The organism is Pseudomonas idahonensis, from assembly GCF_037903935.1.
GTDB lineage: Bacteria > Pseudomonadota > Gammaproteobacteria > Pseudomonadales > Pseudomonadaceae > Aquipseudomonas > Aquipseudomonas danubii.
In genome coordinates this window covers 6,306,623-6,532,030 of the sequence record NZ_CP149586.1, presented here as the reverse complement: position 1 = coordinate 6,532,030, position 225,408 = coordinate 6,306,623, and the positions used below count along the sequence as shown (strand labels likewise).

Genomic DNA, 225,408 nt, shown 5'->3' with positions numbered 1-225,408 from the left:
CCCCTGCGGCATGCACGTCCAGCAGGACCTCGTTCTTCTTCGGCACGGGACTTGCGACCTCTTCCAGCACCAGCGTTTCGGCGGGGCCGAAGGCTTTGCACAGCACGGCTTTCATCAGGGCTATTCCTTTGGGAGTGGTGGCCGATAAGTGTAGGAGTGTGAATCAGGCGGTCAACGAGCATGCCCGGCCCTGATGGGCAGCCATAAGCTTGTGCTTGGGCTCAGGCGGGCGGGCCTTTATGCTAGGCCGCAAACCGGATTAAGGAGCGAATTGTGAAAGCGTGGATCATGTTGCTGCTGGCCCTCTCCCTGCCGATGGCAGCCGGGGCTGAAGAGGCTAAAGAAGGCGAAGCACCGAAAGTCAGTTACATCAGCCTGAGCCCGCCCTTTGTCGGTAACTACGGCCTGGATGGCGGCCCCAAGCTCAAGGTCTACAAGGCTGACGTGGCCCTGCGGGTGACCGGCGACGCTTCGGCCCAGGCGGTCAAGGCCAATGAGCCGCTGATCCGCAATCAGTTGGTGGCGCTGTTTGCCCAGCAGACCGTCGACACCATGAACAACGTCGAGGCCAAGGAAAAGCTGCGCCAGGAAGCCCTCAAGCAGGTGCAGCAAGTCATGAATGACGAAACCGGCAAGCCGGTGGTGGAAGACCTGTTGTTCAACAACCTGATCATCCAGTAACGCTCAGCTGTTGGAGCTGGCTGGCCAGCGAAGGCGTCCGAGAGGGCGACGTGGGGCTTGAGGGCCCTTTCGCCGGCCAGTCGGCTCCTACAGCGTGTGGCTCATGAGGCGAGGCTTTTGCGAAAGCGCGCCAGGGCAATGGCGAAGAACAGCAGACCGATCGTCGCCAGGGCCAGCAGGTCGGGCCAGACCACACTGACGCCCGCATCACGAAACAGGATCGCTGCGCTGAGGCTGACGAAGTGCGTTGATGGCGAGCCCTGCATCACCCATTGCAGCCATTGCGGCATGCTGTCCAGCGGTGTGCTGCCACCGGACAGTAGCAGCATCGGAATGATCACCGGGATCGCCAGCAGGCCGAACTGCGGGGTGGAGCGGGCCAGGGTGGCAAGGAAGATCCCCAGTGCGGTGCTGGCGAACAGATACAACGCGGTGACCATCAGGAACAGCCCCATCGAGCCCGCCAGCGGCACGCCCAGCACGCCTTTGACTATCACCTCCAGCGATATCCAGGTGCACAGCACCACCACCAGCATATTGCTCCAGATTTTCGCCAGCATGATCTCCAGGGCCGTCAGCGGCAGTACCAGCAAGTGGTCGAGGGTACCGTGCTCGCGCTCGCGCAGCAGCGCGGTTCCGGTGAGCACGATGGCCAGGATGGTGATGTTGTTGACGATCTGGATCACCGCCAGAAACCAGCCTCCCTCCAGGTTGGTATTGAACAGCGCGCGGGTGGTCAGCAGGGCCGGGGCCTTGCTCGCGGCATCCGCCTGGTTGGCATAGTTGAGCAACTCGCGCTGGAAGATTCGGCCAATGTAGCCGGCGCCCATGAACGCCTGGCTCATGGCGGTGGCGTCGACGTTGACCTGCACCGCCGGCTGACGGCCGGCCAGCAGGTCGCTCTGGAAGTTGGCAGGGATGTTGATCACGAAGGTGTACTGGCCGCTGTCCATCACCTTGTCCAGTTGGTCGTAGGGCAGGGCGACCGGGTTCTGGAACTCCGGCGGTTGCAGGGCCTCGGCCAATTGTCGTGACAGTGCGCTGTGGTCTTCATCCACCAGGGCCACGCTGGCGTTGTGTACGCCAATGACCGAGCCGGCTGCCGGCAGGTAGATGGCCACGGTGAAGGCGTAGAACAGGAACAACAGCAAGACACTGTCGTGACGCAGGCTGGTGAGCTCCTTCAGACCCAGGCGCAGGATATGGGCGAGCCTGTTCATCAGACCTCCTGCTTTTTCAACATGACCAGGCTAAGCCCGGTGAAACCGAGGAAGAACCCGATCAGTGCCAGGCACTGAGGCCACAGCTCCCGCAGGTCCAGGGCCTTGGTGAAGGTGCCGACGGCGATGTCGAGGAAGTGACCGGCGGGGAACAATTGCCCCATGATCGCCGCCGAGCCTTCCAGGGACGAGCGCGGCACGATCAACCCGGAGAACTGGATGGTCGGCAGGCTGGTGATGATCATGGTGCCGAGGATCGCCGCGATCTGGGTGCGGGTGAAGGCCGAGATCAGCAGGCCCATGCTGGTGGTGGCCAGCACGTAGAGGACGCCGCCCAGGGCCAGGGTCAGGCCGCTGCCCTTGAAGGGTACGCCGAACAGCCAGCGGTTCATGGCCACCAGCAATCCCAGGTTGATCAGGCTCACGGCCAGGTAGGGCGCCTGCTTGCCCAAGAGGAACTCCAGGCGGGTCAGGGGCGTGGCATAGAAGTTGGTGATCGAGCCCAGTTCCTTCTCGCGAACGATGCCCAGGGCGGTGAGCATGGCCGGAATGAACGCCAGGATCAGCGCCATGACCCCGGGCCCGATGGCGTTGACGCTGACCACGTCCTGGTTGTAGCGAAAGCGCGTTTCCAGCTTGGCGGCGGGCCTTGAGTTCAGTGCCGGGCTGCTGTGTTCGGCCAGGAGTTCGAGGTTGGCCTGGTGTACCGCCTCGACATAGTTGCGGCTGGTTTCCGCGCGAAACGGCATGCCGCCGTCCAGCCAGGCGGCCACCGTCGGTTGGCGCCCGGCATACAGGTCGCGGCCGAAGCCGGGCGGGATTTCCAGGGCCAGCTTGATCTCCGAGCGCTGCAGGCGCCGATGCAGTTCGGCGGAGCTGCGGATGGTGGGTTTTTCCTCGAAGTAGCGTGAGCTGCGAAAAGCCTCCAGATAGGCGCGGCTTTGCGGCGTCTGATCCTGGTCGTAGACGGCGAAGGCGAGCTTTTCCACATCCAGGGAAATGCCGTAACCAAAGATCACCATCATGAAGATCGCCCCCAGCAGGGCAAAGCCCAAGCGCACCTTGTCCCGCAATAGCTCCTTGCCTTCCCGGGTGGCCACCGCCAGCAGCCGGGCCAGGCTCAGGCCCGAGCGCGGAGGCGCGATGGCGTGGCTGGCGGCAGCCGCCGGAGGAGGTGGCGCTGCATCCGCGGCTCCTTGGGCTTCTTCCAGGCAGCGGACGAAGGCGGCTTCCAGGGTGTCGCCGGAAAACTGCTGTTGCAGCGCCGCTGGTGTGTCACAGGCCAGTACCTTGCCGGCGTGCATCAACGAAATGCGGTCGCAGCGCTGGGCTTCGTTCATGAAATGAGTGGACAGGAAGATGGTCACGCCCTGTTCCCGGGACAGTTCGATCAGCAGTCGCCAGAAATCGTCACGGGCTGCCGGATCAACCCCTGAGGTGGGTTCGTCGAGGATCAGCACTTCCGGGCGGTGCAGCACCGCCACGGCCAGGGACAGGCGCTGGCGCAGACCCAGGGGCAGGGCGCCGGATTGCTGCTCGGCGATTGCGCCCAGGTCGAAGCGCTGGATCAGTTCCTCGATGCGTGGGCCGCTCTCGGCTTTCGGCAGGTCGAACAGGCGGGCATGCAGCTCCAGGTTCTGGCGCACGCTGAGTTCGCCGTACAGGGAAAAGCTCTGGGACATGAAGCCGACCCGCTTGCGGGTAGCCAGGTCCTTGGCGTCCACCGGATTGCCCAGCAGCTTGGCGCTGCCTTCAGTGGCGGGCATCAGCCCGGTGAGGACTTTCATGGTGGTGGTCTTGCCGCAGCCGTTGGAGCCGAGGAAGCCGAAGATCTCCCCGCGACCGATGGCGAAGCTGACTTTGTTGACGGCGGTGAAGTCGCCGAAGCGCAGGGTCAGCTCGTGGGCCTCGATGGCGATGTCCTGATTACTGCCAGAGCGTGGCGGGATCACCAGTGGCTGATTGTCATGGCCGCTGTCGCCCTGGTAGTGAGTGAAGGCATCGTCCAGCTTGCCGCTGCCCGTTACCTGCGCCAGCTCCCGGCTCAGGCCCTGGGCGATCAACTTGCCCTGGTCGAGCATCAGGCAATGCTCGAACTGTTCGGCTTCTTCCATGTAGGCGGTGGCCACCAACAGGGTCAGTTGTGGTCGTTGCTGGCGTACATCCTCCACCAGTTCCCAGAAGCGTCGGCGGGAAAGCGGGTCGACCCCGGTGGTGGGTTCGTCGAGGATCAACAGATCCGGTTCGTGGATCAGCGCGCAGCACAGGCCGAGTTTCTGCTTCATCCCACCGGACAGCTTGCCCGCCGGGCGTTCGGCAAAGCGCAGCAGGTCGGTGGCCAGCAACAGGCTGTGCATGCGCTGGTCGCATTCGTCACGTGGCAGGCCGAACAGGGTGGCGAAGAAACGGATGTTCTCGCTAATGGACAGGTCGGGATACAGGTTGCCCCCCAGCCCCTGGGGCATGAAGGCGATGCGCGGGTATAGGCTTCTGCGGTGGCGGCGCTGGGAGATGGCTCCGCCGAGTACCTCGAGCTCGCCTTGCTGAAGCTTCTTGACCCCGGCAATCAGCCCGAGAAGGCTCGACTTGCCGGCACCGTCAGGACCGATCAGGCCGCAGCGTGTGCCTGCTGGCAGGCTGAAACTGATGTCGATCAGAGCCTGCTGGGCACCGTAGCGATGGCTGATACCTGTGGCGTGCAGCGCCAGGGCATTCATTGCAGGTTAGCCGGCCAGTCCACGGTGGCTGTGCGCACATAACCGGCACCGGGCATCCCCGGTTTGGCCTGGGGCACGGCGGCGGGTTGAGTCAGGCGCACCTTGACCCGGAATACCAGTTTCTGGCGTTCGTCACGGGTTTCCACTTCTTTGGGGGTGAATTGCGACTTGGCCGCGACGAAGCTGATCTTTGCCGGCAGTGGCTGGTTGGGCAGGGCGTCGAGAACAATCCGCGATTCATCGCCCACCGTCAGGCGCCCGGTGACCGAGGCTGGCAAGTAGAGGTTCATGTATTGGTCATTGGGATCGATCAACAGCAGTACTCGGCCGCCGGCACCCAGGACTTCGCCAGGCTCGGCCAGACGCAGTTGGATGATGCCGTCGATGGGAGCTCGCAGGCTGCTGTCGTCGATCTCGCTGGTGAGCTGCGCAACCTGGGCCAGGGCGGCGCCGATAGCGGCCTTGACCGCCGCAACCTGGGCCTGGGCCGCCAGCACGGCGGCATTGCCGGTGTTCAGCCGTGCCTGTTGCTGATCGATGATCTGCTGGCTGGCGAAGCCGCGCCTGAACAGTTCCTGGGAGCGCTTGAGTTCCTGATTGGCCAGGAGCAATTCGCTCTGGCGCAGTTGCACGTTGGCTTCTGCGGCGGAGAGGTTTTCCCGGGCGCGCAGCACTTCGGCTTCGGCCTGGCTGCGCTGGGCTTCCAGGGTGCGGGTATCCATCCGGGCCAGCAGTTGGCCCTGGAGCACTTTGTCGCCTTCATTGACCCGCACTTCCGCCAGGCGTCCGGGAATCTTGCTGGCGATCTGCACCTCAGTGGCTTCGAGACGGCCATTGCCCATGCTCAGCCCTTCCGGCAGACGATCCTGGAGGGATTTCCAGTAACCGAAGCCACCAGCGGCGAGCAACAGAATCAAGAGGGAGACAGCGAAAAGGCGGGAAGAACGGTGGTTCGTCGACATGTGTTCTGCGTCCTGCGGCTATAGCGTCCTAGTCTGACGTATCAAGGCTTTTACCCGCTTGATGCTCGTCAAATGAAAGGGCCAAGCCTAAACCTATTGTTCGCAGGCTGCATGGCGATCGGGGCAAAAAACTGGCGCCAGTGCCGTTGCGCTTGCCAGGCCACGGCACACCGGGGCGGGTTGCTCAACGTAGAGAGAGCACAGCCGCCCATTGCTCTGCGGTCACTGGCATGACTGACAGGCGACTGCCTTTTTGCACCAGGGGCATTTCAGCGAGGGCAGTCTGCTGCTTGAGATAGTCCAGGCGCAGGACCTTGCTGAAGGTTTCCACGTGGGCTACGTCGATTGCGCTCCAGGCATTTTTCTCGGCGCTGGACTTGGGGTCGAAGTAGACGCTGTCCGGTTCCAGGGCGGTGGGGTCCGGGTAGGCCGCCTTGATGATTTGGCCGATGCCAGCGATGCCTGGCTCCGGACAACTGGAGTGGTAGAAGAAGAACTCATCGCCGACGGCCATGGCGCGCAGGAAGTTGCGTGCCTGGTAGTTGCGCACACCGTCCCAACGGGCCTTTCCAAGCTTGTGCAGGTCCTGAATCGAGAGTTCGTCTGGCTCGGATTTCATCAGCCAATAGGCCATGTTTCTTACCCTCCAAAGGGTGGTTGGGCAGGTTGTCGGAGGATTTTATGACAAACCGACAGTCGGTTGACGCCAGCATTTGCGTGTCGGTTCACGTTATCGCAGAATGCCGGGATTTTAAGCTTGACGCTGCTGCACGGCCTGTTATGGAAACCGTTGCTGTCATCGTGTGTGACTTGCCCGAGGGGGGGCAATCGATGAAACGCCAACCGGATTTACTATGGATTTTGGTTATTTTGTTCGGTTTGGGCGTTGTGACCACCGGTTATGCGCAGAGCTTATGGGCCAACAAGACCGATGCCCCGATCGAGATTGCCCAACAGCCGCAACCCTTCAAGCGCTGAATCCGTCCCGGCGTCGCTGAGCCAGCGTACGTCTATCGGGCGCAGTACCATCCCTGATCAGTCACGGTGCCCTGTAGCGGCACATCCCAGCTGGCCTGATCCAGTCTCGCGACCTTCTGACATTCATGGGCCAGCCCCAGCAGCTTCGGCTTGCGCCAGCTCTTGCGCCGCGCCAGGTAAGCCAGGCTGCGGTCGTAGAAGCCGCCGCCCATTCCCAGGCGTCCACCGTCTTCGTCAAATCCCACCAAGGGCAGGAGCACCAGATCCAGCGCCCAGACCTTGCGTTGGCGTGCGACGTTGATCCTGGGTTCGAGGATGCGAAAGCGGTTGGGGCGCAGTTTTTCTCCGGGCCGTACACGCTGGAAGACCATCTTGGTCCGTGGCCAGGCACTGAGCACAGGCAGGTACGTGGCCTTGCCCCGGCGTTGCGCGGCACGTAGCAGCAGGCGCGGATCGATCTCTCCGTCAGTGGGCAGGTACAGGGACAGGTGTCGGGCTCGGCGAAACACTGGATTCTGCGCCAGCTGGCGGTACAGCCCGCTGGCGGCCTGGCGTTGCTGGGCAGGTGTCAGGGAGCGACGGGCTTTACGCAGCATGCGTCGAAGTTGCGGGCGGGAAAGCGGCGCAGGTTCGGTCATGGAGGAGGCTATGGAGAGTCGGACATGGCAGAACAGCCTACCCGGAAAAACCAATGCCAGCATGGATAACTGGCATTGGCTGAGAATTCAGGCTCCCCAGGCGAACCGCTGTCGACTTAGCCCTTGAACCCGAAAGTTCAAGGCGGAAGATGCAGCAGGCTTTAAGGCTTTCCGTCTAGCGGACATGCACACCAGCCCAACGTGCAACTTCCAGGGTAGTGCGAATCGGCTCAGGGACATCGCCAACTGGCAAGCACCCCAGGGAGTGGCGGGAGTATACCGCAACCGCTGTCAGGAATCAGCCTTGCTTGCGTCCGAATCGGTGGCCAGGACCAGGTCGACGCGCTCCAGAAGATCGCGCACTTGTTCGCGAGTGGTGGCGCTGGCCTGCACATCCGGACGCTCCTGGCGGTGCAGCAGATCGTGGGTGATGTTCAGCGCGGCCATGACCGCGATGCGATCGGCACCGATGACTTTGCCGCTGCTACGGATCTCGCGCATCTTGCCGTCCAGGTAACGGGCTGCGCTCACCAGATTGCTGCGCTCTTCCTGGGGGCAGATGATCGAATACTCTTTGTCGAGGATCTGCACGGTAACGCTATTGCTTGAACTCATGAGTCTTGCTCCAGGGCCTTGAGGCGCGAAATCATCGATTCGACCTTACGCCGGGCGATTTCGTTTTTTTCAATGAGGTGCGCGCGTTCCTCGCGCCAGGTCTTTTCCTGAGCTAATAAGAGTGCGTTTTGACTCTTTAGTTGCTCGACCCGGGTAATAAGCAGTTCGAGTCTGGCCATCAGTGCGTGCAGGTCGGTGTCTTCCATTGTGTCCCACTGAAGTTGGTCTGATGAGTGGCAACTGGCTGGGCAGCGCCTGGACGGCCCGATCAGTCCTGGCGCATCGGGTGCTGTCGGTCGGCAATCTGTCCGTCGCCCCAGGCCCCGCGGACCGCTGTAACGGGGCGCAAGGCGCAACGCGGCGCTGGCAATGAATGATGACACGCCCTACGATACAAGGCCTTCATTCTAGACATTGCGCCGCTTGGCGCCTAGCTGCCCATGCCCATTCAGAATTCCCCGTACAACGCCTTCGCCACCCTGCTCAGCAGCAGCGGTCATCCTGTTTCTCCTGCCGAATTGCACGGCCTGTTGCTGGGCCGTAGCTGCGCTGGCGCCGGCTTCGAGGTCGACGGCTGGCTGGTGGACGCTTCCGAGCTGCTCGAAGGCGAGCCACAAGAAAATGTGCGCAACGCCCTGATCGGCCTGCAGGAAATGGTCAAGGGCGAGCTCACCAGCGACGACATGACCGTGGTCCTGCTGCTGCCCAGCGACGACGCGCCATTGACCGAACGTGCCGCGGCCCTGGGCCAGTGGTGCCAGGGTTTCCTCGCCGGTTTCGGCCTCAACTCCCGTGACAGCAGCGCCCTGAGCGTCGAGGCCACGGAAGTGTTGCAGGACCTTGCAGCCATCGCTCAGGTACAGGATGCGCTGGAAGAGTCCGACGACGGTGAAAGCGACTACATGGAAGTGATGGAGTACCTGCGGGTCGCGCCATTGCTGCTGTTCACCGAAACCAACAAGACCGTTGCACCGGCTGCCAAGCCTTCTCTGCACTGACTGACAGGGAACTGCATCTGCCCATGATTCATATCCCTAGAGCGGAATACAGCCGTCGCCGCAAGGCGCTCATGGCGCAGATGGAGCCCAACAGCATCGCGATCCTGCCGGCGGCGGCCGTGGCCATTCGCAACCGCGATGTGGAGCACGTCTACCGCCAGGACAGCGATTTCCAATACCTCAGCGGTTTTCCCGAGCCCCAGGCCGTGATCGTGCTGATGCCCGGTCGCGAGCATGGCGAGTACGTGCTGTTCTGCCGTGAGCGCAATGCCGAGCGGGAGCTGTGGGATGGCCTGCGGGCTGGCCAGGAAGGCGCGATCCGTGACTACGGTGCGGACGATGCGTTTCCCATCACTGATATCGACGACATTCTCCCGGGGCTGATCGAAGGTCGTGACCGGGTCTATTCGGCCATGGGCAGCAACCCCGAGTTCGATCGCCACCTGATGGACTGGATCAACGTGATCCGCTCTAAAGCGCACCTCGGCGCCCAGCCGCCGAACGAATTCGTTGCCCTGGATCATCTGCTGCACGACATGCGCCTGTATAAATCGGCGGCGGAAGTGAAGGTGATGCGCGAAGCCGCACGGATTTCCGCCCAGGCCCATATCCGGGCCATGCAGGCCAGTCGCCCCGGATTGCACGAGTTCAGTCTGGAAGCCGAGCTGGACTACGAGTTCCGCAAGGGCGGGGCGAAGATGCCGGCTTATGGTTCCATCGTCGCGGCCGGGCGCAACAGCTGCATCCTGCACTACCAACAGAATGACGCCCTGCTCAAGGACGGTGATCTGGTGTTGATCGACGCCGGTTGTGAAATCGACTGCTATGCCAGTGATATCACCCGGACCTGGCCGGTCAACGGTAAGTTCTCGCCCGAGCAGAAGGCGATCTACGAACTGGTGCTGGCGGCCCAGGAAGCGGCGTTTGCCGAGATCGCCCCGAACAAGCACTGGAACCAGGCCCATGAGGCAACGGTCCGGGTGATCACCGCCGGTCTGGTGAAGTTGGGTCTGTTGGAAGGCGCAGTCGACGAGCTGATTGCCAGTGAGGCTTACAAGACGTTTTACATGCACCGCGCCGGGCACTGGCTGGGCATGGATGTACACGATGTCGGCGAATACAAGGTCGGCGGCGAGTGGCGGGTGTTGGAGGTCGGCATGGCGCTGACCGTGGAGCCGGGCATCTACATCTCCCCGGACAACCAGCAAGTGGCGAAGAAGTGGCGCGGCATTGGCGTGCGCATCGAGGACGACGTGGTAGTGACCAAGCAGGGCTGTGAAATTCTGACAAGCGGCGTGCCGAAAAGCGTCGCCGAGATCGAGGCGCTGATGGCAGCAGCCCGAGTTCAGGCCTCATGAGCCGGGTCAATCTGGCCATCATCGGTGGCGGCCTGGTCGGCGCAAGCCTGGCCCTGGCCCTGCAGGCCGGAGCCAAGGCCCGGGGCTGGAAGATCGTGCTGATCGAACCCTTCGCCCCCGGCGACAGCTTCCAGCCCAGCTACGATGCGCGTTCTTCGGCACTGTCCTTTGGCGCCCGACAGATCTACCAGCGCCTGGGCTTGTGGCAAGCGATCTCCCGGCGCGCCGAGCCGATCAAGCAGATTCATGTGTCCGACCGTGGGCGGTTTTCCACTGCGCGCCTGTCGGCCATGGAAGAAGGGGTTCCGGCCCTGGGTTATGTGGTGGAAAACGCCTGGCTCGGTCAATGCCTTTGGCAAGGACTGGACAAGGACGTGATCAGCTGGCGCTGTCCGGCGGAGGTCACTCGCCTGGAGCCTCTGGAAGGCGGTTATCGCCTGACCCTGAATGACGAAACCACACTGGAATGCGACCTCGCGGTGCTCGCCGACGGTGGCCGCTCCGGCCTGCGCGAACAATTGGGTATCGGGGTCAAGAATCGCCCCTATAACCAGAGCGCGCTGATTGCCAACATCACCCCCAGCGAAGCCCACAACGGCATGGCCTTCGAGCGCTTCACCGATGACGGGCCGATGGCGTTGCTGCCATTGCCGGAAAATCGCTGCGCGCTGATCTGGACCCGCCAGGGCATGGACGCTCAGCGTCTGGCCGACCTGGATGACCGGAGTTTCCTCAGTGAGTTGCAGGGCGTGTTCGGTTACCGCCTGGGCACCTTGAAACAAGTGGGGGCGCGGCATTTGTATCCGCTGTCCCTGGTAGAAGCCGAAGAGCAGGTGCGCTCCCATCTGGTGGTGCTGGGCAATGCCGCCCACAGCCTGCATCCGATTGCCGGACAGGGCTTCAACCTGTCGCTGCGTGATGCCCAGGCCCTGGCGGATGCCTTGCTGGCCAGCGAGCAGCTGCCGGGCGATTTTGCCGTGCTGCAGGCTTATCGCGAGCGCCAGCGCCTGGACCAGAGCCTGACTGTGGGTTTCTCCGATCAGGTCACGCGGCTGTTCGGCAGCAAGCTGCCGCTGCTGTCGGTGGGGCGCAATCTTGGCTTGCTCGGACTGGACCTGCTGCCCCCGGCCAAGCGCTGGTTCGCGCGCCAGGCCATGGGCCTGGGCACTCGTCCGGATGCGTGAGTGGCTGACTCGACGTGTCGGCAAGGCACGCTTGCTGCGCTGGGTGATGAACCTGTATCCGCCCTATCTGGGGGCAGGTGTGCGGATTCGCCAGATCAGCGCGGATTTCCGCGAAGTCCAGGTCTCCATGGGGCTGGGCTGGTACAACCGCAACTATGTCGGCACCCAGTTCGGTGGCAGCCTGTATTCGATGGTGGACCCGTTTTTCATGCTGATGCTGATGGAGAACCTGGGACGCGACTACATCGTCTGGGACAAGGCCGCGGCCATCGACTTCATCGCCCCGGGCAAGGGGCCGGTGTTTGCTCGGTTCAGCATTGACCAGGCGCTGCTCGACGAAGTGCGCCAGCAGACCGCAACGGGCGAGAAGTACCTGCCGCAGTTGCAGGTAGAGATTCATGACGACTCCGGCACCCTGGTGGCGCGGGTCGATAAAACCCTTTATGTGCGGCTCAAGCCGCAAGCGAGACAGGCCTAAAGCATGGAAATGCGCGCAGATGTGCTGATTGTCGGAGCCGGAATGGTCGGCAGTGCCTTGGCGTTGGCGTTGCAGGGCAGCGGCCTGGAAGTGCTGCTGCTCGATGGCGGCTCCCTGAGTGTCAAACCCTTCGACGCCGAGTCACCGTTCGAACCCCGGGTCAGTGCCTTGTCGGCCGCCAGCCAGCGGATTCTGCAGCGCCTTGGCGCCTGGGACGGTATTGCCGCACGGCGCAGCAGCCCCTACTGCGACATGCAGGTCTGGGATGGCAGCGGCACCGGGCAGATCCACTTCTCGGCCTCCAGCGTGCATGCCGAGGTGTTGGGGCATATCGTCGAGAACCGCGTGGTTCAGGATGCCTTGCTTGAGCGTTTGCACGAGTGCGACATCGGTTTGTTGGCCAATGCCCGCCTGGAGCAGATGCGCCGCTCCGGCGATGACTGGTTGCTGACCCTGGCGGACGGCCGGGTCCTGCGGGCACCCCTGGTCATCGCCGCCGATGGCGCCAACTCGGCCGTGCGTCGCCTGGCCGGCTGCGCCACCCGGGAATGGGATTACCTGCATCACGCCATCGTCACCAGTGTGCGCAGCAGCCAGCCCCATCAATTGACCGCCTGGCAGCGATTCACCGACACCGGCCCGTTGGCGTTTCTGCCATTGGTACGGGACGGGCAGCACGACTGGTGCTCCATCGTCTGGTCCACCACGCCCACCGAGGCCGAGCGCTTGATGGCCCTGGATGACGCCGCGTTTTGCGCTGAGCTGGAGCGCGCCTTCGAAGGTCGCCTGGGCACAGTGCTCAGCGCCGACCCTCGGCTTTGCGTGCCGCTCCGCCAGCGCCACGCCAAGCGCTACGTGGCCGAAGGCCTGGCCCTGATCGGCGACGCCGCCCATACCATTCATCCGCTGGCGGGACAGGGGGTCAACCTGGGTTTCCTCGATGCCGCGGTGCTGGCCGAAGTGCTGCTGCAAGCGGCCAGCCGTGGCGAGCGCTTGGCCGAGGTCAAGGTACTGAGCCGTTTCGAGCGTCGGCGCATGCCCCACAACCTGGCGCTGATGGCGGCCATGGAAGGCTTCGAGCGGCTGTTCCAGGCCGATCCGTTGCCGCTGCGCTGGCTGCGCAACACTGGCCTGAAGATGGTCGACCAGATGCCCGAGGCCAAGGCGCTGTTCGTGCGTCAGGCACTGGGCCTGAGCGGCGATCTACCGGAGCTGGCCCAAGCGTAGGCGCCGGCTGGCCGGCGAAGCTTCCTGGCGGACGACCCTACGCAACATCTGGTAACGCCTCGACGCCAGGTTCGGTTGAGAAGGCAAATGGGAGTCCTTATCATTTCGCCTCATTTTATAATCGAGAGACTGCTCCCATGTTGGCACCGAAGCGTCTACTGACCGCCCTGGCACTCACTTTCATCGGCACCGCCGCCCATGCTGCCGATGAAGTCGTGGTCTACTCCTCGCGTATCGATGAGCTGATCAAGCCGGTGTTCGATGCCTACACCCAGAAGACCGGGGTGAAGATCAAGTTCATCACCGACAAGGAAGCGCCGCTGATGCAGCGGATCAAGGCCGAGGGCGAAAACGCCACCGCCGACCTGCTGCTCACCGTGGACGCCGGCAACCTCTGGCAGGCCGAGCAGATGGGCATCCTGCAACCGTTCACCTCCAAGGTCATCGACAGCAACATCCCTCTGCAATACCGCTCTTCCAACCACGCCTGGACCGGCCTGAGCCTGCGGGCGCGGACCCTGGCCTACTCCACCGAGCGGGTCAAACCTTCCGAACTGACCACCTATGAGGCCCTGGCCGACAAGCAGTGGGAAGGCCGTCTGTGCCTGCGTAGCGCGAAGAAGGTCTACAACCAGTCGCTGACTGCCACCCTGATCGAAACCCACGGCGCGGCGAAGACCGAAGAGATCATCAAGGGCTGGGTCAACAACCTGTCCACCGATGTGTTCTCCGATGACATCGCGGTGCTGGATGCGATCAACGCCGGCCAATGCGACGTTGGCATCGTCAACACCTACTATTACGGCCGCCTGCACAAGCAGAAGCCCGACCTGGCGGTAAAACTGTTCTGGCCGAACCAGGGCGATCGCGGGGTGCACGTCAACCTGTCGGGTATTGGCCTGACCAAGTACGCGCCGCATCCGGAGGCGGCCAAGGCGCTGGTGGAGTGGATGACCACGCCTGAAGCGCAGAAGATCTTTGCCGACGTCAACCAGGAGTTCCCGGCCAACCCGGCGGTGGCGCCTTCTGCGGAAGTGGCCAGCTGGGGCAAGTTCGTGGCCGATACCCTGCCGGTTGAGATCGCCGGCAAGCGCCAGGCCGAGGCCATTCGCTTGATGGACCGCGCTGGCTGGAACTGAGACTGCCGTTATACTGCGCCCCGCTTTTGCGGGGCGTTTTGTTTAACGGCCTGCCATAGGAGCGGGCTTGCCCGCGATGGCGCCGCCGCTTCCCCTTGTACGTTCCACCTGCCCGAGAGTTCTTTGTGGCCCATCCTGCCCAACGTCGCTGGTATCCCCTGGTCTTCGCCGTAGCGGCCCTGGTCCTGTTGCCGCTGAGTGTGCTGCTGCTGTCCTGGCAGGCCGTCGACCAGCAGATCTGGTCCCACCTGTGGGACACGCAGATGCCGCGTCTGTTGAGCAACACCCTGACCCTGGTGTTCGGGGTCGGCGTTGGCGTCACGCTGCTGGGGGTGAGCCTGGCCTGGCTCACCAGCCTCTGCGAGTTTCCCGGGCGGCGCTGGCTGGATTGGGCGCTGATGCTGCCCTTCGCGATCCCGGCCTATGTACTGGCCTTTGTCTTCGTCGGCCTGCTGGATTTTTCCGGACCGGTGCAAAGTCTGCTGCGGGAATGGTTCGGCACAGGCTTGCGGCTACCGAGAGTGCGCTCCACCGGCGGCGTGATCCTGGTGCTGGTGCTGGTGTTCTATCCCTACGTCTACCTGTTGGCACGCAACGCTTTCCTGGCCCAGGGCAAAGGGTTGATGGAGGCCGCTCGGGTGCTTGGGCAGTCGCCCTGGCAGGCTTTTTGGCGCGTGGCGCTGCCGATGGCGCGGCCGGCCATCGGCGCTGGGGTCGCCCTGGCACTGATGGAGACCCTGGCGGATTTCGGCGCGGTGTCGGTGTTCAACTTCGACACCTTCACTACCGCTATCTACAAGACCTGGTACGGGTTTTTCAGTCTATCCAGTGCCGCGCAACTGGCCAGCCTGTTGCTACTGGCGGTGATGCTGGTGCTGTACGGCGAGCGACGCGCCCGCGGCGCCAGTCGCACCGGCAACGAACGGCCCCGGGGCAAGGCGCTGTACCACCTGTCTGGGCTCAAGGCCATGGCGGCTACGGGCTGGTGCCTGCTGGTATTTGCCTGTGCCTTCGTGATCCCGCTGCTGCAATTGCTGGTGTGGTTCTGGCAGCGCGGGCGCTTCGACCTGGATGAGCGCTATGCCGGGCTGATTGTCCACACCCTGTACCTGGGAGGCATGGCGGCGCTGATCACCGTCAGCGTGGCTTTGCTGCTGGCATTCGCCCGACGCTTGGCGCCGACCCGAGGCATCCGCGCCGGGGTTAGCCTGGCCAATCTCGGTTACGCCTTGCCCGGCTCGGTGCTGGCGGTATCGATCATGCTGGCCTTCAGCTATCTGGACCGGGAACTGGTGATTCCGTTGTCCGGCTGGTTGGGCGGGCCCGGCAAGCCGCTGTTGCTGGGTAGCCTGTCCGCCTTGTTGCTGGCCTACCTGGTGCGTTTTATCGCGGTGGCCTACGGACCGCTGGAAAACAGCCTGGAACGGATTCGCCCGTCGCTGCCCGAAGCCGCGCGCAGCCTGGGGGTGGGTGGGCCGCGACTGTTTTTCAAAGTGTATCTACCGCTGTTGCTGCCCGGGACCCTGAGCGCGGCCTTGCTGGTGTTCGTCGATGTGCTCAAGGAAATGCCCGCCACCTTGCTGATGCGCCCGTTCGGCTGGGACACGCTGGCGGTGCGGATCTTCGAGATGACCAGCGAAGGGGAGTGGGCCCGGGCCTCGTTGCCGGCGCTGACCCTGGTGCTGGTGGGGCTGCTGCCGGTGATTGGCCTGATTCGTCGCTCGGCCCATCGAATCGGTTAGGTGCCAGCCTTCCACCTTGCGGCTACAATGCGCGGCATTCGGTGCGGCCTGTTGTTTGGCCGGGACGCTGAAATCGGCTGCAAGCCATCTATTTCAAGGCTTTCACCCTAGCAGCGCCAGTCCGCACCCTCGCCACGCCCGGAAGGAGAAACCCATGGGACAGCGTACGCCTCTGTATGACCTGCATCTCGCCCTCGGCGCGAAAATGGTCGATTTTGGCGGTTGGGATATGCCTTTGCATTACGGCTCGCAGGTCGAGGAGCACCATCAGGTGCGACGTGATTGCGGTGTGTTCGATGTATCGCACATGACCGTGATCGATGTCAGCGGCGCCCAGGCCAAGGCCTGGCTCCAGCACTTGCTGGCCAATGATGTCGAACGTTTGCAGCACCCTGGCCAGGCCTTGTACAGCACCATGCTCAATGAGCGCGGCGGCATCGTCGACGACATGATCGTCTACCGCCTCGAGGACGCTTATCGCCTCGCGCTCAACGCCGCCACCCGGGATCAGGACCTGGCCTGGATGCAGGCGCAGTTGGGTGAGTTCCAGGTGCAACTGCGCGAGCGACCGGAGCTGGCCATGCTGGCGATCCAGGGACCTCAGGCCCGGCACAAGATCGCCGAGCTGGTGACCCAGTCCCGTGGCGCCCTGATTCAACAGCTCAAGCCTTTCGAAGCCGGCACCGACGGTGACTGGTTCATCGCCCGCACCGGTTACACCGGTGAGGATGGACTGGAAATCGTCCTGCCCGCCGATCAGGCGCCGGCCTTTTTCAACGATCTGGTGGGAGCGGGGATCTCGCCCATCGGCCTGGGCGCCCGGGATACCCTGCGCCTGGAAGCCGGCATGAACCTCTACGGCCAGGATATTCACCAGGATGTTTCGCCCTTGGCGGCGAACATGGCCTGGAGCATTGCCTGGGAGCCGTCGTCACGCAAATTCATCGGTCGTACCGCTCTGGAGGCTGAGCGAGCGTCCGGGGTGAAGCAGAAACTGGTGGGGTTGGTACTGGAAGAGCGTGGGGTTTTGCGCGCGCATCAAGTGGTTCGCATCGCCGATGTTGGCGAAGGTGAGATCACCAGTGGTAGTTTCTCCCCTACGCTGAGTAAATCGATCGCACTGGCGCGGGTGCCGATGGCCACCGCTGACCGTGCCGAAGTGGAAATCCGCGGCAAGTGGTACCCGGTCCGGGTGGTCAAACCGACCTTCGTGCGCCACGGCAAGACCTTGATCTAACTATTTCCAGCCGGCATTGCGCCGCTGACACTTCTTTTTGAGGACACAGAACATGAGCGATATCCCTGCCCACCTGCGTTTTGCCGATAGTCACGAATGGGCCCGTCTGGAAGCTGACGGCAGTGTGACCGTGGGTATTAGCGACCACGCCCAGGAAGCCTTGGGCGATGTGGTATTCGTCGAGCTGACGGAAGTTGGCAACGTGTTTGGCGCAGGGGACCAGGCGGGCGTGGTGGAATCGGTCAAGGCCGCTTCCGACATCTATGCCCCGGTGGCCGGTGAAGTGATCGCCGTCAACGAAGAGCTGAGCGCCAGCCCCGAGCTGCTCAACAGCGACCCCTACGGCGCCTGGATCTTCAAGCTCAAGCCAAGCAACCCGGCCGATCTGGAGAAACTGCTGGACGCCGCCGGCTACAAGGCCGCCATCGGCGAGTAAGTCGCTCCTGCAAGCAGGCCCGCTCCCGTTGTGCAGGAGCGAGCTTGCTCGCGAAGGCCCTTTAAGCCTGCAACACCTCTTTCACCGCCGCCACCGCACGTTCCACGTCGGCCTTGCTCATGGCAGTGAACATCGGCAACGAGACGATCAACCGACCGACCCGTTCCGCCACCGGGAACATTCCCTCCTTGAAGCCGCGCTCGCGGTACAGGCTCAGCAAGTGAATCGGCGGATAGTGATAGCCGATGCCGATGCCCCGTTCCTGCATCTGCTCCATGAAGACGGCGCGAGCCGGCTTGCCGTCCTTGCGCTCCGGCAGTACCAGCTGGAACAGGTGCCAGTTGCTGTTGCTGAAGTCCGCCGGCGGTAGTTGGGCGCCATAGCGAGTTTCGAAGTCGCTGCCAAAGCACTCGAAGTAATGTCGGGCCAGCTCGCGGCGGTGGGCGGTGATTGCCTCGATATGGGCAAACTGCCCCAGGCCGATGGCAGCGGCGACGTCGGTCATGTTGAACTTGCCCCCCAGTACATCCACATCCAGACCGTCGAAGCCGTTGCGGGTGACCCCTTGCAGGCGGTACTTCTCGGCCAGGCGCACTTCTTCAGGGGTATTGAGTACCAGGCAGCCGCCCTCGGAGGAGGTGACGTTCTTGTTGGCCTGGAAGCTGAAGGACACGAAGTCGCCACCGGCGCCGATGCGTTGGCCATTCCAGCTGGAACCCAGGGCCTGGGCCGCGTCTTCCACCAACCGCAGGTCGTGTTTCTTGGCCAGGGCGTACAGGCGAGTCATGTCCACCGGCAAGCCGGCCAGGAACACCGGGATGATGGCTTTGGTGCGTGGCGTAATAGCAGCTTCCACCTGGGCCAGGTCGATGTTGCGGGTGATCGGATCAATGTCGGCGAACACCGGCGTGGCACCCACTTCGAGAATCACGTTGGCGGTGGCCACCCAGGAAATCGGCGTGGTGATGACTTCATCTCCAGGGCCGATGCCGGCGATGCGCAAGGCGATCTCCATGGTGCAGGTGCCGGAGTTGAAGGTACGCACGGTGCGTCCGCCGAAGAACTCCGAGAGCTGGGCTTCGAACGCCTGGACCTTGGGGCCGCTGGTGATCCAGCCCGAACGCAGCACTTCGCCGACGGCGGCGATGGTGGATTCATCGATGGTGGGTTTGGAGAACGGCAGGAAAGGCGGTTGGCTCATGACGATGGGGCACCCGATAAGCGGACGATGAGAGCAGGGGTTGCGGCGCACCGGGGCTGGCGCGCGGACGCCCTGCATGATGGTACCGATTGCCTCGGGATGCCAGCGCGTCGACGCGCAGAATCGGCTGCTATGCTGCTTGGCACCCTGTTGCACCGACGCTGAGCGCCGCTTATCGGAGAGAGCCTGCCATGTCCCCGTCGCCATCCCTGAGCCAGTTACGCGAGCCCAACGCATTTCTCCACCGGCACCTGGGGCCCGATGCCGAGGAGCAGCAGGCGATGCTCGCCAGCCTCGGGCTGGGGAGTCGGATCGAGCTGATCGAGCAGACGGTGCCGCCGGGCATCCGCCTCAATCGCGCCCTGGACCTGCCACCGGCGCTGGATGAGCAGGCGGCCCTGGTCAAGCTCAAGGGGTATGCCGCGCAGAATCAGGTCTGGACCAGCCTGATCGGCATGGGTTACCACGGCACCCTGACGCCGACGGTGATCCTGCGCAACGTGTTGGAAAACCCCGGTTGGTACACCGCCTACACGCCCTACCAACCGGAAATCGCCCAGGGCCGACTCGAAGCCCTGCTGAATTTCCAGCAGATGACCATCGACCTCACCGGCCTCGATCTTGCCAACGCCTCCTTGCTGGACGAGGCCACCGCAGCGGCCGAAGCCATGGCCCTGGCCAAGCGCGTGGCCAAGTCCAGGAGCAATCTGTTTTTTGTCGATGAACACTGCCATCCCCAGACCATCTCCGTGGTGCGCACCCGGGCCGAGGGGTTCGGTTTCGAGGTGATGGTCGATGCTGTGGATAACTTGCCCGCGCATCAGGTGTTTGGCGCGCTGTTGCAGTATCCGGATACCCACGGCGAGATCCGCGACCTGCGGCCGTTGATCGATCAGTTGCATGCCCAGCAGGCCCTGGCCTGTGTGGCCACCGATCTGCTCAGCCTGTTGGTACTGACCCCGCCCGGCGAGCTGGGGGCCGATGTGGTCCTGGGCTCCTCCCAGCGCTTCGGCGTGCCCATGGGCTACGGCGGTCCTCATGCAGCGTTTTTCGCTTGTCGCGACGAGTACAAGCGGGCGATGCCCGGGCGCATCATCGGCGTGTCCAAGGATGCCCGGGGGCAGGTGGCCTTGCGCATGGCCCTGCAAACCCGCGAGCAGCATATCCGTCGCGAGAAGGCCAACTCCAACATCTGCACCGCCCAGGTGTTGTTGGCCAACATCGCCAGCTTCTATGCGGTCTATCACGGTCCGGCTGGCCTCAAGCGCATTGCCCAGCGGGTGCATCGATTGACCTGCATCCTCGCTGCGGGCCTTGAGCGCCACGGCATAACGCGGGTCAACCGGCACTTTTTCGACACCCTGACCCTGGAGGTGGGCGGCAGCCAGACCGCGATCATCGAGAGCGCCAAGGCGCTGCAGATCAACCTGCGGATTCTCGGCCGTGGCCAGTTGGGCCTGAGCCTCGATGAAACCTGTGACGAAACCACCGTGGCCCGGCTGCTGGACGTGTTTCTCGGCGCGGACCATGGATTGGACGTCGCCGAACTGGATGCCGAGGTGCTGGCCTCGGGTCTTCCTGACAGCCTGTTGCGCCGCAGCCCCTACCTGACCCATCCGGTGTTCAGCGCCCATCACAGCGAAACCCAGATGCTGCGCTACCTCAAACAACTGGAGAACAAGGACCTGGCGCTCAACCAGTCGATGATCCCCTTGGGCTCCTGCACCATGAAGCTCAATGCCAGCAGCGAGATGATCCCCATCACCTGGCCGGAATTCGCCAACCTGCACCCTTTTGCTCCGCGGGAGCAGGCCGTCGGCTACACCTTGATGATCGAGGAACTGGAGCGTTGGTTGTGCGCCATCACCGGCTTCGATGCCATCTGCATGCAGCCCAACTCCGGTGCCCAGGGCGAATACGCGGGGTTGCTGGCCATTCGTCGTTACCACGAGAGCCGCCAGCAAGGCGGGCGGCACATTTGCCTGATACCGGCCTCGGCCCATGGCACCAACCCGGCCTCGGCACAAATGGCCGGGATGCAGGTGGTGATCGTCGAATGCGATGAGGCCGGCAACGTCGACCTGGAGGATCTGACGGCCAAGGCCCAGGCCGCCGGTGATCGGCTGTCCTGCCTGATGGCCACTTACCCCTCGACCCATGGCGTCTATGAAGAGGGCATCAGCCAGATCTGTGAAGTTATCCACAGCCACGGCGGCCAGGTGTACATGGACGGCGCCAACCTCAATGCCCAGGTGGGCCTGACTCGGCCTGCGGACATCGGCGCCGATGTCTCGCACATGAACCTGCACAAGACGTTCTGCATTCCCCATGGCGGCGGTGGGCCGGGGATGGGGCCGATCGGCGTGCGAGCCCATCTGGCGCCCTTTGTCGCCAATCACCCGGTGGTGCCCATCGACGGGCCGCTTGCAGAGAATGGCGCGGTCAGCGCGGCGCCCTGGGGCAGCGCCAGTATCCTGCCCATCAGCTGGATGTACATCGCTCTGATGGGGCCGCAACTGGCGGATGCCAGCGAGGTGGCGATCCTCGCCGCCAACTACCTGGCCGCCCAGCTCAGCGGCGCCTTCCCGGTGCTCTATAGCGGGCGTAATGGCCGAGTGGCCCATGAATGCATCCTCGACCTGCGGCCGCTCAAGGCGCTGACCGGGATTACCGAAGAGGATGTGGCCAAGCGTCTGATGGATTACGGCTTTCATGCCCCGACCATGTCCTTCCCGGTGCCGGGCACGCTGATGGTGGAACCCACCGAAAGCGAGTCCAAGGCTGAGCTGGACCGCTTTGTCGAGGCCATGCTGAGCATTCGTGCCGAGATCGCCCAGGTCCAGGAGGGCAATTGGCCGGCCGAGGACAATCCGCTCAAGGGCGCGCCCCATACCCTGGCGGACATCACCGGGATCTGGGAGCGGCCCTACAGCATCGAGCAGGCGGTGCTGCCCAGTGGTCATGCCCGGGCCCACAAGTACTGGCCTGCGGTGAACCGGGTGGACAACGTCTACGGCGATCGCAACCTGTTCTGCGCCTGCGTCCCGGTGCAGGCCTATCGCTGAACTCGCCTCAGTAGGGGTGGCGTAGCCGCGTCGGACGACTGCCTTGGGTGTTGCGCCGGGATGCTTGAGTGTCCAGAGGATAGAGGTGCAGCAGCTCTTCTTCGATGACCTGGTTGCTCAGGCCCAGTTCCAGTTCCGGGCAGTCCAGGTCCAGCCAGTCGCCGTGTTGCAACTGCAGTTCGCTCTCGCGCCGGCAGGCACTGTGGAACACGTAGTGGACCATGCCCGGTTGCAGGAACTGCTCATGCTGTTCGAGGAAGGCCTGGGAGTATTTGCGGATCGCCCACCAGTTCTGCAGATCGAGACGATAGCTGAGGTAGGACAACTGCACGCCCTGGCGTTCAACCCGTACATTGAGTGACAGGCTGCTCTGCAACTCGCCGAGGATCAGCGCCGGAGTGATGGCGCACTGGCGCAGGCGTGATTGTGCGCAGGAACTGGCGTCCTGGCGGCTGAGCAGCGGGTCATGGATGTCATGGCCCAGGCTGAAGCCGACAAAGCGCAGTTGCTTGAAGTGGTCCACCAGATACACGCAGAACACGCCTGGCTGACTGCAAATGCTCAGGGCGTGATACGGGATCATCAGCGCCTCGCCGTCGGTCTTGAGCAGGCTGCCGTTGCCCTTGTAGAACCAGCCCTGGCGGGTGTTCGGGGTGTTCAGGCTGACCTCGCTGACCTGGGCCAGCAGGCTGTCGCTGGGTTTGAGTGGCGGACGCAGCGGCCCTTGCGGGTGTCCCTCGGGAGACCTTTGCGGATGGGCTGGCAGGCTGCGCAGGTACTCGCGCCAATCCAGGTGCCGGCGGGCGCAGAAATGCAGGGTTTCGTATAACCCACCGTGTTCGGACAGGGCATGCATGCTGCGACCATTGTGAAAGTCGAACAGCCCGATGGCGCGCTGTTCCTTGTGGCAGACATCCAGCAACAGCAGGTAATCGTCCATGATTCTCTAGTCCTTCAGGGGCAAGGGGGCGGGGAGAATGGCCAGCGGCTCGGGGGCTCGCGTCCGGCGAGGTTCGAGGGCACTTTCCTTGAGCAGAAATGACATCAGCAAGCCGATCAGGCTGCCGCTCAGGGCCACGTACAGGATCGACGGCAGGCCGAAATGGCTGGCGGCAAACCCGGCCACGGCCGGGGACAGCCCGCCCCCGAGAATTTCGCCGAAACCCACGACAATCCCGGTCGCCGTCGGTAGCAGGGCCGGGGTCACGGATTCACTGGTCAGCGGGCCGACCGTCATGCAGATCAGGCTGAAATTGAAAAACGACAGCAGGAACAACAGCAGAAACAGCAGCCAGGGAATCGCCGGGCTGACGATCAGCAGGCCCACCAGGGTGCTGCTGGTCATGAAGCAGGCCGATACCACCGGTTTGCGTCCGAGGCGGTCGGACATTCCGGGAATGATCAATTGGCCGATGAAACCGCCCAGGCCGATAGCCGAAATGACAAAGGCCATGGACAGGGTTTCCAGGTGCAGGTGGTCGGTTAGGTAACTGGGCAGCATGGCGCAGAGCACGAACTGACAGGTGAGGATGCAGAACATGATCAGGATGTTCAGGCTGACGTTGCCGCTCTTGAACGCCGCCAGCCAGTTGCGCCCGGCGCTGCCGGGCAGGCCCGCGGTGGAGGGCGCCGGCAACGGCCGGTAGACCTTCCACAGGTAGCCGGCCAGTAGCAGGCCCGGCAGGGAAATGATGGCGAACACCGCCCGCCACGAGCCGGAAAGCTGCAGCAGGTAGGCGGCGATCAGTGGCCCCAGGCACAGGCCGAGAATCGGGAACAGCGCCTGCTGGATACCCAGGTTCAGCCCGCGTCGGTCAGGGCGCGAGACTTCGTTGGTGACAATGATGCTGGTCGGGGTGAAGGCGCCTTCGCAGATGCCCATCAACCCGCGCAGGATCACCAGCCCCAGCACGCCGGTGGCCAGCGCGGAGAAGCCGGACAGCAGCGACAGCACGGCAATCGAGGCCACCAGCACGCGGCGGGTGCCCAGGCGTTCGATCACGCCGCCCATGCCCAGGGCGGACAGCCCCCAGGTGAAGGCCAGCGCGGCGGACAGGTAGCCCAGGTCCTGATAGTCCAGTTGCAGGTCGTGCATGATCACCGGAAACAGCGGCAGGATGATGAAGCGATCCAGCCCCACCAGCCCGAAACTCAGTGACAGCAACAGCACCATGGATCTTTCGTAACGGCTGTCGGCAGCCGTGGTTGGTATTCCAGCGTTCATCGCTCTGCTTCCTTGAAAACCATGAACCCGGCGCGGCGCGCCGTGAGGGTGCGGCCTGACGTTGCCTTACAGCCCGGCAACGTCAGGTCGGACAGACGCAGGTTTTCCCGTCAGGCGGTCCACTCACCGACGGCCATTTCCGCAGTGAAGCCTGGGCCGAAGGCTGCCAGCAGGCCGATATCGCCTCGATTCAGGTTGGAATCGAACTGCCGCTTGAGCACGTCGAACACCACCACGCTGGCGATGTTGCCGGCTTCCGAGAGGCTGCTGCGCGATTGCGAGACCCGGTTCGAGGCCAGGTCCAGGTGCATCACCAACTCGTCGAGGATCTTGCGTCCCCCGGTGTGGAAGATGAAGAAGTCGTTGTGCGCGCAGTTCTGTTCGAACGTCTCGTAGTTGAGCTTCTCCATCACCGGCGCCACGTCCTTGATGGAATTCATCACCGCCTTGTCCAGGGTGAAGTGGAAGCCGGTGTCCTTCACGTCATATTTGATGTAGTGCTCGCTCTTGGGCAGGAAGAACGACTCGGTCTTCTTGATCTTGAAACCGCCAGCCTGGTCGTCGGCGCGCAGCACGCAGGCCGACACCGCATCGCCGAACAGCGCCGCGGAGATGAAGGCATGCAACTTGGTGTCGTCTGGCTGATAGCACAGCGAAGAGAACTCCAGGGATACGATCAGCACATGGTTGCGAGCATCGAGCCGGGCGAAATCGTTGGCCCGGTTGATGGCCGCGGCACCGGCCACGCAGCCCAGCTGGGCGATGGGCAGTTGCACGGTGGAATTGGGCAGGCCGAGGTCGTTGATCAGGTGCGCGGTCAGCGACGGCATCATGAAACCGGTGCAGGAGGTGACGATCACCATGCGGATGTCGCTGATCTGCAACCCGGCATTCTCGATGGCCTGGCGCGCCGCCGCCGACGACATCTGCCGGGCTTCACGCTCATAGACGATGCTGCGGTGGGTGAAGCCGGTGTGTACCGCCAGTTCGTCGATCGGCAGCACCAGATGGCGCTCGTTGACTTCTGTGTTGGCGATCATGCGCTTGGCCAAGGCCATGCGCGGATGGTCGGCATGCAGGTTTTCCAGGTGATCAACCATCTGTTGCTGGGTGATCTTGTGTTGCGGAAACATGACGTGTGGGAGGCAAAGAGTAGACATGATGGGTCCTTGGCTCTAAGTAAGCCAATAAGTTAAGGGGTGGGGAAAGTCCCCGTTCATAGGCACAGGAATATGTAGGCCCTAAAGGAAATCAGGACCTTAAGGCAACTTCGAGGCGCGAAGCGGCCGTTGATGTAACTTTTAAGTTGGATTTTATTTTAATGGCTAACTTCAAGGTGCCTTATATAAAGGCACCTTGAATAACAACTTATATATCCAGTACGAACTTATAAGCGTATTGCCAGGCCAAGTTGCTTTCGCGCACATGCTTGCGAATCACCATGCGCACTGGCGCGCCGACTTTCAGCTGCTGTGGATCGCAGACATCGACGATCTCCGAGGCAATCACCAGGCCGTCATCCAGGCGCACCATGGCCATGACGCGCGGCACGGTTTCGCCATAACCCATGGCGGCCAGGACCGGGTTTTCGGCGTGGGCCATGACTTCGATCTTGCCCGTGCGCTTGCAGCGGTAAGGCTTCACGCTCAGGGAATTGCAGGCGCCGCAGACGGTGCGCCTTGGGAAGAAGATCTCGTTGCACTCTTCGCACTGGCTGCCTTCGAGGCGGTACTTGCCGCCATGCTCGCGCCATTCGCGGAGCATGCTGGCGGTGGTCATTCTGTGGATCTGTTCTGGGTACATGGACATGGTCCGGGCTCCTTAGTCGTTCGAGAGGACAATCACTGAGTTGTGCGCCGCATAACCGCCAAGGTTCTGCGACACGCCGATGCGTGCGCCCTTGACCTGGTTGTCGGATTCGCCCCTCAGTTGCCGGAACAGCTCGGTGATGTGCAGGATGCCGTCGCAGCCCGAGGCGTGGCCGCGGCCGATGTTGCCGCCGTCGGTGTTCAGTGGCAGTTGGCCGTCCAGGGCGATGCCGCCTTCGAGTACGAAGTCGCCGGCCTGGCCCTTGCCGCAGATGCCCATGGATTCCATCTGGATCAGCCCGGCGCCGAGCAGGTCGTAGACCTGTGCCACGTCGATGTCCTTGGCGGTGATCCCGGCTTTCTTGTAGGCAATTTCCGCGCAGGCGATGGAGTTGGCCGAGACGGCCATGCCCACGTCCTTGGGCAGGCCCGGGTGATGCAGGGTCGGATTGTGGAAGCGTGTGCCGAAGTAGTGTGAGACCCCGGTGTAGGCGCAGCCGCGCACGAACACCGGCTTGTCGGTGTACTTGTGGGCCAGGTGTTCGGCCACCAGGATGGCGCAGCCGCTGGCTTCGCCCCAGGCCAGCATCGAACCGCAGGCTTCGCTGTTCTTCAGCGCTTCCAGGGTGGGAATCGGCTGGCCATAGCGGGTGGCGGTCGGGGTGTTGTGGGCATAGACACGCATCTGCCGGCCAAATGTGGCCAGTACATCAGCCTCGCGACCGGCGTAGCCGAACTTCTGGAAGTACTCGGCGGTGGCCAGGGCGAAGGCGTCAGTGTGGGAGATGCCGAGGAAGTAATCGTATTCACATTCAGTGCTGGAGCCGATGTACTCGGCGTAGTTGAAGTGATCGGTCATCTTCTCGAAACCGCCGCACAGGACGATGTCGTACTCACCGGACGCGACCATCTGGTGACCCATCTGGAACGACACCGAGCTGCTGGTGCAGTTGGCGGTGCTCATGAAGGTCGGCGCCGGGCTGATGCCCAGGGCGTCGGAAATGGTCGGCCCCAGGCCGCCATATTCGGAAATGCCTTCACCGTGATAACCATAGGCGACCCCCTGGATTTCCCGGGGGTGCATCTTGGCGTCCTTGAGGGCTTTATAGGCGGACTCGACGATCATTTCCTTGAACGTCTGCCGAACTCGTGAACTTCCGGGCTTCGGCGTATAGGCGGCCGAAACGATTGCAACACGACGTGCGCACATGTACATGCTCCTTGCGTAGACAGGCGTAATCAGAGGTAGGCGGTCAGGGCGTAGTCAGCCCGCAGGTACTTGAACTCGTACTTGATGGAGGTGCCGTAATCGACATAGGTCTTGGCTTCGAGCAGTTCGCGTAGGGGCGTGTTGTGCTTCTGGTACTGCTCGATGGCGTCGGTGACGGTCAGGGCAATGGCGTCACTGCCGGCCCCGAAACCATAGGACACCATGAGGATCTTCTGCCCCGGACGGGCCTGGTCCAGTACGTTGATCAGGCCGAGCAGCGGGCTGGCGGCGCCAGTGTCACCCACATCGCCGGCGTAGATCCCCGGTTCGATCTGCTTGGTGTTGAAGCCCAGGTGCTTGCCCAGGGAATAGGGCGTGGACACCAGGTTCTGCTGGAACACCACGTAGTCATAGTCGGCGGCGCTGGTACGCAGCTTGGCCATCAGGCCCTCGGCAGCGCGGCGGGTCTGATCTTCCAGGCCGATGCTGTTCTTGTCCGAGCCCAGGCCCATCCCGGAACGAATGTAGCGATCACCCTGGGGTCGGATGTTGTCGGCGATATCGGCGGCGCAGGAAAAACTGCCGTCAAACTCGGCGATGACGTTCTGATTGCCGATCAGCAGGGCGGCAGCGCCGGCTCCAGCATAGGACTCGGTCAGGTCGCCCGGCGCGGTGTTGCGGTTGATGGTGTCGGCGCCGATGGCCAGGGCACTGCCGGTCATGCCGGAGGCCACCAGGGCCTGGCAGATCTGCAGGGCGGAGGTGCCGGACTTGCCGGCAAACTGCACGTCGGCGCAATAGGCGTCGTAACCGCTGCCGAGCATTTCCAGGATGATCGAAGCCGAGGCTCGCGAGTCGTAGGGGTTGGTGCAGGTGCCCAGGTACAGGGCTTCGAGCTCATGGCCGGGGACTTTATCCAGGGCCCGTTGCGCCGCCAGCACACCGAGGGTGATGACATCTTCATCCGGCTGCAGCACGGCTCTTTCAGTGACGCCGAGGTTTTCCTCGACCAGCTTGAGCTCGGTGTTTTTCCAGACGTTGATCACGTCCTGGACTTTGAGGCGGCATACTGGAATACCCGCGCCATAGCTGACAATGCCTACTTTTTTCACGTTCATTTTCCTCTTGATTCCATTCTTTTTGAGAAAACTGGGTCGTGCCTGCTCAGAAGCACCCTTGAAACATACGGAAAACAATTTTGCTGCCTGTCTCGTGGCGACACCGCATAAACCGGCGGCCTAGAGGAGGGGGACAGCAGACTCCGAATAGGGGAAAACCCACTCGAAAGCTGTTTTTCTTAACCTCTCTATGCTATGATACGGAACGTTTCGTTTAGTAATAATTTCAGACGATCTAGTCTCTTTTTGGGAAGCGGGCCGCAGCCTCGAATCCGAGGAACTCGCAATTGCAGGGCCTGATTTACTCAACCCTAATGAGATGCTTTAAAAACTAGATAGATCGGTACAAGAAGTTCATGATTCTTTCAAGAATGAAACGAAACGGACCGTTTCATTTCGATTCGGAGGAATCCTATACCCTGCGTTGCGTTTGTCAAGCGCCCTGCCTGGAGATTTTTTATTGTGGCTCGTACCCCATCTCGCAGCTCCATCGGCTCGTTGCGAAGTCCCCATACCCATAAAGCCATCCTCAGTTCCACCATCGAAATCCTTAAGGAATGCGGTTATTCCGGGCTTAGTATCGAGTCCGTCGCACGCCGGGCGGGTGCCAGCAAGCCAACGATCTATCGGTGGTGGTCGAACAAGGCGGCATTGATCGCGGAAGTTTATGAAAACGAGAGTGAACAGGTCAGAAAATTTCCTGATCTCGGCTCGTTCAAGGCTGATCTCGACTTTTTGCTACACAATCTCTGGAAAGTCTGGCGAGAAACCATATGCGGAGAGGCTTTCCGCTGTGTCATCGCTGAAGCGCAGTTGGATCCAGCAACATTGACCCAGCTCAAGGATCAATTCATGGAGCGCAGAAGGGAGTTGCCGAAAAAGCTGGTGGAAAATGCCATCAGCAATGGCGAGCTCCCCAAGGACACCAACCGCGAATTGCTGCTGGATATGATTTTTGGTTTTTGCTGGTATCGGTTGCTGACCGAGCAGTTGACCGCGGAACAGGACATTGAGGAGTTCACTTCTCTGCTGATCAACGGTGTTTGTCCTGATACGCCACGTTGATCCATTGCCAGCCATTAAGCCCTTGAGTTGTGCGGGCTTAATGGCTGTTGTTTCAGGCTGAAGTCGCGCCGAACTCCCGATACAGGTCCGGCAGGAAGCTGGCCAGATGATTGAACTCGCACATATCGTGCACGGCAAATTCATAGGCCAGGGTTTCCAGCTCGGCTTCGCCAAAGCCACTTTCCTTGAGCAGCGCCGATGCTTTTTCAGCTCCGGGAAAGCGGGCCATCGATGGGTGCGACCCGACCCAGTAACGGCTGGTCAGGTACATGCCGCCCGGCACCTCCTTGAACAGATGCACCATCAATGACACCGGCACCTCTGGGTGATCGGCCAGGCTCATCAAGGCACTGACGCTGCCGTCGATTTTCGCTTCGCGATACAGATCAGGGTCAAGGCCCAGGCTGGCTGGTTCCTGAAAATCGATGTGCAAGTGCATCAGGCGATCGCCGACATACTCCGATGCGCAGAAAGTGTTGCCATATAGCCGCTCCTCGAAGCTCAAGGACTCGTCGCTCAGGCGCTGATCGTTCACGCAGGGGTTGCTGACATGGGCATAGGGGAACCACAGGGTATAGCGCTCCGATTCCGCCGGGTGCCACATGAACCACCACTTGAACATCTGTGCGGTGCAGCCGGGGAAGAACTTGCGGCTTTGCACATAAGCCATCGGCCCTGGTAGCAGGGCGTAGCCGGCCTCCTCACTGACGAAGTCCGGGTCGAGCAGACGATTGATGTCCTCGACGCTTGGGGTCAGGGTATCTTTCAGGTCCATCGGGCCTTGTTGGATCTTGCGTACAGCGGACAGCGGCACGCGCATTTCCGAGCGGAAATACTTGGCGTAGGGCTTGTTCCGGATGGCCACCTGGTTACGCAGGAAGAGCTTCTGCATGGGCAGTGAGAAGTAGGTGAAGGGAGTCATGATGCGCGCTTCCATGCTGATATCCTTTGGCGTGAATTGACGAGTAGCCGCCACGTTCGTGCAATCCGCTCGCGGAGTTGAACGAGAAACTGGCGCTTTGTAGCTAAGCAGTCCATAAACAAAAGTCAAATTTGAATTTAACTTAGTGAGAGCGTCTATGGTCGTTTCCGCTTCCCCGCCGCCTGCTGCGGCCCGTGCGCCGCGTCAGGATGGCCAGGCAACTCGCCAGCAGATCCTGGAAACGGCTGGCCAGCTCTTTGCCGAGCTGGGGTACGCCAACACCACCAGCAAGCAGATTTGCGAAAACTCCAAGGCCAACAACGCCTCGGTCAACTATCACTTCGAGAACAAGGACGGCCTGTACCGGGCGGTGCTGCGCGAAGCTCACGATCGCCTGGTGCGGATCGAGACCATGATCAGCCTGAGCGAGAGCCAGGACAGTGCCGAAGATAAGCTGCGGGCGATCATCACTGTGCTGATCGAGGGGCTGAACAATCAGCGCGAGGGCTGGGCACTGAAAGTGCTGACCCGCGAGCTGCTGTCGCCCTCGTCGGTGCTGCCGGCGGTCCTGGAGGAACAGGCGTTCCCCAAGGCGAAGATCGTGCGCACCATTCTCGGCCAAATCATGCACCTGTCGCCGGAAGACCCGGCCACGTTGCGCAGTGCCGTCAGTGTGTTCGCGCCCTGCCTGTTCCTGCTGATCGCCCATCAGCCGTTGGCGCGCAATGTACTGCCCGGCCTGGAGCTGGACCCGCCGGCCCTGATAGAGCACATGATGAGCTATGCCCTGGCTGGCCTGGCGGCGGTGGCCCGGGCTTCTGGCAGAGCCTAGCGTGTCATTCGGGCGAAAAAAAACGCCGACCCTGAGGTCGGCGTTTTCTGTCAGCCATCCCTGGGACGATCCTTACTCCTGTGCGACGGCGTTCTTCGCCAGGATCGCGTTGGCCAGTTCCATGTCAGTGGCCTTGAGGCCGGGATTGTCGGCGCGGACTTTCTGCATGGCGGCTTCCAGGTACGGGCCGCGAATGCTGCCTTCGCTGGCGACGAAGCTGCCGGCGTCGTCCTGGGCGGCGACGATCAGCTTGTGATCCTTGAAGGTCAGGTAAGTGGAGCCGGTGGTGGCGCCGGAGGAAATGACGTTACGCCAGAAGGTGTCGGCCATTGCCGAACCAACGGGAAGAGAAAGCAGGGCAAGGGTGGCGACAGCTATTTTCAGACGCATGATGGGTGACTCCAACTGGGGGTTATCTGCACCGTTTGATTCTAGATACCCCAGCTGAGTTCCGTGACCCATCAGTCAAGGTTTTCGACCAGCAGAATGGCGCCTTCCTGGCCAATCACGCGCACCCGGGCACCCACAGGCGCGTCGGCGCCCTTGGCGATCCACACCCCATCGGCGACCTTGATCCGGCCACGGCCGTCAACGATCGCCTGATGCACCACGAAGGTCTTGCCGACCAGCTCCTGCCCGCGCAGGTTCAGGTTTGGCTGGTCGCTGGGGCGCACCACACTGCGTTGGCGATGCCACCAGTACAGGGCGGTCAGCACCGATAGCAGGCCGAACAGGAGGAACTGCACCTCCCAGGTCAGGCCGGGAATCAGAAAGGTCAGGACCCCTACGGTGGCAGCCGCCAGGCCGATCCACAGCAGGTAGCCACCGGCACCGAACACTTCGAGAATCAGCAATACGGTGCCCAGGGCCAGCCAGTCCCAGAACGATAGGGCGTACAGGAATGCCAACATGGATCGGGCCTCAGACCTTCTTGCCGTCGAACGTGGCCTTGACGATTTCGCCAATGCCGCCCACGGCGCCTATCACCTGGCTGGCCTCCAGTGGCATCAGGATCACCTTGCTGTTGTTGGCCGACGCCAGTTTGCCCAGGGCATCGATGTACTTTTGCGCGACGAAGTAGTTGATCGCCTGGACGTTGCCGCTGGCGATCGCCTCGGATACCACCTGGGTCGCCCGGGCCTCGGCTTCGGCCTGGCGCTCCCTGGCTTCGGACTCAAGGAAGGCTGCCTGACGTTCACCCTCGGCTTCCAGAATCTGCGCCTGCTTCTTGCCTTCGGCGGTCAGAATGGCCGCTGCCCGCAGGCCTTCGGCTTCGAGGATCTGGGCGCGCTTGACCCGTTCGGCCTTCATCTGCCCGGACATGGCCGCCATCAGGTCGGCAGGCGGGCTGATGTCCTTGATCTCGATACGGGTGATCTTGATCCCCCAGGGCGCGGTGGCTTCGTCAACGGTTCGCAGCAGTTTCTCGTTGATGCCGTCACGTTGGCTAAGCATCGCATCCAGCTCCATGGAGCCGAGCACCGTACGGATATTGGTCTGCAACAGGTTGCGGATGGCGTGCTCAAGGTTGTTGACCTCGTAGGCCGCCTGGGCGGTGTTGACCACCTGGAAGAAGCACACGGCGTCGATCTGCACTGTGGCGTTGTCGGCGGTGATGACTTCCTGAGGGGGAATGTCCAGCACGCTTTCCATGACGTTGATCTTGCGACCGATGCGGTCCATCACCGGAATGATGATGTTCAGCCCCGGCTTGAGGGTGTTGGTGTAGCGACCAAAGCGCTCCACTGTCCACTGGTAGCCTTGGGGCACGACCTTGAACCCCATGAACACCAGGGCCACCGCGAGGCCGACAAAAAGTAACAGTACGCTTCCGATCTGCATAACATTCACCTGTTCAGTCATTGCTCAAGGGGCTTGAGGAGCACGAGTGTACGGCGGCGCCCGGCCCCGCGCCGGGATACCTTGGTCCTTGCATCATCAGGACACACATCACCGGTGCGATTCGGGCACGCCGCAAGGTTCAAAGCTGGAAGCGGGTGACCGAGGTTTGCAGGGTCGCCACAGAGTTTTCCATCTGCTCCACCGTTTGGGTCAGCTCACGCATGGCCTGGCTGTTGCGCCGGGCTACCTGACTGATCATCTCCACCCGTTGCGCCACTTCGCTGCTGGCCTTGGACTGCTCGCCGATGGTGTGGGAAATCTCTTCCACCATCAGCGCCGAACGTTGGGCACCCTGGCGAATCTCGTTGATCGAAGTCCCCGCCTGCTGGGCCATGTGCACCCCGTCGCTGACCCGGCTGACCCCGGTTTGCATGCTGCTCACTGCTTGCTCGGTGGTTTCACGGATGCGCTCGATCATGCCGGTGATCTCCCGGGTGGATTGCGCGGTGCGCGCCGCCAGGTTGCGCACCTCGTCGGCGACCACGGCGAATCCGCGTCCGGCCTCGCCAGCCCGGGCCGCTTCGATGGCGGCATTCAGGGCCAGCAGGTTGGTCTGCTCGGCGATGCCATTGATCACCTGGATGATCGAATGGATCTCCTCCGAGGACTGGCCTAGGGCGGTAATGCTCTGGGACGACTGGTTCACCGCCTCGGCGATGTGGCTCATGCCGTCCACGACCCCGAGGATCACCTGGCCGCCGCTGCCGGCCAGGGACTCGGACTGGGCGGCAATGCCCTGGGCGTTGCGGGCGTGCTCGGCGACCTGGGCAATGTTGCTGATCATCTGCTCCATGGCTGCTGCCATGTCGGTGGCGCCGTCGGCCTGCTCGGTGGCGCCGTCGGCGATGCCCAGCGAGGTGTCGCTGAGGCTGTGGGAACGCCCCCGCAACTCCTCGCTCTCATGGCGGATGGTGGTGATCATCTGCCGCAGGTTGTCCTGCATTTCGCCAAGGGCCTGTTGCAACTGGCCGGCTTCGTCCCGGCTGTCGACACTGATGGGCATGGTCAGGTTGCCCTGGGCGATGGCCCGGGCGGTGGCGACGGATTTTTCCAGGGGCTTGAGGACCCGGATGAGCAACTGGCGGGTCAAGAGGCACAGGGCCAGGGCGGCAATCAGACTGCCGCCGATCAGCCACCAGGCGGCTTGGCGTACGGCGGTTTCACTGTCTGCGCTGGTCTGTGCGGTAGCGGCTTCGATCTTGCTGCTCAGTGCCGAGTTGCGGGCCTCCACTTCACTGAAACGCTGAGAAAACTCCGGCATTTGCAGGCGCGCGGCCTGGGGGTCCTTGAGGGCCTGTTCGGCGATGCTTTCGGCCGCATGAATGTAGCTTTCCAGGACCGGCTGCAACTCGCTGATGGCATCGCGGATATCCGGCGCCAGGGGCAGCCGGGCGTTTTCCGCCAGGGCCTTGCGGAACCAATCGCCGTGTTCGCGCAGACTGTTGCGCACTTCCTCTGCGGCCGCGCTGTCGCCGGGTTCGCTGCTCAGAGCCTCCAGCACATCGGCCCGCAGGGCGTCGTGCATCATGTCGGCTTCCAGGTGATTGCGCAGGGCACTGGCATTGACTTCATTGTCATGCAGGGCCTTGGCCAGGCGTGACTGTCCCCAGAGGCCGATGCCGGCTACCAGGGCAATGGCCAGCAGGCTGAGAACCCCGGAGGCGATCATGTTGTGACGAATATTCATGCCTGGCTTCCTGCTTGTCTTGGCGGTGGTTAAAGCGTAGCCCAGCACTTGGGGTTCGCCTCCGGGCGAGCGGGGCCTGGTTACTGGTTTTCGCTTTGAGGTGTCACCCGCAGCACTTCCTCCAGGCTGGTCAGGCCATCGGCAAGCTTTTGTGCGGCGGCCAGCCGCAGGCTGCGCATGCCGTCGTCGCAAGCCTGGCGACGCAGGCCGGCGAGGTCGAGGTCGTCTCGAACAAGGGCTTTGAGCGGGGTACTCAAGGGCATGATTTCGTAGACGCCGGTACGTCCGTGATAGCCGGTGCCACGGCACTCTGCGCAGCCCACGGCCTTTTTGCTCAGGGGCGGGAACGGCAATTGTCGGGGGGAGGTCAGGCTCTGCCAGTCATCCGGGGCGAGGGCGGCGGGCGCCTTGCAGTGGGGGCACAGGGTACGCAGCAAGCGTTGGGCCATGACGCCGATCAGGGTGGCCTTGATCAGATAGTGAGGCACTCCCAGTTCCAGTAGGCGGCTGATGGCTCCGGGGGCATCGTTGGTGTGCAGGGTGGAGAGCACCAGGTGCCCGGTGAGTGCAGCCTGGATAGCCATTTCGGCGGTCTCCAGGTCGCGGATCTCGCCGATCATGATGATGTCCGGGTCCTGGCGCATCAACGCACGCACGCCGCTGGAAAAGCTCAGGTCGATATTGTGCTGCACCTGCATCTGGTTGAACGCCGGCTCGATCATCTCGATCGGGTCTTCGATGGTGCACAGGTTGATCTCGGGGCTCGCGAGCTTTTTCAAGGTGGTGTAGAGGGTGCTGGTCTTGCCCGAGCCTGTGGGGCCGGTCACCAGGATGATGCCGTGGGCCTGCGCGGTCATGGCTTGCCAACGGTTCAGGTCGTCGGCGCCGAAGCCCAGCTGATCGAAATCCTTGAGCAGCACCTGCGGGTCGAAGATGCGCATCACCAACTTTTCGCCAAAGACCGTGGGCAGGGTCGAGAGCCGCAACTCGATCTCGCTGCCTTCGGGAGTACGGGTCTTGACCCGGCCGTCCTGGGGTTTGCGTTTTTCCGCGACGTTCATCCGTCCCAGGCTCTTGAGGCGGCTGACGATGGCCAGGGTTACCTGGGGCGGGAACTGGTAGACGCCGTGCAGCACCCCGTCGATGCGAAAGCGCAGGGTGCCGTGCTCGCGGCGGGGCTCGATATGGATATCGCTGGCCCGTTGCTGGAAGGCGTACTGAAACAGCCAGTCGACGATGTTGATGATGTGGGCGTCGTCGGCATCCGGCTCCTGGTCGCTGGCCCCGAGCTTGAGCAGATGCTCGAGGTTGCCCGGGCCGCTTGTCCTTTGCTCGCTGCTGGCCCCGCTGACCGATTTGGCCAGGCGATAGAACTCCAGGGTCAGGCGCTGGATATCCACCGGGCTGGCCACCACCCGGTGGATCGAGCGCTTGAGGACATGGGCCAGATCGGCCTCCCAGGCGCTGACATAGGGCTGGGCGCTGGCCACGGTGACGCTTTGGGCATCCACCGCCACGGCGAGGATCTTGTGCCGCTGGGCGAAGGCGCAGGACATCAGCGGGGTGATGCTGGCGACGTCGATCTGCAACGGGTCGATGCGCAGGTAGGGCTGGCCGGCGTGCCGGGCCAGCCAGGCGGTGAGGCTGTCCAGGTCCAGATGCTGGCCGGGACGCTGCAAGTCCGGCAGATGCTGACTGGCAATCAGTTCCAGGGGATGCAAGGGGGTGCTGGTGCCATGACGTCGGGTGCTGAGGGCCTGTTCGGCGGCATCCTGGCTGATGCGGCCCTGGGCCAGCAGTTCACGCAGCAGCTCACTGAGGTCCAGCCAGTGATCCTGGGCAATGTGTGCGGCAGCCATGGGGGCTCCTTGGGGCTGTTGTCCAGACGCGGGTCTCTGACCACAAATGGCCAAGAATAGCCCCGCCAGTCTGGGCCGCCGCCCGCCAAGGGTTGCAGGGTTTTTCCGGCCTCAGCCAGCGGCCTGCAGTTGCGCCGGCTCTGCCCGTTCCAGTTCTACCGAGCAGACGCTGATCAGGTTGCGCAACTTGTCGCCGATCACCCGAGCCCGGTGCCAACTCAGGCCGTCGAGTTCCACGTCGATGTGCAGCGTGGCGTCTTGCTGGATCACCGTGACCCGCTGGGGCACCAGAAATTGCAGGGCGAAGTGGTTGAGCACCCGACACAGGACATCGGCTTCGGCCTCGGCCGTCATCTGATAGTGCACGCGACAGTGGACATTGTTCTGGTTCCAGACATCGGCGCGGGATGATTGGCCAGGGGCGGGTTCGAGATGGGGCATGGCAGTCTCCAGATCAGTGGAGAAATTTTTACATTCGGTTTCGGGTATTTCTTATCTAAGATTGAGCGGAATTCATGAAAGTAGAATTGTTTGATTCAAGGTTTTATAGATAAGGGAATTTATTATGCATAGCGAGCTGGACGCCTACGACCGCCGGATACTCGCGTTGCTGCAAGAGGACGCGTCACTTTCCAGTGCGCAGATTGCCGAACAGGTGGGCTTGTCCCAGTCACCGTGCTGGCGGCGGATTCAACGCTTGAAGGAAGAGGGGGTGATCCGTGGCCAGGTGACCTTGCTTGATCGCAAGAAGATCGGCCTTAACACGCAGATCTTTGCCGAGATCAAGCTCAACGCCCACGGACGCTCCAACTTCACCGAGTTCACCGAGGCGATTCGCGGTTTTCCGGAGGTGCTGGAGTGCTATGTGCTGATGGGGGCGGTGGATTTCCTGCTGCGCATCGTGACCGCGGACATCGAAGCCTATGAGCGGTTTTTCTTCGAGAAACTGTCCATGGTGCCCGGCATTCAGGAGGTGAACTCGATCGTTGCCCTGTCGGAGATCAAGTCCACCACCAGCCTGCCGGTACTGCGCTAAGGGGGCGGCTTACATGCGCAGCAGGGTTTTCCAGGCGCGGTTCTGGAACACCGCGATGGCCTGTTGCTTGCGGGCATCGAGGGCTTCGTCGGTAATGGGCTCGTTGGCCAGTTGTGCCAGCTTGTTCAGTTCACCGTAGAGGCGGTCCAGCTCCGGAATGTCCAGTGCGGCGCGGGCGTGGTGCAGCCAGGCCTGGATACGTTCGATCCGCGGCAACTGCTCGGCCAGATCTTCCGGCTGCTGCTGGTAGCGCGGCAGTTGCAGGGAGGTCGCTTCCTCGGCCAGCAGGCGTGGCAGCCAGCTGCCCAGTTGCGCTGCACCCTGGCGGTTGCCACGGGTGTTGCGCTCGGCGGTCCAGGCTCGGGCCAGCAGCCAGCGCGAGGTGTTCAGGGAGAACAGGCCCCAGCGTACGTCCTGCAGTTCCTCGATGAACTGCTCCGGCGCGGCTTTGCGCACGTCTTCATCGTCGAGGCCGGCTTGTACCAGCGGACGCCAGTCTTCCAGCAGGGCATCCAGGGCGCTACGCAGCTCAGCGGTGGATTGGCGTGGCGCAGCCTGGCCCAGGCTGCTGGCCAGAGCGCGCAGCTCGGCGAGGTTATCCACCCAGTCCTGCAGCAGGCGCCAGTGACCGTTGAAGCGATACTGTTCGGCCAGGCGCTGGCTGCTGCCCAGCAGGTGCCAGGCCAGGGCGGCGAAGGCATCGTCCAGCGGGGTTTCGGCGCTCAGCTGTGGCGCCGGCAGGCTCAAGGAGTAGCTACCGGCATCGAACAGGCGATAGCCACGCTCGGCCTTGCTGATGTCGCAGGGCATCAGGGGCAGGGTGAGGGCCAGCTCCGCCGCCAGTTCCAGCAGAGCAGCGGGTTCGCCTTCACGCAGTTCCAGCTCCAGCTCGCAGATTTCTTCCTTGTGCTTGCCGGCGATCACCTGGCCCAGGTCCAGGGCCGCCTCGATCACCACTTTGGCCTTGCCACGGCCCCAGGCGAGTTCCGCGCGCTCACGGACAAAGTCGGTGGTGAACAGCGGCTTGAGGGTCTTTTTGTCCAGTTCGGCCAGGGCTTCGGGCCAGCATTCGCCGTCGAGTTTTTTCACGTCGAGCTTGGCTTTGGCCAACGACCAGTCGTACTCGTTGCGCTCGGACAGGCCGGCAACGCTCTGGCCGCTGGTCTTGAGGGTCTGGATCACTGCGTCACCGTCACGACGCAGGCGCAGGGCGACTTTGGCCCGGGCCAGATCGCGCTCTGGGGTGTCGAAGTACTGGTTCATCAGCTCACGGCGTTCCCAGCCACTTTTGTTGCGTTTTTTCAGTAGCGGGTGCTCGCGCAGGGCGGCGAGGGTTTCGCGGCTGACGCGGAGTTTGATTTCGGTTTCTTTCTGCATGGCCGGAAAATCCAGGATCGGGAGTGCAGCCGGGGGAAGAGTTGGCTGCCAAGGCCGTGCAGTGTACAGGACCAGGCGCCCGGAGGCGCCACGACGGTTCCTTCCTCTCACGAGATGCCTCTATGATGGTCCTTATCTTGGGATCTGCGGAGCCAGTTCATGCCATTGCCGTCCATGAAAGATCAGTTCGCTGCACTGATCGCCGCGCCGTCGGTGAGTTGCACTCAAGCGGCGCTGGATCAGTCCAACCGTCCGGTCATCGACTTGTTGGCCAGTTGGCTTGGCGACCTCGGTTTTGCCTGCGATATCCAGCAGGTCAGCCCCGGCAAGTTCAATCTGCTGGCCAGCTTCGGCAGCGGTCCCGGTGGCCTGGTACTGGCTGGGCACAGTGATACGGTGCCGTTCGATGCCGCTTTATGGCAGACCGATCCGCTGAAGTTGACCGAGGTCGACGGCCGCTGGGTCGGTCTGGGCAGTTGTGACATGAAGGGCTTTTTCGCCTTGATCATCGAAGCGGTGCGACCGTTGCTGGAGCAGCCATTCAAGCAGCCGCTGCTGATCCTCGCGACCTGTGATGAAGAAAGCTCCATGGCCGGTGCCCGGGCCCTGGCGGAAGCCGGGCGGCCCCTGGGGCGCGCGGCGGTGATCGGCGAGCCCACGGGCCTCAAGCCAATCCGCCTGCACAAGGGGGTGATGATGGAGCGCATCGATATCCTCGGGCGCAGCGGCCATTCCTCTGACCCGCGCCTGGGGCGTAGCGCTCTGGAGGCCATGCACGACGCCATCGGCGAGCTGCGTGGGTTGCGGCTGCTGTGGCAGCGCGAGTACCGCAATCCACAGTTCAGCGTGCCGCAACCGACCTTGAACTTCGGTTGCATCCACGGTGGCGACAACCCCAACCGCATCTGCGGCCAGTGCTCCCTGGAGTTCGACCTGCGTCCCTTGCCGGGCATGGACCCGCAAGTGCTGCGCGAGGCGATCCGGCAGAAACTTCAACCCATTGCCGAGCGACATGAAGTGCAGATCGACTATGCGCCGCTGTTCCCTGCGGTGCCGCCGTTCGAGCAGCCCGAGGACGCTGAGCTGGTGCGGGTGGCGGAGCGGCTTACCGGGCATCGTGCCGAAGCAGTAGCGTTTGGCACTGAAGCGCCTTATCTTCAGCGCCTTGGCTGCGAGACGCTGGTGCTGGGCCCGGGTGATATTGCCTGCGCCCACCAGCCCGGGGAGTACCTCGAAATGTCACGCTTGCAGCCTACTGTGCAGTTGCTACGAGAGTTGATTGAACATTACTGCCTGACGCCGGCCCAATTTCAGTAAATTACCGGCGTCCTGATCCGTACCCATGAGGAGAGTAAGCGTGTTGCCAAGCCTGTTCCGACGATAACCATCAGCCCGCTGTGCGTTTTCCGTTTCGTCCTTTTATAGGCTGCTTTTTATTTACAGGCTCAGGTTCATGCCCGAATACGTCAATTGGCTCCGCCACGCGTCTCCCTATATCAACGCTCACCGTGACTGTACCTTCGTGGTCATGCTCCCGGGCGACGGCGTTGAACACCCCAACTTCGGCAATATCGTCCACGACCTGGTGCTGCTCCACAGCCTGGGGGTTCGCCTGGTGCTGGTGCACGGTTCACGGCCACAGATCGAAGCCCGTCTGGCGGCTCGCGGTCTGGCGCCCCATTACCATCACGGCCTGCGGATTACCGACGCGGCGACCCTGGAGTGCGTGATCGACGCCGTGGGCCAGTTGCGCATTGCCATCGAGGCGCGTCTGTCCATGGACATGGCCTCCTCGCCCATGCAGGGCTCGCGGTTGCGGGTCGCCAGCGGCAACCTGGTGACGGCCCGCCCGATCGGCGTGCTGGAAGGTGTCGACTACCACCACACCGGTGAAGTGCGTCGGGTCGATCGCAAGGGCATCAATCGCCTGCTGGACGAGCGCTCCATCGTGCTGCTGTCGCCTTTGGGGTATTCGCCCACTGGCGAGACCTTCAACCTGGCTTGCGAGGACGTGGCCACTCGCGCCGCCATCGATCTGGGGGCCGACAAGCTGCTGCTGTTCGGTGCCGACCCGGGGCTGCTGGATGAAAACGGCAAGCTGGTGCGCGAGTTGCGCCCGCAACAGGTTCCGGCGCACTTGCAGCGCCTGGGCAGCAATTACCAGGCCGAACTGCTGGATGCCGCTGCCGAGGCCTGTCGTGGGGGGGTGGGACGTAGCCACATCGTCAGTTATGCCGAAGATGGCGCCCTGCTGACGGAACTCTTTACCCGTGATGGCGGCGGCACCCTGGTGGCCCAGGAGCAATTCGAGCGGGTGCGCGAGGCGGCGATTGAAGATGTCGGTGGTTTGTTGGATCTGATCAGCCCACTGGAAGAACAGGGCATCCTGGTACGGCGCTCCCGGGAGGTGCTGGAGCGTGAGATCGAACAGTTCAGCGTGGTCGAGCGCGAGGGCATGATCATTGCCTGCGCTGCCTTGTACCAGATTGCCGACTCCGACGCCGGCGAGCTGGCCTGCCTTGCGGTGAACCCGGAGTATCGTCATGGCAAGCGCGGTGATGAACTGTTGGAAAGGATTGAAACCCGGGCCCGGGCTCAAGGGCTGAAGACCTTGTTCGTCCTCACTACCCGCACCGCCCACTGGTTTCGCGAGCGGGGTTTTGTGCCCAGCAGCGTCGAACGTCTGCCGTCGGCCAGGGCCTCGCTGTACAACTACCAGCGCAATTCGAAGATCTTCGAAAAGGCCCTCTGAGTCTATTTTTCGTTCTGCAATACACAACGCCTCGACCCCAGGATCGAGGCGTTGTCGTTTTCTGCACATGTCAGAAAAATTTCATTTCGACACAAAAACTGTAACAAATTGACGGGAGGATAGGCTCTTAGCCATGATGCGTCGCTTTTTTGATCCTCCATGACGTTTTACGCCTCTGGCGCGGGGGGACCTCGAAGGGCTGAATCGGGGAACAATTTTCAGAAATAAGCTTGCGAGTGCCTAGGCCGGGACTCTCGGCTTTACAGTGGCTAGCGTTATTCCTGAAAAGTATGAAAAAGGACTAAACAATTCTTTTTGGGTTTATGAGTAATTCATTACCCTGCATGGACCAAATCACTGCGATTAGACCATGGTCGTAGACATAGATAGTTACGATTGACTTGTCGGTCACGGTCTGGCGCTAATCGCGCATCTGTGGCACCCGGGCGTTCGATCTGGGGCCAGGAACCACAAGAATTAGAAACGAGAGGAGCGAAACATGAACAAGTCCACCTTGGCCCTGGCTGTGGCCGTAGGGGTTTTGGCGCAGCAGGCAGGCGCCGCCGGTTTCATCGAAGACAGCAAGGCTACCTTGGGGCTGCGCAACTTCTACATCAATACCGATAACCGCGATGGCGATGCCAAAGCTGCGGGCGCTCAGAGTAAGCAGGAAGAGTGGGGCCAAGGCTTCCAACTCAACTTCACTTCCGGTTACACCGAAGGCACCGTCGGTTTCGGTCTGGATGCAATCGGCTTGCTGGGCATCAAGCTGGACTCGGGCGGCGGTACTAACGGCGCGACCTCCACTTCCTATGGCGGCACCGTCTTCCCAAGCAAGTCTAATGGCGAAGCCGTTGATAACTATTCCAGCCTGGGCCTGACTGCCAAAGCCAAGGTCTCGCAGACCGAACTGAAGCTGGGCACCCTGCAGCCAAAACTGCCGGTTATCGTGACCAACGATGGTCGCATGCTGCCGCAAACCTTCCAGGGCGGCCAGATCACCACCAACGAGATCAAGGATTTGACTCTGGTCGGTGGCCAGATCGAGCACGCCAAAGGTCGTAACTCCAGCAACAACGAAGAGTTGTCCATTGCTGGCGCCAATGCTCACACAGCAGCAGGCCGTGATAGCAACAAGTTCATCTACGGTGGCGGTGACTACAAAATCACCAAAGACCTGACGGCTCAGTACTACTACGGCAACCTGCAAGACTTCTACAAACAGCACTTCGTGGGCCTGCTGCACAACTGGGCTATCGGCCCGGGCGTATTGAAGTCTGACCTGCGCTACTTCAACAGCCGTAACGACGGTGCCAATGGCCACGACTCGGCTTACTACACCACCGGTGACTACGGCACTGGCATCACCAAGGGCAAGGTTGATAACCGTCTGCTCAGTGGCTTGTTCCTGTACTCGGTTTCCGGCCACACCTTCGGCGGCGGCTATCAGGTCAGCAACGGTGACAGCGATTTCCCTTGGCTGAACCAGGGTGACGGCTCGTCGGCTTACCTGACCACCGACATGCAGATCCAGAAATTCGCCCGTGCCGGCGAACGCACCTGGCAAGCTCGCTACTCCTACGATTTCGCCAAAGTGGGTCTGCCAGGTCTGACCGCAGGTGTGGTTTACCTGCGTGGCGACAACATCGATACATCCGGCAAGGTGGGGTCTACCACTCCTCAACGTACAGTTTCGGCCACTGGCCGCTCCGAGTGGGAACGCGACCTGACCGTTGCCTACGTGATTCCGGAAGGTCCGTTGAAAAACCTCGGCCTGACCTGGAAGAACGCCATGTGGCGTAACGACATCCCGGGCCAGCGCGATCAGGACGAAAACCGTCTGATCGTCAGCTACTCGATCCCGCTGTTGTAATAGCGCGATAAAGCCTCGCCCGGCGCAATGCCGGGCGAGGTATTGCTTCAAGTCAGGCCCACCCCCGTGAGCCCTTCCTGAATCCCCCTCTTTGTACAGCTACTCAAGGCCTTCTCGAACCTTGTTGAGAAGGGTGGTCTTCGCCTGCGCGCGCGTCCAGTGAAGAGATCTTTAATATTCAATTTGGTTATGAATAAATCGATATTTATTCTTTTTAAATAAACTCCGGTGCAGGCAGAGTAGCTCCATCACGCACTCACAGGAGCAGCACCCCATGAGCCTCAGACTGGGCGACATCGCCCCCGACTTCGAACAGGATTCCAGTGCCGGCAAGATTCGTTTCCACGAGTGGCTGGGCGATAGCTGGGGCGTGCTGTTTTCCCACCCCGCAGACTTCACGCCGGTGTGCACCACCGAGCTGGGTTTCACCGCCAAGCTCAAGGACGAGTTCGCTCAGCGCGGAGTCAAAGCCATTGCCCTGTCGGTGGACCCGGTGGATTCCCATCACCGCTGGATCGAAGACATCAACGAAACCCAGCACACCATCGTCAATTTTCCGATCCTGGCGGACGCCGATCGCAAAGTGTCGGACCTCTATGACCTGATTCATCCCAATGCCAGCGACACGCTGACCGTACGTTCGCTGTTCGTCATCGACCCGAACAAGAAGATTCGCCTGACCATCACCTATCCCGCCAGCACTGGGCGCAACTTCCACGAAATTCTCCGGGTGATTGACTCGTTGCAACTCACCGACAACTACAAAGTGGCCACTCCGGCCAACTGGCAGGACGGTGACGAGGTGGTGATAGTGCCCTCGCTCAAGGACGAGGAAGAGATCAAACGCCGCTTTCCCAGAGGTTATCGCGCAGTGAAGCCTTACCTGCGCCTGACGCCGCAGCCCAATCGCTGACCCACTCACCGCTGTAGGAGCCGGCTTGCCAGCGAAGGCGGTGGTGAGGCCGGTGCAAGTCTTGCGGACCCTTTCGCGGGCAAGCCCGTTCCTACGCAGAACGCCGAGGTAACAGAACCACAAAGCAGGGGTTTTAAGGCCGTTTCGACGGCCTATTTTTTTGCCTGGAAATCATCGCTCCTTATATTCATTTAAGGAATAAACAAATGAATAAATAAGATTTATGGATATATAAATTGGCTGTTAAGGTCTGTTCAGTCCGGCGAGATCGCATCCCGCGAATCGCTTTATCTTGTTCAAGGAATCCCCTGCATGCTGGTGGTCTCTCTCGGTGGCAGTCCCAGCCAACGCTCCCGTTCCGGGGTGCTGCTGGAGTTGGCCAAGCGCTGGTTGCAGCAGCAAGGTGTGGAAGTGGTCAGTTACCAGGTGCGGGACTTCCCGGCCGAGGATCTGCTTCACGCTCGCTTTGACGGCGCCATGGTCATCAACCTGCTGCAACACATTGAACAGGCCGACGGCCTGCTGATCGCCACACCGGTGTACAAGGCGTCGTTTTCCGGGGCGCTGAAAACCCTGCTCGATTTGCTGCCGGAACGCGCACTGAGCCACAAGGTGGTGCTGCCCATGGCCACAGGCGGCAGCATCGCCCACATGCTGGCGGTGGATTACGCCCTCAAGCCTGTGCTCTCGGCACTCAAGGCCCAGGAAATGCTCCAGGGCATCTTTGCCGAGGACAGCCAGATCGCTTATGGCGAAGGCAGTGTGCAGCCGCAGCTGGCCGAGGCTCTGGAGCTGCGTTTGAAAGAGGCTCTGGAGCAGTTTCACAGCGCCATGGCCCGTCGCCCCAAACCGCTGGACCCGCATGTATTGAATGAACGCCTGTTGAGTGCTCGCTGGAGCATTTGAGCCACACCCCTGATTTGAAGTACTGGCCTTACTCGCCCGCCAACGGGCAAGCAGGTGCAGCCACAACCCCACAGCAAAAAGGAGAGCGCCATGCGCCCTGTCATTTTGCGTCGCGGTCTGGTCGCTCTGTTTGCTGCGGCTGTGTCCTTCGGCGCCATTGTTCAAGCTCAAGCCGAGACCTTGCGTATCGGTTATCAGAAATACGGCACCCTGGTGCTGCTCAAGGCCAAGGGCACTCTGGAAAAGCGCCTGGCGCAGCAGGGCGTGGACGTGAAGTGGACCGAGTTTCCTGGTGGTCCGCAGTTGCTGGAAGGGCTGAACGTCGGTTCCATCGACTTCGGCGTGACCGGCGAAACCCCGCCGGTGTTCGCCCAGGCCGCCGGTGCCGACCTGCTCTACGTGGCCTACGAACCACCGGCGCCCCATAGCGAAGCCATCCTGGTGCCCAAGGACTCGCCGATCAAGTCGGTGCAGGACCTCAAGGGCAAGAAAGTGGTGCTGAACAAGGGCTCCAACGTTCATTACCTGCTGGTCCGCGCCCTGGAAGACGCCGGCCTCAAGTACAGCGACATCCAGACCGTGTTCTTGCCTCCGGCCGATGCCCGAGCGGCGTTCGAGCGTGGCAGCGTCGACGCCTGGGTGATCTGGGACCCCTACCAGGCGGCAGCCGAGCAGCAACTGCAGGCACGCACGCTGCGTGACGGCAGTGGCATCGTCGACAACCACCAGTTCTACCTGGCGACCAAGCCCTACGCACAGCAGCACCCCGAGGTGATCAAGACCCTGGTGGAAGAAGTGCGGGCCGTGGGCGAGTGGTCCAAGGCCAACCCGCAGGAGGTCACCCAGCAAGTGGCGCCGTTGCTGGGCCTGTCTACCGACATCACCCTGACCTCGGTGAAACGCCAGGGCTACGGTGCGGCCTTCCTGACCCCGGAAGTGATCACCGCGCAGCAGAAAATCGCCGACAGCTTCTATCAGCTCAAGCTGATTCCCAAGCCGCTGAGCGTCAAAGACGTGATCTGGACGCCCCCTGCCGCCGTGGCCAAAGCGCCGTAAATCGACCCCTTAGGAGACAACTCCATGAGCCTCAACATCTTCTGGTTTCTGCCCACCCACGGCGACGGCCATTACCTTGGCACCGCCGAAGGCGCTCGCGCCGTGGATCATGCTTACCTGCAGCAGATCGCCCAGGCCGCCGACCGCCTGGGGTTTGGCGGGGTGCTGATCCCCACCGGGCGCTCCTGCGAGGATTCCTGGTTGGTGGCGGCGTCGCTGATTCCGGTGACCCAGCGTCTGAAGTTCCTGGTCGCCCTGCGCCCCGGGATCATTTCCCCGACGGTGGCGGCGCGTCAGGCGGCAACCCTGGATCGCTTGTCCGGTGGCCGGGCGCTGTTCAACCTGGTGACCGGGGGTGATCCGGACGAACTGGCCGGCGATGGCCTGTTCCTCGACCATGAAGAGCGTTACCAGGCCTCCGTGGAGTTCACCCGCATCTGGCGCCGGGTGCTGGAAGGCGAAACCGTGGACTATGACGGCCAGCACATCAGCGTGAAGGGCGCCAAGCTGCTCTATCCACCGTTGCAGCAACCGCGCCCGCCGCTGTATTTCGGTGGCTCTTCGGAAGCCGCCCAGGACCTGGCCGCCGAGCAGGTGGACATGGTCCTGACCTGGGGCGAGCCACCGGCCGCCGTGGCCGAGAAGATCCAGCAAGTGCGGGACAAGGCAGCCAGGCTCGGACGCTCCGTGCGCTTCGGCATCCGCCTGCACGTGATTGTGCGGGAAACCAATGCCGAGGCCTGGCAGGCTGCCGAGCGCCTGATTTCCCATCTGGACGACGACACTATCGCTCGGGCCCAGGCTTCCCTGGCGCGCTTCGATTCCGTGGGCCAGCAGCGCATGGCGGCCCTGCATGGGGGGCGTCGCGACAAGCTGGAAGTCAGCCCCAATCTCTGGGCCGGGGTGGGCCTGGTGCGTGGCGGGGCTGGCACCGCCCTGGTGGGCGATGGCCCTACCGTGGCGGCGCGGATGAAAGAGTATGCGGACCTGGGCATCGATACCTTCATCTTCTCCGGTTATCCACACCTGGAAGAGTCCTATCGAGTGGCCGAGTTGCTGTTTCCGCACCTGGATATCGAACGGCCCAAGCTGCCCGAAGCCGCCGGTTACGTCAGCCCGTTCGGGGAGATGGTCGCCAATGACATCCTTCCCAAAGTCGCGTCCCAGAGCTGAGGTACGGCCATGAATGGACAACGCATTGTGCATCGGCTGGCGCCCTGGGGACTGCCGTTGCTGCTGCTCGCGGTGTGGCAACTGTCGGTGTCGGCGGGTTGGCTGTCGACCCGCATCCTGCCGGCTCCCAGCGCGGTGATCGAAGCCGGGATCAGCCTGGTCCGCAGCGGTGATATCTGGACCCACCTGGCCATCAGTGGCTGGCGTGCGGGGCTGGGCTTTGTCATCGGTGGCGGTATCGGCCTGGTGCTGGGCTTCATCACCGGCTTGTCGAAATGGGGTGAGCGCTTGCTGGACAGCTCGGTGCAGATGATCCGCAACGTACCGCACTTGGCGCTGATTCCCCTGGTGATTCTGTGGTTCGGCATCGACGAGTCGGCGAAGATTTTCCTGGTGGCGCTGGGCACTCTGTTCCCGATCTACCTCAACACATACCACGGCATTCGCAACGTCGATCCGGCGCTGGTGGAAATGGCCCGTAGCTACGGCTTGTCGGGGTTTGCGCTGTTTCGCCAAGTGATCCTGCCGGGAGCCTTGCCCTCGATCCTGGTGGGCGTGCGTTTTGCCCTGGGCTTCATGTGGCTGACCCTGATCGTCGCGGAAACCATCTCCGCCAGCTCCGGCATCGGCTATCTGGCCATGAACGCCAGGGAGTTCCTGCAGACCGATGTGGTGGTGCTGGCCATCGTCATGTATGCGCTGCTCGGCAAGCTTGCAGACCTTGCGGCTCGGGGCCTGGAACGGGTCTGGCTGCGCTGGCATCCGGCCTATCAAGTGGCCAGGGGAGATGCCCAATGACGGCTCAACAACCTCCACGGCTGCTGCGGGGCATTCCCCTGGCCGTGCGCAAATTGCAGAAGACCTTTGGGGCGCGGCAGGTGCTGCGGGAAATCGATCTGCACATTCCTGCCGGTCAGTTCGTGGCTGTGGTGGGCCGCAGCGGTTGCGGCAAAAGCACCTTGCTGCGCCTGCTGGCCGGTCTCGACCAGCCTTCGGGCGGTGAGTTGCTGGCCGGTTCTGCGCCCTTGAGCGCAGCCATCGAAGACACCCGGCTGATGTTCCAGGAGGCGCGTTTGCTGCCCTGGAAGAAAGTCATCGACAACGTTGGGCTCGGTCTCAAGGGCAACTGGCGGCCCCAGGCCCTGGAAGCCCTTGAGGCGGTAGGCCTGGCGGATCGCGCCCATGAATGGCCGGCGGCGCTGTCAGGTGGCCAGAAGCAGCGGGTGGCCTTGGCGCGAGCCCTGATTCACCAGCCGCGACTGTTGCTGCTGGACGAGCCGCTGGGAGCACTGGATGCCCTGACCCGGATCGAGATGCAGCAGTTGATCGAGCGTTTGTGGCAGCAACATGGCTTCACCGTATTGCTGGTGACCCACGATGTCAGCGAAGCCGTGGCAATTGCCGATCGGGTGATCCTGATCGAGGACGGCGAGGTGGGCCTTGACCTGCACGTCGAGCTGCCACGCCCGCGGGTGCGCGGTTCCCATCGCCTGGCGGCCCTGGAAACCGAAGTCCTCAATCGCGTGCTGTCACTGCCAGGCTCACCGCCGGAGCCGGAACCCGTTTCACCCTTACCCACGCAGTTGCGCTGGGCTCTTTAAAACAGCGACTCATATTCGACCCCAGGAGAAATACCATGACCATTAAAGCCATCAACGTACGCAATCAGTTCAAAGGCACCATCAAGGAAATCGTCGAAGGTGATGTGCTGTCGGAAATCGATGTGCAGACGGCTTCCGGGATTGTCACTTCGGTGATCACCACCCGCTCGGTCAAGGAGCTGGAACTGTCCATCGGCAGCGAGGTGATTGCCTTCGTGAAATCCACCGAGGTGTCGATCGCCAAGTTGTGAGCGATGCAGTGCAACAGCCCCGAAGGGTGCGAGTCCTTCGGGGCTTTTTTCATGGACGCTGTAAATAACGGTCAGATTTGATACTTTCCCTGCTTTCGGCAAGGCCTGAACAGTACAAACATGACAACAGAGCAGGGTCCAAACGTAGGGTATCTGGAGTTTGATCGCGATCGCTGGTCAGCTCTGCGGGCCGCAGAACCCATGAGTCTGTCACCGTCCGAGATGGAGACGCTGACCAGTCCGACCCAGCCCATGGCGCCCGAGGAGGTGAGGCAGATCCTGCTCCCGCTGTCGCGCCTGCTGCATTTGCATGCGGCCCAGGTACAGTCACTCAAGGCCCCCCAGGCAGGTTTCAAGGCGCCTTATGTCATAGGTGTTTCCGGCAGTGTCGCGGTGGGCAAAAGCAGTTTTGCCAGGGTCCTGGCGGCCCTTCTGGCCTATTGGCCGGACAAGCCCAATGTGCATCTGGTGACTACGGACTCCTTTCTTTTCCCCCTGGCGACCCTTCAGGAAAAAAATATCCTGCACCGCAAGGGATTTCCCGAGTCCTACGATGAGCCGTTGTTCGTGGATTTTCTGCAGTCTGTGTGCAGGAAGGGCGAGCCGGTGAAGATCCCCATCTACTCCCACGTCCGCTACGACATCCTGGCCGATGAGGCGCAGTCGGTGGAGGCTCCGGACATCATCATCCTCGAAGGCCTCAATGTGTTGCAGGGGGAGCAGGGGCAAGGCCTGAGCTCCCTGGATTTCATCGACTTCTCCATTTACGTCGATGCGTCCGAGGAGGCGATCAAAGCCTGGTACCTGGAGCGCTTTGTCTACTTGAAGAACACCGCTTTCCAGGCGGCAGATTCCTATTTCAACAAGTACAAGGGGCTTTCGGACCTTGATGCCTTGTCGGTGGCGTCCGATACCTGGGACCGGGTCAATCTGAAGAATCTCGTCGAAAACATCCTGCCGACCCGGGAACGGGCGAACCTGATCATTCACAAATCAGCGGATCACAGCATCGACAGGTTGCTGCTGCGGCAGGTGTGAGCACTCAGAGCGGCGTTGGGCGCTTGGGCAGGTAGGGCGGCAAGTAAAGGCTCAGGTAGGCATCGAAGACCCGCATGCCTTCCTCCGCCATGCGCGGGGTGATCTGCCCGTGCTGCTGCACCGAACGGGCGTACACCCGGTCTCCCAGCTCCATGGCCAGGGCGAATACATCTACATCCTGGGGCAGGGTCGGCAGCTCGAAGTGGTGATTGAACAGCTTGTGCATCAGGTCACCCAGCTCAATGTCGTGCTGGCGATCGGCCTGGGTGACTTCCGTCAAACCGTGCTGGGCAAGGATCAACTGGCGGGCCGCCGCATCCTCGCCGTAGATGTCGAGCATGCGTTGTTCGACCAGGCGTGACAGGTCCCGCCAGTTGTCGAGCCGGTCGTGGTCGATGGGCGCTTGCAGGCAGGCGCGAAACGCCGCGTGGACATCGGCGGTCAGGGCTTCCAGCAGGGCCGGGACACTGGCGAAGAAGTGATAGACCGAGGACGGTGGAATCTGCGCCCGTTCGGCCACGCTGTAGATCGACAGGCTGGCCACACCCTCGCTGGCGAGCAGGGTCCGGGCGGCGTCGAGTATCGAGTCGATCCGGGCCTGGCTGCGTGCACGGGGTTTGCGAAGAGGGGCGGTGCGCGTCATCGGTGTCTCCTACTGGGCAGCGGGCATTGTACGCGAGAGCGTCAGAATTCCTGTATCCGCCGGCCATGGATCAGTGGCACAAAAAAACGCCGCGGGGCTGTCAGCTCCGCGGCGTTGTTTTTTTGCAACAACCGCTTAAACGGTGTGCAGGTACCAGTTGTACTCGAGGTCGGAGATGGAGTGTTCGAACTCTTCCAGCTCGCTCTCTTTGCAGGCCACGAAGATATCGATGTACTTCGGATCGATGTACTTGGCCATTACCTCACTGTCGTCCAGCTCGCGCAGGGCATCGCGCAAGTTGTTCGGCAGGCTCTGCTCGTTCTGCTCGTAGCTGTTGCCTTCGGTCGGCGCCGGTGGCTCGATCTTGTTGGTCAGGCCGTGGTGCACGCCCGCCAGGACCGAGGCCATCAACAAGTACGGGTTGGCGTCGGCGCCAGCGACCCGGTGTTCCAGGCGCACGGCATCGGCCGAACCGGTCGGCACCCGCAGGGCTACGGTACGGTTGTCCAGGCCCCAGCTCGGCGAGTTCGGCACATAGAACTGTGCGCCGAAACGACGGTAGGAGTTGACGTTCGGGCAGAGGAAGGCCATCTGCGCCGGCAGGGTCTCGAGCACACCGCCGATCGCGTGACGCAGTGCGGCGTTCTGCTCGGGATCCTCGCTGGCAAAGATGTTCTTGCCATCTTTATCCAGAACCGAAATGTGGACGTGCAGACCGTTGCCCGCCTGGCCTGGGTAAGGCTTGGCCATGAAGGTGGTATCCATCTCATGGTCGTAGGCGATGTTCTTGATCAGGCGCTTGAGCAGTACCGCGTAGTCGCATGCCTTGATCGGGTCGGCCACGTGGTGCAGGTTGACTTCGAATTGTGCCGGGGCACTTTCCTTGACGATGGCGTCGGCCGGGATGCCTTGTTCCTTGGCACCTTCCAGAATGTCCTGGAGGCAGTCGACGTATTCGTCGAGATCGTCGATCAGGTAGACCTGGGTGGAATGCGGGCGTTTGCCGGAGATCGGCGAACGTGGCGGTTGTGGACGGCCGTTCACGTTCTCCTGGTCGATCAGGTAGAACTCCAGTTCGAAGGCGGCGCAGATGGTCAGTCCCAGTTCGTCGAACTTGGCCACGACCTGGCGCAGTACTTCTCGTGGATCGGCGAAGAACGGATCGCCTTCAAGCTCGTGCATGGTCATCAGCAGTTGCGCGGTAGGACGCTTCTGCCAGGGCTCGTTGCACAGGGTATCGGGGATTGGATAGCAGATTCGGTCAGCATCGCCGATGTCCAGGCCCAGGCCGGTGCTTTCCACCGTAGAGCCATTGATATCCAGGGCAAATAGGGAGGCCGGCAGGTTGATGCCTTTCTCGTAAACCTTGTGGAGGCTGGTGCGTTCGATGCGCTTGCCGCGCACCACACCATTCATATCCGCAATCAGAAGGTCAACGTACAGAACCTCAGGATGTTCCTTAAGGAACGCGTTCGCTTCGTTGAGCTGAACGGCACGCGGGGGTACCGACATGATGCAACACCTTTGTTGTTAAAAATATCAATCATTGATCTTTTCTGGTTTCAGTCAACCCGAACGGCATGCCGAAGTCAAGTAAGGCTCTTTACGCCCTAATAAAGGGCTGGCGAGGCTCTTTTGGGGCAAAACAGGGCGTTTTTTGGGACTCGACTGCCTCGGGTAGCGCAGACTTGAGCGGGCCGTGTTGTATTTTTTACGGGGGTGTTGTGTAAAAAAATGAACAAGGCTAAGCTCGAATCAAACCCATAACAGCAATAATACCGGGGTGTTTCATGTCTCGCCTGCCGTTAATCGGCATCACCGCCTGCTCCAGGCAGATCGGTCTGCATGCCTATCACATCAGTGGCGACGAGTATGTACAGGCAGTAGCCAGCGCAGCCCAGGGCGTGCCGGTGATTCTTCCGTCCATGGCGCAGTTGCTTTCCCCGTCCGATATTCTGGACGGTCTGGACGGCATCCTCTTTACCGGTTCTCCCTCCAATATCGAACCTTTCCATTACCAGGGGCCTGCCAGCGCACCGGACACTGCTCATGATTCTGCACGGGACGCGGCCACTCTGCCGCTGTTGAATGCCGCCGTCGAAGCCGGTGTTCCGGTGCTGGGCATCTGTCGCGGATTCCAGGAAATGAATGTAGCCCTGGGCGGCAGCCTTCATCAGAACGTGCATGACGTGCAGCCGTTCATGGACCACCGCCATGATGACGAGCCTGGTCAGCCCCTGGATGCCTGGTACGCGCCTGCCCATGATCTGCACGTCCAGGCGGGTGGGGTCCTGGCAAATCTGGGCCTGCCGCAGAAGATTCAAGTCAACTCGATTCATGCTCAAGGCGTTGAACGTCTGGCGCCGGGCCTGCGGGTCGAGGCGCTGGCGCCTGACGGTCTGGTGGAGGCCATCTCGGTCGAGGGAGGCAAGGCATTTGCTTTGGGGGTGCAATGGCACCCCGAATGGCAGGTAAGCTGCAATCCTCACTATCTGGCCATCTTCCAGGCTTTTGGTGATGCCTGCCGCAAACGGGCAAAACAACGCGACGCCGAAGCGTCACACAACGCCTGACTTAATAGAGAGTCAGGAAACTCAGCCTAGAGGCATTTATGAGTAACAACCTCGACCAGCTCACCGATTGGTTGAAAGACCATAAGATCACAGAAGTCGAATGCATGATCGGCGACTTGACCGGTATCACCCGGGGCAAGATCTCGCCGACCAACAAGTTCATTGCCGAAAAAGGCATGCGCCTGCCCGAGAGCGTGCTGTTGCAGACCGTGACCGGCGACTATGTCGAAGACGACATCTATTACGAGTTGCTGGACCCGGCGGACATCGACATGATTTGCCGCCCCGACCAGAACGCGGTGTACCTCGTGCCCTGGGCCATCGAACCCACTGCCCAGGTGATCCACGACACCTACGACAAGCAGGGCAACCCTATCGAGCTGTCGCCCCGCAACGTCTTGAAGAAGGTGCTCAAGCTCTACGCCGACCACGGCTGGCAGCCCATCGTGGCGCCGGAGATGGAGTTCTACCTGACCAAGCGCAGCGACGACCCGGACTACCCGCTGCAGCCGCCGATCGGCCGTTCCGGCCGCCCTGAAACCGGGCGTCAGTCGTTCTCCATCGAAGCGGCCAACGAATTCGATCCATTGTTCGAAGATGTCTACGACTGGTGCGAACTGCAGGAGCTGGACCTGGACACCCTGATCCATGAGGACGGCACGGCGCAGATGGAGATCAACTTCCGTCACGGCGACGCCCTGTCCCTGGCCGACCAGATCCTGGTGTTCAAGCGCACCATGCGCGAGGCGGCCCTCAAGCACGACGTGGCGGCCACCTTCATGGCCAAGCCCATGACCGGCGAGCCTGGTAGCGCCATGCATTTGCACCAGAGCATCATCGACATCAACACCGGCAAGAACGTCTTCTCCAACGAAGACGGAACCATGAGCCAGCTGTTCCTCAACCACATTGGCGGGCTGCAGAAGTTCATCCCCGAGTTGCTGCCGCTGTTCGCTCCCAACGTCAACTCGTTCCGCCGCTTCCTGCCCGATACCTCGGCGCCGGTAAACGTCGAGTGGGGCGAAGAGAACCGCACCGTGGGCCTGCGGGTGCCGGATGCCGGACCGCAGAACCGTCGGGTGGAAAACCGCCTGCCGGGCGCCGACGCCAACCCTTACCTGGCCATTGCTGCCAGCCTGCTGTGCGGCTTCATCGGCATGGTCGAAGGCCACAACCCGAGCGCGCCAGTGGTCGGTCGTGGTTATGAACGACGCAACCTGCGCCTGCCGTTGACTATCGAGGACGCCTTGGAGCGTATGGAAAACAGCAAGACCATCGAGAAGTACCTGGGCCAGAAGTTCATCACCGGCTATGTCGCGGTGAAGCGGGCCGAGCATGAAAACTTCAAGCGCGTGATCAGTTCGTGGGAGCGGGAATTCCTGCTGTTCGCCGTCTGATTCGCCGGGCGCCGCTGCCCCCCAGCGGCGCCTTCACTGACACTTAGGAGAGATTGATGACTCATAAAAACCCGCAAACCCGCGAGTGGCAAACCCTCAGCAGTGATCACCACCTGGCGCCTTTCAGCGACTTCAAGCAATTGAAGGAGAAGGGGCCGCGGATCATCACCCATGCCAAGGGTGTTTACCTCTGGGACAGTGAAGGCAATCAGATTCTCGACGGCATGGCCGGCCTGTGGTGCGTAGCCATTGGCTATGGCCGTGACGAACTGGCGGAAGCCGCCAGCAAGCAAATGCGCGAACTGCCCTATTACAACCTGTTCTTCCAGACCGCCCACCCACCGGTGCTGGAGCTGTCCAAGGCGATCGCCGATATCGCGCCAGAAGGCATGAACCACGTGTTCTTCACCGGTTCCGGCTCCGAAGGCAACGACACCATGCTGCGCATGGTCCGCCATTACTGGGCGATCAAGGGCCAGCCGAACAAGAAGACCATCATCAGCCGGGTCAACGGCTACCACGGCTCCACCGTGGCCGGCGCCAGCCTCGGCGGCATGAAGTACATGCACGAACAGGGCGACCTGCCGATTCCGGGTATCGTTCATATCCCGCAACCGTACTGGTTCGGTGAAGGTGGCGACATGAGCCCCGAAGAGTTCGGTATCTGGGCGGCCAACCAGTTGGAAGAGAAGATCCTGGAACTGGGTGTGGATAACGTCGGTGCCTTTATCGCCGAGCCGATCCAGGGCGCTGGCGGCGTGATCGTGCCGCCGGACAGCTACTGGCCGCGGATCAAGGAAATCCTCGCCAAGTACGACATCCTCTTCGTCGCCGACGAAGTGATCTGTGGCTTCGGCCGCACCGGTGAGTGGTTCGGTAGCGATTTCTACGACCTCAAGCCCGACATGATGACCATCGCCAAGGGCCTGACCTCCGGCTACATCCCCATGGGCGGCCTGATTGTCCGTGACGAAGTGGTGGCGGTGCTCAACGAGGGCGGCGATTTCAACCACGGTTTCACCTACTCCGGCCATCCGGTGGCCGCAGCCGTGGCCCTGGAAAACATCCGCATCATGCGCAATGAAAAAATTGTCCAGCGCGCCCATGAAAAAGCGGCACCCTATTTGCAGAAACGTCTGCGTGAGCTGAGTGATCACCCGTTGGTGGGTGAGGTTCGCGGGGTAGGCCTGCTGGGGGCGATCGAGCTGGTCAAGGACAAGGCCACCCGCGCGCGCTATGAAGGCCGCGGCGTGGGCATGATCTGCCGACAGTTCTGCTTCGATAACGGTCTGATCATGCGTGCCGTGGGCGACACCATGATCATTGCGCCACCGCTGGTGATCAGCGAGGCGGAGATCGACGAACTGGTGGCCAAGGCGCGCAAGTGCCTGGATCTGACCTTGAGTGTGCTGCAGAACTGAGTGCTAGGCTTTGAGCGTGGTGCTTGCGGGCACGGCGCTCGAAGCAGATATAAAGGATGGGTCTTTCCTTGAAAGCCGGCCTTGGATCTTGCCAGACTACCCGCCGTTTTGGTTGCCCCGAGATTGGCCGCTGAGCGAGTGGTTAAAAAAGAATAATTGGAGCATTACGCATGAAGGCATTAGGTATGAAGTTAGCTGGCAAGACCCTCCTCGCCATGTCCCTGATGGGCGTGATGGCGGCGGCAGCGCAGGCGGACGATAAAGTACTGCACGTTTACAACTGGTCCGATTACATCGCCCCGGACACCATCAAGAAATTTGAAGCCGAGTCGGGCATCAAAGTGGTCTATGACGTGTTCGACAGCAACGAAACCCTGGAAGCCAAGTTGCTCGCCGGCAAATCCGGTTACGACGTGGTCGTGCCTTCCAACAACTTCCTGGCCAAGCAGATCAAGGCCGGTGTCTATCAGGAACTGGACCAGTCCAAGTTGCCGAACTGGAAGAACCTCAACGAATCGCTGCTCAAGGCGGTATCGGTGAGCGACCCGGGCAACAAGCACGCCTTCCCTTACATGTGGGGCTCGATCGGCATCGGTTTCAACGCCGAGAAGGTCAAGGCGGTATTGGGTGCCGACGCACCGACCAACTCCTGGGACCTGCTGTTCAAGCCGGAAAACGCCGAGAAGTTGAAGGCTTGTGGGGTCAGTTTCCTCGATTCGCCAACCGAGATGATTCCGGTGGCGCTGCACTACCTGGGCTACCCGACCGACAGCCAGGACAAAAAGCAACTGGCTGAAGCCGAAGCCCTGTTCCTCAAGATCCGTCCTTCGATCGCCTACTTCCACTCGTCCAAGTACATCTCCGACCTGGCTAACGGCAACATCTGCGTCGCCGTGGGTTACTCGGGCGACATCTATCAGGCCAAGGCTCGTGCCGCCGAAGCCGGTGACAAGGTCAAGGTCAGCTACAACATTCCGAAAGAGGGTGCTGGCAGCTTCTACGACATGGTCGCCATCCCCAAAGACGCGGAAAACGTCGACGGCGCCTACAAGTTCATGACCTTCCTGCAAAAGCCTGAAGTCATGGCCGAAATCACCAACGCCGTGCGTTTCCCCAACGGTAACGCGGCTGCAACCCCGTTGGTCGATAAAGACATCACCAGCGACCCGGGCGTTTACCCGCCGGCTGACGTACAGGCCAAGCTGTATGCGATCGCCGACTTGCCGGCCGCGACCCAGCGCATCCTGACCCGCAGCTGGACCAAGATCAAATCCGGTAAATAAGCCGATTTGCAGCACCACCTGTTGCCGTCGTCGTGGCGAGGGCGGCAACAGGAAACAATTAAATGACAGAAAGTTTTGCTGGATTGGTTTATCGAGGGTAAGTTGCGCGCCGGTTTTGTTGCTGGGCAGCTCGGAGGCTGTCAGGTAGCGCGGGGCAACTTGGGCCCAACTATTTAAGAGGACCTCCACTTGCCTATTTCTTTATTTCGCAAAGCCATGCTGGTCGCCGCCAGCCTGACGCTGGTGGCTGGCGCGCAGGCTGCACCGACCGTGCATATTTATAACTGGTCCGACTACATCGGTCAGAACACCCTGGCCGAATTTGAAAAAGCCACGGGCATCAAGCCGGTGTATGACGTTTTCGATTCCAACGAAACCCTGGAAGGCAAGTTGCTGGCCGGTCGCACCGGTTATGACGTGGTGGTGCCGTCCAACCACTTCCTGGGCAAGCAGATCAAGGCTGGGGCTTTCCAGAAGCTCGACAAGAGTCTGCTGACCCACTATTCGAATCTCGATCCGGTGCTGCTCAAGCGCCTGGAAATGAACGACCCGGGCAATCAGTACGCGGTGCCGTACCTGTGGGGCACCAATGGCATTGGCTACAACGTCGACAAGGTCAAGGCCGTGCTGGGCGTGGACAAGATCGACTCCTGGAGCGTGCTGTTCGAGCCGGAGAACATCAAGAAGCTCAACAGCTGCGGCGTGGCCTTCCTCGATTCTGCCGATGAAATGATGCCCACGGTCCTCAATTACCTGGGCCTGGATGCCAACAGCACCAACCCCCAGGACTACAAGAAGGCCGAAGCCAAGTTGCTGGCGGTGCGTCCCTACGTGACCTACTTCCACTCGTCCAAGTACATCTCGGACCTGGCCAACGGCAATATCTGCGTGGCCATCGGCTTTTCCGGCGACGTGTTCCAGGCCAAGGCCCGGGCCGCCGACGCTGGCAAGGGCGTGAACATCGCCTACGCGATTCCGAAGGAAGGCGGTGCCCTGTGGTTCGACATGCTGGCGATCCCCAAGGACTCGACCAACGTCAAGGAGGCTCACGCCTTCATCAACTATTTGCTGCAACCTGAGGTGATTGCCCAGGTCAGTGACTACGTCGGTTACGCCAACCCCAACCCCGGGTCGGACAAGCTGATGGAGCAGTCCATTCGCACCGACGAAGCGGTTTATCCACCGCAAGCTGTACTCGACAAGACCTACGTGTCCATCGAGTTGCCACCCAATATCCAACGCTTGATGACCCGTAGCTGGACCAAGGTCAAGACGGGTAAGTAGTTCCACAGGCTCAAACTATCCAAGGTCCGCCCACGTGGGGCGGGCTGCAAATTTTGTTGGGAGTTTCGCAAATGGCAGTTGCCTCCGGCGCCTATAAGAAAGCCCTCGAGGGCGACCAGACACCTAAGCAGGTGCTGGTCAAAATCGACCGGGTCACGAAGAAGTTCGACGAGACGGTTGCCGTGGACGATGTGTCCCTGGAAATCAAGAAGGGCGAGATCTTCGCCCTGCTCGGCGGCTCGGGTTCGGGCAAGTCCACCTTGTTGCGGATGCTGGCCGGTTTCGAACGGCCAACGGAGGGGCGAATCTTCCTCGATGGTGTGGACATCACCGACATGCCGCCCTATGAGCGGCCGATCAACATGATGTTCCAGTCCTATGCGCTGTTCCCGCACATGACCGTGGCCCAGAACATCGCCTTCGGCCTCAAGCAGGACAAGATCCCTGCGGCCGAAATCGACGCCCGGGTGGCGGAGATGCTCAAGCTGGTACAGATGAGCCAGTATGCCAAGCGCAAGCCGCACCAGCTGTCCGGTGGCCAGCGCCAGCGCGTGGCTCTGGCCCGTTCCCTGGCCAAGCGTCCCAAGCTGTTGCTGCTGGACGAACCCATGGGCGCCCTGGACAAGAAGCTGCGCTCGCAGATGCAGCTGGAACTGGTTGAGATCATCGAGCGCGTAGGCGTGACCTGCGTGATGGTGACCCACGACCAGGAAGAGGCCATGACCATGGCCGAACGCATCGCCATCATGCACCTGGGCTGGATCGCCCAGATTGGCAGCCCGATCGATATCTACGAGACTCCGGTCAGCCGCCTGGTCTGCGAATTCATCGGCAACGTCAATATCTTCGAAGGTGAAGTGGTGGACGATGCCGAAGGTCACGCCCTGATCACCTGCAAGGATCTGGACCGCAGCATCTATGTCGGCCACGGCATCAGTACCTCGGTGCAGGACAAGTCGGTGACCTACGCGATCCGCCCGGAAAAGCTCCTGGTGACCGCCGAGATGCCGACCTGCGAGTACAACTGGTCCAGCGGCAAGGTGCACGACATTGCCTACCTGGGCGGCCACTCGGTGTTCTACGTAGAGCTGCCGAGCGGCAAGCTGGTGCAGTCCTTCGTGGCCAACGCCGAGCGTCGCGGCGCGCGGCCGACCTGGGGTGACCAGGTTTACGTCTGGTGGGAAGACGACAGCGGCGTGGTACTGCGCTCATGAACATGCGAAAGCTCAAGCGCCGACTCAATCGAATAATTCCCGGTGGCCGTCAGCTGGTCATCGGGGTTCCGTTCATCTGGCTGTTCCTGTTCTTCATGCTGCCGTTCTTCATCGTGCTGAAGATCAGCTTCGCCGAAGCGGACGTGGCCATTCCGCCGTATACCGAGATCTACAGCTACGTCGACCAGAAGCTGCAGGTGCTGCTCAACCTGGGCAACTACGCGATGCTCGGCGACGACGAGCTGTACATCGCGGCTTACCTCGGCTCGCTGAAGATGGCGTTCTTCAGCACCATCCTCTGCCTGCTGATCGGCTACCCGATGGCCTATGCCATCGCCAGTGCCCGTAAAGAGCTGCAGACGGTGCTGGTGCTGCTGATCATGATGCCGACCTGGACCGCGATCCTGATCCGCGTCTATGCCTGGATGGGCATCCTCAGCAACAACGGCTTGCTCAACGGCTTCTTGATGTCCATGGGCTGGATCAACGAGCCGCTGCAGATCCTCAACACCAACATCGCGGTGTACATCGGCGTGGTCTATTCCTACCTGCCGTTCATGATCCTGCCGCTGTACGCCAACCTGGTGAAGCACGACACCAGCCTGCTGGAGGCCGCGGCCGACCTGGGTTCGAGCACCTTCAACAGCTTCTGGAAGATCACCGTACCGCTGTCCAAGAACGGCATCATCGCCGGTTGCATGCTGGTGTTCATCCCGGTGGTGGGCGAGTTCGTGATTCCGGAACTCTTGGGCGGCCCGGAAACCCTGATGATTGGTAAGGTGCTCTGGCAAGAGTTCTTCAACAACCGTGACTGGCCGGTGGCATCCGCCCTGGCGGTGGTGATGCTGGCGATCCTGATTGTGCCGATCATCCTGTTCAACCGCAGTCAGGCCAAAGAAATGGAGGGCAAGGAATGAAGCGCTTCAGTTTCTCAAGCATGATGCTGGTGCTGGGCCTGTTGTTCATCTACCTGCCGATGCTGATCCTGGTGATCTACTCGTTCAACGCCTCGAAACTGGTGACGGTGTGGGGCGGCTGGTCGATCAACTGGTACATCGGCCTGCTGGATAACACTCAGCTCATGGGCTCGGTCCTGCGCTCCCTGGAAATCGCCTGCTACACCGCCGTTGCCGCGGTGGCCCTGGGCACCCTGGCGGCCTTCGTCCTGACCCGGATTACTCACTTCAAGGGCCGCACCCTGTTCGGTGGCCTGGTGACGGCGCCGCTGGTGATGCCTGAAGTGATCACCGGTCTGTCGCTGTTGCTGCTGTTCGTGGCCATGGCTCAGGCGGTCGGTTGGCCTCAGGAGCGTGGCATCGTCACCATCTGGATTGCCCACACCACGTTCTGCGCGGCTTATGTGGCGGTGGTGGTGTCGGCTCGCCTGCGCGAGCTTGACCTGTCCATCGAAGAGGCGGCCATGGACCTGGGCGCGCGGCCGTGGAAGGTGTTCTTCCTGATCACCATCCCGATGATCGCGCCGTCCCTGGCAGCGGGGGGCATGATGTCCTTCGCCCTGTCCCTGGATGACCTGGTCCTGGCCAGCTTCGTCTCTGGCCCTGGCTCCACCACCTTGCCGATGGAAGTGTTCTCGGCGGTGCGCCTGGGGGTCAAACCGGAGATCAACGCCGTGGCCAGCCTGATCCTGCTGGCGGTGTCCCTGGTGACCTTCCTGGTCTGGTTCTTCAGCCGCCGCGCCGAAGAAGCTCGCAAGCGCGCGATCCAGCAAGCCATCGAAGAGAGCGCTGCTGACTCCTGGAAGCAGCCGGACGTACGTCGGGCCCAGGCGCCGGAAGCGGTCTGACCTCAGGTTCGCAACACCTCAGGTTCGCAATAAAAAACCTCGCCCCGTAACCGGGAGCGAGGTTTTTTATTGCCCCATGCTGCCTGTTTCGCCGTAGGAGCGCTCAGGGGCGGCGCGCCGGCAGCAGCTTCAGGGTGCTGCGGGTGTTGGCGGTGACTTCCTCTTCGCTGAAGTGCGCCTGTTGGTAGACCCCTTCGATGTAGGCCTCGGCCTGGTCGTCGTAGTGCTTGTCGAACAGCACGCCGCTCTGGCCCACGGGGTTGATGGTCAGGCTGTGGGCCGGGTCGGCGAAGTCGATGATGCGCCGGGTCGAGGGGCCATACACCACGGACCAGGGCGCAGGGCCGATTTTGGCGGTGAGGTTGTTCGGCACTTCATGGCTGCCTGGGGCGTCCAGGGGGCCGACGTTGAATACCCGGTCCAGAGGCTTCTGCATCCCCAGCGGGTGGCCGTGGGTCAGGGTATGGGCGTTGCCCCAGCGCCATTGTGCGGGGTTGGCGCCCAGGGTGCGCTTGAGGTGGTCGATGCTGGCGCGCCAGGCCACCTTGACCGTGTCGGCGCGGCTTTCACGCTGGGGCGTGGTGCGGTTGTCCCACCAGGGGGAATCGGGATCGGCCGCCAGCCGGGGCAGGGCAGCATCCACCACTCGGGCCTGGATCAGGGCATCGAAGTAGGCGTCACCGAGTTTTTCATGGAAGGTGGCGTTGGCCAGCTCGAACAGGAATTGGTTGAACAGGGTGGCACTGGTGGAGTCCAGCGGGTAGTCGCCCTGCCACTTGGCCAGTTGCTCTACCAGCTTCAGTTCCTCGGGGGCGCCGACCACTTCCCGCAGCACGGGCAACAGCGGTGCCAGCAGGCGCGGCCCGTAGGCGGTTGTCGTGCCCAGCTGCAGCTTCTGGGTGTTTTCCAGGTCCCATTTCACGCTTTTGTCACTGAGCTGACGGTCCAGTTGCTGACCCCGGTCGGCGAGGTTGTAGTAGCCGGGGATCTCCATGCCGGTCGGGGAGACGGGCTGGAAGTTGGCGGAGACGATATAGCCCCGGGCCGGGTTCTCTTCCTGGGGGTTGGCGCTAAAGGGGTAGAAGCCCTCCTTGTCAGCCATGGCGGTGCTGCCGTCGAGCAGGAACGCCGGTTTCGCCCCGGTCGGGCGCTTGGGCAGCAGCGCCGCCGCCCACCAGCCGATATCGCCCTTGGCGTTGGCCCAGACAATGTTCAGGCCGGGGGCGTGGACCTTGGCGGAGGCCGCTCGGACCTTGGCCAGGGTATCGGCGCGGTTGAGCTGGTAGAAACCATCGAGGATCGGGTTGGGGGTTTCCAAAAAGCCCCACCACATGGCCACCGGGGCCTTGCCCACGGTGGTGCCGAGCATGTCGTTGATGATCGGGCCGTGGGGCGACTGGCGCAGGGTCAGGGTCACCGGCGCCTGGCCCTTGACTGCAATCTGCTGCTCGCTGCTGATCAGATCGACCCATTTGTCATGGAACCAGACCTGATTGGGGTTTTCCGGGTTGACCTTCTCGACGATCAGGTCGAGATCGTCGTTCTGGAACATGGTCAGGCTCCAGCCGAAGTCCAGGTTGTGGCCCAGGAAGGCGAAGGGCACCAGGGCTTGATGATGGCCGTAGAGTTCGAAGCCCGGCGCCGAAAGCTGCGCCTCGTACCACACCGACGGCAGGGAGTAGCGGATGTGCGGATCGCCGGCCAGCAGCGGGCGTCCGCTCTTGGTCCGAGCGCCGGCCACGGCCCAGGCGTTGCTGCCTTCGAATTGCGGCAGTCCGGCCTCGCTCAGGGCTTGCTGGCTCAGGAGGGCGATCTGCCCCAGGTCCTGCCAGTCGACAGCGGCCAGGGGCAGGGACGGTTGCGGCTTGCCTTTGGCCAGCACGCCCTTGGGCTGCCAGTCGAGGTCGAAGACTTTCAGGTAATCGTTGCCCAACTGGTCGCGGATGTAGGTCAAGAGCGGTTCGGTGCGAAAGGCCATGGCGAAGCTGTAGGCCATGAAACCGGCGACGCTGACGGTGTCTTCTGCGGTGAATGGCCGCTTGTGGATGCCCAGGACATCGAACTCCATGGGGCTGGCGTGGCTGTCCTGATACTGGTTGATGCCATCCAGATAGGCTTCCAGGGCCTTCCAGGCGGGAGACTGACGGTCGAGCCCGGCCACATAGCTGTCAGCGCGCTCGCGGATGCGCAGGCTGCGGAACAGTTTGTCGGTATCCAGTAGCTTGGGCCCCAGGACCTCTGCCAGTTCGCCCCGGGACAGGCGCCGCAAGACTTCCATCTGGAACAGTCGGTCCTGGGCGTGGACGTAACCCAGGGCGCGATACAGGTCGGTTTCGTTCTCCGCGCGGATATGGGGCACGCCACGCTCGTCGTAACGCACAGTGACCGAGCCTTGCAGGCCACGGACTTCCACCTGGCCCTGACGCGTCGGCTGCTTGCTGTAGAGATAACCGACGACACCCGCCAGCACGGCGAGGATCAGGACAGCGACGACGGTCAGGCTGCGTTTCATGCGGGCTCCTTGCTGTTGTTTTCAGTGCCGCCCTGGAAGAGCAGCAGAGATTTAGCACAAGTCATGGGCCTCGCGCAGGAGGCAGTCCTTGAATAGGCGCGAATGCCTTTAATTGGCAGTGACTGGCCAGGGACAGTAGCAGCCTACCGCCAGGGTGTGGGTGGCATTGATCTGGCGATGGTTCTCCAGCGCCTGGAGGATAGGCTCGATGAAGCTGTTGCTGGAGTTGCAGGTCAGGCCTTCGCTGTAGGGCCCGAAGTAGGCCAGCTTGCCGTTGCGGTCCCAGATCGCCACCGCCGGACTGGCGGGAATCTGTTCGGCGCCGGGCAGGCTGTCGAGGGGCTTCAGGCGGCCCAGGGTGGCGGGCAGTTGGCCGTGACTGCCGGGCTTCTGCACGGAATAGAACTCCACGCCCCGCGGACCATAGGTTTCGATCAGTTCAGCCAGGTGCTGCTGGTTGCCGACGTTGCAGGGGCAGGCCGGGTCCCAGAAGTGCACCAGGCGGATGGCCCCGGGGCCGGCCAGCTCGGCGGGCAGTTGCAGCGGGTCGCCGGAGAACACCGCGGTGTGTTCACTGAAGGCCCGCAGATAGCGTCCCTGGAACCAGTCGTAGGCGCACCAGAGCACCACGGCGCAGATCAGGACGAGCAGGCTGGCAAGCAGGGAGGTGCGGTAAGGCTGGCGCATTAAGATCGGTCCTCGAAGGTCGCGTAGCTTGCCATGCTTGCCGCGACAGATGAATATCGCAGGCCTAGAAAGCCTGTTTTATCCCCGGTGCCCCCCGCTTTGGAAAATCCCATGTCCGTGACCTTCGACCCCGACCACCTGCGTGCCAGTCTGCAACCTCTGGTGGCTGGGCAGCCCTTGTCGGTGGAGGCCCAGGCCTATCAGCGCTTCTATGGGCTGGACTTCGCCGGACGGGCGCTCGTGCCACGCAGTCGCCTGGGGCGCTTTCAAGTGGAAGGCTACGAGGTGGTCACGCAGGTGTGGTGGCCGGAGCAGCCACAGGCAACGCTGTTTCTGTTCCACGGTTTCTACGATCACATGGGCTTGTACCGGCATGTGATCGAGTGGGCCCTGCAGCGCCGCTTCGTGGTGATTTCCTGTGACCTGCCGGGGCATGGCCTGTCCAGTGGCGAGCGCGCCAGCATCGATGATTTCGCGGTGTATCAACAGGTACTGCAAGGCCTGTTCGCCGAGGCGCGGTCTCTGGAGTTGCCCCAGCCCTGGCACTTGTTCGGGCAAAGCACCGGTGGCGCGATCATCATGGATCACTTGCTCAATCAGGGCGCCGAGAGCCCGGCCCAGGGGCAAGTGGTGCTGCTCTCGCCCTTGGTACGGCCGCGGGCCTGGGGCTGGTCGATGCTCAGCTATTACCTGTTGCGGCCATTTGTCAGCGGCATTGCCCGGCGCTTCAGCGAGAACTCCAACGATCCGGATTTTCTTGCCTTCCTCCAGGCCGATCCGTTGCAGCCACAACGTTTGCCCACTGCCTGGGTCGGCGCGTTGGCGCGTTGGATCAAGCGGCTGGAAGCCGCCCCGCGCAGTTCAAGGCAGCCGCTGATCGTGCAGGGGCAGGCGGACATGACGGTGGATTGGGAGCACAACCTGCAAGTGATTCGCGGTAAGTTCACGGCCCCCGAGGTCTTGATGCTGCCGGAGGCGCGGCATCACCTGGCCAATGAAATTCCCTTGTACCGCGATCAGTACTTCGCCTTTCTGACCCAGCACGTCTGAGCCGCAGGAGATGGGTGTAGCCGCTGCCGTAGGCTGCGAACGGCCCGAAGAGTCGCTGGAGGTTCGGCGCTGGATTGCCAGGCAAGGTCCTGCGCAGCTTTGCGCAGCCTCGCGGGCTCGGCAGCGGCTACAGGTGAGTTGGCTGGATCAGGGGGCGAGGCTGGAGGTACTCTGGCCGACCGCCAGGCCGGCGCGAATCGCTGCCAGGGCTGCCTGGTAATAGGCCTTGCCCTCAGTGGATTCGGCGAAGGTTGCGAACTCTTCCAGCTCGGTGTCGGACAGGTCCCGGTAAACGTACAGCAGGGTGTTGTTCAGGTCGTTGCCGATCTGCTGCATCAATCGCTGGCGCTGACCGTTGAGCATGCCCTGGGCCTGCCCCCCTCCCAGCAGGCCGGGAATCATCTGGCTCAGGCTGTCTGCGGCGACTCCGGCGATCGCCAGGCTGACTTCCGCGCCGGCCTCCTTAGCCGGCAGCGCCTGGGCCAGGTGGCCGATGATCAATTGGCGGTTATCGCTGACCTGCATCTTCGGCAGGCCCTGAGCATTCTTGGCCAACTGGTCGCGACGGGTGGCCAGCAGTTCGGCGGCGACGATCTTGCGGCCCAGGGGCGACTGGAAGAAAGCCAGGGCGGGGGCGGGATTGGCGAGATGCCGGCGCAGTTGCTCTTCGGCGCGACGGTCCACGGCCTGGGGCGCAAAGCGCTGGTTACTGTTGTCCACCAGGGCCTGGTAGACCGCCGGCGGCAAGCTGTTCTGGTAGCGCTGCTGGGCGGCGCTGAGGGCATCGTTGAAATGCGCGCGCTGTTCCGGCCAACCGGCGACCTTGTACAACTGGTCGTGGCTGTCTGCCCAGGCAGGCAAGGCGCAGAACATCAACAGTGAGAAAAGCAAACGGCGCATAAGGACTCCTGTCAGCAGGCGACTATTCTCCGGGGCAAGGCGATGGTTGTCGAGAATTCGTATCAGGATCGCCCGCTAAAGTAATGAATGGAAAATGCATTGGAAAAAAATGCGTGATCCTCCGCTCTGTGGCTCTGTCAGATTTATCTGATGCTGGATACTATGCGCGCCATGCAAATACCCTCTGATCATCCGCTGTTGTTGCGTATCGTCGACGACCTGGCCGCCTGTGGCTGGTCGCAGCAGAATATTTTCCTGCCCGAGGGTCTGACCCTCGAACTGGCGGCTGAGTGCCGTAAACGTGCAATAGAAGGTGAACTGGCGCCTGCGGCGGTAGGGCGAGGCCCGGCTCAGGAGATACGCGAGGGTATTCGCGGCGACCATATCCAGTGGCTCGAGCCCGGCCAGGCCGAGGCCGTCGATACCTATCTGGGGTTGATGGACAGCCTGCGCGAGGCCCTCAATCGAGGCCTGTTTCTCGGGCTTGAGGATTTCGAATGTCACTTCGCGATGTACCCGCCGGGCGCCTTCTACAAGCGTCACGTGGATCGCTTTCGCGATGACGACCGGCGCATGGTGTCGGCCGTGATCTACCTCAACTCGCAATGGTTGCCCGAGCACGGCGGGCAACTGCGCATGTACCTGAACGATCAGGAGCCATATGATGTAGCCCCCGTCGGGGGCCGGCTAGTGGTGTTTCTCTCTGGCGAGGTGCCCCATGAAGTCCTCCCAGCGACCCGGGAACGCCTGTCCTTGACCGGCTGGTTCCGGCGTCGTGGTAACGAGCCGTTCTGTTGATGCACAAGATTCTGGTCAGTCGCTGTCTGTTGGGCCACCGCGTACGCTACGACGGCGGTGCCAGCGGCCCCTTCGATCAATTGTCCAGCTGGTTGCAAGAGGGCCGGGTGGTTGCCTTGTGCCCGGAGGTGGCCGGCGGCTTGCCGACGCCACGGGCGGCCGCGGAGATTCCGGGCGGGCAAGGCATCGAGGTGCTGGATGGCAAGGCTTCAGTGCTGACCTCTGAGGGGGAGGATGTCAGCGCCGAGTTTCTCTCCGGCGCCCGGCAAGCCCTGGAACTGGTGCGCAAGCACGGAATCCGTATCGCCGTACTCAAGGCCAACAGTCCGTCCTGCGGTAATGTGCTCACCTATGACGGCACCTTCAGCGGCATCAAGGTTCAGGGCGAGGGCGTGACTGCGGCGCTATTGCAGCGCCATGGCGTGCAAGTCTTCAGTGAGTTGCAACTGCCCGAGGCCGCTGCTGCCCTGGCCGCCCTGTAGCCGCAGCGTGCGGCGGCTATCGGGCAGGGATTACTGCCCGGCTTCAGCCTTGGGCGGTTTGCTCGCATCCATGCCGAACCATTTCTCCGACAGGGCCATCAGTCGCCCATCGGCCTTGATCCGCTGCAGGGCGCTGTCCAGGCTCGCCTGGAACGCCGGGTTTCCTTTCTGGAAGGGAATCGCCAGGCTCAGGGTCGGGCCCACCTTGGCGCCTTCCTTTACGGGCAGGCGACTGTCGCGAATGGCATAGGGAATCAGCAGGCGGTCGCTGATGGCCGCGTCGATCTGTTTGTCCGCCACATCCTTAATCGGTTGCTGGGCATCGGCATAGCTGCGCAGGTTGATGCCTTCCACGGTCCGTGCCTGATCAACGAACTGGCTGCCCTGAGCCACGCCCAGCGCCTGGCCACGCAGGGCCTGGAGAGAAAGCAGCGGGCGTTGTTCTTCCTTGCGCACGATCAACTGGGCGCTGGAATAGCTATAGGGCTCGCTGAAATCGAAACGATCCTTGAGTTCCGGGGTCACTGCTATGTGGTTGATGGCCACGTCGAACTTGCCGCTCTCCACACCTGGCAGCAACTCGGTCGCCGCGGTCACCACGAAGTCCGCGCGCACGTCCAGCTCACTGGCCAGCAACTGCCCCAACTCCACCTCGAAGCCGGTGAGTTTGCCGTCGTCCTTGAAGTTGAAGGGTGGCGTATTGGCTTCCAGGGCGATGCGCAGTTCCCCGCGGTCATTGATGTCGTCCATCAGTTCGGCTTGAGCGCCAGTGCTCACAAGGGGTAGCAAAAGTATCAGGCCAGGCAGGAAACGCATGGTCACTCCTTGAATTTATATGAGCGATGCGCCGTTCAGGCTCGCTTTGCTAAGGTGTTGAGTGCCTTCGACAACGAATCGCCACGAAGTTGTCATAACCGTAAAAGATTTGCGGAAAAACTGGAGAAGATAATGAAAAATTTTATGTCCCGTGCGGCCTTGGCCAGTCTGTTGCTTGGAGCCTCGATGCTGGCGGGCGCGGCGGATATTCCTCGTACTCAGGCACCAGCGGGCGCCAAGGTGTTCATCGTTTCACCTGCTGATGGAGCCACCGTGGACAAGACCTTCAAGGTCAAGTTCGGCGTTGAAGGCATTGCCCTGGCACCGGCGGGCGATCAGACCGCCAATACCGGCCACCATCACCTGCTGATCGATGTCGATCAACTGCCGGCCGAGAACCTGCCGATCCCGATGGACGCCAACCACCTGCATTTCGGCAAGGCCCAGACCGAAACCGAAGTGACCTTGACCCCGGGCAAGCACACCCTGCAGCTGGAGCTGGGCGACAAGAACCACGTGCCGTTCAGCCCGGTCATTGTCTCCAAGAAAATCACAGTAATAGTGAAATAATCGTAAACGCTGCGCAAAAAAAGGGAGCCTTGATGGGCTCCCTTTTTTGCGCAGCTAGCTGCAAGGTTTCAGCTACAAGCTGCAAGCCAGTTATGGCTTGCAGCTTGAAACTTGCCGCTGCTCTTAGAACAGCACACGGCAACGGATGGTGCCGTTGATGTGCTGCAGCTTCTCTTGCGCCAGGTCCGAGTACTCGGCGTCGACGTCGATTACCACGTAGCCGACCTTTTCGTTGGTCTGCAGGAACTGACCGGAGATGTTGATGCCGTTTTCGGCGAAGACCTTGTTGATCTCGCTCATCACACCCGGGATGTTCTCGTGGATGTGCAGCAGGCGGTGTTTGCCTGGGTGGGCCGGCAGCGCCACTTCCGGGAAGTTGACCGAGGAGACCGAAGTACCGTTGTCGCTGTACTTGACCAGCTTCTCTGCCACTTCCAGGCCGATGTTGGCTTGGGCTTCAGCGGTGGAACCGCCGATGTGCGGAGTCAGGATCACGTTGTCCAGGCCGCGCAGCGGGCTTTCGAACTCTTCGTCGTTGGAGCGCGGTTCAACCGGGAACACGTCGATGGCCGCGCCGATCAGGTGCTTGTCCTTGATCGCGTCCGCCAGGGCGTCCAGCTCAACCACGGTGCCGCGAGCGGCGTTGATCAGGATGCCGCCTTTCTTGATAGCGCGGATTTCCTTTTCACCGATCATCCACTGAGTGGCCGCGGTTTCCGGCACGTGCAGGGTGACGATGTCGGACATGCCCAGCAGCTCGTGCAGGTTGCCCACCTGGGTGGCGTTGCCCAGTGGCAGCTTGGTCACGGTGTCATAGAAGAACACCTGCATCCCTAAGCCTTCGGCCAGGACCGACAACTGAGTACCAATGGAGCCATAACCGACGATACCCAGCTTCTTGCCGCGGATTTCGAAGGAGTTGGCCGCGCTCTTGATCCAGCCGCCACGGTGGCAGGAAGCGTTTTTCTCAGGGATGCCGCGCAGCAGCAGGATGGCCTCGGCCAGTACCAGTTCGGCGACCGAACGGGTGTTGGAGTAAGGCGCGTTGAACACCGCGATGCCGCGCTCGCGAGCGGCGGACAGGTCAACCTGGTTGGTGCCGATGCAGAAGCAACCCACTGCGACCAGTTTCTTCGCGTGGTCGAAGATCTCTTCGGTCAGTTGAGTGCGGGAGCGAATACCGATGAAGTGTGCATCGGCGATCTTTTCCTTGAGCTGGGCTTCCGGCAGAGAACCGGTGAGGTACTCGATGCTGGTGTAGCCGGCGGCCTTGAGGACGTCGACAGCGGATTGGTGGACGCCTTCGAGGAGAAGGAACTTGATCTTGCTCTTATCGAGAGAAGTCTTGCTCATCTGCGTAAACCTGTGTCCCGGAGAAAAATGGCAGGGAAATGGACAGCTTGAGCTGACCTGGACGGCATGCAACCGCCACCGCAGAAAGGCCCTTGGGCACTCTCTAGCGGGGGCGGTATGCTAGCATACGCGCCCCGCTAAACACTCATTCCTGCGACGTGAAGCGTTCTCAGGATGACCATGAATTGTTCGAGAGTTCTGTCGATGACCAATCCTGCCCTGATTGATGAGCTGAAGACCCTGGTTGAGCCTGGCAAGGTGCTGACCGACGCTGACTCCCTGAATGCTTACGGCAAGGATTGGACCAAACACTTCGCCCCGGCCCCCACGGCCATCGTGTTCCCCAAGACCACCGAGCAGGTCCAGGCCATCGTGCGCTGGGCCAATCAGCACAAGGTCGCGCTGGTGCCTTCCGGCGGGCGGACCGGGCTCTCGGCCGCTGCCGTGGCAGCCAACGGCGAAGTGGTGGTGTCCTTCGACTATATGAACCAGATACTCGACCTGAACCTGACTGACCGCACCGCGGTGTGCCAGCCGGGGGTGGTCACCGAACAACTGCAGAACCTGGCGGAAGAAAACGGCCTCTACTACCCGGTGGACTTCGCTTCTGCCGGTTCCAGTCAGATTGGCGGCAATATCGGCACCAATGCCGGTGGTATCAAGGTGATTCGCTACGGCATGACCCGCAACTGGGTGGCCGGCATGAAAGTGGTCACCGGCAAGGGCGACGTGCTGGAGTTGAACAAGGACCTGATCAAGAACGCCACCGGCTATGACCTGCGCCAGTTGTTCATCGGCGCCGAAGGCACCCTGGGCTTCGTGGTCGAGGCCACCATGCGTCTGGATCGGGCGCCAAAGAACCTCACCGCCATGGTGCTCGGCACCGCCGATTTCGACTCGATCATGCCGGTGCTGCACGCTTTCCAGAGCAAGCTCGACCTGACCGCCTTCGAATTCTTCTCCGACAAGGCCCTGGCCAAGGTTCTGGCCCGTGGTGACGTGCCGGCTCCCTTCGAGTCCGACTGCCCGTTCTACGCCTTGCTGGAGTTTGAAGCGACCACTGAAGAAGTGGCCAACCACGCCCTGGAAACCTTCGAGCATTGTGTCGAACAGGGTTGGGTGTTGGACGGGGTGATGAGCCAGAGTGAAACCCAGTTGCAGAACCTGTGGAAGTTGCGGGAATACATCTCCGAGACCATTTCCCACTGGACCCCTTACAAGAACGATATTTCGGTCACTGTTTCGAAAGTGCCGGCTTTCCTCAAGGAAATCGACGCCATCGTCGGCAAACACTATCCGGACTTCGAGATCGTCTGGTTCGGTCACATTGGCGACGGCAACCTGCACCTGAACATCCTCAAGCCGGACAACCTGAGCAAGGACGAGTTCTTCGCCAAGTGCGCCACGGTCAACAAGTGGGTATTCGAAACCGTCGAGAAGTACAACGGTTCGATTTCCGCCGAACATGGCGTGGGCATGACCAAGCGTGATTACCTGACCTACAGCCGCTCGCCGGTTGAGATCGAGTACATGAAGGCAGTCAAGGCAGTGTTCGATCCGAACGGCATCATGAACCCGGGCAAGATCTTCGCTGTTTGAGTGCAAGCAGCGCCCTGATGAAGCACACGAGCAGGAGTCGGTAATGAGCTATCAGCACCAGTATGTCGACGGTACCCGGATTCATTTCCCTCTGGGCAAGGTGGTTTGCATCGGTCGTAACTACGCCGAGCACGCCAAGGAGCTGGACAACCCGGTTCCCACCGAGCCCCTGCTGTTTATCAAGCCCGGCAGTTGCGTGGTGCCGCTGGAAGGTGGTTTTGCCATTCCCACCGAGCGCGGCTCGGTGCACTACGAGGCGGAAATCGCCGTGCTGATCGGCAAGCCATTGTCCACCAAGCCCAGCCGCGAAGAAGTGCTGGACGCCATCTCCGGTTTCGCCCCGGCCCTGGACTTGACCCTGCGCGACAAGCAGGCCGAGCTCAAGGCCAAGGGCCTGCCTTGGGAAATCGCCAAGTCGTTCGATGGCGCGGCGGTTATCGCGCCATTCGTGGTGGGCAGCAGTTTTGCCGACCTGACGGATATCGGCATCCGCCTGACCATCAACGGTGAGGTGCGCCAGGACGGCAACAGCAGCGATATGCTCAATCCCATAGTGCCGATGATCCAGTACATGGCCGGCTGCTTTTCCCTGCAGGCCGGCGATGTGATTCTCACCGGCACCCCGGTTGGCGTCGGGCCGCTGAATGTCGGTGATGAACTGGTGCTGGAGCTGCCGGGCGTCAGTCGCTTCACCAGCAGCGTCCGTTGATCGGGAACTTTCTACGAGGACCCGGGAATCCGGCACACCTCGTAGAAAGATCACGGCCTTTTACTGTTTTTTCACATTCGTTCCGGATAATTCCTAGGTCTATGGTTCGCCGATCTGAACACTGCGTGCTATTAACCATGGCCGACCTCTGGAAATCTTGTGATGGACGCTCCTCCTCTGACTAAGCCTCTCGGCAGTCGTATGTCGCGTATTCGCCTGCGCATGCGCTGGTACTCCTGGCTGCTGCTGGCGGGGGTGATCTGCTATGGCGTTGCCAGTCTCCTGCATTGGGACGACCGTGGCGCGCTCTGGGTGCAGGAGCGGTTTGTCAGTCCTTCCGAGCGCAGCGCCAGCATCTGGCTACCCGGTTACCGCGTGGTCATCGATGCCAAGGCGCTGCCTGGCATGGAGAGCGATGAAGCGTCGGATCTCTCCTACAACCCGCAGACCAAAACTTTGTTTTCGGTGATGGGCAAGCATCCGTTCCTGGCGGAGCTGACCCTGCAAGGCGACGTCCTGCGCAAGATCCCTCTGGTGGGCTGGAGCAACCCGGAAGGGGTGGCAGTCTTGGAGAATGGCTTACTGGCGATAGTCGATGAGCGTCAGCATTCGCTGGTGATCGTCAAAGTTGATGCCAGTACCAAAGAGCTGAACATCGCCGATTTTCCGACCTACGACCTGGGCCCTTCGGAAGATCAGAACAAGGCTTTTGAAGCCATTGCCTGGAACCCGCGCAAGCAGCAACTGCTGTTGGGCGAGGAGCGTCCAGCGGCACTCTTCACCTGGAGCAGCGATGGCAGCCAGGCGCTCAAGGGCAGCAAGCAGAAACTCGCCAGCGAGGAGCTCGACTTGCGCAACCTCTCGGCCCTGGGCATTGACCCGCGCACCGGTCATACCCTGGTGCTGTCCGCCGACTCTCATCTGTTGCTGGAGCTGGACGAGCAGGGTGAGCAAGTCAGCTTCATGGCCTTGCTCGGCGGCTTCAACGGCCTGCAGAACACCATTCCCCGGGCCGAAGGCGTGGCCATGGATGAGGCCGGCAACCTGTACATGGTCAGCGAGCCCAATCTGTTCTATCGCTTCGAGAAGCAATGATCTCCTGGTCCGGCGCCTTTGCCGGATCGTGGATTAAGCTTGAATTCAGACGGCTGTGATATTTCATCAGCCTGTCCTGATTTCGAGTTCGCCCGCCATGTATCGTCTGACCCGCTTGCAACCTCTCTATCTGATCCTCTGCCTGATGGCGGTGCTGCTTGCCGCGTTTGCCCACAACCATCGGTTGTGGCAGCGCGCCTGGTTCGACTGGCAATCCTACTGGCAAGTGACGGCCCCGCAATCTCTGGGCCTGGGTGATTATCGAGTGGTACTGGAGGCGCAGCCTATTGAGGGGCTGGATGAGGTTTCGGCACTGACCTACGATCCGCTGCGCAACAGCCTGTTCACCGTGACCAACAAGAATTCCGAGCTGGTAGAGCTGTCCCTGGACGGGCAGGTCCTGCGGCGTATTGCTCTGCTGGGCTTTGGTGATCCGGAGGCAGTGGAGTTCATCAGCGCCAATACCTATGTGATCAGCGATGAACGGCAGCACCGGCTGATCAAGATTCAGCTGGACGACGAAACCACCGTGGTGGATGCGGCAGAGGCCGAGCAGATCACGCTCGGTGTGCACCTGTCGGGGAACAAGGGCTTTGAAGGCCTGGCTTACGATTCACAGGGCCAGCGCTTGTTCGTCGCCAAGGAACGCGACCCGATGCTGATCTATGAGGTGCAGGGCTTTCCCCATCACGATCCGGAAAAATCCTACGGGGTGCATGTGCTCAACAACCCCAAGCGGGATGCCGGGCTTTTTGTACGCGACCTCTCCAGCCTGCAATACGACGAGCGCAGCGGCCATCTGCTGGCCTTGTCGGACGAGTCGCGCCTGGTGGTGGAACTGGACGTCGACGGGCGCCCGCTGAGCACCCTGGCATTGGGCAAGGGCCGCCAGGGCCTGAGCAAGGCCGTGCCCCAGGCCGAAGGAATAGCCATGGATGACGACGGCACCCTGTATCTGGTGAGCGAGCCGAACCTGTTCTACGTCTTCAAGAAACCTGAACTGTAGAGGCGGTCGGGCGGCATTCTGCTTGCCGGCGAAGAGGCCCTTGGGACGGCCTTCGCCGGCAAGCCTGAGCCTGCCCGCAGGGCAGGCTCAGGCCTTGAGGGTTTTCACCCCTTCGGCCGTACCCAGCAGCAGTACATCCGCAGGGCGCGCGGCGAACAGGCCGTTGGTGACCACGCCAACGATGGCATTGATCTGGCGTTCCAGCTCCACCGGGTTGGTGATCTGCATGTTGTGCACGTCGAGGATGATATTGCCGTTGTCGGTGATCACCCCTTCGCGGTACACCGGGTCGCCGCCCAGTTTTACCAACTCGCGGGCCACGTGGCTGCGGGCCATCGGGATCACTTCAACTGGCAGTGGGAAGTTGCCCAGCACCGGTACCAACTTGCTGGCGTCGGCGATGCAGATAAAGGTCTTGGCCACGGCGGCCACGATTTTTTCCCGGGTCAGGGCTGCGCCGCCGCCCTTGATCAGGTTCAGGTGCTCGTCGCTCTCGTCGGCACCGTCGATGTAGAACTCCAGGTCGCTGACGGTGTTGAGCTCGTACACCGGAATGCCGTGGCCCTTGAGGCGTGCGGCGGTGGCTTCAGAGCTGGCTACGGCGCCATCGAAGGCGCCCTTGTGCAGGGCCAGGGCATCGATGAAGCAGTTGGCGGTGGAGCCGGTGCCGACCCCGACGATGCTCTTGTCATCGAGTTTCGGAAGGATAAGGTCGACGGCGGCCTGGGCGACTGCCTGTTTGAGTTGATCCTGGGTCATGCGGGCTCCGAAGCGGGCAATGGGGGGGCACAAAGGCCGGCATTATAGGCGCCGCGACAGATCCGGTCATTGCCCGTTTGGCTAATCGGCCAGGCCGGGCGGGAGAGTTGGCAATACGGGGTAGGGCGGCGAGGGCGCCGGCTAAAACCTCTGTATTCGTGTGGTCGCCCGGGCAAACGCTGGGTTAGACTCCTTGGCCCTGCCCAACCCGCTCAGTGATGCTTTCCGATGCTCGAACAGTACGTCAAGAAGATCCTCACCTCGCGCGTTTATGACGTTGCCGTAGAAACCCCATTGCAGACTGCCCGCCAGCTCTCCGAGCGGCTGGGCAATCAGGTCTGGCTCAAGCGTGAAGACTTGCAGCCGGTGTTCTCGTTCAAGATTCGCGGCGCCTACAACAAGCTGACCCAACTCAGCGACGCCGAACGCGCCCGTGGCGTGGTCACCGCATCGGCGGGCAACCATGCTCAAGGCCTGGCCCTGGCGGCCAAGGTGCTGGGGGTCAAGGCCACCATCGTGATGCCCAAGACCACGCCGGAGATCAAGGTCGAAGGCGTGCGCTCCCGCGGCGGCAAGGTGGTGCTGCATGGCGACTCTTTCCCCGAAGCGCTGGCCTATTCGCTGAAGCTGGTGGATGAAAAAGGCTACGTCTACATCCATCCTTACGACGATCCCCACACCATTGCCGGGCAGGGCACGGTGGCCATGGAGATCCTGCGTCAGCACCCGGGGCCACTGGACGCGATTTTCGTGCCGGTGGGCGGCGGCGGGCTGATCGCCGGTATTGCCGCTTATGTGAAGTACCTGCGTCCTGAGATCAAGGTGATCGGTGTCGAGCCGGACGACTCCAACTGCCTGCAAGCGGCCATGGCAGCGGGTGAGCGGGTCGTGCTGCCGACGGTGGGCATTTTCGCCGACGGCGTGGCGGTGGCGCAGATCGGTCAGCACACCTTCGATATCTGCAAGGACTATGTGGATGAAGTGATTACCGTCAGCACCGATGAAATCTGTGCGGCAATCAAGGACATCTACGACGATACCCGCTCGATCACCGAACCTGCCGGCGCTTTGGGCGTTGCGGGGATCAAGAAGTACGTCGAGCAGCGCGGTATCACCGGGCAGACCCTGGTGGCCATCGATTCCGGGGCCAACGTCAATTTCGACCGCCTGCGCCACGTTGCCGAGCGCGCCGAGCTGGGCGAGGGCCGCGAAGCCATCATCGCCGTGACCATTCCCGAGAAACCGGGCAGCTTCAAGGCGTTCTGCGAGGCGGTGGGCAAGCGTCAGATCACCGAATTCAACTACCGCTACAACACCGGCAGCGAAGCCCACATCTTTGTCGGCGTTCAGACCCACCCGGAAAACGATCCGCGCAGTGCCCTGGTCGCCAGTCTGACCGAGCAGGGTTTTCCGGTGATCGACCTGACCGACAACGAACTGGCCAAGCTGCATATCCGTTACATGGTCGGTGGCCATGCCGAGAAGGTCAGCGACGAAGTGGTGCTGCGCTTCGAGTTCCCGGAGCGTCCGGGGGCATTGTTCAACTTCCTCAACAAACTGGGCGGGCGCTGGAACATCTCCATGTTCCATTACCGTAACCATGGTGCGGCCGATGGCCGAGTGGTCGCCGGCCTGCAAGTACCGGCCGATGAACGTCATCTGGTACCGGCGGCTCTGGAGCAGATCGGCTATCCGTACTGGGATGAAAGCGATAACCCGGCTTATCAGCTGTTCCTCGGCTGAGCGACTACGCTGAGGATCGGAGCCTTAAGGAAGCGAGAACATGGAAACACTGACCACGCTGAAGACGCTTCATGTGCTGGCTACCGTGCTGCTCTTGGGCAGTGCGCTGGGTTTGGCGATCTGGGTCTGGCGCTTGCGCCGCCAAGGTGATGCGACGGTCTACAGCCGCGTGCTGCACCGCCCGGGACTGTTCGGCTGGCTGCTGCTGGCGGTGGGTTTGCTGGCCCTGCCATTCAGCGGCTGGTGGCTGGTTCATCTGGTGGGTTGGCCGCTGGGGCAGACCTGGATTCTGGGCTCCAGTGTGCTCTACACCCTGGGCGCTCTGGCCTGGCTCTGGCTGATGGTGCGCCTCAACCGCCTGCGTCTGGCCAAGGCGGCCAGTGGCCTGACCTTCACCCTGGCGCTGGCAATCTTCAGTGCGGTGTGTTTCGTCACCATTGCTGGCCTCATGGGCGCCAAGCCGGTCTAAGCCTTAAGGATTGCCATGAAGGTTGTTCTGGTGGGGGCGACAGGGTTTGTCGGCCGTCATCTGCTGGCGGCGTTGCACGCCGCCGGCCATCAACTCATCGCCACCAGTCGCCATCGGCAAACCCGGAGTCTGCCTGGCGTGGAATGGCGGCAACTGGACCTCGATCGCCTGGGCCTTGAGCCCCAGCCTTTTGACTTGCCCGCTGATACCGACCTGTTGATCAACGCTGCCGGGTTGTTGAGCAATGATGCCCAGGCGTTGACCCTGACTCAGGATCTGGGGACTCGTGCGCTGTTTGATCTGGCGGCGGCCCGGGGTGTGCGGGTGTTGCAGATTTCCGCCTTGGGCGCCGGCCAGCAGCCGCAAGTGCCGTTTCTGGCGAGCAAGGCGGCTGCGGATGATTACCTGCTGCGCCTGGGGATTCCGGCCGTGGTGTTGCGGCCATCCCTGGTGCTCGGCGCGGGTGGTGCCAGCAGTGGCTGGCTGGCCCGGCTGTCGCCCTGGCCGCTGATTCCGTTGTTGTCCGCCAAGGCTCGAATGCAGCCCCTGCATGTGGATGACCTGAGTGCTGCCGTGCTTGCGTTGATCGGACAATGGCCCGCGCAGTCCATGGTGCTGCCGCTGGTTGGCCCTGAACGGCTGACCATGGCGCAGTTGCTGGATCGCCTGCGTGCGGCCCAGGGCTGGGCCCCGGCGCGCTACTTCCAGTTGCCCTCAGTGGTCTTGGCGCTGGTCGCAAGGATTGGGGAGCGCCTGGGCTGGCGGGCCCTGAACCGGCAGAGCCTGAGCATGGCCCGTTGCGACAACCTGGGGGACCCTGAAGTACTGGCTTCGGTCTGCGGTTATCACGCCGCGCCCTTGGCAGCCCGGCTGCAAGACTGGCCGCAGGCCGCGCAGAGCACCCAGTTGGCCCTGCGACCGTTGCTGCTGGCGGTCATGGTGCTGATCTGGCTGGGTACGGCGGTGGTGTGCATCGGTCCCGGCTATGACTGGGGCTTGCGGATCATGGCCGAGGCCGGGGTGCAGGGCGCCTGGGCGGTACTGGCGGTGATCGCGGGATCGCTCTGCGACGCGGTGCTGGGTGTCGGTCTGCTGCTGCGGCGTTGGCGCCGGCGGGCCCTGCAGGCGCAGCTCGCACTGATGCTCGGCTACACCCTGATCATCAGTCTGATCCTGCCGCATTTCTGGTTTGACCCTTATGCCGCCGTGGCCAAGAACCTGGTGCTGATGGTGGCGACCCTATGGCTGTTGTGGACTGAACCCCGTCGATGAGTGCTTATCTGCTGTTGAAAACCCTGCATATCCTGTCCTCGACCGTTCTTTTCGGCCTCGGCGCGGGCTCGGCCTATTACGCACTGCGGGCCTGGCGCAGCGGCGAGCTGGAAGTGATTGCCGTGACATTCAAGCATTTGGTGTTCGCCGATTGGGCCTTTACTGCAACGACGGCCGTCTTCCAGCCGTTGAGTGGGCTGGGATTGGTGCATCTGGCGGGCTGGCCGATCCAGCAAGCCTGGCTGATGTGGAGCTTGGGGCTCTATGTCTTGGCGGGGCTGTGCTGGTTGCCGGTGGTCTGGTTGCAGATCCGGGTGCACAAGATGGCTGAGCAGGCGCTGCGGGACGGCGTGCCGATGCCACTGCGGGCCAATCTTTACATGCGCTGGTGGTTCGCCTTGGGCTGGCCGGCGTTTCTGGCCTTCATGGCGATTTTCTATCTGATGGTGGCCAAGCCTGTTTAGCAGCCTTCGCCGGCAAGCCGGCTCCTACGGCTTGTAGGAGCCGGCGCAGCGCTCAATCCCGCAGGCTGATCACCTGCCAGCCGCGCTTCAGAGCCTCGGCCCGCAGGTTTGGATCAGGGTCGACGGCCACTGGGGTGGCCACTTGCTCCAGCAACGGCAGATCGTTCATCGAGTCGCTGTAGAAGTAGCTGCCTTCCAGGTCATGACCGGTTTCTTCCAGCCAGCGCTGCAGGCGGATGACCTTGCCTTCACGGAAGCACGGTACGTCGGTGCTGCGTCCGGTGTAGCGGCCGTCCTGCATTTCGCATTCGGTGGCGATCAGGTGTTCCACCCCCAGGCGCTCGGCGATCGGCGCGGTGATGAAACGATTGGTGGCGGTGATGATCACCAGCTTGTCGCCGGCCTCGCGGTGCTGGGCCAGCAGGGCCTGGGCCTTGGGCCGCAGGATGGGCTCGATGCAGTCGCGCATGTAGTCGCGATGCCATTGCTCAAGCACGGCCATCTCGGTGCGGCCGAGGATTTCCAGGCAGAAGTTCAGGTAGGCGGCGTTGTCGAGTTTGCCGGCCAGGTAGTCCTGGTAGAACTCGTCGTTGCGGGTCTTGTAGGCGACGGCGTCGAGGAAGCCCCGCTCGCACAGGTAGTCGCCCCAGGCGTGGTCGCTGTCGCCGCCCAGAAGCGTGTTGTCCAAGTCGAATAAAGCCAGGCGCATTGCAGTTACTCGCTGAAAAGTCGCGGAAAAAGGTGCCCAGAATACGGTCTTTTCACAAGAGTGCACATAAGGTAAGCAGCCTCGTTGCTGCATTCCCAAGCTTTGTGGAACAATGCGGCGACATGCGTTTGCGAGGTTGTAGCCGTGATCGACCCCGATGGTTTCCGCCCCAATGTCGGGATCATTCTGACCAATGATGCCGGACAGGTGCTATGGGCTCGCCGTATCAATCAAGATGCCTGGCAGTTTCCTCAAGGGGGCATCAACCCCGACGAGACGCCGGAAGACGCCTTGTATCGCGAGTTGAACGAAGAAGTAGGGCTGGAGCGCGAAGATGTGCAAATTCTCGCCTGCACCCGGGGCTGGTTGCGCTATCGTTTGCCGCAGCGCCTGGTCCGGACCCACAGCCAGCCGCTGTGCATCGGCCAGAAACAGAAATGGTTTCTCCTGCGCCTGATCTCCAACGAGCAGCGGGTGCGGATGGATTTGACCGGTAAACCGGAATTCGATGGCTGGCGCTGGGTCAGTTATTGGTATCCGTTGGGCCAGGTGGTGACATTCAAGCGCGAAGTGTATCGCCGCGCTCTCAAAGAGCTTGCCCCGCGCCTTTTAGTGCGCGACTGACGACGGAGTTCGACCCCGAGCCATGCTCAATACGCTGCGCAAGATCGTCCAGGAAGTTAACTCCGCCAAGGATCTCAAGGCGGCGTTAGGGATTATTGTATTGCGCGTCAAAGAGGCCATGGGCAGCCAGGTCTGCTCGGTCTATCTGCTGGACCCGGAAACCAACCGTTTTGTGCTGATGGCCACCGAAGGCTTGAACAAGCGTTCCATCGGCAAGGTCAGCATGGCCCCCAACGAAGGCCTGGTGGGCCTGGTGGGCACGCGGGAAGAGCCCCTCAACCTGGAAAACGCCGCCGATCACCCGCGTTATCGCTACTTCGCCGAAACCGGTGAGGAGCGTTACGCCTCGTTCCTCGGCGCCCCGATCATTCACCATCGCCGCGTAGTCGGTGTTCTGGTCATCCAGCAGAAAGAGCGCCGCCAGTTCGATGAGGGCGAAGAAGCCTTCCTGGTGACCATGAGCGCGCAACTGGCCGGGGTGATCGCCCACGCCGAGGCCACCGGTTCGATCCGCGGCCTGGGGCGTCAGGGCAAGGGTATTCAGGAAGCCAAGTTTGTCGGCGTGCCAGGTTCCCCCGGCGCCGCGGTAGGTAGCGCGGTGGTGATGTTGCCACCGGCTGATCTGGATGTGGTCCCGGACAAATACATCACCGACATCGACGCTGAACTGGCGCTGTTCAAGACCGCCCTGGAAGGGGTGCGCGCCGATATGCGGGCGTTGTCGGAAAAACTCGCGACCCAACTGCGTCCGGAAGAGCGCGCGCTGTTCGACGTCTATCTGATGATGCTCGACGACGCCTCCCTGGGCAGCGAAGTGAAGACCGTGATCAAGACCGGGCAATGGGCCCAGGGTGCGTTGCGCCAAGTGGTCACCGATCACGTCAACCGTTTCGAACTGATGGACGACGCCTACCTGCGTGAGCGTGCCTCGGACGTCAAGGACCTGGGGCGGCGGCTCCTGGCCTATCTGCAGGAAGAGCGCCAGCAGACCCTGGTCTACCCCGACAACACCATCCTGGTCAGTGAAGAACTGACCCCGGCCATGCTCGGCGAAGTGCCGGAAGGCAAGCTGGTGGGGCTGGTCTCGGTGCTGGGTTCGGGCAACTCCCACGTGGCCATCCTGGCCCGGGCCATGGGCATTCCCACGGTGATGGGCCTTGTCGACCTGCCGTACTCCAAGGTCGATGGCATCCAGATGATCGTCGACGGCTATCACGGCGAGGTCTATACCAACCCCAGTGACGTGCTGCGCAAGCAGTTCGCCGATGTGGTGGAAGAAGAGCGGCAACTGGCCCAGGGCCTGGACGCATTGCGCGACCTGCCTTGCATCACCCCTGATGGCCACCGCATGCCGCTGTGGGTCAACACCGGCCTGCTGGCCGATGTGGCCCGGGCGCAGAAGCGCGGTGCCGAGGGCGTAGGCCTGTATCGCACCGAAGTGCCGTTCATGATCAACCAGCGCTTTCCCAGCGAGAAAGAACAGCTGGCGATCTATCGCGAGCAGTTGGCGGCCTTCCATCCGCAACCGGTGACCATGCGCAGCCTGGACATCGGTGGCGACAAGTCGCTGTCGTACTTCCCGATCAAGGAAGACAACCCCTTCCTCGGCTGGCGCGGCATCCGCGTGACCCTCGACCACCCGGAAATTTTCCTGGTGCAGGCCCGGGCCATGCTCAAGGCCAGCGAGGGCCTGAACAACCTGCGCATCCTGCTGCCGATGATTTCCGGTATCCATGAGCTGGAAGAAGCCCTGCACCTGATCCACCGTGCCTGGGGTGAAGTCCGCGATGAAGGCACCGACGTGCCCATGCCGCCAGTGGGGGTGATGATCGAGATTCCGGCGGCGGTGTATCAGACCCGGGAACTGGCGCGCCAAGTGGACTTCCTCTCGGTGGGCTCCAACGACCTGACCCAGTACCTGCTGGCGGTAGACCGCAACAACCCGCGGGTCGCCGACCTCTACGACTACCTGCATCCGGCCGTGCTGCAAGCGCTGCAGAACGTGGTGCGTGATGCCCACGCCGAAGGCAAGCCGGTGAGCATCTGTGGCGAAATGGCCGGTGATCCGGCGGCGGCGGTGCTGCTGATGGCCATGGGTTTCGACAGCCTGTCGATGAACGCCACCAACTTGCCGAAAGTGAAGTGGATGCTGCGTCAGATCAACATGAGCAAAGCCAAGGAACTGCTGGACGAGATGATGACCATCGACAACCCGCAAGTTATCCACAGCTCGCTGCAATTGGCGCTGAAGAAACTCGGCCTGGCACGGATGATCAATCCGGCTTCGAGCAAGACCCTGTAATCGAAGTATTTGCTTCGCCAGCCAGCCGACTCCTACAACGGCCTGTGTAGGAGCCGGCTGGCTGGCGAACGTTTCACACTTTCAGCTCGACCTCTCCCAGATGCCCGCCATAAGGGCCAAAACTGCGCTCCAGCAGATGCCGCGAGCCGTCCGCGTTGACGATCAGCGCGGTGCTGGCGCGGGTGCCGTAGCTGGGGCTGGCGATGAATACGCTGGACAGCAGGCTTTCCGTAGCCAAACCCACTCCGGTGTCCGGCAGTTCGGCGAAGGGCGCGGTGTGCGGATCGCTGAGTAACGCCAGCAGGGCCTGGGGTTGTGGATTGGACAGCACTTCCTGCAGCGCGGCCTTGGCCTTGAGCAGCTTGGGCCACGGCGTATCGAGCCCGGCATTGGACAGGCCGTAGACGCCGGGCTTGAGCAATTGCGGTTGCACATCCTGGGCGTTGTAGTGCCACAGTTGCTCCGCTGTGCCCAGCAACAGGTTGAACCCGGCGTACTCCACCGAGCGGCCCACCACATCGTGCAGATAATCTTCCAGGGCTACGTCGCCAGCGAGAAAGCGCGCCACCAGTTCGCCCCGGGAGCGTCGTGCCGGGGGCTGATGCGGGTTGCGGATATTGGTCAGGGCGGCAAAGCGGCCATTGGCACCGACACCAAGCCAGGTGCCTCCGGCCTCCAGGTCGCGTCCGGCGTGGATCTGCGGCGACTCCGGCCATTGCCCCAGAGGCAGGCTGGGCCGGGCGTAGAATTCGTCACGGTTGGCCGCGACGATCAGTGGCTGAGCATGACCCGGCCGCCAGGCGAATACGATCAAGCACATTAAGGTGGCCCCCTGTGTGTTTTTGCCCACTTTACGCACAGATCCAATGGGTATCCATCGCCATCCAGTGGAGTCCGGGGCGGCGCATCCGTTACCATGCCGGTCTTATTTTCGGATGCTCCCATGGAATTTCTGCTCTATCTGCTGCTGGGCGCCTGTGCAGGTGTGCTGGCCGGGCTGTTCGGCGTGGGCGGCGGGATCATCATTGTCCCGGTGCTGGTGTTCAGTTTCACCCTGCAAGGCTTCGATGCCTCGGTGCTGACCCATCTGGCGGTCGGCACTTCTCTGGCCAGCATCATCTTTACCTCGGTCAATGCCGTTCGCGAACACCATAGCCGTGGCGCGGTGCGCTGGCCGATCTTCGCCTGGATGGCCCTGGGCATCCTGCTGGGGGCCGGTTTCGGCGCGCTGACCGCCGAAGCGATTTCCGGCCCGCACCTGCAAAAAATCATCGGTGTCTTCGCCCTGGTGGTGGCCTTGCAGATGACCCTGGAGCTCAAGCCCAAGGCCAGTCGCCAGGTGCCCGGCAAGCTGGGGCTGGCGGCGGCCGGCGGTGTGATCGGCTGGGCTTCGGCGATCTTCGGCATTGGCGGCGGCTCGCTGACGGTGCCGTTTCTCACCTGGCGCAGCGTACCGATGCAGCAGGCGGTGGCTACATCCTCGGCGTGCGGCTTGCCCATCGCCCTGGCCAGCGCCTTAAGTTTCATGATTCTGGGCTGGCATGATCCGCAGCTTCCGGCTCATAGTCTCGGCTTCGTTTATTTGCCGGCGCTGCTGGGCATTGCCCTGACCAGCATGGTGTTCGCCCGTATCGGTGCGCGCCTGGCCCACACACTGTCGCCACGCCTGTTGAAACGCTTGTTCGCCGCGCTACTGTTCTGCGTGGGGATCAGCTTTCTGTTCTGAGTGGTGACGCAATCCTGGCTTAATCCTGGGCTGGCAGTTTGCCCCGGGACATTTGAGTTCTAACCCTTACGAGGAGTCGCAATGCTGCCTTACCCGCAGATTGATCCGGTAGCGCTGGCCATCGGCCCGCTGAAAATCCACTGGTACGGCCTGATGTACCTGATCGGTATTGGCGGCGCCTGGTTGCTGGCGTCGCGCCGGCTGAACCGTTTCGATCCGACCTGGAGCAAGGAGAAGCTCTCGGACATGGTGTTCTGGATGTCCATGGGGGTGATCGTCGGTGGGCGACTGGGTTACGTGCTGTTCTACGACCTCAGCGCCTATCTGGCCAACCCGACCCTGATCTTCGAGGTGTGGAAGGGCGGCATGTCGTTCCACGGCGGTTTCATCGGAGTAATGCTGGCGGCCTGGTGGTTCGGCAAGCGCAACAACAAGACTTTCTTCGAACTGATGGACTTCGTCGCGCCCATGGTGCCAATCGGCCTGGGTGCCGGGCGAATCGGCAATTTCATCAACGCCGAGCTGTGGGGCAAACCCACCGACGTGCCATGGGCGATGATCTTCCCGCCGTTCAGCGATCCGGCGCAGTTGCCGCGTCATCCGTCGCAGTTGTATCAGTTCGCCCTGGAAGGCGTGGCGTTGTTCCTGATCCTGTGGCTGTTCTCGCGCAAACCCCGGCCGACCATGGCGGTTTCCGGTATGTTCGCCCTGTTCTACGGGATCTTCCGTTTCATCGTCGAGTTCGTCCGGGTGCCGGACGCACAGCTGGGCTACCTGGCGTGGAACTGGCTGACCATGGGTCAGGTTCTGTGCGTGCCGATGATCCTCGGCGGCCTGGGACTGATCTGGCTGGCTTATCATCGCGCTCCGGCCCAGAGCGCGGCGCAATAAATTCGAATCCCGGGGCGTGCCCCGGGTTCAAGGATGCAGGTAATTCATGAAGCAATATCTTGATCTGGTGGCCCACGTCATCAACAACGGCACCAAGCAGGCCAACCGCACCGGTGTGAACACCATCAGCTTTCCCGGGGCCATGCTGCGCTACGACCTCAAGGAAGGTTTCCCGGCCATCACCACCCGCAAGATGGCCTTCAAGTCGGCCATCGGCGAAATGGTCGGCTTCCTGCGCGGGGTGAACAACGCCGCCGAGTTCCGTGCCCTGGGCTGCAAGGTCTGGGACCAGAACGCCAACGAAAACGCTCAGTGGCTGGCCAACCCGTTCCGCCAGGGCGATGACGATCTGGGCGAGATCTACGGCGTGCAGTGGCGCAAGTGGCCGGCCTACAAGCAGATCAAGACCAGCAACCAGGCAGCCATTGACCTGGCATTGAGCCAGGGCTACCGGCAGATCGCCGCCGGCGAGGAAGACGGCCAGGGTTACGTGGTGCTGTACAAGGCCATCGATCAGGTACGCCAGTGCGTTGACACCATCATCAACGACCCGGGCAGCCGGCGAATCCTGTTCCACGGCTGGAACTGCGCGCAGCTGGATGAAATGGCCCTGCCGCCGTGCCATCTGCTGTACCAGTTCCACCCCAATGTCGAGACCCGGGAGATCTCCCTGACCCTCTACATCCGCTCCAACGACCTGGGGCTGGGGACGCCGTTCAACCTCACCGAAGGCGCCGCGCTGCTGAGCCTGATCGGTCGCCTGACCGGCTACACACCGCGCTGGTTCACCTACTTCATCGGTGATGCCCACGTCTACGAAAACCACCTGGACATGCTCAACGAACAGCTCAAGCGCGAACCGTTCCCGATGCCCAAACTGGTGATTTCCGAGCGCGTGCCGGAGTTCGCCAAGACTGGCGTCTACCAGCCTGAATGGCTGGAACTGATCGAGCCGAGCGATTTCTCCCTGGAAGGCTATGAGCACCACGCGCCGATGACCGCGCCGATGGCGGTTTAAGTCTTTTAGCGGCTGCACCCAGGTGCCGCGCGGCCCCTGTCGATTTCCCCCGATATCTTTATCGACCTTTGCCCGGGAGCTCTTCCGGGCATTGCCCTGCCTGCCGGGCGTCAAGGCTCTCAGGAGTGGTCCGGGAAAGCCTGGACGTCGTCCTTTTGACGTTGATCGCGAGCCCCTGAATGGAAGAACTCAATCGCAGCCTGTTCCTGGCCATCAATGCCAGCGCCGAGGCATCGCTGCCGATGCGTGAACTGGCGATTTTTCTCGCCCAGTGGGTGGTCCTTTGTGTCCCGCTGCTGCTCCTGGTGCTCTGGGTCTTTGGCGAGCGCCGGCAGAAAATGATCGTCCTGCTGGCGACCTCGAGCATCGTGGTCGCCCTGGCCTGCAACCTGGTGATCCGTGGCCTGTGGTTTCATCCGCGGCCCTTCATGCTGGAGTTGGGGCAGAATTTCCTCGCCCATGCGCCTGGAGCCTCTTTCCCCAGCGACCACGCCAGCGGCATGTTCGCCATGGCTTTTGCCCTGATCCTGGCGTCCTTGCGCAAGACCGGGCTGGTCATGCTGGCGCTGGCCGTGCTGGTGAGCTGGGCGCGGGTCTACCTGGGCGTGCATTTCCCCTTCGATATTCTTGGCGGTTGCCTGGTGGGTTTGTTCAGCGCATGGCTGGTACGCCTGGGCCTGGCCTGGCGACAGCTGGATCAGCGTCTGCTGGATGTACTGGAGTTTGTGTATCAGCGACTGCTGGCGGCGGGACGCCGGGGTTCCTGAAACCACGGCGCCCAGCCCCAGGCTCAATGCCCGTGGCTGCGGCCTACGTGGGACGGCTCGGCCTCGCTGGGGGCCACTGAACCGCTGACTTCCAGGCGCTGGAGGATGCCGCAGTGATCCAGGTCCGGCCCTTCGCTGCAGCGCTGGCGCAGGTCCAGCAGTTGTTCCTGGAGCACCAGTAACCCGTCGATGCGGGCCTTGACGTGGTGGATGTGCTCGTCGATCAGGGCGTTGACGCTGGCGCACTGGCCTTCGGGGCTGTCCCGCAGGTTGAGCAGGCTGCGGATTTCCTCGAGGGTCATGTCCAGGCTGCGGCAGTTGCGGATAAAGGTCAGGCGTTCGGTGTGGGCCTGGGTGTAGAGGCGGTAGTTGCCTTCGCTGCGGGCCGGCTCCGGCAGCAGTCCTTCGCGCTCGTAGTAGCGGATGGTCTCGACCTGACAGTCGGTGAGTTTCGCCAGTTCGCCAATCTTCATTGCCGTCGTCTCCGAATGGGTGCTTGACCCTATAGTGGCTACAGGGTGTTCACTTGGCAACAAGCACCTTTATACGGACGCGACCCCTATGAGCGACTCCATTCACAACCCGCGCAAACCCGACGCCCAGCACGCCCATGCTGATCACGATCACGATCACGATCACGATCACGATCACGATCACGATCACGATCACGATCACAGCCATGCCCCTGCCTCTGCGGGCAAGCTGCAGCCGGTCAAGGCGCATGATCACGCCACCCACGGTGCCTCCTGCTGCGGTTCTGCCGGCCCGGCGCCGTCCAAGGTCACCCTGAGCGAAACACCGACTGCCGGCGCGCGTCTGAGCAGCTTCCGCATTGAAGCCATGGATTGCCCCACCGAGCAGACCCTGATCCAGAACAAGCTGGGCAAGCTGGCGGGGGTTCAGGCGCTGGAGTTCAACCTGATGAACCGCGTGCTGGGGGTGACCCACGACCTGTCGAGCACGACGCCGATCATCGAAGCGATCAAATCCCTGGGCATGCACGCCGAGCCTCTGCAGCAGGACGGCGCCGAAGTCGCGCCTGCCGCAGCGCCGGTGAAGAAAGCCTGGTGGCCGCTGGCCCTGTCCGGTATCGGCGCGCTGGCCGCCGAAGTCATTCACTTCACCAATGCCGCACCCGACTGGGTCGTGGCGCTGGTGGCCCTGGTGTCGATCCTCAGTGGCGGCCTGGGCACCTACAAGAAGGGCTGGATCGCCCTGAAGAACCGCAACCTGAATATCAATGCGCTGATGAGCATTGCCGTGACCGGTGCCGTGCTGATCGGCCAATGGCCGGAAGCGGCGATGGTGATGTTCCTGTTCACCGTGGCCGAGTTGATCGAGGCCCGCTCCCTGGACCGGGCGCGCAACGCCATCAGCGGCCTGATGCAGATGACCCCGGAACAGGTCACGGTGCAGCAGGCGGACGGCAGCTGGAGCGAACTGGAGGCGAAAAACGTCGAACTGGGCGCCCGCGTGCGAGTTCGCCCGGGAGAGCGCATCGGTCTGGACGGCGAGGTCGTGTCCGGCAGCTCGACCATCGACCAGGCGCCAATCACCGGTGAAAGCCTGCCGGTGGAAAAGACCGTGGGCGACAAGGTGTTCGCCGGCACCATCAACCAGGCCGGTTCCCTGGAATATCGGGTGACCGCCGCCGCCAACAACTCGACCCTGGCACGGATCATCCACGCCGTGGAGCAGGCTCAGGGCGCTCGGGCGCCGACTCAGCGCTTCGTCGATACCTTCTCGAAAATCTACACCCCGGCGGTATTCGCCTTCGCCCTGGCCGTGGCGCTGATTCCGCCGCTGTTCATGGGGTGCGTCTGGTTCGACTGGATCTACCGCGCCCTGGTGTTGCTGGTGGTGGCCTGTCCCTGTGCCCTGGTGATCTCCACCCCGGTGAGCATCGTCAGCGGCCTGGCGGCTGCGGCCCGCAAGGGCATCCTGGTCAAGGGCGGGGTCTACCTGGAGGGCGGTTACAAGCTCGACTACCTGGCCCTGGACAAGACCGGCACCATCACCCACGGCAAACCGGTACAGACCGATTTCCTGTCCCTGGACCCGTTGGCGCAGGACACGGCCCCGGCCCTGGCCGCGAGCCTGGCGGGACGTTCCGATCACCCGGTGTCCCTGGCCATTGCCCATGCGGCTGTGGAAAAACAGCTGGCCATGCACCCTGTGGATAACTTCGAAGCCCTGACCGGGCGCGGAGTGCGTGGCGAAATCAACGGTCAGCTGTATCACCTGGGCAACCACCGCCTGGTGGAAGAGCTGGGCCTGTGCTCCCCGGCCCTGGAGGAAAAACTCTTCGCCCTGGAGAAGCAGGGCAAGACCGTGGTCCTGTTGCTGGACAGCAATGGCCCCCTGGCGCTGTTCGCCGTGGCGGACACGGTCAAGGAATCCAGCCGCGAAGCCATCCAGCAGTTGCATGAGCTGGGAATCAAGACCCTGATGCTCACCGGCGACAACCCTCACACCGCCCAGGCCATTGCGGCCCAGGTGGGCATCGATCAGGCCCGGGGCGACCTGTTGCCCACCGACAAGCTGCAAGCCATCGAGGCGTTGTATGCCCAGGGGCATCGGGTGGGCATGGTGGGCGACGGCATCAACGACGCTCCGGCTCTGGCCCGTGCCGAGATAGGTTTCGCCATGGCCGCGGCGGGCACCGATACGGCCATCGAGACTGCGGATGTAGCGCTGATGGACGACGATCTGCGCAAGATTCCGGCTTTTATTCGCCTGTCGCGCCAGACCTCGGTGGTGCTCAAGCAAAATATCGCCCTGGCCCTGGTCATCAAGGCGATCTTTCTTGGGGTAACCTTTGCCGGGCTCGCCACCATGTGGATGGCGGTGTTTGCCGACATGGGCGTCAGCCTGCTGGTGGTATTCAACGGCCTGCGCCTGCTGCGCAAATAGGCCACCGTAGCGGCAAGCAACAAGCAACTGAGGGGAGAACCAGAGTGATGAACTCACACGCACCGGCTTCAGCTTGCGGCTTGCCGCTCAAAGCTTGCAGCTGCGGCAAGCCGCCATGCTGAGTGCCGAGCTGAAGGCTTTTTACATGGTCGCCCGCCTGGGCAGCATCACCCTGGCGGCGAAGAAGCTTGGCCTCAGTCAGCCGACGGTGACCACGCAGATCCGCAATCTGGAAAGCCAGTATTCGGTGGAGCTGTTCTACCGCGGCGGTCGCCGCCTGAGCCTCAGCGACGAAGGCACGCGCCTGCTGCCCATGGTCAAGGACCTGTTGCAGCAGGAGGCTGACATCGAGTTCTTCCTGCGCAACAGCGGGCAGGTGCAAGGCACATTGCGCATCGCTGCCACCGCGCCGTACTACATCCTCGATCTGGTGAAGACTTTCCGCGAGCGGTTGCCCCAGGTCGAAGTGTCGGTGGAGATCGGCAACTCCCAGCAAGTCCTCGAAGCCCTGGAAGACTACCGGGTGGATGTGGCGGCCTCCTCGCAACTGCTGGAGGATGCGCGGCTGATCCGCCGGGTATTGGGCAGCGATCCGCTGGTGCTGGCGGTGCATCGCAACCACCCCCTGGCGGCGCTGGATCACGTGCCGCTCAATGCCCTGGCCGGGCACACCCTGTTGATGCGTGAACCGGGCTCCACCACCCGCAGCCTTACTGAAACCTTGCTCAAGGATGCCCACGTCAGCTTTGGCCCGCTGCTGGAAATCGGCAGTCGCGAATCGATCCGCGAGGCGGTGCTGCGCAATATCGGCATCAGCATCATTGCCCGTCAGGAAGTGCCCCACGATCCGCAACTGCGGGTCCTGACCATCGAGCATGCCCCGCAGATCGTCGAGTACCTGTACTGCCTCAAGGAGCGCAAGAACGCGCGCCTGCCCGCGGCCTTCCTCGGCCTGGCCCAGGAAATGGCTCCCGCCTGAAAGACCTGCATCGGCGCAGCACCTGACTGACAGGTTGAACCAAAATCCCTGAATACCACTATCGGTCGTTTTTGCCTTACTGCCATATGGCCGACGCATTACAACTCTAGGATTTGCCTCATCTGCTAGATGAGGTCCGTCCATGAACCACTCCACTGCAACTGCCCTGAGCAACCCCGGCGCGCCGATGAAGGTGCGGGGCATCCAGAAGCGTTTTGGCGCCTTCACCGCCCTGGACAACGTGTCCCTGGACGTCGCGGCCGGCGAGCTGGTGTGCCTGCTGGGCCCGTCCGGCTGCGGCAAGACCACACTGCTGCGCTGCATCGCCGGCCTTGAGCGCCAGGACCAGGGTGAGTTGTACCTGGGGGATCGGGACGTTTCGCTGTTGGCGCCACAAGCCCGGGACTACGGCATCCTGTTCCAGTCCTACGCGCTGTTTCCCAATCTCACGGTGGAAGCCAACATCGCCTACGGCCTGGCCGGTAGCGGCCGTGAGGAAGTGCGCAAGCGTGTGGCACAGATGCTGGAACTGGTCGGGCTGACCGGCAGCGAGAAGAAATACCCCGGCCAGCTGTCTGGCGGCCAGCAGCAGCGCGTCGCCCTGGCCCGTGCCCTGGCGCCGTCACCGTCGCTGCTGCTGTTGGACGAACCAATGTCGGCCCTGGACGCCCGGGTCCGCGAGCACTTGTGCACCGAGCTGCGCCAGCTGCAGCGGCGCCTGGGGATCACCACCCTGATGGTCACCCACAACCAGGACGAGGCCATGTTGATGGCCGACCGCATCGCCGTGATGAACAACGGCAAGGTCGAGCAGTACGCCACGCCCCAGGAAATCTACGATCGTCCGGCCACGCCCTTCGTCGCCGAGTTCGTCGGCCAGGGCAACTGGCTGCCTTTTAGCCGCAACAGCGACAGCCACGCCCAGGTCGGCGGGATGAATGTGCGCCTGGCCGACGATTCGGCCAAGGCCGCTTCGGGTCGCCTGTTCTGCCGTCCGGAAGCCATCAGCGTGAACCCGCCGGTGCATGAGGAAAACCTGTTCCCGGCCAAGGTCCGCGAGATCACCTTCCTCGGTAATCGCTGCCGCATGAGCTTCGAACTCAATGAGCTGCCGGGGCATGCGCTGCTGGCCGAGCTGGCCCCGGAAGCCATGCCGCGCCTGGGCGCCCAGGACATCTGGGTGGCCTTGCCGCCGCGCAGCCTCCAGGTGTTTGCCTAAGATGAGCGTGCCAATGTCCCTGCCGCTACCCGCCAAGCGGGCGCGCCAGGCTTCTCGTGCCGAGATCGGCGACCGTATCTTTGTCGTCGGCGGCAAGGTTCTGCTTCTGCTCCTGCTGGGTGTAGCGGTGCTGTTGCCCCTGTTGGCGATCTTCTGGCGCGGTTTCAGCGCCGAGGCCGGGCAGGGCGGTGGCTGGTTGGCGGCCCGTGAACTGGTGGCCAGCGACAACTTCCACTGGTTGCTGGGCAACAGCCTGAAAGTCTCCCTCAGCGTGGCCGCCATCGTGGTGCCCCTGGCTTATCTGTTCGCCTACGCGCTGCAACGCACGCTGATTCCCGGCAAGGGCCTGTGGCGTGGTCTTTCACTGTTGCCGCTGATGGCGCCGTCGATGCTGCCGGGCATTGCCCTGGTCTATCTGTTCGGCAACCAGGGGATGCTGCGTGGCCTGTTCGCCGAGAACATCTACGGCTTCTGGGGCATCGTCCTCGGCGAAGTCATCTACACCTTTCCCCATGCCCTGATGATCCTGCTCTCGGCCCTGTCCCTGGCGGATGCGCGGCTGTTCGATGCCGCATCGAGCATGGGCGCCAGCCCCGCCAAGGCCTTTCGCAGCATCACCTGGCCGGCCACCCGGCAAGCGGTGTTCGCCGCGTTCTGCCTGGTGTTCACCCTGACCATCACCGACTTCGGCGTGCCGGTGGTGGTGGGCGGCGACTATCAGGTCCTGGCCCTGGAGGCCTACAAGGCGGTGGTGGGCCAGCAGCAGTTCGGCCGCGGCGCCTTGATCGGCATGGTGTTGCTGCTGCCGGCGTTGTTCAGCTTCGGCGTCGATGCCTGGTTGCGCCGTCGTCATGGCGACTCCATGAGCGGTCGTGCCCAGGTGTTCAAACCGGCGCCGTCGCGGCTGCGCGATGGTTGCTACCTGGCCATCGTGCTGCTGATCTGCGCGACCTTGCTGCTGGTGTTCGGCATGGCGGTGTATTCCTCCCTGGTGAAGTTCTGGCCCTACAACCTGTCGCTGTCGCTGAACCACTACCAGTTCAACGACACCGCCGGTGGCGGCTGGCTGGCCTACCGCAACAGCCTGACCATGGCCCTGTGCACAGCGTTGATCGGCAGTGTGGTGATCTTCACGGGGGCCTACCTGATGGAGAAAACCAGCGGCCAGCGTGGCCTGAACCTGGCGTTGCGCATGCTCAGCTTCGTGCCGATGGCGGTGCCCGGTTTGGTGCTCGGCCTGGGCTACGTGTTCTTCTTCAACCTCAACGGCAATCCGCTGCATGTGTTCTACGGCAGCATGGCCCTGCTGGTGGTGTGCACCATCGCCCACTACCTGACCACCGCGCAGATGACTGCCACCACCGCCCTGCGCCAGCTGGATGCCGAGTTCGAGGCCGCCGCGCTGTCGCTAAAGGCGCCGCTGTACCGGCACTACCTGCGGGTTACCGTACCGATCTGCCTGCCGGCGTTGCTGGACATCGTGCGCTACCTGTTCGTCTCGGCCATGACCACGGTGTCGGCAGCGATCTTTCTCTACAGCCCCGACACCATCCTCGCCGCCGTGGCCGTGCTGAACATGGACGACGCCGGCAATGTGGGCGGCGCTGCGGCGATGTCGACCCTGATCCTGTTCACCTCGGCCGGCGTCTCGCTGCTGCTGGCCGGGGCTTCCCGCGGGCTGTTGCGCCGCTCCCAGGCCTGGCGGCAAAGCGCCCCGGGCCACTGATTTCCTGCTCACTCACCCTCTGATCTGCACTCACTAAGGAACCGCACCATGTTCAAGCCCCTGGCTCTTGCCGCTGCCGTCCTCTCTGCTGTCAGCCTGAACGCCTTTGCTGCGAAAACCGAACTGACGGTCTACACGGCCCTTGAAGCCGAGCAATTGAAGTCCTACAAGCAAGCCTTCGAAAAGGCCAACCCGGACGTGGAGATCAAGTGGGTGCGTGATTCCACCGGGATCATCACCGCCAAGCTGCTGGCGGAAAAAGCCCGGCCACAAGCGGACGCGGTCTGGGGCCTGGCGGCGTCCAGCCTGGCGATCCTCGATCAGCAGGGCATGCTGCAAAGCTACGCGCCCAAGGACCTGGGCAAGATCGGCCCGAACTACCGCGACGCCGCCAACCCACCGGCCTGGGTCGGCATGGACGTGTGGGCCGCGACCATCTGTTTCAACACCGTGGAGGCCGAGAAGCAGGGCCTGACCAAACCGGTGAGCTGGCAGGACCTGACCAAGCCCGAGTACAAGGGCAAGATCGTCATGCCCAACCCGGCGTCCTCGGGCACCGGCTTCCTTGACGTCAGCGCCTGGCTGCAGACCTTCGGCGAGAAACAGGGCTGGCAGTACATGGATGACCTGCACCAGAACATCGGTCAGTACGTCCACTCCGGTTCCAAGCCGTGCAAGCTGGCCGCCGCCGGCGAGTTCCCGATCGGCATTTCCTTCGAATACCCGGCCGTGCAGCTCAAGCGCCAGGGCGCGCCGCTGGACATCATCCTGCCCAAGGAAGGCCTGGGCTGGGAAATCGAAGCCACGGCAGTGATCAAGGGCACCCCTCATGAAGAGGCGGCGAAGAAGCTCGCCGACTTCTCCGCCAGCCCCGAAGCCATGGAGCTGTACAAGGAAAACTTCGCCGTACTGGCTCAGCCCGGCATCGCCAAGCCGCAGACCGAACTGCCAGCGGACTACGAGCAGCGCCTGATCAAGAATGACTTTGCCTGGGCCTCGAAGAACCGCGACCAGATCCTCGCCGAATGGCGCAAGCGCTATGACGGCAAGTCGGAAAAGGTTGCCAAGCAGTAACCGATCAATCGCTTTCGCCGGCCAGCCGCTTCTACCGGGTTTGTAGAAGCCGGCTCGCCGGCGAAGGCGCTTCCCACCAGGACACCACTCATGACCCATCACAGCGATCTACTGATCGTCGGCGCCGGCATCCTCGGCCTGTCCCACGCCTACGCGGCTGCCAAACGCGGTCTGCGGGTGCGAGTTTTCGAGCGCAGCGCCACGCCCCTGGGGGCTTCGGTGCGCAACTTCGGCCAGGCCCTGGTCACCGGCCAGCCACCTGGCCCCATGCTGGAGCTGGCCCGTGCCAGCCGAGAGATCTGGGCGGATTGGCAGCAACTGGCCGGCTTGTCACTCAAGCGCAACGGTTCTTACCTGTTCGCCCGCAGCGAAGCCGAAGAGCAGTTGCTGGAGGCCTTCTGTGCCGGCCGCGCGCGCGAGCACGGCTACCGCGTCGAGCTGCTTCAGGGCGCGGCGCTGAATGATCTGTACGGCGGTCAATTCCGCCATCACCGGGCGGCGTTGCACGGTCTGGACGACCAGCAACTGTATTCCCGGGAAGCCATCCCGCTATTGATCGACTACCTGCGCCGCGACCTGGGGGTGCAGTTCCACTTTTCGACCCTGGTGCGTGACATCGAGCCGGGGCAACTGCACAGCACCGCTGGCCGCTTCCACGCGCCACGCATCGTGCTGTGTTCGGGGCACGATTATCAGACCCTGCTGGCCGAGCAGATCGCCGCCTTGCAACCGCAGATCTGCCGCTTGCAGATGCTTCGCGCCCGGCCCCAGGTCAACCTGAACCTGCAACATGCGTTGCTCACCGGGCTCAGTTGCGTGCATTACGGCGCCTTTGCCGATCTGCCGGAAGCGGCCGCCGTACAGGCGCAGATCCTGCGTGAAGCGCCACACCTGCATGAGCACGGCATTCACTTGCTGATCAGTCCAACCCCCTATGGTGAGGTGATCATCGGCGATTCCCATGATTACGGCAGCGATCCGTCGCCTTTCAATGGCGAACAGGTGGATAACTGGTTGATCGAGCTGGCCGAGCAGACCCTGGGCTGCAAGGTCCAGGTGGTGGAGCGCTGGCAGGGCGTCTATGGTGCTCGCGGGCCCGGGCCGTTCTCCTTCCTGGAGGCGGCACCCGGGGTTCATGTGGCGCTGATGCACACCGGGGTCGGCATGAGCGTCGGTCCGGCCATGGCCGAGGGCAATATCGTCCGGGTACTGGAGGAGGCGTGATGAGTCGCCAGCAAGTGATTGACGAGGTTTTCGGCCTGTACGAGCGCTTTGGCGATGACGACTACATTGGCGAGCCGGTGTCGCAGATCGAGCATATGTCCCAGGCGGCGCAGTTGGCCCTGGCGGAAGGTTATGACGACGAAGTGGTGCTGGCGGCGTTCTTCCACGATATCGGGCACATCTGTCAGCAGGATGCCGAGAACATGGGCGGTTTTGGCGTGGTCAGCCATGAGCGCCTGGGGGCCGATTATCTGCGCCGGGCGGGCTTCAGCGAGCGCCTGGCACGACTGGTGGAATACCACGTCCAGGCCAAGCGTTACCTGACGTTCAAGGAGCGGGGGTACTACCAGCGGCTGAGCGAGGCCAGCCGACGCACCCTGGCGTATCAGGGTGGGGTGATGAGCGCGGCAGAGGCGGCGGCCTTTGAACTCGACCCGCTGTGTGCGTTGAGCTTGCGCATGCGTCACTGGGACGAGCAGGCCAAGGAAATGTGGGTGCCGGTGATGGACCTGCAGATCCTCAAGGACAAGGCCTTGGCGCTGCTTTGATCGTGGTTCAGGCTTGGTTTTTGTAGCCGCTGCCGCAGGCTGCGAACGGCTCCGCAGGAGGCGCCGCTTTTGGGGGTGTTGAAGGTCCTGCGGCCCTTGGCGCAGCCTCGCGGGCTCGGCAGCGGCTACAGCAGATGTTGAGCCAGCGCCTCGATCTGCTCCTGGCGCTCGGCCTGGCTCAGGCGCGCATGGGGATTGAGCGACGACCACTGCGGATGAGCCCGAGCCTTGCTCAAGGCTGGCGGCAATTTGCCCTCGCGCCAGCTCTTATCCTCCGGCGTGGCCAGGCGGATGCTGTCCATGGCCGCGTGTCCGCGCAGGTTCAGCGCCTGCACCAGCTGCCGCTGACGCAGGGCCAACAGCCGCAGCACGCTGTCGTCCACGGTCAATTCGCGCTGGCCCTTGAGCTTGCCCAGCAGGCGACTGCCATAACTGCGTGTGGTCTGTAGCGCGCCGCCGGCAATGGCCCCGGCCAACGCCGCGGCGCCCAGGGTCAAGCCGCCCACCAGCAGATCCACGCCGGCCCCGGCCGCCGCGCCCGCGGCAATCCCGCCACCGACACGCACCCCCAGTTGCTTGAGGGTTTCCGGGTTGAACAGGTCGTCACCCCAGCGCCCGTCCAGCAGCGGCAGATCGCTGGCCGAGGCGTCCTGAGGGCGAAAAGCGTAGAGCTTGAGCAGGGCTTCGACGCAGCGCTGTTCACGCTGGCGAATCGCCTGACGCAACTCGCTGATGGCTTGCTGTTCCTGCTGAGTGTCGCTGGCTACGCTGCGGCGGCAGGAGGCGCAGTCCACCAGCAGTTCGGCAATCAGCCGTGCCGCACTTTGCTGGCGCACCAGGCGTTGGGCCTGCTGGTCGTCGATCAGCCGTTGCAAGGCCGGGCGGGCATGCTCCAGCAGCAGGGACAGGCTTTCATACAGGCGCCGTTCGCCGTCTTCCGGTGGCGCCACGCTGTCGAACCGCACCAGGGCGTGCAGTCCCAGGCGGGCCAGGGCTTCGCGCCAATCGCCTTCACGCTGCTCGGCGCTGCTGACGAAGTTCAGCACCGGCAGCAGCGGCTTGCCGCAGCCGCTCAGCACTTCCAGCTCATCCCGGTACTTGGCCAGCACCGGTTCCCGGGCGTCGATCACATAGAGCCCGGCGTCCGAGGCCAGCAGCTGGCGCAGGACCTTGGCTTCCTGCTCGAAGCGTTGCCGAGCCTCGCTGCCGTCGAGAAAGCGTGCCAGCCGGGCCGGGCCGTCCAGGCGCTCGCCCGGGCGTTCCAGGCGCTCCAGATAGTCCAGCAGGGCGATGGCGTCTTCCAGGCCCGGGGTGTCGTAGAGCTCCAGCAGGGGCTGGCCATCCACCGACAGGCGGGCGCCCTCCACATGCCGGGTGGTGCTGGGGCGGTGGGAGACTTCGCCAAAGTCCACGTCCCGGGTCAGGGTGCGCAGCAGTGAGGTCTTGCCGACGTTGGTGTGGCCGACCACCGCCAGTTTCAGCGGCTTTTGGCGAGCATCAGTCATGACCGGTCTCCAGCCAGTTGAGGGGCGCGCAATCGGCGAACGGCAGCTCCAGCTGCTGCAGGGCGGTGTGCCAATCGCCCAGGCGGTCGGCATCCAGGGCCTGGCCGGGCGGAGCTTGCAGCAGCCAGACCCGGGTGGCCGTGGCGCTGCGGGCCAGTTCGGCGATCAGTCCCAGGCTGCCGCGATCCGGCGAGCGTCGCGGATCGCAGGCGATCACCAGGCGCGCCGGGGGGAAGCGGCTCATCTGTTCCAGCAGGCGGTTGCGCGACTCGCGGCTGTCGAGGATGCCGGCATTCTTGACGCTGTCCGGCAGTTGCGGTGGCCAGGGGCGCTGCTCGTCCAGCTCGATGGCCACCAGCAAGGCGCCGCTGCTGTCCTGGGCGCTGACGCCGCCTTCGACGCGATGCAGTTGCTCGGGTGCCGCATCGTTGACCCCAAGGCGTTCGCTGCTGGGCATCAGGCGTTCACGCAACTGGCTGTAGCCCGGCAGCTTGAGGTCCAGTTGCAGGCGGGCCAGACCGTGTTTCCAGCGCCAGCGGCAGAACAGCATCAGCACCAGGCGTGGCAGTACGCCGTAGATCACCACCAGCACCACCAGCCAGATGGCCCAGGATTGGCGGACCAGCTCGGTGTTGTAGACGTCCCGGGTGCTGGCCTGGATGCTCGCCAAGCTCGGCGCGCCAAAGCCCAGGCCACGGGGCAGGGCACTCAAGGTGTTGGTAATGGCCACGAAGGCATCGGCGCCCAGCAGGGTGCTTTCCCAGACAAAGCTGTAGCGGTGGGTGGTCAGCAGCAACAGCAGCATGACCACGGCGCTGAACAGGGCCAGGCACCACAGGCCGTTGACCAGGGCGCCCAGGGCCCAGCGATTGAGCTTGCGCCGCTGCAGCAACAGCAGCAGGGCCGGTGGTAACTGCGCGGCTTTGGCGTCGCGGGAGAACTTTTCACTCAGCCATAGCCACAGCCGGCCCAGGCTGGCGCTGTGCTCGCCGGCGAACAGCAGACCGATCAGCCAGCTCAGCAGCAGGATCAGGTTCAGGCCCAGCAGGCTGCCCAGGGCCCAGAACACATTGACCGGTTGCTGGGTGTTGCCCAGGGCGCTGAAGGCCAGGCCGGCACCGCTGAGGACCGCCAATACTGCCAGCATCAGCAAGGCCAGGCGTGCGTCTTGCAGCCAGTGCAGCAGAGCGCTGTGCAGGCCGTCGCGCTGTGCCAGCCACAGGGCACGGGTCTGGATGCGGGTGGCCAGGTCGCCGCCCTGGTTGCGGGCCAGGCGGTTGGCTTCCTGATCGTCCAGTGGCCCGGCGTGCTCCTCGCGCAGGCGCACGGTTTCGGTCAACCACAGTCGTTGCAGGGGAGTCAGTGCAGTCACGCGTCATTCCATCGCTTTAAAGTGCGCTGAGCATAACTGCTGCAGCGGCGGTCGGGTGAAGTTGCCAGGCTTGGGCCCTCTGGTATCCTCGCCGGCATGAAAAAATCTCTCCCTCTCAGCCTGATCGCGGCCCTCGGTGAAAACCGCGTGATCGGCGTCGACAACAGCATGCCCTGGCACTTGCCGGGGGATTTCAAATACTTCAAGGCCACGACCCTGGGCAAGCCGATCATCATGGGGCGCAAGACCTGGGACTCCCTGGGCCGGCCCTTGCCGGGGCGGTTGAATATCGTGGTCAGTCGTCAGACCGATCTGGTGCTCGAAGGTGCCGAGGTTTATCCGTCATTGGCGGCCGCGGTGGCCCGGGCCGAGGAGTGGGCCCTGGAGCAGGGGGCCGACGAGCTGATGCTGATAGGCGGCGCGCAGCTCTATAGCCAAGGCCTGGAGCAGGCCGATCGTCTGTATCTGACGCGGGTGGCCTTGAGCCCGGAAGGGGATGCCTGGTTTCCAGCGTTCGATCTGGACCAATGGCAGTTGGTGTCGGATGTGCCGAATCCGCCGGAAGGGGACAAGCCGGCGTACCGCTTCGAGGTGTGGGAGAAGCGTTAAGCGCTTCGCCGGCAAGTCGTCCCTTGTAGGAGGTGGCTTGCCGGCGAAGAGGTCAATCAAGCCTGAGCCAGTTCCGCGTGCTCATCGGCGTCCAGCAACGCCTTGTCGGTTTGCTGCATCACTTGGCTGGTGATGGCGCCGGCGGTCATCGAACCGCTGACGTTCAGCGCCGTGCGGCCCATGTCGATCAGCGGCTCCACGGAAATCAGCAGCGCCACCAATGACACCGGCAAGCCCATGGCCGGTAGTACGATCAGTGCGGCGAAGGTCGCGCCGCCGCCCACGCCGGCCACGCCCGCGGAACTCAAGGTCACGATAGCCACCAGGGTGGCGATCCACAGCGGGTCCAGCGGGTTGATGCCCACGGTGGGGGCAACCATCACCGCCAGCATGGCCGGGTACAGGCCGGCGCAGCCGTTCTGGCCGATGGTGGCGCCGAACGAGGCGGCAAAGCTGGCGATGGACTGGGGAATGCCCAGGCGCCGGGTCTGGGCTTCGATGCTCAGGGGAATGCTGGCGGCGCTGGAGCGGCTAGTGAAGGCGAAGGTCAGCACCGGCCAGATCTTGCGGAAGAAGCGCAGCGGGTTGATCCCGGCCAGGGCCACCAGCAGGCCGTGGACCACGAACATCAGGCCCAGGCCGAGGTAGGACACCACCACGAAACTGCCGAGCTTGATGATGTCCTGCAGGTTGGAACCGGCCACCACCTTGGTCATCAGCGCCAGCACGCCGTACGGGGTCAGTTTCATCACCAGGCGCACCAGGCGCATCACCCAGGCTTGCAGGGTGTCGATGGCGTTGAGCACTTTCTGACCCTTGTCGGCATCATCCTTGAGCAGCTGCAGCGCCGCGACACCGAGGAAGGCGGCGAAGATCACCACGCTGATGATCGAGGTCGGCTTGGCCCGGGCCAGGTCGGCGAAAGGGTTCTGCGGGATGAACGACAGCAGCAGCTGCGGCACGTTGAGGTCGGCGACCTTGCCGGCGTAATCGCTCTGGATCACTTGCAGGCGGGCCATTTCCTGGGTGCCGGCCACCAGCCCTTCGGCCGTGAGGCCGAACAGGTTGGTCAGGCCGATGCCCACCAGCGCTGCGATGGCGGTGGTGAACAGCAGGGTGCCGATGGTCAGGAAGCTGATCTTGCCCAGGGACGAGGCGTTGTGCAGGCGGGCCACGGCGCTGAGGATCGAGGCGAACACCAGTGGGATCACGATCATCTGCAGCAACTGCACGTAGCCATTGCCCACCAGGTCGAACCAGCTGATGGAGGCCTTGAGCACCGGGTGGCCGGCGCCGTAGAGGCTGTGCAGGGCGATGCCGAAAACCACGCCCAGCACCAGGGCCAGCAGGACCTTCTTGGCCAGGCTCCAGGTGGTGTGGCGGGTTTGTGCCAGGCCCAGCAGCAGGGCCAGGAACACCAGCAGGTTGAGGATCAGCGGCAGATTCATTGGGGCTCCGATAAGACTTGTGTCAATCGCGGCTCAGGGCGATTGCGAACCGGCAAGCCTAACAGCTTGAAATCTATTGAATTAATAACGATATCGCATGGCAACTGTCGTTTTTGGAATAAGCGGCTGACGCTCAGGCGCATGTGGTTGGCGCTCTCGGGACGCAAGCGGTCGCGTAGAGACGGGAACTGTCACAGGGATTTGTTAGCGTCGAACCTTTCACTCAGGGAGAAACCGCAGATGAAGTTCGCGCCGAAATTTCTAGCCGTTGCACTCTGCCTGGGCCTTGCCGGCCAGGCCTTCGCCACCGAGTTGAAGCACTGGCCGCAGGAGCAGGCCAAGCAGCTGGACGCGATGATCGCGGCCAACGCCAACAAGGGTAACTTCGCGGTGTTCGACATGGACAACACCAGTTACCGCTACGACCTGGAAGAGTCCCTGCTGCCCTTCATGGAAAACAAGGGGCTGATCACCCGCGAGAGCCTCGACCCGTCGCTGAAACTGATTCCGTTCAAGGACACCGCCGAGCACAAGGAAAGTCTGTTCAGCTACTACTACCGCCTGTGTGAAATCGACGACATGGTCTGCTACCCCTGGGTGGCCCAGGTGTTCTCCGGCTTCACCCTCAAGGAACTCAAGGGCTACGTCGACGAGCTGATGGCATCCGGCAAGCCGGTGCCGAGCACCTATTACGACGGTGACGTGGTCAAGACCATCGAGGTCAACCCGCCCAAGGTCTTCACCGGGCAGACCGAGCTGTACAACAAACTGATGGAGAACGGCATCGAGGTCTATGTGATGACCGCCGCCTCCGAAGAACTGGTGCGCATGGTCGCCTCCGATCCCAAGTACGGCTACAACGTCAAGCCGCAGAACGTGATTGGCGTGACCACCCTGCTCAAGGACCGCAAGACCGGCGCCCTGACCACCGCGCGCAAGCAGATCACCGACGGCAAGTACGACGAGAAGGCCAACCTTGGCCTGGAACTGACGCCTTACCTGTGGACCCCGGCCACCTGGATGGCGGGCAAGCACGCGGCGATCCTGACCTACATCGACGAGTGGAAGAAACCGGTGCTGGTAGGTGGCGACACCCCGACCAGCGACGGCTACATGCTGTTCCATGATGTGGACGTGGCCAAGGGCGGCATCCACCTGTGGATCAACCGCAAGGACAAGTACATGACCCAGCTCAACGGCATGATGGCCAAGCACGCCGCGGCCCAGGCCAAGGAAGGGCTGCCGGTGACGGCGGACAAGAACTGGGTAATCGTCAAGCCCGAAGACATCCAGTAATCCTGCCCCTACACCGCCCCTCTGTAGGAGCCGGCTTGCCGTCTGGCGTCGTCCTCGCGGACGCTTTCGCTGGCAAGCCAGGTCCTACGGTAAACCGATCCGCCAAGCCGCTTTCATCCGTAGGAGCCGGCTTGCCGGCGAAGAGGTCCTTGGATCTGGCATCGCCCTTGTGGACGCTTTCGCTGGCAAGCCAGCTCCTGCAAGGGGCGCCTGTCGTCCGGTGCGGAGCCGGCGTCCGCTATAGGCGGAGAATGTTTCAACTTGTGACTGCCAAACCCCCTCTGCCATAATCGCGCCCGTTTCCACTCCTCCTGCCTGCTCTCCCTGTGCCGGGTTTGTCCCCGTCTGCACGTAATGGACTACGTTGTGAGCTATCTCTCGATCGAATTCGGCCTCTGTTTCATCCTGTTCTTCATTCTTTATTGGGGGTTGGGCTTCAGCCTGCGCCTGCAGAACGGCCTGCTGCTGGCCGCCAGCTACGCGATCCTCGCCAGCTTCAGCCTGAACTTTCTCTACATCCTGCTGGGCTATACGGCCCTGGTGTATCTGCTCGGCCTGTTGAGCCAGCGTTACCCCGGGCGGGGCTGGGTCAATGGCCTGATGTTGCTGCTGGTGCTCGGGGCCTTTTACCTGTTCAAGTACCAGGATTTCTTCACCAGCACGGTGCAGAACGCCTTCGCCCAGTTCGGTATGGAAGTGTCGTTGCCGCTGCTGGAGGTGCTGTTGCCGGTGGGGCTGTCGTTCTATGCCTTCCACTCGGTCAGCTACCTGGTGTCGATCAACCGTCGAGAGCTGACGCCGGGTTCGCCCTTCGACCTGGCGCTGTACCTGGCGTTTTTCCCCAGCCTGATTGCCGGTCCGGTGAACCGGGCGATCCCCATGCTGGAACAGATCAACCCGCCGCAGTTGCGTCAGGTGCTGGAGCCGCAACGGGCCCTGGGCCTGATCGCCGTGGCGGTGGTCAAACTGTTCTTCCTCAGCTCGTGGCTGGCCAATGAATGGGTCGACCCGGTGTTCGACAGCCCGGTGGCCTTCTCGGCCGAGCAGATCCTGCGGGCGGTGTACGGCTATTCGTTCCTGATCTACTTCAACTTTAGCGGCTACACCGATCTAGTGACTGGTATCGCCCTGTTGCTGGGTTTTCGTCTGCCGTTGAACTTCAACTACCCCTATGCGGCGCGCAACCTCAAGGAGTTCTGGGGGCGCTGGCACATCAGCCTGTCGACCTTTATCCGTGACTACGTGTACATCCCGCTGGGGGGCAACCGGGGGCCGGTGTGGCGTGGCAACCTGAACATGCTGCTGGCGATGCTGATCTCTGGCCTGTGGCACGGCGCCAGCGCCAACTTCATTATCTGGGGCGCGCTGCACGGCGTTGGCCTGGCGCTGTACAAACTGTGCAGCCCGTTGCTGGCCCGGGGGCCGAGCTGGATCGGTTCGGATCTGATGGCTCGCCTGCTGACCTTCCACTACGTGGCTTTTGCCTGGATCTTCTTCCGCTGCGCGACCTTGTCCGACGCCATGGACATGCTCAGTGGCCTGGGCGGCCTGTCCTTCAGCGGGCTGGCCAGCAGCGCCTTGAGCCTGTTGGGCTGCCTGTTGTTCGTCGCCTTCTACCCACGGATCGTGGCGCTGCTGCAGCGCCTGTTCGCCGCCGCCACCGGCTTGCCATGGCTGTTGTATCCAGTGCCGCTGGGGCTGTTCATCTGCGTAGTCATCTTCGCCTCACCGTCGGGCGTGCCGGGGTTCATCTATGCCAGTTTCTAACCGTTCGCCCTTATCGGTCAGCCTCGGCAGCGCAGCCAAGGTGTTCTATGCCCTGGTGGTGACCAGCCTGTTACTGGTGTGGTTCAACCAGCAGTCGATCCGTCTCTACTGCCAGCAGAAGTACCACGATGACTGCGAGATCCCGGGGCTGTCGCAGAACCCGCAGTGGCGCTTTGGCGCGCAGCTCAACCAGGCCCTGGAAAATGCCCGGGTGGCCTTTGTCGGCAGCTTTGCCGCAAGCGCCGACCTGAGCCTGGTGGCCCAGGCTGAAGCAGCCGCGGACGAAGAGCCTGCGCCGTTGCCGAAGGTCGCAGCGGGACCGGCGCCCGAGCACCCGCCGCTGAGTGCTGCGCACGCGGCACCGACCCATACGGCCACCCAGGCTCCTGTCCCAGCCCCGGTGCATCCGCAGCCAGTGGCCGTGGCTCCTGTGGTCAGCCATCCGCCTCAGGTCGAGTCGGGACGCACGGCGCCGCTGATGGCCAGCCTGGCCACGGGGGATGAGGTGTTCTTCGTCGGTGACTCCTTGATGCAGGGCGTGGCTCCGCACATGGCCAACACCTTGCGCAAACGCTACAACGTCAAGAGCCTCAACCTCAGCAAGCAGAGCACTGGCCTTGCCTACCCGAGCTTCTTCAACTGGCCCAAGACCGTTGAGAGCACCTTGGCCAGCAATCCCAACATCCGTCTGATGGTGATCTTCCTCGGTCCCAACGATCCGTGGGACATGCCGGTGGTCAAGGGCAAACCGTTCCTGCGTTTCAAGACCCCGGACTGGGAAGCAGCCTATCGCCAGCGCATCGATTCGATCCTCGACACCGCCCAGGCCCACAATGTGCAAGTGATCTGGGTCGGTCCGCCGAACATGGAGAAGCCCAAGCTGTCTACGGCCATGGCTTACCTGAGCGACCTGTACAAGAGCCAGATCGAGCGCTATCAGCAGCATTTCGTCTCGGCCAACGAGATTCTCGGCTACCAGAACGACGAGTTTTCCTATTACCGCACCACCGGCGATGGCAAGAAGGTCAAGACCCGGGTCGACGACGGTATTCATTTCACCACCACTGGGCAGAAGCTGATCGCTGAGCGTGTGATCTCGCTGATCAATTTTCCCAGTCAACAATTGACGGAGCACTGATATGGGGCGACTGCAAGGCATTGCGCTGTTGCTGGGCATTACCTTGCTGAGCAGTTGCAGCCCGACCACCGAGGTCCAGGCCACTCCGGCCTCGGCCCTGGCCCGGTCCGGGAGCGGAACCAAGAAAGTCGTGACCACCGGCACCGACCCGAACCTGGCACTGCTGGCGCGCAAGTTCAGCACCTCCAACCGCACCCCCATCAACATCGTGCAACTGGGTGACTCCCATACCGCCGCCGACCTGTTCAGCGGCGAGATGCGCCGTCTGCTGCAAGCGCAGTACGGCGATGGCGGCATTGGTTTCGTGGCGGCCACACCGGTGCCCGGCACCCGCTATGAACGGGTGATCCTCGGGGCTGCCAAGCGCCAGTGGTCCCTGGTATCGGCGCGCAACCAGCAGAGCAACCAGTTTCCCCTGGGCGGTTACCTGTCGCTGCCGATGACCCCGGGGGCGCGGGTGCATATCGCCGAGCGCCAGCCGAGCAACCAGCAGTACCGCATTTCCGCGCTGTACCAGGCGTCCAGCAATAACACCCTGACTGCTCGGGACAACCTCAACAAAAGCAGCCGCATGCTGGCCGCCACCGGGGGCCAATGGCGCTTCAGCCCGCCGTTCAACAACCTGACCCTGCCGCTGGACTTTAACGTGGCCAACAACCAGGGCCTGGCCCTGGGCGGCTGGAACATCCTCGGGCAGAAGAGCGCCGGGGTGATCTACTCCTCCCTGGGCATCAATGGCGCGCGCCTGGACGTGCTGGACAAGTGGCAGCCCGGCTGGCTGGAAACCCTCAAGGCCCTGCGCCCAGACATGGTGGTGCTGGCCTATGGCACCAACGAAGCCTTCGATGACGATCTGGATCTGCAGCTGTACCGCAGCCAGTTGCAGGAAAAGGTCAGGCTGCTGCGCAAGAACCTGCCCAAGACCGTGATCCTGCTGGTGGGGCCGCCGGACTCCATCAAGCGCCGCAATGCCGGCAGCTGCGCGGCTTCCCAACCGCAACCGCTGCGGCAGATCGTGCAGATCCAGAAGGACGTGGCGAAGACCAGTCGCACCCTGTTCTGGGACTGGCAGGCGTTCATGGGCGGGGATTGCTCCATCAGCAAATGGCAGGGCAGCGACCTGGCGCGCAACGACCTGGTGCACCTGACCGCCGACGGCTATCGCAAGAGTGCCGATGGCCTGTACCGCTTCCTGCGCGGGCAGTTGGGCGAACGCATGCCCTGAGAACCCGGAACCGGCTCCTATGCTGGCGCCACCAGCACCCCGAATGCTGCTGTAGGAGCTGGCTTGCCAGCGAAGGCGTCCGCAAGGGCGATGCAAGGCCAAAAAAATGCCCCGCACTTGGCGGGGCATTTTCATTTGCGGGCGACGATCACAGGCCCTCGAGCATGGCCTTGTTGCGTACCGCGCCCTTGTCGGCGCTGGTGGCCAGCAGGGCGTAGGCCTTCAGCGCGGTGGTCACTTTACGTGGGCGAGCTTCCACTGGCTTCCAGCCTTTCTTGTCCTGTTCGACGCGGCGCGCCGCCAGTTCCTCATCGCTGACCAACAGGTTGATCGAGCGGTTGGGAATGTCGATCAGTACCTTGTCGCCGTCCTGCACCAGGCCGATGGCGCCGCCGGCTGCCGCTTCTGGCGAGGCGTGGCCGATGGACAGGCCCGAAGTGCCGCCGGAGAAGCGGCCGTCGGTGAGCAGGGCGCAGGCTTTGCCCAGACCCTTGGATTTCAGGTAGGAGGTCGGATAGAGCATTTCCTGCATGCCCGGGCCGCCTTTCGGACCTTCGTAACGGATGATCACGATGTCGCCTTCTTTCACTTCGTCGGCGAGGATGCCGCGCACGGCGCTGTCCTGGCTTTCGAAGATCTTGGCGTTGCCTTCGAACACGTGGATCGACTCGTCGACACCGGCGGTCTTCACCACGCAGCCGTCCAGGGCAATGTTGCCGTAGAGCACGGCCAGGCCACCTTCTTTCGAGTAGGCATGCTCGACACTGCGGATGCAGCCGTTTTCACGGTCGTCGTCCAGGCTGTCCCAACGGGTCGACTGGCTGAAGGCGGTCTGGGTCGGGATGCCCGCCGGGCCGGCCTTGAAGAAGTGATGCACGGCTTCGTCGCTGGTCTGGGTGATGTCCCACTGGGCGATGCCCTCGGCCAGGGTCTTGCTGTGCACGGTGGGCAGGTCGGTGTGCAGCAGCCCGCCACGGGCCAGTTCGCCGAGGATGCTGAAGATGCCGCCGGCGCGGTGCACGTCTTCCATGTGGTACTTCTGGATGTTCGGCGCCACTTTGCACAGCTGCGGCACGTGGCGCGAGAGGCGATCGATGTCCCGCAGGTCGAAGTCGATCTCGGCTTCCTGGGCGGCGGCCAGCAGGTGCAGGATGGTGTTGGTGGAACCGCCCATGGCGATGTCCAGGGTCATGGCGTTCTCGAACGCCTTGAAGTTGGCGATGTTGCGCGGCAGCACCGACTCGTCGTTGTCGCCGTAGTAGCGCTGGCACAGCTCGACGATGGTGCGCCCGGCCCGCAGGAACAGCTCTTCGCGGTCGCTGTGGGTGGCCAGGGTCGAACCGTTGCCCGGCAGGGCCAGGCCCAGAGCTTCGGTCAGGCAGTTCATGGAGTTGGCGGTGAACATGCCGGAGCACGAACCGCAGGTCGGGCAGGCGCTGCGCTCGTACTCGGCAACCTTCTCGTCAGAAGCGCTGGAGTCGGCGGCGATGACCATGGCGTCCACCAGGTCCAGGCCGTGGCTGGCGAGCTTGGTCTTGCCGGCTTCCATCGGGCCGCCGGAAACGAAGATCACCGGGATGTTCAGGCGCAGGGCGGCCATCAGCATGCCGGGGGTGATCTTGTCGCAGTTGGAGATGCAGACGATGGCGTCGGCGCAGTGGGCGTTGACCATGTATTCCACGGAGTCGGCGATGATCTCGCGGCTCGGCAGGGAATACAGCATGCCGTCGTGGCCCATGGCGATGCCGTCGTCCACGGCGATGGTGTTGAATTCCTTGGCCACGCCACCGGCGCGTTCGATCTCACGGGCCACCAGCTGACCCAGGTCCTTCAGGTGCACGTGCCCCGGGACGAACTGGGTGAAGGAGTTGGCAATGGCGATGATCGGCTTCTTGAAGTCGTCATCTTTCATCCCCGTGGCGCGCCACAGGGCGCGAGCACCGGCCATATTGCGGCCGTGGGTGGATGTTTTCGAGCGGTAATCAGGCATGGAGCACTCCGGGCGGCTAATCAGGGAACAAATGGGGAGTGAGCTTCTATTGACCTTGGGAACACTCAGAAATGGCCGTGTGTCCGAAAGCTGCCGATGACGCCGCGGGATCGCCGCGCGCCTCAGCCTGAGCTCATAAACCCGCCGGGGGATGACTGGCGATGAATTCGCCGATTCTACACCGCTGGCGTCAGGAAGGAATGCCGTGGCCGCTCTGTGGCGTGCGATTGCCAGGATCTGAGAGGGAGGCTGCCCGCCTGGCCGCTCCTGGTTTAGACTCGCCGCCCCTCGATCACCTTCCAATGGAGCTGGAATGTCCGCGAACATGCGATCCCTGAGGTTCTACCTCGGCACGGGCCTGCTGCAAGGGCTGATGCTGATGTGGCTGGTGCTCTATAGCGACTGGCCCGGCAGCACCATGGCCGTGGTGGGCGCGGCCCTGCTGACGGGCGGCGGCTTCGTGCAACTGCTGGCCGGGCAGCGGCGCCAGTGGCGCACCTGGAAGGCCGCGCTGTTGCTGGCCTTTGCGGCGGCGGTCGTGGTGCAGGCCTGCAGTGAGTTGCCCTTTACCCGCGGGGTGATCTACAGCGTGGTGGCGTTCCTGCTGCTGATGACGCTACTCAGCGCCAGCTGGCTGCCGGGACGTGACGGTTTTAAACGACGGCTGTTGGGGGACGGAGCCTGGATGCTGGTGGCTCTTTGCGCTGCGTGGCTGGTGCAGGCGTTGTTCGATTTCTGGACCCGCGAGCACCATCTGGACCCCTTCAAGAGCGGGTTTTTGTCCTTGCGCTACTTCACTGGCCCGCCCTTGGCGTTTTCCTTCCTGCTGTACCTCAGGGATTTGTGCCGTCTGCGCGATCTTCAGACGCAAGCGCCCTGATAGCGACGATTGACCAGGCTGTTCAGGCCCAGGGCGGCAGCGCTCAGCAGCAGAATGACTACCGAGGTGTTGTTCGGGGTGGCGGGGGAGTGGCCCATGGTGTGGTGCTCTCGGTCCTTGAGAAGCTGCCGAGAATCGAACCGTGGTCGTGCAAAGTCAATCGAGGGCGGTGGCCATTCCCGCGCTAGGCGGGAGTGGCCGTCGGCCCGGGCTCAGCTGTTAGGCAGCAGGCGGCAGGTGATGCTCTTGATGTAGCGGGTTTCCGGGATGGCTGGGTGCACCGGGTGATCCGGGCCCTGGCCGCCGCGTTCCAGCAGTTGGATATTGCGGTCCAGGTGACGGGCACTGGTCAGCAGAATGTTCTGCAGGTCGTCCTCGGGCAGGTGCATCGAGCACGAGGCGCTGACCAGGATGCCGTCCTTGTTGAGCAGGCGCATGGCTTGCTCGTTCAGGCGGCGGTAGGCGCCTTCGCCGTTCTTCAGGTCTTTCTTGCGCTTGATGAAGGCGGGTGGGTCGGCAACGATCACGTCGAAGCGCTCTTCACTGGCTTTCAGTTCTTTCAGGGCTTCGAAGACGTCGCCTTCGATGCAGGTCATTTTCTCGGCGAAACCGTTCAGCGCAGCGTTGCGCTCCACGCCATCGAGGGCGAAGGCCGAGGCATCGACGCAGAACACTTCACTGGCGCCGAACGCCGCGGCTTGCACACCCCAGCCGCCGATGTAGCTGTACAGGTCCAGCACGCGCTTGCCCTTGGCGTACGGCGCCAGGCGGGCGCGGTTCATGCGGTGGTCGTAGAACCAGCCGGTTTTCTGGCCCTGGATCACCGGGGCTTCGAACTTGACGCCGTTCTCTTCCAGGGCAACCCACTCCGGCACCAGGCCGAACACGGTTTCGACGTAGCGGTTCAGGCCTTCGGCGTCACGGGCGGCGGAATCGTTCTTGAACAGGATGCCGCTGGGCTTGAGCACCTGGGTCAGGGCGGCAATCACGTCGTCCTTGTGGGTTTCCATGGTCGCCGAGGCGATCTGTACCACCAGGATGTCACCGAAACGGTCGACCACCAGGCCCGGCAGCAGGTCGGAGTCGCCGTAGACCAGGCGGTAGAACGGCTTGTCGAACAGGCGCTCGCGCAGGGACAGGGCCACGTTCAGGCGGTGCACCAGCAGCGATTTGTCCAGGGCCAGCTTGGCGTCCCGGGACAGCAGGCGGGCGCAGATCAGGTTGTTCGGGCTCATGGCGACGACGCCCAGGGGCTTGCCGCCGGCGGCTTCCAGTACCGCCTGGTCGCCTGCCTTGAAGCCGTGCAGAGGGGTGGCGGCTACATCGATTTCGTTGCTGTAGACCCACAGGTGGCCGGCGCGCAGGCGGCGATCGGCGTTGGCTTTGAGGCGCAGGCTTGGCAGGGACATGACGTCGCTCCGGAAAAAAGGGCGCGATTATACCTTGCTGCGCAACTTCAGCGACGGCCAATGGACCTGCGGCTAAAGGCGCAGGGTAAAGTTCCTGTCCGTTCGCCCAACATTGGCTCGTTAGAGGTTAGAATCGCCGCCTCAGCCAGAGTGTGTACTTATGTCCCAAGAGCTATCAGCCGAACAGATTCAGCAGGCCCTGCAAGGCATCAGCGTGCCGCCTCAACCGCAAATCATGGTGGATTTGCAGATGGAGCAGTACATGCCCGACCCCGACCTGGAAGTGATTGCCAAGCTGATATCCCAGGACCCGGGCCTGTCCGGCGCGCTGCTGAAGATCGTCAATTCGCCGTATTACGGCTTGAGCAACAAGATTGCCTCGATCCAGCGCGCGGTGAATCTCTTGGGCAGCCGCTCGATCATCAACCTGATCAACGCGCAGTCGATCAAGGGCGAGATGAGCGATGAAACCATCGTCACCCTCAACCGCTTCTGGGACACCGCCCAGGATGTGGCCATGACCTGCCTGACCCTGGCCAAGCGCACCGGCTCCCAGGCGGTGGATGAAGCCTACGCCCTGGGGCTGTTCCACGACTGCGGCGTGCCGCTGATGCTCAAGCGTTTCCCCGACTACATGAGCGTGCTGGAAGAGGCCTATGGCAGTGCCGGGCCGGAGCAGCGGGTGGTGGATACGGAAAACCGTGCCTTCAACACCAACCACGCGGTGGTGGGGTACTACACCGCCAAGTCCTGGCGCTTGCCGGAGCATGTGACCAATGCCATCGCCAATCACCACAACGCCCTGGCGATCTTCAGCGACGAGTCCTCGCGCAACAGCCAGCTGAAGAACCTGCTGGCGATCCTGAAAATGGCCGAGCACATCTGTGCGTCCTACCGGGTGCTGGGCAACCAGGTGGAAGATCACGAGTGGAACAGCATCGGCCATCTGATTCTCGACTACGTCGGTCTGTCGGATTACGACTTCGAGAACCTCAAGGAAACCGTGCGCGAGCTGGGCGCACACTGATCGTTCATTTCGCAATGAGTACCAGGGGCGGACATGCCTGAATTACCTGAAGTCGAAACCACCCGGCGCGGGATCGCACCGCACCTGGAAGGCCAGAAGGTCAGTCGGGTCATCGTCCGTGACCGGCGTTTGCGCTGGCCGATCCCCGAGGATCTGGATGTGCGCCTGTCCGGGCAGCGCATCGTCCAGGTGGATCGTCGGGCCAAGTACCTGCTGATCAATGCCGAGGTCGGCACCCTCATCAGTCATCTGGGCATGTCGGGCAATCTGCGCCTGGTGGAAATCGGCCTGCCGGCGGCCAAGCACGAACATGTGGATATCGAACTGGAATCGGGCCTGGCCCTGCGCTACACCGACCCGCGCCGGTTTGGCGCCATGCTCTGGAGCCTGGACCCGCTGAACCACGAGCTGCTGGCGCGCCTGGGGCCGGAGCCGCTGACCGACCTGTTCGATGGTGAGCGCCTGTTCCAGCTATCCCGGGGACGCTCCATGGCGGTCAAACCGTTCATCATGGACAACGCGGTGGTAGTGGGGGTGGGCAATATCTATGCGACCGAGGCACTGTTCGCCGCAGGCATCGATCCACGTCGTGAAGCCAAGGGCATTTCCCGGGCCCGCTATCTGCAACTGGCGATCGAGATCAAACGCATCCTGGCGGCGGCCATCGAGCGGGGCGGCACCACCTTGCGCGACTTTATCGGCGGCGACGGCCAGCCTGGGTACTTCCAGCAGGAGCTGTTCGTCTACGGACGTGGCGGGGAGCACTGCAAGGTCTGCGGCACGGGGCTGCGGGAGATCAAGCTGGGCCAGCGGGCCAGCGTCTACTGCCCACGTTGCCAGCGCTGAGAAGCTGCGCCGGCAATCCGGCTCCTACGAACGCCGTAGGAGCCGGTTTGCCGGCGAAAATGCCCTGAAGGGCCGCTGAATTCCTCAAGCCTTGCCGGTGATCTTCCGGTACTTGGCCATCAACTCTTCTTCGGTTTCCGGACGCGCCTCATCCAGCGGAATGCAATCCACCGGACATACCTGTTGGCATTGCGGCTCGTCGTAGTGGCCGACGCACTGGGTGCACAGGTTCGGATCGATGACGTAGATCTCCTCGCCTTGGGAGATGGCCGCGTTGGGGCACTCGGGTTCGCAGACGTCGCAGTTGATGCAATCGTCGGTGATGATCAGGGACATGGGGGACTCCGGCCTGGGCGGCAGGCCCGGGCATGTAAAAACGAATGCGCGCAATTGTGCCGTATTGACGCCCGCAGTGCACGCGGGCGCGATGGCTGACGCCTGGCAAGGGCCCCTCTGCGGGGCCGCACGGCTTATTTCTTGAAGCGCAGGGTCAGTGCATCGGCGACGGCCGGATGGACGAACTTGGTGATATCGCCACCCAGGGCAGCAATTTCACGAACCAGCGTCGAGGAAATGAACGAGTAGCGCTCCGACGGCGTCAGGAACAGGCTTTCCACGTCCGGCGCCAGTTGGCGGTTCATGTTGGCCAGCTGGAACTCGTATTCAAAGTCCGAAACCGCTCGCAGGCCCCGCAGAAAGACATTGGCGTTCTGCTCCTTGGCAAAGTGCGCCAGCAGGGTGGAGAAGCCGACGACTTCAACGTTGGGCAGGTGCTTGGTCACCTCTTGCGCCAGTTCCACGCGTTGTTCCAGGGGGAACAGCGGGTTTTTCTTGGGGCTGGCGGCAACGGCGATGATCACGTGGTCGAACAGCCGGGAGGCGCGCTCGACCAGATCGCCGTGGCCCTTGGTAATAGGGTCGAAGGTACCTGGGTACAACACTCGGTTCATCGCGTCGTCCTGGCGGGAATCCGTTGGGGAGTCGGATGGTATCGCAGCCTTCCCGGTCGGCCAAGTCGCCTTTTAGGGAAGAAAGCACTATAGACGACGAAAATACCCCGCTTTTTCACGCCGTTTTCAAGCGCTCCGCCAGGGCCGTGGCCAGTTGCGCGGTCAGGCCGTAGACCGACAGCTGTGGGTTGGCACCGATGCTGGTGGGAAACAGCGAACCGTCGTGGATCGACAGATTGCGCAATTGATGGTGACGCCCGAGGCTGTCGGCCACGGCGTTTTTCGGGTCTTCGCCCATGGCGCAGCCACCCATCACGTGGGCGCTGCCCAGGCGGGTGCGGTACAGCGCCAGGTCCAGGCCGTCGATCTGGGTGCGGACTTCATTCAGGGTCTTGGCGAAGCGGGCGTCGCTGTGCAACGGCTTGACCGCCTTGGCGCCGCCGGCGAACTGGATCTCCGCCATGCTGTGGAAAGCCCGGCGCAGACCGTCCCAGGCGTAGGGCGAGACCTGATAGTCGAGCACCGGGGTGCCGTCACCACGCAGCTCGACGTTGCCGCCGGTGCTATCGGGGTGGAAGCCGTCCCGCAGCAGGGCCAGCATGGCGTGGGTGTGGGGCAGTTGCTCCATGGACAACCCGCTCTGCGGCCCGAAACCGCCTAGCAGGGTACTGGCCAGGGCCGGTTGCAGGGGCGGTACTTCGAGTTTGTAGGACATTTTGCCGGTGGTGCCGTCCTGCCACTGGAAATGGTCGGAGTAGATCGATTGCGGCGCGCCGTAGAACGGGTTGATCACCTCGTCGAACTGGCCGGCGGAGAAATTCACCAGGTGCAAGAAGGTGCGTTTGCCCAGGCGCGAATGCGGGTCCGGGGCATCGGAGCGCAGCAGCAGGGCGGGGCTGTTGATGCCGCCACCGGCCAGCACGTAATGCTTGGCCTTGACGGTGATGGTTCGTCCCGTGGGCGCCACGCAACGGGCATCCATGGCCACACATTGCAGGCTACTGACCTGGTCACCCTTGAGCACCAGGCGATCGGCCCGGGCCAGGTACAGCAGCTCGCCGCCTTTCTCCAGGGTTGCCGGAATGGTGGTCACCAGCATCGATTGCTTGGCATTGGTGGGGCAGCCCAGGCCGCAATAGCCCAGGTTCCAGCAACCACGGACGTTGCGCGGAATCACGTGCCAGCTGTAGCCCAGGGCTTCGCAGCCCTTGCGGATCACGTCGTTGTTGGCGTTGGGCGGCATGACCCAGGGCGCCACCCCCAGGCGCTGCTCCATTTTCTCGAACCAGGGGGCCATCTCCGCCGAGCTGTGGCCCACCACCCCGTGTTCCCTGGCCCAGTGTTCCAGGGTCGGGTCGGGAGTGCGGAAGCTCGATGTCCAGTTGATCAGGGTGGTGCCGCCCACGGCGCGGCCCTGGAGGATGGTGATGGCGCCGTCCTTGCTCATGCGCCCGATGCCTTCCTGATAGAGGCTGGTGTAGGCCTGGTCCTCCAGCATCTTGAAGTCGTCGCTGGTCTTGAGCGGGCCCTCCTCGATCAACAGCACCTTGTAGCCGGCGGCGCTGAGGATTTCGGCGGTGGTACCGCCACCGGCGCCGCTGCCGATGATGGCGACATCGGCTTCCAGGGTCAGGTCCTGCTCCAGCTGCGAGCCGTTGTAGGTTTTCCAGCCACGGTTCAGGCCTTCGCGGAACAGATCAGGTACAGGCATATCGGACGCTCTCTTATTATTGAAGGCTCGGCGCGGATCCACTGTAGCCGCTGCTGAGCCTGCGAAGCTGCGAAAAGGCCCGCAGGGCCTTGCTTGACGATCCCCAGCCGCTGCCCCATCGCCCCACGAACCTAAGCGCTCGCGCGCAGCCTATGGCGGCGGCTACAAAAGCCGGTCAGACCTTCGGTGGCCCGGGATAACCGCAATGGGCCCAGGACTCAGGGCGGGTGTACCAGGCCATCATCACCAGTTGCAGCAACGAGGCATGACCCATGCGCAGCAGGGCCAGGAAGCTGTTTTCCCAGCGGCTGAGAAAGTTGCGGATGGCCTCGGCGCTGGCGCTTTCCCAACTGCCCCAGATCCCCGTCAGCGGGCCGCGGGTGACCGCCATGCCCAGCACATCGAACAACTGCTGGGTGAGCTTGAACATTTCCGGCGATAGGTGATTGAGGGCGTTGTCCAGGTTGGCCAGGGTGCCGTCGATGGCGGCGGGCATCTTGTCCGCCGCCACGGCGCCTTCAAGCATCACCGGGATCAGCGCCCGCAAAAACGGCAGGTCATTGCTGCGCAGCATGGCGAAGCCGCTGGCGGGCGTGCTGGCGGAGCAACCGCTGAGGCTCGCGCCCAGTCCCGCGGTGGCCAGGAAGGCGCTGGCGCAAAGGCTGATTTTCAGCAATCCGCGCCGTGACAGCGCGGGTGTTTCAGACAGGCTAGGGGTCATTGTTGTTATTACCCGGCGATGTACTGGTTAACGAATGAACAGCTTCTGGATGAGTTTCTGGATCGATTTTCCATAAGGCGGGTAGATCAGGCGCGCCGCGTTGAAGCGCTGCTTGATGAACACTCCCTTGGCCTTGCTGAAGGTCAGGAAGCCTTCATGCCCGTGGTAGTGGCCCATGCCGGAAGGGCCGACACCACCAAACGGCAGGTCATCCTGGGCCACATGCAGCAGGGTGTCGTTGAGGCACACGCCGCCGGAGTGGGTTTCGTTGAGCACCCGCTGCTGTTCGGACTTGTCGTAGCCGAAGTAGTACAGGGCCAGGGGGCGCGGACGCTGGGTGATATAGGCGAGGGCCTGGTCCAGGGTCTTGTAGGGCACGATGGGCAGGATCGGACCGAAGATCTCGTCCTGCATCACGGTCATGTCGTCGGTGACATTCAAGAGCAGGCTATGGCCCAGGCGCCGCTCCTGGCTCTGTTCGAACAGCGGCACCAACAGCGCGCCCTTGCTGGTGGCGTCGCTCAGGTAGCCGTTGAGCCGGGTCAACTGGCGCTGGTTGATGATCGCGGTGTAGTCGGGGTTGTCCGCCAGGGTCGGGAAGAAACCACGCACCACCTGGCGATAGGCTTCGACAAAGGCTCCGATGCGCTCTTCCGGCACCAGCACGTAGTCCGGGGCGACGCAGGTCTGCCCGGCGTTCAGGGTCTTGCCGAAGGCGATACGTTCGGCGGCGTCCTTGAGGGGCACGGTGTGGGACACGATGGCCGGGGACTTGCCGCCCAGCTCCAGGGTCACCGGGGTCAGGTTTTCGGCCGCTGCGCGCATCACGTGCTTGCCGATGCTGGTGGCGCCGGTGAACAGCAGATGATCGAAACGCAGCTTGGAGAAGGCCATGCCCACTTCGGCTTCGCCCAGCACCACGCACACCAGATCCTCGGGGAATACCCGGGCCAGCAACTGTTTGAGCAACTGGCCGGTGGCCGGGGTTGATTCACTGAGCTTGAGCATCACCCGGTTGCCGGCGGCCAGGGCCCCCACCAACGGGCCCATGCACAGGTACAGCGGGTAGTTCCACGGCACGATGACGCCCACCACCCCCAGCGGCTGATAAACCACCTTGGCCGAGGCTGGCTGGAAGGCCAGGCCGACGGCGCGACGAGACGGCTTCATCCATTTTTTCAGGTGCTTGCTGGCGTAGTGAATGCCATGCAGGCTGGGCATCAGCTCGGCCAGCAGGGTTTCATCGGCGCTGCGGTTGCTGAAGTCCTGGCTGATGGCATCGATCAGTGCCTGGCGTTCGGTGTCGAGCAGGTTCTGCAGTGATTTGAGCCATTGTTGGCGTTGTGCGGCCGGTGGCATGGGATTGGCGGCGAAGGCCCGGCGCTGGGCTTCGAACAGCGCATGCAGCTCGTCCTGTTGCTGAAGGGAATCCTGCAGGTAAGCGATTTCGGCAGACATGGACGGGCTCCGGTTTTTATAGGGTGGCTAGTTTTTTAGAGCTTATGCTCTAAATTGTCAAATACCATCCGGTGCCGGTCGCGATTTATCCACAGGGGGATAGAACGTAAGATGCACCCCAGCCTTCTGATTAAAGCCCACGCCCATGGCCCCACGTATAAAAACCCGCGAGCGCATCGTTCAGTTCAGTCTTGAGCTGTTTAACCAACAGGGCGAGCGCAACGTCAGTACCAACCATATTGCTGCGCACATGGAGATTTCTCCGGGCAACCTGTACTACCACTTCCCCAACAAGCAGGCGATCATCGCCGTGTTGTTCGCCGAGTACGAGAGTCTGGTGGACAGCTTCCTGCGCCCGCCCCCCGGGCGTGCGGTCACCGTCGAAGACAAGCGCTATTACCTGCAGGCGCTGCTGGCGGCCATGTGGCGCTATCGCTTCCTGCACCGCGACCTGGAACACCTGCTGGACAGCGACGCCGAACTGGCGGCTCGCTACCGGCGCTTCTCCCAGCGTTGCCTGATCCAGGGCATGGCCATCTACGGACGTTTCGTCGACGCCGGGATCGTCGCCATGGACAAGGTGCAGATCGAATCCCTGACCCTCAATGCCTGGATCATCCTCACCTCCTGGGTGCGTTTTCTGTGCACCACTCGGGAGAACTCCACCCACCTGAGCGAGGAAGCCATCAAGCGCGGCGTCTATCAGGTGCTGGTGCTGGAAGCCGGTTTTGTCACCGAGCAGGCCCGGGAAGCGGTCAACGGCCTGTTCGAAGAGTTTTACGTGCCGCTGGCCCAAGCCCTGGAAGAAGTGCAGTAGGATCAATCTCCGACTTACTCACAGGAGCCCGCTATGCCCCTCGCGCAGTTGATCAGCCCGCTTGCCCTGGACCAGAAAAAACAACAGCCCGGCCTGGTGATTCTGGATTGTCGCTTTGCTCTGGAAGACCCGGATTACGGCCAGCGCAGTTACGCCGACGGGCATATCGCCGGGGCGCATTTCGCCGATCTGAACCGGGATCTGAGCGCGCCGGTGGTCAAGGGCGTGACCGGCCGGCATCCGTTGCCGGAGCCGGCGCAACTGGTGGCCCGCCTGCAGGCCTGGGGCATCGATAACGACAGCGAGATCGTGCTCTATGACGACGGCCCCGGTGCCTACGCTGCCCGCGCCTGGTGGTTGCTGGCCTGGTTGGGCAAGCGTGATGGCGTGTTCATTCTCGATGGCGGCCTCAAAGCCTGGCACGCCGCGGGCCTGCCCCTGAGCCTGGATGCACCGCAAACCGTGCCGGGCCGGTTCGCCGGCCAGCCCGACCACAGTCTGCTGCTGGATGCCGAGCACTTGCGCCAGCGCCTGGGTCAGGCGGACCTGACCCTGCTGGATGCCCGTGGCCTGCCGCGTTTTCGTGGCGAGGTGGAGCCCATCGATCCGGTGGCCGGGCATATTCCCGGTGCCCAATGCGCGGCATTCACCGACAACCTGGGCGAGGACGGGCGCTTCCTTGCGGCCGACCGACTCAAGCAGCGATTCGCGCAAAAGCTCGCAGGACGCTCCCCGGAGCAGTTGGTGGCTTACTGCGGCTCTGGCGTCACCGCTTGCCACAACCTGTTCGCCTTGTGCCTGGCCGGCTACCCGCTGGGGCGCCTGTATGCCGGGTCGTGGAGCGAATGGATCACCGATGCCCAGCGGCCTGTCGCCACCGGCGATTGACGGGCTGCCCCCGTCGGCCTCTTCGCTGGCAAGCCAGCTCCTACGGCCCGCAGGCCCCCGCGAACCTGTAGGAGCGAGCTTGCTCGCGAAAGCGTCGACAGGGACGCGTTGGCGGCAGCAGGCGCGAACCTGCTCGCGAAAGCCGCGTCGCCCTACTGCAGAACGGCGCTGCGATAAGCTGCCGGCGTCACCCCATACACCTGCTTGAACTGCCGGCTCAGATGGCTTTGGTCGGCAAATCCCAACTGTGTCGCCACTGCCAGCGGCAGGCAGCCATCGCGCAACAAGGCCCGGGCTTTGGCGATGCGCTGTTGCATCAACCAGGTATGGGGCGCAATCCCGGTGGTCCGGCGAAACACCCGGGCGAAATGGAACGGCGACAGGTTTACCGCCGCCGCCAACTCTTCCAATGACGGCGGTGCGGCCAGTTGCGAGCGCAGCAGTTCCTTGGCTTGGACAATCGCCCGGTGTTCCTGCCCAGGTTCACCCAGTGCCCGGACTCCGGCGTGGCGCTGCAACAGCATCAGCAGCATTTCCCGCCACTGGGTCTGTTGTTGCAGGGCGGTGGCCGGGCTTTCCAGCAGGTGGTGCAGGCGGGCAAAACCCTGCACCAGATCCGGGTCCCGATACAGGGTGGCGCCAAAGGCCGGCAGGCTGCCGCTGGGCAGTTCCAGTTCATCCAGCAAGCCGAGAATCTGCCGGTTGTCCGGGTAAAAGGCCCGATACAGCCAGCCGTCTTCAACACCCTTGGCCCCGGTGTGCAATTCGTCCGGGTTGATCAGCACCAGGGTGCCGCTGCCCGCCAGGTGTTCGGCCCCGCGGTAGCGGTAGCGCTGAGCGCCAGCCATGATCATGCCGATCACATAACCCTCGTGCACGTGGGGCACGAAGCGCTGTTCGATGTAGCGCGCGGCCAGCAACTCGACCCCGGCCAGGGGCGCGGTCTGCCAGAAGCGGATCGACTCCCGGGCGGGCTTATCCATGGCGGTCCAGGCCGGTCAGCCATTGCGGGATGCGTTGTTCCAGGTAGTAGCTCGGGTGTTTCAGGCTGCCTCCGACAAAGCCTACGTGGCCGCCCTTGGCCTGCAGTTCGAACTGGGTACTGGCGGACAGTTCGCCGGCCTCGGGCAGGCTGTGGGGGAACACAAAGGGATCGTCCGCGGCCTGGATGATCAGGGTCGGGGTGCGGATTTCCCCAAGGTAATAGCGGCTGGAAGCGCGGCGGTAGTAGTCCTGGGCATCGGCAAAGCCATGCAGCGGCGCGGTGACCCGGCCATCGAAGTCCCAGAAGGTGCGCATCTTGGTCAGCGGGCCCAGTTGCGCCAGGGTCGCCAGGCCTTCATGGCGGCCGTCGTGCTGGAACTGGCGTTGCTTGTCCTTGATGTAGGCCAGCATCTCGCGCATGAAGTGGGCCTGATAGACCTTGGAGAACCCCTGGCCAATGCGGTCGGCGCACTGGTCCAGGCGAAACGGCACCGACACCGCCGTGGCCCCTTGCAGCGGGCTGGCGCTGCCGCTTTCCCCCAGGTACTTGAGCAGCACATTGCCGCCCAGGGAGTAGCCCACCGCGTACAGCGGTGCCTGGGGGCGCTTGGCCCGCAGATGGGCAATGACTGAAGCCAGGTCTTCGCTGGCGCCGGAGTGGTAGCTGCGGGGCAGCAGGTTGGGTTCGCCGGAGCAGCCGCGCCAGTTCAGCGCTGCGCTGGCCCAGCCTCGGGCGGCGAGGGCCTGTTGCAGGCCGGCCACATAAGGTGAGTTGGAAGAACCGGTCAGCCCATGCAGCACCAGCACCAGCGGGGCCTCGGCGCTATGGGGGCCGTGCCAGTCAAGATCGAGAAAGTCGCCGTCATCCAGCCACAGACGTTCGCGCTGGCGCTCAAGGTGGGTGGTCGGGCGCCACAGCGGACCCCACAGCGTCTGCAGGTGCGGGTTGCCAAGGCCGAAGGCGGGGATGAAACGATCAGGCGAGTTGGGCACGGGGGGAGTCTCGATGCGGCGCTGCGCAGCCCGGGTGGGCTGCGCAGCTTGTTCCGGCCGAGCGTAAACAGGTTCTACGCGGCGCTGTCTGCCATACGTTGCCACAAGGAGTAATACACCTGCCCGGATTTTTGCTCACGGTGCAGGCGCCAGCTGCCGGGCAGGCCCAGGGTCGATGGCGCGGTTTCGCTTTCGGTGTAGATCCAGGCGTCGTCCGCCAACCAGCCGCGTTCCTCCAGCAGGGCGCAGGCGGCGGGCAACAGGTTCTGGTTGAACGGCGGGTCAAGGAACGCCAGGTCGAACGGCGTCGCCGGCTGGGTTTCCAGGTAGCGCAGGGCGTCAGCGGTCTGCGCCTGGCCCACGGTGCAACGCAGCGTTCCCAGGTGCTCGCGCAGGCTGGAGACCGCTACGTTGCTGCTGTCCAGGGCCAGCCCCGAGGCGGCGCCGCGGGACAGGGCTTCAAGGAACACCGCCCCGCTGCCGGCGAACAGGTCGATGACCTTGGCCCCGGCCACATAGGGGGCCAACCAGTTGAACAGGGTTTCGCGCACCCGGTCCGGGGTCGGGCGCAGCCCCGGCAGATCGGGGAAGCTCAGCTTACGGCTGCGCCATTCGCCGCCGATGATGCGCAGCTGGCCCACGCCATTGTGCTGGTTGTGGACGGGCTTCTTGCTGGGACGGGCTGGACGGGCCATCAGTGCTCCGGAACCCCGAGCGGCTGCTCGGCGGGTTTGTCAGTGGGGGGCGGCAACGGCTTCTGCGCGACGGTGGGGCCGGCGCTGACGATGACCATCTTGTCGACGCCGAGGTGTTTGTTCATGGCGGCCTTGACCTGTTCCACCGTCAGTGCCTGGGATTGACGCATGAAGTCTTCCAGGTAGCTCAACGGCAGGTTGTAGAAGCCCATGGCGCCCAGCTGGCCGACGATATCGGCGTTGCTGGCGGTGGACAGCGGGAAGCTGCCGGCCAGTTCACGCTTGGCGTCATCCAGTTCCTTCTGGGTCGGGCCGTTTTTCAGGTAATCGGCGAACACGTCCTGCACCAGTTTCAGGGTGCCTTCGCTCATTTCTGCGCGGGTCTGCAGGTTGATCATGAACGGGCCGCGGGCCTGCATCGGGGTGAAGCCCGAGTACACGCCGTAGGTCAGGCCGCGTTTCTCGCGCACTTCACTCATCAGCCGGGTGCCGAAGCCGCCACCGCCCAGGATCTGGTTGCCCAGGGACACGGCGGCGTAATCCGGATCGTCACGGTCGATCCCCAGTTGCGCCAGCAACAGGTTGGTCTGGCTCGATGGGAATTCGATGTGGCCGATGCTGGCCTTGGGTTCAGTGGGTTGCTCGACCTTCGCCAGGGCCGGGCCTTTGGGCAGGGCGGCGGAGACTTGCGCGGCAATTGCCTCGGCGTCGCTGCGCGACAGATCGCCGACCAGGGCGATCACCACGTTGCCGGCGGTATAGGCCTTGGCGTGGAAGGCCTGCAGTTGCGCCAGGCTGATGCCCGGAACACTCTTGGCGTTGCCCTCGCTGGCATGCGCATAGGGATGGCTGCCGTACAGGCGCTGCATCAGCTCCAGGCTGGCGAGCTTGCCGGGGTTCTGCTTCTGGTACTCGAAGCCGGCGAGCAACTGGTTCTTGATCCGCGCCAGGGAGTCGGCAGGGAAGGTCGGCTTGCCCACCACTTCGGCGAACAGCTCAAGCGCCGGTTCGCGTTTATCCACAGCGCTGAGGCTGCGCAGCGAGACCACGGCCATGTCCTTGTAGGCACCGTTGCCGATATCCGCGCCCAGGCTTTCAAAACCCTGGGCGATGGCGCCCACATCCTTGCCGGGCACGCCTTCGTTGAGCATGGCGTTGGTCAGCAGGGCCAGGCCGGAAGTGTTGCCGTCCTGGCTGCTGCCGGCGGCGAAGATCAGGCGCATGTCGAACATCGGCAGCTCGCGGGCTTCGACGAACAGCACCTTGGCGCCCTCGGCGGTGCTCCAGGTCTGCACATTGAGGTTGCGGTGGCTGGGGGCCTTGCCATCCAGCTCGGCCAGAGACTGCAGCTTCTGGCTGCTCTTGGCGTTGTCCAGGGCCTGGCTGGCACTACTCTCGCCGGAGCGCGACAGGTACAGGCCACCGGCGGTGAGCAGGGCGACCAGGGCCAGGCCCAGCAGGACCGGTGAAGCATTCTTGCGCTTACTCATGAGCGGACTCCTCAGGCAGTACATGGGCCACGCTCATACGCTCCCGGGTGAAATAGGTGCGGGCGGCTTTCTGGATGTCTTCCGGGGTCACGCTTTGCAGTTCCGCCAGCTCGGTGTCCATCAGCTTCCACGATAGGCCGACGGTTTCCAGCTGGCCGATGGCACTGGCCTGGCTGGTGATCGAGTCACGCTCGTAGACCAGCCCGGCAATCACTTGTGCCCGGACCCGCTCCAACTCTGCGGCCGACGGCGGGGTGGTTTTCAGTTGGTCCAACAGGCGCCACAGCCCGGCTTCGGCCTGGGCGATGGTTTTCTTCTTCTGGCTGTTGGGGGTGGCCGAGAGCATGAACAGGCTGTCGCCTCGGGTGTAGGCGTCATAGCTGGTGGAACCGTTGGACAGCAACTCTTCGCCGCGCTCCAGCTGGGTCGGAATGCGCGCGCTATAGCCGCCGTCCAGCAGGGCCGCAGCCAGGCGCAGGGCGTTGACCGAACGCTTGTCTTCAGCTGTGGCGATGCTTGGCACGTTGAAGGCCAGCATCAGGCTCGGCAGTTGGGTCTTCACATGCAGGGTGATCAGGCGCTCGCCGGGTTCGGCCAGCTCCAGGGGGATCTTCGCCGGTGGCACGTCGCGCTTGGGGATGGCGCCGAAATAGCGCTGGGCCAGGGTCTTGACCTCATCCGGGGTGACATCGCCCACCACCACCAGGGTGGCGTTGTTCGGCGCGTACCAGGATTGGTACCAGTGGCGCAGCTCCTCGACCTTCATCCGGTTCAGGTCGGCCATCCAGCCGATGGTCGGGGTGTGGTAGCCGCTGGCGGGGTAGGCCATGGCCTTGAAGCGCTCATAGGCCTTGGACAGCGGCTTGTCGTCGGTGCGCAGGCGGCGTTCTTCCTTGATCACTTCGATCTCGCGGGCGAACTCGTCGGCCGGCAGGCGCAGGCTGGCCATGCGATCGGCTTCCAGCTCCAGGGCCACGCCCAGGCGGTCGCGGGCCAGGACCTGGTAATAAGCGGTGAAGTCGTCGCTGGTGAAGGCGTTCTCTTCGGCGCCAAGATCCCGCAGGATCAGGGACGCTTCACCCGGGCCGACCTTCTCGCTGCCCTTGAACATCATGTGTTCCAGGGCGTGGGACAAACCGGTCTGGCCCGGGGTTTCGTAGCTGGAGCCGACCTTGTACCAGACCTGCGACACCACTACCGGTGCGCGATGGTCTTCGCGGACCACCACTTTGAGGCCGTTGTCGAGGGTGAATTCGTGGGTGGGTTGCGGGTCGGCAGCCAGGGCTGCAAGGGGCAGACAAACTGTGCTGAGCAGCAGGCCTGCAGCGCGGCGGGCTAGAGCATTCATTCGTTTTTAAACCTGTTGGGCTGCCCGCTTGGTCTTAGCCTGTGCGGGCGAGGAGGTGCTAGGATACTGATCCGTTTTACTGGCGGCCACGCCTATCAGGCTTGCACGAATCAGAGTGTGCTTGAGCAGGTTGTATGAGTTACCGGCAAAAAGCCTTGATTTGTCAGCTAAACTTCGACTTTTCGCCGATTTTGCCGTTCCAGTCCTTAAGTAAAATCGATCCTTGAAGTGCTTTTGGGCATTTCGACAACATGTTGCGCGTGAACAAGCTGGATGAAACACAGTCTGTTCTGCATCGAATATTTATTTACCGAAGCGCCCACTGGCGCATCGCTACCTTGAGATAGCCGTCTCCATGTTTGGTTCCAACGACGACAAAAAGACCCCAGCCGCGGCTGGCGAGAAGAAAGGCCTGTTCGGATGGCTGCGCAAAAAGCCGCAGGAACCCGTCGTCGAACAGCCGCAAGTGCCTGTCGAGCCGGTGCCGGCTCCGGTCATTGAAACCGCTCCCAGCGTAGCCCCGACCGAGCCGGTGGTGCTATCGACCGGCGAGCCGGTGCTGCAACCCCGGGTCGAGGCCGAGCCGGTAGCGGCCGTTGCGCCCGAGCTGCCCCTGACTCCGAGCCCGGAGCACAAGCCCTGGCTGACTCTACCGGTAGCGGAAGAGCCGGTGGCCCTGGTGGAGGACGCTCAGGCGGAGCACGTCACTCCGCCGATTCCAGCCCTGGCCCCAGCATCTGAACCGGTGGTCGAAGCGCCGGTTGTCACCCCGGCTCCGGTGCTCGAAGTACAAACGCCGGTAGCGCCGGTATTCGTCGCGCCGGAGCCTGTTGCTCCTGCTCCTGCTCCTGCTCCTGCTCCTGCTCCTGCTCCTGCTCCTGCTCCTGCTCCTGTTGCCGAGCCGGTTGCCCAGGTGGCGGAGCCCGAGCCCGTGGTCGAGCCGGTCCGTCCTGTTGAAGAGAACAAGGTCGGTTTCTTCGCCCGCTTGAAGCAGGGCCTGTCCAAGACCAGCGCCAGCATTGGCGAAGGCATGGCCAGCCTGTTCCTGGGCAAGAAGGCCATCGATGACGAGTTGCTGGAAGACCTGGAAACCCGTCTGCTGACCGCCGACGTCGGGGTCGAAGCGACTTCGGTGATCATCCAGAACCTGACCCAGAAGGTGGCGCGCAAGCAGCTCACCGACTCCGATGCGCTGTACGCCTCGTTGCAGGCCGAACTCACCAGCATGCTCAAGCCGGTGGAGCAGCCGCTGAAAATCGTCGCCCAGAGCAAACCCTTCGTGATCCTGGTGGTGGGCGTCAACGGCGCCGGCAAGACCACCACCATCGGCAAGCTGGCGAAGAAACTGCAGCTGGAAGGCAAGAAAGTCATGCTGGCGGCCGGCGATACCTTCCGCGCCGCGGCGGTGGAGCAACTGCAAGTCTGGGGCGAGCGCAACAAGATCCCGGTCATCGCCCAGCACACCGGAGCCGATTCCGCTTCGGTGATCTTCGACGCCGTGCAGGCGGCCAAGGCCCGTGGTATCGATGTGCTGATCGCCGACACGGCAGGGCGCCTGCACACCAAAGACAACCTGATGGAAGAGCTGAAGAAGGTTCGCCGGGTGATCGGCAAGCTCGACGCCGATGCGCCGCACGAGGTGCTGCTGGTGCTGGACGCCGGTACCGGCCAGAACGCCATCAACCAGGCCAAACAGTTCAACCAGACCGTGGAATTGACCGGCCTGGCCCTGACCAAACTCGATGGCACTGCCAAAGGCGGGGTGATCTTCGCCCTGGCCAAGCAGTTCGGTCTGCCGATCCGTTATATCGGGGTCGGTGAAGGCATCGATGACTTGCGTACTTTTGAAGCAGAACCCTTTGTCCAGGCACTGTTTGCCGAGCGGGAGCGTTCATGATTCGTTTCGAACAGGTCGGTAAGCGCTATCCCAATGGCCACGTTGGCCTGCATGAGCTGAGCTTTCGCGTCCGTCGTGGCGAATTCCTGTTTGTCACCGGCCATTCCGGCGCCGGCAAAAGCACCTTGCTGCGCCTGCTGCTGGCCATGGAGCGTCCGACCTCGGGCAAGCTGCTGCTGGCCGGGCAGGATCTGGGTCAGATCAGCAACGCGCAGATCCCGTTCTTGCGGCGGCAGATCGGCGTGGTGTTCCAGAATCACCAGTTATTGTTCGATCGCACGGTGTTCAACAACGTCGCTCTGCCGTTGCAGATCCTCGGTCTGTCCAAGGCGGAAATCGCCAAGCGCGTGGATTCGGCCCTGGAGCGCGTGGCTTTGTCGGACAAAACCGATCTTTACCCAGGTGATCTGTCCACCGGTCAGCAACAGCGCGTAGGTATTGCTCGAGCCATCGTCCACCGCCCGGCTCTACTGCTTGCGGACGAACCCACGGGTAACCTCGACCCGCGTCTTGCGGCGGAAATCATGGGCGTGTTCGAAGACATCAACCGCCTGGGCACCAGCGTACTGATCGCCAGTCACGACCTGGCGCTGATCGCGCGCATGCGTCACCGCATGCTGACCCTGCAGCGCGGCCGATTGATTGGCGACGGGGAGGCCGGCGTATGAGTGCCACACGTACCCCTAAAGTGGCGGAGCGCGTAGCGCCCAAGGCCTCCGAAGCACCGCCACCGAAGAAAAAGCGCGACGAGGACGACGGTCCGGATTTCGCCACCCTGTTGCATGCCTGGATCGAAAGCCATCGCGCCAGCTTGCTGGACAGCCTGCGGCGCCTGGGCAAGCAGCCCATCGGCAGTTTCTTTACCTGCCTGGTGATGGCTGTGGCCCTGAGCTTGCCCATGGGCCTGTCGTTGCTGCTCAGCAACGTCGAGCGCCTGGGCGGTTCCTGGCAGCGGGCAGCGCAGATTTCGCTGTACCTGGATCTGGGGGCTTCAGCCAGCGAAGGTGAGAAGCTTGGCGAGGAGATCAAGGGCCTGCCTGGTGTAGCGGATGCCGAGTTCATCAGTAAGGAAAAGGCGCTGGAAGAGTTCCAGCAGCAGTCCGGCCTGGGTGAGGCTTTGCGCGAGCTGCCTCACAATCCGCTGCCGGGCGTAGTGCTGGTCACGCCGAGCGAAGTGGACAAGGCGACCCTGGAGGCCTTGCGTCAGCGGTTATCGGAAATGCCCAAGGTGCAACTGGCGCAGTTGGATCTGGTATGGGTCGAGCGGCTGGCGGCCATCCTCAAGCTGGGGGACCGTTTTGTCTTCGGCCTGACGGTGTTGCTGGTTTCTGCATTACTTTTGGTGATAGGCAATACCATTCGTCTTCATATTGAAAACCGCCGCACAGAGATAGAAGTGATTAAACTCGTCGGCGGCACAGACAGCTATGTGCGCCGTCCCTTCCTTTATATGGGCGCGTTGTATGGCTTCGGTGCGGGGATTCTGTCCTGGGGCGTACTGGCGTTTGGCCTGAACTGGCTGAACGACGCGGTGATCGGCTTGGCCGGCTTGTACGGCAGTGATTTTGCCCTGGCGGGGGTGCCGGTTGCTGATGGTCTATCGCTCTTGCTTGGTGCGGTGCTGTTGGGTTATATCGGTGCGTGGATTGCGGTGGCCCGCCACCTGAGGGAGCTGGCACCGAAGTAATGTCATTTTGCTTGTATTGACCTTTCAGAATATTTGGGAACTTGTTTCGCGGTTTCCGGTCAATTTTCGCAGTGCTGAACTGCACGAGTTATGTGAGTCGGAGGTTTTTTCGTATGACCACTTCTTTGCAACCTGCTTACGCATTGGTTCCAGGCGCAAACCTGGAGGCCTATGTGCACACGGTGAACAGCATTCCATTGCTGACGCCCGAGCAGGAGCGTGAACTGGCCGAGAGTCTCTACTATGAGCAGGATCTTGAGGCGGCTCGGCAGATGGTGCTCGCCCACCTGCGTTTTGTCGTACATATCGCCCGTAGCTATTCCGGCTATGGGTTGGCCCAGGCTGACCTGATCCAGGAAGGCAACGTTGGCCTGATGAAAGCCGTGAAGCGCTTCAACCCGGAAATGGGTGTGCGCCTGGTGTCCTTTGCGGTGCACTGGATCAAGGCGGAAATTCACGAGTTCATCCTGCGTAACTGGCGGATTGTGAAAGTCGCGACCACCAAGGCTCAGCGCAAGCTGTTCTTCAACCTGCGCAGCCAGAAGAAGCGTCTGGCCTGGCTGAACAATGAAGAAGTGCATCGCGTGGCGGAAAGCCTGGGCGTCGAGCCCCGTGAAGTGCGCGAGATGGAAAGCCGTCTGACCGGCCAGGACATGGCCTTCGATCCGGCTGCTGAAGCGGATGATGACAGCGCCTTCCAATCGCCGGCCAACTACCTGGAAGACCATCGCTACGACCCGGCGCTGCAACTGGAAGATGCCGATTGGAGCGACAACTCCACCCACAACCTGCACGAAGCGCTGGAAGTGCTGGACGAGCGCAGCCGTGACATCCTCTACCAGCGCTGGCTGGCCGAAGAGAAAGCCACGCTGCACGACCTGGCGCAGAAGTACAACGTTTCGGCCGAGCGTATCCGCCAGCTGGAAAAGAGCGCGATGAACAAGTTGAAGCTGTCCATCGCCGCTTAAGCCTGAAGCGTCATGCAAAACGCCCCGAGATGATCGGGGCGTTTTTGTTTGCGCGTCTTTTGTAGGGGCCGGCTTGTCGGCGAATAGGCCTGGTTTACCTAACCCGCCCACGGCGCTTTACGGGCTTCATTCAACCGATTCAGGTAATCGGCCCCACCCAACTGGCTCATCTGCCGCCGAACCCAGCCCGCCCGCTGCATCACATAAGTGCTGGGCCGCGCTGCGCTCCACACCCTTGGATTGGGCAGGACAGCGGCCAGCAGGCTGGCTTGCTGGCGCGACAGGTTGGCCGCGCTGACGCCGAAGTGATGGCGCGCCGCGGCTTCTGCCCCGAACACCCCTTCATCCCATTCGACACTGTTGAGGTAGACCTCAAGAATCCGCTGCTTGGGCCAGAACACCTCGATCAGCGCGGTGAACCAGGCTTCCAGCCCCTTGCGCAAGTAGCTGCGGCCGGACCAGAGGAACAGGTTTTTCGACACTTGCTGACTCAGGGTGCTGGCGCCACGGATCGAACCGCCCCGTTCGTTGTGGATCAACGCTGCCTGGATTGCATCGATATCGAAGCCCCAGTGCTCGGGGAATTTCTGATCCTCGCCGGCGATCACCGCCACCTTGAGGTTGTCGGAGATTTCATCCCAAGGCTTCCAGGTGCGTTGCAGGTCGATGGGGTCGTTGTCGATCCAGGATTCGACCTTGCGCTCCACCATCAGGGCGGTGCCCGGCGGCGGCACAAAACGGAACAGCAGCACCAGCAGCACGCTGCCGACGACGAACCACATCAAGGCTTTTACAAGGCGACGAAACAGATAACGCAGCATAGAGATGGCTTGGCCGAACCCGTTGAGCGCGCCATTATACAGACCCTTTGCGCTGAATCTGACTGGAGTTCCTCATGTTGCGTGGCTTCCTGATGCTGGCCGCTTTCTTCGGTTTCACCGGGGTCGCCCTGGGTGCCTTTGCCGCTCACGGTCTGAAAAACCGCCTGAGCACCGAGTACCTGGCTATTTTTCATACAGGGGTCACTTACCAGCTGGTGCATACCCTGGCGCTGTTCGGCGTCGCCTTGCTGGCGGCGCATATTCCAGGGCGGCTGGTGACCTGGGCCGGCATCGCGTTCACCCTGGGCATCCTGCTGTTTTCCGGCAGCCTGTACCTGTCGACCCTGAGCGGCATCAGCAAGCTGGGCATCATCACTCCTTTCGGTGGCCTGGCCTTCCTGGTTGGCTGGTTCCTGCTGGGCCTTGCCGCCTGGCGCCTGCAAGGTGCTGGCTGACGCTTGTAGCTGACCTTTAGGTCACGATCGGGCTAGAATGCTGGCCCCTAAAAATGATGGCGGCCTTGAGCATGCGCATTCAGTTGAACGGTGAATCCTTTGAACTGCCCGACGGCTCGACCGTTGCGGCCCTGCTGACCCGTCTGGACCTGACCGGACGCCGGATCGCGGTGGAACTCAATCTGGATATCGTTCCGCGCAGCCAGCACGCCGAGACCGCCCTCAACGAGGGCGACCAGGTGGAAGTGGTCCACGCCATCGGCGGCGGCTAGCCACTGGCGTCAATCGCGCTGCTACGTATTCTGCGCAGCGCCCTGGCCCGACTCCGGGCCTCTCCCATGGAAGACGCGTTCACCGGCCCCGGAATGAGGGCTCCAGGGCCCCGGGCCTGATGAAGAATTCTGCAAGAACCTCACCCCAACAGAGGATTTCCGATGAGCAACGTTCGTAGTGACAAGCCTTTCGTCCTGGCCGGTCGGACGTACCAGTCGCGTTTGCTGGTAGGCACCGGCAAGTACCGCGACATGGAAGAAACCCGCCTGGCCATCGAGGCCTCGGGTGCCGAGATCGTCACCGTCGCCGTGCGCCGGACCAATATCGGCCAGAACCCGGGCGAACCGAACCTGCTGGATATCCTGCCACCGGATCGCTACACCATCCTGCCCAACACCGCCGGCTGCTATGACGCGGTGGAAGCCGTGCGTACCTGCCGCCTGGCTCGCGAACTGCTGGACGGCCACAACCTGGTCAAGCTGGAAGTCCTGGCCGACCAGAAGACCCTGTTCCCCAACGTGCTGGAAACCCTCAAGGCCGCCGAAGTGCTGGTCAAGGAAGGTTTCGACGTGATGGTCTACACCAGCGATGACCCGATCATCGCTCGCCAACTGGCGGAAATGGGCTGCATCGCGGTCATGCCCCTGGCGGGCCTGATCGGCACCGGGCTGGGGATCTGCAACCCGTATAACCTGCAGATCATCCTCGAAGAAGCCAAGGTTCCGGTGCTGGTGGATGCCGGTGTCGGCACCGCCTCCGACGCCACCATCGCCATGGAGCTGGGCTGTGAGGCGGTGCTGATGAACTCGGCCATCGCCCACGCGCAGCAACCGGTGCTGATGGCCGAAGCCATGAAACACGCAATTGTCGCGGGCCGCCTCGCGTACCTCGCCGGTCGCATGCCGAAGAAACTCTATGCCAGCGCCTCCTCGCCGCTGGATGGTCTGATCAAGTAAGAGCCATTGATGACTGAATCAAACGACACGCCAATCCAGCCGGAAGCCGGCGACGAGCGCCAACACCGCCGTATCAAGAGTTTCGTGATGCGCGCCGGGCGCATGACCGAAGGCCAGCAGCGCGGCCTGGACCAGGGCGCGCCGCTGTACGTGCTGCCCCTGGCCGACGCCCCGGTGGACTACGACCAGGTGTTCGGCCGTTCAGCGCCGCGCTCTTTGGAAATCGGCTTCGGCATGGGCCACTCGCTGCTGGAAATGGCCGCGGCGGCTCCGGAGCAGGACTTCATTGGTGTGGAAGTTCACCGTCCGGGCGTCGGTGCGCTGCTCAATGGCGTGCTGACTCAGGGCCTGACCAACCTGCGGGTCTACGATTGCGACGCCATTGAAGTGCTCAATCGCTGCATCGCTGACAACAGCCTGGATCGGCTGATGCTGTTCTTCCCCGATCCTTGGCACAAGAGCCGGCACCACAAGCGCCGCATCGTCCAGGCCTCCTTCGCCGAGCTGGTGCGCAGCAAGCTCAAGGTGGGCGGCATTCTGCACATGGCCACCGACTGGGAGCCCTATGCCGAATACATGCTGGAGGTGATGAACGTCGCCCCGGGTTACCGCAACCTGGCCGAAGACGGCAAGTGCGTACCGCGCCCGGCCGAACGCCCGATCACCAAGTTCGAGCGTCGTGGCGAGCGCCTGGGTCATGGCGTGTGGGATCTGAAGTTCGAAAAGCTCGACTGAGCCCCGTGCAGCCGCTGTTGTAGGCGCTGGTTTGCTAGCGAAGGTGCCCTTAGGACGCCTTCGCCAGCAAGCTGACTCCTACAGGACTTGGATGAAACTCACCGGCACCTGGTCGGTCAGCCACACCCCATTCTCTGCCTGATAGAAAGTGAAACCCTGGGCCTGCATGGCCTGGGCGTCGATCTGCAGGATCACCACCTTGCCGTAACGCTGGCCCACGGCCCGGGCGGTGTCGATTTCCTGGGACAGGTGCACGTGATGGCGTGAGCCCGGGATCAGCCCCTTCTCATTGATCGACTCCATGAAGCGCGTGGCAGTGCCGTGGTAGAGCACGGCGGGTGGTTGCTTTGCCTCAAGCTGCAATTGCACGGCCTTGTTGGAGTGTCCCTGAACGGCACGAATTCGCTGGCCGTCGGCGGAGAGGGCGAAGCGCTTTTTGTCGTTGCCTTCGACCACCTGCTCGATCAGTTCCCGGTTCAGTTGCCGGCCGTTCTTGGCCGCGCCGCTGATCAGCGCGTCGATATTGCCCCACCCTTGGCTGTCCAGCTCAAGACCGATGGCCTGTGGCTCGTGGCGCAGCACGTAGCTGAGGAACTTGCTGGTGTCCTCGATGATTTTCTTGCTCATGTTCTTCCTTGATAACGGGGGCAGCCGTTGGATTGCGTTCGCCGGCTTGCCGGCGAAGGGGGTCGACAGGTCAGCGACGATCAGCGACCACGCCAATCAGCACCAATACCACCAGCAGCACTGGCGCCAGGCTGTAGTTGTTGAACTGACTTAGGCCGCGGACGATCCACGGCGTGGCATAGATCAGCGCCAGGCCGCTGCCGACCATGCACAGCAAGGCCATCAGCGGCACGCGCAGGGCGCCGGCGATGCCGCCCAGGCGTTGCTCGACCCAGCCCTTGATGTCCGCGCCGAACAGCACCAGCAGACAGCCCACCAATGCCAGGGCGATTTCCGAGAGGTTGCTGCGACTCCAGCGGGACACGGTGGCAAGCAGGTCGAGTACCAGATCCATGTGATTTCCTTAGATCAGAAAGTATTGCAGCAGGTCATTGAGGAAGAGTTGCCCGCGGGCCGTGGCCGCCAGGCGTGACGGTTCGACCTGCAACAAGCCACTTTGTTCGGCCTGGCGCCGACCTTCGGCAAGGCTGGCCAGATCCAGGCCGGTGCGTTGGGCGAACAGCGCCGCGTCCACACCGTCGGTAAGGCGCAGAGCGTTCATCAGGAACTCGAACGGCAGCTCCTCGTTGCCCAGGGCCTTCTCGCCGGCCTTGAACGGCTTGGCCGGGTTCAGGTAGTCCTTGGGCAGGCGGGTCTTCCAGGTGCGCAGAATGCGCCCGTCCGGGTGGCTGAGCTTGCCGTGGGCACCGGCACCGATGCCGATGAAGTCGCCGAAGCTCCAGTAGTTCAGGTTGTGCCGCGCCGCGCGTCCGGGCTGGGCGTAGGCCGAGACTTCGTACTGGGCGTAGCCATGCTCGGCCAGCAGTGCTTGGCCGGCTTCCTGGATATCCCACAGGGTGTCGTCTTCCGGCAGCACCGGTGGCTGGTTCCAGAACACCGTGTTGGGTTCCAGGGTCAGCTGATACCAGGACAGGTGGGTCGGCTTCATGGCGATGGCCTGACGCAGATCGCCCAGGGCATCGTCCAGGGACTGATCCGGCAAGCCGTGCATCAGGTCCAGGTTGAAGTTGTCGAATCCGGCCTGGCGCGCCATGCCGGCGGCGCGAATCGCTTCGTCACCGTTGTGGATGCGGCCCAGGGCCTTGAGCTTCTGTTCCTGGAAGCTCTGGATGCCGATGGACAGGCGGTTGATTCCCAGGGCGCGATAGGCGGTGAATTTCTCCTGCTCGAAGGTCCCGGGGTTGGCTTCCAGGGTGATTTCGATATCGCTGGCGAAGGCGATGCGTTGTTCCACGCCCTGGAGCAGCCGCCCCAGGGCCTGGGCGCTGAACAGGCTCGGAGTACCGCCGCCGAAGAAGATCGAACTCAGCTCGCGGCCATGCACCGCGTGCAGCTCCAGGTCGAGGTCGGCCAGCAGGGCGTCGACGTACTCTTCTTCCGGCAACGTTGGGCTGGCGGCGTGGGAGTTGAAATCGCAATAAGGGCACTTGCGTACACACCACGGGATGTGGATGTACAGCGCCAGGGGCGGCAACTGGGGCAGCGCCGCCCGAGGCGTTGGCGCGCCGCCGAGAATCAGCGGCGACGCGGATCGGTCCTGGCTCATTTCAGGCCCAGGCGTTGCCGCAGAATGGCCATGGCGCGGGCGCGGTGGCTGAGCTGGTTTTTCTCCACGGGGCCCAGCTCGGCGCTGGAGCAGTCACGTTCCGGCACCCAGAACAGCGGGTCGTAGCCGAAACCGTGTTCGCCACTGGCGGCGGTGAGGATGCGCCCGTGCCACAGGCCTTCGCAGAGGATCGGCAACGGATCGTTGGCGTGCCGCACCAGGGCCAGGACGCAGACGAACTGCGCGCCGCGTTGCTCCTCGGGCACATCCTTCAGGGCTTCGAGCAGCTTGGCGTTGTTCGCCGCGTCGCCCTGGCCGTCGGCATAGCGCGCCGAGTAGATGCCCGGCGCGCCGCCGAGAAAGTCCACAGCCAGGCCGGAATCGTCCGCCAGTGCCGGCAAGCCGGAAATGCGCGCGGCATTGCGCGCCTTGAGGATGGCGTTTTCGACGAACGACAGACCGGTTTCTTCCGGCTCGACGCTGCTGAACTCGCCGATCGAGCGCAGTTGCACCGAGGCGCCGAGCATGGCCTGGAGTTCTTTGAGTTTGCCGGCGTTGTGGCTGGCCAGTACGAGTTGCGTGAGGTTCATTATTCGCCCGGGAATAGCTCTTGGTTGAAGCTGAAGCTGTTGGTGTCACCGCCCGTTTGCACGGTGATGGTGAACGTACGGTTTTCTTGCTGTTCCACCGGGAACTGGGCGATGTAGTAGATCGCGCCCTGTTCGGTGATCTGGCGGAATTTCAGGGGGATGCTCTTGCTGGTCAGGTCCTTGACCGTACCGCTGACCTGGCCGACCAGCGGCTTGCCATCCTTGATCAGGGAGACGTTGATCACGCCCTGGTTCTTGCTGCGAACCAGCTCTGCCGCCCTGGCGATGTCAGGCTGCAGGTAGGTGGAGTTGAAGGTGTTGTAGTGCACGGTGATGTCACCGAACACTTCCTTGCGTTCGCCCTTGATCGGGTCCGCGGCCAGGGCGCTCAGGCTCAGGCAGGCGGCCAATAGAAATGTAACCAGACGTCCCATGGTGGTTCTCCTCGATGCAACGTGGTTTATACCGCGACTTTGTGATCCTGCAGGCCGGGACTGCTGACGCGGTAGATGCCGATCTCTCCCAACAGATTAGGCCATAGCTTACTGGCCCACCCGTGGCGGTGTTGTTGATCGACGGCAAGGCGGTTGATCACCCGGGCTTGCCGCTCGCGGCACAGCTCTTCGAAGTCCTCGAAGGTGCAGAAGTGGATGTTCGGCGTGTTGTACCAGGTGTACGGCAGGAACTCCGAGACCGGCATCCGACCCTTGCTGGCCAGGTACCAGCGGCAGCGCCAGTGGCCGAAGTTGGGGAAAGTGATGATGCACTGGCGGCCGACCCGGAGCATTTCGTCGAGGATCTTGTCCGGGTAGTGCACGGCCTGCAGGGCCTGGGTCATGACCACGATATCGAAGCTGTTGCTGGCGAAGTTGCCCAGGCCCTTGTCCAGGTCCTGCTCGATCACGTTGATGCCCTTGGCCACGCACTCGGCAATGTTGTCCGGGTCGTTTTCCAGGCCGTAGCCGGTGACTTGCTTGTGTTCCTGCAGCCAGCTCAGCAGCTCGCCGTTACCGCAGCCCAGGTCGAGGACGCGGCTGCCGGCGGGGATCCATTCCTGGATGATTTCCAGATCGGCTCTCATCGAGTCCTCACAAGGTAATGCGGTTCATGTAGTGACTAAAGGCCTGCAGGTAGCGCGGGATCGGGATCAGGAAGGCGTCGTGCCCCTGGGGTGCGTCGATCTCCAGGTAGCAGACGTCCTTGCGCGCCGCCATCAGCGCGTCCACCAGCTCCCGGGAACGGGCCGGGGAGAAGCGCCAGTCGGTGGTGAAGGACATCACGCAGAACTTGGCGCTGGCGTTGGCGAAGGTCTTGGCCAGGTCGTCGTCGAAGTTCGCCGCCGGGTCGAAATAGTCCAGGGCCTTGGTCATCAGCAGGTAGGTGTTGGCGTCGAAACGCCCGGAAAACTCTTCGCCCTGGTAGCGCAGGTAGCTTTCCACCTGGAATTCGACGCTGTGGAAGTCGTAGTTGAGCTTTTCGCTCTTGAGGCCGCGGCCGAATTTCTCGCCCATGGAGTCATCGGACAGGTAGGTGATGTGCCCGACCATGCGCGCCAGCATCAGCCCGCGCTTGGGGATCACGCCTTGTTCCTGGAAGGAACCGCCGTGGAACTCCGGGTCGGTGAGAATCGCCTGGCGTGCCACTTCGTTGAAGGCAATGTTCTGCGCCGAGAGCTTGGGGGCCGAGGCGATGGCCAGGCAGTGCCGTACCCGGTCCGGGTAGGTGATGGTCCATTGCAGGGCCTGCATGCCGCCCAGGCTGCCGCCGATCACCGCCGCCCACTGGGCAATGCCCAGGCGGTCCGCCAGGCGCGCCTGGCTGTGCACCCAGTCTTCCACGGTGAGCACCGGGAAGTCGGCGCCGAACGGCTTGCCGGTTTCCGGATTGAGGCTGCTGGGGCCGGTGGAGCCGTTGCAACCGCCGAGGTTGTTGAGGCTGACCACGAAGAACTTGTTGGTGTCGATCGGCTTGCCGGGACCGATGCAGCTGTCCCACCAACCGGGTTTGCGGTCATCAACGCTGTGGTAGCCGGCGGCGTGGTGATGGCCGGACAGGGCGTGGCAGATCAGCACCGCGTTGCTGGCGCTGGCGTTGAGCTGACCATAGGTTTCGTAGATCAGGTCGTAGGCCGGTAGCGCGCGTCCGCAGGCCAGGGCCAGAGGATCGCTGAAGTGCGCTATTTCTGGCGTGACCAGACCAACAGAATCGGGGGGAAAGGCAGTTGGCATCGACCCTGCTCTCATTTAAATGAGGCGTAAGTCTAAAGACCGCTGCCCCCAGCGGCAAGCAAAGCCCGGGGCTGTATTTGGTTGGAGAAATGGCGGGGTGAGATTCGCTGGCAAGCCAGCGCCTACAGCGGACCTGGGGCGTAGGAGCCGGCTTGCCGAAGAATCAGGCAGGGCGCGCCAGCCCCGGCAGATCCGGCAGCTTCTTCGGCGCTTGCAGGCGCACGCGCTTCTGCCGGTTCAACTCGCCACTGACCAGGCTGACGTGGCTCTTGGGAATGCCGAAAGCCTTGGCCAGGAACGCCATCAAGTGAGCATTGGCCTTGCCCTCCACAGGCGGGGCGGTGAGGCGGATCTTCAGCCGCTCCCCATGCAGGCCAGCGAACTCGTCGTTGCTGGCCTTGGGTTGCAGGTGACAATCGAGAATCAGATCGTCACCGTCCCAGCGGAAGTAGCTCATCAGATCAGCCCGAACAACTCAGGGGGCATGAAGGTGTAGAGCGCCAGGCGCGGAATCAGCCACTGTTGCACCAGCTGGATCACGATGAAGGCCAGGATTGGCGAGATGTCCAGGCCGCCCAGGTTGGGCACGATGCGCCGGAATGGGGCCAGCAGCGGCTCGCTGATCTGGTAGGCCAGTTCCGCGCCCGGGCTCTGGCTGCCAGGAGCGACCCAGGACAGGATCACGCTGATGATCATGGCGAAGAACCAGATCTTCAGGAACAGCGCGAAGATGCCGATCGGCGCCCACAGCAGCAGGCCCAGGGCATTGAAGGAGATTTGGCTGAGGGTCAGGACGATGGCGAACAGCACCATTTGGACGATCAGGGCCAGGACCAGTGAGGACATGTCGAGCCCGAACATGCTGGGGATCACCCGGCGCAGGGGTTTGAGCAGTGGCTGGGTGGCGCGCACGATGAACTGGCAGATAGGGTTGTAGAAGTTCGCCCGCACCACTTGCAGCATGAAGCGCAGCAGGACCACCAGCAGGTACAGGCTGCCCAGGGTCTGAATCACAAAAATGGCAGCGTCGTTGAGTCCGAACATTATCGATTCCTTTGTAGGGGCGAGTTAACGACCGAGTTGTTCGGCCATTTCGGCCGAGCGGTGCGCGGCGGCACCCAATGCTTTTTCCACCAGGGCTTCAAAGCCGTTGGCCTGGAACGATTTGATCGCGGCTTCCGTGGTGCCGGCCGGCGACGTCACGCGGCGGCGCAGCTCGGCGGCGTCGACGTCACTGGACACTGCCATGTGAGCCGCCCCCAGGGCGGTCTGCAGGGTCAGTTGGGCGGCGGTTTCCCGAGGCAGGCCGAGCTTTTCGCCAGCGGCGGTCATGGCTTCGATCAGCAGGAAGAAATACGCCGGGCCGCTGCCGGACACCGCGGTCACAGCGTCCAGTTGCTGCTCTTGATCCAGCCACAGGGCGATGCCCACGGCGGACAGCAGTTCTTCGGCCTGATGGCGCTGTTCAGGGCTGACCTGGGCGGTGGCATACAGGCCGCTGACGCCCTGGCGCAGCAGCGCCGGGGTGTTGGGCATGCAGCGCACGATCGGTTGCTCGCCGAGCCAGTGGTTCATGCTGGCGCAGGTGATGCCGGCGGCAATGGACACCACCAGCTGCTGCGGCTGCAGGCTCGGGCGCAGGGCTTCGCACACGGCTTTCATGGCCTGGGGTTTGACCGCCAGGACGATCACATCGACGCCGGCGATGGCTTCGGCGTTGTCGGCGAACACCTGGATGCCATGTTCGGCAGCCACCTTGGCCCGGGTTTCGGCGCCGGGGTCACTGGCACGGATCTGTGCCGCCTCAAGGCCTTTGGCCCGCAGGCCACCGATGAGGCTGGCCGCCATGTTGCCGGCGCCGATAAAAGCGATACGAGTCGTGTTCATGACAGGTCCTTATGAGAGGTCAGTGTCAGTCGCATCAGGACTGACTGTAGTCGCGGGCACCAAACAGTGCGGTACCGATCCGCACCCAGGTGGCGCCCTGGGCGATGGCCGCTTCGAGGTCGTGGCTCATGCCCATGGAAAGGGTGTCCAGGGGCAGCTTGAGGTTGTCGCGCAGTTGGTTGTTCAGGGCCTGCACCGCCGCGAAGGCGGCTTCCTGGGCGGCGCGGTCCTCGGTGGGCTCGGGAATCGCCATCAGCCCGCGCAGTTGCAGGCGTGGCAAGGCGCTGATGGCCCTGGCCAGGTCTGGCAGGTCGGCCGGGGTACAGCCGGACTTGCTGGCTTCGCCACTGACATTCACCTGGATGCAGATGTTCAGCGGTGGCAGTTCGGCGGGGCGTTGCTCGGACAGGCGTTGTGCGATTTTCAAGCGATCCACGGAATGCACCCAGGCAAAATGCTCGGCAATGGCGCGAGTCTTGTTCGACTGAATGGGGCCGATGAAGTGCCAACTCAAGGGCAGGTCCGCCAGTTCCTGTTGTTTGCCCAGGGCTTCTTGCAGGTAGTTCTCGCCGAAGTCCCGCAGGCCGGCGGCATAGGCTTCGCGCAGGGCGGCGGCGGGTTTGGTCTTGCTCACGGCCAGCAGCATGACGCTGTCCGGGGCACGCTGTGCGGCCTGGCAGGCGCTGCGGATACGCTCGGCTAGCTGGGCAATGTTGTCTGCTATCGTGGACATTCGATTTCTTCTCAAAAGTACCGGCGACCGGGAGCCTGTGACCTTGGCCGCCAACCGCCGCATGAATCCACCAGACCCTGATTGTCGACCGGCCCGAGCATCGCTCAAGGGCCGCGCCGGTCATTGCCCGGCATGGCGGCTGGGTCTGAAGCTCGCGGCATTCTACTGGAATTGGGGGGCACTATGGACATCACCGAACTCCTGACTTTGAGCATCTCCCGGGGCGCTTCCGACCTGCATCTGTCTGCCGGACTGGCGCCGATGCTGCGCATTGATGGCGATATTCGTCCGCTGGACAGCCCGGCCCTGGATGCACAGCAGGTGCTGTCCTTGATGCATGGGCTGATGAGCGAGCCACAGCGGCAGGTGTTCGCCAGCCAGCAGGATCTGGACTTTGCCTACGAACTGCCGGGCGTGGCGCGGTTTCGGGTCAATGCCTTCCAGCACGTCCGGGGAGCGGCTGCGGTGCTGCGCCTGATCCCGTCACGGGTACTGAGCCTGGAGGCGTTGGGACTGGGGCAAGTGTTTCAGCAGATTGCCGAAGCGCCCCGGGGGCTGGTGCTGGTCACCGGGCCCACCGGTAGCGGCAAGTCCACCACCTTGGCGGCGATGATCGATCACCTGAACCAGCATCGGCAGCAGCACATCCTCACCCTCGAAGACCCCATCGAGTTCATTCATCCGCAGAAAAGTTGCCTGATCCACCAGCGCGAAGTGCCGCGTGATACCCGCAGTTTCGCCACCGCCTTGCGTGCGGCGCTGCGGGAGGACCCGGACGTGATCCTGCTGGGAGAGTTGCGCGATCTGGAAAGCATTCGCCTGGCCCTGACCGCCGCCGAAACCGGGCACCTGGTGTTCGCCACCCTGCACACTGCATCCGCGGCCAAGAGCATCGACCGGCTGGTGGACGTGTTCCCGGGGGAGGAAAAGGCCTTGGTGCGCTCGATGCTGGCCGAGTCGTTGCAGGCGGTCATTGCCCAGGTGTTGCTGAAGAAAGTGGGCGGTGGGCGGGTGGCGGCTCACGAAATCATGCTCGGCAATGCGGCGATCCGTAACCTGATTCGCGAGGACAAGGTGGCGCAGATGTATTCGGCGATCCAGACCGGCGGGGCCCAGGGCATGCGCACCCTGGACATGAGCCTCAAGGCATTGCTGGGGCAAGGGCTGATCAGCCGAGAACAGGCGCGGGATCAGGCCCGGATGCCGGAGAGCTTTTGACAGGGCTGGAAATGCATTCGCCGGCAAGCCGGCTCCTACAGGTGGGTGTAGGAGCCGGCTTGCCGGCGAATGGGCGAATCAGCAGATCAGCGCTGCACGACCCGCAGAGGTGCCTGTTCCTTGGGTAGGACCCGCTTGGCAACCACGTAGTGGCTCTGCCAGTAGGGTTTCTTCAGGGTGTCGATGGTCACTGCCTTGCCGCGCCGTGGGGCGTGGATAAAGCGGTCTTCGCCCAGGTAGATGGCGACGTGGTTGACCTTGCGGCTCTTGATGTTGAAGAACAGCAGATCGCCCGGCTTCAGGTCCTTGCGCTCGACCTTCTGCCCGTGGCCGCTGGCCATGGCGTTGGAGGTGCGTGGCAGGTCCACGGCGGCGACGTCATTGAAGGCGTAGCGCACCAGGCCGCTGCAATCGAAGCCTTTACTTGGGCTGCTGCCGCCCCAACGATAGGGGGTGCCCAGCACATTGACCGCACGGCTGAGGACAGTGGTGCTTGGCCGGCCGGCGTTGTTGGCCACCAGCTTGCTGTCGGCCTTGCTCAGGCGGGTGGGGTGCTTGATGGTGGTCTTGTTCTTGGCAGTGACCGTCGAAACATGGGGTTTCGGGGTGTAGCCATTAACGTTGGGAAGTCGTTGCTCACGGTTGGTGGCGTGGGCGGCCAGTGGCATTAATAGGCAAATGGTTAGCCATGTCTTGAAAAATGGTCGCATTAGGCAAGGCTCTTATTTGGTTAGCGCGCAACTTTATAACAGCTTTCAGGTCACTTCCGTGGCCGTTTGTCGATTCAACCTTGGGGTCAACTTCGGCAAAGAGGTGGCAACTTGACGCAGAAAACCGTCAGAAGTCAGGCAGTACAAGGCTTTGGCGGAACAGAAGGTAACATTGTCCACACGTCGAAAGCCTGTAAAAAAGTCACAAAGATTTTAAGAATATTTATCTATCACCTAGCAAGAGGCTCTTAATGAACACCTATCGTCAGGATGCATCCGCCCATGACACCCACAGCAAGGTGATCGGTTACCTGTTGTGGATTCTCGGTTTTACCGGCGCTCACCGCTTCTATTACGGCAAGCCGGTGACCGGGACCATTTGGTTCTTCACCCTTGGTCTATTGGGCATTGGCTGGCTGATCGACTTGTTCCTGATCCCGTCCATGGATCGGGAAGCGGACTTGCGCTTTACCTCTGGTCCCGTGGAATACAGCGTGGCCTGGATTCTGCTGACCTTCCTCGGGGTATTTGGCGTACATCGCATGTACCAGGGCAAATGGTTGAGCGGTGTGCTCTACCTGTTCACCGGTGGTTTGTTCTTCCTGGGGGTGCTGTACGACTTCTGGACCCTGAACGACCAGGTCTCCCTGGAAAACGCCAAACGCCGTTGACCCAGTCAGCGGCGCAGGCGGTGATGGCGTTGCATGTAGCTGTTGCCGCAGGCCGCCATCAGGAGCGGCGGCTCCTTCGGAGCCGTTCGCAGCCTGCGGCAGCGGTTACAGGGCGCCAGCCAGGCAATCAGCCTTGATAGCTGATATGCCCATCCACCAGGGTGTAGCGCACCGCGCCCGGCAGGCTATGGCCGAGGAACGGGCAGTTCTCGCCCTTGGACAGCCAGCGCTCGCCGGCCACGGTGGAACTGGCCGGGTCGAACAGCACCAGGTCCGCTGCGCCACCTTCCACCAGCTTGCCCGCCGGCAGGCGCAAGGCCTCGGCAGGACCAGCGCTGAGGCGCGCCAGCAGGGTCGGCAGGTCCAGTAAACCGTCCTGAACCAGGGTCAGGGCCAGTGGCAGCAGCAACTCGACGCTGCTGATGCCGGGCTCGGTGGCCCCGAACGGCGCCAGCTTGGCATCGCGCTCGTGGGGCTGGTGATGGCTGGAGATGGCTTGCACCACCCCGGACTTCACCGCTGCACGCAGGGCATCACGGTCGGCCCGCGAGCGCAGTGGCGGCTGCACGTGATACAGGCTGGAGAAGTCGATCAGCGCCTCATCGGTGAGGATCAGCTGATACAGCGCCACATCGGCGGTCACTGGCAGGCCGCGGGCCTGGGCCTGGGCGATCAGCTCAACGCCCCGGGCGCTGGTCAGCTGGCTGAAGTGAGCGCGCACGCCGCTTTGTTCCACCAGCAGCAGGTCCCGGGCCAGGGCCACGGTTTCCGCGCTTTCGGGAATCCCCGGCAAACCGAGGAAGCTGGCGGTAGCACCTTCATGGGCCAGGCCGCCTTCGGCCAGGTCGCGGTCCTGGGAGTGGAAGATCACCGTCAGGTCGAAGGTGGCGGCGTATTCCAGGGCACGGCACAGGGTGCGGGTGCTGCGAAAACCGTCCAGACCGTTGCCGAAGGCCACGCAGCCGGCGTCACGCAACGCGATCAGCTCAGCTAACTGCTCGCCCTCCAGGCCCTTGCTCAAGGCGCCGATGGGGAACACCTTGCTGTTGCCGGCTTCCCGGGCGCGGTCGAGGATCAGTTCGGCCACGGCCGAGGTATCCAGTACCGGTTTGGTGTGCGGCGGGCAGCACAGACTGGTGACGCCACCGGCCGTGGCGGCGCGGGTTTCGCTGGCAATGCTGCCCTTGCGGCTGTAGCCCGGCTCGCGCAGGGCCACGCTCAGGTCCACCAGGCCGGGCGCGGCCACCAGGCCCTTGGCGTCGATGATAGTGACGGCATTGAAACCATTGGGTGCGGCGCCGATGGCGACGATCTTGCCGGCTTCCAGGTGCAGATCAGTGGTTTGATCCAGGCCGCTGCTTGGATCGATGACGCGGGCGCCGAGAATGCTGAGCTTCACTGGGCGTTCTCCTGCTCGAATTGTCGCTGGGCGGTCTGCCCGCTCATGGCCATGGACAGTACCGCCATGCGCACTGCAATGCCGTAGGTCACCTGATTGAGGATCACCGAGTGCGGACCGTCGGCCACCGCCGATTCGATCTCCACACCGCGATTGATCGGGCCCGGGTGCATGACGATGGCGTCGGGCTTGGCCCCGGCCAGGCGTGCGGTGGTCAGGCCGAACAGGCGGTAGAACTCGCCTTCGCTGGGCAGCAGGCCGCCCTGCATGCGTTCACGCTGCAGGCGCAACATGATCACCACGTCCACGTCTTTCAGGCCTTCGGTCATGTCGGTGTAGACCTTGACCCCGTACTGCTCGATGCCGATCGGCAGCAGGGTTTTCGGTGCGATCACGCGGATGTCCGGGCAGCCGAGGGTCTTGAGCGCCAGCATGTTCGAGCGGGCTACCCGCGAGTGCAGGATGTCGCCGACGATGGCCACCGAGAGGTTCTCGAAGCCGCCCTTGTGCCGGCGGATGGTCAGCATGTCGAGCATGCCCTGGGTCGGGTGGGCGTGACGGCCGTCGCCGCCGTTGATGATCGCCACTTGCGGGCACACGTGTTCGGCGATGAAGTGCGCGGCGCCGGAGTCGCCGTGGCGTACCACGAACATGTCGGCGGCCATGGCTTCCAGGTTGCGCAGGGTGTCCAGCAGGGTTTCACCCTTGCTCGCCGAGGAGGTCGAGACATTCAGGGTGATCACGTCCGCCGACAGCCGCTGGGCCGCCAGTTCGAAGGTGGTGCGGGTACGGGTGGAGTTCTCGAAGAACACGTTGCACACGGTCTTGCCGCGCAGCAGCGGGACTTTCTTGACCGCCCGGGCGCCGACTTCGAGGAAGGAATCGGCGGTGTCGAGGATTTCTGTCAGCAGCTCGCGGTTCAGGCCGTCGAGGGACAGGAAATGGCGCAGCTGGCCCTGATCGTTGAGCTGCAGCGGGCGCTTGGCGTCTAGAGGCGTCATCGCAATGGACTCTTAAAAGGGCGAGTTAGAGGGCGAGGTCTTGGAGCTCGAGTTGAAGCGGCGCAGGACCGGACAATTTTACCCGCTCGTGGGCGGCCAGCGACAGGGTCGCGCCCACCACATTCGGACGAATCGGCAGCTCGGCGGCGTTCAGGTCCAGCAGGCAGACCAGGGTCACGCTGGCTGGACGGCCATAGTCGAACAGCTCGTTGAGGGCGGCGCGGATGGTCCGGCCGCTCATCAGCACGTCATCGATCAGCACCAGATGCTGGCCTTCGATCTCGAACGGCAGTTCCGAAGGGCGAACTTGCGGGTGCAGGCCGTTCTGGCTGAAGTCGTCGCGGTAGAAGGACACATCCAGGGTGCCCAGGGAGGCGTCGCTGCCCAGGGCTTCCAACAGGGCCTGGGCCACCCACACGCCACCGGTACGGATACCGATGAAGCGCGGCTCGCTGATGGCGCGCTGGGCCAGGTGGGCGTTGAGATCAGTGGCCATCTGGCTGATCAGGGCGGCGGGATTGGGCAGGCTCATGGTGGCTCCTTCGTGGGCTCGCGCCTGCTGCCGGGCAGCAGGGCACGGGAACTTACGGCTGGTGTTGGGCCAGGAGGCGCGCAGCCTTGGGCCGCGCATCTTCAGGATTCGGGATCTCAGGTATTCAACAGCGTGGCGTTTTCGTCGAGCCAGCCCTGCAGCAGCAGGGCTGCGGCGATGGCGTCTACCGGGTTGTCGCGGTAACTGCCTTTCTGCCCGCCCCGGGCCAGGCGTTCGCCCTTGGCCTCGAAGGTGGTCAGGCGTTCATCGTGGGTATAGAAGGGCACATTGAAGCGGCCGTTCAGGCGCCGGGCGAACTTCTCGGCGCGCACGCACATGTCGCTGGGGCTGCCGTCCATGTTCAGGGGCAGGCCCACCACCACGGCGTCGGGTTTCCATTCCTTGATCAGGGCTTCCACCTGATTCCAGTCCGGCACGCCGTTCTGCGCCTTCAGGGTGCACAGCTCCCGGGCCTGGCCGGTGATGGCCTGACCCACAGCAACGCCGATCTGCTTGGTGCCGTAGTCGAAGCCCAGGATCAGTCGCAAGGCCATCAGGCGTGCCCCGCCTGGCTGGTGAGCAGGCTGAGGTTGACCCCCAGGTGCCGGGCGGCGGCTTCCAGGCGCAATTCGCTGCTGGTGTTGAACAGGATGTGGGCGTCGAAGGGGCAGGTCAGCCAGGCGTTGTCCGCCAGTTCGGCTTCCAGCTGCCCGGCTTCCCAGCCGGCATAGCCCAGGGCGATCAGGCTCTTGGCCGGGCCCACGCCGTCGGCAATGGCGAACAGCACATCCTGGGAGGTGGACAGGGACAGCCCTTCGAATTCCACCGTGGCCTGATAGATCGGGCCGTTGGGGTGCAGGACAAAGCCGCGATCAGTCTGCACCGGGCCGCCGCTGAAGATCGGCACATGCTGGCACAGCAGCGACGGTTCTTCGTCGGGGCGCAATTGTTCGAGGATATCGGCCAGGCTCAGGTCCAGGGGCCGATTGATCACCAGGCCCATGGCGCCGCTGGCATTGTGCTCGACGATATAGGTCAACGTCTGGGCAAAATTCGGGTCGGCCATATGGGGCATGGCGATCAGGAAGTGATGCTTGAGATAGCTGGGGCTGACATTTTTCATGAGCGCTAGTGTGGCGGTGGCGGGCCCGGCTGACAAGCGCGCCCTGTGCAGGAGCTGGCTTGCCAGCGAAGGCGTCATTGGGATTTGCGCCGCTCTGTCGGGCCTCTTCGAGGCCGCAGGGGCGAAAGATCAGTTGCTGGACAGTTTGTCGCCCCGGGCGAAGCGCCAGGTGCGGATGATTTCCAGGCGGTCGATGTCCGACAGGTCGCCGGTAAAGGGGGCGAACGGCGCCGCCAGGCGCACGATGCGTTGGGCGGCCTGGTCCAGCAGCGGCTGGCCGGAGGACTCCAGCACCAGCACTTCGTACAGGGAACCGTCGCGGTTGATCGAGACCATCAGCCGCAAGTTGCCGTAGATCTGCTTGCGCCGGGCTTCCTCGGGGTAGTTGAGGTTGCCGATGCGCTCGACCTTCTTGCGCCACTCGTCCTTATACCAGGCACCCTTGTCGCGCATGGTGGAGGCGGCGCTCAGGCGGTGGATGCGTGGACGCTTGGCGTACAGCTGCTGTTCGTTGGCCAGCTCGGCTTCCAGGCTGGAAATCTCGCTGGACAGTTGGGCGCTGTCGAAGCGCGGGGTATCGGCCTTTGGCGTCGGGTCTTTCTTGACCTCTTCACGCTGGGTCACGGTCTTTTTCGGCTTCGGCGCGGTGGTGGCCACGGCCGCTTTGGGCGCGACTTCCTTGACTTCAGGTTTGACTGACGGTGGCGGCACGACCTTTTTCACCGAGTTGTCCTGAAAGGGGGCGACTTCGGTGGTTTTCGGAATGGCTTTCTTGTCCAGGGTGCCGCTGCCTTCCTGGTTTTCCTGGGCGAGGAAGTCGGCCTTCTTCGGCTGGGTCTCGCTCTTGAAGGTGGCCAGGGTGATTTCCAGGGTCTTGCTGATCGCCTTGGGTTCGGCAAAGGAAAAGCCCAGGCCGAGGATCAGTGCCAGGTGCAGGAGCGCCGCCAGGAACAGGGTAAATCCCAGGCGATCGGCCGCGCGCACGCCGCTATGGGCCAGCTCGGGGGGCAGATCGGACGGGAGGTTCATCGACGGTTCGACATCACAGGAGGCATCACACAACCAACATCACGGTTTCACAGGCGGCGCATGATAACGCAATGTTGGTTTCAAGCCTTGAGTGCCAAGCTTCAAGCGACAAGCTGCAGCTTGATGCAGATCAAGCTTGCGGCTTGTTGCTGGCGGCTTGCAGTTTGCGTTCGATGGCATCCATCAGCCGTGCGCCGATCTGGGTGCCGAAGGCATTGTCGATTTCACGGATGCAGGTGGGGCTGGTGACGTTGATTTCCGTCAGGTGCTCGCCGATCACGTCGAGGCCGACGAACAGCAGGCCCTTGGCCCGCAGGGTCGGGCCGACCTGAGCGGCAATCCAGCGATCCTTGTCGCTCAGTGGACGGGCCTCGCCACGACCGCCGGCGGCCAGGTTGCCACGGGTTTCACCGGCGGCGGGGATGCGCGCCAGGCAGTAATCCACCGGCTCGCCATCGATCATCAGGATGCGCTTGTCGCCGTCCTTGATGGCCGGCAGGTAGGCCTGGGCCATGATCTGCTGGCTGCCGAGCACGGTCAGGGTTTCCAGGATCACCGACAGGTTCGGGTCGCCGGCGCGGTGACGGAAGATCGAGGTGCCGCCCATGCCGTCCAGGGGCTTGAGAATCACATCGCCATGCTGGGCGGCGAACTCGCGCAATACATCGGCGCGACGGCTGACCACGGTGGGCGGGGTGCACTGTGGGAACAGGGTGGCAAACAGCTTTTCATTGCAGTCGCGCAGGCTCTGGGGCTTGTTCACCACCAGCACGCCGGCGCTTTCGGCCTGTTCCAGCAGGTAGGTGGAGTAGACGAACTCCATGTCGAAGGGCGGGTCCTTGCGCATCAGGATCACGTCCAGATCGCTCAGCGGGCAGTCGATCTCGGCATCCAGCTCGAACCATTTCTCCGGGTTGGCGAACACCTGCAGCGGACGCATGCGCGCCCGGGCCACGCCGGCGCCCTGGTACAGATCGCGCTGCTCCATATAGAAGAGGGTCCAGCCGCGCTCCTGGGCGGCCAGCAGCATGGCCAGCGAGCTGTCCTTCTTGTAGGAAATGCTGGCGATAGGGTCCATGACAATCCCGACGCGAACGCTCATGGGTGGATTCCTTTAAGAAAATGAGTGGATGCAAGGCAAAAAAAGTGGCGTCAGAGTGGCGCTGACAAGGGCCTGGGTCAAGGAAAAACCACTGCCTGGCGTGGTCCATAGATTGCAGGGGGGAGAGTGTGCTAAAAAGGCTCGCATGCCGGGCCGAGGCCTTGAAGTTCAAGGGTTTGGGGCGTTGGCCAGCGGTACCGGATCAAATCATTCGCTGGGGCGATGGCAGAGCAGATATGGAACAGCATTCCAACGCCTTGAAGGTGATGGTGATCGACGATTCGAAGACGATTCGCCGCACGGCCGAAATGCTGCTGAAGAACGTCGGCTGTGAAGTCATTACCGCAGTGGACGGCTTCGAAGCGCTGTCGAAGATCGTCGACCACCACCCCGGAATCATTTTCGTCGACATCATGATGCCGCGGCTCGACGGTTATCAGACCTGTGCGCTGGTGAAGAACCACAGCGCGTTCAAGTCCATTCCCGTGATCATGCTGTCCTCCAAGGACGGCCTGTTCGACAAGGCCAAGGGGCGTATCGTCGGCTCCGACCAGTTTTTGACCAAACCCTTCAGCAAGGAAGAACTGCTGAGCGCAATCAAGGCCCACGTTCCGGACTTTGTCGCGCTTGCGCCACAGTAGACACGCACAATGGTGTCCGGCCCGCGGGCCGCGCGCCTATACCGTATGGGGAAGACCATGGCTCGTATTCTGATCGTCGATGACTCGCCGACTGAAATGTACAAACTCACCGGCATGCTGGAAAAGCACGGCCATGAAGTGCTCAAGGCCGAGAACGGTGCCGACGGCGTGGCCCTGGCCCGGGAAGAAAAACCCGATGCGGTGCTGATGGACATCGTCATGCCCGGCCTCAACGGCTTCCAGGCCACCCGGCAGTTGACCAAGGACGCCGAGACCAGCCACATCCCGGTGATCATCATCACCACCAAGGATCAGGAAACCGACAAGGTCTGGGGCACCCGCCAGGGCGCCAAGGACTACCTGACCAAGCCGGTGGACGAAGAGACCCTGATCAAGACCCTGAACAACGTCCTGGCCGGCTGATCGCCCGGCCATGAGCGAATCCCAGACCGCCTTCGAGCTGCTGCTGGAGATCGACCAGCGCTGCCGCCTGCTGGCTGCCGACCTGCCGTCCCAGGAAACCCGCCAGCACAGCTGGAGCGGTATCGGTTTCCGCCTGGGAGAGCACTGGTACGTCGCGGCCATGGGCGAGATCAGCGAAGTCCTGCACGAGCCGCGCTACACCCTGCTGCCCGGGGTCAAACCCTGGGTCAAGGGCGTGGCCAACCTGCGTGGGCGCCTGCTGCCGATCATGGACCTGTGCGGTTTTTTCGGTCATGAACTGTCGCCCCTGCGCAAGCAGCGGCGAGTGCTGGTGGTGGAGTACAAAGAGCTGTTCGCCGGCCTGCTGGTGGATGAGGTGGCCGGCCTGCAGCACTTTGCCCAGGACAGCCTGGAGCCCGGCCTTGGCGGATTCTGCGACGCCGCGATCAATCCCTACCTGCAAGGGCAGTTCCGTCGTGATCAGGTCTGGCAGGTGTTCAGCCCCTTCGCCCTGGCCCGTTCTCCCGGGTTCCTGGAGGTGGCGGCATGAATGACGCCCCGACGGCTGTGCAGCCCGTTTGCAGTGCCATGGCAGGCCCGTGCCTTCCTGGATCAATCCATGCTGCCCTGGCGATGCGTGCGTCCCGGGGACCCGAACGCGGGACCGCCCGCTCGCCACAGGCCTGATCGATGACCAAAGCCAAAACCGGCAAGCCCCTGGAGGGCTCCCGCAGTCGCTCGCAGATCATCGTGCTGTTCATCGCACTGATCGTGTTCATCATGCTGCTGTTCGCCAACTTCGCTTACCTCAATACCCAGGCCACCTACGACAAGCAGTACATCGGCCATGCCGGCGAGCTGCGGGTGCTGTCCCAGCGCATCGCCAAGAACGCCACCGAAGCGGCGGCGGGCAAGGCCGCGGCGTTCAAGCTGCTGGGGGATGCACGCAACGACTTTGCCCAGCGCTGGGGCTATCTGAAGAAGGGCGACCCGGCCACCGGCCTGCCCGGGGCCCCGGTGGCCCTGCGCCAGGAAATGCGCGCCGTGCAGCTGGACTGGGAAAAACTGCTGAAGAACACCGACGCGATCCTGGCCAGCGAACAGACGGTGTTGTCCCTGCACCAGGTGGCCGCGACCCTGGCGGAAACCGTGCCGCAGTTGCAGGTGGAATACGAGAAGGTGGTGGAGATCCTGCTCCAGCGCGGCGCCCCGGCAGCCCAGGTGGCCATGGCCCAGCGCCAGTCGCTGTTGGCCGAACGGATTCTCGGTGCGGTGAATACGGTGCTGGCCGGCGACGAAAACGCCGTGCAGGCCGCCGATGCATTCGGCCGCGATGCCGCGCGTTTCGGCCAGGTGCTCAACGGCATGCTGCAAGGCAACCCGGGGCTGAAGATCAGCCAGGTCGAAGACCTCGACGCCCGGTCCCGCCTGACGGAGATTTCCGAACTGTTCGAGTTCGTTTCCGGTTCCGTGGACGAGATCCTCGAAACCTCGCCCGAGCTGTTCCAGGTTCGCGAATCGGCGAGCAACATCTTCAGCCTGTCCCAGACCCTGCTGGACGAAGCCTCGCTGCTGGCCACCGGCTTCGAGAACCTGGCCGGCAGTCGCAAGCTGGACACCATCGGCGGTTATGTCCTGGGCCTGCTGGCACTGGCGTCGATCATCCTCATCGGCCTGGTGATGGTCCGCGAAACCAACCGCCAGTTGCTGGAAACCGCCGAGAAGAACGAGCGCAACCAGAACGCGATCATGCGTCTGCTGGATGAGATCGAGGACCTGGCGGACGGCGACCTGACGGTGACCGCTTCGGTGACCGAAGACTTCACCGGCACCATTGCCGATTCCATCAACTATTCCGTCGACCAACTGCGCGACCTGGTGGCCACCATCAACCTCACGGCGGGTCAGGTGGCCGGCGCGGTGCAGGAAACCCAGGCCACCGCCATGCAGCTGGCGGAAGCCTCGGAGCATCAGGCGCAGCAGATTTGCGAAGCCTCCACGGCGATCAACGACATCGCCCAGTCCATCGATCAGGTCTCGGCCACCGCGGCGGAGTCCTCGGCGGTGGCCGAGCGCTCGGTGGAGATCGCCAACAAGGGCAACGAAGTGGTGCACAACACCATCCACGGCATGGACAACATTCGTGAACAGATCCAGGACACCGCCAAGCGCATCAAGCGCCTGGGTGAGTCTTCCCAGGAAATCGGCGATATCGTCAGCCTGATCGACGACATTGCCGACCAGACCAACATCCTGGCCTTGAACGCGGCGATCCAGGCCTCCATGGCCGGGGATGCCGGGCGCGGTTTTGCCGTGGTGGCCGATGAAGTGCAGCGGCTGGCGGAGCGCTCCTCGGCGGCCACGCGACAGATCGAGACCCTGGTGCGGGCGATCCAGACCGATACCAACGAAGCGGTGATCTCCATGGAGCAGACCACCACCGAAGTGGTGCGCGGTGCGCGCCTGGCCCAGGACGCCGGTGTGGCCCTGGAAGAAATCGAGGGCGTATCCAGGACCCTGGCGGCGCTGATCCAGAGCATCTCCAATGCGGCCCAGCAACAGACCTCCTCGGCCGGTCAGATTTCCCTGACCATGAACGTGATCCAGCAGATCACCTCGCAAACCTCGTCCGGCTCCACTGCGACCGCCGAGAGCATCGGCAACCTGGCGAAGATGGCCAGCCAACTGCGTCGCTCTGTATCCGGCTTTACCCTGCCGGCGACCCGGGGACCGGCCCCGAATGACAACCGCTGACGCTGGGAACCCGTTTGCGATCTGGCGAGCACAGAAGGTTTTGACTGGAGTGGTTATGGTTGACCGGCATGACTATGTGGCCCTGGAATGGGTCAAGGGCGAAATTGCCGAGACCTTGAAGCAGGCCTATCAGGCACTGGAGCACCTGGCGGACGATCCCCAGGCCTTGGACGCCCTCGACCAGTGCCTGGAGGGGATTCATCAGGTCCATGGCAGCCTGCAGATGGTGGAGTTCTACGGCGCCGCGCTGTTGGCCGAGGAGATGGAGAAACTCGCCCTGGCCCTGCAGCAACAGCGGGTGGCCCAGCGTGACGAAGCCCTGCGCCTGCTGCGCCAGGCCATCAGCCAGTTGCCCCAGTACCTGGACCGGGTGCAGAGCGCCCGGCGCGACCTGCCGTTGGTGGTGTTGCCACTGCTCAACGACCTGCGCAGCGCCCGGGGTGAAAGCCTGCTTTCGGAAACCAGCCTGTTCAGCCCGCAATTGCCCAGCCTGCCGCCTCTTTCCGACAAGGCCCTGGCGGCCCTGGAACCCCTGGAATTCCCGACCCAGTTGCGCAAGCTGCGACACATGCTGCAGACCGCGCTGGTGGACCTGCTGCGTGAGCAGGACGCCGAAAGTTGCCTGGGCCACATGGCCAAGGTCTTCGAGCGCCTGGAGGCCCTGTGCCAGGATGCGCCGCTGGCGCCTTTGTGGCATATCGCCTCGGCCCTGGTGGAAGGCATGCGCCAGAACGAGATCGCCAACAGCCCGGCGGTGCGCAGCCTGCTCAAGGACGCCGACAAGGAACTCAAGCGGCTCCTGGAGCAAGGCATGCCCGGCATCAACCAGGCGGCGCCTGCCGAGTTGCTCAAGAGCCTGTTGTTCTACATCGCCAAGGCGCGCCATCCCACTCCATTGATGCTGACCATGAAAGAACGTTACGGACTGGACGATGCCTTGCCCGACAGCGCGGTGGTCGACGAGGAGCGGGCCCGCATGGCCGGCCCCGATCGCGATGCCATGCGTTCGGTGCTGGCGGCCGTGTGCGACGGCCTGGTGCGGGTCAAGGAGCGCCTCGACCTGTTCGTGCGCAGCGATCGCCAGCACGCCGGCGACCTGGACAGTCTGCTGTCGCCGCTGCGGCAGATCGCCGACACCCTGGCGGTGCTGGGGTTCGGCCAGCCGCGCAAGGTGATCATCGACCAGTTGGCGGTGGTGCAGAGTCTGGCTCAGGGCCAGCGGGCGCCGGACGACGCGGTGTTGATGGATGTGGCCGGTGCCCTGTTGTATGTCGAGGCGACCCTGGCCGGCATGGTCGGCACTGTGGAGCCGGAGAGTCGCGAAGAAAGCCGCCTGCCCACCACCGACCTGACCCAGATCCACCAACTGGTGATCAGGGAGGCACGGCTCTGCCTGCAGCAGGCCAAGGACCTGATCATCGAGTGCATCGAAGGTGACTGGGAGCGCGAGCTACTGGTTTCGCTGCCAGAGCTGCTGACCCAGGTGCGCGGTGCCCTGGCGATGATTCCGCTGCCCCGTGCCGCCAGTCTGATGGAGGCCTGCAACCAGTTCATCGCCGAGCATCTGCTGCTGGCGCAACCCAGGCCGGCCTGGCAGCAACTGGACCATCTGGCTGACGTGATCACCAGCCTGGAGTACTACCTGGAGCGCTTGAGCGAGGACCATGAAGCCCCGGGCGAAAAGATCCTCGACGTTGCCGAGCAAGGCCTGGCCGCCCTCGGTTATGTACCGGTGGAACAGGTGCCGTTGCTGGATCAGCCCCTGAGTCCCAGCCAGGCCCAAGTGGCGCAGGACCTGCAGGCGCTGGATGATCCCCAGGTGGCACAGTCCCTGGCGGATGCGCTGGCGGTGCCGGTATCGGCCCTCAACCCGCCGGCCCTGATCACCCCGGGCAGCCTGCTGCCGCCCCCTCGGGACGAGGAGCCCGTGGACGACGAACTGCGGGAAGTGTTCCTCGAAGAAACCGAGGAAGTGCTGGAAATGCTTCGCGAGTACCTGCCGCGCTGGGCGGCCGACCCCCAGGGCACGTCCGCCCTGAGTGAGCTGCGCCGGGCCTTTCATACCCTCAAGGGCAGCGGCCGCATGGTGCGCGCGCTGGTGCTGGGGGAGTTGGCCTGGGCGGTGGAGAACCTCCTCAATCGGGTGCTGGAGCACAGCGTGGCCCCCGGCCCCGAGGTCCTGCAGCTGGTGGAGGACACGCTGGAGCTGTTGCCTGAGCTGATCGCCGAGTTCGCCGTCCAGGGTCAGCGTCAGCGCGATGATGTCGATCGCCTGGCGGCGCGTGCCCATGCCCTGGCCAAGGGCGCCGAGGAGCCCGCCAGCGTGGCGCCGGACGACCACGCCCTCGACCCGCAGTTGCTGGAAATCTTCCGGGCCGAAGCCCAGACCCACTTGGACAGCATCCAGCGTTTTCTCGATCAGGCCGCCGAGCACGTGCCGTTGCAGGCCAGCGACGCACTGCAACGTGCCCTGCACACCCTCAAGGGCAGCGCCTCCATGGCCGGAGTGCTGCCCATCGCCGAGCTGGCCGGGCCCTTCGACCAATTGGCCCGGGAGTACCGGGCGCACCTGATTCCCCTGGACCTGGACGAAGTGGAACTGCTGCTGGAGGCCGAAGGCCTGCTGCGCCGTGGCTTGCGGCAGCTGGACAGTGATCCGCTGGCGCCCATCGATGGTGCCCGCTCATTGGTCGGCCGCGTCCTGGTGCTGCTGGGGGAGCGGCTGGAAGCCTTGCTCAACGCCCCGGACAGTGCCCCTCGGGCCAAGCGCGATCCGCAACTGATCAATAACTTCCTGGCCCAGGGCATGGACATCCTGCTGGATGCCGAAAGCCTGTTGCGGCGTTGGCAGCAGCATCCCGGCGAGCGCCAGGAGCTCAGCGCCTTGCTGGACGAGTTGACCACCCTTGGCGAAGGCGCTCACCTGGCCGACCTGCATCCGGTGGATGAGCTGTGCGAGGCCCTGCTCGATCTCTATGGCGCCGTGGAGGAAAGCAGCCTGGCGGTCAGCGAGGGCTTCTTCAATGAAGCCGAAAGCGCCCATGAAGCCCTGATCAACATGCTCGACGAGCTGGCGGCGGGCCAGGAAGTCAGCCCGCGGCCGGAGCGGGTCGAGGCCCTGCGCAAACTGTTGCACCAGGGCCTCGACCCGTCCGCCACCGGCTTGATCAGAAGCGATGGCAGTCGCGTCCTGAGTATCAGTGAACTGGGGGCGGCCACCGCTGGCCTGGAGCAGGTTGCAGATCCTCTGCAAGCCGATGACGAGATCGTCGAGATCTTCCTCGAAGAAGCGGTGGATATCCTCGAAAGCGCCGACCAGGCCTTGCAGCGCTGGCTGGCCGATCCTGAAAATGCTGCACCGCTGTCGTCCCTGCAGCGGGACATGCATACCCTCAAGGGCGGTGCGCGCATGGCCGAAGTGGCCCCGGTGGCGGAACTGGCCCATGAGCTGGAGTCGCTGTACGAGGGGCTGGTGGACCGGCGCTACAGCCACAGTCAGCACCTGGGCCTGCTATTGCGCAGCAGCCATGAGCAGTTGGCGCTGCTGCTGGAGCAATTGCAGGGGCAACGGCCGCTGGACGAGTCCCGGGCCCAGGTCGATGCCGTGCGTGTCTACCGGCAGCAGGCCGCAAGCCCTGCGGAACCGGTGCCGAGCGCGGCGCAGGAAGACAGTGCCGCCCAGGACCCGGAACTGCTGGAGATCTTCCTCGAAGAGGGCTTCGACATCATCGACAGCTCCGCCGCGGCCCTGGGGCGCTGGCAGGCCGACCCCCAGGCCCGCCAGGAAGTGGAAACCCTGCTGCGGGACCTGCACACCCTCAAGGGCGGTGCGCGGATGGTGGAAATTGCCCCCATCGGCGATCTGGCCCACGAGCTGGAGTTTCTCTTTGAAGGCCTGTCCGCCGGCCTGCTGCAACCCAGCCCGGCGCTGTTCACCCTGTTGCAGAAAAGTCACGACCGTCTGGCGCAGATGCTCGACGCAGCCCGGGCTGGCCAGCCCATCGAGGCGGCGCAGAAACTCATCGACGCCATCCACGACCTGAGCCATCCCCGTGTGCCGTCCACGTCTGGGGTGCCAACCCCGCTACCGGCGAGCAAGCCCGAGCCTGTCGCACCCGCTCCAGAAGCGGCGGCAGCCGGGGACATGGTCAAGGTATCGGCGGAGTTGCTGGACGACCTGGTGAACCTGGCCGGGGAGACGTCGATCTTCCGTGGCCGCATCGAACAACAGGTCAACGATGCCCGGGTGGCCCTTGGCGAGATGGAAACCACCATCGAGCGGATGCGTGACCAGCTGCGCCGCCTGGACACCGAGACCCAGGGACGGATTCTCAGCCGCCAGCAGGTGGAGGCCGAGCGCCTGGGCTACGAAGAGTTCGACCCCCTGGAAATGGATCGACACTCGCAGTTGCAGCAGCTGTCCCGGGCCCTGTTCGAATCGGCCTCGGACTTGCTGGACCTCAAGGAAACCCTCGACCGACGCAACCATGACGCCGAGAACCTGTTGCAGCAGCAGGGGCGCATCAACACCGAGTTGCAAGAAGGCCTGATGCGCACCCGCATGGTGCCTTTCGAGCGCATGGTGCCAAGGCTCAAGCGCATCGTGCGCCAAGTGGCCGAAGAGCTGGGCAAGGACGTGGAATTCGTGGTGGGCAACGCCGAGGGGGAAATGGACCGCAACGTGCTCGAACGCATGGTGGCGCCCCTGGAGCACATGCTGCGCAACGCCGTGGACCACGGCCTGGAATCCGTCGAGGCGCGGCTGGCCGCCGGCAAGCCGCGACAGGGGCGGATCACCCTCGACCTGTCCCGCGAGGGCGGCGACATCATCTTCGACATGCGCGACGACGGTGCCGGAGTGCCCCTGGAGGCGGTGCGCAACAAGGCCATCAAGCGCGGCCTGCTGGACCCGCAGGCGCCCATCAGCGACCGCGAGGTGCTGCAGTTCATCATGCAGCCGGGCTTTTCCACCGCCGAGAAGATCACCCAGATCTCCGGGCGCGGCGTGGGCATGGACGTGGTCCATGAAGAAGTGCGCCAACTGGGCGGCAGCATGAGCATCGACTCCATTGCCGGCCAGGGGGTGCATTTCCGTATTCGCTTGCCATTCACCGTCTCGGTCAACCGGGCATTGATGGTGCAGTGCGCCGACGAGCAGTACGCCATCCCGCTGAACACCGTGGAAGGCATCGTCCGGGTGCTGCCGGGTGAACTGGACGCCTATTACCAACTCGACCCGCCGCGCTATGAATACGCCGGCCAGCGCTATGACCTGTGCTACCTGGGGGAGCTGCTGCACACCGTGCCGCGGCCCAAGCTCCTGGGCCAGGTGCTGCCGTTGCCGGTGCTGCTGGTGCACTGCAACGAGCAGCGTATCGCGGTGCAGGTGGACACCACGGCCGGCACCCGGGAGATCGTGGTCAAGAGCCTGGGCCCGCAGTTCGCGGCGGTGCAGGGCCTGTCCGGCGCGACCATTCTCGGCGATGGCCGGGTGGTGCTGATTCTCGACCTGCTGGCGCATATCCGCGCACAGCAGTTGCAAGCGCCCCTGCCGCGTCCGGCCGGGGAGGAAGCGGCCAGCGAGGTGGAGCCGCCACGGCCGATGCTGGTGCTGGTGGTGGATGACTCGGTCACCGTGCGCAAGGTCACCAGCCGCTTGCTGGAGCGCCACGGCATGAACGTGCTCACCGCCAAGGACGGAGTCGATGCCATGGCCGTGCTGGCCGAGCACACCCCGGACCTGATGCTGCTGGATATCGAGATGCCGCGCATGGACGGCTTCGAAGTGGCGATCCAGGTGCGCAACGATCCCCGTCTGCAGCACTTGCCGATCATCATGATCACCTCCCGTACCGGCCAGAAACACCGCGATCGGGCCATGGCCATTGGGGTCAACGACTACCTCGGCAAGCCTTATCAAGAGTCGGTGTTGCTGGAAAGCATCGCCCTGTGGAGCAAGAACCATGCTTGATCACCGCTCCAGCACCCTCACCGGGCTGTTGTTGCCCCTGGCCGACCGCACCCTGATCTTGCCGAACGTGGCGGTGGCCGAGTTGATCGACTACCAGCAGGGCGCCTTCGACCTGGACTCGCCACCCTGGTACCTGGGCCAGGTGCTCTGGCGCGAGCGGCGGATTCCGTTGATCAGTTTCGAATCGGCCTGTGGCAACAAGACGGTGATCGGCGAGCGGGCTCGCATCGTGGTGCTCAATGCCCTGGGCGGGCGCCCGGAACTGAAGTTCATCGCCTTGCTGGTGCAGGGCATTCCCCGTTCCTGCAAGCTCGACAGCCAACTGAGCTATGTCGACGTGCCCCTGGCGCCCCTGGAAAAAGCCGCGGTGCAGGTGGCCGAGCTGGTGGCCAAGGTGCCGGATCTGCTGGCGCTGGAAGAGTTGCTGGTGGGGGGGCTTTAGGGCCGCTTCGCCGGCCAGCCGGCTCCTGCACCAAACCGCCTGTAGGCGCGGGCTTGCCAGCGAAAGCAGCGCCTCAGGCAGTACGCAACCTGTCCCGCACTTCCATCAGCGCATAGCCCAGCAGGTTCAGGCCGCGCCACTGCTCTGGCCGGCTGGCCTTGGCGTCCTCGGCGGCCAGGCCAATGCCCCAGATCCGATCCACCGGGCTGGCTTCCACCAGCACCTGGTCCCGGGTGGACAGCAAGTACTCGCCCAGGGCCGAGTGCTGGCTGAACTTGGCCAGGTTGCCCCGCACCACGATGTCGAAGCGCGCCGCTTGCCATTGCGTGTCATCGAAACCACGAACCTCACGGCCCAGTTGCTTCACATCGGCGGGCGTCACGGCCTTGAGGATGCGCCCGTGGGTTTCCCGGTCGTCGAACAGCAGGGCCTTGCCGGCCATCATGAAGTGCTCGGCGCTGGGATAGTGGATGCCCTCGATCTCGAAACCGGCGGCAAACCACTGGCTGAAGCAACTTGGGGAAGGGCGCCCGTCCCGGGTCGGCTGGTGCCCCCAGAACATCAGGTAGTCGGGCTTCAGGCCGTGCTTGATCTGTTCCAGCAACGCCTGGTTCGAGCGAATCGGTGTGTCCATGCTGACTCTCATTATTGTCTGCTCAGGCCATTGGCTGGCCGGTTCGGTGGGCATTGTGTACCGAGAGCGAGAAACGGCGCCATTGGCTTGGCAATCGTTACGCTCAGCGTAACTATCCAACGCCGGGCTTGATTGATGACCCCAGGTTTCACTCCTATGGTGACTGCCACGACAGCGAACCCGTGGAGTGAGCATGACAACAATAATTTCCCCCGACGCACGCTGGTCGCGGCGGCGCAGCGAAAAGCAGCGGCGCCTCGAACAGGTGCGGGCCATCGCCGATGGCGTGGTGTTGCCGAGCGACAAGATCGTCGCCGCCCTGGAAGCCCTGATCCTGCCCGGCGACCGGGTGGTGCTGGAGGGCAATAACCAGAAGCAGGCGGACTTCCTGTCGCGGTCCCTGGCCAAGGCCGACCCGGCCAAGTTGCATGACTTGCACATGATCATGCCCAGTGTCGGCCGTTCCGAGCACCTGGACCTGTTCGAGCGCGGCATCGCCCGCAAGCTGGACTTCTCCTTCGCCGGCACCCAGAGCCTGCGCATCAGCCAGTTGCTGGAAGACGGGCTGCTGGAAATCGGCGCCATTCATACCTACATCGAACTCTATGCGCGGCTGGTGGTGGACCTGATCCCCAATGTGGTGCTGTCCGCCGGTTTCATGGCCGACCGCGCCGGCAATATCTACACCGGTCCCAGCACCGAGGACACCCCGGCGCTGATCGAGCCGGCGGCCTTCAGCGACGGCATTGTCATCGTCCAGGTCAACCAGTTGGTGGACGATGTCAGCGAGCTGCCCCGGGTCGACATCCCCGCCTCCTGGGTCGACTTCGTGGTGGTGGCCGACAAGCCTTTCTATATCGAGCCGCTGTTCACCCGCGACCCACGGCATATCAAGCCGGTGCATGTGCTGATGGCGATGATGGCGATCCGCGGCATCTACGAAAAACACAATGTCCAGTCGCTGAACCACGGCATCGGTTTCAACACCGCGGCCATCGAGCTGATCCTGCCGACCTACGGCGAGTCCCTGGGGCTCAAGGGCAAGATCTGTCGCAACTGGACCCTCAATCCCCACCCAACCCTGATTCCGGCCATTGAAAGCGGCTGGGTGGACAGCGTGCATTGCTTCGGCACCGAACTGGGCATGGAGAACTACATCGCTGCACGCCCGGACGTGTTCTTCACCGGCCGCGACGGCTCGCTGCGCTCCAACCGGATGTTCTGCCAGCTGGCCGGGCAATACGCGGTGGACCTGTTTATCGGCGCCACCTTGCAGGTGGACGGCGACGGCCACTCTTCCACCGTGACCCGCGGCCGTCTGGCCGGTTTCGGCGGGGCACCGAACATGGGCCACGACCCGCGCGGGCGGCGCCACGGCACTCCGGCCTGGCTCGATATGCGCCAGGATCAAAGCGATGCACCCCAGGCCATGCTCGAACGCGGCAAGAAGCTGGTGGTGCAGATGGTGGAAACCTTCCAGGAAGGCGGCAAACCGACCTTCGTCGAGACCCTGGATGCCGTGGAAGTGGCGCGCAAGAGCGGCATGCCCCTGGCGCCGATCATGATCTACGGCGACGACGTCACTCACCTGCTCACCGAGGAAGGCATCGCTTACCTGTACAAGGCCCGCTCCCTGGAAGAACGCCAGGCGATGATTGCCGCGGTGGCTGGGGTGACCGCCATCGGCTTGCGCCACAACCCCAAGGACACCGCGCGCATGCGCGGTGAAGGGCTGATCGCCTTGCCCGAAGACCTGGGCATCCGCCGGACCGACGCCAGCCGCGAGCTGCTGGCGGCGAAAAGCGTCGCCGATCTGGTGCAGTGGTCCGGTGGCTTGTACAACCCGCCCGCCAAGTTCAGGAGCTGGTAATGCACGCACTCAACCTGCAATCAAACAGCCTGAGTCTGGCCGAACGCCTGGCGGACCTGGCAGTGGACGCGCTGATCGACGAGGCCGACCTGTCGCCCAAGCCGGCCCTGGTGGACCGTCGTGGCAATGGCGCCCATACCGATCTGCACCTGGGCTTGATGCACGCTTCGGCCCTGGCCCTGTGGCCGGCCTTCAAGGAAATGGCCGAAGCGGCGCTGGCGTTCGGTGAAGTAGGCCTGCCTCTGCGCGAAGCCCTGGGCCGCATCGGCCGCGAAGGCGAACAGGCCATGCTCGCCACCACGGCGGGGGTGAATACCCATCGTGGGGCGATCTGGGCCCTGGGCCTGCTGGTGGCCGCCGCTGCGCTGGAGCCTCGATCCACAGGTGCCGGCAGCGTTGCGCTGCGGGCTGCGCGTCTGGCCCTGTTGGAGGATCGTTACGCGCCACGGCCCTTGAGTCATGGCGCCCAGGTGGCGCTGCGCTACGGCGTGCGCGGTGCTCGGGAAGAAGCCCAGCAAGGCTTCCCCTCGGTGCTGCAATGGGGGCTGCCACAGCTCAAGCGCAGCCGCGCCCAGGGCCATGGCGAACAGAACGCCCGGCTTGATGCCTTGCTGGCGATCATGAGCCGTCTGGCGGACACCTGCGTGCTGTACCGCGCCGGTGAGCAAGGCTTGCAGGCCATGCAGCAGGGCGCCCAGGCGGTGCTCGATGCCGGTGGCAGCGCCAGCCTCGCCGGTCGTCGTCGCTTGCATGAGCTGGACCTGCAACTGTTGACCTTGAATGCCTCGCCCGGCGGCGCCGCTGATTTGCTGGCGGCCAGCCTGCTGTTGGACCGGATCGAATCCGCCGACGCCTTTATCCAGGGAGCGCTGTAATGGAAACCTTGTCTTTTCAATTCCCCGCCGGCCAGCCCGGTCGTGGCCGCGCCCTGGTGGGCTGTGTTGGCTCCGGCGACCTGGAAGTGCTGCTGGAGCCGGGTCAGCCCGGCACATTGACCATCCAGGTGCAGACTTCGGTAAACGGCAGCGCCGACCGCTGGCAGCACCTGTTCGAGCGCATGTTCGACGGCCAGTTGCCGCCGGCGCTGCTGATCGACATCCATGATTTCGGCGCCACCCCGGGGGTGGTGCGCCTGCGCCTGGAACAGGGCTTCGAGGAGATCGGCCATGACTGACAGCGCACGTTTATTGAACAAGCACAGCTTCGTCGAGCTGGGCGCCCGGCAGCGGGCCCGCGCCTTGCTGGATGCCGGCAGTTTTCGCGAGCTGCTGGACCCTTTCCAGCGGGTCATGTCGCCCTGGCTGGCGCGTCAGGGCGTGGTGCCCCAGGCCGACGACGGCGTGGTGATCGCCAAGGGCAGCATCGCCGGTTTGCCGGTGGTGATTGCCGCCATCGAAGGCGCGTTCCAGGGCGGCAGCCTGGGTGAAGTGGGCGGGGCGAAGATCGCCGGAGCCCTGGAACTGGCTGCCGAGGACAACCGCAACGGCATCCCGACCTGTGCCGTGCTGCTGCTGGAAACCGGTGGCGTGCGCCTGCAGGAAGCCAACCTCGGGCTGGCGGCGATTGCCGACATCCATGCGGCGATTGTCGACCTGCGCCAGTACCAGCCGGTGGTCGGCGTGGTGGCCGGCAGTGTCGGCTGTTTTGGCGGCATGTCGATTGCCGCCGGGCTGTGCAGTTATCTCGTGGTCACCCAGGAAGCGCGCCTGGGGCTCAACGGCCCGCAGGTGATCGAGCAGGAAGCCGGGCTTGAGGAATACGACTCCCGGGACCGGCCGTTCATCTGGAGCCTGACCGGCGGCGAGCAGCGTTTCGCCAGTGGCCTGGTGGACCGTTACGTGGCCGACGATGTGACGCAGATCCAGGCCCAGGTCCGCGAGTTGCTGGCCCTGGGCTTGCCCGAGCGGCAACGCAGCCGCGAGGCCGATCTGTACCTGCAACGCCTGGCCCGTTTGGACACCACGCCGCAAATCGATGCGGCGACGGTTCGCGATCTGTATCAAGGAGACCGCTCATGAGTGCTTGTTCTTTGCGGGGTTTGAACTGGTTCAACGCCTTGAGTGGTGGCGCCGCGCTGGTGGCCGGCCTGCCGCCGTCGCTGCGGGTGGCCGATGGTGAATTGGCGGGGCAGCCGGTGCGTTTTATCGCCGTGGTGGCCGACCCGGAAAATCGCTTTCCCCGTGCCCGTCAGGGCGAGGTCGGCCTGCTGGAAGGCTGGGGCCTGGCCAAGGCCGTGGATGAGTTGATCGATGCCGACTGCGACCAGCCTCACAAGCGGACGCTGCTCGCCATCGTCGATGTGCCGAGCCAGGCTTATGGCCGTCGCGAAGAGGCCCTGGGCATCCATCAGGCCTTGGCGGCGGCGGCCGACAGCTACGCCCGGGCGCGGCTGGCCGGGCACCCGGTGATTGCCTTGTTGGTGGGCAAGGCCATGTCCGGAGCCTTTCTGGCCCACGGTTATCAGGCCAACCGCTTGATCGCCCTGCGCGATCCCGGGGTGATGGTGCATGCCATGGGCAAGGCGTCGGCGGCGCGGGTCACCCTGCGCAGTGTCGAGGAACTGGAAGCCCTGGCCGCCAGCGTGCCGCCCATGGCCTATGACATCGACAGCTACGCCAGTCTCGGGCTGCTCTGGGAAAGCGTATCGGTGCGGCAGATTGAACAGCCGGCAGTGGAGGATCTGGCGGTCGTCGAGGAGTGCCTGTTGGCGGCGATTGCCGATGTGCGGGCCAAAGGCGTCGACCTGAGCTGCCGTCTGGGGGCGTCGAACCGGGCGGCGTCGAGCCGGGTTCGCCAATTGCTGCGGGAACAATGGTGAACGGCCTCGGCCCCTGGCTGCCCCACGACTTGCTGTGGGGCATGACCCCGGCGCAGTTGGCCGCCGATGCGCCGGATTGGGCCTTTGCCGTGCTGGAGGCCGGGCAGCCGGTGGTGGTGCGGCGGGCGCTGACGGCGCCGGGGCAGATTGCTGTCGGCCTGCGCGGTCGCACCCGCGAGCAGCGCTACCCGGCTGTGCTGGCGTTGGAGTCGGTGCAGCGTGGGGTACATCCCGAGGCGCTGTGCCGGATGTCCGGCTCGCGCTCATTGCCGGCGCTTCGGGCGTTGCAGCAGTTACGCGGCGAGCTGGATGCCCTGGGCCTGGTCTGGGGCGTCAGCGGCAGCGCCGGTTTTGAGTTGGCCTGCGGGATTGCCGCGCTGCATCAGCACAGCGACCTGGACCTGATCCTGCGCACGCCGGAACCTTTTTCCCGGACTCAGGCCCGCGAGTTGCTGGCCCTGCTGGAGTGCGCCGAGTGCCCGGTGGATCTGCAACTGCAGGTGCCGGCCGGCGCTCTGGCCCTGCGGGAATGGGCGGGAACGGCGCCTCGGGTGCTGCTTAAAAGTGCCGAGGGCGCGCGCTTGGTCAGCGACCCCTGGTGCGCGCTGGAGCAGGCGGCATGAGCAGCTTGCTGGTGTTTCCGGGCCAGGGCGCGCAGCAGCCGGGGATGCTCCAGCGTTTGCCGCCAAGCCCTGAAATCCGCGCCTGCCTGGACGAGGCCAGCGAAGTGCTGGGGGAGAATGTGCTGACCCTGGATTCGCCCCAGGCCCTGGCCAGCACACGGGCCGTGCAGTTGTGCCTGTTGATCGCTGGCGTGGCCTGTGCCCGTACCCTGCTGCAAGCGCCGGTCAAGGCGGACTATGTGGCGGGCTTGTCCATCGGTGCCTACCCGGCGGCGGTGGTGGCCGGGGCCTTGGGGTTTGCCGATGCGTTGCGACTGGTGAGCCTGCGTGGCCAGTTGATGCAGCAAGCCTATCCGCAGGGCTATGGCATGACCGCATTGATCGGCCTGGATCTGGCGCTGGTGGAGGGGTTGCTGGCCCAGGTCCACAGCCCGCAAACGCCGGTGTACCTGGCCAACATCAACGCCGACAGCCAAGTGGTGATCGCCGGCAGCGATGCGGCGATGCATGCCGTGGCCGAGCTGGCCCGGGGTTGTGGAGTCGGCGTGGCCAAGCGTCTGGCGGTCAGCGTGCCGTCCCATTGCCCGTTGCTGGAACAACCGGCCCAGATCCTGGCCGCCGCTTTTGCCGAAGTGCCCTTGCAGGTGCCCGCCCTGGGTTATCTGAGCGGCAGCCGGGCCCGACCGTTGCGCACGGTGGAACAGGTGCGCGATGACCTGGCGTTCAACATGTGCCGGGTGGTGGACTGGCGCGGCACCGTGCAAAGCGCCTACGAGCGCGGGGTGCGCCTGCAGATCGAACTGCCGCCCGGCGCGGTACTCACCGGGTTGGCCCGCCGCGTGTTTGCCCAGGGGACGGTGATCGCCTTCGACGGCGCGCGCCTGGACACCTTGCAGGCGCTGATGCGTGAGGAGGGAAGCCGCGACCGATAGAGCACCGACTCAGGCTGACGAAGCACAAGAACAACAACTTCGACGATGCACTTTGAGGACAACAACAATGATTATCTACGGTGTGGCCTTCCTGGCCTTTTGTACCCTGGTGGGTATTTTCATCGGTGAGCTGCTGGGCAAATTGATCGGCGTGCCGGCCAATGTCGGCGGCGTCGGTATTGCCATGCTGCTGTTGATCGGCCTGGGCAGCTACCTGCACAAGCGCGGCTTGTTCGCCGGCAAGTCCGAGCAGGGCGTGGAGTTCTGGGGCGCGGTGTACATCCCCATCGTGGTGGCCATGGCCGCCCAGCAAAACGTGTATGGCGCCCTCAAGGGCGGGCCGATGGCGATCCTGGCGGGCACCCTGGCGGTGGTGATCGCCTTTGCCCTGGTGCCGGTGCTGGTGCGCATCGGCAACAAGGCGCCGGATGTGGCCGCTCCTCAGAAAACGGTGGGGTAAGGGCCATGTACGAATCGATGATGAAGGTTATTAGCGGCTACGGGCTGATCAGCGGTTTTGCAGTGATCGGGATCACCATGTGGGTCTCCTACTGGATCTCCAACACCTTTACCAAGGGCCGCCTGCATGGCTCGGCCATCGCCATTCTGCTGGGGCTGGTGCTGTCCTACGTGGGCGGCGCCTTCACCGGCGGGCAGAAGGGCGTGGTGGATATCCCGCTGCTTTCGGGCATCGGCTTGTTGGGCGGGGCCATGCTGCGGGACTTCGCGATTGTCGCCACCGCCTTCGGTGTCAGTGTCGAGGAGCTCAAGCGCGCCGGATTCGTGGGGGTGCTGGCGCTGTTCGTCGGGGTTGGCTCGTCCTTTGTGGCGGGAGTGGGGGTGGCCATGGCCTTTGGTTACACCGATGCGGTGAGCCTGACCACCATTGGCGCCGGGGCGGTGACTTACATCGTCGGGCCGGTGACTGGCGCCGCCATCGGCGCCAGCTCCGAGGTCATGGCACTGTCGATTGCCGCGGGGTTGATCAAGGCGATTCTGGTGATGGTGATGACACCCTTCGTGGCACCGCTGATCGGCCTCAACAACCCGCGCAGCGCGGTGATCTTCGGCGGCTTGATGGGCACTTCCAGCGGCGTCGCCGGGGGCTTGGCGGCCACCGATCCGAAGCTGGTGCCCTATGGTTGCCTGACGGCGGCGTTCTACACGGCCCTGGGCTGTCTGCTGGGGCCGTCGCTGCTGTTCCTGCTGATGCGTGGCCTGCTGGGCGCGTAGGCGCCGGCTTGCCGGCGAAGGGGCCTTTGAGACGTGCACAGGTCTTATGGACGCCTTCGCTTACGGCGGGTTGCGGTGTTGCGAATGACGCGTTTTGGCAGGAACCGGCTTCCTACGTGATTTGCCGATTGGCGTACATCCGGCATTCGGCCAACAGTGCCAACAGGTTCGGGTCGCGCTCCTTGGCCTTGAGAAACACCACGCCGATATGTTGCTGCAGGCGGTAGCGCGCCTGCAGCGGTATCAGTTTCACGCGGTTCTCGTAGACGGCCGCGATCCTCCCCGGCAGCAACGCATAACCCACCCCTGAACTGACCATGCTCAGCAAGGTGAAGATGTCGTTGACCTGCATCGCTACCTTGGGTTCGAACCCCGCCTGCTTGAACACCCGCACTCCGTCCTGATGAGTGGCAAAGCCTTGGGTCAGGGTGATGAAGGTGGCATCGCGCACATCGGCCAGGTCCACTTCACGCTGCTGGGCGAAGGGCGAATCGGCGGGAGTGGCAAGGAAAATGTCGTCGGAAAACAGCGGCAGTTGTTCGCAGTCCGGATCGTTGACGCTGTCGTCCAGGGAAATCAGGATGGCGTCCACTTCCATGTTCTTGAGCTTGTACAGCAGGTCGATGTTGGAGCCCAGGATCAGGTCGATGTTCAGTTCACTGCGGCGCAGCTTCAGGCCCATGATCAGCTGCGGCACGGTTTTCACCGTCAGCGAGTAAAGCGCGCCGAGCTTGAAACGTTCTGCCGAGAAGCCAGCCGCTTCACGGGTCAGGCGCACGCTCTCGACCACGTCCTGGACCAGCTTCTGGGCGCGTTCTTCGAGGACGAAGGCGCTTTCCAGCGGCGTCAGGTTGCGCCCTTCGTGCTTGAACAGCGGGCAGCGCAGGGCGTTTTCCAGGGAGTGGATGGCCCGGTGCACGCTGACATTGCTGGTCTGCAACTCGGCGGCAGCGCGGGCCAGATTGCCGGTGCGCATGAAGGCCAGAAACACTTCGAGCTTTTTCAGGGTCAACTCTTCGTCGATGAGCATGGACTGGCCTCGGCTGATGAGGGGCTGATGATGCCCGATGAGTCAGGGCGTGGCCGCTGGTTTTTTATTGGCCGTGCCCCAATAGACATGTTGCGCTTTCAAGCTGCAGGCCTGAGCCTTGCGTGTTTTTTCAATGTTTCAAGGGTGAGCGACAGATGTATCACGGAGAAAGATTCAACGCCTGGACCCACTTGCTGGGAGCGATCGCCGCGTTTGTCGGCGGGATCTGGCTGGTGGTGCTGGCCAGCCTCGATGGCGACCCGTGGAAGATCGTCGGTGTGGCGATCTATTCCTTCACCTTGCTGGTGCTCTACAGCGTGTCCACGGTCTACCACAGCGTGCGTGGGCGGGCCAAAGGCATCATGCAGAAGGTCGATCACTTTTCCATCTATCTGCTGATTGCCGGCAGCTACACCCCCTTCTGCCTGGTGACCCTGCGCGGGCCCTGGGGCTGGACCCTGTTCGGGATTGTCTGGGGGTTGGCGCTGATTGGCATCCTGCAGGAGATCAAGCCGCGTTCCGAGGCGCGAATTCTCTCCATCGTGATCTACGCGGTCATGGGCTGGATCGTGCTGGTGGCGGTCAAGCCGCTGCTGGCGGCCTTGGGCCCCACCGGTTTTGCCTGGCTGGCCTCGGGTGGCGTGCTGTACACCGTGGGCATCATCTTCTTTGCCCTGGATAGCCGCCTGCGTCATGCCCATGGCATCTGGCACCTGTTCGTGATCGCCGGCAGCCTGCTGCACTTCATCGCCATCCTGTTCTACGTCCTATAAGGGGTTGTCCAGCTGGGCCTGGGCCTGACGAGAGAAAATCTGCAGCAGGCTGGCCAGGGTGTGGGGCGGCGGTTCGGCGGTGCGGGTCACGGCGTACAGGGTGATGGGCAGGGGCGGACTCAGGGGGCGGATGGCGGTGCTGGCGGGTGAAGCGCCCAGGGCAGTGAAGGGGTCGATCAAGGCTAGCCCGGCACCGGACTCCACCATGGCCCGGGCCAGGGAGTAGGTCTGCACGGCAATGCTCACCCGAGGCGGCGGTTCCACGGTCTTGAGGTAGCTGTCGAGCCGGGCTGACAGCGGATCGGTGCTGCTCAGGCCAATCAGCGGTGCATCCGCCAGTTCCATCAGGGCCAGTGGCTGGCCCCGGGTTGGCTCCGGCCAGTAGTCCAGCGGTGCCAGGGCCACCAGCACGCCCTCGGCCAGGGGCTGTGCACAGAGCCCGGGGTGGTCCGGCCGCTGCAGGGTCAGGGCCACATCGATTTCCCGCATCAGCAGGTTCTGCACCAGTTCGCGGCTATGGGCGCTGGACAGTTCGCACAGGCTGTCCGGGTAGCGGCGGGTCCATTCGCTGATGGCCGGCGGCAGCAGGGCCAGGGCCAGGGCCGGGGTGGCGCCGATGCGCAGGCTCTGGCCCGGCGCCCGGCGCAGGTTCTGGGCCAGCCGCCTGACCCCTTGCAGGCTTTCGCTGACCTTGTCCACTTCCCGCTCCAGCTCCAGGGCTTCGGGCGTGGGCTGCAACTTGCCCCGTACCCGCAGGAACAACGGAAAACCCAGTTGCAGTTCGGCGTGCTGCAGGACCTTGCTCACTGCCGGCTGGGAGACGTGCAGCAGCTGCGCGGCGCCGCTGATGGAGCCGGTCTGGCGAATGGCCTGGAAGATTTCGATGTGACGCAGTCGCATGGGCAGTCCATAACCTTTGTTTATGGGTGGTCCATCTTTATTCATTGTTCGGCGCCTGTCACCTGCCCCTAACCTTGCGCCATTCAACAAGCGATCGGGGACAGTCATGAGTCAGCGGGTTTGCATCATCGGCGGTGGCGTCATTGGCCTGGCCAGCGCCTATGCCCTGGTTCGCCAGGGCCTGGAAGTGACGCTGGTGGAAGCCCAGGATGCCCTCGGCAGCCAGACCAGCTTCGCCAATGGCGGACAGTTGTCCTATCGCTATGTAGCGCCCCTGGCCGATGCCGGAGTGCCTTGGCAGGCCCTGGGCTGGATGCTCAAGGGCGACTCGCCGCTCAAGCTGCGTCCGCGCCTGGACCCGGCGCAATGGCGTTGGTTGGCGGGGTTTCTCGGCGCCTGTCGGCATTCGGTGAACCAGCGCAATGGCGCCCACCTGCTGCGTTTGGCATTGCTCAGCCAGAGCACCCTGCAACGCTGGCGCGAAGAGGATGGCCTGCAGGGCTTCGACTGGCGGCGCAATGGCAAGCTGGTGACCTTTCGTGAGCGTGGCAGCTTCGACCACGCCCGGCACAACCTCGCGGACCACCGCCAGCAGCAGGTGTTGTCGGCCGCCGAGTGTGCGGCGCTGGAACCGACCCTGGGCGACGCGCCCTTTGTCGGCGGCATCCACACCCCCGACGAGGAAGTGGCCGACTGTCATGGCTTTTGCCAGCAGTTGGCGGCGCGGCTGCGGGCTTCCGGGCGTTGCGAGATGCTCCTGGGCCAGCGGGTTCGGGGCATTCATCACCAGGGCGACCGGGTGCAGGCCATCGATCTGGGCGACCGGCTCTTACCGGTGGAGCACCTGGTGCTGGCGGCCGGTCACCGCAGCGCCGAGCTGCGCCTGCCCGGGCTCAAGCTGCCCCTGTATCCGCTCAAGGGCTATAGCCTCAGCGTGCCCATCGGTCCTGAGCACCGCGCGCCGGATATCAGCATCACCGACTACAACCGCAAGATCGTCTACGCCAGGATCGGCCAGCAGTTGCGGGTGGCGGCCATGGTCGACATCGTCGGCTTCGATCCGTCCCCGGACCCGGCTCGGCTGGCCTTGATGCGGCGTCAGGCCGAGCAGACCTTCGCCGCCGCCGGTGATTATGCGGCGGCCAGCGAATGGGCCGGGATGCGTCCCGCCACTCCCAGCGGCGTGCCGCTGATCGGCGCCACCGCCTATCGCAATCTGTGGCTCAACCTTGGTCACGGCGCGCTGGGATTCACCCTGGCCTGTGGCAGTGGCCAGCTGCTGGGCGAACTGATTGGCCAGCGTTCCACCAGCATCGACATGCAGGGCCTGGCGCCCCGCGTCGCCTGAACGTTCAACAGGAGTCTTCAGATGAGTATCCAGCGTATCCACAGCAACCATCGCCTCAGCGGCGCCGTCACCTTTGCCGGACTGGTGTTCCTTTCCGGCCAGGTGCCGGGGGCCAGCAGCGACATCGGCGGCCAGACCCGGGAGGTCCTGGAGAAGATCGACGCCTTGCTGGCCGAGGCGGGCAGCGACAAGGATCATCTCTTGAGCGCGACGATCTACCTCAAGGACATCCAGGCCGATTTCGCGGTGATGAACGAAGTCTGGTCGGCCTGGCTGTCCCCCGGGCAGGCGCCGGCGCGCACGACCTTGCAGGCGGCCCTGGCGCGCCCGCAGATCCTCGTCGAAATCAGCGTCATCGCTGCTCGCCGCTGAATCACCTCTACCCACAACGGAGAATAACAATGCATAAGATCACGTTGCTCGGCTGCACCCTGGGGCTGTTGTTCAGCGCCGTTTCCCAGGCCAATGAGGCGCCCCTGGACGGCACCCTGGCCAAGATCGCCAATAGCTCCAGTATTACCTTGGGTTATCGCGATGCCTCGGTGCCCTTTTCCTACGTCGGTGACAACAGCGGTCAGCCCATGGGCTATTCGGTGGAGCTGGCGGGCAAGGTGGTGGAGCGCATCCAGCAGCAGTTGCACCTGCCCAAGCTGAAGGTGAAGTACAACCTGGTGACCTCGCAGACGCGCATTCCCCTGGTGCAGAACGGCACCGTGGACCTGGAGTGCGGTTCCACTGGGGTTACCGCCGAGCGGCAGAAGCAGGTGGCGTTTTCCTACGGTTTTATCTACGTCAAAGGGCAACTCTTGACCGCCAAGGACAGTGGGATCAAAAGCTTCGCCGACCTGCGGGGCAAGAACGTGGTGACCACGGCGGGGACCACCAACGAGCGGTTTCTCAAGAGTTACAACGTCGAGCACAAGATCGACATGTTCGTGATCAGCGCCAAGGACCACGGCGAGGCGTTCCAGATGCTGCAGTCGGGGCGTGCGGCGGCGTTCTACATGGATGATGCGCTGCTCTACGGCGAACGGGCCAAGGCGCGGGACCCGCACAACTGGGTGGTGGTGGGGGAGGAGCAGTCGCGGGAGATCTACAGCTGCATGGTGCGCAAGGATGACCCGCAATTCCTGGCCCTGGTGAATGGGGTCCTGGCGGATCTGTATCGCAGTGGCGAGATCAACGGCATCTACCAGCGTTGGTTCCAGCAGCCGATTCCGCCCAAGGGCCTGAACCTGGAGTTCCCCATGACTGCCGAGCTGAAGGCGATCATCGCCCAGCCCACCAGCGACCCGGTGCAATAACCGGCGAAGAGCTCCCTGAAAGGTGTGCCGGGCTGGTGGGCGCCTTCGCTGGCAAGCCAGCGCCTGCACAAGCCGGCCTTGCTCAACTCAGAAGTCGCCCCACAGTTGCTGGGCCACGGCCAGGGCGACCACGGGGGCGGTTTCGGTGCGCAGCACGCGAGGGCCAAGACGGGCAGGCAGAAAGCCTGCACCGTGGGCCTGCTCCACTTCGGCATCGGACAGGCCGCCTTCCGGGCCAATCAGGAAGGCCAGGGTCTGGGGTTTGGCGTGGCTTTCCAGGGGCTGGGCCACGGGATGCAGGACCAGTTTCAGGTCCGCCTGGGTCTGTTTGATCCAGTCCGCCAGCAATACCGGTGGATGAATCAGCGGAACGCGGGAACGACCGCATTGCTCACAGGCACTGATGGCCACCTGGCGCCAGTGCAGCAGGCGTTTGTCGGCGCGTTCGTCCTTGAGCCGCACTTCACAACGCTCGCTGAAGATCGGGGTGATTTCGCTCACCCCAAGCTCGGTGGCTTTCTGGATCGCCCAGTCCATGCGCTCGCCCCGGGACAGGCCCTGGCCCAGGTGAATCTGCAGCGGTGACTCGTCCTGGCCGGCAAAGCTTTCATCCAGCTGCACCCGTACCCGCTTCTTGCCCACTTCCACCAGCGTGCCGCGAAACTCCATCCCTGAGCCGTCGAACACCTGCAAGGCATCACCTTCGGCCATGCGCAGCACGCGTCCGATGTAATGGGCCTGGGCTTCCGGCAGTTCGTGTTCGCCAAGGCTCAAGGGGGCGTCGATAAAGAAGCGGGACAATCTCATCTGGTTTCTCTGTGCTGTAGGAGCCGGCTTGCCGGCGATGAACGATGGTGCGGTGCGTGTCGAAGCGCTTCGCTGACAAGCCCGCTCCTGCGCCAGAGGGTGCAGGAGCGGGGCGAGGGACTCAGCCCGGATCGCGGAAGCCCGGGTGGAAGTCCTTGGGCACGGCCACGCTGACGCTGTCGCGGGTGGCGATGTCGATGCCTTCGCTGGCGACTTCGGCGAGGAAGTCGATCTGCTCCGGGGTGATCACGTAGGGCGGCAGGAAATACACCACGTTGCCCAGGGGACGCAACAGGGCGCCGCGCTTCAGGGCGTGCTGGAACACCTTCAGGCCGCGACGTTCCTGCCACGGGTAGGCGCTCTTGCTGGCCTTGTCCTGGACCATTTCGATGGCCAGGACCATGCCGGTCTGGCGCACTTCGGCCACGTGGGGGTGATCCACCAGATGCGCAGTGGCGCTGGCCATGCGCTGGGACAGGGCGCGGTTGTTCTCGATGACGTTGTCCTGTTCGAAGATGTCCAGGGTCGCCAGCGCCGCCGCACAGGCCAGCGGGTTGCCGGTGTAGCTGTGGGAGTGGAGGAAGGCGCGCAGGGTGGGGTAGTCATCGTAGAAGGCGCTGTAGACCTCATCGGTGGTCATGCACGCGGCCAGAGGCAGGTAGCCGCCGGTCAGGGCCTTGGACAGGCACAGAAAGTCCGGACGGATGCCGGCCTGCTCGCAGGCGAACATGCTGCCGGTGCGGCCGAAGCCCACGGCGATCTCATCATGGATCAGGTGCACGCCGTAGCGGTCGCAGGCTTCGCGCAGCAGCTTGAGGTACACCGGGTGGTACATGCGCATGCCGCCGGCGCCCTGGATCAATGGCTCGACGATGACTGCGGCTAGCGTGTCGTGGTGTTCGGCCAGGGTCTGTTCCATGGCGGCGAACATGTTTCGCGAATGCTCTTCCCAGCTCATGCCGTCGGGACGCAGGTAGCAGTCCGGGCTAGGCACCTTGAGGGTGTCCAGCAGCAGGGCCTTGTAGGTCTCGGTGAACAGCGGTACGTCGCCCACCGACATGGCAGCGATGGTTTCGCCGTGGTAGCTGTTGCTCAGGGTGACGAAGCGCTTCTTGGCCGGCTGGCCGCGGTTGAGCCAGTAGTGGAAGCTCATCTTCATCGCCACTTCGATGCACGACGAACCGTTGTCGGCGTAGAAGCAGCGGGTCAGGCCTGCGGGGGTGATCTGCACCAGGCGCTCGGACAGCTCGATCACCGGCTGGTGGCTGAAACCGGCGAGGATCACATGCTCCAGCTGGTCCACTTGATCCTTGATGCGTTGGTTGATGCGCGGATTGGCGTGGCCGAATACATTGACCCACCAGGAACTGACCGCGTCCAGGTAGCGTTTGCCTTCAAAGTCTTCCAGCCAGACGCCTTCACCGCGCTTGATGGGGATCAAAGGCAGTTGTTCGTGGTCTTTCATCTGGGTGCAGGGATGCCACAGTACCGCGAGATCGCGTTGCATCCACTGGTTATTCAGGCCCATGTAGAGTCTCCTGGAGGCGGAATCGGGCAAGCCTATGCAATGCATGGCCGCGGGACAACCTATTGTGTGGGGCGGCGGTCAGACAAATGCGCCCTGTACGCAAAGACGTGCCTGAGAGCTGCCAGGGCACCCGCCCTTGTTTATCCCTGAGTCTTCTGAAACGGTCCTTAATCTTTTCTTAACGAGCCCGGCCCAGACTATCGATCGTATTTCTCGATATTTCAAAGCAAAATTTTTCGCTTTAATTCGATAGGTAAATCGCTAGTCTTGGTCAGCGTTTCTTACAGGATGCAACTCGATGCAGTTACGTAACTCTTCTTCGCGCTACGGCTGGGTAAGCATTGTTCTGCACTGGGGCGTGGCCCTGGCCGTCTTCGGATTGTTCGCTCTGGGCCTGTGGATGGTCGGTCTCGACTACTACAGCACCTGGCGCAAAGACGCCCCGGACCTGCACAAGAGTATTGGCCTGACGCTGTTTGCGATCATGCTGCTGCGGGTGCTGTGGCGTTTTGTCAGCCCACCACCACCGGCACCGGCCAATCATGGACGTCTGACCCGCCTGGGGGCCAAGTTGGGACATGGGTTCCTGTACCTGGGTCTGTTCGCGGTCATGATTGCCGGTTACCTGATCTCCACCGCAGACGGCGTCGGTATCCCGGTGTTTGGCTTGTTTGAAGTTCCTGCCCTGGTTTCCGGACTGCCGGACCAGGCAGATGTAGCAGGCGTGGTGCATCTGTACCTGGCCTGGGCGCTGGTGATCTTTGCCGGCATCCATGGTCTGGCGGCCTTGAAGCACCACTTTATCGATCGTGATGCGACCCTCAGCCGAATGCTGGGTCGCAAAGCCTGATGTTCAACCTCGACTCAAAAGGAATAGAAAGCATGTTGAAAAAGACTCTCGCCGCTCTGGCAATCGGATCTGCTGTATTGGCGGCCGGTCAAGTGATGGCAGCGGACTACGTGATCGACAAGGAAGGCCAGCACGCCTTCGTCGACTTCAAGATCAGCCACCTGGGCTACAGCTTCATCACCGGTACCTTCAAGGACCTGGACGGCAAGTTCAGCTTCGACGCGGCCAAGCCTGAAGACGCCAAGATCGAAGTCAATGTGCGCACCGCCAGTGTGTTCACCAACCACGCCGAACGTGACAAGCACATCACCAGCAAGGACTTCCTCGACGCTGGCAAGTTTGCCGATGCCAAGTTCGTCTCCACCAGCGTCAAGCCTACCGGCAAGAATGCCGACGGCAAGCTGACCGCTGACGTGGCCGGCGACCTGACCCTGCACGGTGTGACCAAGCCGGTTGTGGTCAAGGCCACCTTCCTGGGTGAAGGCAAGGACCCATGGGGCGGCTACCGTGCCGGCTTCGAAGGCACCACCAGCATCAATCGCCAGGATTTCGGCAAGATGATGGACCTGGGCCCGGCGTCCAACAACGTCGACCTGTACATCACCTTCGAAGGTGTGAAAGCGAAGTAATGCTTCGTCTGTAGCCGCTGCCGCAGGCTGCGATAAGGCCCGCAGGCCTTCGCGATTCAATTCGCACAGCCCTTATTGGACTGATCGCAACCTGCGCCAAGGCAAAAAAGCGCCCCCGACCACAAATCGGGGGCGTTTTTTATTGCCCGTCATGCAACCCGGTGAGCCTGGCAGGCCCTTGCGCCGGGTTCCCCGTCGTTCGCAGCCTGCGGCAGCGGCTACAGAAAGCGGCCTCGACCAGCCGCCACAAAAAACGCCCCGGGTCTTGCGACCAGGGGCGTTTTTCATTGCAGCCTGCGGACTCAGCGATTGCGGGTCAGCAGTGCCGGCTTCTCGCCCCGTGGGCGGCTCGGCAACTGGTCCAGTTGCTCAGGCGTCGGGAAGCGATCGGCCTTGGACTCCTTGTGCATGATCTTCGGCTGGTTGCCCCGAGGATTCTGCACTGCCGGCTCCTGGCGTGGCTGTTCGTCACGGTTCGGGCGACGATTGCGCGACTCGTCGCGACGACCCTGGCTGTCACGAGGGGCGCCGTTGCGTGGGCCGCCGCTGCGCTTGGCCGGTGCGGTGCCGGTGGTGCTGCCGTTGCTGTTGCGTGGGTTGCCGGAGCGACCCTGGCCACCACCAGCGCCGCCGCGTGGCGGATTGCCGGCACCGGCGCCCTGGGCCGGAGCCCCTGGACGGCGACCACGGCCCTGGTTGTTCTTGTTCTGGTATGGGCTGACGTAGTCAGCGCGGTTACCGAAGTTGTCCACGTCGTCGTCGAGGAACTCATCCGGTGCCCGGTCGGCACGTGGCGTCGGCTGGCGCTGTTCGCGGGCCGGAGTGCCTTCACGCGGTTTCTGCTCGCGGGCCGGGCGCTCGCCACGGGCCGGCTTGTCTTTGCCGCCCTTGTCCTTGCCCTTGTCCTTGCGACCACCGCCGCCACCGCCGCCGTTCGGGCCGTCGCCACGTGGACCACGAGGATTGCGCGGGTTGCGTACGTCCGGACGCTCGCGCACTTCCGGCTTCTCGGCTTCCACGGCGCTGGCATCGAAGCCCATCAGGTCGCCATCTGCGATCTTCTGCTTGGTCATGCGCTCGATGCTTTTCAGCAGTTTTTCTTCGTCCGGAGCCACCAGGGAGATGGCCTCGCCCGAGCGACCGGCACGGCCGGTACGACCGATACGGTGCACGTAGTCTTCGTCGACGTTAGGCAGCTCGAAGTTGACCACGTGGGGCAGTTGGTCGATATCCAGGCCGCGGGCGGCGATATCGGTGGCTACCAGAATGCGTACGTCGCCGGCCTTGAAATCGGCCAGGGCCTTGGTGCGGGCGTTCTGGCTCTTGTTACCGTGGATCGCCACAGCGCTCAGGCCGTGCTTGTCCAGGTACTCGGCCAGGCGGTTGGCGCCGTGCTTGGTACGCGTGAACACCAGCACCTGTTCCCAGGCGCCAGCGGTGATCAGGTGCGCCAGCAGCGAGCGTTTGTGGCTGGCGGGCAGGCGGAACACCCGCTGCTCGATACGCTCAACCGTGGTGTTCGGCGGGGTGACTTCGATGCGCTCGGGGTTGTGCAGCAACTTGCCGGCCAGGTCCGTGATGTCCTTGGAAAAGGTCGCGGAGAACAGCAGGTTCTGACGCTTGGCAGGCAGGCGGGCGAGGACCTTCTTGACGTCATGGACGAAGCCCATGTCGAGCATGCGGTCGGCTTCGTCGAGCACGAGGATTTCCACGTGAGACAGATCGACGCTGCCTTGGCCGGCCAGGTCCAGTAGGCGGCCGGGGCACGCCACCAGCACATCGACGCCACGGGCCATGGCCTGGACCTGCGGGTTCATGCCGACGCCGCCGAAGATGCAGGCGCTGACGAACTTCAGATCGCGGGCATACAGCTTGAAGCTGTCATGCACTTGCGCGGCCAGTTCGCGAGTCGGGGTCAGGACCAGTACGCGCGGTTGGCGCGGGCCGTGACGCTGGGATTTGTCCGGGTGACCGTTGGGAAACAACCGCTCCAGGATCGGGAGGGCGAAACCGCCGGTTTTACCAGTACCTGTCTGTGCCGCGACCATCAGATCGCGACCTTGCAACACGGCGGGAATGGCCCGCTGTTGCACCGGAGTAGGCTGGGTGTAGCCGGCGGCTTCGATGGCACCGACTAAAGCCTCGGAGAGACCGAGGGAAGCAAAGGACATGAGTAATCCTGTTTTAGTGAGGGCTTGGCCCAAAGGGATAATCTTGCCGGGCGTGAATGGCGTTTAAGAGGACGCAATCCCGTCCGGTCCTGCTGGCCTGAAGACTCATCCAACACAGGCTCGCGCGGGCCGGTTGGCTGCGCCGTAGCGGGGTGGAGAGGCCTTGAACAGGTTCCAGCGTCCGGGCGTGAGCCTGGCGGGAGGCCGGAGTATAACAGAGCAATCAGTATGCGCTGCTTTCCTGCTGCTCAACGGTTTTTTCTGACCCCCGGGTAGAGGATGACCTGACAGGGGGCAGAACAGGTTCCGCCCCGTACTTGGCGCTCAACTCGGCGTAGGCCGGCTCGCGCTTGAAGCGCTTGAGTTCGGCGCCGAAGCGTTGCACCAAAAGGTCCATCCCGGCGTTGCGGCGCAGCGCCAGGTACTGGCTCTGGCGGCTGATGACCGTAGGGTTCTGGCTGACCTGATCGCGAATGCCCAGGCTGTCCAGCAGATGCTGGCCCACTCGCTTGTCGGTGATCAACAGGTCGATGCGTCCCAGTAGCAGCTTGCCGAAGTTGGCTTCATGGGTCGGTGCCGGCTCGCGGTTGAACAGGGTCGAATTGCTGAAGTCATCGCTATACAGGTAGCCGGGAGAGGTGCCGATGGTCAGGCCCTTGAGTTCATCCAGATGCTTGAACGGATGTGGGCGCTGCTTGGCGTAGAACATCACGAACTCCACATCCGAGAGAGGTTCGCTGGGATAGAGCAAGGTGCGGTCGCGCTGGTCGCTATGGAAGATATCCAGGGCTCCGTCGGCCTGGCCGGTTTCCAGCATGGCCAGGCAGCGTTTCCACGGTAGGAACTGCCACTCTACTTCTATCCCCAGACGCTGAAAGACAATGGCCGTGGTTTCGTAGTCCAGCCCCAGGGCCTTGCCGTTTTCCTCATAGACATAAGGCGCCCAGGGTTCGGTGACAATGCGCAGCTTCTCGCCATGGGCGGCGACGCTCAGGCAAGTGCAGAGGAGGGCTATCAGCAGCTGGGCAATGACGGACATTGCTGGAGATTACGACGAGAGATCATGCAATTGCTAGGGGGAGTTCCAGCCGCTCTGGCTCAAGGCTTGGGCAAATAAAAAGGCCCCGGTTTACGCCGGGGCCTGGTGAAGGGTTGCCGATCAGCGCGGCAGCTTCAGGTTGTTCCAGATGGCCAGGCTCGGGTCGGCCTGGTTCAGGGTGTAGAAATGTAGGCCCGGTGCTCCACCTTGAAGCAGGCGCTCGCACATCTGGCTGATGACCTGCTCACCGAAAGCCTGGATGCTGGCGCTGTCGTCACCGTAGGCTTCCAGTTGCTTGCGGATCCAGCGAGGGATCTCCGCGCCGCAGGCGTCGGAAAAACGCGCCAGCTTGCTGTAGTTGGTGATCGGCATGATGCCCGGCACGATCGGGATGTTTACGCCCATCTTCTGCACGCGCTCGACGAAGTAGAAGTAGCTGTCGGCATTGAAGAAGTACTGGGTGATCGCACTGTCGGCACCGGCATTGGCCTTGCGTACGAAATGGGTGAGATCGTCTTCGAAGTTGCGCGCTTGCGGGTGCATCTCCGGATAGGCGGCGACTTCTATATGGAAGTGGCTGCCGGTTTCTTCACGAATGAAGCTCACCAGATCGTTGGCGTGGCGCAACTCGCCGCTGGCCATGCCCATGCCCGAAGGCAGGTCGCCGCGCAGGGCAACGATGCGCTTGATGCCAGCTGCCTGATACTGCTGCAGCAGACCGCGCAGGTCGTCCTTGCTGTCGCCGACGCAAGACAGGTGCGGTGCGGCAGGGACTTTTACTTCGCTCTCCAGTTGCAGCACGGTGTTGACCGTACGATCACGGGTCGAGCCGCCGGCACCGTAGGTGCAGGAGAAGAAGTCGGGGTTGTAGCTGGCCAGCTGACGGGCAGTGGCAAGCAGTTTTTCATGCCCAGCATCGGTCTTGGTCGGAAAGAACTCGAAGCTGTAGCGACGATCTTGGGACATGGAAGCAACCTCCAGCTACAAGCCGCAAGCTGAAAGCGCCAAGAGAAGCGTGGGTGCGCTCATCTCCTGATTCTGGAGCCTGTTGCCTGACACTGTTTAAGCAAATAGGGGCAAAGCGTGAGGCTTTGTGCGGCAAGCCCGGCTTGTGGCCCTGGCTTGCCGCTTGAAGCTCAACGCTTGCAGCTGCTCTTAGTAGCGATAAGCGTCTGGCTTGAACGGACCTTCGACGGTCACGCCGATGTAGTCAGCCTGTTGCTTGGTCAGTTGAGTGACCACACCGCCGAAGCCGCGAACCATTTCCAGGGCCACTTCTTCGTCGAGTTTCTTCGGCAGGACTTCAACGGTCAGGCGCTCGGCTTTCTGGGCTGGCGACAGGTCGGCGTACTTCTGGCCGAACAGGAAGATCTGCGCCAGAACCTGGTTGGCGAACGAACCGTCCATGATGCGGCTTGGGTGACCAGTGGCGTTGCCCAGGTTCACCAGGCGGCCTTCGGCCAGCAGGATCAGGTAGTCGTCGTTCTGTGGGTCGAAATCGCCATGGCCGGTACGGTGGATCTTGTGTACCTGTGGCTTCACTTCTTCCCATGCCCAGTGCTTGCGCATGAAAGCGGTGTCGATTTCGTTGTCGAAGTGGCCGATGTTGCAGACCACGGCGCGCTTTTTCAGGGCCTTGAGCATGTTTGCGTCGCAAACATTGACGTTACCGGTGGTGGTCACGATCAGGTCGATCTTGCCCAGCAGCGCCTTGTCGATGCAGGCTTCGGTGCCGTTGTTGATACCGTCGATGAACGGCGAAACCAGTTCGAAACCGTCCATGCAGGCTTGCATGGCGCAGATCGGGTCGACTTCGGAAACCTTGACGATCATGCCTTCCTGACGCAGGGACTGGGCCGAGCCCTTGCCCACGTCACCGTAGCCGATGACCAGCGCTTGCTTGCCGGACAGCAGGTGGTCGGTGCCGCGCTTGATGGCGTCGTTCAGGCTGTGACGGCAGCCGTACTTGTTGTCGTTCTTGCTCTTGGTCACCGAGTCGTTGACGTTGATCGCAGGAATCTTCAGCTCGCCCTTGGCCAGCATGTCCAGCAGGCGGTGTACGCCGGTGGTGGTTTCTTCGGTCACGCCGTGAACGCGATCCAGTACCTGTGGGTATTTGTCGTGCAGCAGCTGGGTCAGGTCGCCGCCGTCGTCGAGGATCATGTTGGCGTCCCAAGGCTGGCCATCCTTGAGGATGGTCTGCTCCAGGCACCACTCGTACTCTTGTTCGGTTTCGCCTTTCCAGGCGAACACAGGAATGCCGGCGGCGGCGATGGAGGCAGCGGCCTGGTCTTGAGTCGAGAAGATGTTGCAGGACGACCAGCGTACTTCGGCACCCAGGGCAACCAGGGTTTCGATCAGCACGGCGGTCTGAATGGTCATGTGGATGCAGCCGAGGATTTTCGCGCCCTTGAGTGGCTGTTCAGCCAGGTACTTGCGGCGCAGACCCATCAGAGCGGGCATTTCCGACTCGGCGATGATGGTTTCGCGACGGCCCCAGGCGGCCAGGGAAATGTCGGCGACTTTGTAGTCGGTAAAATCTGCAGGCGTGTTTACAGCGCTCATGAAGAGCCTCCATTCGTAGTGTGCGAATGGGCGCCGTTGTGCGTTTAGTGTCCGTACAGGGAAGCCTGTACCGACAACGCCCCATCCGAGCCTGACAGGCCATGCCTGCTGCAGCGCCCCTCGGACAGGTGGCGGGAAAACGGTATCAAGTGCAGATGACCGTTTTGAAACGGTGGCGATTATAGCCGCCAGAGCCAGACTTCCAAAAGTGTTTCTGTCGCCTGGATGAAGATCGTTAATCGCGACCATAGTCGATGTTGCGTAGAGCATGACCGTCCGGTCTGCCATTATGCCGGGCATCAATTGGCAGGACGGTCAGGAGTGAATATGAATTTCCACACCCGCAAGTGGGTAAAGCCCGAAGACCTCAACCCCAACGGCACGCTGTTCGGCGGCAGCCTGTTGCGCTGGATCGACGAAGAAGCGGCGATCTACGCCATTGTCCAGCTGGGCAACCAGCGAGTGGTCACCAAGTACATCTCGGAAATCAACTTCGTCAGTGCCTCACGCCAGGGCGACATCATTGAGCTGGGCATCACCGCCACCGAATTCGGTCGCACCTCCATTACCCTGACCTGCGAAGTGCGCAACAAGATCACCCGCAAATCCATTCTCACCGTAGAGAAGATGGTCTTCGTCAACCTGGGTGAAGACGGCCTGCCGGCGCCTCACGGGCGCACCGAAATCAAATACGTCAAGGACCAGTTCAAGGACGAGGCCTGAACCCAGGCGCCGGCGAGGGCCTTGACCCCATTCGCCAGCCTGAGGTCTCCAATCCGAACGGAACAGCCCTGAACCTCGCATGTCGTAACTCATACGACCCACCTGGTTCAGGACTCCCATGGACACTCGACACGACGGTAAAACCCCCGGTCTTTCGGCCGCGGAGCAGCAGGACGTCGACCGTAACCAGCCGCCCCGCGCGGCGGTCCTGCATGAAATCATCCGCACCCAGGGCGATCAGGAGCTGGAGCGCAGCGTCGCTGCCCTGTGGTGGTCGGCCTTGGCTGCCGGCCTGACCATGGGCCTGTCCCTGATGGGCATGGGCCTGCTCAACTCCCGCCTGCCGGATGGCGAAGCCTTCAAAGTGATCGCCAGCTTCGGCTACTGTGCGGGCTTTCTGGCGGTGATTCTCGCGCGCCAGCAACTGTTTACGGAAAATACTCTGACCGCGGTATTGCCGGTGATGAGCAAGCCGAGCCTGCAGAACTTCGGGCGGTTGTTGCGCTTATGGGGCGTGGTGCTGGTGGGTAACCTGTGCGGCACCTTGCTGGTGGCCTACGTGATGCTGCACCTGCCGATCTTCGACAGCCGAACCGACCAGGCCTTTCTGGAAATCGGCCGCAAGGTGATGGAGAACGACAGCTCGCAGATGTTCGCCAAGGGCATTATCTCCGGCTGGATGATCGCCACCATGGTGTGGATGATTCCGTCCATGGAGAGCGCCAAGATGTGGATCATCATCCTCATCACCTACCTGATGGCGCTGGGGGACTTCACCCACATCGTGGTGGGCTCGGCCGAAGTCTCTTACCTGGTGTTTGCCGGCGAGTTGGGGTGGCGGGATTTCTGGCAGGTGTTCGCCGGGCCGACCCTGGCGGGGAACATCATCGGCGGCAGTTTCATCTTCGCTCTGATCAGCCATGCCCAGGTGCGCAGCGAGAGCGGCACGCCGAACAAAAACGCGGATCGGGCAGGGGCACCCGATCCGCGACAGATCAAGAAGTGATCAGTGGGCCTCGGTCTTGGCTGCCGGGGTTTCCTGGGTGACATGGCGCACCAGCTTGCCGATGCTCAGACCCTGCAGCAGGATCGAGGACAGCACCACGATGTAGGTGATGCTCAGCACCAGGTCGCGTTCCGGCCCCAGGGGCAGGGCCAGCGCCAGCGCCACTGAGACGCCACCGCGCAGGCCACCCCAGGTCAGCACGCGAATGGTGCCCCGGGGCACTCTGCGCCAGCGGCGCAGCAGGAGGATTGCCGGGGCCACGGTCAACAGGCGCGACAGTACGATAGCCACTGCCAGCAGGCTCGCGGCCGCCAGGTGCAGCCAGTTGAACGGCAGCAGCAACAGTTCCAGGCCGATCAGGGCGAACAGCAGGGCGTTGAGCATGTCGTCCAGCAGTTCCCAGAAACCATCCAGGTAACGCCGGGTCATGTCGTTCATCGCCAGGTTGCGCCCCAGATTGCCGATGATCAGGCCGGCTACCACCATGGCGATCGGTGCTGATACGTGGATCTCACTGGCCATGGCCGAACCACCGATCACTAGAGCCAGGGTCAGCATCACTTCGATCTGGTGCTGCTCGATGCTCTTGATCATCAGGTACACCAGGTAGCCGATCAGCCCGCCGAACACCACGCCGCCGATGGCTTCATGCACGAACAGCCAGGCAGTGGCGCTCACCGTCGGGGTTTCACCCAGTTGGGCGATGCCCAGCAGCACGGTGAACACCACGACCGCCGTGCCGTCGTTGAACAGCGACTCGCCGACGATAGTGGTCTTCAGCGGCTTGGAGGCGTTGGCGGTCCGCAGTACGCCCAGCACCGCGATGGGGTCGGTGGGGGAAATCAGTGCGCCGAACAGCAGGCAATAGAGGAAGCTCACGTGCCAGCCGAACAGGCCGAAGATCCAGTAGGCCAGGCTGCCGATGACGAAGGTGGCGATCAGCACGCCGACGGTGGCCAACAGGCCGATGGGCCAGCGATAGCTGCGCAGATCGTTGAGGTTGACGTGCAGGGCGCCGGCGAACAGCAGGAACGACAGCATCCAGTTCATCAGCAGGTCGCCGAAGTCGATCTTGCCGATCAGTTCCTCGACATGCTCTTCCAGGCCGGGGAAACCGATGTAGCTCAGTCCTTGCAGCAACAAGGAAAAGAGCAGGGCGGTGACCATCACGCCGATGGTCGGCGGCAGGCCGATAAAACGGAAGTTGACGTAGGTGAGCAGGGTGGTCAGGCAGATAAAAGCAGCGACAAGTTCAAGCATCCGGACTCCTTTGGATGATCGCAGGAAAAGCAGCCTGAACTCTTTCAGGCCAAAGGTTTGATGTGCCGGCGACGGGACGGGACACAGTTCGTTGTGGCGCGGGAGTCCGCTCCCTTGCCACGGCAATGCTGTTGAGCCGCACCCATTGACCGCAGCGAGGGGGCGACGTTGCAGGCCTGGCGGTAAAAGTGCCCCGGGCACGCCCATGCTGCCGAATTCGCTGTCGCCACTGCCAAAAAAGCGGGCAACCAGTGCAAGCCGGGCAGCCGGCATGCGAGGATTCCCGCTCTGTGGTCGGGCACTCTGCCCAAGCATGACCGTGCCGCACGAGATCCGATGACCTTCAGGCAAACAGGGAGTGTGAGGTGCTGGCGACAAGTCTGGTTCTGGTGGCGGCGCTGCTGCATGCGGCATGGAACACCCTGATCAAGTTCAGCGGTGAACGATTGCTGGTAGTGGCCTGCATGGACAGCGTGGCGTTGCTGTTCGTGGCAATCATGCTGTTTTTCCTGCAGTGGCCGCCGCCGCAGATCTGGCCCTGGATCATCGCCTCGGCGGCCTTCGAACTCTTGTACCGCTATCTGCTGATCCAGGCGTATCGGGTAGGTGACCTGGGGCTGGTCTATCCGTTGATGCGCGGCTTGTCGCCCCTGGTGGTGCTGGCCCTGACCCTGATTTTTGCCGGCGAGGTCCTGAGCACCCAGCAAATCCTCGGCATCCTGCTGATTCCCTTCGGCATGCTGTGTCTGCTCTGGCAAGGCGGAGGCGGCGCGCGCCTGCCCTGGAGCATGCTGCCGGTGGTGGCGCTGATCGGCCTGTGCATCGGTTGCTATACCTTTATCGACGGCCAGGCCCTGCGCCGCTGGTCGCACCCGCTGGACTACCTGACCTGGGTCACGCTGCTCAGCGCCTGGCCTTTTCCCCTGGTGGCTGTGGTGTGGAAGCGGCCCGCGTTCGCGCAGTTCTGGCGTGAGCAGTGGCGCTTGGGGCTGAGCGTCGGCTTCTGTGTACTGTTCAGCTACGCTCTGGTGCTTTGGGCCATGCAGTTGGGCTCGATTGCAGAAGCGGCGGCGCTGCGTGAAATCAGTGTGATTCTGGTGGTGCTGTTCGGTATGCGCTACCTGAAAGAACCTTTCGGCCGGCCACGGCTCTTAGCCTGTGGATTGGTGCTGATTGGCATGTTGGTGATGAAGTTCTGAACACCCCCTAAAACTCTAAAAAAGGATTTGCTCCATGACTGTCGCTTTCTGGTGTGTGTTGATCGCAATTGTTCTGCCCTACCTGTGTACCGCCATCGCCAAGGGCGCAGGCAAATACGGGCTTCGCTACAACCATGACCCACGGGCGTTCCTGAGTACCCTGGATGGGCTGCCCAAGCGTGCCCACAACGCGCAGCTCAATGGTTTCGAGGTGACCCCGGCATTTGCTGCGGCAGTGATCATTGCCCATGTGGCGGGTAACGCCGAACTGGTGACCATCAACGTCCTGGCGGTGCTGTTTGTCACCAGCCGCCTGCTGTACATGATCTGCTACCTGGCGGACTGGGCGATCCTGCGGTCCCTGGTGTGGTTCGTGGGCATGGGCCTGATCGCCAGTTTCTTCTTCGTTTCAGTCTGAAACACCCTCTTGCCGGCGAAAGCGTCTTCATGGTCGCCTCCGCCGGCAAGCCGGCTGCTACTGGGGTCAAGGGGTATCGGGCACTTCCGGTACTTTGGGCAGCGCCGCGCCCTTGGGCCAGAGCATCCAGATCTGCCCCTGCTGCTTCATGTCGCCGGCCAGTTGCCCGGCCGCCTCGCCGGTGCCCCAGAACAAATCGGCACGGACTTCTCCGGTGATCGCGCCGCCCGTGTCCTGAGCGGCTACGGGACGTACCAGGCTGCTGCCGTCGGGACGAGTGGTGGACAGCCACAAGAGGCTGCCCAGGGGAATGACCTTGCGATCCACTGCGACGCTGTAGCCGGAAGTCAGCGGCACGTTCAATGAGCCACGGGGGCCTTCGTTGCTGTCCGGGTTGCGATTGAAGAACACGTAGCTCGGGTTGCTGCCCAGCAGTTCGGGAATCCGCGTCGGATGGGCCTTGGCCCAGGCGGCGATGGTGCCCATGGTCACGTCCTCTTTTTTCAGTTCCCCCTGCTCCACCAGCCAGCGGCCGATGGGCCGGTACGGGTGGCCGTTCTGGTCGGCGTAGCCGATCCGCAGTTGGCGACCGTCATCCAGCTGGATCCTTCCCGACCCCTGGATCTGCAGGAATTGCAGGTCCATCGGATCGGTCAGCCAGGCCAGCACCGGAGCCTTCACCCCCTTGGCTTCGATGGTCGCGGCATCGTCATAGGGCTTGAGCACCCGGCCTTCGAGGCGGCCCCTCAGGCGCTTGCCCTTGAGTTCCGGATAGAGGCTGTCCAGGGCGACGATGATCATGTCGTCCGGCACGCCGTACACCGGTACATTGGCCGTTCGGGTCTGGGTCAGGCTGCCGGGATACACCGGTTCGTAATAGCCGGTGATCAAGCCGGTGCTGCTGCCGCTGCCCGAGCGCAGCCCATAGACTTCCAGGTGTTCCTTGAGAAAGTCGCGGATGGCGGCCGGAGTCTGTGGCACGTTGGCCGCTGCAGAACAGGTGGCGCCCCACACCGGGTCGGCTTTCAGGCGGTTGCAGGCACTGCGCCAGGAGCCGAAGCCGGCCAGCAGGTCGTTATCGGCTACGCTGGGCAACGACTCCCAGGGCGTACTGTTGTAGGTGGCCAAGGCGTGGGTTGGCGCAGGCTTGCCGTTATCGCCGCCGTTGCAGCCGGCAAGCAGCGCCAGGGCTGGCAGGGTCCAGAGCAGGTGGCGACGCCAGCGGAGGAAGCTCGGGTTCATGCTGTATTTCCTTGAAGGGTTATCCACAGACTGGGTGGCAGTGGGCAACCCCTATTGTTAATAGGGCTATTGGTGTTTGCCGGGGAGGCGAGGATACTGGCCGCCGTTTCCGTGACCTGACCTGAAGCCACCATGACGCTAAAAAGACTTTCTGTTGTATTGCTGGCCTGCCTGACGCTTTCCGCCTGTGGCGGTGTCGATCCCAACTCTCCCCTGGGTCAGCGCAAGGCAATTTTCAAACAGATGCTCAAGACCGGCGAGGACCTGGGGGGCATGCTGCGTGGGCGGATTCCTTTCGACGGTGCGCGTTTTGCCGAAGGTGCGGTCAAGCTCGACAGCCTGTCCCATGAACCCTGGAAGCACTTCCCCGAGGTCAAGGAAGAAGATCACACCAGCGCCACCGATGACGTCTGGCGCAAGCAGGCGCGATTCCAGGAGCTGGCACGCAACCTGGAGGCGGCCACCGGTGAACTGGTGACCATCAGCCAGGTCCAGCCTTACAAGGCCAGTAACCTGGGGCCGGCAGTGCAGAAGGTCGAGGATGTCTGCAGTGCTTGTCACAAAGAATTCCGCAATCACTGAGTGGCGGTTCTGACAAGGTGTTTTGCGCTGGCGAGGGAGCAGTCTCCCTCGCCACGACAAGCGCCGCTTACTTGTCCAGCTCGTCCAGGGCTTGCTGCAGTTCCTTGCGGGATTCGGCGAGTTTGTCTTTGCGCTTGTTGATCTTCTCCGAGTCGCCTTTCTTCATGGCTTTTTCCAGATCGGCCTGGCGCCGGCTGACTTCGTGCTTGGCTTCCAGCACCTTGTTTTCACGATCCTTCTTCAGCGAGGCATCGGTGCAGTGGGCGTTGACTTCACTCAGGGCGCGCTCCAGGCCGGCTTGCTGATTGCTGTTGCCATGAGCCTTGGCTTGTTCAATCTGGGTCATGATCGCTTGGCGCTTGGCGGCACAACCGGTCAGTTGCGGAGCTTGTTCGGCGGCCAGCAGGGGCGCGCTCATCAGGCTGCACAGGGTCAAGGCAGCGAGGGATGGAAACAGTTTCATGGAAGGCTCCAGGTGGAAAAAAGATCAAAAAATAACCAATTAAAATATTGACGCTGGCATCGGGAGTGGGGTGTTGGAGCCCAATCCCGCCTCGGTGGTTCAACCTGCGCCCCAGGATGATGGATTAAAAACCTTCGATACCCGCTTCACTCAAGGTGGCACGCAGGGCCAGTACCTGTGGATCACGAAAGAATGCCGTCAGTTGCGCGGCACGTTCCGCTCCTATTCCTGCCTCGTCCTGCCAGTCCTGGCTGCTTTTCAGTGCCAGGGTTTGCCATGGCCCGCTCAGGTCAGCTGAGCCACTGGGGGGCAGCCCCAGGGATTTCAGCCAGCGAGGGAAGGGTTGCTGTCTTGCCCGGTGCAGGCTCTCGAGTAAACGAGAGCTGCTGCGCTTGCCGAAGCCGGCAATGTTAGCAAGCTCCGCCTGATCCAGGGTCAGCCAATCCAACAGGCCTTTGATACGCCCTGTTTCAATCAGCCTGCTCCAGGTTCGCTCGCCGATATTCTGCAGGTCCAGGCCCTGTTTGCTGCTGAGCCAGGTCAGCCGCGCGAGAAACTGACTCTCGCAACCGGGAGATGGCTGCCAGCAGCTCAAGCCATGAAAGTCCTCCTGGGCCGGAGCCTGGATGGCCTGGCGTTGCGGGCTCCTGAGTACCACGCTCTCCAGACGCGGAATGGTCAATCCGGCAAGGCTGATGGCCACCTGATCGCCGGGCGCTATATCCAGTGCCCGCCAGCGTTGTAGCGAGCCGACGCTGACGCGACGGATCTGTCGGTCGTCGAGGGTGACAGGCTCGATATCCAGCAAAGGGGTGATGCGTCCGGTGCGGCCGATGCGGAATCGCACCTGACGCACATGGGCCAGGGCCTGGGCGTAGGGATATTTCCACGCGGCGATCCAGTGCGGCGCTTTGGCCTGCCAGCGCTCGGCGGCCGGGCGCTGGCTCTGCCGCAGGATGATGCCGTCGCTGGCGAAGGACAGAGGGGAACGGTACCAGTGCTCCCGCCATTGCCGAGCTTCGCTGAACCCGGTGATGGGCCGGCTGTATTCCCGGCCCTCGGGAAAACCCAGTTGCGCCAGTTGCTCCAGGCGTTCACTCAAGATGGCGGGGCCTTGGGGCCAGTCCCAGACAAACAGACCGATCTGCTGTGCTTCTGCCATTGACAGGTGTTTGCGTGCCAGCCATCCGGCGACCCGGCTGCGAGCATTGAGGCTGCCCGCGCGGGACTGGATGTGTTGCTCCAGTCGTTGATACAGCTCCCCTTGCAGCAGCAGGTCCACGGGCTGTGGCAATTGTTTGGGAATGGCCGGGATCTGACGGGCGCTGGCGCTCCAGTCATGGCCCAGCAGGCCGTCACCCCGACTTAACGCCTGGTGGAAGCGGCCCTGGCGGTAGATCAGGGTCACGGCCACGCCGTCGATCTTGGGTTGCGCCCAAACACCTTCGCGACCTTTTAGCCAGAGCTGGACGGCATTGTCATCGGGGAGTTTTTCCACTCCGGTGTGAGCAATAGGGTGGGGGATGCTGCCCCGGGCGTTGAGCAGCGGCCGGTCCGCAGTCACGGGAATCTGTGGGAAGCACTGCCGCAGGTTAGCCAGGCGCTGACGGGACTGGTCGTATAGCTCGTCGGCTACAGGCGATTGGCCGTGCCGGTGGTAGCGGGTGTCCCAGTTCTTGAGCTGTTGTTGCAGGGCGGTGATTTCCAGATCGGCCTGGGACGTTGGCCAGTTGGGACATTGGGCCTGGGTGGCTTGACCGATGAGGGCCAGAAGCAGCAGGAAGAGTCTTGGCAGCATGGGGAGCATCCTTGCTCTGATGGGCATGCGCTAAAGGCTAGAGGGGATTGGCTGTGGGTTTGGACGAAGGTGTTTGCCGGGTGTTTCATCGGGCGCCAAAACTCGTCGTCAATGGCGCAGGGCCCTGTATCGACGGTTGTCGGCTGGCTTTGGAGGGAAACCTTCAGCCACAAAAAAGCCCCGCCGGGAGTGCCGGACGGGGCTTTGGATGTTGCCAGGTGAAGCTTACAGGCCGGCAGCAGCGCGCAAGGCGTCGGCGCGGTCGGTTTTTTCCCAAGTGAAGGTGGTGAAGGTGTCCTCACCCACGGTCTTGGTTTGTGGCGCACGGCCGAAGTGACCGTAGGCCGCGGTTTCCTGGTACATCGGGTGTAGCAGGTCGAGCATGGTGGTGATCGCGTAAGGACGCAGGTCGAAGTGCTCGCGGACCAGCTTGACGATCTTGTCGTCGCTGATCTTGCCGGTGCCGAAGGTGTTCAGCGAGATCGAAGTCGGTTGCGCCACGCCGATGGCGTAGGACACCTGGATCTCGCAACGCTCGGCCAGGCCGGCGGCAACGATGTTCTTGGCCACATAGCGACCGGCATAAGCGGCGGAACGGTCAACCTTGGATGGGTCCTTGCCGGAGAACGCGCCACCGCCGTGACGGGCCATGCCGCCGTAGCTGTCGACGATGATCTTGCGACCGGTCAGGCCGCAGTCGCCCACCGGGCCACCGATGATGAACTGGCCGGTCGGGTTGATGTGGAACTGGGTGTCCTTGTGCAGCAGTTCGGCCGGCAGCACGTGCTTGACGATCAGCTCCATCACGCCTTCGCGCAGGTCGTTGTAGGACACTTCCGGGTTGTGCTGGGTCGACAGCACCACGGCGTCGATACCGACCACGATGCCGTTTTCATAGCGGCAGGTGACCTGGGACTTGGCGTCCGGGCGCAGCCATGGCAGCAGACCCGATTTGCGGGCTTCAGCCTGGCGATGGACCAGTTGGTGGGAGAAGGCAATCGGCGCCGGCATCAGCGCTGCGGTTTCGTTGCTGGCGTAGCCGAACATCAGACCCTGGTCGCCGGCACCTTGATCTTCAGGCTTGGCCCGGTCGACGCCCTGGTTGATGTCGGGGGACTGCTTGCCAATGATGTTCATCACGCCGCAGGTGGCACCGTCGAAGCCGACGTCGGAGCTGGTGTAGCCGATGTCGCAGATCACGTCACGGACGATCTGCTCCAGGTCGACCCAGGCGCTGGTGGTGACTTCGCCGGCGACGATGGCTACACCGGTCTTGACCAGGGTTTCCACCGCTACGCGGGCATGCTTGTCCTGGGCAATGATGGCGTCCAGCACCGCATCGGAAATCTGGTCAGCGATTTTATCCGGATGCCCTTCAGACACGGACTCGGAGGTGAAAAGGGAGTATTCGCTCATCTCGACGGTTTCCTAAAATTTACCGATGGTGAGTGTCGCCAGCCGGTCGCTGAAAATGGCGGACCTGGATCTGGAAACCATTACGTAAGCCTATATAGAGACTTTCCCCGGGAGTCAGTCCCGCAGCGGTGGCCCAACGAGCCAAATCATCTTGTTCGAACCCTAGCCAGAGGTCGCCGCAAGCCTCTTTGGCCCAACTCTGGTTGTGGCTGCACAAGTCTGTTACCAACAGGCTACCGCCTGGTTGCAGCAATTGGGCCATCTGCTTGAGGGCTTCGGCCGGTGCGGCGAAATGGTGCAGGACCATATTCAGCACAACGCAATCTGCCGTCAGTGGCACGCCATCCAATGCATCGGCCAATTGCAGGCTGACGTTAGCCAATGTTTCGCGCTCGCACAGCTGGCGCGCCAGTTCAAGCATTGCCGGACTGTTGTCCAGAGCGGTCACCCGGGCAAAGCGTCGGGCCAGTTCAGGGAGAAATCCACCGTCACCGGGACCCACTTCAATGGCCGTGGCCATTGGCTTGAAACTCAGCTGGTCCAGTAGCGCAAGAACACTGTCGCGGTACTGGGGCAGTCCTGCGATCAGGTCCTGCTGGGCGCGGAATTTTTCCGCCACCCGGGAAAAAAAATCTTGGCTGGCTGCGGCCCGTTGCCGGTGCACCAGGCCGATCCGGCCCTGGACATCCACCGGCAGCCGCACCTGGTCCACTTCGTCCAGCAGTGCTGCGTGAAGCTTGCCCCCCAGGAGTTCGGTATGGGGCAGGGCGCGGCGATAGAAAATCGCATTGCCTTCACGGCGGGTCGCCACCAGGTTGGCCTGGGCCAGGACCTTCAAATGGTGACTCATGCCGGACTGGCCGATGGCGAAGATCTGAGCCAGTTCCAGTACACCGAACGAGTCGTTGCTCAGTGCGCGCAATACATTGAGCCGCAGAGGATCGCCGCCGGCCTTGCACAGGGCGGCCAGTTCGTCGCAATCGTCATGCTCAATGGAGGGTGCGTGCAGGTTCATAGGGGCGCAGTCTAGAGGTGCCTGCAAAGCCCTGCAACAGCAATATCAAAACTTTTTGATATTGCTGTTGCAGGGGCCTTTGCCAGAGCCGTTCGTTGCCTTGTCAACGAACGGCGAGCGGGTTTCTCCAGTGGATTGAGTGCTTATCCTTGGGAAAAACATGCCTGAGTGACTATCTGTCATTGCCCCCGCCAGACGCCTGAGGGAAAATGCAGGCCTTTTTTCCGTTTCGTTTTATTCAATCCTCAGGAGATCAGCGATGCCCAGCCGTCGTGAGCGTGCCAACGCCATTCGTGCCCTCAGCATGGATGCCGTGCAAAAAGCCAACAGCGGCCATCCAGGTGCCCCCATGGGTATGGCGGATATCGCCGAAGTACTTTGGCGTGACTACCTCAAGCACAACCCGAGCAATCCATCCTTCGCCGACCGTGACCGCTTCGTGCTGTCCAACGGTCACGGCTCGATGCTGATCTACTCGCTGCTGCACCTGACCGGCTACGACCTGTCGATCGATGACCTGAAGAACTTCCGCCAACTGCACAGCCGCACTCCGGGCCACCCGGAATTCGGCTATACCCCGGGTGTGGAAACCACCACTGGCCCACTGGGTCAGGGCCTGGCCAATGCCGTGGGCTTCGCCCTGGCGGAAAAGGTCCTGGCGGCGCAGTTCAACCGTCCAGGTCACGACATCGTTGATCACCACACCTACGTATTCCTGGGTGATGGCTGCATGATGGAAGGCATTTCCCACGAAGTAGCCTCCCTGGCCGGTACCCTGGGCCTGGGCAAGCTGATCGCCTTCTACGATGACAACGGCATCTCCATCGACGGTGAAGTCGAAGGCTGGTTCACCGACGACACGCCCAAGCGTTTCGAAGCCTACAACTGGCAAGTGATCCGCAACGTCGACGGCCACGATCCGGAAGAGATCAAGACCGCCATCGACACCGCGCGCAAGAGCCCGTTGCCGACCCTGATCTGCTGCAAGACCACCATCGGTTTCGGTTCGCCGAACAAGCAGGGCAAGGAAGACTGCCACGGCGCACCACTGGGTGCCGAGGAAATCGCCCTGACCCGCGCTGCACTGAAGTGGAACCATGGCCCGTTCGAAATCCCGGCCGACATCTACGCCGAGTGGGACGCCAAGGAAGCCGGTCGCGCCGTGGAAGCCGAGTGGGATCAGCGCTTCGCGGCCTACTCCGCTGCGTTCCCTGCCGAAGCCAATGAACTGGTACGTCGCCTTGCGGGCGATCTGCCCGCGGACTTTGCCGAGAAGGCCAATGCCTATATCGCTGAAGTCGCGGCCAAGGGCGAAACCATCGCCAGCCGTAAAGCCAGCCAGAACACCCTGAACGCCTTCGGCCCGCTGCTGCCTGAATTTCTCGGCGGCTCGGCTGACCTGGCCGGCTCCAACCTGACCCTGTGGAAAGGCTGCAAGGGCGTCAGCGCTGAAGACGCCAGCGGCAACTACATGTACTACGGCGTGCGCGAGTTCGGCATGACCGCCATCATGAACGGCGTTGCCTTGCACGGTGGCCTGGTGCCTTACGGCGCGACCTTCCTGATGTTCATGGAATACGCACGCAACGCAGTGCGCATGTCGGCGCTGATGAAACAGCGGGTGATCCATGTCTACACCCACGACTCCATCGGTCTGGGCGAAGACGGCCCGACTCACCAGCCGATCGAGCAACTGACCAGCCTGCGCAGCACCCCGAACCTCGACACCTGGCGCCCAGCCGATGCCGTGGAATCGGCGGTGTCCTGGAAGTACGCCCTGGAGCGCAAGGACGGCCCATCGGCGCTGATCTTCTCCCGCCAGAACCTGCAGCACCAAACCCGTGATGCCGGGCAGATCGCCGACATCAGCCGCGGTGGCTACGTGTTGAAAGACTGCGCAGGCGAGCCTGAGCTGATCCTGATTGCCACCGGTTCGGAAGTGGGCCTGGCGGTCCAGGCTTTCGACAAGCTGACTGAGCAGGGCCGCAAGGTGCGCGTGGTTTCCATGCCGTGCACCAGCGTGTTCGACGCTCAGGACGCGGGCTACAAGCAATCGGTTCTGCCGTTGCAGGTCAGCGCGCGGATCGCCATCGAAGCTGCTCACGCCGACTTCTGGTACAAGTACGTGGGTCTGGAAGGCCGGGTGATCGGCATGACCACCTACGGCGAGTCGGCGCCTGCGCCGGCCTTGTTCGAAGAGTTCGGTTTCACCCTGGACAACATCCTGGGCCAGGCCGAAGAGCTGCTGGAAGACTAAAAAAGCACGCGGTGGCCCAGCCACCGCGATCCCTTTGTAGGCGCTGGCTTGCCAGCGATTCGCGGCCTGCCTGACACGCCGCTGATCGCTGGCAAGCCAGCTCCTGCGATGGGGTGCGTATAACAAGTTCGTCTGCCTGTGCCTGATCGAGAACCCCATGCCTCAATCGCGTCCCTATAAAGTTGCACTCAACGGCTACGGCCGGGTTGGTCGTTGCGTCTTGCGTGCTCTGTTCGAGCGGGGGGCTGCGGCTGGATTCGAGATCGTCGCCATCAACGATCTGGCCGACATGGCCAGTGTTGAATACCTGACACGCTTCGACTCGACCCACGGCCGGTTTCCCGGCGAGGTGAAGGTCGATGGCGACTGTCTGCATATCAATGGCAACTGCGTGAAAGTGCTGCGCAGTGCCACGCCTGAAGGCATCGATTGGGCGTCCCTGGACGTCGATCTGGTGCTGGAATGCTCCGGTGCCTACCACACCCGGGCAGACGGCCAGCGTTTCCTCGACGCCGGCGCGCCACGGGTGCTGTTCTCCCAGCCGATGGCCAGCGAGGCGGATGTCGACGCGACCATCGTTTACGGGGTCAACCAGGAGTGTCTGACCGGCGCCGAGCTGCTGGTCTCCAACGCCTCCTGCACCACCAACTGTGGTGTGCCGCTGTTGCGCCTGCTGGATCAGGCCATCGGCCTGGAGTACGTGTCGATCACCACCATTCACTCGGCGATGAACGACCAGCCGGTGATCGACGCCTATCACCACGAGGATCTGCGTCGGACCCGTTCGGCGTTCCAGTCGGTGATCCCGGTGTCCACTGGTCTGGCGCGTGGTATCGAGCGCTTGTTGCCGGAACTTGCCGGGCGAATTCAGGCCAAAGCTGTGCGAGTGCCGACGGTCAATGTGTCCTGCCTGGATATCACCATGCAGACCGTGAGCGATACCGACGCCACCGAGGTCAACCGGATTCTGCGCGAGGCCGCCACCAGCGGTCCGCTCAAGGGCTTGCTGGCCTATACCGAGTTGCCTCACGCCAGCTGTGATTTCAATCATGATCCCCATTCGGCGATCGTCGATGCCAGTCAGACTCGCGTTTCCGGCCCCCGGCTGGTGAACATCCTGGCCTGGTTCGACAACGAATGGGGCTTTGCCAACCGGATGCTGGATGTTGCTGGGCACTACCTGCAAACAGCCACTCCACGCTCTGACTCTAAACTCTCTGTTTCTGAACAACAGTAACCCAGGAATTGCGACCCATGACCGTGTTGAAGATGACCGACCTCGATCTGCAAGGTAAGCGCGTACTGATCCGCGAAGACCTCAACGTCCCAGTCAAGGACGGTGTTGTCACCAGCGATGCGCGGATCCTGGCTTCGCTGCCGACCATCAAGCTGGCCTTGGAAAAAGGCGCGGCGGTGATGGTCTGCTCGCACCTGGGCCGCCCGACCGAAGGCGAGTTCTCTGCCGAGAACAGCCTCAAGCCGGTAGCCGATTACCTGAGCCGCGCCCTGGGCCGTGAAGTGCCACTGGTGGCCGACTACCTGGGTGGTGTCGAGGTCAAGGCCGGCGACATCGTGCTGTTCGAAAACGTGCGCTTCAACAAGGGCGAGAAAAAGAACGCCGACGAACTGGCCCAGCAATACGCTGCCCTGTGCGACGTGTTCGTGATGGATGCTTTCGGCACCGCGCACCGCGCCGAGGGTTCGACCCATGGCGTGGCCAAGTTCGCCAAAGTAGCCGCTGCAGGTCCCCTGCTGGCTGCTGAGCTGGAGGCGCTGGGCAAGGCCCTGGGCAACCCGGCCAAGCCGATGGCGGCCATCGTTGCCGGTTCCAAGGTGTCCACCAAGCTGGATGTGCTCAACAGCCTGAGCCAGATCTGCGACCAGTTGATCGTCGGTGGCGGCATCGCCAACACCTTCCTGGCCGCTGCCGGGCATCCGGTGGGCAAGTCGTTGTACGAGCCGGACCTCTTGGACACCGCCCGAGCCATCGCCGCCAAGGTCAGCGTACCGCTGCCGGTGGACGTGGTCGTGGCCAAGGAGTTCGCCGAAAGCGCCGAAGCTACCGTCAAGCTGATCGCTGATGTTGCCGCTGACGACATGATCCTCGACATCGGTCCACAGACTGCCGCGCAGTTCGCCGAGCTGCTGAAATCCTCCAAGACCATCCTCTGGAACGGTCCTGTAGGCGTGTTCGAATTCGACCAGTTCGGCAACGGCACCCAAGTGCTGGCCCAGGCCATCGCCGACAGCGCCGCGTTCTCCATTGCTGGCGGTGGCGACACCCTGGCGGCCATCGACAAGTATGGCGTGGCCCAGCAGATCTCCTACATTTCTACCGGTGGCGGCGCTTTCCTCGAGTTCGTCGAGGGCAAGGTACTGCCGGCGGTTGAAGTCCTGGAAGCCCGGGCCAAGGCCTGAGATTCCCGTTGGCCGGGCAAAGGAGTGTTCTGATGGTCAAGACATTGCCACTGTTGATCGCCGCGGCTTTGCTGGCGGGGTGCTCCGGCACTCCCCAGGCAAAATCGGCCGATGAGGCCGGTGAGCCGGACAAAGGCTGCTATCAGGCCGATTGGCAGGCCGAAACGGCGCCGGTGATTAACAAGCGTCTGGGCCCAGAGGGCCTGGAGAAGTACGAGACACCGTCAAAGACCAGGGAACAGGGCTGCCCTTGACGGGTCGGATTGGATAACGCAACGCGCTGGGGCCTGTGGGCTGTCAGCCGAGGAACATCGATGAAAGGTTTGATCGCCGTGGCGATGCTGGGCTTGCTGGCAGGGTGCGCCAACCTGAACCTGCTCAAGTCGCCGGCTCCCGACAACTGGACGACCTGGGTGTGTGACAGCCAGGCACAAGTGCTTTGGCGCTACACCGACGACAGCCGCAAGGCGGTCGACGTGCGCCTGGGGGGCGACGATCAGGTTCGGCGCCTTAAGCTTGAGCCCAGTGGTTCGGGTTCGCTGTACAGCGATGACATGCTGGCGTTTCACGTCAAGGGTGAAGAGGGCCTGGTTTACTGGGTCGCCACCAATGACTTGATCGGCCGCGGCTGCAAGGCCCAGTAGGAGCTGGCTTGCCAGCCAAGGCGGCGTCCAGGCCTGTGCAAGGTCAAGGGCCCCTTTACCGGCGAACTGGTTCCTGAAGGGCTGTAGAGATTTGGTTTTAACGGATACAACAGGGCGGGCTGACCCCCGATCTGCAATCACTTGAATAGCAGTCGCCGCTACGGCAGGCTTGCACGATTAACGACCCTCGACCGGGAGAGACACACACAATGGCACTCATCAGCATGCGCCAGATGCTGGACCACGCAGCCGAGTTCGGCTACGGCGTTCCAGCCTTCAACGTCAACAACCTTGAGCAGATGCGCGCCATCATGGAAGCCGCTGACAAGACTGACTCCCCGGTGATCGTTCAGGCGTCCGCCGGTGCGCGCAAGTACGCCGGTGCGCCGTTCCTGCGTCACCTGATCCTGGCGGCGATCGAAGAGTTCCCGCATATCCCGGTGTGCATGCACCAGGACCACGGCACCAGCCCTGACGTCTGCCAGCGCTCGATCCAGCTGGGCTTTTCCTCGGTCATGATGGACGGCTCCCTGGGCGAAGACGGCAAGACGCCGACCGATTATGAATACAACGTGCGCGTCACCCAGCAGACCGTGGCCATGGCCCACGCCTGCGGCGTGTCGGTAGAAGGCGAGCTGGGCTGCCTGGGTTCCCTGGAAACCGGCATGGCCGGTGAAGAAGATGGCATCGGTGCCGAAGGCGTGCTGGACCACAGCCAGATGCTGACCGATCCGGAAGAGGCTGCGGACTTCGTCAAGAAGACCCAGGTCGACGCCCTGGCCATCGCCATCGGCACCAGCCACGGTGCCTACAAGTTCACCAAGCCGCCTACCGGCGACGTGCTGGCCATCGACCGCATCAAGGAAATCCACAAGCGCATCCCCAACACCCACTTGGTGATGCACGGTTCTTCGTCGGTTCCGCAGGAGTGGCTGGCGATCATCAACCAGTACGGCGGCGACATCAAAGAAACCTACGGCGTGCCGGTTGAAGAAATCGTCGAAGGCATCAAGTACGGCGTGCGCAAGGTCAACATCGATACCGACCTGCGCCTGGCGTCCACCGGTGCCATGCGTCGCCTGATGGCCACCAACCCGAGCGAGTTCGATCCACGCAAGTTCTTCGGGGCCACCGTGACCGCCATGCGCGACGTGTGCATCGCCCGTTACGAAGCCTTCGGCACTGCCGGCAACGCTTCGAAGATCAAGCCGATCTCCCTGGAAGCAATGTTCCAGCGCTACCTCAAGGGTGAGCTGAACGCCAAGGTCAACTAAGCCTTAGCGTCATCCGGAAAGCCCGCAGCGATGCGGGCTTTTTTGTGCCTGGGATTCCTGCACAGAGACGGGGTTAGATTTTGTTGTGGTCGATATCCAGCTTGGAGAAGGTCACCTTGCCGCCCTCGCTGGTGTAGCCGCTGTTGTCCTGGACGTAAACGCCAGCCTTGAAATACAGCGGCTTGTCGCGCCAGGTGGCGCTCAGCTGGCCATCCCATTGATAGCCCGCAGCACTGATCCCCAGGGCACCACCGGGGCTCAGGTGGATCAGGTAGGAAAACTCCCGATCCATGGGCACGTTCCTGGCGACGGTGATGACCCGGCCTTCGTCGTCATCCGGGCGCATGCGCACCTTGGCCACGACATTGCCGCTGCCCTGGCTGGTCTTGTACTGGTACTCCACTTTCACCAGGGGCTTGGTGCTGTTGTAGGCATGGATCTGGCCGACGACGATCTTGCCCGACGAGGGCACCTGCTTCACTGCCAGGGTGGCGTACAACAGGTTGTCGGCCTCGGGATAGGTCCAGTTGCGCAGGGTGCCGTTGGAATAGGTTTCCCGCAGCTCGGTGCGCGGGTAGATGGCGTTCTCGGTTTTTGATCCGGTCACCGGCGACCAGAAGAACAGGGTGCCGCTATCGGAGTGGAAGTACTGGTCCTTGAAGCCTTTGACCAGGGTGGGGGTGTCAATGGTTGCCGGTGGGCTGCCGACGGGAACGCTGAGGTTCCAGGTTGCCAGATCGATCATGGTGAGAGGTTCCGCAAGGAAAGGTCTGGTGCAGGTCGCCGAGGGCTTTAGCCTGCGCTTCTTCGGGCGTCTTTATAACGCAGAACGGATGCCGGGCGAGGTCCGTACGGCGGATATCTGACGTCAGCAAAATATCGAAATGCCATCCTTCCCGGTTTTTATGCTGCACAACTGTGACCGTTAGTCGGGAGTCGGCGCCATTGGCGGAGCGATGACGTGATGGCGGCTTCTGCTTTTCAAGATCCGGGTCTAGAGTGAGTCCACAGTTTTAGCCAGGTTTTCTCACCCGCTCAGTCTTATTACAGGCAAGAGAAGCAGCATGGAATGCGTGCATCCGGAGGTGGCCGAAGGCCACTCCACTCTTCTGATCGTTGATGACTATCCTGAAAATCTCCTAAGCATGCGTGCTCTGTTGCAGCGCCAGGACTGGCGGGTGATGACCGCTGCCTCCGGTGTCGAGGCCTTGGGCCTGTTGCTCGAGCATGAGGTGGATCTGGTGCTGCTGGATGTGCAGATGCCCGGCATGGATGGTTTTGAGGTGGCTCGACTGATGCGCGGCAGCCAGCGTACCCGGCTGACACCGATCATCTTCCTCACCGCGAACGAGCAGTCCCAGGATGCCGTGATCAAGGGCTACGCCAGTGGCGCGGTGGACTACCTGTTCAAACCCTTCGACCCGCAGATCCTCAAGCCCAAGGTCCAGGCTTTGCTGGAGCAACAGCGCAACCGCCGAGCCCTGCAGCACCTCAGTCATGATCTGGAGGTGGCGCGAGCGTTCAACGCCGCGGTGTTGGACAACGCCGCCGAAGGCATCCTGGTGGTGGACGAAGGCGGCCATGTGCGCTTCGCCAATCCAGCGGTCTCGCGCTTGCTCAATGCCCAGGTGCAAGATCTGGAGGGCTCGCCCTTCCTCGATTACCTGCAAAAGCCCCACGTCCCCGACTGGAACGAATCCGAACTCTACGCCTGCTACCGCAGGGGCGAGACCTATCGTCTGCATGACGCCCTGTTGTGTACCGTCCCTGGTCAGCAGATCTGCGTGGCTCTGTCCTGCGCGCCCCTGCCCAGCGAACAGAAGGCCATGGTGGTGACCTTGCTGGACATGTCCGAGGTTCGACACCTGCATCAACAGCTGGAGTACCAGGCCGTTACCGATCCGCTGACGGGCCTGCTCAACCGGCGTGGTTTCTATCAGACCGTGGAGAACATCCTGCTGCGCAGCGATCGCTCGGGAAAGTCTCTGGTCCTGCTCTACCTGGACCTGGACGGCTTCAAACGAGTCAACGACTCCCTGGGGCACGATGCCGGTGACCGGGTGTTGCGCTGGGTCTCCGAGCAGTTGAAGGAGTGCCTGCATTCGTTCGACATTCTCGGGCGCATGGGCGGCGACGAGTTCACGGCCCTGCTGGAGCTGAGCTTCCCGGAGCAGGCGGCAAAAATCGCCGAAAAACTGATCGAACGCCTGTCCATCAGCCAGCAGATCGATGGCATGGAGGTGGTGCTGGGGGCCAGCATTGGCATCGCCATCTACCCTGACTGCGGTTCCAATCTGGATGGCCTGTTGCGCGCGGCGGATATCGCCATGTACGAGGCCAAGCGTGCCGGCCGTCAGCAGTACCGTTACTACGACCATGAAATGAACGGCCGTGCCCGGTCCCGGCTGATGCTCGAAGAAAGCGTGCGCAGCGCGGTGGAGCGCAAGGAGTTCACCCTGGTGTATCAGCCCCAGGTGGCCATTGCCGATGGCCGCTTGCGAGGGTTCGAGGCGTTGCTGCGCTGGCGGCACCCGAGTGTCGGCGATGTACCGCCCGGGCTGTTTCTGCCGTTGTTGGAAGAGGCGCGGTTGATCAGCCGCCTGGGCAGTTGGATCTATCAACAGGGCGCCGCTCAGCGCAAGGATTGGGAACAGGTATTCAGCCCGGACCTGGTGCTGGGTGTCAGCCTCAGCGCTACCCAGTTCGGCATGCCCAACCTGGCAACCGAACTGCGCCAGGTGTTGTTGCGCCATGGCCTGCAGCCTCGTCAGCTTGAGGTGGAGGTGACCGAGGCGGCACTGACCCAGAACCTCGACGAGACCCGCAAGCAGTTGCAGCAGTTGCATGAGCTGGGGGTGCGGGTGGCCCTGGACGATTTCGGATCAGGCAGCTGCTGTCTGGCGTACCTGCGTGACCTGCAGTTGGACACCCTCAAGCTTGACCGGCACCTGATCGCTCGCCTGCTGACTTCGCCGCGAGATGCCGCCATCGCCCGCAGTGTGATCGACCTGTGCAAACAGTTCGGCCTGCTGGTGATTGCCGAAGGCGTGGAAACCCTCGAGCAATACGAGTGGCTCAAGGCCAATGGTTGTGAATACGTGCAGGGTTTCCTGGTGGCGCGCCCCCTGACTGCCAGCAGTGCCAGTCAGTTTGCCCAGCCTTTTGACTGGAGCGCGTTGCCGGCCTGAATTCGCTACACTGGCGCTCTTTGCACCTTGCGTTGCCCCTTCATGACTGCACTCAAATACCTTCAGGCCTACCCCGTCGCCCTGCAACAGCAAGTGCGCCAGCTGATCGACGAAGATCGCCTGGGGGACTACCTGAGCCGGCGCTATCCGCACAAGCACGCGGTACAGAGCGACAAGGCGTTGTACAACTACGCTCTGGAACTGAAGCAGGAATACCTGCGCAACGCCCCGGCCATCGACAAGGTGCTGTTCGATAACCGCCTGGACCTGACCCACCGCGCCCTGGGCCTGCACACCACGGTGTCCCGGGTGCAGGGCGGCAAGCTCAAGGCCAAGAAGGAGATCCGCATCGCCTCCCTGTTCAAGGAGGCGGCGCCGGAGTTCTTGCGGATGATCGTGGTGCACGAGCTGGCGCACTTCAAGGAATCGGACCACAACAAGGCGTTCTACAAGCTCTGCGAGCATATGCTGCCGGGCTATCACCAGCTGGAGTTCGACCTGCGGGTCTACCTGACCTGGCGCGACCTGCAAGCCAAGGCAGGAGCGGCGGATTAGTGCTTAGTGAAAGGGAGTAGGCGATGGATGTCAGCAAGACCAAGAGCAGTTTCTACCGCCGCCTGTATGTGGCGTATCTGATCGACAGCGGCCTGGCCAGCAGTGTGCCGGCGCTGACCGAAGTCACGGGCATGCCCCGACGCACCGCCCAGGACACCATCGCCGCCCTGGCGGACCTGGACATCCTCTGCGAGTTCGAGCAGCAGGATGGCGCCCGCAATCATGCCGGGCGCTACCGGATCCATAGCTGGGGAGCCATCGACAAGGGCTGGATCGAGCCCAATCTGCGGCAGATCAAGACAGTGCTGGGTTATCCCTGAGTCTCAGGCCCGGCGCATGCCGATATGGGGAATGCCGTCCTCAAGGTATTCCTCACCCGCGACGATGAAGCCGTAGCGTCCGTAGTAATCCTTTAGATGGGCCTGGGCCGAGAGGTAGATCGGGGTTTCTGGCCAGTGCCGTTGTGCCTGTTTCAGCGCCTGCTCCATCAGGGCATGACCCAGGCCCTGGCCACGGGCCTGTTCGGCGATCACTACGCGGCCGATCACGACGTCCCCGCCTTGGGAGATCGGGTCCAGCAGGCGCACATAGGCCAGCAGGCGGTCGTCGTCCCAGGCCATCAAGTGGCAGGTATCGCCTTCAAGGTCGCGGCCGTCCACTTCCTGGTAGGGGCATTTCTGTTCCACGACAAAGACTTCGGTGCGCAGTTGCAGGATGGCGTACAACTGTTCCTTGCCCAGATCGGTGTGATGCTTGCAGACCCATTCGATGGTCATCTTCATATCCTGTAGAAAGTGCTGTGCGAAATACTATGCTCTGTACGAAAAGCCTTGATACTCGGTGATGCTGCGTTGAAAACGGTCTCGGAATGCTCATTTACAACCCGTAAACTCCGCTTCCTCGACCGTTTTCGCCTTGCCTGACCTTCGTCTCAAAACTTTTCGTACAGAGCCTAGGCACATCGCCGCCGGATGTCTTGTCGAGCAGCACCCAGAGGCTGTTTCTGTGAGTTAGGTCAAAATGCCACTATTGTTGTTACTGGCCTTTGTCTTCTTTGTGTAATCTGTTTTCAAGTCCTGTGCAGCGGTTTTGATGAGCTAGTGTTAGGGGCTGGGCTGCCCTGTCGAATACCGGCAGGGGCCCTCGAGTGTCGGCTGGAACGCGCTGGGCCCTGTGCCCGCTAAGGATCTTTTAGCATGCTGCGATTGCATCGAGCTTTGGCTTTGATCGGATTGCTGTTGCTGGGCCACAGCGCTTCTGCGGAGAAGCTGCGCCTGGTCGCTGACGCCTGGCCCCCCTTTACCGATGCGACCCTGGTCAATGGCGGGGTGGCCACCGATATCGTCAGCACCGCCCTTTCCCGTGCCGGCTATGCCAGCGAGTTCGAACAGGTGCCCTGGGCCCGGGCTCTCATGGGGGTTGGCGAGGGACGCTACGACGTACTGGTCAATGCCTGGTACAACGAAGAGCGCACCCATCTGGGGCAGTTTTCCTCGGAGTACCTGGTCAACCGAGTGCGCTTCATCAAGCGCAAGGATGCCTCGCTGGAATACAACAACCTCAAGCAACTGCATCAGTACCCGGTGGCGGTAGTGCGTGGCTACGCCTATTCGCCGGAGTTCGACAACGACCCGAACCTGCAGAAAGTTCTGGTGCATAACTTCGCCATGGCCGTGCGCATGCTGGCGGCGGACCGGGTCAAGCTGACTCTGGAAGACGAATACGTCGCCCGCTATTACTTGGCCCGGGAATCGCCTCGGGTGCGCAACGCGGTGGAATTTCTGCCCAAGCCCCTGAGCGAGAACGGCCTGCATATCCTGGTCAGCCTGAAAAACCCCGAACACGCGCAGATCGTTGCCAAGTTCGACCGGGAAATTGCCGCCATGAAGGCCGACGGCAGCTACGACCGCCTGTTGCGCCAGCACGGTATGTAACCGAACAGGGGGCTGTCTGTAGGAGCTGGCTTACCAGCGAAAGCGGCCCCGGACCTTGCATAAATCTTGCGGCCTCTTTCGCCGGCAAGCCGGCTCCTACGATTTTGCGTCGTCGCTGGTGTCTTTGATCAGGTGCGCCGCCAGGGTCCGCAACGGCCCCAGTTGTCGACAGATCAGTGCCAGCTGGGTCTGCACCAGACGCTGGCCTTCGTCGATTTCATCCGGCATCTGCTCCAGCTCATTGGCCAACGCTTCCTCGGCATCGCTCTGGATGGCGATCGGGGTCTTGTTGGCCAGACCCTGGGCAATCTCGTCGATGCTCGCCGCCAGGCTGACCCCGGCACCGTCGATCAGGTGCTCGCGGACTTCCCCCGGCAGTTGGGTTTCCCGGTGCGCGCCCAACCCCGACAGGTAGCTGAGCAAGGTGTGGGACAGCACCAGGAAGCGGAACCCCACGTCGGCTTCCTTACGGAAATGCCCCGGCTCCATGAGCATGTTGGCCAGGGTGGTGGACAGCGCCGCGTCGGCGTTGTGGGCGTTGCGCCGGGCCAGGCGGTAGGCCAGGTCGTCGCTTTTGCCTGCGGCGTACTGCTGCATGATCTGGCGCAGGTAGATGCTGTTGCAGGTCAGGGTGTTGGCCAGCACCTTGTTCAGGCGTCGGCCCTGCCAGTCCGGCAGGAACAGGAACACCGCCAGCCCGGCGATCAGACTGCCCAGCAGGGTATCGAACAGCCGCGGCAGGAACAGCCCGTAACCGTCGCCCACCTGGTTGAAGCAGAACAGCACCATCAGGGTGATGGCGGCTGTGGCCAGGGTGTAGCGGGTGGTGCGGTTGGTAAAGAACACCACCCCGGCGGCGATGGCGAACAGCGATTGCACCAAGGGGCTCGGGAACAGGTCGAACAGCGCCCAGGCGATGGTCAGGCCGATGGCGGTGCCGACGATCCGCTGCCCCAGCTTGCGCCGGGTGGCGCCGTAGTTGGGCTGGCAGACGAACAGCGTGGTGAGGATGATCCAGTAGCCCTGGGATGGGTGGATCAGATGCACCATGCCGTAGCCGATACTCAGCGCCAGGGGCAGGCGCAGGGCATGGCGGAACAGCAGTGATGTCGGTGTCAGCTGGGTGCGCAGGCGAGTCCAGACATCCTTGAGGTTGCGCGGCGAGCGGTCCAGCAGGCTGCTGTCGGTGGCATCGGCCAGGGCGTCGGGGTTGCTGGCGTCGCTGAGTAGGCGGTCGAGGGTGCCAAGGTTGGCCGCCAGGGCGCGCAGCGAGCGCAGCAGCCCGCGCCAGGCCGGGTTGCTCTGGATGCGCAGGTGTTCCAGGGAGGCGTGCAGGTCGCTCAGGGCCTCGGCGAAGCTGGCGTCATAGACGAACGGCTGGCGCAGCTGGATGGATTCGGCCAGGGAGCGGCAGGCCTTGCCCTGCTGGCGCAACAGGCGCTGGCAGCGAAACAGCACGTCGCTGTGGAAGAAGGCGTCGGTCAGGGCGTTATAGGGGTAATGGGACGAACTGGCGCGCTCGTGGATGTCCTGGGCCAGGAAGTACAGCTTCAGGTAGCGGCTGACTTTCGACCCCGGCCGGCCATTGCCCACCCGGTGCAGGATGATCTCCTTGGCGGCGTTGAGGGCTGCCACGACCTTGCCATTTTGCTGGGCCAGCTCCAGGCGCCGGGCTTCCACATCCAACTGGCGGATTGGCTCGAACAGGGATGACTTGAGCTTGAGGTAGAAACCCAGCTCACGAAACAGCCGGGCCAGGCTCTGCTGCACCGGCTGGTTGGAGAACAGCGCCTGCCACAGGACCGAGAGCAGGCCATACCAGGCCGCGCCGGCCACCAGCAGCAGCGGCTCGTGCCAGAAATCGATCACCGCGCCGCCGCGCTGGTCGACGCCGATCATGGTGTAGACCGAGAGAATCAGGGTCGCCGAGGCGATGGCGCCATAGCGTTCCCCCAGAGCCCCGAGCATGGTCAGGCCGAAGCTGGCCAGGGCCAGGGCAATGGCGAAGATCCAGGGGTAGGGGAACAACAGTTCCACCGACAGCGCGGCGATGCTGAAGCACACCAGGGTCACGGCCAGGGCGTTGAGCCGGCCTTGCCAGCTGTCGTCGGTTTCCGCCAGTGCGCTGGCGATGATGCCGAGGAACAGCGGAATCAGCAGGCCCATCTCATCCTGATACCAGCACAGCGCCATGCTGCCGGTCAGGGCGATGAACACCCGCACGCTGTAGCTGAATTTATCCAGCGCCCAGAGGCGGCGCAGAGACTGACGAAAAGAAGTCGATGACATGGAGTGGGACAGGCCTTCCGGGGCGATGCAGCTAAATTGAGCCAGTATTGACGACGGCGCAATGCCGCCGTCACATCGGCCGACAAATTCTGTTGCCGTTGCCGGTCGGGCGCCTGTAGCCGCTGCCGTAGGCTGCGAACGACCCGAAGGTGCGCGGCGATTCAAGGTCCGCTGAGGTCCTGCGGACCTGTCGCAGCCTGCGGCAGCGGCTACAGGGATTGCAGCGGCTCAGACGTATTGCGCCGCCGCGTAGCCCGAGGCCCAGGCCCACTGGAAGTTGAAGCCGCCCAGGTGGCCGGTGACGTCCAGCACTTCACCGATGAAATACAGCCCCGGGCTCTTCAGCGATTCCATGGTCTTGGACGACACCTCGCGGGTATCGACCCCGCCCAGGGTCACTTCGGCGGTGCGGTAGCCCTCGGTGCCCGCCGGCACCAACTGCCAGCTGCCGAGTTTTTGCGCCACGTCCGCCAGTTCCGCCGGGGTGTACTGCTTCATCGGCTTGGAGACGAACCAGTGCTCGGCCAGCAGTCCCGCCATCTTCTTGGTGAAGATTTCCCCCAGCAGGGTTTTCAGCTCGCTGTTGGGGCGCTCGGCCTGCTGCTGTTGCAGCCAGCCCAGGGCGTCGTGGTCTGGCAGCAGGTTGATCTCGACACTGTCGCCGGGTTGCCAGTAGGAGGAAATCTGCAGGATCGCCGGGCCGCTGAGGCCACGATGAGTGAACAGAATGTTCTCGCGAAAGCTCTGCTCGTTGCAGCTCACCAGACAGTCCACCGAGGTGCCCGACAACTCGCTGCACAGCTCCTTGAGCTGATCGGTGATGGTGAAGGGCACCAGGCCGGCACGGGTCGGCAGCAGTTCATGGCCGAACTGCTTGGCGACTTGATAGCCAAAACCGGTAGCGCCCAAGGTTGGGATCGACAGGCCGCCGGTGGCAATCACCAGGGATTGGCACTGCACCGCGCCCAGGGTGGTCTGCAGCAGATAGCCCGACTCCATTTTCTCGATCTGCTGGATCGAGGTGTCCAGGCGCAGTTCGACGCCGACCTGATCGCATTCGTCGAGCAGCATGCCGAGGATGTCGCTGGACTTGTTATCGCAGAACAGCTGGCCGAGTTTCTTCTCGTGGTAGGGCACGCCGTGCTTGGCCACCAGGCCGATGAAGTCCCACTGGGTGTAGCGGGCCAGGGCCGATTTACAGAAATGCGGGTTCTGCGAAAGGAAGTTGGCGGGCTCGGTGTACATATTGGTGAAGTTGCAGCGGCCACCGCCGGACATCAGGATTTTCTTGCCGGCCTTGTTGGCGTGGTCCAGCAGCAATACCTGGCGACCGCGGCCGGCCGCGGTCAGGGCGCACATCAGGCCGGCCGCGCCAGCGCCGATGATCACGACTTGGGTAGAACGCAAAACGGTGTCCTCGCACAAATTTGTGTAGGAGCGAGCTTGCTCGCGATAACGGTGCCGGGTTCAACCTCGATGTCGGCTGTTCGGACGCTATCGCGAGCAAGCTCGCTCCTACAGGGACGGTGGGGTTAGAGGACGCGCACGCGCAGCGAACGGCCCTTGATCTTGCCGTTGTTCAAACGTTGCAGCGCTTGCATGACCACGGTGCGATCAACCGCCACATACGACTGGAAGTCGAAGATCGCGATCTTGCCGACCTGGGCGCCCGGGATGCCGGCGTCGCCAGTCAGTGCACCGAGAATATCGCCCGGACGCACTTTGTCCTTGCGCCCGCCCGCGATGCACAGCGTGCTCATCGGTGGCTGCAGCGGGGCGCCGCCCTGGGACTTGAGGTTGTCGACCTGATCCCAGTTCAGCGGGGCTTTCTGCAGCTGTTCGATGGCTTGCGCGCGATGGGCTTCGGACGGTGCGACGAGGCTGACCGCGATACCTTTTTCGCCAGCGCGACCGGTACGGCCAACGCGGTGAATGTGGATTTCCGAATCGCGGGCCAGCTCGACGTTGATCACCATGTCCAGCGCATCGATGTCCAGGCCACGGGCGGCCACGTCGGTGGCGACCAGTACCGAAGTACTGCGGTTGGCGAACATCGCCAGCACCTGATCGCGGTCACGCTGTTCCAGATCGCCGTGCAGGCCGACGGCGGAAATGCCTTTGGAGGTCAGGTGATCGACGGTTTCCTGCACTTGCTGCTTGGTGAAGCAGAAAGCGACGCAGGAAGCCGGGCGGAAGTGGTGCAGGACTTTGGTCACTGCGCTCATGCGTTCTTCCGGGGAAATCTCGTAGAAACGCTGTTCGATCTGCGTGTCGTCGTGGAACGCTTCGGCTTTCACCGTCTGCGGATCACGCATGAACTTCGACGCCAGTTGCTTGATGCCCACCGGGTACGTGGCGGAGAACAGCAGGGTCTGCCGGCGCGACGGGGTCTGCTCGATGATGTCTTCGATGGCGTCGTAGAAACCCATGTCGAGCATGCGGTCGGCTTCGTCGAGGATCAGCGTGTTCAGGCCATCAAGCACCAGCGAACCCTTGCGCAGGTGTTGCTGGATACGCCCCGGGGTGCCGACGATGATGTGGGCGCCGTGTTCCAGGGAAGCGATCTGCGGGCCGAAGGACACGCCGCCGCACAGGGTCAGGACCTTGATGTTGTCTTCGGCACGGGCCAGGCGCCGGATTTCCTTGGCCACCTGGTCGGCCAGCTCGCGGGTCGGGCAGATCACCAGGGCCTGGCAGCCGAAGTAGCGCGGGTTGATCGGGTTCAGCAGGCCGATGCCGAAGGCCGCGGTCTTGCCGCTGCCGGTCTTGGCCTGGGCGATCAGGTCCATGCCCTTGAGGATCACCGGCAAGCTCTGCGCCTGGATCGGCGTCATCTGGGCATAACCGAGGGAGTCGAGGTTAGCCAGCATGGCGGGAGACAGGGGCAAAGTATTAAAAGCGGTGGCAATGGTGGTCACGGGACTGGCCTGCAAAACAAAATGTCGCGCAGTGTATCAGCCTCGCTCCTATAACCTGCAAATTCTGGACGAGCAACCGCGCAAAGGTGGTTTTGTGTAGGAGCTGGCTTGCCAGCGAAAGCGGTCGCGAGGTTGGTGCAATGCTCGGGGGCCTCTTCGCCGGCAAGCCGGCTCCTACGGAGGGGTGTGTGCGGCTCAATGCTCGATGTGCTGCTCCTCGACCTTGCGCGCCCTTCGGCCATCGGTGGGCGACAGCTGGAGGAAGATCGCCGCCGCCAGCATCGCCATGATGCCCACGGTGAGAAAGGTCAGCTGGAAGGCGCCGAGCACGGTGTTCACTCCGTCATTGCCTACTTGTGCAGTAAAACCGCCCAGCAGCGCACCGGCACAGGCCACCCCCAGGCTCAGGGACAACTGCGCTACCACCGACAGTAAGCTGTTGCCGCTGCTGGCGGCGGCATCGTCGAGGTCGATCAGGGTCACGGTGTTCATCGCGGTGAACTGCAGCGAGTTGATCGCCCCCAGCACCGCCAGCATGCCCAGCAGCAGGGGATAAGGCGTGTGCTCGCTGACCAGCCCCATGCTGGCCAGCATCAGCCCCAGGGCCAGGGTGTTGCCGGTGAGCACGATGCGGTAGCCCAGGCGCTCGATCAACGGCCGGGCAATGGACTTGGCCAGCATCGCCGCGGCCGCCAGGGGCAGCATGCTCATCCCCGCCTGGGACGGTGAATAACCCAGCGCCACCTGCAGCAGCAGCGGCACCAGGAACGGCAGGGCACCGCTGCCCAGGCGGGCGAACAGGTTGCCGAGGATGCCCACGGCAAAGGTCCGCACCTTGAACAGCGAAGGGGCGAACAGCGGGGTGTCGATATGCCCGGCTCGTAGCCAGTAGGCCGCCAGGCAGGCCAGCCCGGCAAACAGCAGCAACATCACCCGCAGGTGCGGCAGGTGCAGTTCCCCCAGGCCTTCCATGGCGATGGTGATCAGCACCATCGCCGCGCCGAACAGCACAAAGCCCAGGCCATCGAAACGGGTGCGCTCGCTGCCTCGCAGGTCGGGGATAAAACGCCACACCGCATAGCAGCCCACCGCACCCACTGGCAGGTTGATCAGGAAGATCCAGTGCCAAGTCAGGTACTGCACCATCCAGCCGCCCATGGTCGGGCCGATCAGCGGGCCCAGCAGGCCGGGAATGGTGATGAAGCCCATGATCCGCACCAGTTCCGAACGCGGGTAGGCCCGCAGCACCACCAACCGTCCCACCGGCAGCATCAGTGCCCCGCCCAGGCCCTGGATCACCCGGGCGCCGATCAGTTGGCTCAGGGTGTTGGACATCGCGCACAGCAGGGAACCGATGCTGAACAGCAAGATGGCGCCGAAGAAGATCTTCTTGGTGCCGAAGCGGTCGGCGATCCAGCCCGATGCTGGGATCAGCAGGGCCACGGTGAGCATGTAGGCGATGATCACCCCCTGCATGCGCAGCGGGTCTTCCGCCAGGTCCTGGGCCATGGCTGGCAGCGCCGTGTTGAGGATGGTGCCGTCCAGGGATTGCATGAAGAAGGCGATGGCCACCACCCAGGGCACCCAGCGGGCGGTGGTGGCATCGAGAGGCGTGCGTTCGGGCATGGGATCTCCCAAGGGCAGCGGCAAGCGGCAAGCCATAAGCTTCAAGCTTGCCGCTTACAGCTTGCGGCTTGTCGCTTACAAGGTGAGGGTCAGGCGACTGACCAGGGCTCCGGGCAAATGCATCGAGGCAGTCTGGCGCTGGCCGTAGGTACTGGCCGAAAGCAGCAGTTCGCGCTGCTCGGTCAGGGCCTCCAGTTGCGAACCCAGCAGGCTGTAGACGCTGTCATCGAAACGCATGGTGCTCACCGGGGCCTGGATCTCGCCGTTCTCCACCCAGAAGGTGGCGAAGCGGGTCATGCCGGTCAGGCGCGCTGCCGGCAGGTCCGAGTAGTTGAGGTACCACAGGTTGCTGATGTACAGGCCGGTGCCCAGTTGCTTGAGGATCTCCTGCTGCGACAGCTGCCCGGCGGCCATGTTCAGCGCACTGGGGTATTCGCTGCTGCCGGCGCCGTTGCTGGTCAGGCCGTACTCGGCGGCGCTGCGGGAGTTGATCAACTGTGCGTTGGCATTGCCGGCGGCGATCAGCGACAGGTCGCTGCGCGGGTAGCCCTCATCGGAAAAGGCCGGACTCAGGGAGCCGCTGACCTGTTCGTCCAGGGACACCAGGGGGCTCAGGGCGGCATCGCCCGCGTAGAGCTTCTGCAGGGGGCTGTGCTTGCTGGCAATGGACTGGGCCGAGAACCCGCCCCAGGCCAGCATGCCCATGATCTCCTCCAGGGCCGCCGGCGCCAGGTAGGCGCGGTAATGCCCCGGCGTCAGGGTGCGCAGCGGTCGACCGAGGAACTCCAGTTGCTGACGGGCCTGGTCGAAGCGCTGGGCGAAGGCTGCGTCGTCCCAGGCGTGTCCCGCGTAGCTGGCCTTCACCGCTTCGCCGTTTGCGTGGAACAGGCTGAAGTCGAAGTTGAAGCTATTGGCCTGATGCCAGCCGAAGGCTCCGGCGGAACTGGCAAAACCTCGGCTGATGGGGCCGGCGGCATAGATGCCCACCAGATCCAGGCCGGCACCGGCGCGGCCGATCTGTGCCACCACCTGCTCGCTATCGGGCAGCGGATGGTCCTGCACATGGTGGGATTGCCATTGGGCGTGATTGAGCATCAGGTACGGGTCCGCCGGCAGCAGCGGCAGGGTTTCGCGCAACTGTTGCAGGGCTTCGACCAGGCGCTGACGGTCCACCTCGGGGTCGTTGCTCAAGGTGATGCTCAAGTCGGCGTGGCGTCCGTCGTCGATCAGCTTGAAGTGCAGGCTGGCCTGTTGCACCTGCCCGGCCTGACGCACCTTGGCGTGGTTGAAACGGATGAACTCCGAGGACTCGGCCGAGTAGCTCAGAGTGAACTGTTCCGATTCCTTGATCGCGTCCTGCAGCCACTGCACCCATGCCTTGAACTGCTCGGCCTGATTCATCGTCCTGTTCATCAGGCGTCTCCTCCGAATACGTCAATCTTGCTGAACACGCAGGCCGGCGAAGCGTGGCCGACGCGGATTACCTGGTTGGGCTCGCCCTTGCCGCAGTTGGGCGTGCCCAGGACCTGGAAGGTGCTGCGATCGCCCACCGCGCTGAGGTTGCGCCAGAACTGTGCTGAGATACCCCGGTAGTTGGGGTTCTTGACCACGCCCTTGAGCTCGCCGTTTTCGATCAACTGGCCCCATTCGCAGCCGAACTGGAACTTGTTGCGCGCATCGTCGATGGACCAGGAGCGGTTGGTGGACATCAGGATGCCGTGTTCGATCTGGCCGATCAGGCGGTCCAGGGGCTGGTCGCCGGGCTCGACGTTGAGGTTGGCCATGCGGTCGATGGGCGCGCGGTTCCAACTGCTGGCGCGGCTGTTGGCAACGCCGTCGAGGCCACTGCGGTACTGCGACAGGGCACTGCCCAGGGGACGTACCAGCAGCCCCTCGCGGATCAGGAACTGCTTGCTGGCGGCGCTGCCATCGTCGTCATGCCCATAGCTGGCCAACTCCTCGGGAATCTGTGGGTCGAAGGTCACGTTGAGCAGGGACGAGCCATATTGCAGGCGGCCGAAATCTTCCTGTTTGACGAAACTGGTGCCGGCGTAGTTGCGCTCGTCGCCGAGGATGCGGTCCAGTTCCAGGGGGTGGCCGATGGACTCGTGGATCTGCAGCATCATCTGGTCCGGCATCAGCAGCAGGTCCCGCTGGCCTGGCGGGGTGTTCGGCGCCAGCAGCAGTTGCAGCGCCTGGTCGGCCACCCGTGGCGCCGCGCCCAGCAGGCCACAGCGGCTGATCACATCGCCGGCGCCCTGCTGGCCGAAGTTTTCCCGGCCCAGGCTGCGGGTCTGGCTGTCGCTACCGTCGTAGGCGGTGACATCCAGGCCCGGGTAGACAAACCGCTGAGCCTGGCGCAGCTCGGCGCCGGCGCTGTTGAGGTAGATCTGCTCGACCTGGGTCACGCCGATGCCCACTTGCCAGTTCACTAGGCGCTCGTCCTTGGGCACCGAGGCCGATTCGTCGCCCAGCAGCTGGTAACAGTCGCTGAGGGATGGGAAGGGCTGGTCCAGATTCGGCGAAAGGTAGTCGCCACGGTGGCTGGATACCGGTTGCTCGCGCAGGTCCAGCAGGGCGTGGGCGGCGATCACCCGAGCCAGGTGTTCGGCGCGGTCGAGGGCGGCTTGCAGGCCGCCTTGCGAGAGGTCACTGGTGGCGGCGTAGGCTTCCACACCACGCACCCGTGCGGTCAGCATCGCCCCTTCGTCGCGGCCCAGGCTCGGTGGTTCGGCAACGTTCTTGCGCACTGACAGGTATTGGTCCGACTCGCGCACGTAGCGCAGGGAAAAGAATTCGGCGCCCGTGCGCAAGGCAGCAAAGCGCTGCTTGAGCTGGGGGTGAAAGTCGAACATGGAGAACCTCCTTGTGAGACGCGATAGCGGGCGGGTCTTGTCGCCAGCAAACGGAACGCTGCCCGGCGGCTCCTACAGATATAGGCGTCGGTGGACTCCGGGGCGAAGGGGATGGGCAAGTTGCAGAACTGTAGCTGCTGCCGGAGGCTGCGATCAAGGAGGCAGTGCGGGCAATGCGGGGGCAGGAAATACGCGGGGAGGTGAAAAAGGCACCGACCCTTGCGGTCGGTGCCCGTGCGGCTTACTGCGCGGTCGGAGTGATATCGCGCATTGGCTTGCCACGCACCGGGGCGTTGCCCGCTACGTAGTAGTCGGCCTTGCTGCGGGGCAGCGGCTGACGGCCACGGATCTTGTCGGCGATTTTCTCGGCCATCATGATGGTCGGCGCGTTGAGGTTGCCGGTGGTGATGATCGGCATGATCGAGGCATCCACTACGCGCAGGCCTTGCATGCCGTGCACGCGACCCTGGCCATCCACTACCGCCATGTCGTCGGTGCCCATCTTGCACGAGCAGGATGGGTGGAACGCGGTCTCGGCGTGCTCGCGGATGAACGTGTCCAGTTGCTCGTCGGTCTGCACCTCGATGCCCGGGCTGATTTCTCGACCACGGAAGGCGTCCAGGGCCGGCTGTTGCATGATTTCCCGGGTCAGGCGGATGCCGTCGCGGAATTCCTGCCAGTCCTGCTCGGTGGCCATGTAGTTGAAGAGGATGCTGGGGTGCTGGCGCGGGTCCTTGGACTTGATCTGCACGCGACCACGGCTCGGCGAGCGCATGGAACCCATGTGCGCCTGGAAACCGTGCTCTTTCACGCCGTTGCTGCCGTTGTAGTTAATCGCCACCGGCAGGAAGTGGTACTGGATATTCGGCCATTCGAACTCTTCACGCGTACGGATGAAACCGCCGGCTTCGAACTGGTTGCTGGCGCCGATGCCGGTGCCGTTGAACAGCCATTCGGCACCGATGGCCGGCTGGTTCCACCACAGCAGCGATGGGTACAGCGACACCGGTTGGGTGCAGGCGTACTGCAGGTACAGCTCCAGGTGGTCCTGCAGGTTCTCGCCGACGCCCGGCAGGTCGTGGACCACCGGGATGTCCAGGCTTTCCAGCAGGGCGCGGGGGCCGACGCCGGAGCGTTGCAGCAGTTGCGGCGAGGCGATGGCGCCGGAGCTGACGATCACTTCCTTGCGGGCGCGGGCTTCCACGCGCTCTTCGGTGCTGCCTTGCAGGTAGCTCACGCCGACTGCGCGCTTGCCGTCAAAGATGATCTTGTCGGTCAGGGCGTGGGTGACGATGGTCAGGGTCGAACGCTTCTTGGCGATGTCCAGGTAACCGCGGGCGGTGCTGGAGCGACGACCTTTAGGGGTGACCGTACGGTCCATCGGGCCGAAGCCTTCCTGCTGGTAGCCGTTCAGGTCTTCGGTGCGCGGGTAACCGGCTTGTACACCGGCTTCGACCATGGCGTGGAACAGCGGGTTGTTGCCGGCTTTGGGCGTGGTCACGCTGACCGGGCCTTCGCCGCCGTGGTAGTCGTTGGGGCCGATGTCACGGGTTTCCGCCTTGCGGAAGTACGGCAGGCAGTCCAGGTAGGTCCAGTCTTCCAGGCCTGGCAGCTTGGCCCAGCCGTCGTAGTCCATGGCGTTGCCGCGGATGTAGCACATGCCGTTGATCAGCGACGAGCCACCCAGGCCCTTGCCGCGACCACACTCCATGCGACGACCGTTCATGTGTGGCTCTGGATCGGTCTCGTAGGCCCAGTTGTAGCGACGGCCTTGCAGTGGGAAGGCCAGTGCCGCCGGCATCTGGGTACGGAAGTCGAAGCGATAGTCCGGGCCGCCTGCTTCCAGCAGCAGGACGGTGACGCCTTCGTCTTCGGTCAGACGGGTCGCCAGGGTGTTACCGGCAGAGCCGGCACCCACAATGATGTAATCGAATTCTTGGGACATTGAATGCACCCTCTTTGAGATTGGTCAGGTCGCACGATCAATAGGCCTGTAGCTGCTGCCGAAGGCTGCGATCGGCCGCGCAGCGGACGTGCTTCGGCGATCGCAGGAAGGTCCTTCGGACCTTTTCGCAGCCTGCGGCAGCGGCTACAGGGGTTGTCGTTCAGGCTGGGTGTCTTAGAACACCGAGGCGTAGTCGCCCAGCTCGACCTGTACCGACTTGATGCGGGTGAAGTTGTTCAGCGAGCTGATGCCGTTCTCACGGCCAACACCCGATTGCTTGTAGCCGCCAACCGGCATCTTGGCGTCGGATTCGCCCCAGGCGTTGATCCAGCAGATACCGGCTTCGAGCTGATGAATCACGCGGTGGGCGCGGTTCAGGTCCTTGGTGACGATGCCGGCAGCCAGGCCGAAGTCGGTGTCGTTGGCGCGGCGGATCACTTCTTCTTCGGTTTCGTAAGTCAGGATCGCCATCACTGGGCCGAAGATTTCTTCACGGACGATGGTCATGTCGTCGGTGCAGTCGGTGAACACGGTCGGTGCAACGAAGGCACCCTTGGCGAATTCGCCGTCGGTCAGGCGCTCGCCGCCGCACAGTACGCGGGCACCTTCTGCTTTGCCCTTGGCGATGTAGCCCAGCACGCTTTCCATGTGCTGGAAGCTGACCAGCGGACCGAAGTTGGTGTTTTCGTCTTCCGGGTTGCCGATGCGGATGCGCGCTACGCGCTCGGCGATCTTGGCTTCGAAAGCGGCTTTCAGGTGGCTCGGTACGAACACGCGAGTACCGTTGGTGCAGACCTGACCGGAGCTGTAGAAGTTGGCCATCATGGCGGTGTCGGCGGCGCGATCCAGGTCAGCGTCGTCGAAGATGATCAGCGGCGACTTGCCGCCCAGTTCCATGGTCACGTCTTTGAGCGAGGAGCTGGAAGCGCTGGCCATGACTTTCTTGCCGGTGTCGGTGCCGCCGGTGAAGGAGACTTTCTCGATACGCGGGTGCTCGGTCAGCCAGGTGCCGACTTCACGGCCGCTGCCGGTCAGCACGTTGAACACGCCAGCCGGTACGCCGGCTTCGGTGTAGATCTCGGCCAGTTTCAGGGTGGTCAGCGAGGTGACTTCGCTGGGCTTGAAGATCATCGCGTTACCGGCGGCCAGGGCTGGCGCGGATTTCCACAGGGCGATCTGGATCGGGTAGTTCCAGGCGCCGATGCCGGCGACCACGCCCAGAGGCTCGCGACGGGTGTAGACGAAGGACGTGGTGCGCAGCGGGATCTGCTCGCCTTCGATGGCCGGTACCAGGCCTGCGTAGTATTCCAGCACGTCAGCGCCGGTGACGATGTCCACGTACTTGGTTTCGGAGAAGGCTTTACCGGTGTCCAGGGTTTCCAGAGCGGCCAGTTCGTCGTTGCGCTCGCGGAGGATTTCCACGGCGCGACGCAGGATGCGCGAACGCTCCATGGCAGTCATGGCGGCCCAGATCTTCTGGCCTTTTTCGGCGCTGACTACGGCGCGTTCCACGTCTTCCTTGGTCGCACGCTGCACTTGTGCGAGAACTTCACCGTTGGCCGGGTTGATGGCATCGAAAGTGGCGTCGCTGCCGGCATCGGTGTAGCCGCCGTCGATGTAGAGTTTTTGCAGTTCGAAACGGGCCATAGTGTCCTCGCAAGTGCATTAAGTAGTGGGCTTGACCACCGGGCGTATCCCGAAGTTCAGGACACGTTGATCAGTGGCGGGTCAGGGGCCGAGCGTCTCTTTTGTGCTCTGGCGCTCCTGCTTAGCCAGTTGTAGATCCATGTATTCGTAAGCGATCCGTATCGCCTGGTCGGTGTCGAATGCATCACCCGACAAGGCACCACGCAGCCACAAACCGTCGATCAAAGCCGCCAGGCCGCGAGCTGCCTTGCGCGCATGGTAGAGCGGCAGGGCACGGCGGAACTGGCAACACAGGTTGGAATACAAGCGGTGGTCGTTGATCCGCTGCAACCTGTGCAAATCGGGCTGGTGCATGCTGGAAGCCCAGAAGGCCAACCAGGTTTTCATTGCCGGGCCGTTCACCTGGCTGGCATCGAAGTTGCCCTCGATGATCACTTTCAGGTGAGCGCGCGGGCTGTCGTCCGTCAGGGCCTGGCGGCGTGCTCTGACGCCTTCGTTGAGCATGCTCATGATGTAACCCATCGTCGCTGCGATCAGGCCGTTCTTGTCCCGAAAGTAGTGACTGATGATGCCGTTTGAAACACCGGCCAAACGGGCGATCAGCGCAATGCTGGCGTCCCCCATTCCGACCTGATCGACGGCCTGTAGCGTGGCTTCGATCAATTGCTGGCGGCGTATGGGTTGCATACCGACCTTGGGCATCTGATACCTCTCCTTAGGCCTGTCGGCGGGCGTATGACGCCGGTCGACTTGTGGGCCAGTCTATTTTGTTTTGATTGAACGTTCAATCAACAAAGAATAAGATCTGCGACAAATCGTCGCTGCCTGGGGAGGTTTTCCTACTCGCGGACGGCGGGAAAACGACCTCCGAAATAGCCCAAAACTTACACGTGGCATGGCGTGGACCGGCAAGAGTAAGGACGTGTTGAAGGGGCAGGACGCTCCGGGGAACAGGCGACGAGCTGCAGGTTCGTCACTGACCTTGGATGCGGGTGCGCAACGCGGCTTTTGCGGTTTCGGGCTTTTTCGGGGTGTCTTTATATCACCCGATGATCGGCTGCCAACTAACCGATTGGTCGGGTGCGGTGTTGCCTTGTGTCCTTCTCTCGCACTGCCTGGAGCATCTGTGCAATGAGTTCTGCCTCTCTTATAAAGACCCCACCGGAGAAGGTGCGGGTCAACGGTTGGGTGTTCTACACCTCCACCGCGCTGATCCTGTTGTTGACCGCCATTCTGATCATCGCCCCGCAAGAGGCCGGCCGACTGCTGGGCATTGCCCAGGCCTGGTTGTCCCGCAGCTTCGGCTGGTACTACATGGTGGTGATCGCCGCTTACCTGGTGTTCGTGGTGGGCCTGGCGTTCTCCTCCTACGGCAAGCTCAAGCTGGGGACCAAGCAAGACACCCCGGACTTCAGCTACGGTGCCTGGGCCGGGATGCTGTTCTCTTCCGGTATCGGTATCTCGCTGCTGTACTTCGGTGCTTCCGAGCCCCTGGATCACTACTTCAACCCGCCTGAAGGCGTACCCGGCAGCAACCTGGCCGCACGCCAGGCGTTGCAGCTGACCTTCCTGCACTGGGGCCTGCATGGCTGGGCGATCTACGCCCTGGTGGGCCTGGCGGTGGCGTACTTTGCCTATCGTCATAACCAGCCGCTGGCGCTGCGTTCGGCGTTGTATCCGCTGGTGGGCGAGCGCTGGGTCAAGGGCGCGGCCGGCCACGCAGTGGACGGTTTCGGCATGTTCGTGACCCTGCTGGGCCTGGTGACCAACCTCGGGATTGGTTCGATGCAGGTGTCTTCCGGCCTGGAAAACCTGTTCGGCATGGAGCACAGCAACACCAACCTGCTGATCGTGATCATCGTCATGAGCACGGTGGCCACCATTGCTGCGGTGTCCGGTGTGGAAAACGGCATCCGCCGCCTGTCCAACCTGAACATCGTGCTGTTCAGCGGTCTGTTGATTTTCGTCCTGCTGTTCGGCCCAACCTTGCACCTGCTCAACGGCTTCGTGCAGAACGTCGGCGACTACCTCAACGGCGTGGTGCTCAAGACCTTCGACCTCTACGTGTATGAAGGCGACAACGCCAAGTCCGACCGCTGGCTGGGCCTGTGGACCCTGTTCTACTGGGCCTGGTGGATTTCCTGGGCGCCATTCGTAGGCATGTTCATTGCGCGTATTTCCCGTGGTCGCACCGTGCGTGAGCTGGTCGCCGGCGTGCTGCTGATTCCCCTGGGCTTCACCCTGGCCTGGCTGTCGATCTTCGGTAACTCGGCCCTGGACCTGGTGGTCAACCAGGGAGCGGTGGAACTGGGCAAGACGGCGCTGGAACAGCCGTCCATGGCGATCTACCAACTGCTTGAGCACTACCCGGCCTCGAAGATTGTCATCGGTGTCTCGATCTTCGTCGGCTTCGTGCTGTTCCTGACCCCCGCCGACTCCGGCGCGGTGATGATGGCCAACCTGTCCTGCAAGGGCGGCAACGTCGACGAAGACGCCCCGCACTGGCTGCGGATCTTCTGGTCGGTGGTGATCACCCTGGTGACCATCGGTCTGTTGTTCGCCGGTAACTTCGAAGCCATGCAGACCATGGTGGTGCTGGCCGGCCTGCCGTTCTCGGTGGTGCTGATCTTCTTCATGTTCGGTTTGCACAAGGCCATGCGCCAGGACGTGCAGATCGAGCAGGAACAAGCGCAATTGGCCGAGCGCGGTCGCCGTGGTTTCAGCGAGCGTCTGACCCAGCTGGACCTGCAACCGACCCAGTCGGTGGTGCAGCGTTACATGGACAAGCACATCAGCCCGGCGCTGCAGGAAGCCGTCGCGCAACTGCGCACCCTGGGCCATGAAGTGCAGACCAACCTGGGCAAGTCCAAGAGTTTGCTGGGCCTGCGGGTGGAAATGGAGGAAGGCAATCCCTTCGTCTATGAAGTGAGCCTGGACGGCTACCTGGCGGCGCCGAGCGAATCGGCCCAGCCGGAAGGGGCGGACAGCGAAGTGCGCAGTCGTTTCTACCGCGCCGAGGTGTACCTGCACAACGGCAGCCAGGAATACGACTTGATGGGCTTCACCCAGGAGCAGATCACCCGTGATGTGCTCGATCAGTTCGAAAGCCATCGGCAACTCCTTGGCCGGGTCTATAGCTGAGTGAAGTAACGGACCGCTCCCGACGGAGCGGCTCCAGCCGCTGTAGGAGCCGGCTTGCCGGCGAAGGCGCCCTTCAAGGGGGCTGCAAGGCTTCAGGGCCTGTTCGCTGGCGAGCCAGCTCCTACAGAAGGGCGTGTGTCGATAAAGCAAAACGCCGCGATTGCTCGCGGCGTTTTTGTGTCTGCGGCTTAACCCAGGTTCTTGCCGAGCAGCGCGTGGTAGAGCTCGCTGTCGCCAAGGATGCCGACGACTTTCTGGTTGTCGTGGAGCACCAGTTTGTTGCCGGTCTGGTAGCGGATCTGCAGGGCGTCGCGCATGCCGATGTTGGAGTCCACCAGGGTCGGGTGCCGACCCAGTTCTTCCACCGCTTGCCCCGGAACCCAGTTCTGCAGGTCCATCTGCGAGCCGTTGCGCCGGGCGCCCTTGATGGTGTTGCCCTCCGCCAGGTCGAGCCAGGAGTCGCCGCCCGGGTCCAGGCACACGGAGCCGTTGACCCGCTTGCAGTTGTCCAGGCTGCGCATCAGGCTGCGACCGCAGAGCACGTTCAGCGGGTTGGTGTGGGCGACGAAGGTGCGCACATAGTCGTCCGCGGGGTTGAGCACGATCTCTTCCGGCTTGCTGTACTGGATGATCCGCCCGTCTTTCATGATGGCGATGCGGCTGCCCAGCTTCAGGGCCTCGTCCAGGTCGTGGCTGACAAACACGATGGTCTTGCTCAGCTTGCGTTGCAGTTCCAGCAACTCGTCCTGCAGACCCTGGCGGATCAGCGGGTCGAGGGCCGAGAAAGGTTCGTCCATCAGCAGGATATCGGCGTCCATGGCCAGGGCGCGGGCCAGGCCCACACGCTGCTGCATGCCGCCGGACAGCTCGTCGGGCTTCTTGTTGCGCCACTGGGTCAGGCCCACCAGCTCAAGTTTCTCGTCCACCAGCTTGCGCCGTTCCTTCTCCGGTCGGCCCTGCATCTCCAGGCCGAAGCTGATGTTCTCGCGCACCGTCAGCCAGGGCATCAGGGCGAACTTCTGGAACACCATGGCGATGCGCTGGGTGCGCATCATCTTCAGTTCGGCGGGGGAGCAGGAGGCAATGTCGATCTGCTGGCCTTCGTGTTCGACGAACAGCTTGCCGCGGCTTACGGTGTTCAGGCCGTTGATGCAGCGCAACAGGCTCGACTTGCCGGAACCGGAGAGGCCCATCAGCACGCAGATCTCGCCTTTCTGCACGTCCAGGCTGGCCTTTTCCACGCCGACGATCTGCCCGGTTTTCTTCAGGATCTCGTTGCGGGTCATGCCCTGGTCCAGCAGCTTGAGCGCCTCCCGTGGGTCCTTGGAGAAGATAACGTCGACGTTATCGAAGCGGATTATGCTCATGCGTCACCCCCTACTTTGGCTTCAGG

General features: G+C 62.9%; 213 protein-coding genes, 1 other RNA gene, 1 pseudogene and 1 riboswitch (2 of these 216 only partly in view). Of the genes and pseudogenes, 116 read left to right on the top strand and 99 right to left on the bottom strand.

Annotation, left to right across the window (positions count from 1 at the left end; genetic code table 11):
* Positions 1–115: the 5' portion of an NADPH:quinone oxidoreductase family protein gene (locus WIN67_RS29635; protein ID WP_339070399.1), read on the bottom strand. The gene continues 863 nt to the left of window position 1, outside the view; 115 of the gene's 978 nt are visible here — the first part of the coding sequence; its start codon is at positions 113–115; the stop codon falls past the left edge of the window.
* Positions 116–273: 158 nt separating this feature from the next.
* Between WIN67_RS29635 and WIN67_RS29630 the strand changes: the two genes are divergently transcribed.
* Positions 274–681, top strand: a complete 408-nt coding sequence (locus tag WIN67_RS29630) for a flagellar basal body-associated protein FliL (protein ID WP_102862193.1) — start codon at positions 274–276, stop codon at positions 679–681.
* A gap of 101 nt (positions 682–782) precedes the next feature.
* Here the strand turns inward: WIN67_RS29630 and WIN67_RS29625 are convergent, their stop codons facing one another.
* The 4 genes from WIN67_RS29625 to WIN67_RS29610 form a co-directional block, all read right to left on the bottom strand.
* On the bottom strand, positions 783–1,901 hold the full coding sequence (locus WIN67_RS29625; RefSeq protein ID WP_115581180.1) for an ABC transporter permease: 1,119 nt from the start codon (positions 1,899–1,901) through the stop codon (positions 783–785).
* Entirely contained in the window at positions 1,901–4,618 is a 2,718-nt protein-coding gene (rbbA, locus tag WIN67_RS29620; RefSeq protein WP_110594257.1) for a ribosome-associated ATPase/putative transporter RbbA, read from the bottom strand. Before rbbA ends, WIN67_RS29625 begins: the two co-directional genes overlap by 1 nt.
* A complete protein-coding gene (locus WIN67_RS29615) occupies positions 4,615–5,580 on the bottom strand; it encodes an HlyD family secretion protein (RefSeq protein WP_102862190.1) in 966 nt (321 codons plus the stop codon). Before WIN67_RS29615 ends, rbbA begins: the two co-directional genes overlap by 4 nt.
* Positions 5,581–5,764: 184 nt before the next feature.
* The gene (locus WIN67_RS29610) at positions 5,765–6,214 is read right to left on the bottom strand and encodes an EVE domain-containing protein (protein ID WP_110594258.1); all 450 of its coding nucleotides are present in this window, start codon (positions 6,212–6,214) and stop codon (positions 5,765–5,767) included.
* 47 nt (positions 6,215–6,261) lie between these two features.
* On the opposite strand from WIN67_RS29610, the gene WIN67_RS29605 reads away from it, so the two are divergent.
* On the top strand, positions 6,262–6,558 hold the full coding sequence (locus tag WIN67_RS29605) for a hypothetical protein (protein ID WP_102862188.1): 297 nt from the start codon (positions 6,262–6,264) through the stop codon (positions 6,556–6,558).
* A 32-nt stretch (positions 6,559–6,590) separates the two neighbouring features.
* Here the strand turns inward: WIN67_RS29605 and WIN67_RS29600 are convergent, their stop codons facing one another.
* The 4 genes from WIN67_RS29600 to WIN67_RS29585 form a co-directional block, all read right to left on the bottom strand.
* Positions 6,591–7,196, bottom strand: a complete 606-nt coding sequence (locus tag WIN67_RS29600; RefSeq protein WP_102881235.1) for a 5-formyltetrahydrofolate cyclo-ligase — start codon at positions 7,194–7,196, stop codon at positions 6,591–6,593.
* An 89-nt stretch (positions 7,197–7,285) separates the two neighbouring features.
* Positions 7,286–7,464: non-coding RNA, 6S RNA (ssrS, locus tag WIN67_RS29595), on the bottom strand.
* 23 nt (positions 7,465–7,487) lie between these two features.
* Entirely contained in the window at positions 7,488–7,811 is a 324-nt protein-coding gene (locus WIN67_RS29590; protein ID WP_016962902.1) for a cell division protein ZapA, read from the bottom strand.
* Positions 7,808–8,017, bottom strand: coding sequence for a TIGR02449 family protein (locus tag WIN67_RS29585; RefSeq protein ID WP_011064144.1), 210 nt, complete (start codon positions 8,015–8,017; stop codon positions 7,808–7,810). The genes WIN67_RS29590 and WIN67_RS29585 overlap by 4 nt, the downstream gene beginning before the upstream one ends.
* A gap of 234 nt (positions 8,018–8,251) precedes the next feature.
* Here WIN67_RS29585 and WIN67_RS29580 point away from each other — a divergent pair, with 234 nt between their 5' ends.
* The 9 genes from WIN67_RS29580 (at position 8,252) to gcvH (ending at position 17,610) form a co-directional block, all read left to right on the top strand.
* Positions 8,252–8,809 (top strand): YecA family protein, encoded by a 558-nt coding sequence (locus tag WIN67_RS29580; protein WP_102862186.1) that lies wholly within the window; start codon positions 8,252–8,254, stop codon positions 8,807–8,809.
* Between the two features lie 23 nt (positions 8,810–8,832).
* Positions 8,833–10,167, top strand: a complete 1,335-nt coding sequence (pepP, locus tag WIN67_RS29575; protein ID WP_102862185.1) for a Xaa-Pro aminopeptidase — start codon at positions 8,833–8,835, stop codon at positions 10,165–10,167.
* Entirely contained in the window at positions 10,164–11,351 is a 1,188-nt protein-coding gene (ubiH, locus tag WIN67_RS29570) for a 2-octaprenyl-6-methoxyphenyl hydroxylase (protein ID WP_102862184.1), read from the top strand. The genes pepP and ubiH overlap by 4 nt, the downstream gene beginning before the upstream one ends.
* The gene (locus WIN67_RS29565) at positions 11,344–11,829 is read left to right on the top strand and encodes a DUF4442 domain-containing protein (RefSeq protein ID WP_339070398.1); all 486 of its coding nucleotides are present in this window, start codon (positions 11,344–11,346) and stop codon (positions 11,827–11,829) included. The genes ubiH and WIN67_RS29565 overlap by 8 nt, the downstream gene beginning before the upstream one ends.
* A gap of 9 nt (positions 11,830–11,838) precedes the next feature.
* A complete protein-coding gene (locus WIN67_RS29560) occupies positions 11,839–13,056 on the top strand; it encodes a 2-octaprenyl-3-methyl-6-methoxy-1,4-benzoquinol hydroxylase (protein ID WP_170001849.1) in 1,218 nt (405 codons plus the stop codon).
* A 137-nt stretch (positions 13,057–13,193) separates the two neighbouring features.
* Positions 13,194–14,195 (top strand): extracellular solute-binding protein, encoded by a 1,002-nt coding sequence (locus tag WIN67_RS29555; RefSeq protein ID WP_102862181.1) that lies wholly within the window; start codon positions 13,194–13,196, stop codon positions 14,193–14,195.
* 125 nt (positions 14,196–14,320) lie between these two features.
* Entirely contained in the window at positions 14,321–15,937 is a 1,617-nt protein-coding gene (locus WIN67_RS29550; protein WP_339070397.1) for an iron ABC transporter permease, read from the top strand.
* Positions 15,938–16,091: 154 nt separating this feature from the next.
* Positions 16,092–17,174, top strand: a complete 1,083-nt coding sequence (gene gcvT, locus WIN67_RS29545; RefSeq protein WP_102862179.1) for a glycine cleavage system aminomethyltransferase GcvT — start codon at positions 16,092–16,094, stop codon at positions 17,172–17,174.
* A gap of 52 nt (positions 17,175–17,226) precedes the next feature.
* Positions 17,227–17,610: a glycine cleavage system protein GcvH gene (gene gcvH, locus WIN67_RS29540; protein WP_102881230.1), complete on the top strand. Its 384-nt coding sequence runs from the start codon at positions 17,227–17,229 to the stop codon at positions 17,608–17,610.
* 61 nt (positions 17,611–17,671) lie between these two features.
* Here the strand turns inward: gcvH and WIN67_RS29535 are convergent, their stop codons facing one another.
* Positions 17,672–18,811 (bottom strand): DegT/DnrJ/EryC1/StrS aminotransferase family protein, encoded by a 1,140-nt coding sequence (locus tag WIN67_RS29535; protein ID WP_339070396.1) that lies wholly within the window; start codon positions 18,809–18,811, stop codon positions 17,672–17,674.
* Between the two features lie 191 nt (positions 18,812–19,002).
* Here WIN67_RS29535 and gcvP point away from each other — a divergent pair, with 191 nt between their 5' ends.
* Positions 19,003–21,876, top strand: a complete 2,874-nt coding sequence (gene gcvP / locus WIN67_RS29530; RefSeq protein ID WP_339070395.1) for an aminomethyl-transferring glycine dehydrogenase — start codon at positions 19,003–19,005, stop codon at positions 21,874–21,876.
* 7 nt (positions 21,877–21,883) lie between these two features.
* Here the strand turns inward: gcvP and WIN67_RS29525 are convergent, their stop codons facing one another.
* The 6 genes from WIN67_RS29525 to WIN67_RS29500 all read right to left on the bottom strand — a co-directional run bounded on the left by WIN67_RS29525 (position 21,884) and on the right by WIN67_RS29500 (position 28,236).
* Complete coding sequence (locus WIN67_RS29525) at positions 21,884–22,816, bottom strand: fumarylacetoacetate hydrolase (RefSeq protein ID WP_317070552.1); 933 nt, start codon at positions 22,814–22,816, stop codon at positions 21,884–21,886.
* A 6-nt stretch (positions 22,817–22,822) separates the two neighbouring features.
* On the bottom strand, positions 22,823–24,100 hold the full coding sequence (locus WIN67_RS29520) for an MFS transporter (RefSeq protein WP_339070394.1): 1,278 nt from the start codon (positions 24,098–24,100) through the stop codon (positions 22,823–22,825).
* A gap of 110 nt (positions 24,101–24,210) precedes the next feature.
* Complete coding sequence (locus tag WIN67_RS29515) at positions 24,211–25,260, bottom strand: type III polyketide synthase (RefSeq protein WP_102862173.1); 1,050 nt, start codon at positions 25,258–25,260, stop codon at positions 24,211–24,213.
* 208 nt (positions 25,261–25,468) lie between these two features.
* A complete protein-coding gene (locus WIN67_RS29510) occupies positions 25,469–25,909 on the bottom strand; it encodes a Zn-ribbon domain-containing OB-fold protein (RefSeq protein ID WP_102862172.1) in 441 nt (146 codons plus the stop codon).
* Between the two features lie 12 nt (positions 25,910–25,921).
* Positions 25,922–27,118, bottom strand: a complete 1,197-nt coding sequence (locus WIN67_RS29505) for a thiolase family protein (protein ID WP_016966051.1) — start codon at positions 27,116–27,118, stop codon at positions 25,922–25,924.
* Positions 27,119–27,147: 29 nt separating this feature from the next.
* Entirely contained in the window at positions 27,148–28,236 is a 1,089-nt protein-coding gene (locus WIN67_RS29500; RefSeq protein ID WP_102862170.1) for a hydroxymethylglutaryl-CoA synthase, read from the bottom strand.
* A 462-nt stretch (positions 28,237–28,698) separates the two neighbouring features.
* Here WIN67_RS29500 and WIN67_RS29495 point away from each other — a divergent pair, with 462 nt between their 5' ends.
* Entirely contained in the window at positions 28,699–29,301 is a 603-nt protein-coding gene (locus WIN67_RS29495) for a TetR/AcrR family transcriptional regulator (RefSeq protein ID WP_102881225.1), read from the top strand.
* Between the two features lie 52 nt (positions 29,302–29,353).
* On the opposite strand, the gene phlG is transcribed toward WIN67_RS29495, so the two are convergent.
* Positions 29,354–30,238, bottom strand: a complete 885-nt coding sequence (gene phlG, locus WIN67_RS29490; RefSeq protein WP_339070393.1) for a 2,4-diacetylphloroglucinol hydrolase — start codon at positions 30,236–30,238, stop codon at positions 29,354–29,356.
* Between the two features lie 142 nt (positions 30,239–30,380).
* Between phlG and WIN67_RS29485 the strand changes: the two genes are divergently transcribed.
* Positions 30,381–31,055, top strand: coding sequence for a TetR/AcrR family transcriptional regulator (locus WIN67_RS29485; RefSeq protein WP_102862167.1), 675 nt, complete (start codon positions 30,381–30,383; stop codon positions 31,053–31,055).
* A gap of 72 nt (positions 31,056–31,127) precedes the next feature.
* Here the strand turns inward: WIN67_RS29485 and WIN67_RS29480 are convergent, their stop codons facing one another.
* The 7 genes and pseudogenes from WIN67_RS29480 to WIN67_RS29455 all read right to left on the bottom strand — a co-directional run bounded on the left by WIN67_RS29480 (position 31,128) and on the right by WIN67_RS29455 (position 36,944).
* Entirely contained in the window at positions 31,128–31,445 is a 318-nt protein-coding gene (locus WIN67_RS29480) for a DUF2388 domain-containing protein (protein ID WP_016966055.1), read from the bottom strand.
* Between the two features lie 71 nt (positions 31,446–31,516).
* Positions 31,517–31,966 (bottom strand): NfeD family protein, encoded by a 450-nt coding sequence (locus WIN67_RS29475; RefSeq protein WP_296415753.1) that lies wholly within the window; start codon positions 31,964–31,966, stop codon positions 31,517–31,519.
* A 10-nt stretch (positions 31,967–31,976) separates the two neighbouring features.
* Positions 31,977–32,897 carry an SPFH domain-containing protein gene (locus WIN67_RS29470; RefSeq protein ID WP_102862164.1) on the bottom strand — a complete coding sequence of 307 codons (921 nt, stop codon included), beginning with the start codon at positions 32,895–32,897 and terminating at the stop codon, positions 31,977–31,979.
* A 139-nt stretch (positions 32,898–33,036) separates the two neighbouring features.
* A complete protein-coding gene (locus tag WIN67_RS31255) occupies positions 33,037–33,750 on the bottom strand; it encodes a methyl-accepting chemotaxis protein (RefSeq protein ID WP_371826187.1) in 714 nt (237 codons plus the stop codon).
* Positions 33,751–33,891: 141 nt separating this feature from the next.
* Positions 33,892–34,218, bottom strand: a pseudogene (locus WIN67_RS31250) (HAMP domain-containing protein); the annotation flags it as partial.
* A 506-nt stretch (positions 34,219–34,724) separates the two neighbouring features.
* Positions 34,725–36,503 (bottom strand): GspE/PulE family protein, encoded by a 1,779-nt coding sequence (locus WIN67_RS29460; protein ID WP_339070392.1) that lies wholly within the window; start codon positions 36,501–36,503, stop codon positions 34,725–34,727.
* A gap of 111 nt (positions 36,504–36,614) precedes the next feature.
* On the bottom strand, positions 36,615–36,944 hold the full coding sequence (locus WIN67_RS29455) for a hypothetical protein (protein WP_102881221.1): 330 nt from the start codon (positions 36,942–36,944) through the stop codon (positions 36,615–36,617).
* A 124-nt stretch (positions 36,945–37,068) separates the two neighbouring features.
* Between WIN67_RS29455 and WIN67_RS29450 the strand changes: the two genes are divergently transcribed.
* Positions 37,069–37,539, top strand: coding sequence for an Lrp/AsnC family transcriptional regulator (locus WIN67_RS29450; protein ID WP_065902318.1), 471 nt, complete (start codon positions 37,069–37,071; stop codon positions 37,537–37,539).
* 9 nt (positions 37,540–37,548) lie between these two features.
* Here WIN67_RS29450 and WIN67_RS29445 read toward each other — a convergent pair whose 3' ends face one another.
* Entirely contained in the window at positions 37,549–38,916 is a 1,368-nt protein-coding gene (locus WIN67_RS29445; RefSeq protein WP_339070391.1) for an inorganic triphosphatase, read from the bottom strand.
* A gap of 159 nt (positions 38,917–39,075) precedes the next feature.
* Here WIN67_RS29445 and argE point away from each other — a divergent pair, with 159 nt between their 5' ends.
* The 11 genes from argE (at position 39,076) to coaA (ending at position 50,479) form a co-directional block, all read left to right on the top strand.
* On the top strand, positions 39,076–40,233 hold the full coding sequence (argE, locus tag WIN67_RS29440; RefSeq protein WP_102881220.1) for an acetylornithine deacetylase: 1,158 nt from the start codon (positions 39,076–39,078) through the stop codon (positions 40,231–40,233).
* A 136-nt stretch (positions 40,234–40,369) separates the two neighbouring features.
* Positions 40,370–41,668, top strand: coding sequence for an amino-acid N-acetyltransferase (gene argA, locus WIN67_RS29435; RefSeq protein ID WP_102862158.1), 1,299 nt, complete (start codon positions 40,370–40,372; stop codon positions 41,666–41,668).
* Positions 41,669–42,167: 499 nt separating this feature from the next.
* On the top strand, positions 42,168–43,541 hold the full coding sequence (locus WIN67_RS29430) for an OprD family porin (RefSeq protein WP_102862157.1): 1,374 nt from the start codon (positions 42,168–42,170) through the stop codon (positions 43,539–43,541).
* Positions 43,542–43,815: 274 nt separating this feature from the next.
* Positions 43,816–44,454: a peroxiredoxin gene (locus tag WIN67_RS29425; protein WP_102862156.1), complete on the top strand. Its 639-nt coding sequence runs from the start codon at positions 43,816–43,818 to the stop codon at positions 44,452–44,454.
* Between the two features lie 312 nt (positions 44,455–44,766).
* Positions 44,767–45,360, top strand: a complete 594-nt coding sequence (ssuE, locus tag WIN67_RS29420) for an NADPH-dependent FMN reductase (protein ID WP_339070390.1) — start codon at positions 44,767–44,769, stop codon at positions 45,358–45,360.
* Positions 45,361–45,450: 90 nt separating this feature from the next.
* Positions 45,451–46,416 (top strand): sulfonate ABC transporter substrate-binding protein, encoded by a 966-nt coding sequence (locus tag WIN67_RS29415; protein ID WP_170001763.1) that lies wholly within the window; start codon positions 45,451–45,453, stop codon positions 46,414–46,416.
* Between the two features lie 24 nt (positions 46,417–46,440).
* Positions 46,441–47,589 carry an FMNH2-dependent alkanesulfonate monooxygenase gene (gene ssuD / locus WIN67_RS29410; protein ID WP_339070389.1) on the top strand — a complete coding sequence of 383 codons (1,149 nt, stop codon included), beginning with the start codon at positions 46,441–46,443 and terminating at the stop codon, positions 47,587–47,589.
* Positions 47,590–47,598: 9 nt separating this feature from the next.
* Complete coding sequence (gene ssuC, locus WIN67_RS29405) at positions 47,599–48,387, top strand: aliphatic sulfonate ABC transporter permease SsuC (RefSeq protein WP_102862152.1); 789 nt, start codon at positions 47,599–47,601, stop codon at positions 48,385–48,387.
* Positions 48,384–49,190 (top strand): aliphatic sulfonates ABC transporter ATP-binding protein, encoded by an 807-nt coding sequence (ssuB, locus tag WIN67_RS29400; RefSeq protein ID WP_102881218.1) that lies wholly within the window; start codon positions 48,384–48,386, stop codon positions 49,188–49,190. Before ssuC ends, ssuB begins: the two co-directional genes overlap by 4 nt.
* Positions 49,191–49,225: 35 nt before the next feature.
* A complete protein-coding gene (locus WIN67_RS29395) occupies positions 49,226–49,441 on the top strand; it encodes a TOBE domain-containing protein (protein WP_011064106.1) in 216 nt (71 codons plus the stop codon).
* Between the two features lie 120 nt (positions 49,442–49,561).
* On the top strand, positions 49,562–50,479 hold the full coding sequence (coaA, locus tag WIN67_RS29390) for a type I pantothenate kinase (RefSeq protein ID WP_110652459.1): 918 nt from the start codon (positions 49,562–49,564) through the stop codon (positions 50,477–50,479).
* Positions 50,480–50,483: 4 nt separating this feature from the next.
* Here the strand turns inward: coaA and WIN67_RS29385 are convergent, their stop codons facing one another.
* Together WIN67_RS29385 and WIN67_RS29380 are read right to left on the bottom strand one after the other, a co-directional pair.
* On the bottom strand, positions 50,484–51,122 hold the full coding sequence (locus WIN67_RS29385) for a TetR/AcrR family transcriptional regulator (protein WP_102881216.1): 639 nt from the start codon (positions 51,120–51,122) through the stop codon (positions 50,484–50,486).
* 135 nt (positions 51,123–51,257) lie between these two features.
* Positions 51,258–52,634, bottom strand: coding sequence for a glutamine synthetase family protein (locus WIN67_RS29380; protein WP_085581012.1), 1,377 nt, complete (start codon positions 52,632–52,634; stop codon positions 51,258–51,260).
* A 278-nt stretch (positions 52,635–52,912) separates the two neighbouring features.
* On the opposite strand from WIN67_RS29380, the gene WIN67_RS29375 reads away from it, so the two are divergent.
* The 8 genes from WIN67_RS29375 (at position 52,913) to WIN67_RS29340 (ending at position 62,098) form a co-directional block, all read left to right on the top strand.
* Entirely contained in the window at positions 52,913–53,695 is a 783-nt protein-coding gene (locus tag WIN67_RS29375; RefSeq protein WP_102881215.1) for a gamma-glutamyl-gamma-aminobutyrate hydrolase family protein, read from the top strand.
* A gap of 38 nt (positions 53,696–53,733) precedes the next feature.
* Positions 53,734–55,092 (top strand): glutamine synthetase family protein, encoded by a 1,359-nt coding sequence (locus tag WIN67_RS29370; protein WP_102862147.1) that lies wholly within the window; start codon positions 53,734–53,736, stop codon positions 55,090–55,092.
* A 56-nt stretch (positions 55,093–55,148) separates the two neighbouring features.
* Complete coding sequence (locus tag WIN67_RS29365; RefSeq protein ID WP_339070388.1) at positions 55,149–56,513, top strand: aspartate aminotransferase family protein; 1,365 nt, start codon at positions 55,149–55,151, stop codon at positions 56,511–56,513.
* A gap of 185 nt (positions 56,514–56,698) precedes the next feature.
* Positions 56,699–57,796, top strand: a complete 1,098-nt coding sequence (locus WIN67_RS29360; protein ID WP_102881213.1) for a polyamine ABC transporter substrate-binding protein — start codon at positions 56,699–56,701, stop codon at positions 57,794–57,796.
* Between the two features lie 189 nt (positions 57,797–57,985).
* A complete protein-coding gene (locus WIN67_RS29355) occupies positions 57,986–59,080 on the top strand; it encodes a polyamine ABC transporter substrate-binding protein (protein WP_339070387.1) in 1,095 nt (364 codons plus the stop codon).
* Between the two features lie 71 nt (positions 59,081–59,151).
* Entirely contained in the window at positions 59,152–60,294 is a 1,143-nt protein-coding gene (locus WIN67_RS29350; protein WP_041120308.1) for an ABC transporter ATP-binding protein, read from the top strand.
* 35 nt (positions 60,295–60,329) lie between these two features.
* Positions 60,330–61,211, top strand: a complete 882-nt coding sequence (locus WIN67_RS29345) for an ABC transporter permease subunit (protein ID WP_170001853.1) — start codon at positions 60,330–60,332, stop codon at positions 61,209–61,211.
* Positions 61,208–62,098, top strand: a complete 891-nt coding sequence (locus tag WIN67_RS29340) for an ABC transporter permease subunit (protein ID WP_102862142.1) — start codon at positions 61,208–61,210, stop codon at positions 62,096–62,098. The genes WIN67_RS29345 and WIN67_RS29340 overlap by 4 nt, the downstream gene beginning before the upstream one ends.
* A gap of 103 nt (positions 62,099–62,201) precedes the next feature.
* Here WIN67_RS29340 and WIN67_RS29335 read toward each other — a convergent pair whose 3' ends face one another.
* Complete coding sequence (locus WIN67_RS29335) at positions 62,202–64,610, bottom strand: penicillin acylase family protein (protein ID WP_339070386.1); 2,409 nt, start codon at positions 64,608–64,610, stop codon at positions 62,202–62,204.
* Positions 64,611–64,718: 108 nt separating this feature from the next.
* Positions 64,719–65,297 carry a DUF6436 domain-containing protein gene (locus WIN67_RS29330; RefSeq protein ID WP_115581164.1) on the bottom strand — a complete coding sequence of 193 codons (579 nt, stop codon included), beginning with the start codon at positions 65,295–65,297 and terminating at the stop codon, positions 64,719–64,721.
* Positions 65,298–65,408: 111 nt separating this feature from the next.
* On the opposite strand from WIN67_RS29330, the gene WIN67_RS29325 reads away from it, so the two are divergent.
* Complete coding sequence (locus WIN67_RS29325) at positions 65,409–66,347, top strand: alpha/beta hydrolase (protein ID WP_102862139.1); 939 nt, start codon at positions 65,409–65,411, stop codon at positions 66,345–66,347.
* A gap of 147 nt (positions 66,348–66,494) precedes the next feature.
* Here WIN67_RS29325 and WIN67_RS29320 read toward each other — a convergent pair whose 3' ends face one another.
* On the bottom strand, positions 66,495–67,247 hold the full coding sequence (locus tag WIN67_RS29320) for a DUF2059 domain-containing protein (RefSeq protein ID WP_102862138.1): 753 nt from the start codon (positions 67,245–67,247) through the stop codon (positions 66,495–66,497).
* Positions 67,248–67,409: 162 nt separating this feature from the next.
* Here WIN67_RS29320 and WIN67_RS29315 point away from each other — a divergent pair, with 162 nt between their 5' ends.
* Both WIN67_RS29315 and WIN67_RS29310 read left to right on the top strand, forming a co-directional pair.
* Positions 67,410–68,045 (top strand): 2OG-Fe(II) oxygenase, encoded by a 636-nt coding sequence (locus WIN67_RS29315; RefSeq protein ID WP_339071746.1) that lies wholly within the window; start codon positions 67,410–67,412, stop codon positions 68,043–68,045.
* Positions 68,045–68,527 (top strand): DUF523 domain-containing protein, encoded by a 483-nt coding sequence (locus WIN67_RS29310; protein WP_339070385.1) that lies wholly within the window; start codon positions 68,045–68,047, stop codon positions 68,525–68,527. The genes WIN67_RS29315 and WIN67_RS29310 overlap by 1 nt, the downstream gene beginning before the upstream one ends.
* Positions 68,528–68,557: 30 nt before the next feature.
* On the opposite strand, the gene WIN67_RS29305 is transcribed toward WIN67_RS29310, so the two are convergent.
* The gene (locus WIN67_RS29305) at positions 68,558–69,343 is read right to left on the bottom strand and encodes a transporter substrate-binding domain-containing protein (RefSeq protein WP_268561839.1); all 786 of its coding nucleotides are present in this window, start codon (positions 69,341–69,343) and stop codon (positions 68,558–68,560) included.
* Between the two features lie 132 nt (positions 69,344–69,475).
* On the opposite strand from WIN67_RS29305, the gene WIN67_RS29300 reads away from it, so the two are divergent.
* Complete coding sequence (locus tag WIN67_RS29300) at positions 69,476–69,913, top strand: DUF4399 domain-containing protein (RefSeq protein ID WP_102862135.1); 438 nt, start codon at positions 69,476–69,478, stop codon at positions 69,911–69,913.
* Between the two features lie 123 nt (positions 69,914–70,036).
* Here WIN67_RS29300 and serA read toward each other — a convergent pair whose 3' ends face one another.
* Positions 70,037–71,266: a phosphoglycerate dehydrogenase gene (gene serA / locus WIN67_RS29295; RefSeq protein WP_011064084.1), complete on the bottom strand. Its 1,230-nt coding sequence runs from the start codon at positions 71,264–71,266 to the stop codon at positions 70,037–70,039.
* A gap of 204 nt (positions 71,267–71,470) precedes the next feature.
* Between serA and WIN67_RS29290 the strand changes: the two genes are divergently transcribed.
* The 4 genes from WIN67_RS29290 to WIN67_RS29275 all read left to right on the top strand — a co-directional run bounded on the left by WIN67_RS29290 (position 71,471) and on the right by WIN67_RS29275 (position 75,675).
* On the top strand, positions 71,471–72,865 hold the full coding sequence (locus WIN67_RS29290; RefSeq protein WP_110594287.1) for an FAD-binding oxidoreductase: 1,395 nt from the start codon (positions 71,471–71,473) through the stop codon (positions 72,863–72,865).
* Positions 72,866–72,908: 43 nt separating this feature from the next.
* The gene (locus WIN67_RS29285; RefSeq protein ID WP_102862133.1) at positions 72,909–73,574 is read left to right on the top strand and encodes a fumarylacetoacetate hydrolase family protein; all 666 of its coding nucleotides are present in this window, start codon (positions 72,909–72,911) and stop codon (positions 73,572–73,574) included.
* A gap of 162 nt (positions 73,575–73,736) precedes the next feature.
* Complete coding sequence (locus tag WIN67_RS29280; RefSeq protein WP_213665216.1) at positions 73,737–74,669, top strand: SdiA-regulated domain-containing protein; 933 nt, start codon at positions 73,737–73,739, stop codon at positions 74,667–74,669.
* A 97-nt stretch (positions 74,670–74,766) separates the two neighbouring features.
* Positions 74,767–75,675, top strand: a complete 909-nt coding sequence (locus WIN67_RS29275) for an SdiA-regulated domain-containing protein (protein ID WP_102862131.1) — start codon at positions 74,767–74,769, stop codon at positions 75,673–75,675.
* Between the two features lie 87 nt (positions 75,676–75,762).
* Here WIN67_RS29275 and rpiA read toward each other — a convergent pair whose 3' ends face one another.
* A complete protein-coding gene (gene rpiA, locus WIN67_RS29270; RefSeq protein WP_102881205.1) occupies positions 75,763–76,434 on the bottom strand; it encodes a ribose-5-phosphate isomerase RpiA in 672 nt (223 codons plus the stop codon).
* Positions 76,435–76,662: 228 nt separating this feature from the next.
* Here rpiA and ilvA point away from each other — a divergent pair, with 228 nt between their 5' ends.
* The 4 genes from ilvA to WIN67_RS29250 are packed head-to-tail and all read left to right on the top strand — an operon-like array spanning position 76,663 to position 80,382.
* On the top strand, positions 76,663–78,177 hold the full coding sequence (ilvA, locus tag WIN67_RS29265; protein WP_110594292.1) for a threonine ammonia-lyase, biosynthetic: 1,515 nt from the start codon (positions 76,663–76,665) through the stop codon (positions 78,175–78,177).
* A 40-nt stretch (positions 78,178–78,217) separates the two neighbouring features.
* Complete coding sequence (locus tag WIN67_RS29260) at positions 78,218–78,646, top strand: DUF2269 family protein (protein WP_102881203.1); 429 nt, start codon at positions 78,218–78,220, stop codon at positions 78,644–78,646.
* A gap of 15 nt (positions 78,647–78,661) precedes the next feature.
* Positions 78,662–79,918: an SDR family oxidoreductase gene (locus WIN67_RS29255; protein WP_267269075.1), complete on the top strand. Its 1,257-nt coding sequence runs from the start codon at positions 78,662–78,664 to the stop codon at positions 79,916–79,918.
* A complete protein-coding gene (locus WIN67_RS29250; protein WP_339070384.1) occupies positions 79,915–80,382 on the top strand; it encodes a DUF2269 domain-containing protein in 468 nt (155 codons plus the stop codon). Before WIN67_RS29255 ends, WIN67_RS29250 begins: the two co-directional genes overlap by 4 nt.
* 52 nt (positions 80,383–80,434) lie before the next feature.
* Here WIN67_RS29250 and WIN67_RS29245 read toward each other — a convergent pair whose 3' ends face one another.
* Positions 80,435–81,091: an HAD family hydrolase gene (locus tag WIN67_RS29245; RefSeq protein WP_339070383.1), complete on the bottom strand. Its 657-nt coding sequence runs from the start codon at positions 81,089–81,091 to the stop codon at positions 80,435–80,437.
* A gap of 144 nt (positions 81,092–81,235) precedes the next feature.
* Here WIN67_RS29245 and WIN67_RS29240 point away from each other — a divergent pair, with 144 nt between their 5' ends.
* Both WIN67_RS29240 and ptsP read left to right on the top strand, forming a co-directional pair.
* Positions 81,236–81,715, top strand: coding sequence for an RNA pyrophosphohydrolase (locus tag WIN67_RS29240; RefSeq protein ID WP_011064073.1), 480 nt, complete (start codon positions 81,236–81,238; stop codon positions 81,713–81,715).
* A gap of 22 nt (positions 81,716–81,737) precedes the next feature.
* Positions 81,738–84,017 (top strand): phosphoenolpyruvate--protein phosphotransferase, encoded by a 2,280-nt coding sequence (gene ptsP, locus WIN67_RS29235; protein WP_102862125.1) that lies wholly within the window; start codon positions 81,738–81,740, stop codon positions 84,015–84,017.
* Between the two features lie 73 nt (positions 84,018–84,090).
* Here the strand turns inward: ptsP and WIN67_RS29230 are convergent, their stop codons facing one another.
* Positions 84,091–84,837 (bottom strand): NRDE family protein, encoded by a 747-nt coding sequence (locus WIN67_RS29230; RefSeq protein ID WP_110594297.1) that lies wholly within the window; start codon positions 84,835–84,837, stop codon positions 84,091–84,093.
* Positions 84,838–84,960: 123 nt separating this feature from the next.
* Between WIN67_RS29230 and WIN67_RS29225 the strand changes: the two genes are divergently transcribed.
* The 4 genes from WIN67_RS29225 (at position 84,961) to WIN67_RS29210 (ending at position 88,419) form a co-directional block, all read left to right on the top strand.
* Positions 84,961–85,743, top strand: coding sequence for a sulfite exporter TauE/SafE family protein (locus tag WIN67_RS29225; protein WP_339070382.1), 783 nt, complete (start codon positions 84,961–84,963; stop codon positions 85,741–85,743).
* A gap of 81 nt (positions 85,744–85,824) precedes the next feature.
* Positions 85,825–86,634 (top strand): prolipoprotein diacylglyceryl transferase, encoded by an 810-nt coding sequence (gene lgt / locus WIN67_RS29220; RefSeq protein WP_102862122.1) that lies wholly within the window; start codon positions 85,825–85,827, stop codon positions 86,632–86,634.
* 46 nt (positions 86,635–86,680) lie between these two features.
* Entirely contained in the window at positions 86,681–87,652 is a 972-nt protein-coding gene (locus tag WIN67_RS29215) for a thymidylate synthase (protein WP_015637397.1), read from the top strand.
* 179 nt (positions 87,653–87,831) lie between these two features.
* Positions 87,832–88,419, top strand: coding sequence for an undecaprenyl-diphosphatase (locus WIN67_RS29210; protein WP_110594299.1), 588 nt, complete (start codon positions 87,832–87,834; stop codon positions 88,417–88,419).
* Between the two features lie 23 nt (positions 88,420–88,442).
* Here the strand turns inward: WIN67_RS29210 and cadR are convergent, their stop codons facing one another.
* Positions 88,443–88,892 (bottom strand): Cd(II)/Pb(II)-responsive transcriptional regulator, encoded by a 450-nt coding sequence (cadR, locus tag WIN67_RS29205; protein ID WP_092308673.1) that lies wholly within the window; start codon positions 88,890–88,892, stop codon positions 88,443–88,445.
* Between the two features lie 88 nt (positions 88,893–88,980).
* On the opposite strand from cadR, the gene WIN67_RS29200 reads away from it, so the two are divergent.
* The 7 genes from WIN67_RS29200 (at position 88,981) to WIN67_RS29170 (ending at position 98,102) form a co-directional block, all read left to right on the top strand.
* The gene (locus tag WIN67_RS29200) at positions 88,981–91,332 is read left to right on the top strand and encodes a heavy metal translocating P-type ATPase (RefSeq protein WP_339070380.1); all 2,352 of its coding nucleotides are present in this window, start codon (positions 88,981–88,983) and stop codon (positions 91,330–91,332) included.
* A 115-nt stretch (positions 91,333–91,447) separates the two neighbouring features.
* Positions 91,448–92,311, top strand: a complete 864-nt coding sequence (locus WIN67_RS29195) for a LysR family transcriptional regulator (RefSeq protein ID WP_102881471.1) — start codon at positions 91,448–91,450, stop codon at positions 92,309–92,311.
* 142 nt (positions 92,312–92,453) lie between these two features.
* Positions 92,454–93,530 (top strand): putative 2-aminoethylphosphonate ABC transporter ATP-binding protein, encoded by a 1,077-nt coding sequence (locus tag WIN67_RS29190; RefSeq protein ID WP_102881196.1) that lies wholly within the window; start codon positions 92,454–92,456, stop codon positions 93,528–93,530.
* A gap of 1 nt (position 93,531) precedes the next feature.
* The gene (locus WIN67_RS29185) at positions 93,532–95,256 is read left to right on the top strand and encodes a putative 2-aminoethylphosphonate ABC transporter permease subunit (RefSeq protein ID WP_102881195.1); all 1,725 of its coding nucleotides are present in this window, start codon (positions 93,532–93,534) and stop codon (positions 95,254–95,256) included.
* Between the two features lie 48 nt (positions 95,257–95,304).
* Positions 95,305–96,330, top strand: a complete 1,026-nt coding sequence (locus WIN67_RS29180; RefSeq protein ID WP_102881194.1) for a putative 2-aminoethylphosphonate ABC transporter substrate-binding protein — start codon at positions 95,305–95,307, stop codon at positions 96,328–96,330.
* A gap of 90 nt (positions 96,331–96,420) precedes the next feature.
* On the top strand, positions 96,421–97,554 hold the full coding sequence (locus tag WIN67_RS29175) for a TIGR03364 family FAD-dependent oxidoreductase (RefSeq protein WP_339070379.1): 1,134 nt from the start codon (positions 96,421–96,423) through the stop codon (positions 97,552–97,554).
* Positions 97,554–98,102, top strand: coding sequence for a phosphonate degradation HD-domain oxygenase (locus WIN67_RS29170; protein ID WP_339070378.1), 549 nt, complete (start codon positions 97,554–97,556; stop codon positions 98,100–98,102). Before WIN67_RS29175 ends, WIN67_RS29170 begins: the two co-directional genes overlap by 1 nt.
* Before the next feature lie 125 nt (positions 98,103–98,227).
* Here WIN67_RS29170 and WIN67_RS29165 read toward each other — a convergent pair whose 3' ends face one another.
* On the bottom strand, positions 98,228–99,607 hold the full coding sequence (locus WIN67_RS29165) for a GTPase/DUF3482 domain-containing protein (RefSeq protein WP_339070377.1): 1,380 nt from the start codon (positions 99,605–99,607) through the stop codon (positions 98,228–98,230).
* On the bottom strand, positions 99,600–100,979 hold the full coding sequence (locus WIN67_RS29160; RefSeq protein WP_339070376.1) for a DUF2868 domain-containing protein: 1,380 nt from the start codon (positions 100,977–100,979) through the stop codon (positions 99,600–99,602). The genes WIN67_RS29165 and WIN67_RS29160 overlap by 8 nt, the downstream gene beginning before the upstream one ends.
* 96 nt (positions 100,980–101,075) lie before the next feature.
* On the opposite strand from WIN67_RS29160, the gene WIN67_RS29155 reads away from it, so the two are divergent.
* Positions 101,076–101,588, top strand: coding sequence for a dihydrofolate reductase (locus tag WIN67_RS29155; protein WP_110594308.1), 513 nt, complete (start codon positions 101,076–101,078; stop codon positions 101,586–101,588).
* A 56-nt stretch (positions 101,589–101,644) separates the two neighbouring features.
* Here the strand turns inward: WIN67_RS29155 and WIN67_RS29150 are convergent, their stop codons facing one another.
* Positions 101,645–103,036, bottom strand: coding sequence for an L-cystine transporter (locus WIN67_RS29150; RefSeq protein ID WP_102881188.1), 1,392 nt, complete (start codon positions 103,034–103,036; stop codon positions 101,645–101,647).
* A gap of 240 nt (positions 103,037–103,276) precedes the next feature.
* Here WIN67_RS29150 and WIN67_RS29145 point away from each other — a divergent pair, with 240 nt between their 5' ends.
* The 4 genes from WIN67_RS29145 (at position 103,277) to WIN67_RS29130 (ending at position 108,462) form a co-directional block, all read left to right on the top strand.
* Positions 103,277–104,332, top strand: a complete 1,056-nt coding sequence (locus WIN67_RS29145) for a haloacid dehalogenase-like hydrolase (protein WP_110594309.1) — start codon at positions 103,277–103,279, stop codon at positions 104,330–104,332.
* Between the two features lie 366 nt (positions 104,333–104,698).
* Entirely contained in the window at positions 104,699–106,099 is a 1,401-nt protein-coding gene (locus WIN67_RS29140) for an MBOAT family O-acyltransferase (protein WP_240322051.1), read from the top strand.
* Positions 106,086–107,237, top strand: a complete 1,152-nt coding sequence (locus WIN67_RS29135; RefSeq protein ID WP_339070375.1) for an SGNH family hydrolase — start codon at positions 106,086–106,088, stop codon at positions 107,235–107,237. Before WIN67_RS29140 ends, WIN67_RS29135 begins: the two co-directional genes overlap by 14 nt.
* A 1-nt stretch (position 107,238) precedes the next feature.
* Complete coding sequence (locus WIN67_RS29130; protein ID WP_339070373.1) at positions 107,239–108,462, top strand: SGNH/GDSL hydrolase family protein; 1,224 nt, start codon at positions 107,239–107,241, stop codon at positions 108,460–108,462.
* 148 nt (positions 108,463–108,610) lie between these two features.
* Here WIN67_RS29130 and ilvD read toward each other — a convergent pair whose 3' ends face one another.
* Positions 108,611–110,452: a dihydroxy-acid dehydratase gene (gene ilvD / locus WIN67_RS29125; protein WP_339070372.1), complete on the bottom strand. Its 1,842-nt coding sequence runs from the start codon at positions 110,450–110,452 to the stop codon at positions 108,611–108,613.
* A 313-nt stretch (positions 110,453–110,765) separates the two neighbouring features.
* Here ilvD and WIN67_RS29120 point away from each other — a divergent pair, with 313 nt between their 5' ends.
* Positions 110,766–111,332 (top strand): hypothetical protein, encoded by a 567-nt coding sequence (locus WIN67_RS29120; RefSeq protein WP_268561828.1) that lies wholly within the window; start codon positions 110,766–110,768, stop codon positions 111,330–111,332.
* A gap of 212 nt (positions 111,333–111,544) precedes the next feature.
* On the opposite strand, the gene WIN67_RS29115 is transcribed toward WIN67_RS29120, so the two are convergent.
* Positions 111,545–112,741, bottom strand: coding sequence for a class I SAM-dependent rRNA methyltransferase (locus tag WIN67_RS29115; RefSeq protein WP_102862104.1), 1,197 nt, complete (start codon positions 112,739–112,741; stop codon positions 111,545–111,547).
* A gap of 214 nt (positions 112,742–112,955) precedes the next feature.
* On the opposite strand from WIN67_RS29115, the gene WIN67_RS29110 reads away from it, so the two are divergent.
* Positions 112,956–113,768, top strand: coding sequence for an HDOD domain-containing protein (locus WIN67_RS29110; protein WP_162884160.1), 813 nt, complete (start codon positions 112,956–112,958; stop codon positions 113,766–113,768).
* 33 nt (positions 113,769–113,801) lie between these two features.
* Positions 113,802–114,614: a bifunctional DNA-formamidopyrimidine glycosylase/DNA-(apurinic or apyrimidinic site) lyase gene (gene mutM, locus WIN67_RS29105; protein WP_102862102.1), complete on the top strand. Its 813-nt coding sequence runs from the start codon at positions 113,802–113,804 to the stop codon at positions 114,612–114,614.
* An 84-nt stretch (positions 114,615–114,698) separates the two neighbouring features.
* Here mutM and WIN67_RS29100 read toward each other — a convergent pair whose 3' ends face one another.
* From WIN67_RS29100 to WIN67_RS29080, 5 genes are all read right to left on the bottom strand, one after another.
* Positions 114,699–114,950 (bottom strand): YfhL family 4Fe-4S dicluster ferredoxin, encoded by a 252-nt coding sequence (locus WIN67_RS29100; RefSeq protein WP_011064042.1) that lies wholly within the window; start codon positions 114,948–114,950, stop codon positions 114,699–114,701.
* A gap of 134 nt (positions 114,951–115,084) precedes the next feature.
* Positions 115,085–115,564, bottom strand: coding sequence for a pantetheine-phosphate adenylyltransferase (coaD, locus tag WIN67_RS29095; protein WP_003195136.1), 480 nt, complete (start codon positions 115,562–115,564; stop codon positions 115,085–115,087).
* 115 nt (positions 115,565–115,679) lie between these two features.
* Positions 115,680–117,275, bottom strand: coding sequence for a GMC family oxidoreductase (locus tag WIN67_RS29090; RefSeq protein ID WP_267269066.1), 1,596 nt, complete (start codon positions 117,273–117,275; stop codon positions 115,680–115,682).
* Between the two features lie 175 nt (positions 117,276–117,450).
* The gene (locus WIN67_RS29085; RefSeq protein ID WP_339070370.1) at positions 117,451–117,996 is read right to left on the bottom strand and encodes a twin-arginine translocation pathway signal protein; all 546 of its coding nucleotides are present in this window, start codon (positions 117,994–117,996) and stop codon (positions 117,451–117,453) included.
* A gap of 27 nt (positions 117,997–118,023) precedes the next feature.
* Complete coding sequence (locus WIN67_RS29080) at positions 118,024–119,454, bottom strand: coniferyl aldehyde dehydrogenase (RefSeq protein ID WP_102862099.1); 1,431 nt, start codon at positions 119,452–119,454, stop codon at positions 118,024–118,026.
* Between the two features lie 145 nt (positions 119,455–119,599).
* On the opposite strand from WIN67_RS29080, the gene WIN67_RS29075 reads away from it, so the two are divergent.
* Both WIN67_RS29075 and WIN67_RS29070 read left to right on the top strand, forming a co-directional pair.
* Entirely contained in the window at positions 119,600–120,271 is a 672-nt protein-coding gene (locus WIN67_RS29075; protein ID WP_102881181.1) for a TetR/AcrR family transcriptional regulator, read from the top strand.
* Between the two features lie 33 nt (positions 120,272–120,304).
* On the top strand, positions 120,305–121,159 hold the full coding sequence (locus WIN67_RS29070) for a sulfurtransferase (protein WP_110652433.1): 855 nt from the start codon (positions 120,305–120,307) through the stop codon (positions 121,157–121,159).
* A 152-nt stretch (positions 121,160–121,311) separates the two neighbouring features.
* Here the strand turns inward: WIN67_RS29070 and WIN67_RS29065 are convergent, their stop codons facing one another.
* The 5 genes from WIN67_RS29065 to WIN67_RS29045 all read right to left on the bottom strand — a co-directional run bounded on the left by WIN67_RS29065 (position 121,312) and on the right by WIN67_RS29045 (position 126,669).
* Complete coding sequence (locus WIN67_RS29065) at positions 121,312–122,142, bottom strand: AraC family transcriptional regulator (RefSeq protein WP_110652432.1); 831 nt, start codon at positions 122,140–122,142, stop codon at positions 121,312–121,314.
* Positions 122,135–123,136, bottom strand: a complete 1,002-nt coding sequence (locus WIN67_RS29060) for a hydrolase (RefSeq protein ID WP_268561812.1) — start codon at positions 123,134–123,136, stop codon at positions 122,135–122,137. Before WIN67_RS29060 ends, WIN67_RS29065 begins: the two co-directional genes overlap by 8 nt.
* 74 nt (positions 123,137–123,210) lie before the next feature.
* On the bottom strand, positions 123,211–123,831 hold the full coding sequence (gene rsmD / locus WIN67_RS29055) for a 16S rRNA (guanine(966)-N(2))-methyltransferase RsmD (protein ID WP_102862094.1): 621 nt from the start codon (positions 123,829–123,831) through the stop codon (positions 123,211–123,213).
* Positions 123,831–125,321, bottom strand: coding sequence for a M16 family metallopeptidase (locus WIN67_RS29050; protein WP_170001797.1), 1,491 nt, complete (start codon positions 125,319–125,321; stop codon positions 123,831–123,833). Before WIN67_RS29050 ends, rsmD begins: the two co-directional genes overlap by 1 nt.
* Positions 125,314–126,669: a pitrilysin family protein gene (locus WIN67_RS29045; RefSeq protein WP_339070369.1), complete on the bottom strand. Its 1,356-nt coding sequence runs from the start codon at positions 126,667–126,669 to the stop codon at positions 125,314–125,316. The genes WIN67_RS29050 and WIN67_RS29045 overlap by 8 nt, the downstream gene beginning before the upstream one ends.
* A gap of 355 nt (positions 126,670–127,024) precedes the next feature.
* Between WIN67_RS29045 and ftsY the strand changes: the two genes are divergently transcribed.
* From ftsY to rpoH, 4 genes are all read left to right on the top strand, one after another.
* Complete coding sequence (gene ftsY, locus WIN67_RS29040) at positions 127,025–128,566, top strand: signal recognition particle-docking protein FtsY (protein WP_339070368.1); 1,542 nt, start codon at positions 127,025–127,027, stop codon at positions 128,564–128,566.
* Positions 128,563–129,234 carry a cell division ATP-binding protein FtsE gene (ftsE, locus tag WIN67_RS29035; protein ID WP_016967614.1) on the top strand — a complete coding sequence of 224 codons (672 nt, stop codon included), beginning with the start codon at positions 128,563–128,565 and terminating at the stop codon, positions 129,232–129,234. Before ftsY ends, ftsE begins: the two co-directional genes overlap by 4 nt.
* Positions 129,231–130,253, top strand: a complete 1,023-nt coding sequence (gene ftsX, locus WIN67_RS29030; RefSeq protein ID WP_102862090.1) for a permease-like cell division protein FtsX — start codon at positions 129,231–129,233, stop codon at positions 130,251–130,253. Before ftsE ends, ftsX begins: the two co-directional genes overlap by 4 nt.
* A 113-nt stretch (positions 130,254–130,366) precedes the next feature.
* Complete coding sequence (gene rpoH, locus WIN67_RS29025; RefSeq protein ID WP_016967616.1) at positions 130,367–131,221, top strand: RNA polymerase sigma factor RpoH; 855 nt, start codon at positions 130,367–130,369, stop codon at positions 131,219–131,221.
* Between the two features lie 98 nt (positions 131,222–131,319).
* Here the strand turns inward: rpoH and mtgA are convergent, their stop codons facing one another.
* Positions 131,320–132,042 carry a monofunctional biosynthetic peptidoglycan transglycosylase gene (gene mtgA / locus WIN67_RS29020; protein ID WP_102862089.1) on the bottom strand — a complete coding sequence of 241 codons (723 nt, stop codon included), beginning with the start codon at positions 132,040–132,042 and terminating at the stop codon, positions 131,320–131,322.
* A 74-nt stretch (positions 132,043–132,116) separates the two neighbouring features.
* Here mtgA and WIN67_RS29015 point away from each other — a divergent pair, with 74 nt between their 5' ends.
* From WIN67_RS29015 to trmB, 4 genes are all read left to right on the top strand, one after another.
* Positions 132,117–132,497: a DUF423 domain-containing protein gene (locus WIN67_RS29015; protein ID WP_339070367.1), complete on the top strand. Its 381-nt coding sequence runs from the start codon at positions 132,117–132,119 to the stop codon at positions 132,495–132,497.
* A gap of 71 nt (positions 132,498–132,568) precedes the next feature.
* Positions 132,569–132,769 (top strand): sulfur carrier protein ThiS, encoded by a 201-nt coding sequence (thiS, locus tag WIN67_RS29010; protein ID WP_162884096.1) that lies wholly within the window; start codon positions 132,569–132,571, stop codon positions 132,767–132,769.
* Positions 132,770–132,931: 162 nt separating this feature from the next.
* On the top strand, positions 132,932–133,726 hold the full coding sequence (locus WIN67_RS29005) for a thiazole synthase (protein WP_007921204.1): 795 nt from the start codon (positions 132,932–132,934) through the stop codon (positions 133,724–133,726).
* Between the two features lie 9 nt (positions 133,727–133,735).
* Positions 133,736–134,461, top strand: coding sequence for a tRNA (guanosine(46)-N7)-methyltransferase TrmB (trmB, locus tag WIN67_RS29000; RefSeq protein ID WP_102862086.1), 726 nt, complete (start codon positions 133,736–133,738; stop codon positions 134,459–134,461).
* Between the two features lie 78 nt (positions 134,462–134,539).
* Here the strand turns inward: trmB and WIN67_RS28995 are convergent, their stop codons facing one another.
* The 11 genes from WIN67_RS28995 to WIN67_RS28945 all read right to left on the bottom strand — a co-directional run bounded on the left by WIN67_RS28995 (position 134,540) and on the right by WIN67_RS28945 (position 142,132).
* Complete coding sequence (locus WIN67_RS28995) at positions 134,540–135,088, bottom strand: RNA 2'-phosphotransferase (RefSeq protein WP_306398746.1); 549 nt, start codon at positions 135,086–135,088, stop codon at positions 134,540–134,542.
* 70 nt (positions 135,089–135,158) lie between these two features.
* The gene (locus tag WIN67_RS28990; protein WP_011064021.1) at positions 135,159–135,482 is read right to left on the bottom strand and encodes a DUF3392 domain-containing protein; all 324 of its coding nucleotides are present in this window, start codon (positions 135,480–135,482) and stop codon (positions 135,159–135,161) included.
* A 9-nt stretch (positions 135,483–135,491) separates the two neighbouring features.
* Positions 135,492–136,694 (bottom strand): radical SAM family heme chaperone HemW, encoded by a 1,203-nt coding sequence (hemW, locus tag WIN67_RS28985; RefSeq protein WP_110652428.1) that lies wholly within the window; start codon positions 136,692–136,694, stop codon positions 135,492–135,494.
* Entirely contained in the window at positions 136,691–137,287 is a 597-nt protein-coding gene (rdgB, locus tag WIN67_RS28980; protein WP_339071745.1) for an RdgB/HAM1 family non-canonical purine NTP pyrophosphatase, read from the bottom strand. Before rdgB ends, hemW begins: the two co-directional genes overlap by 4 nt.
* Positions 137,284–137,718, bottom strand: coding sequence for a DUF4426 domain-containing protein (locus tag WIN67_RS28975; protein ID WP_102881169.1), 435 nt, complete (start codon positions 137,716–137,718; stop codon positions 137,284–137,286). The genes rdgB and WIN67_RS28975 overlap by 4 nt, the downstream gene beginning before the upstream one ends.
* Positions 137,719–137,744: 26 nt before the next feature.
* On the bottom strand, positions 137,745–138,365 hold the full coding sequence (gene metW, locus WIN67_RS28970) for a methionine biosynthesis protein MetW (protein ID WP_011064017.1): 621 nt from the start codon (positions 138,363–138,365) through the stop codon (positions 137,745–137,747).
* A gap of 7 nt (positions 138,366–138,372) precedes the next feature.
* Positions 138,373–139,512, bottom strand: coding sequence for a homoserine O-succinyltransferase MetX (gene metX / locus WIN67_RS28965; protein WP_102862082.1), 1,140 nt, complete (start codon positions 139,510–139,512; stop codon positions 138,373–138,375).
* A 163-nt stretch (positions 139,513–139,675) separates the two neighbouring features.
* The gene (locus WIN67_RS28960; protein WP_110594334.1) at positions 139,676–139,969 is read right to left on the bottom strand and encodes a DUF167 domain-containing protein; all 294 of its coding nucleotides are present in this window, start codon (positions 139,967–139,969) and stop codon (positions 139,676–139,678) included.
* Entirely contained in the window at positions 139,969–140,556 is a 588-nt protein-coding gene (locus WIN67_RS28955; RefSeq protein WP_123389936.1) for a YggT family protein, read from the bottom strand. Before WIN67_RS28955 ends, WIN67_RS28960 begins: the two co-directional genes overlap by 1 nt.
* Positions 140,557–140,580: 24 nt before the next feature.
* On the bottom strand, positions 140,581–141,399 hold the full coding sequence (gene proC / locus WIN67_RS28950; protein WP_102862079.1) for a pyrroline-5-carboxylate reductase: 819 nt from the start codon (positions 141,397–141,399) through the stop codon (positions 140,581–140,583).
* A gap of 34 nt (positions 141,400–141,433) precedes the next feature.
* Positions 141,434–142,132 (bottom strand): YggS family pyridoxal phosphate-dependent enzyme, encoded by a 699-nt coding sequence (locus WIN67_RS28945; RefSeq protein ID WP_170001809.1) that lies wholly within the window; start codon positions 142,130–142,132, stop codon positions 141,434–141,436.
* Between the two features lie 183 nt (positions 142,133–142,315).
* Between WIN67_RS28945 and WIN67_RS28940 the strand changes: the two genes are divergently transcribed.
* On the top strand, positions 142,316–143,350 hold the full coding sequence (locus tag WIN67_RS28940; protein ID WP_110594336.1) for a type IV pilus twitching motility protein PilT: 1,035 nt from the start codon (positions 142,316–142,318) through the stop codon (positions 143,348–143,350).
* A gap of 86 nt (positions 143,351–143,436) precedes the next feature.
* Here WIN67_RS28940 and WIN67_RS28935 read toward each other — a convergent pair whose 3' ends face one another.
* Positions 143,437–144,060, bottom strand: coding sequence for a C40 family peptidase (locus tag WIN67_RS28935; RefSeq protein ID WP_102862076.1), 624 nt, complete (start codon positions 144,058–144,060; stop codon positions 143,437–143,439).
* Between the two features lie 251 nt (positions 144,061–144,311).
* Here WIN67_RS28935 and WIN67_RS28930 point away from each other — a divergent pair, with 251 nt between their 5' ends.
* A complete protein-coding gene (locus WIN67_RS28930) occupies positions 144,312–144,731 on the top strand; it encodes an NINE protein (RefSeq protein ID WP_102862075.1) in 420 nt (139 codons plus the stop codon).
* A 127-nt stretch (positions 144,732–144,858) separates the two neighbouring features.
* Here WIN67_RS28930 and WIN67_RS28925 read toward each other — a convergent pair whose 3' ends face one another.
* The 7 genes from WIN67_RS28925 to gshB form a co-directional block, all read right to left on the bottom strand.
* The gene (locus WIN67_RS28925; RefSeq protein ID WP_267269059.1) at positions 144,859–146,130 is read right to left on the bottom strand and encodes a dihydroorotase; all 1,272 of its coding nucleotides are present in this window, start codon (positions 146,128–146,130) and stop codon (positions 144,859–144,861) included.
* Positions 146,127–147,131, bottom strand: coding sequence for an aspartate carbamoyltransferase catalytic subunit (locus tag WIN67_RS28920; RefSeq protein WP_011064007.1), 1,005 nt, complete (start codon positions 147,129–147,131; stop codon positions 146,127–146,129). The genes WIN67_RS28925 and WIN67_RS28920 overlap by 4 nt, the downstream gene beginning before the upstream one ends.
* Before the next feature lie 25 nt (positions 147,132–147,156).
* Positions 147,157–147,663, bottom strand: a complete 507-nt coding sequence (gene pyrR, locus WIN67_RS28915) for a bifunctional pyr operon transcriptional regulator/uracil phosphoribosyltransferase PyrR (protein WP_273922834.1) — start codon at positions 147,661–147,663, stop codon at positions 147,157–147,159.
* 116 nt (positions 147,664–147,779) lie between these two features.
* Positions 147,780–148,217 carry a Holliday junction resolvase RuvX gene (gene ruvX, locus WIN67_RS28910; protein WP_016964942.1) on the bottom strand — a complete coding sequence of 146 codons (438 nt, stop codon included), beginning with the start codon at positions 148,215–148,217 and terminating at the stop codon, positions 147,780–147,782.
* Positions 148,217–148,786 (bottom strand): YqgE/AlgH family protein, encoded by a 570-nt coding sequence (locus WIN67_RS28905; protein WP_339070366.1) that lies wholly within the window; start codon positions 148,784–148,786, stop codon positions 148,217–148,219. The genes ruvX and WIN67_RS28905 overlap by 1 nt, the downstream gene beginning before the upstream one ends.
* Positions 148,787–148,915: 129 nt before the next feature.
* Positions 148,916–149,815, bottom strand: coding sequence for an energy transducer TonB (locus WIN67_RS28900; protein ID WP_110594340.1), 900 nt, complete (start codon positions 149,813–149,815; stop codon positions 148,916–148,918).
* 130 nt (positions 149,816–149,945) lie between these two features.
* Positions 149,946–150,917: a glutathione synthase gene (gshB, locus tag WIN67_RS28895; RefSeq protein WP_102881162.1), complete on the bottom strand. Its 972-nt coding sequence runs from the start codon at positions 150,915–150,917 to the stop codon at positions 149,946–149,948.
* Positions 150,918–151,153: 236 nt separating this feature from the next.
* Between gshB and pilG the strand changes: the two genes are divergently transcribed.
* The 6 genes from pilG (at position 151,154) to WIN67_RS28865 (ending at position 161,148) form a co-directional block, all read left to right on the top strand.
* The gene (pilG, locus tag WIN67_RS28890) at positions 151,154–151,558 is read left to right on the top strand and encodes a twitching motility response regulator PilG (protein WP_025131048.1); all 405 of its coding nucleotides are present in this window, start codon (positions 151,154–151,156) and stop codon (positions 151,556–151,558) included.
* Positions 151,559–151,615: 57 nt separating this feature from the next.
* On the top strand, positions 151,616–151,981 hold the full coding sequence (pilH, locus tag WIN67_RS28885) for a twitching motility response regulator PilH (protein ID WP_011064000.1): 366 nt from the start codon (positions 151,616–151,618) through the stop codon (positions 151,979–151,981).
* Positions 151,982–151,991: 10 nt separating this feature from the next.
* Positions 151,992–152,531 carry a chemotaxis protein CheW gene (locus WIN67_RS28880; RefSeq protein WP_102881161.1) on the top strand — a complete coding sequence of 180 codons (540 nt, stop codon included), beginning with the start codon at positions 151,992–151,994 and terminating at the stop codon, positions 152,529–152,531.
* A 140-nt stretch (positions 152,532–152,671) separates the two neighbouring features.
* On the top strand, positions 152,672–154,735 hold the full coding sequence (locus WIN67_RS28875; RefSeq protein WP_102881160.1) for a methyl-accepting chemotaxis protein: 2,064 nt from the start codon (positions 152,672–152,674) through the stop codon (positions 154,733–154,735).
* Between the two features lie 55 nt (positions 154,736–154,790).
* Entirely contained in the window at positions 154,791–160,706 is a 5,916-nt protein-coding gene (locus tag WIN67_RS28870; protein ID WP_339070365.1) for an Hpt domain-containing protein, read from the top strand.
* Complete coding sequence (locus tag WIN67_RS28865; RefSeq protein ID WP_102862066.1) at positions 160,699–161,148, top strand: chemotaxis protein CheW; 450 nt, start codon at positions 160,699–160,701, stop codon at positions 161,146–161,148. The genes WIN67_RS28870 and WIN67_RS28865 overlap by 8 nt, the downstream gene beginning before the upstream one ends.
* Before the next feature lie 73 nt (positions 161,149–161,221).
* Here the strand turns inward: WIN67_RS28865 and WIN67_RS28860 are convergent, their stop codons facing one another.
* On the bottom strand, positions 161,222–161,782 hold the full coding sequence (locus WIN67_RS28860) for an NADAR family protein (protein ID WP_253084030.1): 561 nt from the start codon (positions 161,780–161,782) through the stop codon (positions 161,222–161,224).
* Positions 161,783–161,975: 193 nt separating this feature from the next.
* Here WIN67_RS28860 and mdcA point away from each other — a divergent pair, with 193 nt between their 5' ends.
* The 9 genes from mdcA to madM all read left to right on the top strand — a co-directional run bounded on the left by mdcA (position 161,976) and on the right by madM (position 169,258).
* Complete coding sequence (gene mdcA, locus WIN67_RS28855; RefSeq protein ID WP_339070364.1) at positions 161,976–163,652, top strand: malonate decarboxylase subunit alpha; 1,677 nt, start codon at positions 161,976–161,978, stop codon at positions 163,650–163,652.
* Complete coding sequence (locus WIN67_RS28850) at positions 163,652–164,527, top strand: triphosphoribosyl-dephospho-CoA synthase (RefSeq protein ID WP_306382297.1); 876 nt, start codon at positions 163,652–163,654, stop codon at positions 164,525–164,527. Before mdcA ends, WIN67_RS28850 begins: the two co-directional genes overlap by 1 nt.
* The gene (locus WIN67_RS28845; protein WP_339070363.1) at positions 164,527–164,826 is read left to right on the top strand and encodes a malonate decarboxylase subunit delta; all 300 of its coding nucleotides are present in this window, start codon (positions 164,527–164,529) and stop codon (positions 164,824–164,826) included. The genes WIN67_RS28850 and WIN67_RS28845 overlap by 1 nt, the downstream gene beginning before the upstream one ends.
* Positions 164,819–165,670: a biotin-independent malonate decarboxylase subunit beta gene (locus WIN67_RS28840; RefSeq protein WP_339070362.1), complete on the top strand. Its 852-nt coding sequence runs from the start codon at positions 164,819–164,821 to the stop codon at positions 165,668–165,670. Before WIN67_RS28845 ends, WIN67_RS28840 begins: the two co-directional genes overlap by 8 nt.
* On the top strand, positions 165,667–166,470 hold the full coding sequence (gene mdcE / locus WIN67_RS28835) for a biotin-independent malonate decarboxylase subunit gamma (RefSeq protein WP_339070361.1): 804 nt from the start codon (positions 165,667–165,669) through the stop codon (positions 166,468–166,470). The genes WIN67_RS28840 and mdcE overlap by 4 nt, the downstream gene beginning before the upstream one ends.
* Positions 166,467–167,093 (top strand): malonate decarboxylase holo-ACP synthase, encoded by a 627-nt coding sequence (locus WIN67_RS28830; protein ID WP_110652467.1) that lies wholly within the window; start codon positions 166,467–166,469, stop codon positions 167,091–167,093. Before mdcE ends, WIN67_RS28830 begins: the two co-directional genes overlap by 4 nt.
* Positions 167,090–168,025 (top strand): malonate decarboxylase subunit epsilon, encoded by a 936-nt coding sequence (gene mdcH, locus WIN67_RS28825; protein ID WP_110652420.1) that lies wholly within the window; start codon positions 167,090–167,092, stop codon positions 168,023–168,025. Before WIN67_RS28830 ends, mdcH begins: the two co-directional genes overlap by 4 nt.
* A 67-nt stretch (positions 168,026–168,092) precedes the next feature.
* Positions 168,093–168,485, top strand: coding sequence for a malonate transporter subunit MadL (madL, locus tag WIN67_RS28820; RefSeq protein ID WP_102881152.1), 393 nt, complete (start codon positions 168,093–168,095; stop codon positions 168,483–168,485).
* A gap of 5 nt (positions 168,486–168,490) precedes the next feature.
* On the top strand, positions 168,491–169,258 hold the full coding sequence (madM, locus tag WIN67_RS28815; protein ID WP_102881151.1) for a malonate transporter subunit MadM: 768 nt from the start codon (positions 168,491–168,493) through the stop codon (positions 169,256–169,258).
* A 112-nt stretch (positions 169,259–169,370) separates the two neighbouring features.
* Here the strand turns inward: madM and WIN67_RS28810 are convergent, their stop codons facing one another.
* Positions 169,371–170,288 carry a LysR family transcriptional regulator gene (locus WIN67_RS28810; protein ID WP_047306474.1) on the bottom strand — a complete coding sequence of 306 codons (918 nt, stop codon included), beginning with the start codon at positions 170,286–170,288 and terminating at the stop codon, positions 169,371–169,373.
* 155 nt (positions 170,289–170,443) lie between these two features.
* Between WIN67_RS28810 and trhA the strand changes: the two genes are divergently transcribed.
* Positions 170,444–171,061, top strand: coding sequence for a PAQR family membrane homeostasis protein TrhA (gene trhA / locus WIN67_RS28805; RefSeq protein ID WP_102881150.1), 618 nt, complete (start codon positions 170,444–170,446; stop codon positions 171,059–171,061).
* On the opposite strand, the gene WIN67_RS28800 is transcribed toward trhA, so the two are convergent.
* A complete protein-coding gene (locus WIN67_RS28800) occupies positions 171,056–171,961 on the bottom strand; it encodes a LysR family transcriptional regulator (RefSeq protein ID WP_339070360.1) in 906 nt (301 codons plus the stop codon). The two genes, trhA and WIN67_RS28800, sit on opposite strands and share 6 nt — an antisense overlap.
* A gap of 106 nt (positions 171,962–172,067) precedes the next feature.
* Between WIN67_RS28800 and WIN67_RS28795 the strand changes: the two genes are divergently transcribed.
* From WIN67_RS28795 to WIN67_RS28785, 3 genes are read left to right on the top strand one after another with little or no spacing between them, the layout of a single operon-like run.
* Positions 172,068–173,309 (top strand): D-amino acid dehydrogenase, encoded by a 1,242-nt coding sequence (locus WIN67_RS28795; RefSeq protein WP_339070359.1) that lies wholly within the window; start codon positions 172,068–172,070, stop codon positions 173,307–173,309.
* 21 nt (positions 173,310–173,330) lie between these two features.
* Positions 173,331–173,681, top strand: a complete 351-nt coding sequence (locus WIN67_RS28790; protein WP_102862054.1) for a RidA family protein — start codon at positions 173,331–173,333, stop codon at positions 173,679–173,681.
* A 29-nt stretch (positions 173,682–173,710) separates the two neighbouring features.
* Complete coding sequence (locus tag WIN67_RS28785; RefSeq protein WP_102862053.1) at positions 173,711–174,613, top strand: transporter substrate-binding domain-containing protein; 903 nt, start codon at positions 173,711–173,713, stop codon at positions 174,611–174,613.
* An 87-nt stretch (positions 174,614–174,700) separates the two neighbouring features.
* Here WIN67_RS28785 and WIN67_RS28780 read toward each other — a convergent pair whose 3' ends face one another.
* Both WIN67_RS28780 and WIN67_RS28775 read right to left on the bottom strand, forming a co-directional pair.
* Positions 174,701–175,420, bottom strand: a complete 720-nt coding sequence (locus WIN67_RS28780) for a 16S rRNA (uracil(1498)-N(3))-methyltransferase (protein WP_102881145.1) — start codon at positions 175,418–175,420, stop codon at positions 174,701–174,703.
* 121 nt (positions 175,421–175,541) lie between these two features.
* Positions 175,542–176,948 (bottom strand): adenosylmethionine--8-amino-7-oxononanoate transaminase, encoded by a 1,407-nt coding sequence (locus tag WIN67_RS28775; protein WP_339070358.1) that lies wholly within the window; start codon positions 176,946–176,948, stop codon positions 175,542–175,544.
* A gap of 298 nt (positions 176,949–177,246) precedes the next feature.
* On the opposite strand from WIN67_RS28775, the gene WIN67_RS28770 reads away from it, so the two are divergent.
* A complete protein-coding gene (locus WIN67_RS28770; protein ID WP_102881143.1) occupies positions 177,247–177,798 on the top strand; it encodes a cytochrome b in 552 nt (183 codons plus the stop codon).
* A gap of 32 nt (positions 177,799–177,830) precedes the next feature.
* Positions 177,831–178,427, top strand: coding sequence for a YceI family protein (locus WIN67_RS28765; RefSeq protein ID WP_031320659.1), 597 nt, complete (start codon positions 177,831–177,833; stop codon positions 178,425–178,427).
* Positions 178,428–178,729: 302 nt separating this feature from the next.
* Here the strand turns inward: WIN67_RS28765 and WIN67_RS28760 are convergent, their stop codons facing one another.
* From WIN67_RS28760 to ahcY, 4 genes are all read right to left on the bottom strand, one after another.
* On the bottom strand, positions 178,730–180,598 hold the full coding sequence (locus WIN67_RS28760; protein ID WP_102862050.1) for a DEAD/DEAH box helicase: 1,869 nt from the start codon (positions 180,596–180,598) through the stop codon (positions 178,730–178,732).
* 223 nt (positions 180,599–180,821) lie between these two features.
* Positions 180,822–181,637: a substrate-binding periplasmic protein gene (locus tag WIN67_RS28755; protein WP_110594367.1), complete on the bottom strand. Its 816-nt coding sequence runs from the start codon at positions 181,635–181,637 to the stop codon at positions 180,822–180,824.
* Positions 181,638–181,757: 120 nt separating this feature from the next.
* Positions 181,758–182,603 carry a methylenetetrahydrofolate reductase [NAD(P)H] gene (metF, locus tag WIN67_RS28750; RefSeq protein WP_170001829.1) on the bottom strand — a complete coding sequence of 282 codons (846 nt, stop codon included), beginning with the start codon at positions 182,601–182,603 and terminating at the stop codon, positions 181,758–181,760.
* A gap of 189 nt (positions 182,604–182,792) precedes the next feature.
* Positions 182,793–184,202, bottom strand: a complete 1,410-nt coding sequence (gene ahcY / locus WIN67_RS28745; RefSeq protein ID WP_102862047.1) for an adenosylhomocysteinase — start codon at positions 184,200–184,202, stop codon at positions 182,793–182,795.
* Between the two features lie 21 nt (positions 184,203–184,223).
* Positions 184,224–184,330, bottom strand: a riboswitch (S-adenosyl-L-homocysteine riboswitch).
* Between the two features lie 199 nt (positions 184,331–184,529).
* On the opposite strand from ahcY, the gene WIN67_RS28740 reads away from it, so the two are divergent.
* Entirely contained in the window at positions 184,530–184,925 is a 396-nt protein-coding gene (locus WIN67_RS28740; RefSeq protein WP_060841501.1) for an acyl-CoA thioesterase, read from the top strand.
* 118 nt (positions 184,926–185,043) lie between these two features.
* Complete coding sequence (locus WIN67_RS28735; protein WP_102862046.1) at positions 185,044–185,931, top strand: formate/nitrite transporter family protein; 888 nt, start codon at positions 185,044–185,046, stop codon at positions 185,929–185,931.
* Here WIN67_RS28735 and WIN67_RS28730 read toward each other — a convergent pair whose 3' ends face one another.
* Positions 185,932–187,191: a sodium:proton antiporter gene (locus WIN67_RS28730; protein ID WP_339070357.1), complete on the bottom strand. Its 1,260-nt coding sequence runs from the start codon at positions 187,189–187,191 to the stop codon at positions 185,932–185,934. It abuts the gene before it with no gap.
* Positions 187,192–187,556: 365 nt separating this feature from the next.
* Here WIN67_RS28730 and WIN67_RS28725 point away from each other — a divergent pair, with 365 nt between their 5' ends.
* Together WIN67_RS28725 and WIN67_RS28720 are read left to right on the top strand one after the other, a co-directional pair.
* Positions 187,557–188,390, top strand: coding sequence for an EamA family transporter (locus WIN67_RS28725; RefSeq protein ID WP_170001831.1), 834 nt, complete (start codon positions 187,557–187,559; stop codon positions 188,388–188,390).
* 34 nt (positions 188,391–188,424) lie between these two features.
* Positions 188,425–188,808 (top strand): MAPEG family protein, encoded by a 384-nt coding sequence (locus WIN67_RS28720; RefSeq protein ID WP_339070356.1) that lies wholly within the window; start codon positions 188,425–188,427, stop codon positions 188,806–188,808.
* Positions 188,809–188,874: 66 nt separating this feature from the next.
* Here the strand turns inward: WIN67_RS28720 and WIN67_RS28715 are convergent, their stop codons facing one another.
* Positions 188,875–190,050, bottom strand: coding sequence for a murein transglycosylase A (locus tag WIN67_RS28715; RefSeq protein ID WP_300246840.1), 1,176 nt, complete (start codon positions 190,048–190,050; stop codon positions 188,875–188,877).
* A 132-nt stretch (positions 190,051–190,182) separates the two neighbouring features.
* On the opposite strand from WIN67_RS28715, the gene WIN67_RS28710 reads away from it, so the two are divergent.
* Positions 190,183–190,632, top strand: coding sequence for a c-type cytochrome (locus tag WIN67_RS28710; RefSeq protein WP_025131121.1), 450 nt, complete (start codon positions 190,183–190,185; stop codon positions 190,630–190,632).
* Between the two features lie 67 nt (positions 190,633–190,699).
* On the opposite strand, the gene WIN67_RS28705 is transcribed toward WIN67_RS28710, so the two are convergent.
* The 4 genes from WIN67_RS28705 to WIN67_RS28690 form a co-directional block, all read right to left on the bottom strand.
* Entirely contained in the window at positions 190,700–191,095 is a 396-nt protein-coding gene (locus tag WIN67_RS28705) for a DUF1090 domain-containing protein (protein ID WP_102862041.1), read from the bottom strand.
* Positions 191,096–191,219: 124 nt separating this feature from the next.
* On the bottom strand, positions 191,220–192,902 hold the full coding sequence (ligB, locus tag WIN67_RS28700) for an NAD-dependent DNA ligase LigB (protein WP_422394641.1): 1,683 nt from the start codon (positions 192,900–192,902) through the stop codon (positions 191,220–191,222).
* A 216-nt stretch (positions 192,903–193,118) separates the two neighbouring features.
* On the bottom strand, positions 193,119–194,309 hold the full coding sequence (gene metK, locus WIN67_RS28695) for a methionine adenosyltransferase (RefSeq protein WP_110594377.1): 1,191 nt from the start codon (positions 194,307–194,309) through the stop codon (positions 193,119–193,121).
* Positions 194,310–194,328: 19 nt separating this feature from the next.
* A complete protein-coding gene (locus tag WIN67_RS28690) occupies positions 194,329–195,324 on the bottom strand; it encodes a metalloregulator ArsR/SmtB family transcription factor (protein ID WP_339070354.1) in 996 nt (331 codons plus the stop codon).
* Positions 195,325–195,583: 259 nt separating this feature from the next.
* Here WIN67_RS28690 and tkt point away from each other — a divergent pair, with 259 nt between their 5' ends.
* From tkt to fba, 6 genes are all read left to right on the top strand, one after another.
* A complete protein-coding gene (gene tkt / locus WIN67_RS28685) occupies positions 195,584–197,581 on the top strand; it encodes a transketolase (protein ID WP_102862037.1) in 1,998 nt (665 codons plus the stop codon).
* Positions 197,582–197,738: 157 nt separating this feature from the next.
* Positions 197,739–198,818, top strand: coding sequence for an erythrose-4-phosphate dehydrogenase (gene epd, locus WIN67_RS28680; protein ID WP_102862036.1), 1,080 nt, complete (start codon positions 197,739–197,741; stop codon positions 198,816–198,818).
* 17 nt (positions 198,819–198,835) lie between these two features.
* On the top strand, positions 198,836–199,999 hold the full coding sequence (locus WIN67_RS28675; RefSeq protein WP_102862035.1) for a phosphoglycerate kinase: 1,164 nt from the start codon (positions 198,836–198,838) through the stop codon (positions 199,997–199,999).
* 32 nt (positions 200,000–200,031) lie between these two features.
* Positions 200,032–200,253, top strand: coding sequence for a hypothetical protein (locus tag WIN67_RS28670; protein WP_102881132.1), 222 nt, complete (start codon positions 200,032–200,034; stop codon positions 200,251–200,253).
* 60 nt (positions 200,254–200,313) lie between these two features.
* On the top strand, positions 200,314–200,643 hold the full coding sequence (locus WIN67_RS28665; RefSeq protein WP_102862033.1) for an MliC family protein: 330 nt from the start codon (positions 200,314–200,316) through the stop codon (positions 200,641–200,643).
* 209 nt (positions 200,644–200,852) lie between these two features.
* Entirely contained in the window at positions 200,853–201,917 is a 1,065-nt protein-coding gene (gene fba / locus WIN67_RS28660; RefSeq protein WP_003229012.1) for a class II fructose-bisphosphate aldolase, read from the top strand.
* Positions 201,918–201,990: 73 nt separating this feature from the next.
* Here fba and WIN67_RS28655 read toward each other — a convergent pair whose 3' ends face one another.
* Complete coding sequence (locus WIN67_RS28655) at positions 201,991–202,662, bottom strand: polysaccharide lyase family 7 protein (protein ID WP_102881131.1); 672 nt, start codon at positions 202,660–202,662, stop codon at positions 201,991–201,993.
* A gap of 319 nt (positions 202,663–202,981) precedes the next feature.
* Between WIN67_RS28655 and WIN67_RS28650 the strand changes: the two genes are divergently transcribed.
* From WIN67_RS28650 to WIN67_RS28640, 3 genes are read left to right on the top strand one after another with little or no spacing between them, the layout of a single operon-like run.
* Entirely contained in the window at positions 202,982–205,105 is a 2,124-nt protein-coding gene (locus WIN67_RS28650) for a putative bifunctional diguanylate cyclase/phosphodiesterase (protein WP_339070353.1), read from the top strand.
* A 42-nt stretch (positions 205,106–205,147) separates the two neighbouring features.
* Positions 205,148–205,660, top strand: a complete 513-nt coding sequence (locus tag WIN67_RS28645) for a M48 family metallopeptidase (protein ID WP_102881129.1) — start codon at positions 205,148–205,150, stop codon at positions 205,658–205,660.
* Between the two features lie 23 nt (positions 205,661–205,683).
* A complete protein-coding gene (locus WIN67_RS28640; RefSeq protein ID WP_102862029.1) occupies positions 205,684–205,980 on the top strand; it encodes a winged helix-turn-helix domain-containing protein in 297 nt (98 codons plus the stop codon).
* Between the two features lie 3 nt (positions 205,981–205,983).
* Here WIN67_RS28640 and WIN67_RS28635 read toward each other — a convergent pair whose 3' ends face one another.
* Positions 205,984–206,436, bottom strand: coding sequence for a GNAT family N-acetyltransferase (locus tag WIN67_RS28635; protein ID WP_110652411.1), 453 nt, complete (start codon positions 206,434–206,436; stop codon positions 205,984–205,986).
* A gap of 420 nt (positions 206,437–206,856) precedes the next feature.
* On the opposite strand from WIN67_RS28635, the gene WIN67_RS28630 reads away from it, so the two are divergent.
* Positions 206,857–207,594 carry a substrate-binding periplasmic protein gene (locus tag WIN67_RS28630; protein ID WP_102881127.1) on the top strand — a complete coding sequence of 246 codons (738 nt, stop codon included), beginning with the start codon at positions 206,857–206,859 and terminating at the stop codon, positions 207,592–207,594.
* A gap of 96 nt (positions 207,595–207,690) precedes the next feature.
* On the opposite strand, the gene yccS is transcribed toward WIN67_RS28630, so the two are convergent.
* The 9 genes from yccS to betI form a co-directional block, all read right to left on the bottom strand.
* The gene (yccS, locus tag WIN67_RS28625) at positions 207,691–209,883 is read right to left on the bottom strand and encodes a YccS family putative transporter (RefSeq protein WP_123389888.1); all 2,193 of its coding nucleotides are present in this window, start codon (positions 209,881–209,883) and stop codon (positions 207,691–207,693) included.
* 228 nt (positions 209,884–210,111) lie between these two features.
* Positions 210,112–211,290 carry an NAD(P)/FAD-dependent oxidoreductase gene (locus tag WIN67_RS28620; RefSeq protein ID WP_110594383.1) on the bottom strand — a complete coding sequence of 393 codons (1,179 nt, stop codon included), beginning with the start codon at positions 211,288–211,290 and terminating at the stop codon, positions 210,112–210,114.
* A 125-nt stretch (positions 211,291–211,415) separates the two neighbouring features.
* Positions 211,416–212,753 carry an ATP-dependent RNA helicase DbpA gene (gene dbpA, locus WIN67_RS28615; protein ID WP_240322050.1) on the bottom strand — a complete coding sequence of 446 codons (1,338 nt, stop codon included), beginning with the start codon at positions 212,751–212,753 and terminating at the stop codon, positions 211,416–211,418.
* 243 nt (positions 212,754–212,996) lie between these two features.
* Positions 212,997–214,427 carry a multidrug transporter subunit MdtD gene (mdtD, locus tag WIN67_RS28610; RefSeq protein ID WP_102881123.1) on the bottom strand — a complete coding sequence of 477 codons (1,431 nt, stop codon included), beginning with the start codon at positions 214,425–214,427 and terminating at the stop codon, positions 212,997–212,999.
* Between the two features lie 75 nt (positions 214,428–214,502).
* On the bottom strand, positions 214,503–215,840 hold the full coding sequence (locus WIN67_RS28605) for a TldD/PmbA family protein (protein ID WP_339070352.1): 1,338 nt from the start codon (positions 215,838–215,840) through the stop codon (positions 214,503–214,505).
* Positions 215,840–217,282 carry a TldD/PmbA family protein gene (locus WIN67_RS28600; protein ID WP_110594386.1) on the bottom strand — a complete coding sequence of 481 codons (1,443 nt, stop codon included), beginning with the start codon at positions 217,280–217,282 and terminating at the stop codon, positions 215,840–215,842. Before WIN67_RS28600 ends, WIN67_RS28605 begins: the two co-directional genes overlap by 1 nt.
* Positions 217,283–217,523: 241 nt before the next feature.
* Positions 217,524–219,227, bottom strand: coding sequence for a choline dehydrogenase (gene betA / locus WIN67_RS28595; RefSeq protein WP_110594388.1), 1,704 nt, complete (start codon positions 219,225–219,227; stop codon positions 217,524–217,526).
* A gap of 174 nt (positions 219,228–219,401) precedes the next feature.
* Positions 219,402–220,874 (bottom strand): betaine-aldehyde dehydrogenase, encoded by a 1,473-nt coding sequence (betB, locus tag WIN67_RS28590; protein ID WP_102881119.1) that lies wholly within the window; start codon positions 220,872–220,874, stop codon positions 219,402–219,404.
* 81 nt (positions 220,875–220,955) lie between these two features.
* Positions 220,956–221,576, bottom strand: a complete 621-nt coding sequence (gene betI, locus WIN67_RS28585; protein ID WP_016966359.1) for a transcriptional regulator BetI — start codon at positions 221,574–221,576, stop codon at positions 220,956–220,958.
* A gap of 486 nt (positions 221,577–222,062) precedes the next feature.
* On the opposite strand from betI, the gene WIN67_RS28580 reads away from it, so the two are divergent.
* Positions 222,063–224,015 (top strand): BCCT family transporter, encoded by a 1,953-nt coding sequence (locus tag WIN67_RS28580; RefSeq protein WP_267270074.1) that lies wholly within the window; start codon positions 222,063–222,065, stop codon positions 224,013–224,015.
* A 188-nt stretch (positions 224,016–224,203) separates the two neighbouring features.
* Here the strand turns inward: WIN67_RS28580 and choV are convergent, their stop codons facing one another.
* The gene (choV, locus tag WIN67_RS28575) at positions 224,204–225,382 is read right to left on the bottom strand and encodes a choline ABC transporter ATP-binding protein (protein WP_339070351.1); all 1,179 of its coding nucleotides are present in this window, start codon (positions 225,380–225,382) and stop codon (positions 224,204–224,206) included.
* A protein-coding gene (gene choW / locus WIN67_RS28570; RefSeq protein WP_102862017.1) for a choline ABC transporter permease subunit crosses the window boundary here: on the bottom strand, positions 225,379–225,408 show its 3' portion. Its footprint extends 816 nt past the window's final position; the window shows 30 of its 846 coding nt (coding positions 817–846); its start codon lies off the right edge, out of view — the gene reads right to left on this strand; its stop codon occupies positions 225,379–225,381. Before choW ends, choV begins: the two co-directional genes overlap by 4 nt.

Coding starts and splice junctions, on each gene's coding strand:
- WIN67_RS29625 (WP_115581180.1), bottom strand. CDS start 1,901: ATGAACAGGCTCGCCCATATCCTGCGCCTGGGTCTGAAGGAGCTCACC.
- rbbA (WP_110594257.1), bottom strand. CDS start 4,618: ATGAATGCCCTGGCGCTGCACGCCACAGGTATCAGCCATCGCTACGGT.
- WIN67_RS29615 (WP_102862190.1), bottom strand. CDS start 5,580: ATGTCGACGAACCACCGTTCTTCCCGCCTTTTCGCTGTCTCCCTCTTG.
- WIN67_RS29610 (WP_110594258.1), bottom strand. CDS start 6,214: ATGGCCTATTGGCTGATGAAATCCGAGCCAGACGAACTCTCGATTCAG.
- WIN67_RS29605 (WP_102862188.1), top strand. CDS start 6,262: ATGACAAACCGACAGTCGGTTGACGCCAGCATTTGCGTGTCGGTTCAC.
- WIN67_RS29600 (WP_102881235.1), bottom strand. CDS start 7,196: ATGACCGAACCTGCGCCGCTTTCCCGCCCGCAACTTCGACGCATGCTG.
- WIN67_RS29590 (WP_016962902.1), bottom strand. CDS start 7,811: ATGAGTTCAAGCAATAGCGTTACCGTGCAGATCCTCGACAAAGAGTAT.
- WIN67_RS29585 (WP_011064144.1), bottom strand. CDS start 8,017: ATGGAAGACACCGACCTGCACGCACTGATGGCCAGACTCGAACTGCTT.
- WIN67_RS29580 (WP_102862186.1), top strand. CDS start 8,252: ATGCCCATTCAGAATTCCCCGTACAACGCCTTCGCCACCCTGCTCAGC.
- pepP (WP_102862185.1), top strand. CDS start 8,833: ATGATTCATATCCCTAGAGCGGAATACAGCCGTCGCCGCAAGGCGCTC.
- ubiH (WP_102862184.1), top strand. CDS start 10,164: ATGAGCCGGGTCAATCTGGCCATCATCGGTGGCGGCCTGGTCGGCGCA.
- WIN67_RS29565 (WP_339070398.1), top strand. CDS start 11,344: ATGCGTGAGTGGCTGACTCGACGTGTCGGCAAGGCACGCTTGCTGCGC.
- WIN67_RS29560 (WP_170001849.1), top strand. CDS start 11,839: ATGCGCGCAGATGTGCTGATTGTCGGAGCCGGAATGGTCGGCAGTGCC.
- WIN67_RS29555 (WP_102862181.1), top strand. CDS start 13,194: ATGTTGGCACCGAAGCGTCTACTGACCGCCCTGGCACTCACTTTCATC.
- gcvT (WP_102862179.1), top strand. CDS start 16,092: ATGGGACAGCGTACGCCTCTGTATGACCTGCATCTCGCCCTCGGCGCG.
- gcvH (WP_102881230.1), top strand. CDS start 17,227: ATGAGCGATATCCCTGCCCACCTGCGTTTTGCCGATAGTCACGAATGG.
- WIN67_RS29535 (WP_339070396.1), bottom strand. CDS start 18,811: ATGAGCCAACCGCCTTTCCTGCCGTTCTCCAAACCCACCATCGATGAA.
- gcvP (WP_339070395.1), top strand. CDS start 19,003: ATGTCCCCGTCGCCATCCCTGAGCCAGTTACGCGAGCCCAACGCATTT.
- WIN67_RS29525 (WP_317070552.1), bottom strand. CDS start 22,816: ATGGACGATTACCTGCTGTTGCTGGATGTCTGCCACAAGGAACAGCGC.
- WIN67_RS29520 (WP_339070394.1), bottom strand. CDS start 24,100: ATGAACGCTGGAATACCAACCACGGCTGCCGACAGCCGTTACGAAAGA.
- WIN67_RS29515 (WP_102862173.1), bottom strand. CDS start 25,260: ATGTCTACTCTTTGCCTCCCACACGTCATGTTTCCGCAACACAAGATC.
- WIN67_RS29510 (WP_102862172.1), bottom strand. CDS start 25,909: ATGTCCATGTACCCAGAACAGATCCACAGAATGACCACCGCCAGCATG.
- WIN67_RS29505 (WP_016966051.1), bottom strand. CDS start 27,118: ATGTGCGCACGTCGTGTTGCAATCGTTTCGGCCGCCTATACGCCGAAG.
- WIN67_RS29500 (WP_102862170.1), bottom strand. CDS start 28,236: ATGAACGTGAAAAAAGTAGGCATTGTCAGCTATGGCGCGGGTATTCCA.
- phlG (WP_339070393.1), bottom strand. CDS start 30,238: ATGGAAGCGCGCATCATGACTCCCTTCACCTACTTCTCACTGCCCATG.
- WIN67_RS29485 (WP_102862167.1), top strand. CDS start 30,381: ATGGTCGTTTCCGCTTCCCCGCCGCCTGCTGCGGCCCGTGCGCCGCGT.
- WIN67_RS29480 (WP_016966055.1), bottom strand. CDS start 31,445: ATGCGTCTGAAAATAGCTGTCGCCACCCTTGCCCTGCTTTCTCTTCCC.
- WIN67_RS29475 (WP_296415753.1), bottom strand. CDS start 31,966: ATGTTGGCATTCCTGTACGCCCTATCGTTCTGGGACTGGCTGGCCCTG.
- WIN67_RS29470 (WP_102862164.1), bottom strand. CDS start 32,897: ATGCAGATCGGAAGCGTACTGTTACTTTTTGTCGGCCTCGCGGTGGCC.
- WIN67_RS31255 (WP_371826187.1), bottom strand. CDS start 33,750: ATGGAGCAGATGATCAGCAACATTGCCCAGGTCGCCGAGCACGCCCGC.
- WIN67_RS29460 (WP_339070392.1), bottom strand. CDS start 36,503: ATGGCTGCCGCACACATTGCCCAGGATCACTGGCTGGACCTCAGTGAG.
- WIN67_RS29455 (WP_102881221.1), bottom strand. CDS start 36,944: ATGCCCCATCTCGAACCCGCCCCTGGCCAATCATCCCGCGCCGATGTC.
- WIN67_RS29450 (WP_065902318.1), top strand. CDS start 37,069: ATGCATAGCGAGCTGGACGCCTACGACCGCCGGATACTCGCGTTGCTG.
- WIN67_RS29445 (WP_339070391.1), bottom strand. CDS start 38,916: ATGCAGAAAGAAACCGAAATCAAACTCCGCGTCAGCCGCGAAACCCTC.
- argE (WP_102881220.1), top strand. CDS start 39,076: ATGCCATTGCCGTCCATGAAAGATCAGTTCGCTGCACTGATCGCCGCG.
- argA (WP_102862158.1), top strand. CDS start 40,370: ATGCCCGAATACGTCAATTGGCTCCGCCACGCGTCTCCCTATATCAAC.
- WIN67_RS29430 (WP_102862157.1), top strand. CDS start 42,168: ATGAACAAGTCCACCTTGGCCCTGGCTGTGGCCGTAGGGGTTTTGGCG.
- WIN67_RS29425 (WP_102862156.1), top strand. CDS start 43,816: ATGAGCCTCAGACTGGGCGACATCGCCCCCGACTTCGAACAGGATTCC.
- ssuE (WP_339070390.1), top strand. CDS start 44,767: ATGCTGGTGGTCTCTCTCGGTGGCAGTCCCAGCCAACGCTCCCGTTCC.
- WIN67_RS29415 (WP_170001763.1), top strand. CDS start 45,451: ATGCGCCCTGTCATTTTGCGTCGCGGTCTGGTCGCTCTGTTTGCTGCG.
- ssuD (WP_339070389.1), top strand. CDS start 46,441: ATGAGCCTCAACATCTTCTGGTTTCTGCCCACCCACGGCGACGGCCAT.
- ssuC (WP_102862152.1), top strand. CDS start 47,599: ATGAATGGACAACGCATTGTGCATCGGCTGGCGCCCTGGGGACTGCCG.
- ssuB (WP_102881218.1), top strand. CDS start 48,384: ATGACGGCTCAACAACCTCCACGGCTGCTGCGGGGCATTCCCCTGGCC.
- WIN67_RS29395 (WP_011064106.1), top strand. CDS start 49,226: ATGACCATTAAAGCCATCAACGTACGCAATCAGTTCAAAGGCACCATC.
- coaA (WP_110652459.1), top strand. CDS start 49,562: ATGACAACAGAGCAGGGTCCAAACGTAGGGTATCTGGAGTTTGATCGC.
- WIN67_RS29385 (WP_102881216.1), bottom strand. CDS start 51,122: ATGACGCGCACCGCCCCTCTTCGCAAACCCCGTGCACGCAGCCAGGCC.
- WIN67_RS29380 (WP_085581012.1), bottom strand. CDS start 52,634: ATGTCGGTACCCCCGCGTGCCGTTCAGCTCAACGAAGCGAACGCGTTC.
- WIN67_RS29375 (WP_102881215.1), top strand. CDS start 52,913: ATGTCTCGCCTGCCGTTAATCGGCATCACCGCCTGCTCCAGGCAGATC.
- WIN67_RS29370 (WP_102862147.1), top strand. CDS start 53,734: ATGAGTAACAACCTCGACCAGCTCACCGATTGGTTGAAAGACCATAAG.
- WIN67_RS29365 (WP_339070388.1), top strand. CDS start 55,149: ATGACTCATAAAAACCCGCAAACCCGCGAGTGGCAAACCCTCAGCAGT.
- WIN67_RS29360 (WP_102881213.1), top strand. CDS start 56,699: ATGAAGTTAGCTGGCAAGACCCTCCTCGCCATGTCCCTGATGGGCGTG.
- WIN67_RS29350 (WP_041120308.1), top strand. CDS start 59,152: ATGGCAGTTGCCTCCGGCGCCTATAAGAAAGCCCTCGAGGGCGACCAG.
- WIN67_RS29340 (WP_102862142.1), top strand. CDS start 61,208: ATGAAGCGCTTCAGTTTCTCAAGCATGATGCTGGTGCTGGGCCTGTTG.
- WIN67_RS29335 (WP_339070386.1), bottom strand. CDS start 64,610: ATGAAACGCAGCCTGACCGTCGTCGCTGTCCTGATCCTCGCCGTGCTG.
- WIN67_RS29330 (WP_115581164.1), bottom strand. CDS start 65,297: ATGCGCCAGCCTTACCGCACCTCCCTGCTTGCCAGCCTGCTCGTCCTG.
- WIN67_RS29325 (WP_102862139.1), top strand. CDS start 65,409: ATGTCCGTGACCTTCGACCCCGACCACCTGCGTGCCAGTCTGCAACCT.
- WIN67_RS29320 (WP_102862138.1), bottom strand. CDS start 67,247: ATGCGCCGTTTGCTTTTCTCACTGTTGATGTTCTGCGCCTTGCCTGCC.
- WIN67_RS29315 (WP_339071746.1), top strand. CDS start 67,410: ATGCGCGCCATGCAAATACCCTCTGATCATCCGCTGTTGTTGCGTATC.
- WIN67_RS29310 (WP_339070385.1), top strand. CDS start 68,045: ATGCACAAGATTCTGGTCAGTCGCTGTCTGTTGGGCCACCGCGTACGC.
- WIN67_RS29305 (WP_268561839.1), bottom strand. CDS start 69,343: ATGCGTTTCCTGCCTGGCCTGATACTTTTGCTACCCCTTGTGAGCACT.
- WIN67_RS29300 (WP_102862135.1), top strand. CDS start 69,476: ATGAAAAATTTTATGTCCCGTGCGGCCTTGGCCAGTCTGTTGCTTGGA.
- serA (WP_011064084.1), bottom strand. CDS start 71,266: ATGAGCAAGACTTCTCTCGATAAGAGCAAGATCAAGTTCCTTCTCCTC.
- WIN67_RS29290 (WP_110594287.1), top strand. CDS start 71,471: ATGACCAATCCTGCCCTGATTGATGAGCTGAAGACCCTGGTTGAGCCT.
- WIN67_RS29285 (WP_102862133.1), top strand. CDS start 72,909: ATGAGCTATCAGCACCAGTATGTCGACGGTACCCGGATTCATTTCCCT.
- WIN67_RS29280 (WP_213665216.1), top strand. CDS start 73,737: ATGGACGCTCCTCCTCTGACTAAGCCTCTCGGCAGTCGTATGTCGCGT.
- WIN67_RS29275 (WP_102862131.1), top strand. CDS start 74,767: ATGTATCGTCTGACCCGCTTGCAACCTCTCTATCTGATCCTCTGCCTG.
- rpiA (WP_102881205.1), bottom strand. CDS start 76,434: ATGACCCAGGATCAACTCAAACAGGCAGTCGCCCAGGCCGCCGTCGAC.
- ilvA (WP_110594292.1), top strand. CDS start 76,663: ATGCTCGAACAGTACGTCAAGAAGATCCTCACCTCGCGCGTTTATGAC.
- WIN67_RS29260 (WP_102881203.1), top strand. CDS start 78,218: ATGGAAACACTGACCACGCTGAAGACGCTTCATGTGCTGGCTACCGTG.
- WIN67_RS29255 (WP_267269075.1), top strand. CDS start 78,662: ATGAAGGTTGTTCTGGTGGGGGCGACAGGGTTTGTCGGCCGTCATCTG.
- WIN67_RS29250 (WP_339070384.1), top strand. CDS start 79,915: ATGAGTGCTTATCTGCTGTTGAAAACCCTGCATATCCTGTCCTCGACC.
- WIN67_RS29245 (WP_339070383.1), bottom strand. CDS start 81,091: ATGCGCCTGGCTTTATTCGACTTGGACAACACGCTTCTGGGCGGCGAC.
- ptsP (WP_102862125.1), top strand. CDS start 81,738: ATGCTCAATACGCTGCGCAAGATCGTCCAGGAAGTTAACTCCGCCAAG.
- WIN67_RS29230 (WP_110594297.1), bottom strand. CDS start 84,837: ATGTGCTTGATCGTATTCGCCTGGCGGCCGGGTCATGCTCAGCCACTG.
- WIN67_RS29225 (WP_339070382.1), top strand. CDS start 84,961: ATGGAATTTCTGCTCTATCTGCTGCTGGGCGCCTGTGCAGGTGTGCTG.
- lgt (WP_102862122.1), top strand. CDS start 85,825: ATGCTGCCTTACCCGCAGATTGATCCGGTAGCGCTGGCCATCGGCCCG.
- WIN67_RS29215 (WP_015637397.1), top strand. CDS start 86,681: ATGAAGCAATATCTTGATCTGGTGGCCCACGTCATCAACAACGGCACC.
- WIN67_RS29210 (WP_110594299.1), top strand. CDS start 87,832: ATGGAAGAACTCAATCGCAGCCTGTTCCTGGCCATCAATGCCAGCGCC.
- cadR (WP_092308673.1), bottom strand. CDS start 88,892: ATGAAGATTGGCGAACTGGCGAAACTCACCGACTGTCAGGTCGAGACC.
- WIN67_RS29200 (WP_339070380.1), top strand. CDS start 88,981: ATGAGCGACTCCATTCACAACCCGCGCAAACCCGACGCCCAGCACGCC.
- WIN67_RS29195 (WP_102881471.1), top strand. CDS start 91,448: ATGCTGAGTGCCGAGCTGAAGGCTTTTTACATGGTCGCCCGCCTGGGC.
- WIN67_RS29190 (WP_102881196.1), top strand. CDS start 92,454: ATGAACCACTCCACTGCAACTGCCCTGAGCAACCCCGGCGCGCCGATG.
- WIN67_RS29185 (WP_102881195.1), top strand. CDS start 93,532: ATGAGCGTGCCAATGTCCCTGCCGCTACCCGCCAAGCGGGCGCGCCAG.
- WIN67_RS29180 (WP_102881194.1), top strand. CDS start 95,305: ATGTTCAAGCCCCTGGCTCTTGCCGCTGCCGTCCTCTCTGCTGTCAGC.
- WIN67_RS29175 (WP_339070379.1), top strand. CDS start 96,421: ATGACCCATCACAGCGATCTACTGATCGTCGGCGCCGGCATCCTCGGC.
- WIN67_RS29170 (WP_339070378.1), top strand. CDS start 97,554: ATGAGTCGCCAGCAAGTGATTGACGAGGTTTTCGGCCTGTACGAGCGC.
- WIN67_RS29165 (WP_339070377.1), bottom strand. CDS start 99,607: ATGACTGATGCTCGCCAAAAGCCGCTGAAACTGGCGGTGGTCGGCCAC.
- WIN67_RS29155 (WP_110594308.1), top strand. CDS start 101,076: ATGAAAAAATCTCTCCCTCTCAGCCTGATCGCGGCCCTCGGTGAAAAC.
- WIN67_RS29150 (WP_102881188.1), bottom strand. CDS start 103,036: ATGAATCTGCCGCTGATCCTCAACCTGCTGGTGTTCCTGGCCCTGCTG.
- WIN67_RS29145 (WP_110594309.1), top strand. CDS start 103,277: ATGAAGTTCGCGCCGAAATTTCTAGCCGTTGCACTCTGCCTGGGCCTT.
- WIN67_RS29135 (WP_339070375.1), top strand. CDS start 106,086: ATGCCAGTTTCTAACCGTTCGCCCTTATCGGTCAGCCTCGGCAGCGCA.
- WIN67_RS29130 (WP_339070373.1), top strand. CDS start 107,239: ATGGGGCGACTGCAAGGCATTGCGCTGTTGCTGGGCATTACCTTGCTG.
- ilvD (WP_339070372.1), bottom strand. CDS start 110,452: ATGCCTGATTACCGCTCGAAAACATCCACCCACGGCCGCAATATGGCC.
- WIN67_RS29120 (WP_268561828.1), top strand. CDS start 110,766: ATGTCCGCGAACATGCGATCCCTGAGGTTCTACCTCGGCACGGGCCTG.
- WIN67_RS29115 (WP_102862104.1), bottom strand. CDS start 112,741: ATGTCCCTGCCAAGCCTGCGCCTCAAAGCCAACGCCGATCGCCGCCTG.
- mutM (WP_102862102.1), top strand. CDS start 113,802: ATGCCTGAATTACCTGAAGTCGAAACCACCCGGCGCGGGATCGCACCG.
- WIN67_RS29100 (WP_011064042.1), bottom strand. CDS start 114,950: ATGTCCCTGATCATCACCGACGATTGCATCAACTGCGACGTCTGCGAA.
- coaD (WP_003195136.1), bottom strand. CDS start 115,564: ATGAACCGAGTGTTGTACCCAGGTACCTTCGACCCTATTACCAAGGGC.
- WIN67_RS29090 (WP_267269066.1), bottom strand. CDS start 117,275: ATGCCTGTACCTGATCTGTTCCGCGAAGGCCTGAACCGTGGCTGGAAA.
- WIN67_RS29085 (WP_339070370.1), bottom strand. CDS start 117,996: ATGACCCCTAGCCTGTCTGAAACACCCGCGCTGTCACGGCGCGGATTG.
- WIN67_RS29080 (WP_102862099.1), bottom strand. CDS start 119,454: ATGTCTGCCGAAATCGCTTACCTGCAGGATTCCCTTCAGCAACAGGAC.
- WIN67_RS29075 (WP_102881181.1), top strand. CDS start 119,600: ATGGCCCCACGTATAAAAACCCGCGAGCGCATCGTTCAGTTCAGTCTT.
- WIN67_RS29070 (WP_110652433.1), top strand. CDS start 120,305: ATGCCCCTCGCGCAGTTGATCAGCCCGCTTGCCCTGGACCAGAAAAAA.
- WIN67_RS29065 (WP_110652432.1), bottom strand. CDS start 122,142: ATGGATAAGCCCGCCCGGGAGTCGATCCGCTTCTGGCAGACCGCGCCC.
- rsmD (WP_102862094.1), bottom strand. CDS start 123,831: ATGGCCCGTCCAGCCCGTCCCAGCAAGAAGCCCGTCCACAACCAGCAC.
- WIN67_RS29050 (WP_170001797.1), bottom strand. CDS start 125,321: ATGAGTAAGCGCAAGAATGCTTCACCGGTCCTGCTGGGCCTGGCCCTG.
- WIN67_RS29045 (WP_339070369.1), bottom strand. CDS start 126,669: ATGAATGCTCTAGCCCGCCGCGCTGCAGGCCTGCTGCTCAGCACAGTT.
- ftsY (WP_339070368.1), top strand. CDS start 127,025: ATGTTTGGTTCCAACGACGACAAAAAGACCCCAGCCGCGGCTGGCGAG.
- ftsE (WP_016967614.1), top strand. CDS start 128,563: ATGATTCGTTTCGAACAGGTCGGTAAGCGCTATCCCAATGGCCACGTT.
- ftsX (WP_102862090.1), top strand. CDS start 129,231: ATGAGTGCCACACGTACCCCTAAAGTGGCGGAGCGCGTAGCGCCCAAG.
- rpoH (WP_016967616.1), top strand. CDS start 130,367: ATGACCACTTCTTTGCAACCTGCTTACGCATTGGTTCCAGGCGCAAAC.
- mtgA (WP_102862089.1), bottom strand. CDS start 132,042: ATGCTGCGTTATCTGTTTCGTCGCCTTGTAAAAGCCTTGATGTGGTTC.
- WIN67_RS29015 (WP_339070367.1), top strand. CDS start 132,117: ATGTTGCGTGGCTTCCTGATGCTGGCCGCTTTCTTCGGTTTCACCGGG.
- thiS (WP_162884096.1), top strand. CDS start 132,569: ATGCGCATTCAGTTGAACGGTGAATCCTTTGAACTGCCCGACGGCTCG.
- WIN67_RS29005 (WP_007921204.1), top strand. CDS start 132,932: ATGAGCAACGTTCGTAGTGACAAGCCTTTCGTCCTGGCCGGTCGGACG.
- trmB (WP_102862086.1), top strand. CDS start 133,736: ATGACTGAATCAAACGACACGCCAATCCAGCCGGAAGCCGGCGACGAG.
- WIN67_RS28995 (WP_306398746.1), bottom strand. CDS start 135,088: ATGAGCAAGAAAATCATCGAGGACACCAGCAAGTTCCTCAGCTACGTG.
- WIN67_RS28990 (WP_011064021.1), bottom strand. CDS start 135,482: ATGGATCTGGTACTCGACCTGCTTGCCACCGTGTCCCGCTGGAGTCGC.
- hemW (WP_110652428.1), bottom strand. CDS start 136,694: ATGAGCCAGGACCGATCCGCGTCGCCGCTGATTCTCGGCGGCGCGCCA.
- WIN67_RS28975 (WP_102881169.1), bottom strand. CDS start 137,718: ATGGGACGTCTGGTTACATTTCTATTGGCCGCCTGCCTGAGCCTGAGC.
- metW (WP_011064017.1), bottom strand. CDS start 138,365: ATGAGAGCCGATCTGGAAATCATCCAGGAATGGATCCCCGCCGGCAGC.
- metX (WP_102862082.1), bottom strand. CDS start 139,512: ATGCCAACTGCCTTTCCCCCCGATTCTGTTGGTCTGGTCACGCCAGAA.
- WIN67_RS28960 (WP_110594334.1), bottom strand. CDS start 139,969: ATGAGCTACTTCCGCTGGGACGGTGACGATCTGATTCTCGATTGTCAC.
- WIN67_RS28955 (WP_123389936.1), bottom strand. CDS start 140,556: ATGTTCGGACTCAACGACGCTGCCATTTTTGTGATTCAGACCCTGGGC.
- proC (WP_102862079.1), bottom strand. CDS start 141,399: ATGAACACGACTCGTATCGCTTTTATCGGCGCCGGCAACATGGCGGCC.
- WIN67_RS28945 (WP_170001809.1), bottom strand. CDS start 142,132: ATGTCCACGATAGCAGACAACATTGCCCAGCTAGCCGAGCGTATCCGC.
- WIN67_RS28940 (WP_110594336.1), top strand. CDS start 142,316: ATGGACATCACCGAACTCCTGACTTTGAGCATCTCCCGGGGCGCTTCC.
- WIN67_RS28935 (WP_102862076.1), bottom strand. CDS start 144,060: ATGCGACCATTTTTCAAGACATGGCTAACCATTTGCCTATTAATGCCA.
- WIN67_RS28930 (WP_102862075.1), top strand. CDS start 144,312: ATGAACACCTATCGTCAGGATGCATCCGCCCATGACACCCACAGCAAG.
- WIN67_RS28920 (WP_011064007.1), bottom strand. CDS start 147,131: ATGACGCCTCTAGACGCCAAGCGCCCGCTGCAGCTCAACGATCAGGGC.
- pyrR (WP_273922834.1), bottom strand. CDS start 147,663: ATGAGCCTGCCCAATCCCGCCGCCCTGATCAGCCAGATGGCCACTGAT.
- ruvX (WP_016964942.1), bottom strand. CDS start 148,217: ATGGCCTTGCGACTGATCCTGGGCTTCGACTACGGCACCAAGCAGATC.
- WIN67_RS28905 (WP_339070366.1), bottom strand. CDS start 148,786: ATGAAAAATGTCAGCCCCAGCTATCTCAAGCATCACTTCCTGATCGCC.
- WIN67_RS28900 (WP_110594340.1), bottom strand. CDS start 149,815: ATGAACCTCCCGTCCGATCTGCCCCCCGAGCTGGCCCATAGCGGCGTG.
- gshB (WP_102881162.1), bottom strand. CDS start 150,917: ATGAGCGTTCGCGTCGGGATTGTCATGGACCCTATCGCCAGCATTTCC.
- pilG (WP_025131048.1), top strand. CDS start 151,154: ATGGAACAGCATTCCAACGCCTTGAAGGTGATGGTGATCGACGATTCG.
- pilH (WP_011064000.1), top strand. CDS start 151,616: ATGGCTCGTATTCTGATCGTCGATGACTCGCCGACTGAAATGTACAAA.
- WIN67_RS28880 (WP_102881161.1), top strand. CDS start 151,992: ATGAGCGAATCCCAGACCGCCTTCGAGCTGCTGCTGGAGATCGACCAG.
- WIN67_RS28875 (WP_102881160.1), top strand. CDS start 152,672: ATGACCAAAGCCAAAACCGGCAAGCCCCTGGAGGGCTCCCGCAGTCGC.
- WIN67_RS28870 (WP_339070365.1), top strand. CDS start 154,791: ATGGTTGACCGGCATGACTATGTGGCCCTGGAATGGGTCAAGGGCGAA.
- WIN67_RS28865 (WP_102862066.1), top strand. CDS start 160,699: ATGCTTGATCACCGCTCCAGCACCCTCACCGGGCTGTTGTTGCCCCTG.
- WIN67_RS28860 (WP_253084030.1), bottom strand. CDS start 161,782: ATGGACACACCGATTCGCTCGAACCAGGCGTTGCTGGAACAGATCAAG.
- mdcA (WP_339070364.1), top strand. CDS start 161,976: ATGACAACAATAATTTCCCCCGACGCACGCTGGTCGCGGCGGCGCAGC.
- WIN67_RS28850 (WP_306382297.1), top strand. CDS start 163,652: ATGCACGCACTCAACCTGCAATCAAACAGCCTGAGTCTGGCCGAACGC.
- WIN67_RS28845 (WP_339070363.1), top strand. CDS start 164,527: ATGGAAACCTTGTCTTTTCAATTCCCCGCCGGCCAGCCCGGTCGTGGC.
- WIN67_RS28840 (WP_339070362.1), top strand. CDS start 164,819: ATGACTGACAGCGCACGTTTATTGAACAAGCACAGCTTCGTCGAGCTG.
- mdcE (WP_339070361.1), top strand. CDS start 165,667: ATGAGTGCTTGTTCTTTGCGGGGTTTGAACTGGTTCAACGCCTTGAGT.
- mdcH (WP_110652420.1), top strand. CDS start 167,090: ATGAGCAGCTTGCTGGTGTTTCCGGGCCAGGGCGCGCAGCAGCCGGGG.
- madL (WP_102881152.1), top strand. CDS start 168,093: ATGATTATCTACGGTGTGGCCTTCCTGGCCTTTTGTACCCTGGTGGGT.
- madM (WP_102881151.1), top strand. CDS start 168,491: ATGTACGAATCGATGATGAAGGTTATTAGCGGCTACGGGCTGATCAGC.
- WIN67_RS28810 (WP_047306474.1), bottom strand. CDS start 170,288: ATGCTCATCGACGAAGAGTTGACCCTGAAAAAGCTCGAAGTGTTTCTG.
- trhA (WP_102881150.1), top strand. CDS start 170,444: ATGTATCACGGAGAAAGATTCAACGCCTGGACCCACTTGCTGGGAGCG.
- WIN67_RS28800 (WP_339070360.1), bottom strand. CDS start 171,961: ATGCGACTGCGTCACATCGAAATCTTCCAGGCCATTCGCCAGACCGGC.
- WIN67_RS28795 (WP_339070359.1), top strand. CDS start 172,068: ATGAGTCAGCGGGTTTGCATCATCGGCGGTGGCGTCATTGGCCTGGCC.
- WIN67_RS28790 (WP_102862054.1), top strand. CDS start 173,331: ATGAGTATCCAGCGTATCCACAGCAACCATCGCCTCAGCGGCGCCGTC.
- WIN67_RS28785 (WP_102862053.1), top strand. CDS start 173,711: ATGCATAAGATCACGTTGCTCGGCTGCACCCTGGGGCTGTTGTTCAGC.
- WIN67_RS28780 (WP_102881145.1), bottom strand. CDS start 175,420: ATGAGATTGTCCCGCTTCTTTATCGACGCCCCCTTGAGCCTTGGCGAA.
- WIN67_RS28775 (WP_339070358.1), bottom strand. CDS start 176,948: ATGGGCCTGAATAACCAGTGGATGCAACGCGATCTCGCGGTACTGTGG.
- WIN67_RS28770 (WP_102881143.1), top strand. CDS start 177,247: ATGCAGTTACGTAACTCTTCTTCGCGCTACGGCTGGGTAAGCATTGTT.
- WIN67_RS28765 (WP_031320659.1), top strand. CDS start 177,831: ATGTTGAAAAAGACTCTCGCCGCTCTGGCAATCGGATCTGCTGTATTG.
- WIN67_RS28760 (WP_102862050.1), bottom strand. CDS start 180,598: ATGTCCTTTGCTTCCCTCGGTCTCTCCGAGGCTTTAGTCGGTGCCATC.
- WIN67_RS28755 (WP_110594367.1), bottom strand. CDS start 181,637: ATGTCCGTCATTGCCCAGCTGCTGATAGCCCTCCTCTGCACTTGCCTG.
- metF (WP_170001829.1), bottom strand. CDS start 182,603: ATGTCCCAAGATCGTCGCTACAGCTTCGAGTTCTTTCCGACCAAGACC.
- ahcY (WP_102862047.1), bottom strand. CDS start 184,202: ATGAGCGCTGTAAACACGCCTGCAGATTTTACCGACTACAAAGTCGCC.
- WIN67_RS28740 (WP_060841501.1), top strand. CDS start 184,530: ATGAATTTCCACACCCGCAAGTGGGTAAAGCCCGAAGACCTCAACCCC.
- WIN67_RS28735 (WP_102862046.1), top strand. CDS start 185,044: ATGGACACTCGACACGACGGTAAAACCCCCGGTCTTTCGGCCGCGGAG.
- WIN67_RS28730 (WP_339070357.1), bottom strand. CDS start 187,191: ATGCTTGAACTTGTCGCTGCTTTTATCTGCCTGACCACCCTGCTCACC.
- WIN67_RS28720 (WP_339070356.1), top strand. CDS start 188,425: ATGACTGTCGCTTTCTGGTGTGTGTTGATCGCAATTGTTCTGCCCTAC.
- WIN67_RS28715 (WP_300246840.1), bottom strand. CDS start 190,050: ATGAACCCGAGCTTCCTCCGCTGGCGTCGCCACCTGCTCTGGACCCTG.
- WIN67_RS28710 (WP_025131121.1), top strand. CDS start 190,183: ATGACGCTAAAAAGACTTTCTGTTGTATTGCTGGCCTGCCTGACGCTT.
- WIN67_RS28705 (WP_102862041.1), bottom strand. CDS start 191,095: ATGAAACTGTTTCCATCCCTCGCTGCCTTGACCCTGTGCAGCCTGATG.
- ligB (WP_422394641.1), bottom strand. CDS start 192,902: ATGCTCCCCATGCTGCCAAGACTCTTCCTGCTGCTTCTGGCCCTCATC.
- metK (WP_110594377.1), bottom strand. CDS start 194,309: ATGAGCGAATACTCCCTTTTCACCTCCGAGTCCGTGTCTGAAGGGCAT.
- WIN67_RS28690 (WP_339070354.1), bottom strand. CDS start 195,324: ATGAACCTGCACGCACCCTCCATTGAGCATGACGATTGCGACGAACTG.
- tkt (WP_102862037.1), top strand. CDS start 195,584: ATGCCCAGCCGTCGTGAGCGTGCCAACGCCATTCGTGCCCTCAGCATG.
- epd (WP_102862036.1), top strand. CDS start 197,739: ATGCCTCAATCGCGTCCCTATAAAGTTGCACTCAACGGCTACGGCCGG.
- WIN67_RS28675 (WP_102862035.1), top strand. CDS start 198,836: ATGACCGTGTTGAAGATGACCGACCTCGATCTGCAAGGTAAGCGCGTA.
- WIN67_RS28670 (WP_102881132.1), top strand. CDS start 200,032: ATGGTCAAGACATTGCCACTGTTGATCGCCGCGGCTTTGCTGGCGGGG.
- WIN67_RS28665 (WP_102862033.1), top strand. CDS start 200,314: ATGAAAGGTTTGATCGCCGTGGCGATGCTGGGCTTGCTGGCAGGGTGC.
- fba (WP_003229012.1), top strand. CDS start 200,853: ATGGCACTCATCAGCATGCGCCAGATGCTGGACCACGCAGCCGAGTTC.
- WIN67_RS28655 (WP_102881131.1), bottom strand. CDS start 202,662: ATGATCGATCTGGCAACCTGGAACCTCAGCGTTCCCGTCGGCAGCCCA.
- WIN67_RS28650 (WP_339070353.1), top strand. CDS start 202,982: ATGGAATGCGTGCATCCGGAGGTGGCCGAAGGCCACTCCACTCTTCTG.
- WIN67_RS28645 (WP_102881129.1), top strand. CDS start 205,148: ATGACTGCACTCAAATACCTTCAGGCCTACCCCGTCGCCCTGCAACAG.
- WIN67_RS28640 (WP_102862029.1), top strand. CDS start 205,684: ATGGATGTCAGCAAGACCAAGAGCAGTTTCTACCGCCGCCTGTATGTG.
- WIN67_RS28635 (WP_110652411.1), bottom strand. CDS start 206,436: ATGACCATCGAATGGGTCTGCAAGCATCACACCGATCTGGGCAAGGAA.
- WIN67_RS28630 (WP_102881127.1), top strand. CDS start 206,857: ATGCTGCGATTGCATCGAGCTTTGGCTTTGATCGGATTGCTGTTGCTG.
- yccS (WP_123389888.1), bottom strand. CDS start 209,883: ATGTCATCGACTTCTTTTCGTCAGTCTCTGCGCCGCCTCTGGGCGCTG.
- dbpA (WP_240322050.1), bottom strand. CDS start 212,753: ATGCTGGCTAACCTCGACTCCCTCGGTTATGCCCAGATGACGCCGATC.
- mdtD (WP_102881123.1), bottom strand. CDS start 214,427: ATGCCCGAACGCACGCCTCTCGATGCCACCACCGCCCGCTGGGTGCCC.
- WIN67_RS28605 (WP_339070352.1), bottom strand. CDS start 215,840: ATGAACAGGACGATGAATCAGGCCGAGCAGTTCAAGGCATGGGTGCAG.
- WIN67_RS28600 (WP_110594386.1), bottom strand. CDS start 217,282: ATGTTCGACTTTCACCCCCAGCTCAAGCAGCGCTTTGCTGCCTTGCGC.
- betA (WP_110594388.1), bottom strand. CDS start 219,227: ATGTCCCAAGAATTCGATTACATCATTGTGGGTGCCGGCTCTGCCGGT.
- betB (WP_102881119.1), bottom strand. CDS start 220,874: ATGGCCCGTTTCGAACTGCAAAAACTCTACATCGACGGCGGCTACACC.
- betI (WP_016966359.1), bottom strand. CDS start 221,576: ATGCCCAAGGTCGGTATGCAACCCATACGCCGCCAGCAATTGATCGAA.
- choV (WP_339070351.1), bottom strand. CDS start 225,382: ATGAGCATAATCCGCTTCGATAACGTCGACGTTATCTTCTCCAAGGAC.